Source organism: Streptomyces sp. a15 (assembly GCF_059026085.1).
Genome location: NZ_JBWLKM010000012.1, coordinates 1 through 197,800, shown reverse-complemented (window position 1 = coordinate 197,800; position 197,800 = coordinate 1). Strand labels below are relative to the sequence as shown.

181 protein-coding genes, 1 tRNA gene, 5 pseudogenes and 1 riboswitch are annotated in these 197,800 nt (G+C 70.6%); of the genes and pseudogenes, 89 read left to right on the top strand and 98 right to left on the bottom strand.

The genetic code is table 11. The features are described 5' to 3' along the window. Positions 1-893: 893 nt before the first annotated feature. Entirely contained in the window at positions 894-2,219 is a 1,326-nt protein-coding gene (locus AC5P09_RS16100; RefSeq protein WP_493874555.1) for an MFS transporter, read from the bottom strand. Positions 2,220-2,290: 71 nt separating this feature from the next. Between AC5P09_RS16100 and AC5P09_RS16095 the strand changes: the two genes are divergently transcribed. Further along, positions 2,291-3,352, top strand: coding sequence for a GlxA family transcriptional regulator (locus AC5P09_RS16095; RefSeq protein WP_493874554.1), 1,062 nt, complete (start codon positions 2,291-2,293; stop codon positions 3,350-3,352). A gap of 1,278 nt (positions 3,353-4,630) precedes the next feature. On the opposite strand, the gene AC5P09_RS16090 is transcribed toward AC5P09_RS16095, so the two are convergent. The 3 genes from AC5P09_RS16090 to AC5P09_RS16080 form a co-directional block, all read right to left on the bottom strand. Beyond that, positions 4,631-5,680, bottom strand: a complete 1,050-nt coding sequence (locus AC5P09_RS16090) for a Zn-dependent alcohol dehydrogenase (RefSeq protein ID WP_493874553.1) — start codon at positions 5,678-5,680, stop codon at positions 4,631-4,633. Further along, positions 5,680-6,846, bottom strand: a complete 1,167-nt coding sequence (locus tag AC5P09_RS16085; protein ID WP_493874552.1) for an acyl-CoA dehydrogenase family protein — start codon at positions 6,844-6,846, stop codon at positions 5,680-5,682. Before AC5P09_RS16085 ends, AC5P09_RS16090 begins: the two co-directional genes overlap by 1 nt. A gap of 110 nt (positions 6,847-6,956) precedes the next feature. Continuing rightward, positions 6,957-7,871 carry an SDR family NAD(P)-dependent oxidoreductase gene (locus tag AC5P09_RS16080; protein ID WP_493874551.1) on the bottom strand — a complete coding sequence of 305 codons (915 nt, stop codon included), beginning with the start codon at positions 7,869-7,871 and terminating at the stop codon, positions 6,957-6,959. Positions 7,872-7,954: 83 nt separating this feature from the next. On the opposite strand from AC5P09_RS16080, the gene AC5P09_RS16075 reads away from it, so the two are divergent. After that, a complete protein-coding gene (locus AC5P09_RS16075; RefSeq protein WP_493874550.1) occupies positions 7,955-8,881 on the top strand; it encodes a cyclase family protein in 927 nt (308 codons plus the stop codon). Positions 8,882-9,299: 418 nt separating this feature from the next. Here AC5P09_RS16075 and AC5P09_RS16070 read toward each other — a convergent pair whose 3' ends face one another. The 3 genes from AC5P09_RS16070 to AC5P09_RS16060 all read right to left on the bottom strand — a co-directional run bounded on the left by AC5P09_RS16070 (position 9,300) and on the right by AC5P09_RS16060 (position 12,298). Beyond that, a complete protein-coding gene (locus AC5P09_RS16070) occupies positions 9,300-9,761 on the bottom strand; it encodes an ATP-binding protein (protein ID WP_493874549.1) in 462 nt (153 codons plus the stop codon). A 517-nt stretch (positions 9,762-10,278) separates the two neighbouring features. Next, positions 10,279-11,142, bottom strand: coding sequence for an acyl-CoA dehydrogenase family protein (locus AC5P09_RS16065; protein WP_493874548.1), 864 nt, complete (start codon positions 11,140-11,142; stop codon positions 10,279-10,281). A 1-nt stretch (position 11,143) separates the two neighbouring features. After that, a complete protein-coding gene (locus AC5P09_RS16060; RefSeq protein ID WP_493874547.1) occupies positions 11,144-12,298 on the bottom strand; it encodes an acyl-CoA dehydrogenase in 1,155 nt (384 codons plus the stop codon). 142 nt (positions 12,299-12,440) lie between these two features. Between AC5P09_RS16060 and AC5P09_RS16055 the strand changes: the two genes are divergently transcribed. Next, positions 12,441-13,949 carry a class I adenylate-forming enzyme family protein gene (locus AC5P09_RS16055; protein WP_493874546.1) on the top strand — a complete coding sequence of 503 codons (1,509 nt, stop codon included), beginning with the start codon at positions 12,441-12,443 and terminating at the stop codon, positions 13,947-13,949. Positions 13,950-13,976: 27 nt separating this feature from the next. Here AC5P09_RS16055 and AC5P09_RS16050 read toward each other — a convergent pair whose 3' ends face one another. Together AC5P09_RS16050 and AC5P09_RS16045 are read right to left on the bottom strand one after the other, a co-directional pair. Continuing rightward, entirely contained in the window at positions 13,977-14,489 is a 513-nt protein-coding gene (locus tag AC5P09_RS16050) for an EF-hand domain-containing protein (RefSeq protein ID WP_493874545.1), read from the bottom strand. Positions 14,490-14,639: 150 nt separating this feature from the next. Then, the gene (locus tag AC5P09_RS16045) at positions 14,640-15,020 is read right to left on the bottom strand and encodes an STAS domain-containing protein (RefSeq protein WP_307675610.1); all 381 of its coding nucleotides are present in this window, start codon (positions 15,018-15,020) and stop codon (positions 14,640-14,642) included. Positions 15,021-15,383: 363 nt separating this feature from the next. Between AC5P09_RS16045 and AC5P09_RS16040 the strand changes: the two genes are divergently transcribed. Both AC5P09_RS16040 and AC5P09_RS16035 read left to right on the top strand, forming a co-directional pair. Beyond that, complete coding sequence (locus AC5P09_RS16040) at positions 15,384-15,965, top strand: sigma-70 family RNA polymerase sigma factor (protein ID WP_493874544.1); 582 nt, start codon at positions 15,384-15,386, stop codon at positions 15,963-15,965. Next, positions 15,962-17,374, top strand: coding sequence for a maleylpyruvate isomerase N-terminal domain-containing protein (locus tag AC5P09_RS16035; protein WP_493874543.1), 1,413 nt, complete (start codon positions 15,962-15,964; stop codon positions 17,372-17,374). The genes AC5P09_RS16040 and AC5P09_RS16035 overlap by 4 nt, the downstream gene beginning before the upstream one ends. 165 nt (positions 17,375-17,539) lie before the next feature. Here AC5P09_RS16035 and purU read toward each other — a convergent pair whose 3' ends face one another. Together purU and AC5P09_RS16025 are read right to left on the bottom strand one after the other, a co-directional pair. Then, positions 17,540-18,421 (bottom strand): formyltetrahydrofolate deformylase, encoded by an 882-nt coding sequence (gene purU / locus AC5P09_RS16030; protein WP_493874542.1) that lies wholly within the window; start codon positions 18,419-18,421, stop codon positions 17,540-17,542. A gap of 47 nt (positions 18,422-18,468) precedes the next feature. Beyond that, a complete protein-coding gene (locus AC5P09_RS16025; RefSeq protein WP_266437817.1) occupies positions 18,469-18,969 on the bottom strand; it encodes an SCO4402 family protein in 501 nt (166 codons plus the stop codon). Between the two features lie 117 nt (positions 18,970-19,086). Between AC5P09_RS16025 and AC5P09_RS16020 the strand changes: the two genes are divergently transcribed. Next, the gene (locus AC5P09_RS16020) at positions 19,087-20,394 is read left to right on the top strand and encodes an ABC transporter substrate-binding protein (RefSeq protein ID WP_493874541.1); all 1,308 of its coding nucleotides are present in this window, start codon (positions 19,087-19,089) and stop codon (positions 20,392-20,394) included. Positions 20,395-20,407: 13 nt separating this feature from the next. On the opposite strand, the gene AC5P09_RS16015 is transcribed toward AC5P09_RS16020, so the two are convergent. Then, complete coding sequence (locus tag AC5P09_RS16015) at positions 20,408-22,408, bottom strand: hypothetical protein (RefSeq protein WP_493874540.1); 2,001 nt, start codon at positions 22,406-22,408, stop codon at positions 20,408-20,410. A gap of 224 nt (positions 22,409-22,632) precedes the next feature. After that, positions 22,633-24,018: an NsdA family TPR-like regulatory protein gene (locus tag AC5P09_RS16010; RefSeq protein ID WP_493874539.1), complete on the bottom strand. Its 1,386-nt coding sequence runs from the start codon at positions 24,016-24,018 to the stop codon at positions 22,633-22,635. Positions 24,019-24,302: 284 nt separating this feature from the next. On the opposite strand from AC5P09_RS16010, the gene AC5P09_RS16005 reads away from it, so the two are divergent. The 3 genes from AC5P09_RS16005 to AC5P09_RS15995 all read left to right on the top strand — a co-directional run bounded on the left by AC5P09_RS16005 (position 24,303) and on the right by AC5P09_RS15995 (position 27,463). Further along, the gene (locus tag AC5P09_RS16005) at positions 24,303-24,965 is read left to right on the top strand and encodes a bifunctional DNA primase/polymerase (RefSeq protein ID WP_493874538.1); all 663 of its coding nucleotides are present in this window, start codon (positions 24,303-24,305) and stop codon (positions 24,963-24,965) included. A gap of 108 nt (positions 24,966-25,073) precedes the next feature. Next, positions 25,074-25,868, top strand: a complete 795-nt coding sequence (locus AC5P09_RS16000; protein ID WP_493874537.1) for an ABC transporter ATP-binding protein — start codon at positions 25,074-25,076, stop codon at positions 25,866-25,868. Continuing rightward, on the top strand, positions 25,865-27,463 hold the full coding sequence (locus tag AC5P09_RS15995) for a transporter (protein WP_493874536.1): 1,599 nt from the start codon (positions 25,865-25,867) through the stop codon (positions 27,461-27,463). The genes AC5P09_RS16000 and AC5P09_RS15995 overlap by 4 nt, the downstream gene beginning before the upstream one ends. Positions 27,464-27,690: 227 nt before the next feature. Here the strand turns inward: AC5P09_RS15995 and AC5P09_RS15990 are convergent, their stop codons facing one another. Continuing rightward, a complete protein-coding gene (locus AC5P09_RS15990; RefSeq protein ID WP_493874535.1) occupies positions 27,691-28,656 on the bottom strand; it encodes an alpha/beta fold hydrolase in 966 nt (321 codons plus the stop codon). Between the two features lie 692 nt (positions 28,657-29,348). Continuing rightward, positions 29,349-30,041: an iron-dependent transcriptional repressor DtxR gene (locus tag AC5P09_RS15985; protein WP_266437798.1), complete on the bottom strand. Its 693-nt coding sequence runs from the start codon at positions 30,039-30,041 to the stop codon at positions 29,349-29,351. Positions 30,042-30,280: 239 nt separating this feature from the next. Here AC5P09_RS15985 and AC5P09_RS15980 point away from each other — a divergent pair, with 239 nt between their 5' ends. Next, complete coding sequence (locus AC5P09_RS15980) at positions 30,281-31,036, top strand: SIS domain-containing protein (RefSeq protein ID WP_493874534.1); 756 nt, start codon at positions 30,281-30,283, stop codon at positions 31,034-31,036. 70 nt (positions 31,037-31,106) lie between these two features. On the opposite strand, the gene AC5P09_RS15975 is transcribed toward AC5P09_RS15980, so the two are convergent. Both AC5P09_RS15975 and AC5P09_RS15970 read right to left on the bottom strand, forming a co-directional pair. Continuing rightward, positions 31,107-32,516, bottom strand: a complete 1,410-nt coding sequence (locus AC5P09_RS15975) for a PAS domain-containing protein (protein WP_493874533.1) — start codon at positions 32,514-32,516, stop codon at positions 31,107-31,109. Between the two features lie 151 nt (positions 32,517-32,667). Beyond that, positions 32,668-33,120, bottom strand: coding sequence for a GNAT family N-acetyltransferase (locus AC5P09_RS15970; protein ID WP_493874532.1), 453 nt, complete (start codon positions 33,118-33,120; stop codon positions 32,668-32,670). 97 nt (positions 33,121-33,217) lie between these two features. Between AC5P09_RS15970 and AC5P09_RS15965 the strand changes: the two genes are divergently transcribed. Beyond that, positions 33,218-33,988: a hypothetical protein gene (locus tag AC5P09_RS15965; RefSeq protein ID WP_493874531.1), complete on the top strand. Its 771-nt coding sequence runs from the start codon at positions 33,218-33,220 to the stop codon at positions 33,986-33,988. Between the two features lie 685 nt (positions 33,989-34,673). Further along, on the top strand, positions 34,674-36,026 hold the full coding sequence (gene iscB, locus AC5P09_RS15960) for an RNA-guided endonuclease IscB (protein ID WP_493874562.1): 1,353 nt from the start codon (positions 34,674-34,676) through the stop codon (positions 36,024-36,026). A 267-nt stretch (positions 36,027-36,293) separates the two neighbouring features. On the opposite strand, the gene AC5P09_RS15955 is transcribed toward iscB, so the two are convergent. Further along, on the bottom strand, positions 36,294-37,394 hold the full coding sequence (locus AC5P09_RS15955; RefSeq protein ID WP_266437786.1) for a citrate synthase 2: 1,101 nt from the start codon (positions 37,392-37,394) through the stop codon (positions 36,294-36,296). A gap of 338 nt (positions 37,395-37,732) precedes the next feature. On the opposite strand from AC5P09_RS15955, the gene pdxH reads away from it, so the two are divergent. After that, positions 37,733-38,362: a pyridoxamine 5'-phosphate oxidase gene (pdxH, locus tag AC5P09_RS15950; protein ID WP_493874561.1), complete on the top strand. Its 630-nt coding sequence runs from the start codon at positions 37,733-37,735 to the stop codon at positions 38,360-38,362. A gap of 83 nt (positions 38,363-38,445) precedes the next feature. Here the strand turns inward: pdxH and AC5P09_RS15945 are convergent, their stop codons facing one another. From AC5P09_RS15945 to AC5P09_RS15880, 14 genes and pseudogenes are all read right to left on the bottom strand, one after another. Further along, positions 38,446-39,066, bottom strand: a complete 621-nt coding sequence (locus AC5P09_RS15945) for a TetR/AcrR family transcriptional regulator (protein ID WP_493874530.1) — start codon at positions 39,064-39,066, stop codon at positions 38,446-38,448. Next, positions 39,054-39,797 (bottom strand): enoyl-CoA hydratase family protein, encoded by a 744-nt coding sequence (locus AC5P09_RS15940; protein WP_493874529.1) that lies wholly within the window; start codon positions 39,795-39,797, stop codon positions 39,054-39,056. The genes AC5P09_RS15945 and AC5P09_RS15940 overlap by 13 nt, the downstream gene beginning before the upstream one ends. After that, on the bottom strand, positions 39,794-41,362 hold the full coding sequence (locus AC5P09_RS15935; protein WP_493874528.1) for a 4-coumarate--CoA ligase family protein: 1,569 nt from the start codon (positions 41,360-41,362) through the stop codon (positions 39,794-39,796). Before AC5P09_RS15935 ends, AC5P09_RS15940 begins: the two co-directional genes overlap by 4 nt. Positions 41,363-41,399: 37 nt before the next feature. Then, a complete protein-coding gene (locus AC5P09_RS15930; RefSeq protein WP_493874527.1) occupies positions 41,400-42,569 on the bottom strand; it encodes an acyl-CoA dehydrogenase family protein in 1,170 nt (389 codons plus the stop codon). Between the two features lie 80 nt (positions 42,570-42,649). Further along, on the bottom strand, positions 42,650-44,491 hold the full coding sequence (locus tag AC5P09_RS15925; protein ID WP_493874526.1) for an acetyl/propionyl/methylcrotonyl-CoA carboxylase subunit alpha: 1,842 nt from the start codon (positions 44,489-44,491) through the stop codon (positions 42,650-42,652). Positions 44,492-44,502: 11 nt separating this feature from the next. Further along, positions 44,503-46,110 carry an acyl-CoA carboxylase subunit beta gene (locus AC5P09_RS15920; protein ID WP_493874525.1) on the bottom strand — a complete coding sequence of 536 codons (1,608 nt, stop codon included), beginning with the start codon at positions 46,108-46,110 and terminating at the stop codon, positions 44,503-44,505. Then, on the bottom strand, positions 46,107-47,777 hold the full coding sequence (locus AC5P09_RS15915) for an acyclic terpene utilization AtuA family protein (RefSeq protein ID WP_493874524.1): 1,671 nt from the start codon (positions 47,775-47,777) through the stop codon (positions 46,107-46,109). Before AC5P09_RS15915 ends, AC5P09_RS15920 begins: the two co-directional genes overlap by 4 nt. After that, positions 47,774-48,568 carry a TIGR03084 family metal-binding protein gene (locus tag AC5P09_RS15910; RefSeq protein ID WP_493874523.1) on the bottom strand — a complete coding sequence of 265 codons (795 nt, stop codon included), beginning with the start codon at positions 48,566-48,568 and terminating at the stop codon, positions 47,774-47,776. Before AC5P09_RS15910 ends, AC5P09_RS15915 begins: the two co-directional genes overlap by 4 nt. 383 nt (positions 48,569-48,951) lie before the next feature. After that, positions 48,952-49,893: an EamA family transporter gene (locus tag AC5P09_RS15905; RefSeq protein ID WP_493874522.1), complete on the bottom strand. Its 942-nt coding sequence runs from the start codon at positions 49,891-49,893 to the stop codon at positions 48,952-48,954. A 125-nt stretch (positions 49,894-50,018) separates the two neighbouring features. Continuing rightward, complete coding sequence (locus tag AC5P09_RS15900; protein WP_493874521.1) at positions 50,019-51,143, bottom strand: lipid II:glycine glycyltransferase FemX; 1,125 nt, start codon at positions 51,141-51,143, stop codon at positions 50,019-50,021. A gap of 43 nt (positions 51,144-51,186) precedes the next feature. Next, positions 51,187-53,166, bottom strand: a complete 1,980-nt coding sequence (locus AC5P09_RS15895; RefSeq protein WP_493874520.1) for a zinc ribbon domain-containing protein — start codon at positions 53,164-53,166, stop codon at positions 51,187-51,189. Positions 53,167-53,342: 176 nt separating this feature from the next. After that, positions 53,343-54,140, bottom strand: coding sequence for a metallophosphoesterase family protein (locus tag AC5P09_RS15890; RefSeq protein ID WP_493874519.1), 798 nt, complete (start codon positions 54,138-54,140; stop codon positions 53,343-53,345). Between the two features lie 147 nt (positions 54,141-54,287). Beyond that, entirely contained in the window at positions 54,288-54,962 is a 675-nt protein-coding gene (locus tag AC5P09_RS15885) for an HAD-IA family hydrolase (RefSeq protein ID WP_493874518.1), read from the bottom strand. A 27-nt stretch (positions 54,963-54,989) separates the two neighbouring features. Then, a pseudogene (locus AC5P09_RS15880) lies at positions 54,990-57,883 on the bottom strand (FAD-binding and (Fe-S)-binding domain-containing protein). Between the two features lie 104 nt (positions 57,884-57,987). On the opposite strand from AC5P09_RS15880, the gene serC reads away from it, so the two are divergent. Further along, on the top strand, positions 57,988-59,106 hold the full coding sequence (gene serC, locus AC5P09_RS15875; protein ID WP_493874517.1) for a phosphoserine transaminase: 1,119 nt from the start codon (positions 57,988-57,990) through the stop codon (positions 59,104-59,106). 70 nt (positions 59,107-59,176) lie between these two features. On the opposite strand, the gene AC5P09_RS15870 is transcribed toward serC, so the two are convergent. Further along, on the bottom strand, positions 59,177-59,674 hold the full coding sequence (locus AC5P09_RS15870) for an NUDIX domain-containing protein (protein ID WP_493874516.1): 498 nt from the start codon (positions 59,672-59,674) through the stop codon (positions 59,177-59,179). Between the two features lie 36 nt (positions 59,675-59,710). Next, positions 59,711-59,914 (bottom strand): annotated as a pseudogene (locus AC5P09_RS15865) (hypothetical protein); the annotation flags it as partial. A 343-nt stretch (positions 59,915-60,257) separates the two neighbouring features. Here AC5P09_RS15865 and AC5P09_RS15860 point away from each other — a divergent pair. The 3 genes from AC5P09_RS15860 (at position 60,258) to AC5P09_RS15850 (ending at position 63,887) form a co-directional block, all read left to right on the top strand. Further along, positions 60,258-60,626 (top strand): peptidase inhibitor family I36 protein, encoded by a 369-nt coding sequence (locus AC5P09_RS15860; protein ID WP_493874515.1) that lies wholly within the window; start codon positions 60,258-60,260, stop codon positions 60,624-60,626. Positions 60,627-60,693: 67 nt separating this feature from the next. Continuing rightward, the gene (locus AC5P09_RS15855; RefSeq protein WP_493874514.1) at positions 60,694-61,320 is read left to right on the top strand and encodes an ABC transporter ATP-binding protein; all 627 of its coding nucleotides are present in this window, start codon (positions 60,694-60,696) and stop codon (positions 61,318-61,320) included. A gap of 83 nt (positions 61,321-61,403) precedes the next feature. Then, on the top strand, positions 61,404-63,887 hold the full coding sequence (locus tag AC5P09_RS15850) for a hypothetical protein (protein ID WP_493874513.1): 2,484 nt from the start codon (positions 61,404-61,406) through the stop codon (positions 63,885-63,887). A 481-nt stretch (positions 63,888-64,368) separates the two neighbouring features. Here AC5P09_RS15850 and AC5P09_RS15845 read toward each other — a convergent pair whose 3' ends face one another. Then, complete coding sequence (locus AC5P09_RS15845) at positions 64,369-65,034, bottom strand: class I SAM-dependent DNA methyltransferase (protein WP_493874512.1); 666 nt, start codon at positions 65,032-65,034, stop codon at positions 64,369-64,371. Positions 65,035-65,054: 20 nt separating this feature from the next. After that, on the bottom strand, positions 65,055-65,555 hold the full coding sequence (locus tag AC5P09_RS15840; RefSeq protein WP_493874511.1) for a hypothetical protein: 501 nt from the start codon (positions 65,553-65,555) through the stop codon (positions 65,055-65,057). A gap of 671 nt (positions 65,556-66,226) precedes the next feature. On the opposite strand from AC5P09_RS15840, the gene AC5P09_RS15835 reads away from it, so the two are divergent. Together AC5P09_RS15835 and AC5P09_RS15830 are read left to right on the top strand one after the other, a co-directional pair. Next, positions 66,227-66,961: a DUF6879 family protein gene (locus AC5P09_RS15835; protein ID WP_493874560.1), complete on the top strand. Its 735-nt coding sequence runs from the start codon at positions 66,227-66,229 to the stop codon at positions 66,959-66,961. 15 nt (positions 66,962-66,976) lie between these two features. Beyond that, a complete protein-coding gene (locus AC5P09_RS15830) occupies positions 66,977-67,834 on the top strand; it encodes a helix-turn-helix domain-containing protein (RefSeq protein WP_493874510.1) in 858 nt (285 codons plus the stop codon). A 16-nt stretch (positions 67,835-67,850) separates the two neighbouring features. Here the strand turns inward: AC5P09_RS15830 and AC5P09_RS15825 are convergent, their stop codons facing one another. From AC5P09_RS15825 to AC5P09_RS15810, 4 genes are all read right to left on the bottom strand, one after another. After that, entirely contained in the window at positions 67,851-68,123 is a 273-nt protein-coding gene (locus AC5P09_RS15825; protein ID WP_493874509.1) for a GntR family transcriptional regulator, read from the bottom strand. A gap of 938 nt (positions 68,124-69,061) precedes the next feature. Then, positions 69,062-70,582: a cellulase family glycosylhydrolase gene (locus AC5P09_RS15820; protein WP_493874508.1), complete on the bottom strand. Its 1,521-nt coding sequence runs from the start codon at positions 70,580-70,582 to the stop codon at positions 69,062-69,064. A gap of 109 nt (positions 70,583-70,691) precedes the next feature. Then, positions 70,692-71,513 carry an ABC transporter permease gene (locus tag AC5P09_RS15815; protein ID WP_493874507.1) on the bottom strand — a complete coding sequence of 274 codons (822 nt, stop codon included), beginning with the start codon at positions 71,511-71,513 and terminating at the stop codon, positions 70,692-70,694. Beyond that, on the bottom strand, positions 71,510-72,508 hold the full coding sequence (locus AC5P09_RS15810) for an ATP-binding cassette domain-containing protein (RefSeq protein WP_493874506.1): 999 nt from the start codon (positions 72,506-72,508) through the stop codon (positions 71,510-71,512). Before AC5P09_RS15810 ends, AC5P09_RS15815 begins: the two co-directional genes overlap by 4 nt. Positions 72,509-72,596: 88 nt before the next feature. Between AC5P09_RS15810 and AC5P09_RS15805 the strand changes: the two genes are divergently transcribed. After that, positions 72,597-73,442, top strand: a complete 846-nt coding sequence (locus tag AC5P09_RS15805) for a TetR/AcrR family transcriptional regulator (RefSeq protein ID WP_493874505.1) — start codon at positions 72,597-72,599, stop codon at positions 73,440-73,442. Here the strand turns inward: AC5P09_RS15805 and AC5P09_RS15800 are convergent. Continuing rightward, entirely contained in the window at positions 73,422-74,402 is a 981-nt protein-coding gene (locus AC5P09_RS15800; RefSeq protein WP_493874504.1) for a WD40 repeat domain-containing protein, read from the bottom strand. The genes AC5P09_RS15805 and AC5P09_RS15800 overlap by 21 nt on opposite strands. Before the next feature lie 89 nt (positions 74,403-74,491). On the opposite strand from AC5P09_RS15800, the gene AC5P09_RS15795 reads away from it, so the two are divergent. Continuing rightward, positions 74,492-75,166, top strand: a complete 675-nt coding sequence (locus tag AC5P09_RS15795; RefSeq protein WP_493874503.1) for an SGNH/GDSL hydrolase family protein — start codon at positions 74,492-74,494, stop codon at positions 75,164-75,166. A gap of 24 nt (positions 75,167-75,190) precedes the next feature. Here the strand turns inward: AC5P09_RS15795 and AC5P09_RS15790 are convergent, their stop codons facing one another. Beyond that, positions 75,191-76,114 carry a nuclear transport factor 2 family protein gene (locus AC5P09_RS15790; RefSeq protein WP_493874502.1) on the bottom strand — a complete coding sequence of 308 codons (924 nt, stop codon included), beginning with the start codon at positions 76,112-76,114 and terminating at the stop codon, positions 75,191-75,193. A gap of 120 nt (positions 76,115-76,234) precedes the next feature. Here AC5P09_RS15790 and AC5P09_RS15785 point away from each other — a divergent pair, with 120 nt between their 5' ends. Continuing rightward, positions 76,235-77,230, top strand: a complete 996-nt coding sequence (locus AC5P09_RS15785; protein ID WP_493874501.1) for an aldo/keto reductase — start codon at positions 76,235-76,237, stop codon at positions 77,228-77,230. A gap of 139 nt (positions 77,231-77,369) precedes the next feature. Here the strand turns inward: AC5P09_RS15785 and thpR are convergent, their stop codons facing one another. Beyond that, on the bottom strand, positions 77,370-77,942 hold the full coding sequence (gene thpR, locus AC5P09_RS15780; protein ID WP_493874500.1) for an RNA 2',3'-cyclic phosphodiesterase: 573 nt from the start codon (positions 77,940-77,942) through the stop codon (positions 77,370-77,372). Between the two features lie 111 nt (positions 77,943-78,053). On the opposite strand from thpR, the gene AC5P09_RS15775 reads away from it, so the two are divergent. After that, positions 78,054-78,641 (top strand): Uma2 family endonuclease, encoded by a 588-nt coding sequence (locus tag AC5P09_RS15775; RefSeq protein ID WP_493874499.1) that lies wholly within the window; start codon positions 78,054-78,056, stop codon positions 78,639-78,641. A 12-nt stretch (positions 78,642-78,653) separates the two neighbouring features. Here AC5P09_RS15775 and AC5P09_RS15770 read toward each other — a convergent pair whose 3' ends face one another. After that, positions 78,654-80,003 (bottom strand): MFS transporter, encoded by a 1,350-nt coding sequence (locus AC5P09_RS15770; RefSeq protein ID WP_493874498.1) that lies wholly within the window; start codon positions 80,001-80,003, stop codon positions 78,654-78,656. Positions 80,004-80,028: 25 nt separating this feature from the next. Further along, positions 80,029-80,466, bottom strand: coding sequence for a MarR family winged helix-turn-helix transcriptional regulator (locus AC5P09_RS15765; protein ID WP_493874497.1), 438 nt, complete (start codon positions 80,464-80,466; stop codon positions 80,029-80,031). Positions 80,467-80,611: 145 nt separating this feature from the next. Here AC5P09_RS15765 and AC5P09_RS15760 point away from each other — a divergent pair, with 145 nt between their 5' ends. Next, positions 80,612-80,800: a ribbon-helix-helix protein, CopG family gene (locus AC5P09_RS15760; RefSeq protein ID WP_266448357.1), complete on the top strand. Its 189-nt coding sequence runs from the start codon at positions 80,612-80,614 to the stop codon at positions 80,798-80,800. A 61-nt stretch (positions 80,801-80,861) separates the two neighbouring features. Here the strand turns inward: AC5P09_RS15760 and AC5P09_RS15755 are convergent, their stop codons facing one another. Continuing rightward, positions 80,862-82,313, bottom strand: coding sequence for an NCS2 family permease (locus AC5P09_RS15755; RefSeq protein WP_493874496.1), 1,452 nt, complete (start codon positions 82,311-82,313; stop codon positions 80,862-80,864). Positions 82,314-82,436: 123 nt separating this feature from the next. Between AC5P09_RS15755 and AC5P09_RS15750 the strand changes: the two genes are divergently transcribed. Both AC5P09_RS15750 and AC5P09_RS15745 read left to right on the top strand, forming a co-directional pair. Next, positions 82,437-82,703, top strand: a complete 267-nt coding sequence (locus AC5P09_RS15750; protein ID WP_493874495.1) for a DUF2530 domain-containing protein — start codon at positions 82,437-82,439, stop codon at positions 82,701-82,703. Positions 82,704-83,526: 823 nt separating this feature from the next. Then, positions 83,527-85,926 carry an HAD-IC family P-type ATPase gene (locus AC5P09_RS15745; RefSeq protein WP_493874494.1) on the top strand — a complete coding sequence of 800 codons (2,400 nt, stop codon included), beginning with the start codon at positions 83,527-83,529 and terminating at the stop codon, positions 85,924-85,926. A gap of 11 nt (positions 85,927-85,937) precedes the next feature. On the opposite strand, the gene AC5P09_RS15740 is transcribed toward AC5P09_RS15745, so the two are convergent. The 3 genes from AC5P09_RS15740 to AC5P09_RS15730 form a co-directional block, all read right to left on the bottom strand. Further along, positions 85,938-86,834: a hypothetical protein gene (locus tag AC5P09_RS15740; protein ID WP_493874493.1), complete on the bottom strand. Its 897-nt coding sequence runs from the start codon at positions 86,832-86,834 to the stop codon at positions 85,938-85,940. A gap of 196 nt (positions 86,835-87,030) precedes the next feature. Next, the gene (locus AC5P09_RS15735; RefSeq protein ID WP_493874492.1) at positions 87,031-87,903 is read right to left on the bottom strand and encodes a calcium-binding protein; all 873 of its coding nucleotides are present in this window, start codon (positions 87,901-87,903) and stop codon (positions 87,031-87,033) included. A gap of 279 nt (positions 87,904-88,182) precedes the next feature. Next, a complete protein-coding gene (locus tag AC5P09_RS15730) occupies positions 88,183-91,305 on the bottom strand; it encodes a sacsin N-terminal ATP-binding-like domain-containing protein (RefSeq protein ID WP_493874491.1) in 3,123 nt (1,040 codons plus the stop codon). Positions 91,306-91,838: 533 nt separating this feature from the next. On the opposite strand from AC5P09_RS15730, the gene AC5P09_RS15725 reads away from it, so the two are divergent. Next, positions 91,839-92,024 (top strand): hypothetical protein, encoded by a 186-nt coding sequence (locus AC5P09_RS15725; protein ID WP_493874490.1) that lies wholly within the window; start codon positions 91,839-91,841, stop codon positions 92,022-92,024. Positions 92,025-92,208: 184 nt separating this feature from the next. On the opposite strand, the gene AC5P09_RS15720 is transcribed toward AC5P09_RS15725, so the two are convergent. Continuing rightward, entirely contained in the window at positions 92,209-93,246 is a 1,038-nt protein-coding gene (locus AC5P09_RS15720) for a LacI family DNA-binding transcriptional regulator (RefSeq protein WP_493874489.1), read from the bottom strand. A gap of 719 nt (positions 93,247-93,965) precedes the next feature. On the opposite strand from AC5P09_RS15720, the gene AC5P09_RS15715 reads away from it, so the two are divergent. Further along, the gene (locus AC5P09_RS15715) at positions 93,966-94,862 is read left to right on the top strand and encodes an aminoglycoside phosphotransferase family protein (RefSeq protein ID WP_493874488.1); all 897 of its coding nucleotides are present in this window, start codon (positions 93,966-93,968) and stop codon (positions 94,860-94,862) included. Between the two features lie 157 nt (positions 94,863-95,019). Here the strand turns inward: AC5P09_RS15715 and AC5P09_RS15710 are convergent, their stop codons facing one another. Further along, a complete protein-coding gene (locus AC5P09_RS15710) occupies positions 95,020-95,229 on the bottom strand; it encodes a DUF397 domain-containing protein (RefSeq protein ID WP_493874487.1) in 210 nt (69 codons plus the stop codon). Next, complete coding sequence (locus AC5P09_RS15705) at positions 95,226-96,104, bottom strand: helix-turn-helix domain-containing protein (RefSeq protein WP_493874486.1); 879 nt, start codon at positions 96,102-96,104, stop codon at positions 95,226-95,228. The genes AC5P09_RS15710 and AC5P09_RS15705 overlap by 4 nt, the downstream gene beginning before the upstream one ends. 154 nt (positions 96,105-96,258) lie before the next feature. On the opposite strand from AC5P09_RS15705, the gene AC5P09_RS15700 reads away from it, so the two are divergent. The 5 genes from AC5P09_RS15700 to AC5P09_RS15680 all read left to right on the top strand — a co-directional run bounded on the left by AC5P09_RS15700 (position 96,259) and on the right by AC5P09_RS15680 (position 99,031). After that, positions 96,259-96,741, top strand: a complete 483-nt coding sequence (locus AC5P09_RS15700; protein WP_493874485.1) for an ATP-binding protein — start codon at positions 96,259-96,261, stop codon at positions 96,739-96,741. 396 nt (positions 96,742-97,137) lie between these two features. After that, a complete protein-coding gene (locus tag AC5P09_RS15695; RefSeq protein WP_493874484.1) occupies positions 97,138-98,013 on the top strand; it encodes a helix-turn-helix domain-containing protein in 876 nt (291 codons plus the stop codon). Between the two features lie 91 nt (positions 98,014-98,104). Further along, on the top strand, positions 98,105-98,452 hold the full coding sequence (locus tag AC5P09_RS15690) for a hypothetical protein (RefSeq protein WP_493874559.1): 348 nt from the start codon (positions 98,105-98,107) through the stop codon (positions 98,450-98,452). Further along, complete coding sequence (locus AC5P09_RS15685; RefSeq protein WP_493874483.1) at positions 98,449-98,706, top strand: hypothetical protein; 258 nt, start codon at positions 98,449-98,451, stop codon at positions 98,704-98,706. The genes AC5P09_RS15690 and AC5P09_RS15685 overlap by 4 nt, the downstream gene beginning before the upstream one ends. Before the next feature lie 70 nt (positions 98,707-98,776). Then, on the top strand, positions 98,777-99,031 hold the full coding sequence (locus tag AC5P09_RS15680) for a hypothetical protein (protein WP_493874482.1): 255 nt from the start codon (positions 98,777-98,779) through the stop codon (positions 99,029-99,031). Positions 99,032-99,090: 59 nt separating this feature from the next. On the opposite strand, the gene AC5P09_RS15675 is transcribed toward AC5P09_RS15680, so the two are convergent. Next, positions 99,091-100,017 carry a DUF3027 domain-containing protein gene (locus AC5P09_RS15675; protein ID WP_266437685.1) on the bottom strand — a complete coding sequence of 309 codons (927 nt, stop codon included), beginning with the start codon at positions 100,015-100,017 and terminating at the stop codon, positions 99,091-99,093. A 291-nt stretch (positions 100,018-100,308) separates the two neighbouring features. Between AC5P09_RS15675 and AC5P09_RS15670 the strand changes: the two genes are divergently transcribed. The 4 genes from AC5P09_RS15670 to AC5P09_RS15655 all read left to right on the top strand — a co-directional run bounded on the left by AC5P09_RS15670 (position 100,309) and on the right by AC5P09_RS15655 (position 103,979). After that, positions 100,309-101,775, top strand: coding sequence for an MFS transporter (locus AC5P09_RS15670; protein WP_493874481.1), 1,467 nt, complete (start codon positions 100,309-100,311; stop codon positions 101,773-101,775). 96 nt (positions 101,776-101,871) lie between these two features. Beyond that, positions 101,872-102,372 (top strand): hypothetical protein, encoded by a 501-nt coding sequence (locus AC5P09_RS15665; protein ID WP_266437680.1) that lies wholly within the window; start codon positions 101,872-101,874, stop codon positions 102,370-102,372. Positions 102,373-102,385: 13 nt separating this feature from the next. Then, complete coding sequence (locus AC5P09_RS15660; protein WP_493874480.1) at positions 102,386-103,135, top strand: futalosine hydrolase; 750 nt, start codon at positions 102,386-102,388, stop codon at positions 103,133-103,135. Beyond that, the gene (locus AC5P09_RS15655; protein ID WP_493874479.1) at positions 103,119-103,979 is read left to right on the top strand and encodes a 1,4-dihydroxy-6-naphtoate synthase; all 861 of its coding nucleotides are present in this window, start codon (positions 103,119-103,121) and stop codon (positions 103,977-103,979) included. Before AC5P09_RS15660 ends, AC5P09_RS15655 begins: the two co-directional genes overlap by 17 nt. Positions 103,980-103,995: 16 nt before the next feature. On the opposite strand, the gene AC5P09_RS15650 is transcribed toward AC5P09_RS15655, so the two are convergent. Continuing rightward, positions 103,996-104,379, bottom strand: coding sequence for a cold-shock protein (locus tag AC5P09_RS15650; RefSeq protein ID WP_493874478.1), 384 nt, complete (start codon positions 104,377-104,379; stop codon positions 103,996-103,998). 164 nt (positions 104,380-104,543) lie between these two features. Between AC5P09_RS15650 and AC5P09_RS15645 the strand changes: the two genes are divergently transcribed. Then, the gene (locus AC5P09_RS15645) at positions 104,544-104,792 is read left to right on the top strand and encodes a hypothetical protein (RefSeq protein WP_307675670.1); all 249 of its coding nucleotides are present in this window, start codon (positions 104,544-104,546) and stop codon (positions 104,790-104,792) included. Here the strand turns inward: AC5P09_RS15645 and AC5P09_RS15640 are convergent. Further along, complete coding sequence (locus AC5P09_RS15640) at positions 104,771-105,403, bottom strand: HAD family hydrolase (RefSeq protein WP_493874477.1); 633 nt, start codon at positions 105,401-105,403, stop codon at positions 104,771-104,773. The genes AC5P09_RS15645 and AC5P09_RS15640 overlap by 22 nt on opposite strands. A gap of 53 nt (positions 105,404-105,456) precedes the next feature. Continuing rightward, entirely contained in the window at positions 105,457-106,575 is a 1,119-nt protein-coding gene (locus tag AC5P09_RS15635) for a hypothetical protein (protein ID WP_493874476.1), read from the bottom strand. 1,178 nt (positions 106,576-107,753) lie between these two features. Here AC5P09_RS15635 and AC5P09_RS15630 point away from each other — a divergent pair. The 3 genes from AC5P09_RS15630 to AC5P09_RS15620 all read left to right on the top strand — a co-directional run bounded on the left by AC5P09_RS15630 (position 107,754) and on the right by AC5P09_RS15620 (position 110,985). Further along, on the top strand, positions 107,754-110,294 hold the full coding sequence (locus AC5P09_RS15630; protein WP_493874475.1) for a helicase-associated domain-containing protein: 2,541 nt from the start codon (positions 107,754-107,756) through the stop codon (positions 110,292-110,294). Between the two features lie 201 nt (positions 110,295-110,495). Further along, the gene (locus AC5P09_RS15625) at positions 110,496-110,624 is read left to right on the top strand and encodes a hypothetical protein (RefSeq protein ID WP_266437664.1); all 129 of its coding nucleotides are present in this window, start codon (positions 110,496-110,498) and stop codon (positions 110,622-110,624) included. A gap of 136 nt (positions 110,625-110,760) precedes the next feature. Further along, positions 110,761-110,985 carry a hypothetical protein gene (locus AC5P09_RS15620; protein WP_493874474.1) on the top strand — a complete coding sequence of 75 codons (225 nt, stop codon included), beginning with the start codon at positions 110,761-110,763 and terminating at the stop codon, positions 110,983-110,985. On the opposite strand, the gene istB is transcribed toward AC5P09_RS15620, so the two are convergent. Next, on the bottom strand, positions 110,963-112,273 hold the full coding sequence (istB, locus tag AC5P09_RS15615) for an IS21-like element helper ATPase IstB (RefSeq protein ID WP_493874473.1): 1,311 nt from the start codon (positions 112,271-112,273) through the stop codon (positions 110,963-110,965). The genes AC5P09_RS15620 and istB overlap by 23 nt on opposite strands. Before the next feature lie 133 nt (positions 112,274-112,406). On the opposite strand from istB, the gene AC5P09_RS15610 reads away from it, so the two are divergent. Further along, complete coding sequence (locus AC5P09_RS15610) at positions 112,407-114,050, top strand: DNA repair helicase XPB (protein ID WP_266437656.1); 1,644 nt, start codon at positions 112,407-112,409, stop codon at positions 114,048-114,050. 19 nt (positions 114,051-114,069) lie between these two features. Here the strand turns inward: AC5P09_RS15610 and AC5P09_RS15605 are convergent, their stop codons facing one another. Beyond that, positions 114,070-114,255 (bottom strand): hypothetical protein, encoded by a 186-nt coding sequence (locus tag AC5P09_RS15605; RefSeq protein WP_493874472.1) that lies wholly within the window; start codon positions 114,253-114,255, stop codon positions 114,070-114,072. A gap of 529 nt (positions 114,256-114,784) precedes the next feature. Between AC5P09_RS15605 and AC5P09_RS15600 the strand changes: the two genes are divergently transcribed. Beyond that, on the top strand, positions 114,785-116,914 hold the full coding sequence (locus AC5P09_RS15600; RefSeq protein WP_493874471.1) for a HelD family protein: 2,130 nt from the start codon (positions 114,785-114,787) through the stop codon (positions 116,912-116,914). A gap of 152 nt (positions 116,915-117,066) precedes the next feature. Here AC5P09_RS15600 and AC5P09_RS15595 read toward each other — a convergent pair whose 3' ends face one another. After that, positions 117,067-117,774: a copper homeostasis protein CutC gene (locus AC5P09_RS15595; protein ID WP_493874470.1), complete on the bottom strand. Its 708-nt coding sequence runs from the start codon at positions 117,772-117,774 to the stop codon at positions 117,067-117,069. Between the two features lie 118 nt (positions 117,775-117,892). Next, positions 117,893-118,558 (bottom strand): maleylpyruvate isomerase family mycothiol-dependent enzyme, encoded by a 666-nt coding sequence (locus AC5P09_RS15590; protein WP_493874469.1) that lies wholly within the window; start codon positions 118,556-118,558, stop codon positions 117,893-117,895. Between the two features lie 46 nt (positions 118,559-118,604). On the opposite strand from AC5P09_RS15590, the gene AC5P09_RS15585 reads away from it, so the two are divergent. After that, on the top strand, positions 118,605-119,252 hold the full coding sequence (locus AC5P09_RS15585; protein ID WP_493874468.1) for an HD domain-containing protein: 648 nt from the start codon (positions 118,605-118,607) through the stop codon (positions 119,250-119,252). 50 nt (positions 119,253-119,302) lie between these two features. After that, a pseudogene (locus AC5P09_RS15580) lies at positions 119,303-119,791 on the top strand (GNAT family N-acetyltransferase); the annotation flags it as partial. Here AC5P09_RS15580 and AC5P09_RS15575 read toward each other — a convergent pair. Both AC5P09_RS15575 and AC5P09_RS15570 read right to left on the bottom strand, forming a co-directional pair. Next, entirely contained in the window at positions 119,773-120,051 is a 279-nt protein-coding gene (locus tag AC5P09_RS15575) for a DUF4031 domain-containing protein (RefSeq protein ID WP_493874467.1), read from the bottom strand. The pseudogene AC5P09_RS15580 and the gene AC5P09_RS15575 sit on opposite strands and share 19 nt — an antisense overlap. Continuing rightward, entirely contained in the window at positions 120,048-120,431 is a 384-nt protein-coding gene (locus AC5P09_RS15570; RefSeq protein ID WP_493874466.1) for a DUF8819 family protein, read from the bottom strand. Before AC5P09_RS15570 ends, AC5P09_RS15575 begins: the two co-directional genes overlap by 4 nt. A gap of 55 nt (positions 120,432-120,486) precedes the next feature. Between AC5P09_RS15570 and AC5P09_RS15565 the strand changes: the two genes are divergently transcribed. The 3 genes from AC5P09_RS15565 (at position 120,487) to AC5P09_RS15555 (ending at position 123,286) form a co-directional block, all read left to right on the top strand. Continuing rightward, complete coding sequence (locus AC5P09_RS15565) at positions 120,487-121,374, top strand: MurR/RpiR family transcriptional regulator (RefSeq protein WP_493874465.1); 888 nt, start codon at positions 120,487-120,489, stop codon at positions 121,372-121,374. A gap of 83 nt (positions 121,375-121,457) precedes the next feature. Then, the gene (gene murQ / locus AC5P09_RS15560; RefSeq protein ID WP_493874464.1) at positions 121,458-122,390 is read left to right on the top strand and encodes an N-acetylmuramic acid 6-phosphate etherase; all 933 of its coding nucleotides are present in this window, start codon (positions 121,458-121,460) and stop codon (positions 122,388-122,390) included. A 53-nt stretch (positions 122,391-122,443) separates the two neighbouring features. Continuing rightward, positions 122,444-123,286, top strand: a complete 843-nt coding sequence (locus AC5P09_RS15555; RefSeq protein ID WP_493874463.1) for an aldo/keto reductase — start codon at positions 122,444-122,446, stop codon at positions 123,284-123,286. On the opposite strand, the gene AC5P09_RS15550 is transcribed toward AC5P09_RS15555, so the two are convergent. Further along, a complete protein-coding gene (locus AC5P09_RS15550) occupies positions 123,258-123,650 on the bottom strand; it encodes a hypothetical protein (protein ID WP_493874558.1) in 393 nt (130 codons plus the stop codon). The genes AC5P09_RS15555 and AC5P09_RS15550 overlap by 29 nt on opposite strands. A gap of 121 nt (positions 123,651-123,771) precedes the next feature. On the opposite strand from AC5P09_RS15550, the gene AC5P09_RS15545 reads away from it, so the two are divergent. From AC5P09_RS15545 to AC5P09_RS15520, 6 genes are all read left to right on the top strand, one after another. Continuing rightward, complete coding sequence (locus AC5P09_RS15545) at positions 123,772-124,611, top strand: helix-turn-helix domain-containing protein (RefSeq protein ID WP_493874462.1); 840 nt, start codon at positions 123,772-123,774, stop codon at positions 124,609-124,611. Beyond that, entirely contained in the window at positions 124,595-124,810 is a 216-nt protein-coding gene (locus tag AC5P09_RS15540) for a DUF397 domain-containing protein (RefSeq protein WP_493874461.1), read from the top strand. The genes AC5P09_RS15545 and AC5P09_RS15540 overlap by 17 nt, the downstream gene beginning before the upstream one ends. Positions 124,811-124,835: 25 nt before the next feature. After that, positions 124,836-125,369: a DinB family protein gene (locus AC5P09_RS15535; RefSeq protein WP_493874460.1), complete on the top strand. Its 534-nt coding sequence runs from the start codon at positions 124,836-124,838 to the stop codon at positions 125,367-125,369. 278 nt (positions 125,370-125,647) lie between these two features. After that, positions 125,648-126,469, top strand: coding sequence for a hypothetical protein (locus AC5P09_RS15530; RefSeq protein WP_493874557.1), 822 nt, complete (start codon positions 125,648-125,650; stop codon positions 126,467-126,469). A gap of 59 nt (positions 126,470-126,528) precedes the next feature. Continuing rightward, on the top strand, positions 126,529-127,209 hold the full coding sequence (locus AC5P09_RS15525; RefSeq protein ID WP_493874459.1) for a Uma2 family endonuclease: 681 nt from the start codon (positions 126,529-126,531) through the stop codon (positions 127,207-127,209). Then, a complete protein-coding gene (locus tag AC5P09_RS15520; protein WP_493874458.1) occupies positions 127,209-127,778 on the top strand; it encodes a hypothetical protein in 570 nt (189 codons plus the stop codon). The genes AC5P09_RS15525 and AC5P09_RS15520 overlap by 1 nt, the downstream gene beginning before the upstream one ends. A 7-nt stretch (positions 127,779-127,785) precedes the next feature. Here the strand turns inward: AC5P09_RS15520 and AC5P09_RS15515 are convergent. Beyond that, positions 127,786-128,134, bottom strand: a pseudogene (locus AC5P09_RS15515) (carboxylesterase/lipase family protein); the annotation flags it as partial. Between the two features lie 23 nt (positions 128,135-128,157). Continuing rightward, entirely contained in the window at positions 128,158-129,438 is a 1,281-nt protein-coding gene (locus AC5P09_RS15510; protein WP_493874457.1) for an RNA-guided endonuclease InsQ/TnpB family protein, read from the bottom strand. A 24-nt stretch (positions 129,439-129,462) separates the two neighbouring features. Here AC5P09_RS15510 and tnpA (AC5P09_RS15505) point away from each other — a divergent pair, with 24 nt between their 5' ends. Continuing rightward, complete coding sequence (gene tnpA / locus AC5P09_RS15505; protein ID WP_493874456.1) at positions 129,463-129,891, top strand: IS200/IS605 family transposase; 429 nt, start codon at positions 129,463-129,465, stop codon at positions 129,889-129,891. A gap of 93 nt (positions 129,892-129,984) precedes the next feature. On the opposite strand, the gene AC5P09_RS15500 is transcribed toward tnpA (AC5P09_RS15505), so the two are convergent. The 6 genes from AC5P09_RS15500 to thrC form a co-directional block, all read right to left on the bottom strand. Beyond that, complete coding sequence (locus AC5P09_RS15500) at positions 129,985-130,233, bottom strand: metallophosphoesterase family protein (protein WP_493874455.1); 249 nt, start codon at positions 130,231-130,233, stop codon at positions 129,985-129,987. Positions 130,234-130,261: 28 nt separating this feature from the next. Continuing rightward, positions 130,262-131,392, bottom strand: a complete 1,131-nt coding sequence (locus AC5P09_RS15495; protein WP_493874454.1) for an NADH:flavin oxidoreductase — start codon at positions 131,390-131,392, stop codon at positions 130,262-130,264. A 195-nt stretch (positions 131,393-131,587) separates the two neighbouring features. Then, positions 131,588-133,213, bottom strand: a complete 1,626-nt coding sequence (gene groL / locus AC5P09_RS15490; RefSeq protein ID WP_266437596.1) for a chaperonin GroEL — start codon at positions 133,211-133,213, stop codon at positions 131,588-131,590. Between the two features lie 320 nt (positions 133,214-133,533). Beyond that, complete coding sequence (locus AC5P09_RS15485; RefSeq protein ID WP_007493268.1) at positions 133,534-133,740, bottom strand: cold-shock protein; 207 nt, start codon at positions 133,738-133,740, stop codon at positions 133,534-133,536. A 431-nt stretch (positions 133,741-134,171) separates the two neighbouring features. Continuing rightward, positions 134,172-134,447, bottom strand: coding sequence for a MoaD/ThiS family protein (locus AC5P09_RS15480; RefSeq protein ID WP_307675692.1), 276 nt, complete (start codon positions 134,445-134,447; stop codon positions 134,172-134,174). Positions 134,448-134,531: 84 nt separating this feature from the next. Further along, positions 134,532-135,842, bottom strand: coding sequence for a threonine synthase (gene thrC / locus AC5P09_RS15475; protein ID WP_493874453.1), 1,311 nt, complete (start codon positions 135,840-135,842; stop codon positions 134,532-134,534). A gap of 18 nt (positions 135,843-135,860) precedes the next feature. After that, positions 135,861-136,019: riboswitch (SAM riboswitch) on the bottom strand. 187 nt (positions 136,020-136,206) lie between these two features. Between thrC and AC5P09_RS15470 the strand changes: the two genes are divergently transcribed. Then, complete coding sequence (locus AC5P09_RS15470) at positions 136,207-137,151, top strand: glucosyl-3-phosphoglycerate synthase (RefSeq protein ID WP_493874452.1); 945 nt, start codon at positions 136,207-136,209, stop codon at positions 137,149-137,151. Positions 137,152-137,263: 112 nt separating this feature from the next. Further along, the gene (locus AC5P09_RS15465) at positions 137,264-138,682 is read left to right on the top strand and encodes an alpha,alpha-trehalose-phosphate synthase (UDP-forming) (protein WP_493874451.1); all 1,419 of its coding nucleotides are present in this window, start codon (positions 137,264-137,266) and stop codon (positions 138,680-138,682) included. A gap of 19 nt (positions 138,683-138,701) precedes the next feature. Here the strand turns inward: AC5P09_RS15465 and otsB are convergent, their stop codons facing one another. The 3 genes from otsB to AC5P09_RS15450 form a co-directional block, all read right to left on the bottom strand. Continuing rightward, positions 138,702-139,577: a trehalose-phosphatase gene (gene otsB / locus AC5P09_RS15460; protein WP_493874450.1), complete on the bottom strand. Its 876-nt coding sequence runs from the start codon at positions 139,575-139,577 to the stop codon at positions 138,702-138,704. 142 nt (positions 139,578-139,719) lie between these two features. Beyond that, positions 139,720-139,956, bottom strand: coding sequence for a DUF3263 domain-containing protein (locus AC5P09_RS15455; RefSeq protein WP_266437581.1), 237 nt, complete (start codon positions 139,954-139,956; stop codon positions 139,720-139,722). Positions 139,957-139,994: 38 nt separating this feature from the next. After that, a complete protein-coding gene (locus AC5P09_RS15450; RefSeq protein WP_493874449.1) occupies positions 139,995-141,266 on the bottom strand; it encodes an ABC transporter substrate-binding protein in 1,272 nt (423 codons plus the stop codon). 116 nt (positions 141,267-141,382) lie between these two features. Between AC5P09_RS15450 and AC5P09_RS15445 the strand changes: the two genes are divergently transcribed. From AC5P09_RS15445 to AC5P09_RS15435, 3 genes are all read left to right on the top strand, one after another. Further along, positions 141,383-142,327: an ROK family protein gene (locus AC5P09_RS15445; protein WP_493874448.1), complete on the top strand. Its 945-nt coding sequence runs from the start codon at positions 141,383-141,385 to the stop codon at positions 142,325-142,327. 104 nt (positions 142,328-142,431) lie between these two features. Then, the gene (gene nagA / locus AC5P09_RS15440) at positions 142,432-143,538 is read left to right on the top strand and encodes an N-acetylglucosamine-6-phosphate deacetylase (RefSeq protein WP_493874447.1); all 1,107 of its coding nucleotides are present in this window, start codon (positions 142,432-142,434) and stop codon (positions 143,536-143,538) included. Between the two features lie 134 nt (positions 143,539-143,672). Continuing rightward, a complete protein-coding gene (locus tag AC5P09_RS15435; protein WP_493874446.1) occupies positions 143,673-144,602 on the top strand; it encodes a 1-phosphofructokinase family hexose kinase in 930 nt (309 codons plus the stop codon). A 3-nt stretch (positions 144,603-144,605) separates the two neighbouring features. On the opposite strand, the gene AC5P09_RS15430 is transcribed toward AC5P09_RS15435, so the two are convergent. Further along, entirely contained in the window at positions 144,606-145,544 is a 939-nt protein-coding gene (locus AC5P09_RS15430; protein ID WP_493874445.1) for a CBM35 domain-containing protein, read from the bottom strand. Positions 145,545-145,658: 114 nt separating this feature from the next. Continuing rightward, a complete protein-coding gene (cdgB, locus tag AC5P09_RS15425) occupies positions 145,659-147,317 on the bottom strand; it encodes a diguanylate cyclase CdgB (protein WP_493874444.1) in 1,659 nt (552 codons plus the stop codon). Between the two features lie 349 nt (positions 147,318-147,666). Between cdgB and AC5P09_RS15420 the strand changes: the two genes are divergently transcribed. Beyond that, positions 147,667-148,251, top strand: a complete 585-nt coding sequence (locus AC5P09_RS15420; protein ID WP_266437564.1) for a flavin reductase family protein — start codon at positions 147,667-147,669, stop codon at positions 148,249-148,251. Positions 148,252-148,679: 428 nt separating this feature from the next. After that, on the top strand, positions 148,680-149,153 hold the full coding sequence (locus tag AC5P09_RS15415) for a GNAT family N-acetyltransferase (RefSeq protein ID WP_493874443.1): 474 nt from the start codon (positions 148,680-148,682) through the stop codon (positions 149,151-149,153). 41 nt (positions 149,154-149,194) lie between these two features. Here the strand turns inward: AC5P09_RS15415 and arfB are convergent, their stop codons facing one another. Beyond that, positions 149,195-149,632, bottom strand: coding sequence for an alternative ribosome rescue aminoacyl-tRNA hydrolase ArfB (gene arfB / locus AC5P09_RS15410; protein WP_493874442.1), 438 nt, complete (start codon positions 149,630-149,632; stop codon positions 149,195-149,197). 148 nt (positions 149,633-149,780) lie between these two features. Here arfB and AC5P09_RS15405 point away from each other — a divergent pair, with 148 nt between their 5' ends. Next, positions 149,781-150,356 (top strand): TerD family protein, encoded by a 576-nt coding sequence (locus AC5P09_RS15405; protein WP_493874441.1) that lies wholly within the window; start codon positions 149,781-149,783, stop codon positions 150,354-150,356. A gap of 162 nt (positions 150,357-150,518) precedes the next feature. After that, positions 150,519-151,490 carry a bifunctional GNAT family N-acetyltransferase/NUDIX hydrolase gene (locus AC5P09_RS15400; protein WP_493874440.1) on the top strand — a complete coding sequence of 324 codons (972 nt, stop codon included), beginning with the start codon at positions 150,519-150,521 and terminating at the stop codon, positions 151,488-151,490. A gap of 49 nt (positions 151,491-151,539) precedes the next feature. On the opposite strand, the gene AC5P09_RS15395 is transcribed toward AC5P09_RS15400, so the two are convergent. After that, positions 151,540-152,337 carry a hypothetical protein gene (locus AC5P09_RS15395; protein ID WP_493874439.1) on the bottom strand — a complete coding sequence of 266 codons (798 nt, stop codon included), beginning with the start codon at positions 152,335-152,337 and terminating at the stop codon, positions 151,540-151,542. 153 nt (positions 152,338-152,490) lie between these two features. Next, entirely contained in the window at positions 152,491-153,900 is a 1,410-nt protein-coding gene (locus tag AC5P09_RS15390; RefSeq protein WP_493874438.1) for a M1 family metallopeptidase, read from the bottom strand. Positions 153,901-153,941: 41 nt separating this feature from the next. On the opposite strand from AC5P09_RS15390, the gene AC5P09_RS15385 reads away from it, so the two are divergent. Then, the gene (locus AC5P09_RS15385; protein WP_493874437.1) at positions 153,942-154,442 is read left to right on the top strand and encodes a hypothetical protein; all 501 of its coding nucleotides are present in this window, start codon (positions 153,942-153,944) and stop codon (positions 154,440-154,442) included. Positions 154,443-154,534: 92 nt separating this feature from the next. On the opposite strand, the gene AC5P09_RS15380 is transcribed toward AC5P09_RS15385, so the two are convergent. Next, positions 154,535-155,233, bottom strand: coding sequence for a pentapeptide repeat-containing protein (locus AC5P09_RS15380; protein WP_493874436.1), 699 nt, complete (start codon positions 155,231-155,233; stop codon positions 154,535-154,537). Between the two features lie 184 nt (positions 155,234-155,417). Between AC5P09_RS15380 and AC5P09_RS15375 the strand changes: the two genes are divergently transcribed. The 5 genes from AC5P09_RS15375 to AC5P09_RS15355 all read left to right on the top strand — a co-directional run bounded on the left by AC5P09_RS15375 (position 155,418) and on the right by AC5P09_RS15355 (position 160,628). Further along, entirely contained in the window at positions 155,418-156,578 is a 1,161-nt protein-coding gene (locus tag AC5P09_RS15375) for an NAD(P)-binding protein (RefSeq protein ID WP_493874435.1), read from the top strand. Positions 156,579-156,687: 109 nt separating this feature from the next. After that, positions 156,688-157,668, top strand: coding sequence for a zinc-binding dehydrogenase (locus AC5P09_RS15370; RefSeq protein WP_493874434.1), 981 nt, complete (start codon positions 156,688-156,690; stop codon positions 157,666-157,668). A 44-nt stretch (positions 157,669-157,712) separates the two neighbouring features. Continuing rightward, positions 157,713-159,206, top strand: coding sequence for an MFS transporter (locus AC5P09_RS15365; RefSeq protein WP_493874433.1), 1,494 nt, complete (start codon positions 157,713-157,715; stop codon positions 159,204-159,206). A gap of 9 nt (positions 159,207-159,215) precedes the next feature. Further along, positions 159,216-160,139, top strand: coding sequence for an aminoglycoside phosphotransferase family protein (locus tag AC5P09_RS15360; RefSeq protein ID WP_493874432.1), 924 nt, complete (start codon positions 159,216-159,218; stop codon positions 160,137-160,139). A gap of 9 nt (positions 160,140-160,148) precedes the next feature. Next, positions 160,149-160,628 (top strand): GNAT family N-acetyltransferase, encoded by a 480-nt coding sequence (locus AC5P09_RS15355; RefSeq protein ID WP_493874431.1) that lies wholly within the window; start codon positions 160,149-160,151, stop codon positions 160,626-160,628. A 47-nt stretch (positions 160,629-160,675) separates the two neighbouring features. On the opposite strand, the gene AC5P09_RS15350 is transcribed toward AC5P09_RS15355, so the two are convergent. Next, positions 160,676-160,749 (bottom strand) — tRNA-Thr (locus tag AC5P09_RS15350). A 243-nt stretch (positions 160,750-160,992) separates the two neighbouring features. Between AC5P09_RS15350 and AC5P09_RS15345 the strand changes: the two genes are divergently transcribed. The 3 genes from AC5P09_RS15345 to AC5P09_RS15335 all read left to right on the top strand — a co-directional run bounded on the left by AC5P09_RS15345 (position 160,993) and on the right by AC5P09_RS15335 (position 163,625). Continuing rightward, positions 160,993-162,129, top strand: a complete 1,137-nt coding sequence (locus AC5P09_RS15345) for an ABC transporter ATP-binding protein (RefSeq protein WP_493874430.1) — start codon at positions 160,993-160,995, stop codon at positions 162,127-162,129. A gap of 217 nt (positions 162,130-162,346) precedes the next feature. Beyond that, a complete protein-coding gene (locus tag AC5P09_RS15340; protein ID WP_493874429.1) occupies positions 162,347-162,799 on the top strand; it encodes a hypothetical protein in 453 nt (150 codons plus the stop codon). A gap of 94 nt (positions 162,800-162,893) precedes the next feature. Further along, entirely contained in the window at positions 162,894-163,625 is a 732-nt protein-coding gene (locus AC5P09_RS15335; protein ID WP_493874428.1) for a nucleotidyltransferase family protein, read from the top strand. Between the two features lie 129 nt (positions 163,626-163,754). On the opposite strand, the gene AC5P09_RS15330 is transcribed toward AC5P09_RS15335, so the two are convergent. The 6 genes from AC5P09_RS15330 to AC5P09_RS15305 all read right to left on the bottom strand — a co-directional run bounded on the left by AC5P09_RS15330 (position 163,755) and on the right by AC5P09_RS15305 (position 170,069). After that, on the bottom strand, positions 163,755-165,431 hold the full coding sequence (locus AC5P09_RS15330; protein WP_493874427.1) for a DoxX family protein: 1,677 nt from the start codon (positions 165,429-165,431) through the stop codon (positions 163,755-163,757). 118 nt (positions 165,432-165,549) lie between these two features. Continuing rightward, a complete protein-coding gene (gene rlmB, locus AC5P09_RS15325) occupies positions 165,550-166,491 on the bottom strand; it encodes a 23S rRNA (guanosine(2251)-2'-O)-methyltransferase RlmB (protein WP_493874426.1) in 942 nt (313 codons plus the stop codon). Between the two features lie 109 nt (positions 166,492-166,600). Next, positions 166,601-168,001, bottom strand: a complete 1,401-nt coding sequence (cysS, locus tag AC5P09_RS15320) for a cysteine--tRNA ligase (protein WP_493874425.1) — start codon at positions 167,999-168,001, stop codon at positions 166,601-166,603. Between the two features lie 93 nt (positions 168,002-168,094). After that, on the bottom strand, positions 168,095-168,589 hold the full coding sequence (gene ispF / locus AC5P09_RS15315; RefSeq protein ID WP_493874424.1) for a 2-C-methyl-D-erythritol 2,4-cyclodiphosphate synthase: 495 nt from the start codon (positions 168,587-168,589) through the stop codon (positions 168,095-168,097). Next, positions 168,579-169,331, bottom strand: a complete 753-nt coding sequence (ispD, locus tag AC5P09_RS15310; protein WP_493874423.1) for a 2-C-methyl-D-erythritol 4-phosphate cytidylyltransferase — start codon at positions 169,329-169,331, stop codon at positions 168,579-168,581. Before ispD ends, ispF begins: the two co-directional genes overlap by 11 nt. 255 nt (positions 169,332-169,586) lie before the next feature. Next, entirely contained in the window at positions 169,587-170,069 is a 483-nt protein-coding gene (locus AC5P09_RS15305; RefSeq protein WP_003953493.1) for a CarD family transcriptional regulator, read from the bottom strand. Positions 170,070-170,659: 590 nt separating this feature from the next. Between AC5P09_RS15305 and AC5P09_RS15300 the strand changes: the two genes are divergently transcribed. Beyond that, positions 170,660-171,331 (top strand): copper chaperone PCu(A)C domain-containing protein, encoded by a 672-nt coding sequence (locus tag AC5P09_RS15300; RefSeq protein ID WP_493874422.1) that lies wholly within the window; start codon positions 170,660-170,662, stop codon positions 171,329-171,331. A 110-nt stretch (positions 171,332-171,441) separates the two neighbouring features. On the opposite strand, the gene phoP is transcribed toward AC5P09_RS15300, so the two are convergent. Together phoP and phoR are read right to left on the bottom strand one after the other, a co-directional pair. Then, the gene (phoP, locus tag AC5P09_RS15295; RefSeq protein WP_383866577.1) at positions 171,442-172,122 is read right to left on the bottom strand and encodes a two-component system response regulator PhoP; all 681 of its coding nucleotides are present in this window, start codon (positions 172,120-172,122) and stop codon (positions 171,442-171,444) included. Further along, positions 172,119-173,384, bottom strand: a complete 1,266-nt coding sequence (gene phoR, locus AC5P09_RS15290; protein ID WP_493874421.1) for a two-component system sensor histidine kinase PhoR — start codon at positions 173,382-173,384, stop codon at positions 172,119-172,121. Before phoR ends, phoP begins: the two co-directional genes overlap by 4 nt. Before the next feature lie 238 nt (positions 173,385-173,622). Between phoR and phoU the strand changes: the two genes are divergently transcribed. Both phoU and AC5P09_RS15280 read left to right on the top strand, forming a co-directional pair. Further along, positions 173,623-174,312, top strand: coding sequence for a phosphate signaling complex protein PhoU (phoU, locus tag AC5P09_RS15285; RefSeq protein WP_493874420.1), 690 nt, complete (start codon positions 173,623-173,625; stop codon positions 174,310-174,312). A gap of 610 nt (positions 174,313-174,922) precedes the next feature. Further along, complete coding sequence (locus AC5P09_RS15280; RefSeq protein WP_266437489.1) at positions 174,923-175,171, top strand: SCO4226 family nickel-binding protein; 249 nt, start codon at positions 174,923-174,925, stop codon at positions 175,169-175,171. 216 nt (positions 175,172-175,387) lie between these two features. Here the strand turns inward: AC5P09_RS15280 and AC5P09_RS15275 are convergent, their stop codons facing one another. Next, positions 175,388-176,149, bottom strand: a complete 762-nt coding sequence (locus tag AC5P09_RS15275) for a phosphoglyceromutase (RefSeq protein ID WP_493874419.1) — start codon at positions 176,147-176,149, stop codon at positions 175,388-175,390. A gap of 161 nt (positions 176,150-176,310) precedes the next feature. Here AC5P09_RS15275 and AC5P09_RS15270 point away from each other — a divergent pair, with 161 nt between their 5' ends. Together AC5P09_RS15270 and fxsT are read left to right on the top strand one after the other, a co-directional pair. Continuing rightward, a complete protein-coding gene (locus AC5P09_RS15270) occupies positions 176,311-177,579 on the top strand; it encodes an MDR family MFS transporter (RefSeq protein WP_493874418.1) in 1,269 nt (422 codons plus the stop codon). A gap of 89 nt (positions 177,580-177,668) precedes the next feature. Then, positions 177,669-180,188, top strand: coding sequence for an FxSxx-COOH system tetratricopeptide repeat protein (fxsT, locus tag AC5P09_RS15265; protein ID WP_493874417.1), 2,520 nt, complete (start codon positions 177,669-177,671; stop codon positions 180,186-180,188). A gap of 2 nt (positions 180,189-180,190) precedes the next feature. Here fxsT and AC5P09_RS15260 read toward each other — a convergent pair whose 3' ends face one another. After that, complete coding sequence (locus AC5P09_RS15260; protein WP_411151402.1) at positions 180,191-180,616, bottom strand: DUF2000 family protein; 426 nt, start codon at positions 180,614-180,616, stop codon at positions 180,191-180,193. A 49-nt stretch (positions 180,617-180,665) separates the two neighbouring features. On the opposite strand from AC5P09_RS15260, the gene AC5P09_RS15255 reads away from it, so the two are divergent. Beyond that, the gene (locus tag AC5P09_RS15255; RefSeq protein ID WP_493874416.1) at positions 180,666-181,514 is read left to right on the top strand and encodes a helix-turn-helix transcriptional regulator; all 849 of its coding nucleotides are present in this window, start codon (positions 180,666-180,668) and stop codon (positions 181,512-181,514) included. Between the two features lie 30 nt (positions 181,515-181,544). Here AC5P09_RS15255 and AC5P09_RS15250 read toward each other — a convergent pair whose 3' ends face one another. Both AC5P09_RS15250 and mshA read right to left on the bottom strand, forming a co-directional pair. After that, positions 181,545-182,045 carry a type III secretion system chaperone family protein gene (locus tag AC5P09_RS15250; RefSeq protein ID WP_493874415.1) on the bottom strand — a complete coding sequence of 167 codons (501 nt, stop codon included), beginning with the start codon at positions 182,043-182,045 and terminating at the stop codon, positions 181,545-181,547. Next, complete coding sequence (gene mshA / locus AC5P09_RS15245) at positions 182,038-183,375, bottom strand: D-inositol-3-phosphate glycosyltransferase (protein ID WP_493874414.1); 1,338 nt, start codon at positions 183,373-183,375, stop codon at positions 182,038-182,040. Before mshA ends, AC5P09_RS15250 begins: the two co-directional genes overlap by 8 nt. A gap of 289 nt (positions 183,376-183,664) precedes the next feature. On the opposite strand from mshA, the gene AC5P09_RS15240 reads away from it, so the two are divergent. The 3 genes from AC5P09_RS15240 to AC5P09_RS15230 all read left to right on the top strand — a co-directional run bounded on the left by AC5P09_RS15240 (position 183,665) and on the right by AC5P09_RS15230 (position 187,451). Continuing rightward, the gene (locus AC5P09_RS15240) at positions 183,665-184,453 is read left to right on the top strand and encodes a class I SAM-dependent methyltransferase (RefSeq protein WP_493874413.1); all 789 of its coding nucleotides are present in this window, start codon (positions 183,665-183,667) and stop codon (positions 184,451-184,453) included. Between the two features lie 206 nt (positions 184,454-184,659). Further along, a complete protein-coding gene (locus tag AC5P09_RS15235) occupies positions 184,660-185,733 on the top strand; it encodes a C40 family peptidase (RefSeq protein ID WP_493874412.1) in 1,074 nt (357 codons plus the stop codon). 281 nt (positions 185,734-186,014) lie between these two features. Beyond that, a complete protein-coding gene (locus AC5P09_RS15230) occupies positions 186,015-187,451 on the top strand; it encodes a PP2C family protein-serine/threonine phosphatase (protein WP_493874411.1) in 1,437 nt (478 codons plus the stop codon). A 32-nt stretch (positions 187,452-187,483) separates the two neighbouring features. Here AC5P09_RS15230 and AC5P09_RS15225 read toward each other — a convergent pair whose 3' ends face one another. The 3 genes from AC5P09_RS15225 to AC5P09_RS15215 all read right to left on the bottom strand — a co-directional run bounded on the left by AC5P09_RS15225 (position 187,484) and on the right by AC5P09_RS15215 (position 189,257). Next, positions 187,484-187,819, bottom strand: coding sequence for a DUF2516 family protein (locus AC5P09_RS15225; RefSeq protein ID WP_266448352.1), 336 nt, complete (start codon positions 187,817-187,819; stop codon positions 187,484-187,486). A gap of 141 nt (positions 187,820-187,960) precedes the next feature. Continuing rightward, positions 187,961-188,620, bottom strand: coding sequence for a hypothetical protein (locus AC5P09_RS15220; protein ID WP_493874410.1), 660 nt, complete (start codon positions 188,618-188,620; stop codon positions 187,961-187,963). A gap of 76 nt (positions 188,621-188,696) precedes the next feature. Beyond that, on the bottom strand, positions 188,697-189,257 hold the full coding sequence (locus AC5P09_RS15215) for a helix-turn-helix domain-containing protein (RefSeq protein WP_493874409.1): 561 nt from the start codon (positions 189,255-189,257) through the stop codon (positions 188,697-188,699). Positions 189,258-189,511: 254 nt separating this feature from the next. Here AC5P09_RS15215 and AC5P09_RS15210 point away from each other — a divergent pair, with 254 nt between their 5' ends. The 5 genes from AC5P09_RS15210 to AC5P09_RS15190 are packed head-to-tail and all read left to right on the top strand — an operon-like array spanning position 189,512 to position 194,325. Then, a complete protein-coding gene (locus tag AC5P09_RS15210) occupies positions 189,512-190,294 on the top strand; it encodes a TnsA-like heteromeric transposase endonuclease subunit (RefSeq protein ID WP_493874408.1) in 783 nt (260 codons plus the stop codon). Further along, positions 190,260-191,339, top strand: coding sequence for a hypothetical protein (locus AC5P09_RS15205; RefSeq protein WP_493874407.1), 1,080 nt, complete (start codon positions 190,260-190,262; stop codon positions 191,337-191,339). Before AC5P09_RS15210 ends, AC5P09_RS15205 begins: the two co-directional genes overlap by 35 nt. Continuing rightward, positions 191,294-192,343 (top strand): Mu transposase C-terminal domain-containing protein, encoded by a 1,050-nt coding sequence (locus AC5P09_RS15200; protein ID WP_493874406.1) that lies wholly within the window; start codon positions 191,294-191,296, stop codon positions 192,341-192,343. Before AC5P09_RS15205 ends, AC5P09_RS15200 begins: the two co-directional genes overlap by 46 nt. Further along, entirely contained in the window at positions 192,334-193,389 is a 1,056-nt protein-coding gene (locus AC5P09_RS15195; protein WP_493874405.1) for a TniB family NTP-binding protein, read from the top strand. The genes AC5P09_RS15200 and AC5P09_RS15195 overlap by 10 nt, the downstream gene beginning before the upstream one ends. A gap of 3 nt (positions 193,390-193,392) precedes the next feature. Beyond that, positions 193,393-194,325: a hypothetical protein gene (locus AC5P09_RS15190; protein WP_493874404.1), complete on the top strand. Its 933-nt coding sequence runs from the start codon at positions 193,393-193,395 to the stop codon at positions 194,323-194,325. Between the two features lie 17 nt (positions 194,326-194,342). Here the strand turns inward: AC5P09_RS15190 and AC5P09_RS15185 are convergent, their stop codons facing one another. Beyond that, a complete protein-coding gene (locus AC5P09_RS15185; protein ID WP_493874403.1) occupies positions 194,343-195,008 on the bottom strand; it encodes a maleylpyruvate isomerase family mycothiol-dependent enzyme in 666 nt (221 codons plus the stop codon). 232 nt (positions 195,009-195,240) lie between these two features. After that, on the bottom strand, positions 195,241-196,251 hold the full coding sequence (locus AC5P09_RS15180; RefSeq protein WP_493874556.1) for a helix-turn-helix domain-containing protein: 1,011 nt from the start codon (positions 196,249-196,251) through the stop codon (positions 195,241-195,243). Positions 196,252-196,319: 68 nt separating this feature from the next. Here AC5P09_RS15180 and AC5P09_RS15175 point away from each other — a divergent pair, with 68 nt between their 5' ends. Both AC5P09_RS15175 and tnpA (AC5P09_RS15170) read left to right on the top strand, forming a co-directional pair. Continuing rightward, positions 196,320-197,543 carry an MFS transporter gene (locus AC5P09_RS15175; protein ID WP_493874402.1) on the top strand — a complete coding sequence of 408 codons (1,224 nt, stop codon included), beginning with the start codon at positions 196,320-196,322 and terminating at the stop codon, positions 197,541-197,543. A 39-nt stretch (positions 197,544-197,582) separates the two neighbouring features. Beyond that, positions 197,583-197,800 (top strand): annotated as a pseudogene (gene tnpA / locus AC5P09_RS15170) (IS200/IS605 family transposase); the annotation flags it as partial.

The window sequence follows — 197,800 nt, the reverse complement described above, 5'->3', positions numbered from 1 at the left end:
CGGGTGACCCAAGAACCTCCCTCCAAGTTCCTCCCGACTGCGTCGGGGATACAACAAAGCGCCTCACGGCGCACACCGTGCATGCAGTTCTCCCGCACACGGCTTTCCGACATCGTTCACCAGCTGGCATGCGCCGTCGCCCTGGGTGACCCAGTTCCGGCCCAGCAGTCCGTGTTTCCGGCTAGCGCGGATCGCCAGCCGCTCGTGGACACAGCCGTCGACCGCGTTCTACTTCCGCCCGGAGTTCCCGTTGCGGAAGTACGCACCCCAGCCTCGCAGCGCGGGGGTTGAGGTCGGCGACCACGGCGACCACCGGCCGTTCGGTCTTGGAGCGTCCGGTGGCCGCGCGGACTTTGTCCCGCAGCACCCGCATCGCTCTGACCGAGGGCCAGCGCTGCAAGGAGAACTTGCCCCGCCGTCAGATCCCTCCCGGGACGCTGTTCGCCGGGCATTGCAGGAAGCCAGGGCGACTTCGACGAGCTCTTCGCTTCCGGGAACTGGGCCCTCCCCTCCAGCGCGGTCAAGAGCATGCGGGTCGCTAGCCCTGATGGTCGCCACCGGCGAAGGCCGCTGACTACCGACGACGGGACACTGCGGCCGTACCACCTCGCCACCCTCCTGCCGTTGGCGGCCACGGCAGCCGCCACTCAGCCGTCGTCCGGCGGAGGGAGCTCGATGTAGGTCTGCTGGGCCTCAGTCAGTTCGATTCCGGCGGGCTTCTTGAGGGGGTGGCGCACAGGCGGCCGGACTGCGACAGCCGGCTGTGGTGCGGTTCGAGGCGGACGGAACCATGCCCACGCTGCCGCTCCTCGAACGACTCACCGTCGCCCTCGGCATGCGCCGACAAGTCGGCTTCGAGCCGCTCGACCACGCCCGTTGAACAGGCCTCCACCTCAAGTCGGCGTCGCCACCGTGACCACCGGCCGCCGGATCACCAGCGCCATCAGCGCCGCCGCCGCGCACAGCGCCCCCGACGCGTACCAGACCATGTCGTACTCGCCGAAGACGTCCCGTACGACGCCCCCGAGGAAGGCCACGAGCGCGGCGCCGACCTGGTGGGAGGCGAGGACCCAGCCGAAGACGATCGCGCTGTCGTCGCCGAAGTGCTCCCGGCACAGGGCCACGGTGGGCGGGACGGTGGCGACCCAGTCGAGGCCGTAGAAGACGATGAAGAAGAGCATCGGCGGGTGGACCGACGGGGCCAGCAGCATCGGGAGGAAGAGCAGCGAGATGCCCCTGAGCGCGTAGTACACCGCGAGCAGCCGGCGCGGTTCGAAGCGGTCGGTGAACCAGCCGGAGGCGATCGTGCCGACGACGTCGAACACGCCGATGACCGCGAGCAGCGAGGCCGCCGCCGTGACGGGCATGTGGTGGTCGTGGGCGGCGGGCACGAAGTGGGTCTGGATCAGGCCGTTGGTGGAGGCGCCGCAGATCGCGAAGGTGCCGGCCAGCAGCCAGAAGGGGCCGGTGCGGGCGGCCTTCCACAGCACGGTGACCGCACGCCGGGCGGCTCCGGGGACCGGCTCCGGCTTCGGCACGAACTCCTTGGCGCCGTACGGCTTCAGGCCCACGTCGGCCGGGTGGTCGCGCAGCAGCAGCCATACGAAGGGGACGACCGCGAGGGCCGCCAGCGACACCGTGACGGCCGCCGGGCGCCAGCTGTGCGTCTCGACCATCCAGGACAGCACCGGCAGGAAGATCAGCTGGCCGGAGGCCGAGGCGGCGGTGAGGATGCCGGTGACCAGGCCGCGGCGTTCGGTGAACCAGCGGTTGGTGACCGTCGCCGCGAAGGCCAGCGCCATCGAGCCGGAGCCCAGGCCGACCAGCAGACCCCAGCACAGCAGCAGCTGCCAGGCCGCCGTCATCCACACCGTCAGGCCGGACCCGATCGAGATCACCGTCAGGGCCACGGCGACGACCCGGCGGATGCCGAAGCGGTCCATCAGCGCCGCCGCGAAGGGCGCGGTGAGCCCGTACAGCGCGAGGTTGACGGAGACCGCCGCGCCGACGGTGCCGCGCGACCAGCCGAAGTCCTCGTTCAGCGGGTCGAAGAGCAGGCCGGGCAGGGAACGGAAGGCGGCGGCGCCGATGATCGTCACGAAGGTCACGGCCGCGACGAACCAGGCTCTGTGCAGTGACATCATGCGGCTCCGCCGCGGGCGAGTCGGCTTCTTTCCGGCGCGGGCTGCCTCTACGGCGGCTTCGGTTGTCTGGGGCACGACATAGAGCTTCCTTTCCGGCCATCCTCCGATCGAGTGGCCCGAAGGACATCATTCGCTAGGATCGGGCCATGGAAACGACTCAGGGCTTCCGTCCCCACCGCGTCGTCGTCCTCGCCCTCGACGGCCTGCTCCCCTTCGAAGTGGGCATCCCGCACCGCATCTTCGGCCGCCCCAGGGACGCCGAGCGCCGGCACCTGTACGAGGTCGTCACCTGCTCGGTCCGCCCGCCCGGCCCCGTCGAGACCGACGCCGACTTCGCCATCGAGGTCGCCCACGGCCCGGAGATCCTGGCCACCGCCGACACCGTGATCATCCCGGCGTCGTACGAGCTCGGTCCGGTCTTCGAGCAGGGCGTGCTGACCGACGAACTGGCCGCCGCACTCGCCCACATCCGCCCCGGCACCCGCCTCGCCTCCATCTGCACCGGCGTCTACGTCCTGGCCGCCGCCGGCCTCCTCGACGGCCGGCCCGCCACCACGCACTGGGCCGAGGCCGAGCACCTCCAGCACCTCTTCCCGCGCATCAAGGTCGACGCGGACGTCCTGTTCATCGACGACGGCGACATCCTGACCTCGGCGGGCGTCGCGGCCGGAATCGACCTGTGCCTGCACATGGTGCGCCGCGACCACGGCACGGCGGTCGCCAACGAGGTGGCCCGCCGCACCGTCGTACCGCCGCACCGCGACGGCGGGCAGGCGCAGTACATCCACCGCCCCGTGGCCGACCCGCAGCTGGCGACCACGACCGCCGCCCGCGCCTGGGCGCTGGGCCGCCTCCACGAGCCGATCCAGCTGCGGGACATGGCCGAGCAGGAGGCCATGTCCGTACGCACCTTCACGCGCCGCTTCCGCGAGGAGGTCGGCATCAGCCCCGGCCAGTGGCTCACCCAGCAGCGGGTGGAACGGGCCCGGCACCTCCTGGAGTCCACCGACCTCTCCATCGACCAGGTCGCCCGGGACGCGGGCTTCGGCACCGCCCAGTCGATGCGCCAGCACCTACAGACGGCCCTCGGCGTCACCCCTACCGCGTATCGCCGCACCTTCCGGGCCGGGAGCGGCGGGACCGGCGGAACCGGCGGGACCGGCATCGGCGAGCCCGAGGGCCACGGCGGTGTCGGCAGCCTTCGGTGAACGGCCGGCGCGGCGCACCTCGCCCCACCAGCCGACCGCCGTCAGCACCACGGTGAGGCCCACGCCGGCCAGGATGGCCGTGGAGGGCGCCGCCACCTTGAGGAGGGCACCGGCGAGCGAGCCCGTCGCCGCGTAACCCGCGCCCGCGGCCGCGTACATCACCGAGTAGCCCGCCGCCAGGACGCTCGGCGGGAGCGCCTCGCGCAGGGACAGGTTGCGGGTGAGCATCGCGCAGGACTGGAGGGTGCCGCCCACGACCAGCGCGGCGGCGATCCCGGCCGGGTCCGGCGTCAGCGCCGCCAGGGCCATACAGGCCGACGTGCCGGCCATCAGCACCAGGCTGCGGGTGCGCAACCGCCCGGGCCAGGACCGCAGACCGTGGACGAAGGCACCCAGGCCCCCGCCCACCGCCATCCCGGTCAGCAGCGGACCGGTCCAGCCGACGCCGACGCCGCGCTGTTCGAGCAGGGCCGGCAGCACGAGTTCGGCCAGACCGAGCAGGGCCAGACTGGCCGCGCCCATGACGTACACGGGCCAGGCGCCGACCAGGAGCCGGAGCTGCGACGCGCCCGTCCGGTCCGCGCCGCCCGTGTCGTCCGCGCCCCACCCGGCCGGCAGGAGCCACAGGCCCGCGACCGACGACGCCATCAGGGCGGCGCCGAGGAGCAGCGGGACGGGCGGTGCGACACCGAGGGCGAGGCCGGCGACCGCGGCCGGGGAGACGGCCCAGATCCCGGCCGTCAGTATCGACTCGACGGACAGCGCCTGCGCCGTCGCACGCTCCGGGACGAGCACGGTGAGCAGCGTGCGCAGGCCACCGGTGGCAGCGGCCGGGGCGGCACCGGCGAGAAGAGCGAGCCCGGCGAGGACCGTCGGATGCGCGTCGGGGACCACCCCGAGCCCCGCGAAGGCGACGGCGCCGACCGCGAGTCCGACGGCCAGGTGGGCGCGGGCTCGGTCGGGGCGCAGCCGCATCCCGAGGACGGGAGCGCCGGCGATCTCGCCGATGACGTAGGCCGCCGCGAGGATCGCGCCCAGCGAGTAGCCGCCGGGGCGTTCGCGCACCAGGAAGACCAGGGCCAGCGGCGCCATGGCCACGGGCATACGGGCGCCGACGGTGGTGCAGGACCAGATCAGGACCTGTTGGGAGGCGACGTCGCGGTAGCTCATGGGACGACGCTAGATGCCCGGACTGACAACACCCCAGGAGAATTCCAGCGCCTGTGGAAAACCCCTGACATGCCCCCGACGCGTGCCCAGGACAGGCTCAGGGCAGGCTCAGAAAGTCAGGACCCCCCGAGCCACCCGCCCCGCCTCCGCGTCCGCCGCCGCCTTCTCGAAATCCTCGACCGGGTACGTCTCCGTCACCAACTCGTCGAGCAGCAGCCGTCCTTCCCGGTACAGCTCGGCGTACAGCGCGATGTCCCGCTGCGGCCGCGAGGACCCGTAGCGGCAGCCCAGGATCGACTTGTCCAGGTACATGGACGAGACGAGGAAGGACGCCTCGGCGGTCGCCGGAGGCACGCCGAGCAGCACCGCCTGGCCATGACGGTCCAACAGATCGATCGCCTGCCGGATCAGTTCCACGCGACCCACGCACTCGAAGGCGTGGTCCGCCCCCGTCGGCAGAACGTCCCGCACCCCCTCCGTCGAGGTCAGGAAGTGGGTGGCCCCGAACCTCCGCGCCACGTTCTCCTTCGCCGGGTTCGCGTCCACCGCGACGATCCGCAGGGCGCCCGCGATCCGCGCGCCCTGGAGGACGTTCAGCCCGATCCCACCCGTGCCGATCACCAGCACACTGTCCCCGCGGTCCACCTTGGCCCGGTTGAGCACGGCGCCCACCCCGGTCAGCACCCCGCACCCGATGAGCGCCGCGGACGGCGACGGGATGTCCTTCGGGATGCGCACCGCCTGCACGGCCTTCACCACGGTCCGCTCCGCGAAGGCGGAGTTGGACGCGAACTGGAACACGGGCCGCCCGCCCCGCGTGAACGGCTGCCCCGGCCGCCCGATCGCCCGTCGGCACATCGTCGGCCGCCCCCGGTCGCACTCGGCGCAAGCACCGCAGTTGGCGAGCGTCGACAGCGCCACGTGGTCCCCAGGCACCACGTGTGTGACACCGGCCCCGACGGCCTCCACCACCCCCGCCCCCTCATGGCCGAGCACCACAGGAACGGGAAAAGGTATGGTCCCGTCCACCACGGACAGATCGCTGTGACACAACCCCGCCGCCGAGATCGCCACCAGCACCTCACCGGGCCCCGGATCCCGTACGTCGAGATCGTCCACGACCTCGATCCGCGTCCCGTCGAACAGCACGCCTCGCATCACGCGGCCCCCTGTCGGCCCTTGGGTTCTCTCGGAAGACCGAGCACCCGCTCGGCGATGATCGTGCGCTGGATCTGGTCGGAGCCGCCGTAGATCGTGTCGGCCCGCGAGAACAGGAACAGGTGCTGGAACGCGTCGAGTTCGTACGACGCCGAAGCCGACCACTCCGCCGGCCCGACCGCCCCGCCGGCGCCCCGTACCAGCATCGCCAGCTCCCCGAGCCGCTGATGCCAGCCGCCCCACAGCAGCTTGGCCACACTGGGCGCCCCGGCATGGCCCGCACCCGAACTCCCCAGCGTGCGCAGAGCGTTCCAGCGCATCACCCGCAACTCGGCCCACAGCCGCACCAGCTGCTCCCGTACGACGGCATCACGCACCGCACCGGACTCGACGGCCGCCCGCACAACCCGCCCCAACTCCTTCGCGAACCCGATCTGTTGAGCAAGCGTCGAGACGCCCCGCTCGAACCCGAGCAGACTCATCGCAACGCCCCAGCCCCCGCCCTCACCCCCGACAACGTGCTCCACGCGCGCGCGTGCCCCGTCGAAGAAGACCTCGTTGAAGTCGCTCGTCCCCGTCAGCTGCCGGATGGGCCGCACCTCGATCCGCCCGGGCTGCTCCATGGGCACGAGCAGGAAGGTGAGCCCGTGATGACGCCTGGACCCCGGTTCCGTGCGGGCGAGCACGAAGCACCAGTCCGCCTCGTGGGCGAGAGACGTCCAGATCTTCTGCCCGGTGATCCGGTACGTCCCGTCCGAGCACCGCTCGGCCTTCGTACGCACCCCGGCCAGATCCGACCCCGCCCCGGGCTCGCTGTACCCCTGACACCAGAGTTCCTCCCCGGCGGCGATCGGCGGCAGAAAGCGGGACCGTTGCTCCTCGGTGCCATGAGCGAGAAGGGTCGGGGCGAGCAGGTTCTCCCCGATGTGCCCGGAGCGCGGAGGCGCACCCGAGCGGGCGTACTCCTCGGCCCAGACGACCTGCTGGGTAAGCCCGGCGGTCCGGTTGCCGTACCCGCCCGCGGCCCACCCGAGCCCGATCCAGCCGGCTTTGCCGAGGGTCCGTTCCCAAGTACGACGATCGAGGGACCCATCGACATGCGCCGCAAGCCACTCCCTGGCCTCCCCTCGGAACGCCTCGTCCTCAGCGGTAAACCCGAAGTCCATTGGGGCTCTCCTCTCAACGCGGGACGCGTCCGGCTACCCAGGGGCGCGGGGAACTGCGCGACCAGCCACAACAAACCCGCACCCGCCCCACAACCCGCACCCCCGAGCTACTAGGGGGTGTTTCGCCTGTCACGCCGCGCAGCGGCGAGCTCCATCCCCGCCACCCGCGCAAGCATCGGCATCGGATCCACCCCCACCGACCCCGGCAAAAACTCCGCGATCGCCTCCGGCGTCCACCCGCCGGAGGCATACGCGGCCCGCAACTCCCTCGGCTGCGCCCACACAGCGATCTTCGGCCCGGCGATCGTGTACACCTGCCCCGTGATCCCCTGCTCCCGGGCCTTCTCCGACAGCAGGTAGACAACCAGCGCGGCGACATCCTCCGGCTCACCGATCTCCGCCAGTTCCATGGGCACGTTCGCCGACATCCGCGTACGAGCCACGGGCGCCACCGCATTGGCGGTCACCCCGTACTTGCTCAAGCCGAGCGCAGCGCTCCGCACCAGGGAGATGATCCCGCCCTTCGCGGCGCTGTAGTTGGCCTGCGACACCGAGCCCTGGTGGTTGCCGCTGGTGAAGCCGATCAAGGTCCCCGCCCGCTGCTGCCGCATCACCGCGGAGGCCGCCCGGAACACCGTGAAGGTGCCCTTGAGATGAGTGGCGATGACCGGGTCCCACTCCTCCTCGGACATGTTGAACAGCATCCGTTCGCGCAGGATCCCGGCGACGCACACGACCCCGTCGAGCCGCCCGTACGAGGCCAGCGCCACGTCGACGACCCGCTGCCCGCCCGCCATCGTCGAGATGTCGTCGGCCACGGCGACCGCCTCGCCGCCCGCCGCCGCGATCTCCTTGACCACGGACTCGGCGATCTCGCTCGTCGGCGAGCCGCCGTCCACCGAGACGCCGTAGTCGTTGACGACGACCCGCGCTCCCTCGGCCGCCGCGCCCAGCGCGACCGCCCGGCCGATGCCCCGCCCGGCGCCCGTCACGGCGATCACCCTGCCTGCCAAGAAGTTCCCCACGCCGGCCCCTTCCCGCGGTTTCTGACGGACCGTTAGATTTTATGACCCGTGAGACAGTCGGAGACAAGCCCCAGGGAGGACGGATGTCGCTGCCGGCCGAGTTCCACGACATCGCCAAGCGCGTGAACAACTGGGGCCGTTGGGGGGCCGACGACGAGGTCGGCACCCTCAACCTGATCACTGACGAGGTCGTCCGTGAGGCCGCGACCTGCGTACGGAGCGGTCGCCGGGTACCTCTGGCCCTCCCCCTCCAACAGGACGGCGTGCAGACCGGGCTGATGCCGGGCCGGGTCAATCCCCTGCACGCCATGGTGCAGATCAACCAGGAGATCTTCGGGCCGGGCACGGTGGCGTGCAGCGACGACGCCGTGACCATGGGCCTGCAGGCCGCCACCCACTGGGACGCGCTCACCCACGTCTCGCACTCGGGCCGGCTCTACAACGGCCGCCCGGCCGACACCATCACCCCGCACGGCGGGTCGGAGTTCAGCGGCATCGACAAGGCGCGGCACATCGTCTCGCGCGGGGTGCTGCTCGACGTGGCCCGCGCCCGCCACAAGGACCGGCTCGACGGTGGGTACGCCGTCACTCCCGAGGACCTGGAGGCCGCCGAGGAACTCGCGGGCACGCGCGTGCGTGCCGGTGACGTCGTGCTCGTCCGGACCGGGCAGATGCAGGTGTATCTGGCGGGCGACAAGCACGCGTACAGCCATCCGTCGCCCGGCCTGTCGATCCGTACCCCGGAGTGGTTCCACGCGCGCGACGTCGCCGCGGTCGCGAACGACACCCTCACCTTCGAGGTCTTCCCGCCCGAGATCGAGGATCTGTGGCTGCCCGTGCATGCGCTCGATCTGGTGGAAATGGGGATGATTCAGGGGCAGAACTGGAATCTCGAAGAGTTGTCCACAGCCTGTGGACAAGAAAGTCGCTACGCGTTCTTGCTGTCAGCGATGCCCGAACCCTTCGTGGGCGCGACGGGAACCCCGGTGGCTCCCGTCGCGATCCTCTGATCCGCCAAGTCCCCAGGCCGCCAAGCCCACATGCCTCCAATGACCGTCGGACGGCGACGCACCACTGCCCGCCCCGAGCACGGCACCGCGCCGCCATCCGACTCCGGCGCACCCGCCCCGATTCCTCCTGGCCGTGAAAGAACCGACGCCGAATCACGACCCGCACTCGGCGAGGGTTCCCGTCACCGAACCCCTCGTCGTCCCCTCACGGCGAATCGCTGACCACAAGCGTGTTCAAACGGTCACGCGGCGTCAACATCTGTTCGGGGATTTATCACTTACACCCCATTTGCCGTGGGCGCGCACAGAAGCACGTCCGGCGCACGGATTCACCGCCCGGGAAGGGACGACAGCGCTTTCCGCGACCGTGCACCGGACCACCGGCATTTCCACGGGACCCGAGTCCACCGTGCGCCGGTCACACCGCCTCGAACGCCAGCCCCTCGTACGCCGAAGCGCCGTTCCCGTAGGTCGTCGCGCCGTCCTCGGACCCTGAACACCGGTCCAGTTCGCACCAGATGCGCTTGCCGACGCCTTCGGGGCTCCAGCCCCAGCGGTCGGCGAGTCCGTCGACGAGGGCGAGGCCCCGGCCGCCCGTCTGGTCACCGTCCACGCAGCGCGGCACCGGGGCGCGGTCGCTGCGGTCGGCCACCTCGAGGCGTACGGTGGCCGACTCCGCCTCGACGGGCGGCAGGGACAGTCGCAGCACGGCCGGACAGCCGGTGTGGACCACGGCGTTGGTGACGAGTTCGGAGACGAGCAGGATCAGGGTCTCCGCGAGCGACTCGTCGTCCCCTATGCCTGACCCGGCGAGGCGCGAGCGGGCCCACCTTCGGGCTCGCCCCACCTCGGCGGGGTCGGGCCGGATCTCCAGCTGCACTTGAAGCACCTGCACCGCTCACACCATCCGAACCGGCGGACACATAGCCTCGCGCCTCACGAGGGCCACGATCGTAGCCATTTTTTGCGTGGCCACAACAATGGCCAAAGCCGGGGTCACGGAACGTGAATCCCTTATGAGACAGCATGGTTGACGTACAGTCACCCCAACAAGCGCTTCGGGCATATTCCAGCGCGAAGGAGTACCCGTACGGGATACTGTGCGACGCTCGTCGGGGGAAGTCGAACAAGCAGAGGCCGACGGCCTTTCTGCCCCGCGAACAGCGGCGCGCACCGCCGGATCCGGAGCCGCCTCCAAGGCAACTCCGGCATGGCTCGTGCTCGGAACCATTCGCATCTCACACAAGGTACCGGAGCGGCACTCCGACTCCGGGACGTGACGAGTCACACCTAGGACACAACCCGATATCAACGCTCCGTGATTCCGGTATGCCACAATCCGCGACATCCGTCCGGGCGGCCCCGGCGACACCCCAGCACACTCGCCTTTCCGCCCTTCAGCCCGCCAGATCGGCCGCGAGGATTTCCTCACTCTCCGTGTTCATGCCGCCACGCTGGGACCGCACCCAGGCCCGTTTCAGATGCAGGTGAACCTCGCTCTCCCAGGTGAACCCCATCCCTCCGTGTACCTGGAGGCAGTCCCGGGTGCCGCGCCCGGCGGCCTCGTCGGCGAGCAGCCGGGCCGCCGCGATGTCCACCGGATCGGCGGTGACGGCCGCCGCGTACACCGCGGCCCGGGCCGTCTCCGCCCGTACCAGCATCTCGGCGCACAGATGCTTGACCGCCTGGAAGGCCCCGATCGGCTGCCCGAACTGCTCACGGGTCCGGGCGTGTTGCACGGCCAGCTCGCACGCGCGCGTGGCGGTGCCCAGCTGCTCCGCGGCGGTGAGGAGGACGGCGACCGAGTCCGGCGAGCCCGCAGCGGCCACCCGGTGCAGCGGCGTCAGCGGATCCACCGACCGCAGCGGTACGGCACCGGCAGCCTCCCCTCGTACGACGTCCGCCTCCGCCAGCCACTCCACCAGCCCGCCGTCGACGGCGGCCACGACCGTCTCCCCGGTCGCCGCCCCCGGCACGGCCCCCGCCGCGAGGTGCGTGGCCACCAGCGGCCCGGGCAGCAGCACCCGCCCTGCCTCCTCGAAGGCCAACACCGCCTCGGGAAGCCCGAGTCCGACGCCGCCGTCGGCCTCCGGCAGGCGCAGCGCGAAGAACCCGGCCGCGCCGAGCTCCCGCCACAGCGCGCGGTCCAGTCCCGGCGCCGATACGGCCGCCCGCAGCGCCTCGCGGTCGAAGCGGCGTGCCAGCAGTTGTCGTACGCCGTCCCGCAAGGCCCGCTGGTCCTCGGTCAGCCGGAAGCGCATGTCATCGTCCCTTCGGCAGCCCGAGGATCCGCTCGGCCACGATGTTCCGCTGGATCTGCGAGGTCCCGGCCGCGATGGTGTAGGACAGCGAGGACAGCCGGTCGAGGGTCCACTCCCGGTCCAGGTCGAGACAGTCGGGGCCGAGGACGTCGGCGGCGGCGTCGTAGAGCTCCTGGCGGGCGTGCGAGTACCGCAGCTTGAAGACCGAGCCGCCCACGCCCGGTACGCCGCCGCTCGCCTCCGCCTCGCTCACGTTCCACTGCGTCAGCCGCCACAGGGCGCGGAACTCGGCGTTGAGCCGGCCGAGCCGCCGCCGGAGCACCGGATCGTCCCAGCGCCCGTTCTCGCGTGCCGTCCGGGTGAGTTCGCCCAGCGCGCGGCGACAGGCGACCACCTCGCCCACGAAGGCCGTGCCGCGTTCGAAGGACAGGGTCACCATGGTCACGCGCCAGCCGTCGTTCTCGTCGCCGACCCGGTTGGCGACCGGCACCCGCACCTCGTCGAGGAACACCTCGGCGAACTCCGCGGACCCCGCGAGCGTCCTGAGCGGCCGTACGGTGATCCCCGGGGCGTCCATCGGCAGGGCGAGCCAGGTGATGCCCCGGTGCTTGGGTGCGTCCGGGTCGGTCCGGACCAACAGTTCGCACCAGTCGGCGACTTCGGCGTGCGAGGTCCAGATCTTGGAGCCGGTCACCACGTAGGCGTCGCCGTCCCGGTACGCGCGCGTGCGCAGCGCCGCGAGGTCGCTTCCGGCGTCCGGTTCGCTGAAGCCCTGGCACCAGACCTCCTCGCCGCGCAGCACGGGCGGCAGCCAGCGGGCCCGCTGCTCGGGCGTCCCCTCGGCGGCGATGGTCGGTCCGGCGTGCAGCAGTCCGACGAAGTTGGCGCCCACATAGGGTGCGCCGGCCTTCTCGGTCTCCTCCAGGAAGATCAGCTGCCGGGTCGGGGTGGCGCCCTGGCCGCCCGCGTCGACGGGCCAGTGCAGACCGGCGTACCCGGCGTCGTGGAGCATGCGCTGCCAGCCGAGGTCGTAGGCGCGGCGCCCGGGCCAGTCGTCGGGCGACGGCTTCGACGGCAGCGTGGGCAGCACCTTCGCCAGCCACTCCCTCAACCGCGCCCGGAACTCCTCCTCTTCGGGCGAGTACGCGAGATCCACCAGCAGCCCCCTAAGCGCGTATCTGACGCTCCATCAGATATGACTCCCGGGAAGGCTAGCCCCGCACCCCTGGACCGACAAGGCACCTGGCCCTACGCTCTGCCCACAATCTGACTGTCCGTCAGCTACACAGGGGGCCGTTGTGAACGACACCGCCCGCGCGCTCAGCGCCGCCCGCACCCTCTGGGACCTGGTCACCCGCCGCGCCGACCTCACCCCCGACCGCCCGGTCCTCCTCCAGGAGGGGCGCACGCTGAGCTTCGGAGAGCTGCGCAACCGGGCCGAGCGGGTCGCAGCGGGCCTGTACGACCTCGGCGTACGCCCCGGCACGGTCGTCGCCTGGCAGCTGCCCACCCGCATCGAGACGGCCCTGCTGTCCTTCGCGCTGGCCCGCCTGGGCGCCGTACAGACACCGGTCATCCCGTTCTACCGGGACCGCGAGGTCGCCTTCGCGCTGCGCGAGTCGAAGGCGGAGTACTTCGCGGTGCCGGGCGAGTGGCGCGGCTTCGACCACACGGAGATGGCACGGCGGCTCGGCGCCAAGGGGATCATCGAGGCGTACGACCGCCTGCCCGACGGCGACCCGTCCGTACTGCCCGCGCCGCCCGCCGAGGGCACCTCGGTCCGCTGGATCTACTGGACCTCGGGCACGACCTCGTCCCCCAAGGGCGTCCTGCACACGGACCGTTCCCTGATCGCGGGCGGCTCCTGCCTCGGCCACGCGCTGCGGCCCACCGTGTCCGACGTCGGCTCGATCGCCTTTCCGTACGCCCATATCGGCGGCCCGGACTACCTGGTGATGCAGCTGCTGTACGGCTTCCCGGCGGTGATGTTCGAGCAGTTCGCGCTGCCGGACGCGCTGGAGGGCTGTCGCAGGCACGGGGTGACGATCGCGGGCGGGTCGACGGCGTTCTACTCGATGTTCCTCGCCGAGCAGCGCAAACAGCCGGGCGTCCCGGTCGTTCCGTCCCTGCGGCTGCTCGCGGGCGGCGGGGCGCCCAGGCCGCCGGAGCTGTACCACGCGGTCGTACGGGAGATGGGCGTGCAGCTGACCCACGGGTACGGCATGACCGAGGTGCCGATGATCACGATGGGGGCGCCGGACGACACGGCCAAGATGCTGGCGACGACGGAGGGGCGGCCGCCCGAGGGGATGGAGATACGGATCGTGGACGGGGAGGTGCGGTTGCGGGGGGAGGCCGTGTGCCGGGGCTACCTGGACCCGGCGCAGACCGCCGAGGCCTTCGACGAGGAGGGGTTCCTGCGCACCGGGGACCTCGGGCGGCTGACCGACACCGGCCATCTGGTTCTCACCGGCCGGCTCAAGGACGTCATCATCCGCAAGGGCGAGAACATCTCGGCCAAGGAGATCGAGGACCTGCTGCACCGGCATCCGGGCGTCGGGGACGTGGCCGTCATCGGGCTGCCGGACGCGGAGCGCGGGGAGCTGGTGTGCGCGGTGGTGGAACAGCCCTCCGGCGCCGAGGAGTTGACCCTGGCGGCGGTGACCTCGTACCTGCGTGCGGAAGGACTGTCGACGCACAAGCTGCCGGAGCGGCTGGAGGTCGTGGACGCCCTTCCGCGGGGCGAGACGCTGCGGAAGGTGCTCAAGTACAAGCTGCGGGAGCGCTATGCGGGCACGGCGGGGTGAGGGCCGCTCAGAGGCGTGCGGCCGCGGTCACTCGGGGACGGTGAAGTACCGCGCGAAGGCCGTCACGATCTCGGTCTCGCCGATCCTGCCGTCGCCGTCCGTGTCGAGCGCGGTCGCGGCGGCCCGGGCGACGTCCTGGGGGACGCCCAGGATGCCGAGCACGCGCGCGGTGTCCTCGACGGTGGCCGCGCCGTCCCCGTCCGGGTCGGCGACGGCGAGCGCCGCGTGCAGGAAGGGCCGGGCGATCTCGGCGAAGCCCTCGGGGTTGTCGCGCAGGCGCTTGACCGCACCGCCCACGAACTCCTCCCGGGTGATGCGCTGGTCGCCGTCCCGGTCCGCTATGCCGGCCATGCCCTGCCAGAACGCCTCGGCACCGAGATACAGGGCCTGCCCCTTGTCGGACCGGGCCGCCGTGCCGAACTCCGTGAGCAGCGCCTTGGCCGCCACGTTGAAGTCCTCGCGGTCGATGTAGCCGTTGCCGTCCTGGTCAAAGGTGGCGAACCGGGCGGCGATCCTGCGCTCGTACTCGCTGCTGACCATGTCGTGTCGTGCCGCCTTACGTGAGGTCGGGGGTGCTCTGGCACGGAGCGTACGACGCGGCAGGCCCTCCGGGCGCGGGAAAGCGACGCTTGTGCCAAGACCGGGGGAATTTCGGGACAACGGTGTTTCAGAGCGACAGCCTGCCGGGATTCACGCCGAGAGCGGGTCGGCCTCTTCGGCCACGGCCGACTCGAGGTCCGGATGGACGTCGAAGAGGCGGCGGACGCCCAGTGCACCGAGGACCCGGTTGACGTGCGAGCCGTCCTCCGCGCCGTGGGCCGGGAGGATCAGGCGGAGCCGGCCCTGGCAGGAGCGCATGAGGCGGCGGGAGGCTATGAGGACGCCGACGCCGCTGGAGTCGCAGAAGAAGACCTCGGAGAGGTCGAGGACGATGCTGTGGCCGCCCTCGGCGATCACGTCGTGCACCCGCTGACGCAGCACCGGCGACGTCACCAGGTCCAGCTCGCCCGACACCCTGAGCACGGCCCACTCGCCCTGCCCACCACCGGTCACATTGAACGCCACCACCATGCCCTTCGCTCGCCGGAAAGCAAACGGAAGCTGTTCTTACGCTTCCTTGCAGCGCGGCTGCCCAGCGGCCGTTCCCTGAAACGCGGGCCCGAAAACGGAAACAATTCAAAATAGGCTTGTTTCCGCCGCATTCGATCCTGTTCGATCAGGTCTGATCGCGCGGTGTGTGGGTAGGCGCCGCATTCGAGGACCGTACGCGTCGAGATCCATTACCACCTCGCGGCCCCCCGGGGGGCGCGCAATGGAACAAAGGGGCGTGCACGGTCCGAGGTGCCGACTACATTCAAGGAGACGGTGGGCGCAGGCTTGACAGCGACACATGCCGGGACACATGCCGGGACACGGGCAGGCTGAGGGGGCCGCATGGCGAAGAAGGACGCACCGCCCCGCTGGGACCGCAAGATGCAGCAGCGGCTCGCACGCGGTGAGGCGGCCGCCCTCGGCGAGTTCTACGACCGTTTCGCCTCCCTCGTGCACGGCCTCGCCCACCGCGTCCTCGGCGACGAACGCGCCGCCGACGGCATCACCCGCGAGGTCTTCGCCCACGTCTGGGAAAACCCCGACGCCTACGACCCCAAGCAGGGCCCCCTGCGCACCTGGGTCGCCACCCTGACCCACCGCCTCGCCGTGCAGCGGCTGCGCGCCACCGAGACCGCCGCGCTGACCCAGGAGGGCCACGGCACCACCGAGGACCTGGAGCGCAAGGTCCGCCACGCCTCGGTCGCCGCCCGCGCCGACTACATCGTGCAGTCCATGCCCGCACCCCTGCGCGCCGCCCTGGAACTCGCCTACTTCCAGCGCCGCGACTACCGCCAGACCGCCGCCGACCTCGACGTCACCGAGGACGAGGCCCGCCGCCGGCTCCGCCTCGGCCTGCAACTCCTCTCCACCGCCCACGACGCCGGAGCACCCGGGTCGCCACCCGGATACGGGGGTGCGGCATGAGCGGAGCGGGCCGGTTCGAGGCGCACGACGAGCAGGACGAGCCTGACGGGGCCGAGGGAGAGACCGGGCAGGAAGGCGAGGAGGGCCAGGAGGAGTACGACGGCTCCCGCAAGCCCGACGACGACATGGACGCCGACAACAGCCACGACCGGGGCGGGTACGGCGGCTCCGGCGACGGTCCCGGCAACGGCCCCAACCCCGGCCGGTCACCCCGCATACCCATGCCCCGCTCCTCCGTCGAGGACGGCGACCGCCCGCTGCCCGCACTGGAGGAGCCGCCCCCGCCCGCCCCGCCGCTCGTCCTGGAGCACCACGTCCTGAAGGCGCTCCTCGGGGCGTGGGCGCTCGCCGCCTGCTCCCCGGAGGAGACGCTGGCCGTCGAGGACCACCTCGGCGACTGCGGCAGCTGCGCGGACGAGGCCCTGCGCCTGCGCGAGGCGGTCGGCCTGCTGCAACGCCCGGAGAGCCTCGACCTGGACCCCGGCCTGCGCACCCGCGTCCTGGAGAGCTGCCTCGACCGGCGCCCGCCGCGCATCCCGGTGCCCGGCTGGGCGACGCCGTACGACGCCGAGACGGCCCGCCTGGACGCCCTGCTCCAGGACATAGGCGACGCCGAGTGGCACGCGCCCGTGCGGCTGCGCTGGTTCGAGGCCGACGAGGCGACGAGCCGCCGTACCACCGTCGCCGGGGTCATCGCCCACCTGCTCACCGTCGACGGGCTCGTCGCGATCGCCCTCGGTCTCGACGACCCGCTGGGCGAGGTCACCGCCGAAGCACCGACACCGACCGCGCGGACCGAGGCGTACTGGCGGGCTTCGCACTTCCCGCCGACCCGGTCGGTGCGCGTGCCCTGGCGGGAGCAGAGCCACGACCTGGTGCGCACGGTGTCCTTCACCGGCGGCGGCGCCGGCCGGCTGGCCGTCCCGTACGGCGTCTTCGAGCTGCCGCTGCACGACGCGATGCTGGACCGCGCCTTCGAGTGCTGGGTGCACGCGGAGGACATCGCCGACGCGGTGGACTACCCGTACGGCCCGCCCTCCCCGCGCCACGTCAACCGCATGATCGACCTCGCGGCCCGCATGCTGCCCACCGCACTGGCGGTACGCCGCCGGACCGGGCTCGCTTCCCCGGCCCACGGCCGACACCTCGTACCGGCCGGCGAGCCCGGCCGCACCCTGCGCCTCGAGATCGAGGGCCACGGCGGCGGCGAGTGGCTGATCCCCCTGGACTCCCCCGCCGCGATCGGCTCCGCCGAACACGAGATCGCCCATGTCGCCCTGGACGGCGTGGAGTTCTGCCGCCTGGCAGCGGGCCATGTGTCTCCGACGGAGGCGGCGGCGGGGCAGCTGGGTGATCGGGAGGCGATCAGGGACGTACTGTTCGCGGCGGCGAGCTTGAGCCGGATGTAGGGGCGGGTTGCTGTTTCGCGGGCGGCTGCGGGTTGGATGTGGCTGGTCGCGCAGTTCCTCGCGCCCCTGAAGTACGTGCAGTGGACGTCCCTATAGGGGCGCGGGGAACTGCGCGACCAGCCCACGACTACCCGCAGCCGCCCGACAACAGAACCCCCCGAGCTCCTAGGCGAACACGACCGTCCGCCGCCCGTTCAGCAGAATCCGCCGCTCCGCATGCCACTTAACGGCCCGCGCCAGCGCCTGGCACTCCACATCCCGCCCGATCGCGACGAGCTGGTCCGGCGTCACGTCGTGTCCGACCCGCTCGACCTCCTGCTCGATGATCGGCCCCTCGTCCAGATCCGCCGTCACATAGTGCGCGGTCGCACCGATCAGCTTCACCCCGCGCGCATGCGCCTGGTGGTACGGCTTCGCGCCCTTGAAGCTCGGCAGGAAGGAGTGGTGGATGTTGATGATCCGGCCGTTGAGCTGCTTGCACAGGTCGTCGGAGAGCACCTGCATGTAGCGGGCGAGGACGACCAGCTCGACGTTCTCCTCGCGCACGAGCTCGAGCAGCCGGGCCTCGGCCTCCGCCTTCGTGTCCTTCGTCACCGGGATGTGGTGGAAGGGGATGTCGTACGACCCCACGAGTTCGGCGAAGTCCGTGTGGTTGGACACCACGGCGGCGATCTCCACCGGCAGCGCGCCGATCCGGGTGCGGAAGAGCAGGTCGTTCAGGCAGTGCCCGAACTTGCTGACCATCAGCACGATGCGCATCTTGTCGTCGGCCCCGTTGATCTGCCAGTCCATGTGGAAGGCGTCACCGATCGCCGCGAAGCTGGCCCGCAGTTTGTCCACGGTCACCGGCGCCTCCGCCGAGAAGTGGACCCGCATGAAGAACAGTCCGGTGTCGTGGTCGCCGAACTGCTGACTGTCCTCGATGTTGCAGCCGGTCATGAAGAGGTAGCTCGACACGGCGTGCACGATGCCCTGCTTGTCGGGGCACGAGAGGGTGAGGACGTACTGGTCGGAGGGGGCGACGGCTCGGCTGGACTGCGCGTTCATGCAGCACAGGGTCCCATATCCGGCGCCGGGGCCGTCCCGCCGTCTCGCTACGCAGACCGCGTCAGGATCCGCAGCACCTCGAGCGTGCTCGGCGGCGTGTCCGGGTCCTCCCCGTCGGCCACCGCCATCCGTACGTGCGCGTCCCGCGCCGCCCGCACCGCGTCCGGCCAGGCCTCGTGCTCGACGTAGACGGAGACCGGGGCGTCCGGCCCGACCTGGTGCATGATCCGCAGCACGCGCAGGACGGCGGTGTCGACGAGGGCCGCCTCCTGGGAGTCCCGGAAGATCGTGCCGACGTACTTCTCGGCGGACCAGTTGTCCAGCCAGGTGTCCTCGACCAGGCGGTACACGGCGTCGGTGACGTCCCCGTACCCGTCGACGCCGGCCAGCCAGACGTTCTGCTGGAAGACCGGATCGGAGAGCATGTGCAGCGCGGAGCGCACATTGCTGCGCCAGCGCCACCACGGCATGTCGTTCTGTGGCATGCCGCCCATGGTGGACGAGCGACGGCCGTGACGGGAAGAGTTCTCCGAACCTTGCACGGTCATCGATCGTACGTTCTCCCCCTCGGGAGCCTCACCCCACCCCGCTGTTCACCCGCGCGTCACCGTCGCATAACCAAGGGTCACTCCCAGGTTAGCGGTGTGACGGAAGCGTGTGTGCCCATGAGCGGCAGGCGACCCATCCGCAGCACCTTCCTCCCCATGTTCACCCGGCCGGGCAGAGCCACCGCCCTCGCCTCGGGGGCGCTGGTGGCATGCGCGTCGCTGATGGCCGGTTGCGGGATCGTCCCCGGTGCCACGGGGGGCTCCGGGGACGATCCGATCAAGGTGATGACCTGGGCACCGCAGAACACCGACGCCACCAACAAACCCGGCATGCCCGCCTTCGCGCAGGCCTACGCCCGCTGGATCAACGCCAAGGGCGGCATCAACGGCCGCGAGCTCACCGTACTGACCTGCAACGACCGCAACGACAGCGTGGCCGCGGCGAAGTGCGCCCGGCGCGCGGTCAAGGAGGGCGTCGTCGCGGTCGTCGGCTCCTACAGCCAGCACAGCGACTCCTTCTTCCCGCCCCTGGAGGGCGAGGGCATCCCCTACATAGGCGGCTACGGCGTCACCACCGACGAGTTCACCAGCCCCCTGTCCTACCCCGTGAACGGCGGCGCCCCCACCCTCCTGGCCGGCCTCGGCAAGGCCCTCGCCCCGAGCTGCGGACCCGTGGCCCTCATCCGGCCCGACACCATCGCCGGCGACGAACTGCCGGTGCTGCTCGACTCCGGCCTGACGGCGGGCGGACACGCGGTCGCCGAGGACCTGCGGGCGGCGGAGGACGCCACCGAGTACTCGGAGAAGTCGGAAGAGGCGCTGGAGAGCATCACCACCGACCCCGAGAAGAGCGGGTGCGTGGTCCCCTCGATCGGCGACCGCACCGGCACCTTCATGGACTCCTTCCGCCGCGCCCGCGAGGACTACCCGGAGGTACGCACCGGCACGGTCCTCGGCAGCGTCGACCAGACGGTGATCGACGCCTCCGGCGGACAGTCCGGGCCGTACGAGGGGTCGTACATCACCGGCTGGTACCCCGTGGAGACCGATCCCCGCTGGGACACCATGAAGAAGGTCATCAGCGAGAAGGCCTTCGGCGACAACCGGATCGACCCCGCGGACGCCGGTGTGCAGACGACCTGGATCGCCTACACGGTGTTCAAGGCGGCCGTCGAGTCCCTGGGCGACGGAGAGATCAGCGCCGACGCCGTGCGCCGGGCCCTGGACGACGGGCTCGAGGTCGACACCGGCGGCCTGACACCGACACTCCGCTGGGAGTTCCAGGCCGAACTCGCCTCCGTCGGCTTCCCGCGCCTGGTCAACACCGACGTGACCCTGCAGGTCGTACGGAACGGGCGGCTGGTGTCGGCGAAGAAGGGCTTCACCGACGTGACGAACACGTTGAAGAACGCCGACCTGAACTGACCGCGGGTCCGGTTCACAGCTGGGTCGGCCGGCGCTCCGTCAGGCCGTACGTCTTCGCGATCGCGTTCCACAGCCGGGCGGCCCTGGTCTTCTCGGTGCTGGCCGTGCCGCTCGCCCGGTTGCCGGCCTGGGTCTGGCCGGTCACGACCGCCTGGCCCTTCTTGCAGCCCTTCTTGCCGGCCGCCTGGTCGGCCCAGGCCGCGTAGTGGTTGTCGGCCGCCGCGGACGCCTTCCACGCCTTGGTGAGGGCGTCGGTCAACTGAGCGTTGGCGGGCAGCTTGTCGACCGCGAGGCCGGAGAGCCGGGTGACCAGATCGGTGCGCTGCTGGGCCGCGGCCCGCAGGTCCTTGGCGGCCTGGCCGAGACTCTTGCAGGTCTTCACACTGGCCACCGCGCTGATCACCGCGGTGCGGCTGTCACCGCTGTCCGCCAGCAACTTGTCCAGCGCGACTGCCTGTTCCTTGGCCGGGTCCGCCGACGGCGAGGCCGACGCGTCGGTCGCGGGGGCCGTCGCGGAGACGGTCTGGTTCTTGTCGGTCTGGTCGTCGCTCCCGCCACCGGCGAGCAGCGCGCCCGCGCCGATACCGAGGACGGCGATGCCGATCCCGACGGCGGCGATCAGCGGCACCCTGGAGCCGGAACGGCCGCCTCGCCGGCCGCCGTCACCTCCGTCGTCGTACGCAGCGGCCTGGGGCGGACCGGCGTAGGGCGGCTGCGCGGACTGCCCGTACGGCGGCCGGGTGCCGGGCGCGGCGCCGGGCTGCTCGAAACGCGGAAGCTGCTGGGTCGCCCCGGCCGGGGCCGCGCCGCCGGGCCCGCTGCGGAAGAGGTTGTCGAACTCGGCGGGCGGCTGCCGGTCCCCGCCCGTCTGTCCGGGCACGGGCGCTATGTACTGCGTGGCCTCGGCGTCGGGGCCGGACGCGGGCGGCATCGGACCGGCGGACGGCATCGGACCGGCTGCGTGCTGAGGTCCCGCTCCGGCGCGGTGGCTGCCGCCGCCCTGCGCGGCGCGGCCCAGGAACTGCGTCGACTCGCCGGACGACTCGGCAGGTACCTCGGGCGGCAACGCCCCGGGGCCCACCGGCGGGATGTACTGCGTCGCCCCCTCGTCGGCGGCGGCCGGGACGGGCGGGAGGTACTGGGTGGCGCCTTCGTCGGCAGGCGGCAGGGGGGCGGCATGACCGCCGCCACCGTGCAGGACGGGCGGGAGGGGGGCGTTGGGCATGCCGTGCCCGGGCGCCGGAAGGGCGGGGTTCGGGGCGCCCTGCCCTGCGGGCGGCAGGGGCGCGGAGGCACCGGGAGAGCCGTACGGGTCGGCGGGCGGCGCAGAGGCACCCTGTGCGGGCGGGAGAGGCGCGCCGGCCGCGGGAGAGCCGTAAGAGTCGGCGGGCGGCAGGGACGCCCCGGCGGCAGGAGAGCCGTACGCGTAGGCGCCGACGGGGGGCTGAGCCGTCCCCGAGGCCGGAGAACCGTAGGCGCCGGCGGACGACTGAGACGTCCCCCCGGCCGGAGAACCGTAGGCGTCGGCGCCCGCCGTGCCGTACTGGCCCGGCGGCGGCGTGGGAGAGCCGTACGCGTCGGCGCCGTACGCCTGGGTGCCCTGCGGCGGCAGGTTGCCGCCCTGTACGCCCCAGGACTGTTCGGGGGCGCCCCACGACTGGTCGGGCGTGCTCCAGCCCTGGCCCGGCGGCGGGGCCGGGGCCTGGTGCTGCTCGGGGCCCCACGGCGTACCCCAGGCCTGACCGCCGGCCGGGCCGGAGGCCTCGCCGGGTGTCTGGCCGGACGGCGAGCCGGGCGTCGGCGCGTGGTGTCCGGCGCCGGTCTGCGGACCGCCGTAGCCGCTCTGTCCGCCCTGTCCGCCGCCGTAGCCGCTCTGCCCGCCGCCGTGTTCGCTGTTTCCGCCGTACCCGCCCGTCATTCCCGGCAGCAGGGGTTCCCCGCCGTCGGAGGGCAGCACGATGCCTTCGCGCGCCTCGCGCGGCGAGGGCTCCTCGCCCTGTCCACTCTGCGTCACCGGGACTCCTACGAATGGGGGAACTTCGGAATCGTCGGCTCACGCTACCGGGTCCCCCGAGCCGGGTGCCACGCAGCTCATGACGGGACCTGCGTCCCTGTGACCGCGGTAACAGATCACCATGCGCACGGTGACAGAACCGGTCCCCCATCCGCTATATACGGCCCCTCTCCGCCTCCGGCGCCTTCGTTTCCCTGCCGTTCACGCCCTCGTACCCCGCGCTTTCAGGCCGCCGCCTGGAGGTCGAGGCGCGCCCCGAACTCCCTTACCACCGCCTCGTCCCGGTACGGCTCCAGCCGCTGCTGGAAGTCGTCGAGGTACTCGGCGCCCCGGTTGGAGCGGAGGGTCTCCAGCAACTCCACTGCTTTCATGCCGGTGTTGCAGGCCTGCTCGATCTCCCGCTGCTGCACCTGCGCGGAGGCCAGCAGCACATAGCCGATGGCCCTGCGGCGGGCCCGCGACTCGGGGTGCCCGTCCAGCGACTCCTGGGCGCACCGCGCCGCCGCCTCGGCCTGTCCCAGGTCCCGGTGGCAGTGCGCCAACTCGTCGGCGAGGTAGGCCTCGTCGAAGTGGGCGATCCACGCCGGGTCGTCCCCGGCGGCCGGGTCGGCCTGCTCCAGCGCGCTCACCGCCCGCCCGGACGCCGCCTGGGCCGCCCGCGCGTCGCCCATCAGCGCGTGCCCGCGCGCCTCCGCCGCGTAGAACATCGACTCCGCGCGCGGAGTCACGCGCCCACGCGCCCCCTCCTGCGCCGCCCGCGCCAACTGCGCGATCTCACGCGGGTTTCCGAGCTGCGCGGCGAGGTGGCTCATGGAGGCGGCGAGCACGTACCCGCCGTAGCCGCGGTCGCCGGCCGCCTGGGCGAGCCGCAGGGCCTGGATGTAGTAGCGCTGGGCGAGGCCGGGCTGGCCGGTGTCGACGGCCATGTAGCCCGCGAGTTCGGTCAGCCGGGCCACCGCGGCGAACAGGTCGCGGCCGACCGCCTCGCGGTAGGAGCCTGCCAGCAGCCCGGACACGACACTGTTGAGGTAGTGCACGACGACCGGGCGTACGTGCCCGCTGCCGTACTGGTGGTCCAGGTCGCACAGCGCCTGGGTCATCGCGCGCACGGCCGCCACGTCGGACTGCCCCACCCGCGGCCCCGCCGAACGCGCCACCTGCGAGTCGGGCGAGGAGATCAGCCAGTCGCGGCTCGGTTCGACCAGCGCGGACGCGGCGACGGAGGAGCCGGACAGGAAGTCCCGGCGGCCCACGTCACTGCGCCACAGCTCACACACCTGCTCGATGGCTCCCAGTACCGTCGGCGAGAACTGGAGGCCCACGCCCGAGGCGAGGTTCTTGCCGTTGGCCATGCCGATCTCGTCGATCGTGACCGTACGGCCGAGTTTGCGGCCCAGCGCCTCCGCGATGATCGCCGGGGCGCGGCCGCGTGGCTGCTGTCCGCGCAGCCAGCGCGCCACGGACGTCTTGTCGTACCGCAGGTCGAGACCGTGCTCGGCGCCGCACATGTTGACCCGGCGGGCGAGCCCCGCGTTGGAGCAGCCCGCTTCCTGGATGAGCGCCTGCAGCCGTTCGTTCGGCTGCCGCGCGACGAGAGGCCTTGCGGCCATGGCGTACCCCCTGTGGCTGCGGTGCCTGCCCACGCACCGAGTTGACGTGTCTTCCACCGAAAAGATCCGGCCGTGAAGATCAATGCCCCGCCGACACAGCGAAAATGCGAGGCATGCGAGGATTGCCGGGGTAAAGGCGGGTGCCGCCCCCACACCTGGCTACCCAGCTCACGCCCTGCTTCCTCCTGCGCGCCCCCACACATGCATCCATGCGCCCCAGATGCGGAACGGATGCTCCTCCCCCGCGCGCGCGACGCCCGTAACTCCAGGTGGGCACGGGAGTTGTGTTCAGCGTGGAAGAGACGATCGCGGGCACCGAAGCCGTTCAGATTCCGAAGCAGCGCGGGGAATCGCTGCTGGACACAGCCGTACGCTACGCCGAGGAGCGCCACTGGGACGTCTTCCCCGGCACCTGGCTGGAAGCCGTCGACGGGGTGCAGCGCTGCTCGTGCGGCGACGCCGCGTGCGCCGTGCCCGGAGCGCACCCGGCGCGGGCGGACTGGGAGACGCAGGCGACCGGCAGTGCGACCGTTGCGCGCCGGATGTGGCAGAAGCAGCCGACGGCTTCGATTCTGTTGCCGACGGGGCGGACGTTCGACGCGATCGACGTGCCCGAGACCGCGGGGTTTCTCGCGCTGGCGCGCATGGAGCGGATGGAACTGACGCTGGGCCCGGTGACCCTCACTCCTGACCGGCGGATGCAGTTCTTCGTGCTGCCCGGTGCCTCCGTGAAGGTGCCCGAGCTTGTACGGAAGCTCGGTTGGTCACCGTCCTCGCTCGATCTGACGGCGCTCGGTGAAGGTGCGTACGTGGCGGGGCCGCCCAGCCGGTTCGGGACGCGGGGGGCCGTGCAGTGGGCCTGCCGGCCCACCCCCGCCAACCGGTGGCTTCCCGATGCGGAGGAGTTGATCTCGCCGCTCGCCTATGCGTGTGGGCGGGATCGGTAGTTTCGCGGCCACAGGTCGTTCGTGGTTGCTCGCGCCCACGCGGCGGAGCCGCATATCAGGCACAGTCCCGCGCCCCTTGGCGGCGTTGCTCCACCGTAGGGTGCATCCATGACGTCGGGAGCAGTGACGGGTGCAGCGGCCGTACGTGTGCGAGGGCTCTGGAAGCGGTTCGGGCAGCAGGTCGCCGTGGCCGGGATCGATCTGGATCTGCCCGCCGGGAAGTTCATCGGGCTCGTCGGGCCCAACGGTGCCGGGAAGACCACCACGCTCTCCATGATCACCGGGTTGCTGCGGCCCGACCAGGGGTCCGTCGAGGTCGTCGGGCATGACGTCTGGCGGGACCCGGTGGAGGTGAAGGCGCGGATCGGGGTGCTGCCGGAGGGGCTACGCCTGTTCGAGCGGCTGTCGGGGCGCGAACTGCTCGCCTACTCGGGGCGGTTGCGCGGGCTGCCCGGTGCCGAGGTCGACAAGCGGGTCACCCAGCTCCTCGACGTCCTCGACCTGGCCGGCGCGCAGCACAAGCTCGTCGTCGACTACTCGACCGGCATGCGCAAGAAGATCGGGCTCGCGGCCGCACTGCTCCACAACCCCGAAGTGCTCTTCCTTGACGAGCCGTTCGAGGGCGTCGACCCGGTGTCCGCGCAGACCATCCGAGGCGTGCTGGAGCGCTACACCGCCTCCGGCGCGACCGTCGTCTTCTCCTCCCACGTCATGGAGCTCGTCGAGTCGCTGTGCGACTGGGTCGCGGTGCTGGCCGCGGGCCGCATCCGCGCCCAGGGCACGCTCGCCGAGGTCCGCGGCGACGCACCCACCCTGCAACAGGCGTTCCTGGAACTCGTCGGCGCAAACGCCCGCGACACCGGCTCCCACCTCGACTGGCTGGGCGGCGGGGCGACCCGATGAGCGGCACCGCGGTATCCATCACTCCTGTCGTCGTACGGCTGAAGCTGTCCCTGCTGCGCAACGGACTGCGGCAGTCCAGTGGCCGGCGGGCCGCCTACGTAGCCTCGGTCGTCGCCGTGCTCCTCGTCTCCGTGGTGCAGCTGCTCGGCCTGATCGCACTGCGCGGGCACGAACATGCCGCGTCCGTGGTGGTGCTGCTGGTCGCGGTGCTGGCGGCGGGCTGGGCGGTGATGCCGCTGTTCTTCCCCGGCGGCGACGAGACCCTCGACCCCACCCGCCTGGTGATGCTGCCGCTGCGGCCCCGCCCACTGGTCCGGGCGCTGCTCGCGGCCTCCCTGGTCGGCATCGGGCCGCTGTTCACGCTGTGCATGCTCGCCGGGGCCGTCGTGTCGGTCGCGCACGGGGGTGCGGCGTACGTCGTCGGCGTCGTCGGTGTCGTCCTCGCGCTCCTTGTCTGCGTGGCGCTCGCGCGGGCCGTCGCCGCCGCCAACCTCCGGCTGCTGACCAGCCGCAAGGGCCGGGATCTGGCGGTGCTGAGCGGGCTGGTCATCGCGATCGGGGCGCAGGTCGTCAACTTCGGCGCGCAGCGGCTGGGTTCGAGCGGCCTTGGCCAGCTGGACGGTCCGGCGGACGTGCTGAAGTGGGTGCCGCCCGCGTCGGCGATCGGGGCGGCGGACTCCGCGAGCGAGGGGTCGTACGGCATCGCCGTCCTCCAACTCGCCCTGACCGCCGCCGCCTTGGTGGCACTGATCGCCTGGTGGTCGCGGCATCTGACCCGGCTGATGACCGCGCCGGACGGCTCCACGCTCCAGGCCGCCGACTCCGGCTCCCGCGAGCGGACCTCCACCGGCCTGTCCCGGCTGCTCCCCGCCGGCCGCACCGGCACGGCCATGGAACGCAGCCTGCGCTATGTGTGGCGCGACCCCAAGACCAAGGCCGCCTGGGTGACGTCCCTGGCCATCGGCCTGATCGTGCCGGTGTTCAACGCGTTGCAGGGCAGCGGCTCGATCTACTTCGCCTGCTTCGCCGCCGGGATGCTCGGCGTGCAGATGTACAACCAGTTCGGGCAGGACACCTCCGCGTTCTGGATGGTCGCGATGACCATCTCCTCGACCCGGGACGCCTACGTCGAGCTGCGCGCCCGCGCGCTGGCCCTGCTGGTGATCACCCTGCCGTACGCCACCCTCGTGACCGTCCTGACGACGGCGCTGCTCGGCGACTGGCCGAAGCTGCCCGAGGTGCTCGGGCTGTCCTTCGCGCTGCTCGGGGCGATGCTGGCGACCGGGGCATGGACGTCCGCGCGCTTCCCGTACTCCATCCCGCAGGAGGGCTACAAGAACGTGGCCCCCGGGCAGTCCGGGCTCGCCTTCATGGCCATCCTCGGCGGCATGGTCTCGTCGGCCCTGCTGTGCGCCCCCGTCATCGCCGGCACGATCTGGCTGAACGTCAGCGAGGGCGGCGACGAGTGGAGCTGGCTGCTGCTGCCGGTGGGGGCGGTCTACGGGACGGCGATCACGGTGGCGGGGCTGCGGATGGCCGCCCCGCGCACGGCTCGGCAGCTGCCCGAGATCCTCACGGCGGTCAGCAAGGGGTGAGCTTGGCGGGGCGGAGGCGGGGCTTGGGCGGGGCCCTCGGTCGGGCCCTTGGGCGGTGCCCGAGAGACTGGCGTCGGCCGCACCCCCAGGGGCGCGGGGAACTGCGCGACCAGCCCCCGAGCACCCGCACTCGGCACACGGCACAAACCCCCACCCACGCAGCCGCCGGCCCGCCGGGCCTTGGGGCCTGGTCTGGGGCGAGGCCCTGGGGCCGGTTTCAGCCGATCTCAGCCGGTGACGTCCGCGAGGACCGTGTCCAGGAACGGCTCCACCGCGCCCCGCCAGGCGTCCGGCTGGTCGTAGTGCACGAGGTGGCCGGCGTCGGCGACCTCCGCGTACTGGCCGCGGGGCAGCACGCGGACCATCTCCTGGGCCTCGGCGCGGCCCAGCTCCCCGTCGAGACCGCGGACGACCAGGGCGGGACACTGCACCTGCGCGAGCTCCTCCCAGTGGGCGTCGTACACCCAGGTCTCGCGGGACTCGAGCATCTGCTCCGGCTCGAAGACGGGGCGCCAGCCGTCGGGGGACTCCTGCATGACCTCGGCGTAGAACTCGCCGCGGGCCGGGTTCGGGCGCTCCACCCAGGGATCGTCCTCGCCGAACCACTTACGGACGTCGGCGAGCGTGGCGAAGGGCATGGGCCAGGCCTTGAACCAGTCCTCCCACTCGCGCTGCGAGGCGGCGCCGAGCGCGGAGGCCCGCATGTCGCAGATGATCACCCCGCGGACCAGGTCGGGGCGCTTGGCGGCGAGCTGCCAGGCGGTCAGGGCTCCCATCGCGTGGCCGATCAGGACGGCCGGCCCCAGCCCGAGCTGTTCCAGAGCCGCCTCGGCGTCTTCGACGTACGCCTCACGCCTGTAGGACGCCCGTGGGGGCTTGTCGCTCTGGCCGTGGCCGCGCTGGTCGAGGGCGACGGCTCGGTGCCGCTCGGAGAGCCAGCGGGCGGTGGACGCCCAGTGCGAGGCACGGCCCATCAGGCCGTGCAATAACAGCACGCCGGGAGCCCGCTCGGCCTCCCCGGGCCCGGACTGCGGGGGCACGGCCTGCTTCGGTACGGCCTGCTTCTGTACGGCCTGCTTCTGTACGGCCTGTTCCGGTACGTCTTTCGCCGGGTCGGTCTTGGGAGGGTCGCCGAACTCCCAGGCGGCAAGCCGTACGCCGCCCGCCCCGGTCACGTCGATGCGTCGCGCCATTTGGTCCTGGCACCCCCCTAGCTCCGCTCGGACCGCTCACTCCCGCTCTAGGCGGCGGGTCCTGTGAACCGCGTCCTGCCTGACGTGTCTTTCGTACCTGCCCCACACCCCTGAAGCGCAGGTTCCACGTGATGCGTCACTGCAGACTATCGAATACCTATTCGAAAACGCCGCATTCGCCGACAACACCCCTCGTTCGAGTGACCACACTCAAGGAATGATCGGCGCCGCCGAGGGGAGATCTTCAGCGGGAGGCGGACCGCTCGGGGAAAACGGTCCGAAGGGGATGACCCTGAGAGCTCGGGGCTCCGGGTCAGCACAGGGGAGGACAGGCCCCGGCGCCGCAAGGCGCCGGGGCCATCCACACGACTGCGGCACATCTTCCCGCCCCCTCCCCGGCCGGACACGGCATCGCTGCCGGACCGCGGCCAAGAACCCTCAGGTCATATGCCTCACGCGACAGCCTCGCACGGGAAGCGTCCGAGCGCTGCGATTCGGCACAGTGAATCTTGGATTCGACGAGATCGCCGGGAGGCCTCCGAGAAACCTCCGACAGACTCGCGGAAGACCACAACTGCCCCACCGGTCTCGGCAGTTGAGACAGTGGCCGTCGGAGTCGGTCGTACCCCCGAACCGCTCGGCGACCACTCAGTGACCGCCCAGCCACTGCCCATCGACCGCCCAGCAACTACTCAGCGCTTGGCGACGAACACGTGCGACGCCACGTCCGCCTCCAGCTCCGCCGCCTCGCCGCCACTGCCCACGAGCACGCCGCCCGCCGACTCCGTCACGCTCACCACCGAGCCGGGCTGCACGCCCGCCCGGCGCAGCGTGTACATCAACTGCGCGTCCGTCTGGATCGGCTCGCCGATCCGGCGCACCACGACCGTCTTGCCCTCGATGCCCGGGTCGAGATCGGCGAGCGACACCATGCCCTCGTCCAGGAACGGGTCGGCGCCGTCCTTCTCGCCCAGCTCCTCCAGGCCCGGGATCGGGTTGCCGTACGGCGACTCGGTGGGGTGGCGCAGCAGCTCGAGCACCCGCCGCTCGACGGCCTCGCTCATCACGTGCTCCCAGCGACACGCCTCCGCGTGCACCTGCTCCCACTCCAGACCGATCACGTCGACGAGCAGGCACTCCGCGAGCCGGTGCTTGCGCATCACACGCGTGGCGAGCCGGCGACCCTCGTCCGTGAACTCCAGGTGGCGGTCGCTGGCGACGGACACCAGGCCGTCGCGCTCCATCCGCGCCACCGTCTGGCTGACCGTCGGCCCGCTCTGGTCGAGCCGCTCGGCGATCCGGGCGCGCATGGGGACCACACCTTCCTCCTCCAGCTCGAGGATGGTGCGGAGATACATCTCCGTGGTGTCGATCAGTCCGGACATACGTGCCCCTTGATGAGATCTGCCGGAAGCACGACAGCTTCCCGGCTTGTGCGCTGGCCCTGGCATCAATTCTGCCGGATACCACTGACAAGCGTGCCGCGCCGTTGAAACCAAGCGGTTACAGGGCGGTTCGCACGGTTCGCAGCGGCCGTATTGACATCCCACTGGTCCAGACCGCACCGTGATCCGCGGCACAGACGCCGACGCTACACAGACTCCGACGCTCCGAAGGGGCCCGCATGAGCGACAGCAAGCCGGCCGGTCAGTTCTTCGACGCCGCGATCGGCCTGCTCCGGCGGGTCCAGGACGAGGAGGCCGGCAACATCGAGGCGGCCGGCCTGCTCCTCGCCGACACCGTCGCCTCCGGCGGTCGGCTCTTCGCCTTCGGCGCCGGTCACTCCTCCCTCGCCGCGCAGGACGTCGTCTACCGCGCCGGCGGCCTCGCCCTGATGAACCTGCTGGCCGTCCCCGGTGTCGTCGGCGTCGACGTCATGCCCGCCACGCTCGGCTCCGCCCTGGAGCGCGTCGACGGCCTCGCGAGCGCCGTCCTCGACTGCTCCCCGGCCCGCGCCGGCGACGCCCTCGTGATCATCTCCCTCTCCGGCCGCAACGCCCTCCCCGTGGAGATGGCCCTGCACGCCCGCGACCTGGGCCTGAAGGTCATCGGCGTGACATCGGTGGCCTACGCCACCGAGACGACGTCCCGGCACCACTCCGGCACCTACCTCAAGGACCACTGCGACATCGTCCTCGACTCGAAGATCGCCACCGGCGACGCGGAACTCACCCTCGACACCATCCCCGCCCCCTTCGCCCCCGCCTCCACGGTCGTCACGTCGGCCATCCTCCAGGCCGTCATGGCCACCGCGGCGGCCGGCCTGGCCGACCGGGGCATCGAGCCGCCGCTCCTGCGGTCGGGGAACGTGGACGGCGGCCATGAATGGAACGGGCAGGTGTTCGAGAAGTACGGGGAGCGGATCTTCTACCGGCACTAGGACCGACAGTGCCTTGAAGACCTGGGGGACCCAATGGGCGGCACGCGTGGCACGCGTGAACGCGGCGGCGCTACTCCCGCCCCAACACCTCCGCCAAATCCAACGCGGACCCGATCCGAACCGCCACATCCTCCGCGTACACCGCGTCCTGCCGCTCGAACTGACTCCGCCCGGCCCCCCGCAAAAACGTCACGACCCCGAACGTCCGCCCCCGGCTCCGCAGCACCGCACACAACGCGTGCACCGCATCCGAGGGCCACTGCCGAGCCTCAGCCCACTCCTGGGCCTCCTCCGCCCGCACGGCGGCCCCCACACTCGCCCGCACCGACCCGATCCGCTCCACGCACTGCAACGCCGGATGCCCCTCCGCGTACCGCACCGGCAGCCCCGCCCGCCCGGTCAGCAGACTCGGCCCCGGCGCCCCGGAGGGCGTCGCCGCGACCCGCACCAGCCGTACCGAGTCCGTCGCCACCCCGTCCGCCACCGCACCACCCGCGACCCGGTCGATCAGCGCATGGTCCGCGAACCCGGCGAGCGCGAAGTCCAGGTGGACGGCGGCCGCCTCCCGGGGATTCTCACACTCCGCGGCGGCCCGAGCCGCCCGGTGCAACTGGTTCGTACGGAACCGCAGCAGCGACGCCTCCTGCTCACCCTGCTTGGCCTCCGTCACGTCCTGGAACAGCCAGCCCACACCCAACGGCACGGGCTCCTCCGCGAGCGGCGACGCCAGCCGCACGAACCCACAGCGCCAGCAGCGCCGCTGCTCACCGTCCGGCGTACGCACGCTCACCCAGATCTCGGCGGGCGCCGGCGGCGCACCCTCCGCCAGCACATGCGTGAGCGCACTCTCCAGCTCCTCGACACCCTGGGCGAGCAGATCCCCGAGAGGCCGCCCCAGTACCGACGTACGCCCGACACCCAGCGCCCGCGCCGCATGCGCGTTGACGACGGCCGGCCGCAGATCCGCGTCGACGAGCACGACACCCCAGCTCGCGTCCTCGAACAACGCCTCGCTCAGCGCGATGGACCGCTCCAGATCGATCTGCGCGTGCACCTCACTGAAGGCGCAGTACAACCCCGCGGGCTTCCCGTCCGGCCCGCGCACGGCCGCCGACTGCGTCCGTACGAGCACCCGCCCGCCGTCCTTCGTCAGCAACGCGAACTCGTGCACCTGCCGCCCGGGAGCGTGCATCGCGGACAGCAGCCGCCCCTCCACCTCCTCGGCATCGGCGGCGCGCACGGCCCAACCGGCGAATCCGTGCCGGCCCACTGCCTCGTCCGCAGTCCAGCCGAGAATTCGCTCGGCCTCGCGATTCCAGTGGGTCACCACTCCGTCCGCGTCGAACGCGCACAACGCCGCGTCCATCCCGTCGAGCAGCGCGGCCAGCAGATCCGAGCCGTCCGAACCCTCCGGACCGTCCCGCTCGGGCTCGTCCGGCCCGATCTCGTCGGTGGTCCCACTACGCCGGGAAGCACTCACCTGGACCCCCTGCAGGCTGCCGCGTCCGCACGTACGGCACGTCGGTTCGCTCACTAGCAATCATCTAACTGGAACGTGACGCAGCACACACCGAGTTCCCACAAGATTGAAGGAATCGTTGTGCGCCGGAAATCCGAGGAGTACGCCGGTCCTACACCTCAGCCGGCGCAAGCCTCAGATCCACCCACACCTCGGTCTCCCCCTCCAGCACATACCGCTCCACCTCGACAAACCCACGCCCCAGGGCAAACCGCAGCCCGTCCTCATTGACGGCCAGCACACACGTCTCGATCACCCGAGCCCCCAGCCCACGCGCACACTCGAGCCCCTTCTCATACAACGCGGACCCAAACCCCCGCCCCCGAAACTCGGGCAGCACGCGCGCGATGACGGTCGCCACGCCTTCCTCGCCCTCGGGCGGCCGCACGGTCGAACACCCGACGAGCACGCCCCCGAGATACGCGTTCTCCAGCCGGTAACGCCCGCTCCGCTCCCGCACCTCATCGAGCGCCATCGCAGCGGGCGGCACGATCACGTTGTGCACATGCCGCCACTGCTCGAGCATGACGTCTCCGTCGACCGGCTGTATTCGCAGGTCAGTCACGATTCCCTCCCCTTCCGTCAAAGGAAGCATGCCTCAGAACTCGTAACACGATCTTGGTGGCGAGATTGGTGAGGTATGCCGGTCGGATACGGCTGGCATGATCGCGGGCATGACACCGGACTGGTCGCGTCTGAATCACGCCTATGGATCCGCATCCGATCTCCCACGGCTCTTTGACGAGATCGGTGACCCGGAGCTGGCTGACGAGGCGTGGGAGGAGCTGTGGGCTTCCCTCTACCACCAGGGATCGGTGTACACGGCCAGCTTTGCCGCCCTGCCCGTTCTGACCGACATCGCTACCGGTCGCAAGCCGGGCGGTCGCCGAGAAGCCCTTGGCCTGGCCGGCCGCATCGTCGTCGAGGAGCAGCAGCTTCACGAGCCCGGTTACGTCCAGGCGCGCTACCCGGCCGTGATCAACGAGCTGCACCAGCTGACGGAGAACCACGTGACGGCAAGGCCCTTCGAGGGCGATGAAGACGACTTTCTGTCCTGGCTGGAGCACCTTCTGGCTTTCGAGGGAGTGCCGATATGGAGGCGCAACCTGAGCCGCGATGAGTACCCCGTGGTATGCCCCTCCTGCGCACTGAGCTTGGAGATCGATCTCTCCTGCAAGCCCCCAGGCACTCGGCGTCGGGACCCGAACGCGTGCTTTCGGCTCGTCGGCCGCGAGGGACCCATACTCACCGGGGTCCGCCCGGCGGCCCCCGCGGACCTGCCGCCGCTGGCGTCTCGGCTGCACGGTCTGGCCGTCAGGGCCGGGCAGCCAGCGGCCGCAGACCATCTGACCCATCTGTTCGGCCGCGCGACGTGTCCGGACTGTGCGTCAGGGTTCTCGGTACCGGACCAGATCGTGGCCTTCCAGGCATAGCAGTTCGCCCAGCGGACGACCAGGCGGAGCTTGCTCAGGCCCTTGATGTCGGGGCTGTCGCACCCCTTGTCGCCAAAGACACCGGCCTTGCGCCAGCGGCCCACGGCGGAAACCCCAATCAACTCACCGCAACAAGATCGTGTTGCGAGCTCTTAGCAGCAAGATCGACCGAACTTTCGAGGAATTGGATTCTTTCGCACGAATGAGCGCTATCCGGAGATTCGATCACTCGCGCGTCGCTTGATCACTAGCGTTGTGTGCACTTCGGAAAGGAGGTCACTCGCTCCGCCAGCCACACGCTGGAGCCTCTCTCCGCCAGAGAGCGAGGCCGAGTGACCAGCTCAAGTCATCACGATCCGCAAGATCAGGGAGGTGCCCCGATGACTACGTTCCCCGCAGGCGAGCAGACCCACCAGGCTGTGCTTCCTCAGCAGCCTGCTCTGGAATCCGTGGGAGCTGACACCCCTGGGAGCAGGGACGAAACGGCTCACGGACACCCCGCCACCGCGCGGGGCACCGGCAGGGAACATGGGCGAGGGAGACCAACGGGCGCAGCACCAGAACTCGTCGGCGTCACACCAAGAACGCTGCCACGGCAGCGGAGGCGGCAGAGAACGGGAGCGGTGACGCTTCCACCAACAATCCGTCGTACACGGGCGGTGTCGGCGCGAGTAGGGTCTTCGTTCTGTCCAAGGACGGAAAGCCCCTCATGCCCTGCCATCCCGCCCGCGCCCGCGAACTCCTGAGCAAGGGGCGGGCCGTAGTCGCCCGGCAGGTACCTTTCACCATCCGGCTGAAGGACCGCTCACACGCCGACTCAGAAGTCGACGGCGTGCAGTTGCGTATCGATCCAGGGTCCAAAGGCACTGGCCTCGCCCTCACCGACGAGAAGAAGGAAGTCGACGCCCAAGGCTCCGTCGTCACCATCAGACGCGGACTGATCGCAGTCGAGCTCCAGCATCGCGGCGACCAGATCCACCTGTGCATGCAGCAGCGCGCCGGTTACCGGCACAGGAGGCGATCTGCCAACTGCCGCTACCGAGCACCCCGCTCGAAAAATCGGACCCGCCCTGCAGGATGGCTGGCGCCCTCCCTGCGCCACCGCGTCGAAACCACCTTCTCCCAGGCGGCTCGCCTGTGCCGCTACGCGCCCGTCACCGAGATCCACGTGGAACGCGTCGCCTTCGACACCCACGCCATGAGCGCGGGCAGACCCCTCACCGAGGCCGAGTACCAGCAAGGCACGCTCGCCGGAACCGAAACCCGCGCCTACCTCCAGGCCAAGTGGAACAACGCCTGCGCCTACTGCGACGCCACTGGCGTCCCCCTGAACATCGACCACCTCAAACCCCGCAGCCGAGGGGGCTCGGACCGCATCTCCAACCTCGTCCTGGCCTGCGTACCCTGCAACCAGACCAAGGGCAGCACAGCCGTCGAGGTCTTCCTCGCCCGTCGACCCGAGCGCCTCGCGAAGATCCTTCGGCAGGTCAAAGCGCCGCTCCATGACGCCGCCGCCATGAACGCAACCCGGTGGCAGCTCACGGAGGCACTGGGCGACCTGGGCAGGCCTGTACACGCCTGGTCGGGCGGACGTACCAAGTGGAACCGAAGTGCCATGGGGCTGGAGAAGACGCACACCTTGGACGCGTTGTCCGTGGGACGTCTGGATCACGAGAGTGGCGACGCCATCGTGCGGCTGCCAGGACGGGTGATCGTCGTGAAGGCCACCGGACGCGGCTCGTACGCCCGGACCACTCCGGACCGGTTCGGGTTCCCCCGCCTGCGGCGGGCTCGTACCAAGCAGCACTTCGGGTACGTCACCGGGGATCTCGTACGGGCCACCGTGCCGACCGGCAAGTGGGCAGGCACCTGGACCGGACGCATCTCCGTTCGCGCCAGAGGACAGCACAGTCTCAGCACACCAGCAGGCCGGATCAACGTCTCCCACTCGAATCTGCGGCTCCTGCAGCGAGGCGACGGATACGGGTACGGCAGTCGCCCGGAACGAGCACAGTCAACATCCCGGAAAATGGGTTGATCCGTGCCCGACCGCTTCCTAATGTATGGCTCACGCCGAAAGGAGGTGATCGGGTAAATGTATGAAACCCGGACGCGCGAGGTGGCTGCGGGCTAGCGGCCCGTCACCACACCGAGTGCGGTGCCGGACCAGCGTGTGCGAGATACACGCAGCCGGCCCAATCCAAATGCAGTCACCCGACCCGCGAGCTCGCCGGTACGTCCGGCCGGCTTCTCCGCTCAGGCGGAGAGACCCGAGCTCGCGGGTCGTCTGCGTTCTCGGAGCTGCTCAGCGCACGATGTCGCCGTAGCCCTCGATTTCGCGCGGGTCGCGGGTGCCGGGGCCGATGTAGCGGGCCGAGGGGCGGACCAGGCGGCCGGTGCGCTTCTGTTCCAGGATGTGGGCCGACCAACCCGCCGTGCGGGCGCAGGTGAACATCGAGGTGAACATGTGGGCGGGGACCTCGGCGAAGTCGAGGACGATGGCGGCCCAGAACTCGACGTTCGTGGCGAGGACTCGGTCGGGGCGGCGGGCGTGGAGTTCTGCCAGGGCCGCTTTTTCCAGGGCTTCGGCGATCTCGAAGCGGGGGGCGCCGAGTTCCCGGGCGGTGCGGCGCAGGACGCGGGCGCGAGGGTCTTCGGCGCGGTAGACCCGGTGGCCGAAGCCCATCAGGCGTTCGCCCTTGTCGAGGGCCCGCTTGACATATGCCTCGGCGTCGCCGGTGCGTTCGATCTCCTCGATCATGCCGAGGACGCGGGAGGGGGCGCCGCCGTGCAGCGGGCCGGACATGGCTCCTACGGCGCCGGACAACGCGGCTGCGACGTCGGCGCCTGTCGAGGCGATGACGCGGGCCGTGAAGGTGGAGGCGTTCATGCCGTGTTCGGCCGCCGACGTCCAGTACGCGTCGACCGCGGCCACGTGCTTGGGGTCGGGCTCGCCGCGCCAGCGGATCATGAAGCGTTCGACGACGGACTGCGCCTTGTCGATCTCCCGTTGCGGGACCATGGCCCGGCCCTGGCCGCGCGCGGACTGGGCGACGTAGGAGAGGGCCATGACGGCGGCTCGGGCGAGGTCTTCGCGGGCGCGTTCCTCGTCGATGTCGAGGAGGGGTTTGAGGCCCCAGACCGGTGCGAGCATGGCGAGTGCGGACTGGACGTCGACGCGGATGTCGCCGGAGTGCACGGGGATCGGGAACGGCTCGGCGGGCGGCAGGCCGGGGTTGAAGGCGCCGTCGACGAGCAGTCCCCAGACGTTGCCGAACGAGACGTGCCCGACCAGGTCCTCGATGTCGACGCCCCGGTATCGGAGTGCGCCGCCTTCCTTGTCGGGTTCGGCGATCTCCGTCTCGAACGCGACGACTCCTTCGAGTCCGGGTACGAAGTCGGACATCAGGCGGCTCCTCGTGATGTGTGCGACGGATGAGTTGTACTGCGGCTGGTGTGGGGTGCGGCTACCACGTGTCCGGCGGTGGGTGTGCGTCCGTCCCATGGCTCCGCGGTTCGTCTCCGAGAACTCGCGGTCCTGGGCGGTATCTCTGTGATGCCCCGTGCGGTCGGCGGTCATCCAACCGGAACGGCATCAGCACGATATCCCCGAGTGCCACCCTTGGGGAGGGCTTGCGGCACTCAGTGCCACGCAGTGATGAAGACCACCGTGCCGAACGTGGCCCGCTCATACGGCAGGATGACGGCGTGACCGACCGAGACGCCGCCCTCGATCCCGCCTCCATGCGTAAGCAGTACCGCGCCGGGGGGCTCGCCGAGGCCGACCTGGCCGCGACGCCCGTCGAGCAGTTCGCGCGCTGGTTCAAGGAGGCCGCGATCGAGGGGCATCTTTTCGAGCCGAACGCCATGATCGTTTCCACGGCGGATGCCGAGGGCCGGCCCAGTTCCCGCACGGTGCTGCTGAAGCACTTCGACGAGCAGGGGTTCGTCTTCTACACCAACTACGACTCTCGCAAGGCCGTCGAGCTGGCGGAGAACCCGTACGTCTCGCTGCTGTTCCCGTGGCATGCGATGGCCCGCCAGGTCATCGTCACGGGCGTGGCGCGGCGTACCGGGCGGGACGAGACCGCCGCGTACTTCCGCAGCCGCCCGCACGGCTCCCAGCTCGGTGCGTGGGCGAGCGCGCAGTCCTCGGTGATCGCGGACCGCACGGACCTGGACGCGACGTACGCGGAGCTGGCCGCGCGGTATCCGGAGGGCGAGCAGGTGCCGGTGCCGCCGAACTGGGGCGGTTTCCGGGTGGCTCCGCGGGCGGTGGAGTTCTGGCAGGGCCGCGAGAACCGGTTGCACGACCGGCTGCGGTACGTGGCGGAGGCGGACGGGAGCTGGCGGGTGGAGCGGCTGAGTCCCTGATGCCGGAGGCCGGGAGCCAGGGGCCGGGAGTCGGGAGTCGGGAGTCGGGAGATCCAAACGTAACCGGCACCACTGACAACGCCTCAGTCCAGCGCCGCGTCCAGCAGGCCCGCCCACTGCGTCACGACCCGCTCTCGGCGCCCGGTGTCGTCCGTCAGCAGGTTCGCCAGTCCCAGTCCCCGGGCCATGTCGAGCAGGCCCTGGACCGTCTCGCGTACGCCCGGCCGGGATTCGTCGGCGCCCAGCAGGTCAACCGCGATCCGGTGGGTCTCGCGGCCGACGTGGGCTTCCAGTTCCGTCACCCGTGGCCGTAGTTGGTCCTCGTTCGAGGCGGCGACCCACAGGTGGAGTGCGGCGCGGAACAGGGGGCCGGTGTAGAGGTCGACGAGGGCTGATACGACGGCCCGGCGGTCGTCCGCGGCCGTGCCCTCGGGGAACAGTGCGCGCAGGGCCGTGGAGCGTTCCTCGGCGACGTACTCGACGGCGGCGGTGAAGAGGTCCTCGCGGGTCGGGAAGTGGTGTTGGGCGGCGCCGCGGGAGACGCCGGCGCGTTCGGCGACGACGGCGACCGTGGAGCCTGCCCAGCCGTGTTCGGCGAGGCAGGCCACGGCGGCTGCCAGGAGGCGCTGTCGGGTGGCCCGGCTGCGGTCCTGCTTGGGGACACGGTTGCCGGGGGCACGGTCGACCGTGTTCACAGCACCCATCCGGGATCCCGTCGTTCGAGGAAGGCTGTCATGCCCTCGCGGGCGTCGGCCGCGGCGAACAGCCGGGCGGAGAGCCTGGCGAGTTCGCCCGCGTCCAGGTCGAAGGCCTCCAGCACCTTAGCCGTGAGCAGCCGTTTCGTCTCGGCGAGGGCGCGTGGGGCGGCTCTGCGCAGTCCGTCGAGGACGGGGGCGAGGACCTCGTCGACGTCGGTGTGGTCGCCGACGGCCGAGAGGAGGCCGATGCGGGCGGCCTCGGCCTCGTCGAAGGTCTCGCCGGTGAGGTAGTAGCGGGCGAGGGCGCGGGGGTCGACGCGGTGCAGGAGGGGGAGGGAGATCAGTGCCGGGGCGACTCCGATGCGGACTTCGGTGAAGGCGAAGGTGGCGGTGTCGGAGGCGGCGGCGATGTCGCAGGCGCCGAGCAGGCCGAGGCCGCCGGCCCGTACGTGGCCGGTGACGCGGGCCACGACGGGTTTGCGGAGTTTGACGATCTGCCTCAGCAGGGCGACGAGGGCCTTGGGCTGCGGTGGTTCGCGCAGGTCGGCGCCCGCGCTGAAGGTGGTGCCGGTGTGGGTGAGGACGACGGCGCGTACGTCGTCGTCCTTGCCGGCTCGTTTCAGGGCGTCCGCGAGTTCGTGCACGAGAGAGGCGGACAGGGCGTTGCGGTTGTGGGGCGAGTCGAGGGTGAGGGTGGTGATGCCGCGTTCGTGCGTGGGGTGGACCAGGGTGGTCACGTCCGCTCCCTGAGTTGTCGGCGCAGGATCTTGCCGGAGGCGGCGCGCGGGACGCCGTCGATGAAGGTGACGTGGCGGACGCGCTTGTAGGGGGCGACGTGTTCGGCGACGTACATCATGACCTCTCCTTCGGAGAGGTCGGTCGCGGTCGGCTGGCGGACCACGTAGGCGTGCGGGACCTCGTTGCCGTCGTCGTTGTAGACGCCGATGACGGCGGCGTCGGCGATGCCGGGGTGGGTGAGGAGGAGGGCCTCGAGTTCGGCGGGGGCGACCTGGAAGCCCTTGTATTTGATGAGTTCCTTGACGCGGTCGACGACGAACAGCCAGCCGCCGGCGTCGACGTGGCCGACGTCCCCGGTGTGCAGCCAGCCGTCGGGGTCGATCATCTGGGCGGTGGCGTCGGGGCGGCCGAGGTAGCCCTTCATGACCTGGGGGCCGCGGATGAGGATCTCGCCGGACTCGTCGATGCCGAGGTCCTTGTCGGGGTCGTCGAGGGAGACGATCCGCATCTCGGTGCCGGCGATGAGCTTGCCGACGGTCCCTGGGGGCGCCTCGCTCATGGCGTCCAGGGGGACGACGTGGGTGCCCGGGGAGAGTTCGGTCATGCCGTAGGCCTGCCCGACGGGCGGCAGGCCGAGCCGCTGCGAGCAGGCGGCGGCGAGCTTGGCGTCCAGGGGGGCGGCGGCGCTGATGATGTACCGCAGGGACGACAGGTCGTACTGGGCGACCGCGGGGTGCTTGGCGAGGGCGAGGACGATCGGCGGGGCGACGTACAGGCCGGTGATGCGGTGGTTCTGGATGGCCGCGAGGAAGGTCTCGAGGTCGAAGCGGGGCAGGACGACGACGGTGGCGCCTGTGCGCAGGGGCCTGTTCATGAGGGCGGTGAGGCCGTAGATGTGGAAGAAGGGCAGGACGGCGAGGATGCGGTCGCCGGGGCCGGTGCCCATGGCGGGTTCGAGCTGGGCGAGGTTGGTGGCGATCTGGCGGTGCGTGAGCATCACGCCCTTGGGCATGCCGGTCGTGCCCGACGAGTACGGGAGGGCCGCCACGTCCTCGGCGGGGTCGATGTCGATCTGCGGTTCGGGGGCCGTCGACGCCAGCATGTCGAGGAGCGAGCGGTGTCCTGGGGCGCTGTCGCAGACGAAGATCTCGCGGACGCCGCCGGCGAGTTCGGCGGCCCTGCGGGCGGTTTCCAGGAGGGGTGACACGGTGACGATCCAGCGGGCCGCGGAGTCGGTGAGCTGCTTGGCGAACTCCTCCGGTGTGGCGAGCGGGTGCACGGTCGTGACGGACGCCCCTGCGCGCGTGGCGGCGTAGAACGCGGTCGGGAAGGCGATCGTGTTGGGGCTGTGCAGGGCGAGGACGTCGCCCTTGCGGACGCCCGTCTCGGCGAGGGCGGCGGCGATCCGCCGGTGGAAGTGGTCGAGCTGGTGGTAGGTGAGTGTGGTGCCGTCGGTGCCGTCCATCAGGGCGGGCGCGTCACCGAACTTGGCGGCCCGGCCGAGCACCGCTTCGTGGATGGGGAGTTCTACGGGCGGGACGTCTGCGTACTCGCTGCGGAACATGGTTCCTCCTCGCGCGACACGTGCCGGTCGCTGCCGGTCAGTACGACTTGGGCAGGCCCAGGGTCTGGTGGGAGACGTAGTTGAGAATCATCTCCCGGCTCACCGGAGCAATACGAGCCACGCGGGCGGCCGTTATCAACGAACCGAGCCCGAATTCGCGGGTGAGGCCGTTTCCGCCGAGCGTGTGGACCGCCTGGTCGACAGCCTTCACGCAGGCCTCTCCTGCCGCGTACTTGGCCATGTTGGCGGCTTCGCCTGCGCCTGCGTCGTCTCCCGCGTCGTACAGGTGGGCTGCCTTCTGCATCATCAGGCGGGCCAGTTCGAGGTCGATGTGGGCCTGGGCGAGGGGGTGGGCGACGGCCTGGTGGGCGCCGATGGGGGTGTTCCAGACGGTGCGGTCGCGGGCGTAGGTGATCGCTTGCGCGAGCGCGTAGCGGCCCATGCCGATCGCGAAGGCGGCGGTCATGATGCGTTCGGGGTTGAGGCCGGCGAAGAGTTGCAGGAGGCCGGCGTCCTCGTCGCCCACGAGGGCGTCCGCGGGGAGGCGTACGTCGTCGAGGGTGAGCTCGAACTGCTTCTCCGCGGCGGTGATTTCCATGTCGATGCGGTGGCGGGTGAAGCCGGGTGTGTCGCGGGGGACGATGAAGAGGCAGGGCTTGAGGCGGCCGGTGCGGCCCTCTTTGTCGGACACGGTTTCCGTGCGGCCGACTATGAGGGTGGCGTCGGCGATGTCGACGCCTGAGATGAAGACTTTGCGGCCGGTGAGGAGCCAGTCTCCGGTGTCCGGGTCGCGGCGGGCGGTGGTGGTGATGCGGTGGCTGTTGGAGCCGGCGTCGGGTTCTGTGATGCCGAAGGCCATGGTGCGGGTGCCGTCGGCGAGGGCGGGGAGCCAGTGGTGTTTCTGGGCGTCCGTTCCGAAGCGGGCGATCACGGTGCCGCAGATCGCCGGGGAGACGACCATCATGAGCAGGGGGCAGCCGGCTGCGCCGAGTTCTTCGAGGACGATGGAGAGTTCGGCGATGCCGCCGCCTCCACCGCCGTATGCCTCCGGCAGGTTGACGCCGAGGTAGCCCAGCTTGGCTGCCTCCAGCCAGAGTTCCTGGGGGTGGCGGTTTTCGGCGATGACGGTGGTGATGTAGTCGCGGCCGTAGCGTTTGCCGAGGGCGGCCACCGCGGATCGTAGGGCCTGATGCTCTTCGGGTTCCATCGGAGTCCTTTCGGGTGCGGGTCGTCTGTGGCTGGTCGCGCCCACGCGGCGGAGCCGCATATCGATGCAGCCCCGCGCCCCTAGGTATCTCGGACTACCGCCAGCAATAGGCCCACCGTTACCTGCTGACCGGGAACGGCCTGCAAGGCAGCCAGCGTCCCTGTCCGTGGCGCCACGACCTTGTGTTCCATCTTCATCGCCTCCAGCCACAACAGCGGCTCTCCGGCCTGCACGGTCGCTCCTACGACCGCCCCCTCGGCGACCCTGACGACCGTGCCCGGCATGGGGGCCAGGAGGGAGCCCGGCGCGTGCTGGGTCGTCGGGTCGGGGAAGCGGGGCAGGGCGGTGAGTCGGGTGGCGTTGACGTGCAGCTCGTCGCCGTACCGCGCCACCTCGAACCTGCGCTGTACGCCGTCCACTTCGAGTACGACGAGACGCGCGTCGGCGTGGACGACCCGTACCCCGTCCGCCTCCAGGCCCGCCCGGGTGTGCCGGTAATGGACCTCGTGCTCTTCTCCCGCCATCGCGTAGCGCTGGGTCTGGGGCTGGGAGGGGACGTTGCGCCAGCCTCCGAAGCGGGAGCGGCCGTGGGCGTCGGCGAGGGCGGCGGCCAGGGGGGCGTGGGGGTCGGGGGTGGGTTTCGTGAGGTCCGCGAGGTGGCGGTCGTAGAAGCCGGTGTCCATGCGGGCGGTGGTGAACTCCGGGTGCCGTAGCGACCGTACGAGGAGGTCCCGGTTGGTGGTCGGGCCGTGGAGCGTCGCTCGTTCCAGGGCGGACGCCAGCTTGCGCAGGGCCTCCGGGCGCGTGGGGGCGTGGGCGACGATCTTGGCGAGCATGGGGTCGTAGTGGACGCCGATGGGGTCGCCGTCCTCGTAGCCGGTGTCCAGGCGGACGCCTTCCGGGACAGTGAGGCGGTGCAGGGTGCCGGTCTGGGGGGTCCAGTCGGTGGCCGGGTCCTCGGCGTAGAGGCGGGCTTCTACGGCGTGGCCACGCGCGCGTGGAGGGTCCTCCTCAAGCGGCTCGCCCTCTGCGACGCGGATCTGCTGGGCGACCAGGTCGATGCCGAAGACGGCTTCTGTGACGGGGTGTTCGACCTGGAGGCGGGTGTTCATCTCCAGGAAGTGGGCCTTGCCGTCGGCGACCAGGAACTCGACGGTGCCGGCGCCCACGTAGTCGACGGCGCGGGCGGCGCGTACCGCCAGCGCGTGCAGTTCCCGGGTGAGCTCCTCGGAGAGTCCCGGTGCCGGGGCCTCCTCGATCACCTTCTGGTGGCGGCGCTGGAGGGAGCAGTCGCGGGTGCCCAGCGGCCACACCGTGCCGTGGGTGTCGGCGAGGATCTGTACCTCGACGTGCCGGCCACCCTCCAGGTACGGCTCGACGAACACCTCTCCGTCACCGAAGGCGCTCGCGGCCTCGGCGCGCGCGCTCCGAAGTGCGGAGTCCAGGTCCTCCGGACGGCGCACGATCCGCATCCCGCGCCCCCCGCCGCCCGCCGCCGCCTTCACCAGCACGGGCAGGTCGGCCTCGGTGACCTCGCGCAGGGGCGCGAGGCCCATCAGTTCCTTGGCGCGTGTCTTGGACGCCATGGCCTCGATCGCCTCCGGCGGCGGGCCGATCCAGACCAGGCCCGCGTCGAGGACGGCACGGGCGAAGTCGGCGTTCTCGGAGAGGAAGCCGTAGCCGGGGTGCACGGCGTCCGCGCCGGCGGCGACGGCGGCCTGCACGACGAGGTCGCCGCGCAGATACGTGTCGGCGGGCGAGGCGCCCGGCAGTCGTACCGTCGCGTCGGCCACGCGCGCGTGGAGCGCGTGCTGGTCGGCGTCCGAGTGCACGGCGACCGTGCGGATGCCCAGCTCGCGGCAGGTGCGGAAGACACGGCAGGCGATCTCGCCTCGGTTGGCGACCAGCAGAGAAGCAATCACGGAGGGGTTCCTCACATCCGGAAGACGCCGAAGCCGCCCCGCGCGCCCTGGTAGGGGGCCGTGTGGAGGGCGGACAGGCACAGGCCGAGGACGGTGCGGGTGTCGCGCGGGTCGATGACGCCGTCGTCGTACAGCCGCCCGGACAGGAACATCGGGAGCGACTCGGACTCGATCTGCTGCTCCACCATGGCGCGCAGGGCGGCGTCCGCGTCCGCAGCCTTTTCGTCGTATGGCTGTCCCTTCGCCGCCGCCGACTGCCGGGCGACGATGGAGAGGACGCCCGCGAGCTGCTGGGGGCCCATGACGGCGGACTTGGCGCTGGGCCAGGCGAAGAGGAAGCGGGGGTCGTAGGCGCGGCCGCACATGCCGTAGTGGCCGGCGCCGTAGGACGCGCCCATGAGGACGGACAGGTGGGGGACCTTCGAGTTGCTGACCGCGTTGATCATCATCGCGCCGTGCTTGATGATGCCGCCCTGCTCGTACTCCTTGCCGACCATGTAGCCGGTGGTGTTGTGCAGGAAGAGCAGCGGGATGTCGCGCTGGTTGGCGAGCTGGATGAACTGGGCGGCCTTCTGGGACTCCTCGCTGAAGAGCACCCCTTGAGCGTTCGCCAGCACCCCTATGGGATAGCCGTGCAGGGTCGCCCAGCCGGTCGTCAGGCTCGTCCCGTACAGCGGCTTGAACTCGTCGAAGTCGGAGGCGTCGACGATGCGGGCGACGACCTCGCGGGGGTCGAAGGGCGTCTTCAGGTCGCCGGGGACGATCCCCAGGAGCTCGTCCTCGTCATACTTGGGAGGTATGGCCGGGCCCGGATCGCCGTACGCCTTGCGGTGGTTGAGGCGGGCCACCACGCGCCGCGCCTGCCGGAGCGCGTCCCGCTCGTCGACGGCGAAGTGGTCGGCGAGGCCCGACACGCGCGCGTGCATCTCCGCGCCGCCCAGTGACTCGTCGTCGCTCTCCTCGCCGGTGGCCATCTTCACGAGCGGCGGCCCGCCGAGGAACACCTTCGCGCGTTCCTTGACCATGATCACGTGGTCGGACATGCCGGGGATGTACGCCCCTCCGGCCGTGGAGTTGCCGAAGACGACGGCGATGGTCGGGATGCCCGCCGCCGACAGCCTCGTCAGATCCCGGAAGATCGCGCCCCCGGGGATGAAGATCTCCTTCTGGGACGGCAGGTCGGCGCCGCCGGACTCGACCAGGCTGATGCAGGGCAGCCGGTTGGCGAGGGCGATGTCGTTCGCGCGCAGCGCCTTCTTCAGGCTCCACGGGTTGCTGGCGCCGCCGCGCACGGTCGGGTCGTTGGCGGTGATCAGGCACTCCACGCCCTCGACGACGCCGATACCGGTGACGAGCGAGGCGCCGACCGCGTAGTCGCTGCCCCAGGCGGCCAGCGGGGACAGTTCCAGGAAGGGCGTGTCGGGGTCGAGGAGCAGCTCGATGCGCTCCCGGGCGAGGAGCTTGCCGCGCCCCCGATGCCGTTCCACGTACTTCGGGCCGCCGCCCTCGATGGCCTTCGCGTGCTCGGAGTCCAGGTCGGCGAGCTTGGCGAGCATGGCGTCGCGGTTGGCGCGGTAGTCGGGGCCGTTGGTGTCCAATGTCGACGAAAGGACGGTCACAGCAGGGCCTCCGGGATGTCCAGGTGGCGGGAGCGCAGCCATTCGCCGAGGGCCTTGGCCTGCGGGTCGAAACGGTGCTGGGCGGCGACGCCCTGGCCGAGGATGCCCTCGACGACGAAGTTGAGGGCGCGGAGGTCGGGGAGGGTGTGGCGGGTGACGGTCAGCTCACGGCTTTCCGGTAGCAGCTGCTGAAATCTGCCGGTCGTCAGCTCGTGCGCCAGCCACCGCCAGGCCTCCTCCGTCCGCGCCCAGACTCCGACGTTGGCGTTCCCGCCCTTGTCGCCGCTGCGGGCGCCGGCGACCAGGCCGAGAGGGGCGCGGCGGGTCGGTCCCGGAGGGAGGGGCTCGGGCAGGACCGGCTCCGGCACGTCGTCGAGTACGGCGGTCTCGTGGGCCGCCGCCACAGGGACCCGCCGCCCGTCGTGGAGAACGGCCACATGGTCCACGGCGCCATGGGGGACGTACACACCCTCGAAGACCCCATAGGGCGAACCCTTTCCAGGTGGGGCCAGCACATGGAAGCCGGGGTAGCTCGCGAGCGCCAGCTCGACGGCGGCCCCGCTGAGCGCCCGTCCGACGACCTCCTGGTCCGGGTCCCGGACGACGAGCCGCAGCAGGGCGCTCGCGGTCTCTTCGGTGGGGGCGTCGGGGCGGTCGGTACGGACCAGGTCCCAGCGCACTTCGGTGACCTTGCCGAGGGCCGCCGCCATCTGCTCCCGCACCAGCGCGGCCTTGGCCTCGATGTCGAGGCCGGTCAGCACGAAGGTGACCTCGTTGCGGAAGCCGCCGAGCCGGTTGAGGCCGACCTTGAGGGTGGGGGGCGGGGGTTCGCCGCGCACTCCGTCGATGCGGACGCGGTCGGGGCCGTCCTGGGTGAGCCTGACCGTGTCGAGGCGGGCGGTGGCGTCGGGGCCGGCGTACCGGGCGCCGGACGTCTCGTAGAGGAGCTGCGCGGTGACCGTGCCGATGTCGACGAGGCCGCCGGTGCCGGGATGCTTGGTGATGACGGCCGTGCCGTCCTCGTGGAGCTCGGCGAGCGGGAAGCCGGGGTGGCGGACATCGCCGTCCTGGAAGTACGCGTAGTTGCCGCCGGTCGCCTGTGTCCCGCACTCCAGGACGTGCCCGGCGACGACGGCCCCCGCGAGCCGGTCGTAGTCGTCCGGCCGCCAGCCGAAGTGGGCGGCGGCGGGGCCGGTGACGAGGGCCGCGTCGGTGACGCGGCCGGTGATCACGACATCGGCGCCCTCCCTGAGACAGGCCGCGATGCCGAAGCCGCCGAGGTAGGCGTGGGCGGCGAGGCTGCCGGGATGCCGGGCGGTCAGGTCGTCGCCCTCGACGTGGGCGACGCGCACGGGGAGGGTGAGACGTTCCGCCAACTCCCGTACGGCGTCGGCGAGTGCGGCGGGATTGAGCCCGCCGGCGTTGGCCACGATCCGCACACCCCGTTCATGCGCGAGCCCCAGGCACTCCTCAAGCTGCCGCAGGAAGGTGCGGGCGTACCCGGCGCCCGGGTCCTTGAGCCGGTCGCGGCCCAGGATGAGCATGGTCAGCTCGGCGAGGTAGTCGCCGGTGAGGACGTCGAGTTCGCCGCCGGTGAGCATCTCGCGCATGGCGTCGAAGCGGTCGCCGTAGAAGCCGGAGGCGTTGCCGATACGCAGAGCCCTCACCCGGCGTCCCCTTTGGGTGGGCGCCCTGTTCCCGGGGGCCCCGCGAAGGCCTGGGCGATGTCGAGCCAGCGGTCGGCCTCGGGGCCGTCGGCCCGCACCGCGAGGTCGGCGCGGTGGGCGCGCTGGGTGACCAGGAGGCAGAAGTCGAGTGCGGGGCCGGTCACGCGCTGGGGAGCGTCTTCGGGGCCGTACGTCCACAAGTCGCCGGAAGGTGCGGCGAGTTCGATGCGGAAGTCCTCGGCGGGCGGGGTCAGTCCCCGTACCCCGAAGGCGAAGTCACGGGCGCGCACACCGATGCGTGCCACATGCTTCAGCCGGTCGGTGGGTGGCCGCACCACACCGAGCGTGTCCGCCACGTCCTGGCCGTGCGCCCAGGTCTCCATGAGCCGGCCGGTTGCCATGGACGCGGCCGACATGGGCGGGCCGTACCAGGGGAAGTGGGCGCCGGGCGGGGATGCGCGCAATGCCGTGTCGAGAGCGGTACGTCCTTCCCGCCACCGCGCCAGCAGTTCGTCGGGCGGGAGTGTGGCCCCCTCCTCGGCGCCCTGGTCGACGAACGAGTCGGGGGCGGTGAGCGCCTTCTCCACCAGGGCGCGGAAGCCGTCCTCGTCCGTGACGGCGAGCAGGGCCGAGCGGTCGGTCCAGGCGAGGTGCGCGATCTGGTGGGCGACGGTCCAGCGGGGGGCGGGGGTGGCGAGGGCCCATTGCTCCGGGCTCAACTCGGCGACGAGCCGGTCGAGTTCCTCGCTCTCCGCACGCAGGTCTTCGAACACGGGCGTCGGGTCGGCCATGGGGGGAGCATGGCAGCGGGCCGAGAAACAATCAAGCGTGCTTGCATTTGTTTTTCAGGACGAGGGGCTTCGAAGCGTGCGCTCAAGGTCTGTGCTCCGTGAGCCGGCGGCGGGCACCGACCTCGCTCGGGTACTCGCGGACGGTGAACGCGGCGACGGCCCAGCCCAGGGCGCGGCGCAGCCATTGACTCGCTCCTCGGGCTGAAGCCCGAGGATTCTGGCCTTCTCGATCGTTGCTGTGCCGCTACGCAGCACGGGCTTGGGTCGGGAATCCGTGGCTTCCTGTTTCTTCGCGCTGTGCCGGGCGGAGCATGGGGAACCCATACGACCGTTTGGCCACGGGCTGATGCGCGCTTGACCGCCCGATGACCGGACCGCTGCTCTCAGGCCTGCGGCAGCGACGCCTTGCCCCGCCGTCCCACCTGCGTCCGCACCGCCCCCATGCTCGCCACGATGACCAGGGCGATGGCGGCGGACTCGGTGGTGGTCAGGGTCTGGTCGAGGATGAGGAAGCCGGCCGTGGCGGCGAGGGCCGGTTCGAGGCTCATCATGATGGCGAAGGTGGAGGCGGGGAGGCGGCGCAGGGCGAGGAGTTCGAGGGTGTAGGGCAGGACGGAGGAGAGGACGGCCACCGCCGAGCCGAGGGCGATCGTCGTCGGGTCGAGGAGCTTCGTGCCCGATTCGGCGATACCGAGGGGGAGGAACGTCAGGGCCGCCACGGCCATGGCCAGCGCGAGCCCGTCCGCCTGCGGGAAGCGGCGGCCCGTACGCGCGCTGAAGACGATGTACGACGCCCACATGGCGCCCGCGCCCAGGGCGAAGGCGACGCCTATGGGGTCGAGGTCGCTGAAGCCTCCGCCGCCGAGGAGGAAGACGCCGGCGAGGGCCAGGCCCGCCCAGACGAAGTTGAGCGCGCGGCGGGAGGCGAGGACCGAGAGGGCGAGGGGGCCGAGGACCTCGAGGGTGACCGCCGGGCCCAGGGGGATGCGGTCGACGGCCTGGTAGAAGAGGCCGTTCATCGCGGCCATGGTGAGGCCGAAGACGACGACCGTGCCCCAGTCCGCGCGCGAGTGACCGCGCAGCCGGGGTCGGCAGATCAGCAGCAGCACGACTGCCGCCGCCAGCAGACGCAGCGTGACCACGCCGAGCGCGCCGGCCCTCGGCATCAGCGTCACGGCGAGGGCACCGCCGAACTGCACCGAGACACCCCCGGCGAGCACCAGCCCCACCGGCCCGAGCGAACCCCAGCGGCCGGGAGCGCCGGCCGGCTCGGGTGCATGACCGGTGGAGGAGGCGGTGGACGTCGTTGCGCTGCGGGTGCTCACTGGGCCTTCCGGGGCGGTTCGAGGGTTCGTACATCTCATTGTACGGCGCAGTCCAGAGTAATGGACTACGTCAGGTGTGTGAACCCTTTATACGACTGTCTGTCCCGGGCGCTCACCCACCGGGCCTAGCGGCGGCGGGCCATGTACAGATCCAGCGCCTTGTGCAGCAGCCGGTTGAGCGGGAAGTCCCACTCCCCCAGGTACTCGACGGCCTCACCGCCCGCGCCGGCCTTGAAGCGCAGCAGCCCCAGGAGGTGGTTGGACTCCTCCAGCGTGTCCGTGATGCCCCGGAAGTCGTAGACGGCGGCGCCGAGTTCGTGGGCGTCGGTCATCATGCGCCACTGCATGGCGTTGTTGGGCTGGACCTCACGCTTGCGGCTGGTGGAGGCGCCGTAGGAGTACCAGACGTGGTCGCCGACGGTGAGCATGGTGGCCGCGGCGAGGACGTCGCCGTCGTGGTGGGCGAGATAGAGCCGCATGCGGTCGGGGTGCTCGGTGGTGAGCGCGGTCCACATGCGCTGGAAGTAGGACAGCGGGCGCGGAAGGAAGCGGTCGCGCTCGGCGGTCTCGGCGTACAGCTCGTAGAAGGCGGGCAGGTCGTCGTAGCCGCCGCGTTCGATCTTCACGCCGGCCTTCTCGGCTTTCTTGATGTTGCGCCGCCACTGCTGGTTGAGGCCGCGCTGGATGTCCTCCAGCGAGCGTCCGGCGAACGGCACCTGGAAGACGTACCGCGGCTGTCCGGCCGCGAAGCCGTCCTCGCCGCCGGGTTCGGTCTGCCGCCAGCCCGCGCGGCGCAGCCGGTCGGCCACCTCGGCGGCGCCCGGTTCGTGCGAGGTCGCCTCGGCGTCCCGCAGACGCCGGGCCGCCGGGTCGGCGATCGCCGCCTTCACCGCGTCGGCGCTCCACCGGCGGACGACGACGGGCGGGCCCATCTTCACCGAGAAGGCGCCCTGTCGCTTGAGGTGGGCGAGCATCGGGTCCAGCCACCGGTCGAGGTCGTCCGCGTGCCAGTCGATCAGCGGCCCCTCGGGCAGATACGCGAGGTACCGCTTCAGCCTCGGCAACGCCCGGAACAGCACGAGCCCCGCCCCGACCAGCCGCCCCTCCTCGTCGAACCACCCCAGGCTCTCCGCCCGCCAGTCCGGCTTCACCTCACCCCAGGAGGGGACCTGCATGTGGCTGGCGGAGGGGCGGGCCGCGACGAACGCGAGATGTTCGTCGCGGGAGAGGGTCTGGATGCGGAGGGTCATGCGCGCGCTCCTTGACGGTGGCTGAGCGTGACAGCGTCTCTGATCAGCTAAGCGATCCTATGCAAGACATGGTGTCTGGCATGGGATCTGCCCACCGTGGAGGGGTGGCGTGGGCGTGCAGGTGGAAGCCTGCGCCCAGTGCTGCTCCTCGTGGCCGGTGTCGGCGGGTGGTGGGTGTGCTGATCGTCGTCACGCCCTGGTGCCGGCGGGCTGCGCGAGGCAGCCGTCTGCGGCCCGTTTGAGCGTGTCCCTCCGGACGCTTTCCCGCCGGACCCGTGGGTCTGGTGGGGGAGGGTGCCCTGCGTCGCCTGGGCGCGGGGCGTGTGGATCGAGGCCGGGTGGGGCCGGTCTTGGACCGGTCCTTCCGGCGGGTCAGGGTGGTGGCCGGTTCGACCATGGCTTGGGCTTCGAGCTTGTCCACCACGCTGCGGATGACCATGGCGCCGCTGGCGCGGTCGGTCACGGTCTTGCTCTGGTGGGTGAGGCCGCGGGCGGCGATGCGCTGCCAGGCACCGGTGTCGCGGTCGCCCTGCCAGCCGCAGTCCGGGTTGGGGCACAGGGCCCATTTCCAGCCCGGTGTGGTGGGCCGGTCGGGGACTTTGCGGTGGCGCAGCGGGACGAGGCAGCGGGGGCAGTGGCGGGAGGTGCCCCGGGCCGGGACGATGACCACGGCGATGCCCGCCTCGGCGGCCAGGTGCCGCATCCGCTCAACGATCTGCCCGCGTACCTGCTGGGAGATGCGGGTGTTCAGGGTGCGGCCCATGCCGCGGGCCTCCATGGAGCGGAGGTCTTCGACGTAGATCACCGTCGCCGAGGCGGTGATGGCCTGGTCGACCGTCCAGCGGGCGGCGGACCAGGCGAGCGCGTCGTTGAGGTTCGAGGGCCGGGCCGAGATGTGCTGGATCTCGGCGGCCAGGACGGCGTGTTTGCCGGTCAGCACATGGCTGTTGGTGTCCCCGATGAGGCGTTGGTAGTGGTCGGTCCTGGCGTGCAGGTGCTCGCTCTCGCGGCGCAGGCGGTGCCCTTTGGCCAGGACACCGGCCGCCCGGAACATGCCCCCGGCCCCCACAGCCGTGATACGCCCGTCGTCGTGCAGGCGGACCGTGCCCGCGCTGAGCAGCGTGTTCAGCCCCCAGTCCACGCCGAGCGCGACCGTGTGCCCCGTGCGGGCGGACTTCGGCACCGCGTGGGTGTAGGCGAGATCGGCCCGCACCCCGCCGTGGTGGACGCGGAGTGTGGGCAGGTGCAGCACCGCACCGGGCGGGACGGTCGGCGGCAGTGCGAGGGGGCACGCCACCCACGTCCAGTCCTTGTACGACTGCGGGTCCGATCGGGTGGGCAGCTGCAGCCGCAGCAGCGCCCGGCCCGGATCATCCCCGCGTGTGATCGTGGCCTGCTGCCCGTCGCACGCGGACAGCAGCAGTATCCGCGCACTGCGGGGTGCGGCCTCCAGCTCGAACACATCGGCCGGCAACCGGCCGTGCTTGTGCCGGTAGGCGGTGATCTGACGGGTGCGGGAGGTGATGACGCCGGAGGGCAGATCCCGGCCGCGGGGGACGGCCTCGCGGACAGCGTCCCACTCGTTGGGCGTGCGCTTCGTGGGGTCGGCGGGCCACGTCCCGATGACCCCGGCGGTCAGATCGGCCCGCCACTTCACCGACCGCAGCGTGCGCCCGGCCTGTTCCTGGGCCATGCGCACGATCCGGTCGTTGACACGGACGCCCTCGGCCGGGGTGACACTCCAGCCCAGACGCCGCAGCGCCATCCACGCGTTCGACGGCAACGCCCGGCCCCCGGCATCCACGCCCGAGGCCAGCAGATCCACGTCGGCGGCATTCCAGTGCCCGGCCAGCAGATCGGCGGCCATCCCGGACACCAGAGCGGCAGCCCAGCCCACCCGCCGCGCCAGCACCGCCGCGGTAAGGACTTGCCCAGTCTTCTCCTCCACCCCGCAACGCAACAGGCCAGGGGCACAGGCGGTACGGGACGCCTCGCCCTCGCCGAGCGGCAGCTTCCGGCTCACCGGCCCCCCTTCCCCGCTCGTGGTGCTGTCATCCGATCAACGACACCCCCACGAAAAGGTCACGCATTCGATCCCCGCACCCCCATACGACACCGCCATCCGCACCGGACACACGGCACGACGCCAACGAACGACACATCACTACGGATTCTGAAAGAAACACGTGAGCCTATGAGTCAGCCGCGGCCGTCCCGGGGACCGAAGAGCCTCAGTGCCTCCGTGTCCGTGGCGCGGGCGTTGAGGAAGTAGTCGGCCCACTCGGCGATGTCCGGGTAGGCGCAGTCCGCCACGAGGCGACTGACCGCTGCGGGGACGTCGTACGGCGTGACCCGCAGGTCGGCTCCCGGCCCGAGCAGGCCCCAGTGGGCGCCCGTGCGGCCGTACGGCATGCCGACGCTTCCGGGGTTCACCACCAGGCGGCCCTGGGCGAGGCGGACGTACGGCATGTGGGTGTGGCCGCAGACCACCGTACGGACGTCCTCGTCGAGGTCCGCGAAGACCTCTGTCCAGCGCTCGGGGCGGGAGTCGACGAGGACGACCTCTTCGTCGTCGCGGGGTGTGGCGTGGCAGAACAGGACCTTGCCGAGACCGTCGATCGGGAGGGTGAGCGTGGCGGGGAGGCCGGCCAGGAACTCGACCTGCTCGTCGGTGAGTTGTTCCGCCGCGAAGGGGGCGATCGGGTCGGGGATCGTGTCCCGCTCGCCCCGGCGGTACTCGACCAGTTCCCGGTCCGCGTTGCCCGAGATCCACAGCACCCGGTCGCCCTGTGCGCGCAACAGCTCGACGACCTCACCCGGCTGCGGGCCCGCCGTGATGTCCCCGGTGAGCACGATGCGCTCGGCGTCCGCCACGTCGGGCTCGGCGAGCACGGCTTCCAGGGCGGGGAGCACCCCGTGGATGTCGGAGAGGACAGCGACGCGGCTCAGGGCGTTTCCGGGGCTTCCAGGGCTTCCGGGAGCGGAGGGGATCGACATGCGCCCGACTCTGACCGCCCTCGGATCCGCACGCGACCCCTTTCGCCGGGCGCGTAGCCGCGCTGCCGCACGCCCCCGGTCACCCCATCGCATCCGTCACCCCACCGCATCCGTCACCTCACCGCATCCGTCACCTCACCGCATCCGTCACCTCACCGCAGCCGCCCCCTCCGCACCGGCGAACGCGAGGATGTCGGGGACCGCTTCGCGAAGGCTCCCGAAGTGGCGGTGCACGCCGGTCACGGCGGCCGGGGCGTTGACGCCCCACCCCGTCATGCCGGCCCGCAGACCCGCCTCGACTCCGGACGGGGCGTCCTCGACGACCAGGCAGTCCTCGGGGCGGGCACCGAGCCGCTCGGCGGCCAGCAGGTAAGGCACGGGTGACGGTTTGCCCTCCGTCACCGCGGCGGCGTCCACCACGACGGGCGGCACCGGCAGACCCGTCCGGGTGAACCGCCCGCGCACCCGGTGCTCGTAGTTCGAGGTCACCAGCGCCCAGGCACCCGGCGGCAGGGCGCCCAGCAGCTGCGCCGCGCCGTCGAAGGCCGCGTAGACGCCCGACCGGACGTCCTCGTCCTCCAGCTCGTGCAGCGCGGTCAGGCACTCCCCCGGATCCCGGTCCGGGACCACCGCCGCGAAGGTCTCCATCGGCCGCGTCCGCAGGGCCACCCGGTAGACCTCGTCAGGGTCCAGGGCGTACCGCGCCGCCCAGGTTCCCCACATCCGGCGCTGATTGGCCACGGCGTCGATCAACGTGCCGTCGACATCGAAGAGGACGTACTTCCTGGGGCCGGGCCGCACAGATTCAGACTCACTGGTCACGGCGTGATCATGCCAGGAAGCCGCGGACTACTCGTTCCCGTTCCCATCGAGCCCCTCCAGACCCTCCAGACCCTCCAGACCCTCCGCCAACACCTCCGCCACATGCCGCCCCCGCACCCCCGCCACCTGCTCCAACTGCGTCCGGCACGAGAACCCGTCGGCCAGGACCACCGTGCCGTCCGCGGCCCCTCGCACCGCCGGCAGCAGCTGCTCCTCCGCGCACGCGGCCGACACCTCGTAGTGGCCCTTCTCGAAGCCGAAGTTGCCCGCGAGGCCGCAGCAGCCGCCCGCGAGTTCACCGGTCAGGCCCGCCGCCAGGCGCAGGCGGCGGTCGGCGGCGTCGCCCAGGACCGCGTGCTGGTGGCAGTGCGTCTGACCGGCCGCGGGACGGTCCAGGCGGGGTGGGGTCCAGTCGGGGGCGAGGCGTTCCAGGGCCTCCGCGAAGGTCAGGATCCGGGAGGCCAGGCGGGCGGCGCGGGGGTCGTCGTGCAGGAGTTCCGGCAGGTCGGTGCGGAGGGCCGCCGCGCAACTGGGTTCCAGGACGACGACCGGGGCGCCCGACTCCAGCACCGGCGCCATCAGGTCCAGCGTGCGGCGCATGACCGTACGGGCTCGGTCGAGCTGGCCCGTCGAGACGTAGCTCAGGCCGCAGCAGACGCGGCTCCGCCGCACGCTCAGCAGGGAGATCGCGGCCTTCGACGTGCCGTCCCCCACGGGTCGCACGCGCATCCGCAGCGTCGGCGGCTGCGCCACCCGCAGGCCCGCCGCCTCCAGCACGCGCACGGCCGCGCGTCCCACGGACGGCGAGAGATGCTCGGTGAAGGTGTCCGGCCAGAGGATCACCAGAGCCCCGGAGCCGCCCACCGGCTCTCGCCTCCCCCACCACCGGCTGAACGTCTCCGTGGCCACCCGCGGGATCGCCCGCTCCGCCGCGATCCCGCCCACCCGTTTCGCCGCCCACGCGAACGGCCGTACGGCGGCGAGCGCGTTGACCACCGCCCCCGCCCGCATACGGGACACCCAGCGCAGCCACACCGGCAGCCACCCCATGCTGTAGTGGGCGGCGGGGCGTCGCCGCCCCTCGTAGTGGTGGTGGAGGAACTCCGCCTTGTACGTGGCCATGTCGACCCCGACCGGGCAGTCGGAGCGGCAGCCCTTGCAGGACAGGCACAGGTCGAGGGCGTCCCGGACCTCCTTGGACCGCCAGCCGTCCGTCACCAGCTCGCCCGCGAGCCTCTCGTGCAGCAGCCGGGCACGCCCGCGCGTGGAGTGCTCCTCCTCGCCGGTCGCCCGGAAGGACGGGCACATGACGGACGCCCCGGACACGGACGTCGTACGGCATTTCGCGACCCCGACACACCTGCGCACCGCCGCCGAGAAGTCGCCGCCGTCCGTCGGATAGCCGAAGGCCACGTCCACCGGCTGCCGCGGGAGCACCGAGAAGCGGAGGTTCGTGTCGAGGGGCGCCGGGCGTACCAGCATCCCCGGGTTGAGCAGGTCGTCCGGATCCCAGACCGCCTTCGCCCGCTCGAACAGCCCCACCAGCTCCGCGCCGTACATACGAGGCAGCAGCTCCGCCCTCGCCTGTCCGTCCCCGTGCTCTCCGGACAGCGAACCGCCGTGGGACACGACCAGCTCGGCCAGTTCCTCCGAGAAGCTCCGGAAGCGGGCGACACCCGCCTGAGTCAGCAGGTCGAAGTCGATGCGGACGTGGATGCAGCCGTCCCCGAAGTGGCCGTACGGCGTGCCGCGCAGCCCGTGCGCTCTCAGCAGCCCCCGGAAGTCCCGCAGATACGCGCCCAGCCGGGCCGGCGGCACCGCGCAGTCCTCCCACCCCGGCCACGCCTCGCTCCCGTCCGTCATCCGGGTCGCCGTACCGCTCGCGTCCTCCCGGATGCGCCACAACGCCCGCTGTCCGGCCGGGTCCGTCACCACGAGCGCGTCGACGACGTCCGCCGCCCGCACGATCGCGTCCGCACGCGCGCGTGCCTCGGTCTCCGTCGCGCCGCCGGTCTCCACGAACAGCCAGGCACCGCCCCGGGGGAGTTCGGCCGCGGAGGCGACGAGATCCACAGCCATGCCCTCGACCGTCAGGGGCCTGTGCGGGAGCAGGCCCGCCGCCGCCTCGGCCGCCGCGCTCTCGTCGGCGTACGCCAGTACGGCCAGCGCACGCGCGCGTGGCGCCCGAACCAGCCCACGACCGCCTCCGTCAGCACGCTCAGCGTGCCCTCCGAACCGCAGAGGGAACGGGCGACGTCGGTGCCGTGCTCGGGCAGCAGGGCGTCCAGGGCGTAGCCGGAGATACGGCGGGGCAGCTCGGGGAAGCCGGTGCGCAGACGCGACAGCTCGCCTTCCACCAGCTCGCGCAGGCCCTCGGGCGCGCCCGCCCACCCCTGCCCGGCCCGCAGCCGCTCCCCGCGCGCGGTGACCACCGACAGCTCCCGCACGCTGTCCGCGGTCGTCCCCCACGCCACCGAGTGCGAGCCGCACGAGTTGTTGCCGATCATGCCGCCGATCGTGCAGCGGCTGTGGGTGGAGGGATCCGGGCCGAAGCGCAGGCCGTGCGGGGCGGCGGCGTCCTGGAGGCGGTCGAGGACCAGCCCCGGCTGTACGACGGCGGTCCGGGCCTCGGGGTCGATCTCCAGGACACGGTTCATGTGCCGGGTGAAGTCCAGTACGACGCCCGTGCCCGTCGCCTGCCCGGCGATCGACGTCCCTCCGCCCCGCGCCACCACCGGCACGCCGTGCTCCCGGCACACCCCGAGCACCGCCGCCACGTCGTCGGCGTCCCGGGGAGCCACGACACCCAGCGGGACCCGCCGGTAGTTGGACGCGTCCATGGTGGTCAGCGCCCGGGAGGTGACGTCGAAACCGACCTCGCCCCGGACGGCCTTGCGCAGGTCGGCCTCAAGATCCGTCATGCCTCCAGCAAACCAGTCCGTCCGACCAGTCCGTCAACACCGACGCGTCTCAGCCGACGGACTACGTTTCGACCAGGTTTCCCCCAACGGCTACCCTCCCTTCCGTGGCTGAGATCCAGATTCCCGCTGACATCAAGCCCGCCGACGGACGTTTCGGCGCGGGCCCCTCCAAGGTGCGGACGGAGGCGCTGGACGCACTCGCCTCCACCGGTACGTCCCTCATGGGCACCTCTCACCGTCAGGCCCCGGTCAAGAACCTGGTCGGCAAGGTCCGCGAGGGCATCTCCGAGCTGTTCCGGCTCCCCGAGGGATACGAGGTGGTCCTCGGCAACGGCGGCTCCACCGCCTTCTGGGACGTCGCGACCCACGGCCTGATCGACAACAAGTCCCAGCACCTCAGCTTCGGCGAGTTCTCCTCCAAGTTCGCCAAGGCGTCCAAGCTCGCCCCCTGGCTGGCCGAGCCCACCGTCATCTCCTCCGACCCCGGCACCCACCCGGAGCCGCAGGCCGAGGCGGGCGTCGACGTGTACGCCTTCACCCACAACGAGACGTCCACCGGTGTCGCCGCGCCCATCAAGCGCGTGGCCGGTGCCGACGATGGCGCGCTGGTCCTCGTGGACGCGACGAGCGGCGCCGGCGGCCTCCCGGTCGACATCGCCGAGACCGACGTCTACTACTTCGCCCCGCAGAAGTCCTTCGCCTCCGACGGCGGCCTGTGGATCGGCGTCTTCTCCCCGGCCGCGCTCGAGCGCGCCGAGCGGATCCACGCCTCCGGCCGCCACGTCCCGGAGTTCTTCTCGCTCCCGACGGCGATCGACAACTCCCGCAAGAACCAGACGTACAACACCCCGGCGCTGGCGACCCTCTTCCTCCTCAACGACCAGCTGGAGTGGATCAACGGCCAGGGCGGCCTCGCCTGGTCCACGGGCCGTACGAAGGACTCCTCGACCCGCCTCTACGGCTGGGCGGACGAGTCCAAGTACGCGACCCCGTTCGTCGCCGACCCGGCCAAGCGTTCCCAGGTCATCGGCACGATCGACTTCGCCGACGAGATCGACGCCGCGGCCGTCGCCAAGGTGCTGCGCGCCAACGGCATCGTCGACACCGAGCCCTACCGCAAGCTCGGCCGCAACCAGCTCCGCGTCGCCATGTTCCCGGCGATCGACCCGGCGGACGTCGAGGCGCTCACGAAGTGCGTCGACTACGTGATCGAGAAGCTCTGATCACTTCGGTACGACGATGAGGGGCGCCCGGTGCTTACCGGGCGCCCCTCATCGTCGTAGTGCTCTTTGCCTACTCCCACCCATCCACCGACACTTGGGCCCCACCGGTCAGGTAGCCGTTCAGGGCACTGGCGGTGGCGTCCACGAACTCCTCGGGAACAGCACCGGCGTCGACCCAGCGGACTTGGGCGTGCTTGCGCGGTTCGCGGTTCTCCGGTTCGCCGGTCCATTCGTGCGCGGCGAAGACGACGGTGAGGAAACCGTTGGGTGCTTCGACGCCCCAGGCGCCGTGGATGATGTCGACCTTCAGAGCCTCCGGCTTCACGGTCAGGCCGGTCTCCTCGTACAGCTCGCGTACGGCGGTTTCGGTGATGGGCTCGCCTGGTTCGCTCTTGCCGACGGGGAGGTCCCACATACCCTGGCCGAACTTGGCGTTCTCGCTGCGCTGGAGGAGGACGACGCGGTTGGTGGCCTTGTCGTGGACGATGACGGCGGCGACCAACAGGGTCATGGATTCAAGGGCGGGCTTGAGGGCTTTGGGCTGATCGCCGGTTGTCCGCTGAGCCACGGTTGCGTCCCTTCGTCGGCCGGTTGGTGGGCCCCAGGTGTAGGAGGCCATGACGTTGGTGGCGCCGTCCGGGTAGTCGTGCTGCCCGTGGTTGGCTTCCGATGGCGGTGTGAGGTCGGTGGTGGTTGTAGTGGACATTCCAGCGGCCTTGGAGGTGGGTGCGTTGGGCTTCCGATAGCTCTCGGCCCGGTAGCAGGCGCCATTGTCTGTCACGATCCGTTCGATGCGTGTGATCCCGTGAGTGGTTCATCGACGGCTTTGAGTGCGGCGGGTTCGCTGCGAGCAGGGTCTGGTCGAGTGGTTGCCGTCGGGCACGCGCCGCCCACGCGCATAAAGATCAGTGGTCGCTCGAAAAGAACACGGATGGCACCGCACCGACGCAGAGCCAACCTCGACCCCCAACCCTCACCTCAAGGCCCCGAGCATGTGCCTGGCTTGTCATCAAGTCGTGTTGTAGAAGCGGCCATTGGGTGGCGTGATGTCGCTGCGACCCTTGGCCCGTGAATATGCCCACGGAGATGATCTGACGCCTCCGAGCGACACGCCTCGGAGACGCTTGAGCCCATTCAGTCAAGGAGACATTTTGAGAGCCAAGAAGGTCATAGCTTCGACAGCGCTCCTGTTCGCTGCTTTGGCGATGACGCCCAGCACGGCTAACGCCGCCCTGAGCGAGTGCAACTCGAACAACATGTGTTTGTGGGGAAACAACGACTTCGCGTGGCTGATCGGCGAACGCGCGCACGGCAGCGCCACATTCACGAACCTGACCGGCGACAAGAACGACGAGATGGACTCGTGGGCCAACCGCTCCGCGACCTACGATGGCTGCATGGCCGGCAACGCCAACGGCGGCGGGGACAAGCAGGGCATGGCCAGGGCGAGCAACGACAACAACGTCTCTCCCCTGAACAGCGACGAGGTCACGTCCTTCCGGACTTCGGGCGGTTGTTGAGTTGTCTGAGGCCGTGGATGCCGCGCTGATCCGGACCAAGGGGGTTCGCAAGGCCTACCGTTCCGAGGTGGAGACTGTGTGGGCCGCGCGAGATGTGGACTTCGTAGCAAGACCGGGCGAGTTCGTGTGCATCTACGGCGCCAGTGGTTCGGGCAAGTCGACCCTGCTCAATCTGCTGGCAGGTCTGGATCTCGCCGACACCGGCGAGATCCAGGTCGGCGGCGTCGAGGTGGGCACCGCCGGTGAGAAACAGCGGGCTGAGCTCAGGCTCCGCACTGTGGGCGTCGTGTTCCAGGACCACAACCTGATCCAGGAGTTCACAGCGGCCGAGAACGTCTCCCTGCCCCTGGAAGCACTCGGCCTGCCAGCCGCACAAGCCCGCTCGGAGGCCCTGCGGCAGCTGGCGCGGGTCGGTCTTCCCGGCCTTGAGGACCGGTTTCCCTCGCAGCTCTCGGGCGGACAGCGTCAGCGCGTCGGGGTGGCGCGCGCTCTGACGGGCCAGCGCGCGGTGCTCCTGGCGGACGAGCCGACCGGCGCCCTGGACTCCGCGGCCACCCAGGAACTGTTCGCCCTGATCCGCGCGCTGTGCGACGAGGGCGTACTGGCCGTGATCTGCTCGCACGATCCCCGCTGCCGGGACTACGCCGACACCGTCTACGAGGTCGTGGACGGCCGACTGGAGAGTCGTTCGTGAAGCCTCGATCCGGGGCGGTCCCCGCCGGGCAGCAACTGCGGCTAGTCTTCCGGCTGGCACGGCGGCTGGCACGCTCGCGCGCGTTGATCCGTTCCACCCTGACGGTGTTCGTCGCCGCGGTCTTCGTCGTGGCGATGTTCATCGTGCTCAAGACGCTGTCCTTGTCCGGTGCACAGGTCGCCGACCGGGACATGGGCCGGTTTGATGCGTCGGTCGGCTACGGCAGCGTCCAGCTCCCTCCCGGGGACGACGCGTTCGTCCCCGAGCTGCGAGAGCGCCTGCAGCAGGCGGGTATCACGGACGCGCTGGTCATGCTCAGCGCCTTCGATGTCCAGCTCGACACCACGCCGGCACGCAATGTGACGATGTTCGAGGCCGACTGGGGCTCCGGCCCCTACCCGCGTCGCTACGACCTTCAGTCCGGGCGTTGGCCGAGCGGTCCGGGCGAGGTGGTCGTGACCGAGGCACAAGACGTGCGGAGCGCACCGGGCAAAGAGCTGACCGTGCTGGGAGACGTTCGCCTCAAGGTGGTCGGCACGGCCGACGACCGTAATGCCAGCACCTCGAACCTGCTGGCGGCCCCGGGCACGTGGGCCGCGTTGGACGAGAACCTCGTCCAGGGGTTCCCCATCCTGGCTACTCAGCCCGTCCTCCTGTGGTCGGGGACCGAACCCAAGAGCGGAATCACGGCGTTCAGCGCCGCAATCCGCAGCTGGGAGAAAGAGCAGAACAAGAAGCCTGAAAGTGACATCGCCGTCGCCGACACGCTCTCTCTGCGGGAAGAAGGCAGCGGGGAGGGGTTCTGGATCGAGAAGACCCCGGCCGGCTACACGGTCCCGGCGCTCCTGGTGCCGCTGGGCGCCGTACTGCTGGTGTTCGGGCTGAACGACCGGCGCTTTCGGCGCACTACGGGCTCCCTGGCCTCCCTGGGGATATCCCGCCGTACCGCAGCGGCCGGCCTCACCCTCGCCACGCTGGCCTGGTCCCTTATCGCGGCGACGGCAGGAGCCGCGGCCGGTCTGGGCGTAGGCGCGGGTGCCCGCCTCCTCGTCTCCCACCTGAGGGAGCGCCCGGCCGGTCCCATCGACGGACTCGCCGATCCCGCCCTCCGCCTGCTCACCGTGATCGTGCTTACCTCCCTGGTCGCCGGGCTGGCACTGGCGCGCGACGACCGCCGCAACGCCGCGGCGCCGGCCAACCGGGGCAAGACCGGCCGCTCCAGCGGCGAAACAGCCACCACCAAAACGTCGCGTCGCATTCGGGACACCCGCCAGGTACTGGCAGTCCTCGCCTGGTGCGCCACAGCCGTCTACGCAGTCCGTGTCGACTCCCCGGCCATGGCCATGACCCTGACCGGCATAGTGACCGTCGCTGTGCTGCTGGTCATCCCCGAGGCGTTCGCACTGACGCTGACGTTCATCCCCGAGAAGGGTCCCCGCTCCCGGCTCGCCCGCCGACAGCTGGCCGCCGACTCACGCCGTGCTTCCGCCTCCCTCGCCGTACTCACGGTCCTCTTCGGAGCTTCCCTGGGATTCCTCGCCCTGCTGGACACACTGCTGCGCACGGCTGATACGCAGAGGCACCCCGACGTGCTGTCCGGCCAGATCCTGCTGGCCGACAGCATCAGTGACCGCTTCGCCCCCACGAAGTCCGTACTGCGGGCCGCAGAGGCAACCAAGCTCCTGGATGGCCACCCCCGCTTCGAGGTCACTCCCGCCTTCACCATGGACAGCAACGACGTCACCCGTTCAGCCACCCGGCCGGGCAGCGACACCATTTTCCTCACCGTGAAATCCCCTGCCGACGCCGAGCATCTGCTCGGACATCCCCTCGGCCGCGATCAGCTGGCCACCCTGACCGATGGAGGCTTGCTCATCTGGTCCGATGCCCCAGGCGCTCCGGAAGGCACCTCCGCACGTACCAGCCTCGTCGTGCACCAGGACGACAAGATCCTTGGCCGCACCCCCGAACTCCCGATGGCCGCGGTGGACGCGGCACCGACCCAGTGGCGAGCCGGCAGCGACGGCATCATGCTCCGCTCCACCGCGAGCGATCTTCGGCTGCCGATGCCCCCGCAGGGGCCGATCATGGTCACCGGCCTTGCGGATACCCAGGCCGAAGCCGTTCAGCAGGCCCTCATCACCGCCGGGCACGACGGACGTGCAGCACGGATCCATGTGCCCCCCGCGCCAGCCGTTGCACCGGCGGCGCTGCTCGCCACCGCGGTCGCACTGGTACTCCTCGTCCTCGCCACAGTCCTGACGGCCATCCGCGGCCAGATCCGCACACTGCGCGGCTACACGGCCGGCCTCACCGCTCTCGGGCTACCCCCTGCCTGGACGCGGCGCATCCTTCTCTACCAGCAGGCAGCCCTCATCGCAGTCAGCACCCTGCTCGGTCTGATCATCGCTCTCCTGCCTACGGTGATCATCGCCACCCGGATCTCCGGTTTCGTCCTGAGCATTCCCTGGGCGCAGCTGGGCACTTTGCTCGCAGCGATCTACCTCGCTGCCCTGCTGGCCGCTACTCGTTCCCTCCTGCGCCTCCGCACCCAGGGAGAAGGGTGATCGTTTGGCGTGTTGGCGGCCCTCGCCCGGGGTCGTCTGCTGTCAGTGAGGGATGGGGCCGGCGCGGTGAGGGTGGGCGGCGTGGAGGTACTTCATGGCTGTGGTGGTGGAGATCCCGAAGACGCGGATGAGGTGGACGGGGTCTTCGGTATCGCGGGCCTCGTCCGAAGTCCGGTCCGCGCGTACAGCGCGCGAGGTGACCCCGCCGGGGGGCGAAGCAGGCGCTGAGGTAGAAGGCGCTGACGGGTTCGGTCACGGCGCCGAAATGTTCCTGGCGATCGCCCCGGCGGACGCCGAGGCGCTCACCAAGTGTGTCGATTAAGTGATCGAGAAGCTCTGATCACTTCAGGGGGCAGCAGCTTCCCGCGCGCGGTGTGCCGTGCCCGCGCCTTCTCGCCGCCGCCCAGGCGGGCCGCGGCGAGCTTGCCGCGCAGTTCTTACGACGATGAGGGGCGCCCGACAAGCACCGGGCGCCCCTTGATCATGCAGCTGAAGGCACTTCCGCACGGACGATGAGTGTGCCGATGTGACCGGATTCCGGAGCATCGAGTACGCATGCTCCGGCCGAGGCGAAGCCGGCGCGGGTGAGCAGACGCTCCCAGACGGCGGGACGATAGCTGTACCGGTAGGTGAACACGGCCCTGCCCGCGAAGCCTCCCTTGTACATGCCCTGCGGACCGTACGCGCCGGGGATGGCAGGCGGCTGGGAGAACACGAACACGCCGCCCGGGTTGAGCCGCGCCCGCACGAGCGGGAAGAGACGGCCCGGGTCGGCGAACCAGGCGGCGCCGAAGATCGAGTACACGGCGTCGTATGTGTCGTCGCCGTCGGCCAGCCACTCCAGAACCTCGCCGCAGGAGAAGACCGCGCCGGTGCCGGCCCACCGCTCGCTGCTCTTCTTCACCATGACCGGGGAGAGGTCGACGCCGTGCGCGGTGATGCCACGCTGGGCAAGGTGGACGAGGGCACGGCCCGTGCCGCAGCCGATCTCCAGCACGGAACGCGGGGTGCCGAGCAGTTCCGGGCCGGGGCCGTGACCGGCGTACTGCGTCCAGCAGAACCGCGGCTCGGCGTCGTCCTTGAAGGCGGACTCGGCGTAGGTGTCCCACAGTTCGGTCTCGGCTGGGATGTCGTGCGGTACGGGCACAGGGTGTTCCTCTTCACGGTTCAGTGACTGTCGGGGACCTTGTTGTCGCACGGGGAGCAGTCCGTGCCGTCGATGGCCCACAGCTCCTCGTCGACAGCGAAGCCGATGGACTTCAGGAAGTCGGCGGTGCGCAGGCAGAGTCCGTCGCGGCGGCGCTCGATGAAGGGGGCGTGGTGTTTGTATCGGCCCCCGTTGTACGTGTCGCACAGCGCCCACCACACGGGAGTATCGAGGATGAGCTGGTGGACACCGATGTCGACGAGCTTGCCGACACCGAGGTGCACTTCGGGGTGCTCCATGCAGCCGATGGTGTACATGACGGCGTTACCGAGGATGCGCTCTGCCATGTCGCGGATCATGGTGTGGTCGCGCAGCAGCAGAGCGACCTCGCGGTCCCACAGGCCCATGCCGCTGTCGAGGACGTTGACGGTCAGGTGCCTGACGTGCGGCTGGACGGCGTTGAGCAGCTCTTTCGGATCCCTTGTGCTGGTGCTGGAAGGGCTGTCGAGCAGGACGGTCATGGACGTTCCCCTTTCTGGGAAGAGTGGGGCGCCTGAGGCGGGGGCTGGAAACTCGGCTGTACTGGCGGGAGCAGACGGCTGGCGGTTGTAGACGTGATGCGGGCAGCCGCAGCGGCGGACGAGCCAGATGCCGCTGGCGTGGGGCAGTGGGATGTCCTCGGTCTGACGGCACTCGCGGTGCAGGTCCGTGTAGCCGGACTGGGCGGCAAGCGCGCACTCGGCCGACAGAGGCAGGGTCTCGGTAGCGGGCGCAGTCATCCGAGTCGCCGTGCCCTGTTCAGCTCGGTCACCCGTGCGCGCAGCACTTCGGTGTCCGTGGCTTGTCGGATTCCGCTGGGGTCCGCATCCCACTCGCGTCCACCGCCCGGTGGCCGGAGCTGAACGTAGGGGCCCTCGTTCCCCATCACGTAGCCGATCCTGTTCGTCTTCGTGTCGACAACCAGGGCGCCATGAAACTCCACTGCCGCACGTGGGGCGACATCCCGCGGTTCCGTCGTGGCCATGAACGGGACGCTAGAGAGAGGGAGTTGTTTCCTGCTCAGGAATTTCTCATAGTTTCTTGACTCTGCTGCCAAGTTGCGCGAAGTTTCTGACGAAGGTCAACGGAAGGGTGCGTCCAGGCCGTTGACCTCGGGGAGGCTGGTCACACCAGACCCCCAAGCGGAGGGAAGATCATGCGACGACTGCGGTTCAACGGCACTGGCTCAGGTGGCGGCGGATGCCCCGGCGTACACGAGGACCTCGAGTCGGGCGAAGTCATCGTGCACGGCCCGCCGCTCACGGACTCCGGGGACCTTGCCCAGTTGCAGCACTTCGACGAGGGCGAGGTGGCCGTGGTCGTACCACGTAACACGTTGGTCGACTTCGGGCCACGCGACGAGACACCACGGTTGATCAACGCCAAGGACGAGTTCGCCCACCTCTTCGGGACCTTTGAGCACACCGCCTGGCGCCTGGAGACCCGGCGCCGGTACGCGAGTGACGAAGTCGGAGACGACTGGGCTCAGTTCGTGGCGAATCAGCCGGTCCAGTGGGACTACGAGGACGCCTGGTGCCGTAACGTGCGCGCCCAGACGGCACTGGGCAAACGGTTCGAGCGAGTGCGCCTGGTCGACTCCCCGGCCACGACCGGACAGCTGTTCCTGCTCGACAACGCCGTACGGAACTGCGCTGTCGGCGAGGACATTCGCAACCTCACGCGCGCCGAGGCCGAACGGCTGCACCTGCCCGCCGAGGACTTCTGGCTCTTCGACTCCCGGTTGGTCGCCCGGCTCAACTTCGACGATGCCGACAACCTGGTCAGCATCGAACTCATCACTGAGCCGGCGAGGGTCAACCGCTATTGCCAAGTGCGGGACGCAGCCTGGCACTATGCGACTCCGTACGATCAGTTCAAAGCCACGTAAGTGACGTGATGTCCGGTGAGTACCGACTATCAGCAGGCTCGTGAAGCCTTGGGTATCCAGCTCCGTGAGCTCAGGTTCACATGCCCTGACGGTCGGCTCACCGGCGCGCAGCTTGCGGAGCGCCTTGGCCCGGGATGGACCAAGTCCAAGGTCAGCAAGCTGGAGAACGGCAGGCAGACTGCCGAGGCCGAAGAACTCAGGGCGTGGGCCGAGGCTACGGGCCACCCCCAGGCGTACGACGGCCTGCTGGCCCAGCTCCGAGGGTTCGAGTCCCACATCCGGTCGTGGCGACGGCAATTGGCCTCCGGGCACAAGCCGGTTCAGGACGCCATCACCGCTGAACACGAGCGCACGCGCGTACTGACCATCTGGGAGAGCAACCTCATCCCCGGCATGCTCCAGACGGCCGACTACGCCCGGCACGTCTTCACTCGGCACGCCAACCTCATACAGTCGCCACGGGATACTGAGGACGCGGTACGCGCCCGAATCCGTCGCCAGGAGGGCCTGTACGAACCCGGCAGGAAGTACAGGATCATGATGTGGGAAGCCGCCCTCTACGTTCGGGTGTGCCCTCCCCCGGTGCTGGCCGCTCAGCTCGACAGGGTCACGAGCGTGATGGGCCTGGACACCGTGGAGCTCTGTGTCGTGCCGTTCACTGCCTCTCTCAAGATCTATCCGGGCAACGGCTTCTGGATCTATGACGAACGACGTGTGGTCGTCGAGGACTGGCATGCGGAGCTGTGGCTGGACGATTCCGACAGCGTCGCGACGTACCTACGGGCGTGGGACACGTTGAGAGAATCCGCGGTATACGGGGCCGACGCCCACGACGTGATCAGCGCGGCGCGGAATGCGCTGAACCCGCACTAGGCGCCGGCCGACCCGTCTACACCCCGCCCTGGTCACCCTCGACGGCGGGGAGTTGCTCAACCACGAACGACCCGCGCGCCCTCACGGTGATGATCAGTCCGCGTTCCCTCAGGATGTCCAGCGCGCGGCGCACGGTGTTGGAGCCGACGCCGTACTCCTGAGACAGGATCAGCTCACCGGGCAAGCGTGATCCGGCAGCGAACTCTGCGGTACGAATCTTGTTCTCAATGATCTTCGCGAGCTGGTCGTAGTGGTAGGACGCGGCGGCGGGATTGATCTTCTCTTCCACACAGCCGAACGTAAACGTCCGACAACTGACGTGCATCACCGAAAGTGGTCAACTACTGCCGTCTACTGCCGACCACTTTCGAAAGCGGTTATGGTGCCGATGTACGAACAAAGACCCCCGCGACGGGCGCAACCGTCCGGGGGCGTGGCCCTCAACCCTCAGGAGGTTGAAGACATGGGTAGTCGTATCACGGCTGCATTCATTTGGGCTTTGGTGCCCCTGCTATGCCGGGTTCTTCCAAGCACGGGGAGACATCGGAAGCCGTCGGCGGCAAACCGAAGCGCTGTGAGCTGCGGAAACGTAAAGCAACATGTCCGCCTGGTCGCCACCCCCAACCCGGAGTTCACCGCCTCACGGGTGCGGCCCTACTGGACAGCGAGGGAACGTGCGCTGAGGTGGAAGCGGCGGCGGATCCTGGTCATGGCCGCTCACTTCCGCCTCGACCTCGACACCCGAGACATTCACGCCGTGGCCGGGAGTGGGGTCCGGTGATCCACACGACCAAAACCGCCGGGGGACACCTTGATACGGAGCCCCTGTCGGCTGAGTGCGCGTTGGCACAGCGTCCCGAGTACCGGGGACTGCACGCCGACTGCCGCCAGACCGAAGACGTCCCCCTGCCCCACTCCAGGGGCCTACTGCTTGTGTGCCGCTGCCAATGCCCCTGCCACGCTGCGGGAGGTACCCGATGACCAACGTCCCCGATCCGGTCTGGACGCCGGAACCCCCGTACGTGTCCGGTCGCTGCACGATCGGCACCCATGACCGCTGCCGGGACGCCGAACCCCGCGAGTCGGGTGTTCCCGGGGTGCGCCTTCTGGTGTGCACCTGCCCTTGCCACCGCCCGTCCTGGCAGGCCCAGGTACCGACAGTCGAGAAGCCCTGATCGCTCCCATACGTCCCTGAGGGCGCCCGGCGGAAACCGGGCGCCCCTCGATTCATGCAGCCGTACAGCTCACCCCCGGCACACCCCCACCCCCAGGCGCACCCCCGAACCCGAAGCTCGCCGAACCCCCCGCCGCGACCGCCCCGTTGTGATCGGCGTTCGCGGCGGTCACGGTCGCGCCGCTCTGGGTGTACGAGGCGTTCCACATGCTGGTGACCTTCTGTGAACCGGGCCAGGTCCAGGTCACCTTCCAGGACTTGAGCGCGGTCGTGCCCGGGTTGGTCACCTTCACCTCGGCGTTGAAGCCGCCGCCCCAGTCGCTGCTGACGGAATAGGTCGCGGTGCAGGCGGCCGTGCCTCCTCCGGGGCCGGGGTCACCGGGATTGCCCGAGCCGCCGCCGCTCGGGAACCCCGGCGCCTTGATGCTCGCCAGATACCCGTCCTTCACCGTGTCCACGGTCGACCAGTCGTCCTTCAGGATTCCGCCGGTGTCGCCGGAGTTGGGGTTCCAGGACCAGAAGGTCCAGTGGAAGGAGTCGGAGCCGTACGTCGACGTGGGCCCCAGGTAGTTCACCAGCGCCGCGAGCCACTTCTGGTCCACCGTCGACTGGAGCGTCGTACCGAACTCGCCGACCCACACGGGTGCGATGTTCTGCTTGAAGATGTAGCCCCAGTACTTGTCCCAGATCCCCGGCATGTTGTCGGGGAACGACGGGTCGCTGAACCAGCTCTGCTGGGCCACGCTGGTGGCGTAGTCGTGCGCCGAGTACACGACCCGGTTCGGCACGTCCAACTGCACCGGGTGGTCCGCGACGCCCATCAGGTTGCCGCCCCACCAGCCGGAGACGCCGTTGTACGTCTGGACGCCCTCGACGAAGATCAGGAGCTCGGGGTTGACGGACAGTACGGCGTTTCCGGCCCGCTGGGCGGCGAGGCGCCAGTCACGGGCCGTGTCGCCGCAGCCCCAGCAGGCGGGGTCGTGCGGTTCGTTGTGCAGGTCGATGCCCACCACCGTGGGGTTACCGACGTAACGGGTCGCCAGCGCCTTCAGGTTCGCGATCCACGTCGACTCCGGTACCGCCGACGTGTACCAGAGCGCCGACTGGCCGGCGGCGTCCGGGCGATGCCGGTCGAGGACGATCTTCAGGCCGCCCTGACCGGCGTACGCGACGATCTTGTCCAGGATCTGAAGGGAGTTGAGCCCCTGCAGGTCGGCGTTCTTGCCGGCGGAGAAGTCGATGCTGTTGGGGACGGTGGAGCTCTTGAGGATGTCGTCGCTGAACGGGACGCGGAGGGTGTTGTAGCCCAGCGACTTCATCTGGTCGATCATGCTCTTGTAGTCGCGGGCCCAGAGGCCGTGGGGGACGTGGTTGGCGGTCTCGAAGCCGAACCAGTTGATCCCGGCGATACGGACCGGCTGCCCGGCCGCGTCCAGGATCTGGCGGCCACTGGTGTGCCAGTAGCCCGCCCCCGGTTCGGCCGCCTCGGCCGCGTCGGCGGTCTGGACGCCGGCCAGGGGTAACAGGAGCGCCGCGGCAACAGCGCACAGCGCTCTTCGCAAGCTGCGGAACATGTCGCAACTTCCTCTCGGGAGGCGCGGGCCCGGAACCAGTGGGAGCGCTCCCACGTCCCCGCACCTCCCATGGAAGTCAGGTCACACCGACACGTCAAGGCATCCGACGTCACCGGCTCAGCTTCTGGAACCTCCGTACCGCCAGCGGCAGGAAGATCGCCGTCAGCACCACCGGCCACACCCCGGCCATCAGCAGCGCGTGCTGCTCGACCCAGGAGTCCCCGGACCCGACCGGCGTTCCGAACAGCTCGCGGGTGGCCGCGGCCGTGGAGGAGATCGGGTTCCAGGCGGCCACATGGCCCAGCCAGTCGGGCATCAGCTGGGGGGCGACGAAGATGCTGGAGATCATCGTGAGCGGGAAGGCGACCGCGAACAGTCCGCCCGCCGCCTCCGGGTTGGGGACCAGGAGACCCAGCCACACCCCGATCCAGATCAACGCGAACCTGAGCCACAGCAGCAGTCCGAACGCGGCGAGGAAGCCCCAGCCGCCGTCCGGCCGCCAGCCCATGGCGAACGCGGTGAGCATCATGATCCCCAACTCCGCGCAGGCGACGAGGAGATCGGTCACGCCACGCCCGGCCACCACTGCCGAGGAGGCCATCGGCATGGAGCGGAAGCGGTCGATGACGCCCTTGGTGGAGTCGTAGACGACGACGGTGGCGGTGTTGATGAAGCCGAACGCCATCGTCATCACGAACATCCCGGGCATCAGGAAGTCCTGGTAGTCCCCGCCGCCGGGCACCTGCATGGCGCTGCCGAAGACATAGCCGTAGAGGAGGACGGACAGGATCGGGAAGCCCAACTGCCAGGCGATGTTGACGGGTTGGCGCTGGTAGTGGGTCAGTCCGCGGCGGACGATGTTCCAGCAGTCGGCGAGGGCCCAGTACACACGGCCGCGGGTGTCCTGGCCGGTCAGGTCGAGGGCACTCATGCGGCGACCTCCTTCGCGGTGGTCTCGGTGGTCTCGGTGGTCTCGGTCGTCTCGGTCCGGTGTCCGGTCAGGCGCAGGAACACGTCGTCGAGGCTCGGCCTGCGCAGCCCGATGTCCTCGACCCGCACGCCCTCGTCCTGCAGGGTCCGTGCCACCTCCGTCAGCGCGGACACCCGGTCGGTCACCGGGGCGTGCACCCGCAACCCGTCCTCGTCCGCCTCGGGTTCGCCGTCGCAGACCCGCGCGACGACCTTGACCACCCTCGGGATCTCGGACCGCTCGGCGACCACGACCTCGATACGGTCGCCGCCGATGCGGTTCTTCAGCCCGTCCGGGGTGTCGTCGGCGATGGCCCGCCCGTGGTCGATGACGGTGATGCGGGAGGCCAGCTTGTCGGCCTCCTCCAGATACTGCGTGGTCAGCAGCACGGTGGTACCGCTCGCCACCAACGCCCGCACGGAGTCCCAGACCTCACCGCGGCTACGGGGGTCCAGTCCCGTCGTCGGCTCGTCGAGGAACAGGACGGCCGGGGCGAGGATCATCGAGGCGGCGAGGTCGAGGCGGCGCCGCATGCCGCCGCTGTAGCCGTCGACGCCCTTGTCGCCGGCGTCGGTGAGATCGAACTGCTCCAGCAGCTCCACGGCCCGCGCCTTGGCCCGCCTGCCGCCGAGGTGGAACAGGCGGCCGAACATCTCCAGGTTCTGGCGTCCGGTGAGCACCTCGTCCACGGCCGCGTACTGCCCGGTGAGGCCGATGCGGGCGCGCACCTCGCGCGGCTGCCGGACCACGTCGAGGCCGGCCACCGTCGCGTGTCCGCCGTCCAGCCGGACGAGCGTGGACAGGATGCGTACGGCCGTGGTCTTGCCGGCGCCGTTCGGTCCGAGCAGGCCGTGCACGGTGCCCTCGCGGACCGCCAGGTCGAAGCCGTCGAGGGCGCGCTTCTCGCCGTAGCGCTTCTCCAGGGCCTCGGCCTGCACCGCGTATGTGTCGCTCATGGGTCCCCCTTCTCGGCAACTGAGTACACCGTACCCGATTGCGAGTACACCGTACCCAGTTTTTCTCCGAGGACTTAAGCTGAACTCCATGACGAGCGGCAAGGGCGGTACGGAGACCAGCGGCAGCGGCGACATCGTCCGCACCATGGAACTGCTGTGGGACACCGGCCGACGCCCCAGTCGGGGCCCCAAACCGGCCCTGACCCTGGACCGGATCGTGGAAGCCGCCGTCCAGGTCGCGGACGCCGACGGCCTGGACGCGGTGTCCATGCGCCGGATCGCCACCGAGCTCGGCACCGGCGCCATGTCCCTGTACCGGTACGTCCCCGGCAAGGGCGAACTGCTCGACCTGATGCTGGACCGCGTCCAGCGCCCCTCCGAGAACCCCGCCGACCTCGGCGACGGCAGCTGGCGCTCCGCCCTGGAGGCGATGGGCCGCGCCACCCTCGCCCTCTACCGCCGCCACCCCTGGCTGCTCCAGGTCAACCAGTCACGCCCGATCCTCGGCCCGAGCGCTCTGGACGGCATGGAGAAGATCCTGGCCCGGATCAAGCCGATGGGGCTGACCGACCCCGAGCTGGTCTCGGCGGTCATCATGATCGACGGGTATGTCGTCGGCGCCGCGCGCACCCAGCTCTACCAGCGGGAGGCGGAACGCCGGACGGGCCTGACGGACACGGAGTTCTGGCAGGCCCAGGCGCCGACGCTGGAGAAGATCATGACGTCCGGCCGCTATCCCCTGCTCGCCACCCTCGACGAGGACACCTGGGGCCCCGACTTCGACCACTTCGAGTTCGGGCTGCAGCGGATCCTGGACGGGCTGGAGGTGTTCGTCAACGAGCGGCGAGCGAACGAGCAGGAAGGGAACGAGCAGGAAGGGAACGAGCAGGCCGCGAACCGGCGGGCAGCGGGTTCACGACCGGCGCCGGAATAGCCGCCGGAAGCCGATCACGGCCGCGAACGCGACGGCCACGGCGATCGCGCCGACCTTGACATTGCCGCTGCCGGCGTCGCTTCCGCTGCCGTCGCCGTCCGCCGAACTTCCCCCGGCGGAGGGTGACTTGGACCCGGTGCTCCCAGGTGCGTCCTCCGGCTCCACGGGACTGTCGGTCCCTTCGGCGCCGAACATGAGCGTCGTTCCGTCGTCGGTGTAGGTGACGGACTCGCCCTGCCCCAGGAACGGGACGCCGACCCGCTCCAGCCGCTTGATCTTCCCGCCGTTCCAGTCGTAGGCGATCGCCCCGAAGTAACTGCGTACGACGAGCTGTTCACCGTCGGGCGACAGGGCGGCGTCCGTGGCCTCCAGGTCGGCGACGGGGGCGACGGGCTTGAAGACGTTGGTTCCGGAGGCGGAGAGCTCGGCCGGGCCCTCGTACAGGTGCCCGCCCTTCTCGTTCTTGTCGACGATGTAGGCCCGCCCGGTCTTCGGGTGCACGACCAGGGACTCGGCGTCCCGCGCCCCGTCCGAGTACTTCACGACGTACTGCGTGGCCCGGATCGTCTGGTCCCGCAACTCCTTGGGCTCGGGCAGCCGGTAGATCCACACATAGGGCCAGGTGCCGCCGAGGTTGTCGCCGATGTCGCCGACGTAGATCTCGTTGCCGGGGCCGATGGAGATGGCCTCGACGTCCCGCGGGGTGCCCACACCGGTCAGGGTGACGGTCGCGACGGTCTTCCCCGTCCCGCTGTCGACGGCGTACAGGTAGGCCCCGTCGTCGCTGTCGTTGTGCGTCCAGTAGATACCGGGGTGTTGGCGGGAGGCCGCGAGTCCGCTGGACTCGGTGATACGGGGGTCCGTGATGGTGAACCCCTTGTCGCCGTCGGCGGCGGAGGCGGGCACGGCAAAGGCACCCACGAGGAGGACCCCGGCGAGGAGGGCGAACGGTCGGCGCATGCCCCAAGCCTGCCATCCCGCGCCGCGGTCCACGGGCGGGTGGCGGTCCTCACACTCCGGCCGGCCCGCTGATCGTCCATCATGAGCGGATGCTCAGGTTCATGCCCGTCGGCGATTCCCAGACCATCGGCAGTGCCGGCGAACACACCTGGCGCTACCGGCTGTGGCAGCACCTGCGCGCGACGTACGGCGGCCCGTTCGCCCTCGTCGGCCCGCGCGAGACGCTGTACGACAAGTCGACCGACGCCCCGACGTCCCACGACTACGCCGACCCCCACTTCCCGCGCTCGCACCTCGCGGGCTGGGGCGAGGGCTGGCTGCACATGGCCCCGCTGATCGGCGGGGCGGTACGGGAGCACCGGGCGGACGTCCTCCTGGTCGCGCTCGGCCTGATCGACCTGGGCTTCTACACCGACCCGGGACAGACGGCCGAGAACGCCCGCCGCTTCGTCGCCGAGGCCCGCACCGCCAACCCGCGCGTCCGCATGGTCGTCCTCCCGGTCGTCCCGAACGCACTCGCCGAGTCGGACACCGCCTTCGCCGAGCGGGTCGCCCTCTTCAACGACCTGCTGGCGAAGGCGGTCGCCGACCTGGACGAACCCCGCTCACCCCTGCTGCTGGCGTCGCCGCCCAAGTCGTACGACATCCACACGGACACCTACGACGGCACGCATCCCAACGCGAGCGGCGAGCACAGGATCGCGGCGGCCTTCGCGGACGCGATGCACCAGGCGTGGGGCCTCGCGGAGCCGTACGACGGCTGAGGCACGGCACAGGGGCGGCCGGCTCTAGAACATCGTGTTGTCGTTCGCCGACGTGGCCGGCACGTCCTGGAGCACGTCCCAGTGCTCGACGATCTTCCCGTTCCGCACCCGGAAGAGGTCCACGACCGCCTGGCCGCGCTCGCCCGGCGCGTTCACGTAGTGGCTGTGGACCGCGACCAGGTCGCCCTCGGCGACGATCCGCTTCGGCGAGACGGACAGCTGCGGGAACGCCTGGAAGTACCCGCCGAGCCCGGCCTTCGCACCCGCCACGCCGTCCGCGATGTTCGGGTTGTGCTGGTGGTACTCAAGGCCCCAGTACGTGTCGAGCGCCGACACGTCCTTCTTCACGATGAGCTGGTCGAAGGCTTTGGTCACCAGCTTCTTGTTGTACGCGGTCAGCCACCGCGGCGCCGGCGCCTCCGTCCGCGGCCGACTGACCGTCGAGAACATGTCGTTGCCGTTGGCCGTGGTCTCCGGCACGTTCTGCGCGGTGTCCCAGTGCTCGGCGATCTTCCCGTCCTGGAAGCGGAAGATGTCGAAGACGGCCGAGCCCCGACTCCCCGGCGTCAGCACGACGTTGGAGTGCACGAGGACCAGGTCGCCCTCGGAGATGACCCGCTTGATGTCGTACGCGGCGTCCGGGAACTGCTGGTGCAGCCCCACTCCCAGGTTCTTCAACGTCTCGGCGCCGTCGGGCGCGAGCGGGTTGTGCTGGATGTAGTCCGGCCGTACGAACCGGTCGACGACCCCGGTGTCGCCCTGCTCGAACACGCCCTTGAGGACACGTACGGCGACGGCCTTCTGGTAGTCGAGCCGCGCTCCCTCGCCGTAGCGCACCGAGTGGTGGGCGGACGGGGCGGCGACGGCGGGTACGACGGCGGTTCCCAGCAGGGCACCGGCGGCGAGCGCGGCGACGAGGATGCGGCGCGCGGGCGTGGTGGGGGTCACGAGGCTCCATCGGCAGATCTTGAATGTTCAAGTTGATGCTTCCCAAAGGAAAGCACTAACTTCCAGTTAGCGTCAAGGCTGCTTGCATAGAGCGCACTCCAGGCCGTTGGCTAGGCAGTCATGAAGTACACGCAGCTCGGACGCACGGGACTCAAGGTCAGCCGACTGGTGCTCGGCACCATGAACTTCGGTCCGCAGACCGATGAGGCGGACAGTCACGCGATCATGGACGCGGCGCTGGACGCGGGCATCAACTTCTTCGACACGGCGAACGTGTACGGCTGGGGTGACAACAAGGGCCGTACCGAGGAGATCATCGGGAACTGGTTCGCCAAGGGCGACGACCGGCGCGAGAAGGTCGTCCTCGCCACCAAGATGTACGGGAACATGGCGGGCGACGGCGTCGCCGCCTGGCCCAACCACGACAAGCTCTCCGCCCTCAACATCCGGCGGTCGGTGGACGCCAGCCTCAAGCGGCTGCAGACCGACTACATCGACGTCTACCAGTTCCACCACATCGACCGCGCCACTCCCTTCGAGGAGATCTGGCAGGCCATCGACGTGCTCGTACAGCAGGGGAAGATCCTTTACGTCGGCTCCTCCAACTTCCCCGGATACAAGATCGCCCAGGCCAACGAGATCGCCGCCCGGCGCTCCGGCACCATCGGCCTCGTCAGCGAGCAGTGCCTGTACAACCTCGCCGAGCGCCGCGCGGAGATGGAGGTCATCCCGGCCGCGCAGGACTACGGCGTCGGCGTCATCCCCTGGTCTCCGCTCCACGGCGGCCTGCTCGGCGGCGTGATCAAGAAAGAGGTCAAGGGCGGCCGGCGGGCCTCCGGGCGCGCGGCGGACACCCTCGCGAACCCGGCCGTACGCGCGCAGATCCAGTCGTACGAGGATCTGCTCGACAAGCACGGGATCGAGCCCGGCGAGGCCGCACTGGCCTGGCTGCTCACCCGGCCCGGCGTGACCGGCCCGATCGTCGGCCCGCGCACCGCGGAGCAGCTCAAGTCCGCCCTGCGCGCGGTCGAGCTGGAGCTCGGCGAGGACCTGCTGACCGGGCTGGACGAGATCTTCCCGGGGCCGGGGCCGTCGCCGGAGGCCTTCGCCTGGTAGTAGTCGGCAGCAGTGCCCGGCGAGGGGCGGCGGTCGGTCCTACCTTCCGACCGCCGCCGCCACCGCCACGACGAAGAACATCAGCACGAGCGCACCGGCCATGATCCGGTTCCGGGTTTTCGGGTCCACGCCTTCGAGCCTAACCGGCCGCGCCGAGCGGCCAGCGGGCGACCGTCTCGTAACGCGGCTGCTCGCCCGGGACGCCCGACTTCGGCAGGTTGCTGCGGACCAGCGTCAGCTCGTCCACCGTCCAGGTGCGGCCGGCGAACCCCTTCAAAGCCTCCAGATACGGCCGTACGTCGACGTCCTCCCGACTGCGGGCCACCGTCAGGTGGGCCTTGTAGCGGCGGTGCTCCCCCATCGGCACGCCCGCCTTGCGCGCCGCCGACTCCGCGCGGTCGGCCAGCAGGCGGAGGGTCGTGAGGTCGCCCTCCGCGCCCGCCCACAGCGCGCGGCCGTGGCCGAACTGGCCGCCGCCGCGCACCGCCAGCGGGAAGCGGGCCGTGCGGTGGGCGGCCCGCTTCAGGCGGGCCGACAGTTCCGGTACGAGGTCGTCGTCGACCTCACCGTAGAACGCGAGGGTGTAGTGCCAGCCGGGGCGGCCGGTCCAGCGCAGGCCGTCCGCGCCGGGGAGTTTCTTCAACTCCATGACCCGTGCGGCGAGTTCACTGACCACGTCCTCGGGCGGCAGCACGGCGGCGAAGAGTCTCATGGGGTCAGTGTGCCTGCCGGCCCAGGAGTCCGGGCGTGTCCTGGTCACCGTGCGTATCGTTGTACTGCGCGGCTGCACTCGTCCACAGGGCAGCCGGGGAGGAGCGCCACGATGACCGTCGTAGACGACAGGATCGCCATGGCCGACGCCAATACCAAGCGCTTGGACGAGTGGTTCGAGCGGCTTGAGCGGATGCCCGTCCCCGAAGGATTCAGGGTCGAGATCGTCGGGGGCAATGTTCACATGACGCCGCAGCGCGACACCCACTGGGAGATCATTCGCCGGATCGTACGGGCTGTCGAGGACAGGTTCGGGATGGACGTCAAGGTCTTTTCGGACGTACGCATCGACTTCCCCGGCCACGAGAACGGCTTCTGCCCGGACGTGGCCATGCTCAGCGCCTCGGCTGTGAAGGACGACCAGGGTCGCTGGCACCATGAGGACGTCGAGTTCGTCGCCGAGGTCATCTCCCGGGGCACGGCCGCCAACGACTACGGTCCCAAGAAGACCGCGTACGCGCTGGCTGAAGTCCCCGTGTACCTCATCGTCGATCCCTATCAGGGCAAGTGCCGTCTCTACGTCCACCCCAAGGACGCGGACTACGCGATCGAGACGAAGGTCTCCTTCGGAGACGACGTGGACCTCACCGACACCGTCGTCGGCCTCACCCTCAAAACCCACGAGTTCCCCCGAGACTGACGCCCCGAACGGCTACGCCGCCGCAGCCAGCTCCTCCCGCTCCCGCGGTACGAACCGCACCTGCGGATGCCCGCCGTTCCAGCCCACCGACAGCCGCAGGCCGCCGACGCGGGCCAGGACCAGGCCGATCGTCAGGGCCGCGGCGGCCGAGACCACGCCGCCCGCGGCCAGGCCCGCCCGGACGCCGTACGCGTCGGTGATCCAGCCGGCGATCGGCGCGCCGATCGGGGCACCGCCCATGAACACCATCATGTAGAGGGCCATCACCCGGCCCCGCATGGCCGGATCGGTGCTCATCTGGACGCTGCTGTTGGCGGTGACGTTGACCGTCATGCCGAACATGCCGATCGGGGCCATGAGCAGGGCGAACAGCCACAGGGAGGGAGCGATCGAGGCCACGATCTCCATCACGCCGAAGGCCACCGCCCCCGCGACCAGCACGCGCATCCGGGCCGTGCCGCGCCGGGCCGCGAGCAGGGCGCCCGCGAGGGAGCCGACCGCCATCAGCGTGTTGAAGAGGCTGTAGGAACCCGCGCCCGCGTGGAAGACGTCGTCGGCGAAGGCCGAGAGGTAGACGGGGAAGTTGAAGCCGAAGGTGCTGACGAACCCGACCAGGACGATGGTCCAGATCAGGTCCGGGCGCCCGGCGACGTACTGCAGGCCCTCCCGCAGCTGGCCCTTGGCGCGCGGGGCGCGCTCGACGACGTGCAGCTCACGCGCTCGCATCATCAGCAGGCCCGCGAGGGGCGCGATGAAGGACAGGCCGTTGAAGAGGAACGCCCAGCCGGTGCCGACACCGGTGATCATCAGGCCGGCGACGGCGGGCCCGACGAGGCGGGCCGACTGGAAGTTCGCGGAGTTGAGGCTGACCGCGTTCTGCAGCTGGTCCGGGCCGACCATCTCGGAGACGAAGGACTGGCGGGCCGGGTTGTCGACGACGGTCGCGAGACCGACGGCGAAGGCGGCGAGGTAGACGTGCCAGACCTGGACGTGGCCGGAAAGGGTGAGGACCGCGAGCGCGATGCCGGTGAGGGCCATCGAGGACTGCGTGAAGAGCAGCGTGGGCCGCCTGGGCAGGCGGTCGACGAGGACGCCGCCGTAGAGGCCGAAGAGCAGCATCGGCAGGAACTGCAGGGCCGTCGTTATGCCGACGGCGGTGGCGGAGCCGGTGATGCTCAGGACCAGCCAGTCCTGGGCGATGCGCTGCATCCAGGTGCCGATGTTGGACACGACCTGGCCGGCGAAGAACAGCCGGTAGTTCCTGACCTTCAGCGAGCTGAACATGGACGAGCGCTTGGGGGTGGGCGGGGAGTCGTGGGTGGTCGGTGCGGGGGCGGAGTCTGCTCCGGGTCCCGAACTCAAAAGGTCGCCTCCTTGTGAACGCTGCTTACAGGTGTGCCAGCTTCTCCAGTACGGGGGCGGCGGCGCGGATCTTCGCCCACTCGTCCTCGCTCAGGCCGTCGACCAGGGTGGCCAGGAAGGCGTTGCGCTTGCGGCGGCTCTCCTCGAGCATCGCCTCGGCCTGCTCGGTCTTCGTGACGACCTTCTGGCGCCGGTCCTCGGGGTGCGGCTCGAGACGGACCAGGCCCTTGGCCTCCAGCAGCGCCACGATGCGGGTCATCGACGGCGGCTGGACGTGCTCCTTGCGGGCGAGTTCACCCGGGGTGGCCTTGCCGCACAGGGACAGGGTGCCGAGCACCGACATCTCGGTCGGGCTCAGCGACTCGTCGACCCGTTGGTGCTTGAGCCGACGGGACAGCCGCATGACGGCGGAGCGCAGGGAGTTCACGGCGGCAGCGTCGTCGCCATGGGTAAGGTCCGACATGTCTTTAGGGTAACTCATTACTCTCGCTAAACAAGCTGGCGCGCGCACAGATTCCCGTGAGACCCACCACTGAAACCCGATCCGCACCCGTACGAGTGAATCGGCAGCGGAAAGTGAACGCGCGCCGCCCGGCCCGGCGACCCTCGTGTTCATGGGGACCAGCGTGCTCAGCCTGCGGATAGACGGGGAGCTGCTCGAGCGGCTCCGGGACCATGCGGCCAAGAGGGGAATGAGCGTCCAGGACTACGTGGTCAGGACGCTCGTTCGCGACGACTTCGACGAGCGGTTCCAGTCCGCCGTCGAGGAGACGGAAAAGTTCTACGGGGTGCCGTGAGCGGGCTTACGGGAGCGGGCTTACGGGAGCGGGCTTGCGGGAGCGGCTTACGGGAGCGGGCTTACGTCAGGCCCAGCGCCGGCATCAGGTAGTAGAAGCCGAACACCGCCGCCACGACGTACATCGCGGCCGGGATCTCCTTGGCGCGGCCCGCTGCCAGACGCAGCACCACGAAGGTGATGAAGCCCATGCCGATGCCGTTGGTGATCGAGTAGGTGAACGGCATCATCACCATGGTGATGAAGGCCGGGACGGCGATGGTGTGGTCGGCCCAGTCGATCTCCTTGACTGAGCCGGCCAGGATCAGGAATCCGACCGCGAGCAGGGCCGGGGTGGCCGCCTGGGAGGGCACCATCGTGGCAATCGGCGTGAGGAAGAGCGCCACGGTGAAGAGACCGCCGGTGACGACGTTCGCGAAGCCGGTCCGTGCCCCCTCGCCGACGCCGGCCGTGGACTCCACGAAGGCGGTGGTGGCGGAGGAGGAGCTGGCGCCGCCGGCGGCGACGGCGAGACCGTCGACGAACAGGACCTTGTTGATGCCGGGCATCTGACCCTGGGCGTCGGTCAGCTTGGCCTCGTCGCTGACGCCCATGATCGTGCCCATCGCGTCGAAGAAGCACGACAGCAGCACGGTGAAGACGAAGAGGACGCCGGTCAGTACGCCGACCTTCGCGAAGCCGCCGAAGAGGCTGACCTCGCCGATCAGGCCGAAGTCGGGGGTGGCGACGGGGTTGCCGGGCCACGTGGGCGTGGTCAGACCCCAGGAGGGAATGTCCGCGACGGCGTTGATGATCACCGCGAGGACGGTCATCGTGACGATCGAGATGAGGATCGCGCCGGAGACCTTGCGGACGATGAGGGCCAGGGTCAGCAGCGTGCCGAGGACGAAGACGAGCACCGGCCAGCCGTTGAGGTGACCGTCGCCGCCGAGCTGGAGGGGGACGGTGGTCTGGGCGACGTCCGGGATGCGGGAGACGAAGCCGGAGTCGACGAGGCCGATCAGCATGATGAACAGGCCGATGCCGATGGAGATGGCCTTGCGGAGGCCGTAGGGCACGGCGTTCATCACGCGCTCGCGCAGGCCGGTGGCCACGAGGAGCATCACGATGAAGCCGGCGAGGACGACCATGCCCATCGCGTCCGGCCAGGACATCCGGGGGGCGAGCTGGAGGGCGACGACCGAGTTCACACCGAGGCCGGCGGCGAGAGCGATCGGGACGTTGCCGATGACGCCCATGAGGAGGGTGGTGAACGCCGCCGTCAGCGCCGTCGCCGTGACCAGCTGTCCGTTGTCGAGCTGGTGCCCGTACAGGTCCTTCGCGCTGCCGAGGATGATCGGGTTCAGCACGATGATGTAGGCCATCGCGAAGAAGGTGGCGAAACCGCCCCGGATCTCCCGGGACAGCGTGCTGCCCCGCTCGGAGATCCGGAAGTGGCGGTCGAGGGCGCCGTGGGCGGGCGTACCGCCCGGCGGCTGGGGCGCGGGGGCCTGGGCGGGGGCCGAGGTGGGCATGCGTGGGCCTTTGGTGTTTCGTACGAAGAAAAGTGGCCGGACAAAAACAGTTTCAGTATGAACATATGGCCCGATCGACGCCATCTCCGCGCGTAGACCTGATCGCCTCGTAAGCTGTCCCCCATGGAGAAGTGGACCCCGAAGCACGAGGCGCCGGAGCCCCTGGAGGGCCCCATCGTCCCCACCATCATCGGCGGCACGATCCTCTGGTTCGCCCTCTTCCTGGTACAGCTCCCCTTCTACGGCTGGTTCGACGACCACGGCCACACCTGGTGGGTCTGGACATGCCTGGCCGGGGCGGGCCTGGGCCTGATCGGCATCTGGTACGTCCGTAAGCGGGACGCGGCGATCAACAGGGCGACGGGGGCTGAGGCACCGTCCGCAGAGTAGACACCCGGCGCGAGCGCGGACGCGCGCTGGGGGCTCCGCCCCCAGACCCCCGGCCTATGCCCACCCACCACCCGTCTCGGTTGGTCGAGAGGCGAAGGTCGAGGGCGATTTCGCGCCGGCTGATACGGCTGACGGCAGGTCGAGGGTCACTTCTCGTCCGGCTGAGACGGCAGGCAGAGGCCCCCCGCGCCCGACCGTCCCGGGTGGTCGAGTGTCACCACCCGCCCACCCGGGACGGCAGGCAGAGCATTGCTGCCCGCCCATCCGAGTCAGGTGGTCCAGAGTCACCACCCGCCCGACCGAGTCGGCAGGTCGAGGAGCACCTCCCGCCCATCCGGGTCAGCAGGCAAAGGGGCACTTCCCGCCCACCCGAGTCAGCTGGTCGAGAGTCACCACCCACCCGACCGAGTCGGCAAGCAGACAATCACCTCCCACCCACCCGAGCCAGCTGGCCGAAAGTCACCACCCACCCGACCGAGTCGGCAAGCAGACAATCACCTCCCACCCACCCGAGCCAGGTGGTCGAGGGTCACTTCTCGTCCGACCGAGTCGGGTGGTGGGTGGGCAAAGGTCCCGGGGGTTCAGGGGGCGGAGCCCCCTGGTGCGGGGGCGAAGGGGGGCGCCCCTGGAGGATGGGACGGGTAGGGGCGGCGGGGGCGAGACACATCTGGCAGCAGCCCCCGAGGACGCCCCGCACCATGCCGTTGAGCGGCCGGCACCCCTAGTACCACGGCATCACTCAACCCCTCCCCCCTCCTCCCCAGGTCGGATCTTTCACCCACTCCGCGGGTGAAGCCGTAAATCCGCACGTACCGTCGAATGCATGACGCACATCGACGCGGGCGCCGCCGAACTCGATCCTGCGCGGGCGACGACGGTCCCGGACATCGCGGTGACCGGTCTCACCGCCGCCGAGGTCGCGGAGCGGGTCGCGCGGGGCCAGGTCAACGACGTGCCGGTGCGCAGCAGCCGGTCCACCGTCGAGATCGTCCGTGCGAACGTCTTCACCCGGTTCAACGCGATCATCGGCGTGCTCTGGGTGATCATGCTGTTCGTCGCGCCGATCCAGGACAGCCTGTTCGGGTTCGTGATCCTCGCCAACACGGGCATCGGCATCATCCAGGAGTGGCGGGCGAAGAAGACCCTGGACTCGCTGGCCGTGATCGGGGAGGCCCGGCCGACCGTACGCCGGGACGGGACCGCCTCCGAGGTGGCCACCAGCGACATCGTGCTGGACGACCTGATAGAGATCGGCCCCGGCGACAAGGCCGTGGTCGACGGGGTGTGCGTCGAGGCCGACGGGCTGGAGATCGACGAGTCGCTGCTCACGGGGGAAGCCGACCCGGTCGTGAAACGGCCGGGGGACCAGGTCATGTCCGGGAGCTTCGTGGTGGCCGGCGGCGGCGCCTTCAAGGCGACCAAGGTCGGTCGCGAGGCCTACGCCGCCCAGCTCGCCGAAGAGGCCTCCCGGTTCACCCTCGTCCACTCCGAGCTGCGTTCCGGCATCTCCACGATCCTCAAGTACGTGACGTGGATGATGGTCCCGACCGCGATCGGCCTGATCATCAGCCAGCTGTTCGTCAAGGACAACGACCTCAAGGACTCCATCGCGCGGACCGTCGGCGGCATCGTCCCGATGGTCCCGGAGGGGCTCGTCCTGCTCACCTCCGTCGCCTTCGCCATCGGCGTCATCCGGCTCGGCCGGAAACAGTGCCTGGTGCAGGAACTCCCCGCCATCGAGGGCCTCGCCCGCGTCGACACGGTCTGCCTCGACAAGACGGGCACCCTCACCGAGGGCGGCATGGACGTCACCGAGCTGCGTGCACTCGACGGCAGCGACTCGTCGTACGTGGAGAAGGTCCTCGGCGCCCTCGGCGAGTCCGACCCGCGCCCCAACGCCTCCCTCCAGGCGATCATCGACGCCTACCCGGACGTCGAGGACTGGCGCTGCACCGAGTCCCTGCCGTTCTCCTCCGCCCGCAAGTACAGCGGCGCCTCCTTCAGCGAGGGGAACGGGGAGTCCAGTACGTGGCTGCTAGGCGCCCCGGACGTGCTCCTCGCGGACGACGACCCCGCCCTCGCCGAGACCGAGCGGCTCAACGAGCGGGGGCTGCGGGTGCTGCTCCTGGCCCGGGCCGCCCGTGACCTGGACGATCCCGAACCCGCGCGAGGAGCCGAGCCCGCCGCCCTCGTCGTACTGGAGCAGCGGCTGCGGCCCGACGCGGCCGACACCCTGCGCTACTTCGCCGAACAGGACGTCCGCGCCAAGGTCATCTCCGGGGACAACGCGGTGTCGGTGGGGGCGGTGGCGAGCAAGCTCGGGCTGAGCGGAACCACGATCGACGCCCGCCGGCTCCCCACCGACCGGGACGGGATGGCCACGGCCCTCGACGACGGCACGGTGTTCGGGCGGGTCACCCCGCAGCAGAAGCGGGACATGGTGGGCGCCCTGCAGTCGCACGGGCACACGGTCGCGATGACCGGCGACGGCGTGAACGACGTCCTGGCCCTGAAGGACGCCGACATCGGCGTGGCGATGGGCTCGGGGTCGGAGGCGACCCGGGCGGTCGCGCAGATCGTGCTGCTCAACAACAGCTTCGCGACGCTGCCCTCGGTGGTCGCGGAGGGCCGACGGGTCATCGGCAACATCACGAGGGTCGCGACGCTCTTCCTCGTCAAGACGGTCTACTCCGTCCTGCTGGCGATCCTGGTGGTGTGCTGGCAGGTCGAGTACCCCTTCCTGCCCCGCCACCTGACCCTGCTGTCCACCCTCACCATCGGCGTGCCGGCCTTCTTCCTCGCCCTCGCGCCCAACAAGGAACGGGCGAGGCCGAACTTCGTACGGCGAGTGATGCGGTACTCGATCCCGGGCGGGGTGGTGGCCGCGACGTCGACCTTCGCGACGTATCTGATCGCCCGGCACCACTACACGGGCAGTGGCGCGCTGGACGCGGAGACCAGTGCCGCGACGCTGACGCTGTTCCTGGTCTCGATGTGGGTGCTGGCGATCATCGCCCGCCCCTACACCTGGTGGCGCCTCGCGCTGGTGGCGACGATGGGTGCCGGGTTCGTACTGGTGCTGGTGGTGCCGTGGCTGCAGGAGTTCTTCGCGCTGAAGCTGGTCGGGGTGACGATGCCGTGGATCGCGGTCGGCATCGCGGCGGTGGCGGCGGTCGCCCTGGAACTGCTGTGGAGGGTGGTCGACCGCCGCGTCCCGGCGTAGAGCCGAGGGAGTTAGCGCACGTCGACGTAGTCACCGACGGCGCTGACCGCCGGAGTCGTCGTGGTGCCCGCGAAGCTGAAGCGCCAGTAACCGTCGTAGGCGGCGGTGGCGGTGGCCTTCAGGTTGCCGTACGAGTCCGAGTACACCGTCTTGACCGTGGTGTACGTGCTCGTGCCGGCCTTGCGGAACTGGAGCTTGACGGGCTGGTTGGTGTAGCCGTGGTAGTGGCCGTCCTCCCAGTTGGCGCGGGACAGCTTGCCCGTGGAGGTGATGGTCTTCCCCTTGTAGACGGGCTCGGGACCGGCGTTCACCGTCAGTTTGGAGTAGCGCTGGACCTTGGTGGTGCCGAGGCTGCCCTGGTCGGTCTCGCCCTGGACGCTTCCGTCCTGGTCGCTGTAGGTGAGGGCCAGTGCGCCGGCCGTCCAGGTGCCGGCGTCGGCGTTGATCAGGTAGTCCTCGGCCGGGTAGATGTTGATGTCGCCCTTGCAGCTGGCGGTGGTCGACGAGGTCGCGGTGCAGGTCGCCGGGTAGTCGCCCCCCAGCACGTTGCTCGGGGAGTCGTACGAGCCCTTGTAGATGACGGGGCCGGTGGCGAAGTCGTCGGAGGTGATGTCGACGTCCGTGCCGTGGGTCATCGTGTAGGTGACCGTGGTGGTGACCTCGTTGGTGGTGCCGACCTTGATCGCACTGGCGATCTTGAGGTTCGAGAAGGTGACGTCCGGGTCCGCCGCGTCGGCGGCGGCGCTGAACGCGGTCCTTCCGGAGCCGGCGGCGTGCGCCGCGGCGAAGGCCTTCGTGGCGTCCGTACGGTAGGACGACGAGGCGTCGGCGGCCTGCGCGGCCGGCACGACGAGAGCGGAGAGAGCCAGGGCGCCGGTGACGGCGGCCACGGTGGCACGAATGCGCATGTGCGTTCCCCAGGGGGAGAAGTGATCTAGGAGCCTGTTGACTCACGTGATCAGATTCGCGACCGGTGGGGTGGGTTGTACGGACGGATCACGATTTTGTCGGTACATAGGCAATGTTTGGGGCCCGTATGGGGAAACGGAACGCCGACCCCCGGAAACCCGGGAGTCGGCGGCAGTGCCTGTGCTGTCGGCGCGCTTACTGCACGTCGACGTAGTCACCGGCGGCGGTGGCCGTACCGGTGGTCCCGGTGCCCGCGAAGGTGAAGCGGTAGTAACCGTCGACGTTGGCCGTCGTCGTGGTCTTCAGGGCGCCCGTCGTGCTCGTCGTGATGCCCTTCACGTTCGTGTAGGTGGTCGCGCTCTTCTTACGGAACTGCAGCACCACCTTCTGGGTGGAGTAGCCCGCGTACACGCCGGTCTCCCAGTTGGCGCGGCTCAGCTTGCCGGTGACCGTGATGGTCTTGCCCTTCTTCACCGGCTCCGGCGCGGCGTTGACGGTCACCTTCGCGGCGCGCTTGACCTTGTGGGTCTTCTGGAAGTCGTTCCAGTAGATGCTGCCGTCGCCCGCGAGGACACCGGCGGTCACGTGCCAGGTGCCGGCCAGCGCGTTCTTGTACAGGTCGCCGTAGATGCCCGGCGTGGCCGTGATGGTCAGCTTGCAGGTGGACGTGGTGGCACTGGCCGCGGTGCAGGTGGCGACGTCCTCGTTCGGCAGCAGCAGGCCGTCGATGTCGCTCTCGACGTCGGTGCCGTGCCAGAGGTCGATGTACGCGTCCTCGACACCGGTGGCGTGACTCGCGGTCAGCGACACCGTGAAGGTCTTGACGGCCGTGGTGCCCAGGACGAGGTCCTTGCCGGAGTTGACCGTCACGTTGGACACGACGGGCAGGGCCTCGGCGGTGGCCGACGCGCCGAACGTGGACTTGGTCGAGGACGCGCCGAAACGCTCGGCGACGCTCGGCTTGTCGACGCTCGCGGTGCCTTGAGCGTCGGCCTGGGCGGCCGGCGCGACGAAGGCGGACAGGGCCAGGGCGCCGGTGACGGCGGCCACGGTGGCTCGAATGCGCATGTGTTCCCCACGTGGAGAAAGGGGCCCCGGCAGTGGTCGTTCCCTACGGCTCGTCGTCGCACGGGGCCCAAGTGATGGTGGAGCCTGTTGGCTCATGTGGTGGGATCCGCGACGCATGTGAATGGTTGTACGAGGTAATGGAGATTTCCTGACGGGTTGTCGAGAGAAGGCCTCTCGGGGGGGCGCGACCCGCTGAAACAGGAGGACGCCGAGCGCTTCGCGCAGCTGACCGGAACAGGGGCCGTCCGGCAGGACGACCCCTGCTGTCATGTCACCGCATCAGTCGAACCAGCGATCCCGCGCCAACTCCCCCGTCCGCGACGGGTCCTCCATCAACGCCGCCACCTCGAACCGCCGGGGCCACTGCCCCGCCGCCCAGGCGAGGCCCGCGGCGACGCCCTCCAGGGTCGCGGCGTGCAGGGTGCCGTCGTTCGTCAGGCGCCAGTCGATCTCCACGCCGTCGACGAAGAGTTCCTCGTGTTCGACGTACGTCGAAGGGGTCCGTGCCCCCAGCAGCAGCCGCACCGACTCCGGTACGTCGTGTTCGGTGCCCTCGGAGTCGACTCCTCCGGTGACGGACTCGCTCAGCCGCCGCACCTGGAACAGCTCGGCCAGCTCGGCGGCCCGGGCGGGCCGTACGGGCAGCAGCGGGACGCCCTCGGTGAAGGGCAGCAGGTCGGGCGAGTCGACGACCACCGCCTCGGCCGCGTCCACCACCTCGACCCGCCCGTCGACGACGGCCCGCAGCTCGTCCGGCAGGGTCACCTGCTCGGGGTCCAGATCGGCCAACGCGCTGTACAGGGCGTGCAGTTGGGCGCCGGTGACGTCCCGGTCGGGGTCGGCGAGCCGGTCCAGCAGCTCCGCGGCGCCGCCCGGCTCGTCGAGCAGCGCGGCCACGGACGTCCGTACGCCCAGCGCCCGCAGCACCTGCTCGTCGTCGAACCCGGTCGCGTCGGCCTCGTCGTACAGCCCCCGCAGGAGCGGGTCGCCGCCGGCGGCCAGCAGGCCGGCGGGGCGGCGGCCGTCGAGCACCGGGTGCCCGCGCAACCACCATGCGGTGTAAGGCCGTACGGCCTCATGCGTGCCGTCGGGCAGCAGCATGCGCACCTGCTGGGTGATCGCGTCACGCAGCGGAGGTTTCGCCAACAGGGCAAGAGCCTGCGGCCACTTGTCGTCGTCCACCAGGTCCAGGTCGCGAACGGCGACCAGCTCGGTGGCGACGGGCGGTACGGGGGTGTCCGGGAAGCGGTCGAGGATGTCCTCGCACCACACGTCGACCGCGTCGAGCAGGCCGACGTCGTCCGGCTCGGCGAAGTCGCCGTCGCGGGGCTCCAGTTCGTCCGGGTCGAGGACGACGTCGGTGGCGCGGACCAGCGCGAAGTTGGCGAGGACACCACACGCGGCCAGCGGCTGCTCGCCCCACCTGTCGGCCAGCTCGGGGTCGACGGAGGCCAGCTCGTCCTCGCGCATGACCTGGTGGAAGGGGCTGCCGGGGAGGACGAGTTCGCCCGCCGGGGTCAGTTCCCCGTCCTCGTCGGGGAGGGCGAGAGCGCCGAGCCAGGGCTCGTCGCCGGGTTCCAGGCCCGCGTCACGCACCAGCGCGAGAACGGTGTCGGCCAGCTCCTCGGCGTCGGGCGCGTCCTGCTCCCAGTCCAGCGCGCCCTCGTCGTCGAGGGAGGCGGCCACTGCGGCCCGTACCTGCGGGGTCGTCAGAACGGCCCGGGCGGTGGCCGGGAGGGCGCCGAGCTTCTCCAGCAGGGGGTGGGCGGCGTCCGGGTGGGCGACCTTGAGGCCGAGCCGGGCGAGGACCTCGGGGTCGATCCGGGCGGCGTCGGCGGTGGGCAGCAGCACCTGCCGGGGCCCGATGGTGGTCCGCCCGTCGGCGAGCGGCACGGGCAGCCCGGACAACCGGTCCGGATCGACCCCGGCGAGGCTGTCGTACAGCCGCCGCCACCACTCCGGCTCCTTCTCCAGCCCGGCCAGCCGGTCGACGGCGTCGGTCAGCGGAACCCGCGCGACCCCCAACGTCCGCAGCTCGACGCGCCGTTCGAGCCCGGCGGGCAGGAGGGTGGGCAGCACCTCGGCGAGCACCTGGACGGTCTCCGAACCGGCGCCTTCGACGATCTCGGCGTCGCGGGGACGGAGGGACTCGGGCAGGTCTTCGTCCTCGTTCTTGGACGGTTCCACGGCCGGCGGCAGGAAGGAGGTCCGCGGCAGCCGCTCCAGGATCGCCTGCCGCAGCGCCCCGTCCAGCTCGCCCTTGCCCAGCGGGCCGGGCACGAGGTCGATGATGCCGGCGGTCACCGGACGCCAGTCGGCGAGGAGTCCGGCGTACGCGTCGGCCGCGCGCTGCACGAGGAAGTCGGTCAGCGGGCCGGGGGCCGCGTGCCGGCGGGTGGTGTCCAGCGGGAGGGAGGCGATGAGCAGGGCGGGGACGCCGAGGGGCTCGTCGCTGGGGGTGGGTGCGTGCACGAAGGGAGTGGTGCGGGGCCGGGCAGGCGTGCCGTCTTCGTCGACCGGCACGGCCCAGGTGACGGACCAGTGCGGCCGCAGCCGTTCCTCGACGGGCCGGTCCGCGAGCAGGTCGGGCGTGAGCGGCCCGTGCGCGACGGCCGTACGCCACCGGGTCGTACCGTCCCGTGAGTCCTCTACGACGGTGAAGTCGCCGTCGGTCCGGCGCCGCAGCGTCCGCGGCTCGTCCCCGTCGACCTCGATGACGACCTCCTCCAGCCCCGGCAGGGCGAGGAGCAGGGCGTCGTCCACGGCGGCCAGCAGCCGTCCGGCGAGGTCGGCGGCGGCCGGGTCGCGCAGCGGCAGGATGACGGCCGTGTCGTACGGGTCGGGCGCGGTGCCCTCGGCGGCGAACGGAAGCCGCAGCAGCGGCACATGCCCGTCACGCCGACGGATCTCGTCCCCCAGCCCCGGACTGTGCCGGGCGATGTCACCGGCCAGCTCCCGGGCCTCGACGAGGGACCACCGGACACCGCCGTGCCGCCCGACGACCGCGGGCTCGTCGGTGACGGACAGAACGGCGGCGAACCCGACACCGAAACGGCCGATGGAGGGCGTGTCCCGTTTCGCGGAGGCCCGAAGCGTGGCGAGCGACTCGACACCGGCCGCGTCGAGGGGCGCGCCGGTGTTGGCGGCGACAAGGACCCCACCACGAAGAGTGAGCCGCAACCGCCCGGGCACTCCCGCCCTCGCCGCCGCATCGGCGGCATTCTGAGCGAGCTCCACGACGAGCCGGTCCCGATACCCGCCGAGAACCAGATCCTCCTCGGCGTTTGCGTCCTCGCGGAAGCGAGCGGGACTGGTGGCCCAGGCGTCGAGCACACCTCGCCTGAGACGGGCGGTCCCGAAGGGGTCGGCGCCCTCGGCCGCGGGCCGCACGAACTTACTCACGTTGACTCTCCTCATCGGCGTGACGATGAAGGTACCGCTCGGAGGACGGTGCCGCGCATCCTGCCCGGCCGCACCGGCGCCGCCGACGGACCGGGCAGGTCCAAGGACCACGGACTGGCCGCCGCCCGCCGGGCAGATCCAGGGTCGGCCCGAGAGCATCCGGCTGATCGTCCGGCGGGTCAAGCCGTCGGGCCGGCAGACCAAGAAGCTGACCGACTTCGAGCGCAAGACCGGCTGGCGCTACAGCATCACCGCGCTACAGCATCACCGCGACGAACATCGGCCGGACGTGGGGCATCGCCGGCTCCCACCAGCCTCAATTCCTCGACGTCCTCCACCGTGATCACGCTGAAGTGGAGGACGGGTGCGGTTGCCCCACGAACAAGGCGATGGGCCTGCACAACCTCCCGTCCAAGTCCTGGGACGTGAACTGCGGCTGGGTGACCTGCGGCTGGATGCTCACCGCGAACTGGCCGCCGACCTCGACGCCTGGGTAAGGCTCCTGGCGCTGCGCGACCACGCCGATCTGGTCGATGCGCGACCACACCGACCTGGTCGATCCCGAGCCCGGCACCATGCGCTTTCGCCTCTACCATCTGCGAGCCCGCCTCACGAAACACGCCCGCCGCCGCTGGCTCCGTATCGAGGCCACCTGGCCCTGGGCCAACGCGTCCACCACCTGCTGGCAGCGACTCTCTGAACTTCCCGCCGTCACCTGACGGTCCGGCCCGTCCCGACGAAGACCAGAACGGAGGAGACTCGCACCACCCCGGGCCCGTGGAACCCGGCCGCGCAGCCACAGCGTCACGCGACGGCCCACCCCCGACGGCAGGGGACATTACGGGCGAACCACCGAGCCACTCAGCGGCCGAACCCCGCTGACGGATCGAGGTCAAAGGTGGGTCACGTCGTGCCGCGGACTTTCAAGCTCGGTGTCAGGACGATAGGGGGTGGCAGTTCGCCTGCGAGGAGTTGGTCGACTTGCTGGATGGCCAGTTCGCCCAGCCGTCGCTTGTCGAGGTGGAGGGTGGTCAGTGGCGGGTCGACGAGATCGACGACGCTCAGCCCGTCGTAACCGACCAGTGCGCAGTCGTCCGGTACTTGGACGCCGAGCCGGCGGGCGGCCCGGAGCGCGCCGATCGCAACCAGGTCGTTGAAGGCGACCACGGCGGTGAGGTCTGGGCGCGCGGCGTACAGCGCCTCGAACGCGGCGGCGCCCCCGGCCGGGGACTGCTCACCCATGACAACCCAGCCCTCGTCGACGGGCAGCGCATGTTCGCCGACGACTTCGAGGAAGGTGCGGCGCCGGACCATCGGGGCGCTCACGCACTCGCAGTCGATCATGCCGATCCGGCGGTGACCCCGGTCGATGAGGTGCTGCATCCCGGCCCGGATTCCGGCCGCGGTGTCGATGTGGACCAACGCGTGGTTCGACGAGTCCAGCCCGCGATCGACTACAACCAGCGGCACGGTGCCCACGTACGGCTCGAGCTGCGCATCGGGATGGCTGATGTAGCCGACAAGAGCGTCAACCTGCTGGCCGAGTGAGCGGACCATGGCCAGCTCCCGGGACCGATCGTTCTCGGTGCTGGCCACGAGCACCTGCCAGTTGCGTTTGTCCGCGGCCGCGATCACTCCTGCCACGAACTCCGGGAAGAAGGGGTTGACCACGTCGGGAACGATGAGCCCGACGGATACGACGTCCGGGCGGACCAGCCCTCGGCCGAACCGGCTGGGCCGGTACCGCAACTGCCTTGCGACATCGAGCACGCGTTGCTGAGTCCCCGGGTCGATCTCCCCCTTGCCGTTGATCGCCCGGGAGACGGTCTGATGGGACACGCCTGCCGCCTGAGCAACGTCGCGGAGCGTGACGCGCTTGACGGTTCTCGCACCCCGCGCCCGCTGGTCTTCCGTTTCCCGCTGTCCGGCCACGCCGCCCACTCACTTCTGTTCCTGTGCCGCCCTGTGTCCAAGTCAATCAGGTTCACCGGCCTGCCGCGCCATCACCAGCATCCCGGCACTGCCACGCGAGCAAGGCAGCGCCAGAACGCCACCGGCGGATCGTGAGCCGTCCGCCGGCGGGCGTTGACGGAATCTGCTCCCTTGAGCAAAACTCCCGTTACCGGTAACGTTAGCGCTCACGTTAACGGTAACGGACATACGAAGGAGAGCACAGTGGCTTCATTGAGGGGCCCTTTACCGCACGAGCCTCACCCGATGTTCCGTGGCGTGTTCCGCGGCTGGCACGCAAAGGCCGGCGTCTTTTCGGCGCTGCCAGACGCACCTGTGGAGCCGGATGATCCGCAGCCTTGGTGGCGCCGACTGAGAGTTCGGCGGCAGAAGCCGAGCAGCGGTGGATCTTCGCTCAGTCGGTCCACGGCGCGTCCCCGGGGCTGCCCTGCTCCCAGTGGGGATGGTCCGGAGCTGACAAGAAGTGTTCCGTGGTTCGAGGTTGAGATCCTCCGGCGAGGGGCGGATCGAGGGTGAGTCCGCGGCAGCGAGGCGACGACCGTGCCGATCGCCAGAACACGGTTGAGACACCTGGGCGGCCGAAAATCTCAGTTGATCTGGACCCTGGCGTATGAATACTGGCTGTCGTCTCAGTTGATCTGGTCTGCTTCCGGCCTTTCGAATTGGACCAGTGGAAGGGCCTGCCAGAGATGACCATGCACGATGACCAAGTGGACGTGACCACCGAAATCGTGGCGACCTTGATCCAGGAACAGTTCCCTCAGTGGAGCGGCAAGGCGATCCAACTCCTGTCGTCGACCGGGACGGTCAACGCCATCTTCCGCATCGGGAACGACCTCTCTGCGCGTTTCCCACTGCGTCTGGCCGATGCCGCCGAGGCGCTGGCGGTTCTGGAACAGGAAGCCCAGGCGAGCGCGGAGCTGGCACAGGTGTCTCGGTTCCCCGCCCCGGAACCCGTCGCCTTGGGAAAGCCTGGAGCGGGTTACCCCATGCCGTGGTCGGTCCAGACATGGCTGCCGGGAACGGTCGCCTCGGATGCCGACCCGAGTAGGTCGGACGCTTTTGCCGAGGACCTTGCGGCCTTCATCTCCGCCCTGCGGAACGCCGAGACGCGGGGGCGGCTTTTCAACGGCGACAATCGTGGCGGCGATCTCGCTCACCACGACGATTGGATGGCGAAGTGCTTCGAGGAGAGCAAGGGGATGCTCGACGTGCCCCGGCTGCGCCAGGTGTGGAGCCACCTTCGGGAGTTGCCACGCACGGGTGCCGACGTGATGAGCCATGGTGACTTGATCCCCGGCAATGTACTGGTCGCGGGAGACCGGCTCAGCGGCGTACTCGACACCGGCGGCTTCGGCCCGGCCGACCCCGCGCTGGATCTGGTCAGTGCCTGGCACCTGTTGCAGCCAGGCCCGCGGGAAGTCCTCCGGCGGACACTGGTCTGTGACGATCTGGAGTGGGAGCGCGGCAAGGCATGGGCGTTCGAACAGGCGATGGGTGTTGTCTGGTACTACGTCGAGAGCAATCCGACGATGAGCAGAATGGGGCGCCGGACACTCGACCGCATTCTGGATTCGATGGAGTGATGTCGCCCGGATCGTAGGCCGTGATAGAGACGATCGCTTGCCGCCCCCACCGACAATTGCTGGGGTACGACGGTGTTACGCCAACTACCGCACGAGCCAGTTCAATCGCACCTCGCCCACGACGGCGGCACCCCTGTCGGGGCAAGGCGCGCAGGTGTCAGCCCTCGGCCGCGTACGTCACGAAGTCGGCCCACGCGGCCGGAGTGACGGTGAGCCGGGGGCCCTCGACGTTCTTGGAGTCGCGGACGTGGATGGTGCCGGGGGTGGGGGCGATCTCGACGCAGGAGTCGCCCTCGCTGCCACTGCTGTAGCTGCTCTTGAACCACGCCAGCTCGGAGGCGTCCCCGACCGAGGTCTTGCGGATCATGTTTCCCCCAGCAGTTGCTCGATGAAGGCGGTGGACTCACGCGGCGTGAGAGCCTGCGCCCGGATGATGCCGTACCGCAGTTCAAGGATACGGAGCTGCCTGGGATCGGAGACCGGCCGGCCGTGGGCCACCACGGGTGAACGCCCCATCGCTGATCCGTCCTGGAACTTCAGTACCTCAATCCCACCGTCTACCCCGGCGTGCTCCTCGCGATCCATCGGCATCACCTGAAGCTCGACGTTCCGCAACTGTCCTGCCACCAGCAGATGTTCGAGCTGGCATCGCAACACCGTCCGCCCGCCGAGCGGGCGGCGGAGCGTCCACTCCTCCAGGACGAAGCTGAGCTCAGGCACGGGGTCCTGCTCGAAGACGGCCTTACGGGCCACCCGAGCGGCGATGAACCGCTCCACCTCGTCCTCGGTGTACGCGGGGCGCCGCATGAGCAGTAGCCCCCGCGCGTACTCCGGCGTCTGCAACAGCCCATGGATGTTCAGCGGGTCGTAGAGCTGAAGCTCGACCGCCTTCGCCTCCATCTGCGCCAGATCCCGCACCTTCTTCGGGTACCGGACCTTCTTCACGTCCTCCTTCATGGCGGCGAGGAGTCCGCCGGCCCGCAGTACCTCGTCCGCCATGTCCAGATACTCGGGTCGGGGGATCCGCTTCCCGGCCTCGATCTTGTACACCATGTCCTCGCCGTATCCGACCGCGTCCCCGAAGTCGGCGGCCCGCATCCCCACCGCCTCCCGGCGCAGCCGCAGCTGCCGTCCCACCGTGGCTACGACCGCCAGGCCCCAGTCGTCGTCCGGATCAACCTCCCAACCCGGCTCGTCCGCCTCGCTCTTGAGCCGCGCCGCGTTGCCGTCCACCTGCGTCATCCCGCACCCCTCCGTCGTACGACCGTGCCGCGACGCCTCTACCCGTACGGCCCGTCCCGACAGCCCGGACACCACCGGACAACGCCCGGACAGTCACCGTACGCAACGGAGTCGTCACTGTTCACGGTAGCCACGGGCGGCCACTCTGAGTGACGTGATCCAAGAAACCGCCGCCCCCGTCCGCAACTTCAGCGTCCAGCTGTCCCCCACGCCCCGAGGAGCCCGCCTCGCCCGCCTGCTCGCCACCGAGCAACTCCGCGCCTGGGAAATCCCCTTGGACCCGGCACGCCACCTCGTCGCCGAACTCGCCGCCAACGCCGCCACCCACAGCCGCGTCCCCGGCCGGGACTTCCGGCTCACCCTCTACGTCGTCGCCGACACCCTGCGCATCGAGGTCACCGACACCTGCGGCGACCGACTCCCGCAGCCCCAAATCCCCACCCCGGACGCCGAGTCCGGCCGGGGTCTCCTCCTCGTCGAGGCGCTCGCCGACCGGTGGGGCACCGCCCAGGGCCCGCACCCGCGCAAGACGGTCTGGGCGGAACTGCGCCTCCCACCGGAGCACAGAAACGCGTGCGAGATGGGAGCGATTGGAGGATTTGGGCCACGATCGGGATGGAAAAGCCCAGGTGGCTAGGGCTGGGCGTGGCCCAAATCCTCCAATTGCGGGAGGGAAGTCGCGGGAGGGAAGTCGCGGGGGTCAGCCATCGCACCCGCCGCAGTCCCCCGGCCTACCCCGCCCTCCCCGAGAACCTGTCACCGGAGCACAGAAACGCGTGCTCCGGCGGCAGGGGCGCCTTCCCCAAAGAACCACGACGGTGAAAGCACCCCACCAAGCCCCACCCCACCCTCCCGAAGCCGCGTCGCACGCCGCCTCACCCGGGCGAGTGAACATCACCAACTCAGCTGGATTCCCGGCCCGTTGCCTGCCTTACGCTCGGCGCAACACAACCCCAGACATGCGACGGCCCCCGCCGGGACGGCAATCCCAGTGCGAGGGCCTGACCACCAAGGAAGACAGGACCTCTTCCCGATGGATACGCACGACATTAGCGTGCCCCCGCACGCCCAGTCCCGCCCCGCGGGCAAAAACCACCCCCGCCGGCACGCCCACCCCGGCGGCGGCCTGGACCACGACCACACCCGCCACACCACCCGCTTCACGGTGATCGGCAACCACCTCGTCCAGCACCCGGAACTGTCGCTCCTCGCGATCGGGCTGGCCTGCTACATCCAGTCGCTGCCCAAGGGCGCCCGCGTCGACATCAAGACCCTCGCCGCCCGCTTCCCCGAGGGCGCGACCCGTATCGCCGCAGCCCTGCGCGAACTCGAAGCCCACGGCTACCTGCGCCGCACCCGCGAACGCATCCCCGGCGGCCGCATCATCACCCGCACGATCTCCTGCAACCAGCCCGGACGCCACCGCGAGGCCGCCGACCACGAGCCCGTCGTACGCCCCTCACACCCAACCCCGAAGAAACCGGCACCCCGCAAGCCCCTCCCCGCCGTCCCTCGCCCCGCGCACCCCGCCCCCGCCCTCCTCCAGACCGCCACCGACCTCCTCACCGACCTCCGCCTCCACGACCCCCGCCTCCTCCTCTCCACCTGCGACACCGCCCACCTCGCCCCCGGCGTCGCCGCCTGGCTGGAGCGCGACGTCAGCCCCACCGCCGTACGCCACGCACTCACCGCAGACCTGCCACCCGAAGGCCCACGCCGACCCGCCGCCCTCCTCGCCCACCGCCTCACCGCCCAACTGCCACCCCCGCCCCCGTTCCGCGCCCCCACCCCACCACCGGCGAGCGCCCGGCACCCGCTCCAGAACTGCGACGGCTGCGACCACGCCTTCCGCGCCCCCGAACCCGGCCGCTGCCGCGCCTGCCGATCCGACCTGATGGAGGCCGCCTAGCATGGCGATCCTCTCCCTCCCCGCTGCCGACGAGTCCCCTTCGCTGCCGATTCCGCCGGATACCCTGGGCGGGGCACTCCTGGAGGACACCATGAGCACACTGGCCGACCACGGACACGAGCTGATTCCCCGCCCCGAGCAGACGCCCGACGCACTGCGCGCCGCCCTGGCCGTCGTTGCCCCGGGCCGGTTGGTGGAGATGCAGGCCACCAAGGACGAGGCTTTCGCGCAGGCCGTCGAGTGGCAGTCCCTGAGCCCTGTGCAGAGCTGGGTCCTGATCTGGGCCAGGGACATCGAGATCGCTCGCCGCCCCGACCTTTCCTCTCGCTTTGCCCGCGCGCAGAGCGAGCTGGAACACGAGGATTCCGCCTCCGCGGAGGAAGCCTTGCGAGAGCTGAGCGCCGTCCTGGACGAAGCCACGAAGGCAGTTCGCGGTTGAGCTGGAAATGGGAGTACGCCTTCGGCGCGGAGGCAGCCGCCCGCACTGCTCCCGCTGACTTCCTGGCCAGGGTGGAGACCAAGGCGGACGAGCTGGTCAGAGCTGCCGAAGCCGTCCACCTCCACGGCCGGGCCCACCAGGGCATCGACCCGACGGGCGGCAACATCATCGTTCCTGGCGGCATGTTCACGTATCAAGTCGTCGTACGCAGCGAACGTGTCTACATCGTTCAGATCGTCTACCTAGGATTCTGAACCGCTGGCCAAGCGCTCCGCACAAAGCCTCGGCGTAAATCGCCGGGCCGGAGAACTCTGGAGGAACCTGGTGGCCGTGGACCTCTCCTTCTACAAGTCGTACATCTCCGAGGAAATCCGTGACGAAGGCCGCGCCCAGGCGAAGGTCGAAGACATCCTGCATCTGCTGGATCGCCGTGGCGTCGAGATCTCGAACGCAGACCGTGAGCGCGTCACGTCGTGCGACGACCTCGATGTCCTCGACCTCTGGTTCGACCGCGCGATCACCGCCACCTCGGCGGAAGAGGTCCTCGCAGAGGGGGAGCACCGACCCACTGGTGAGTAGCGAGTCTGGTCACGGACGCGACTTGGTGCCCCGTCCCGAGCAGAACCCCAGCACGGACCTTACGAGTGCCCCAACTCCGCCGCATCCTCGTCGGAGACATCCGGTACGGACCCCGAATCCCGAGCCGGCCGCAGCGGGAAGGGATCGACCGTCGTCTCGTCGATCACCGGTGGAGCCGGCCGGGGCGGAGCGGGCATGACCGCTGCCTCGGAGTGGCCTCCGCAGCCGTAGGACAGGGATACGAGGCGTCCGTCGGCCGGGGCGAACTCGTTGGCGCAGATGCCGAAGGCCTGGCCCAGGGAGCCGCCGATCGGTACCAGGAAGCCGCAGCTGACGCAGGACGCGGGTGCGGCCTGGGCCATCGGGGTCTTGGCGCCGTACGACTCCTCCCAGCGGTCGGCGGCGATGTGCAGCCCGTAGCGGGACAGGACGCGGGCCCGGCGCATGCCGAGTTCCTCGGCGACGGCGGCGATGGAACCGCGGGCGGGGACGACGGGGAGGGTCGCGGGGCCGCCGGAGGTGACCTCCGCGTCCTCGGCCTCGACCAGCTCGGCCATCTCCTCGGAGACGGGCGAGCTCGGCAGCGGCTCGTCCTCGCCGGTGTAGCCGGGCTCCAGGCGGAGGTCCTCGGCGTCGGTGGGGAGGAGATCACCCGGGCCCATGTCGCCGGGCCGCAGCCGCTCGCTCCACGGCACCCACTCGGGGGCGAGGAGGGCGTCCGGGCCCGGCAGGAGGACCACCTCGTCCAGGGTGACGAACTTGGCGCGGGAGGCGCGGGCGACCGTGACGGCCCAGCGCCAGCCCCGGTAGCCGAGTTCCTTGCACTCGAAGAAGTGGGTGACGACACGGTCGCCCTCGGACACCAGCCCCGAGTGCTCGCCGACCACGCCGGGCGCGGCGGCCTCCTCGGCGGCGGTGCGGGCGAGGTCGACGGCCTCGGCGCACAGGCGGTCGGGGGTGCGGCTTCGCGTGGTCGCTGCGCTCACAGGTATCGCTTCTCTCCTACGCCGTCTCTCTGGTGCGTCTGCCTGTCGGTGGCGGGGCGGACGGAGCGGACCCGGGGACCGCGTCGACGTCCGCGCCCACTCACACTCGGGCGCACCTGTACCACCCATTCTGCGGGATGGCTGAGATATGCACGCTACCTGTTCGCGTGCGCCTGGCCTACACCGACGGGTCTGTTCCCCAGCAGATCCGCTGCAGATCCGCTGCGGAAGTGCACGGCCATACGCGCGGTAACCGCACTACACACAGCTTTCTCGGGGCACTATGACGGGGTGGCAGCCGCGAAGACTCCCGAAGGTGCCACCGGGATCGGTGGGTCCGAAGAGATGTCCAAAGGGATCAACAAAGGCTTCAAGGGGAGCAAGGGGAGCGGGCGAAACAGCGGGTCGGGCCGGGCGGGCGGGCCTCTCCGCGCGATCGGCCGTGCCCTGCATCTGCCGGTGACGGGTGCCGCACGCGGCATCCGCAAGGCGACCCACGCGCACGGGGCCGGCGAGTCCGGGCTCGGCAAGCTGATCGAGCTGCACGGTGTGAACGGCGCCGGGGATGTGATGATCACGGTCGCGCTGGCCTCGACCGTGTTCTTCTCCGTCCCCACGGACGAGGCCCGAGGGCGCGTCGCCCTCTATCTCGCGATCACCATGGCGCCGTTCACCGTCCTCGCCCCGGTGATCGGCCCGCTCCTGGACCGCCTCCCGCACGGCCGCCGCGCGGCGATGGCGGGCGCGATGCTGGCCCGGGCGCTGCTCGCGCTGATCCTGTCCGGGGCGGTCGCCAGCGGCAGCCTGGAGCTGTATCCGGCGGCGCTGGGCGTCCTGGTCGCGTCGAAGGCGTACGGGGTCGTCAGAAGCGCTGTGGTGCCCCGGCTGCTGCCACCCCGCTTCTCCCTGGTGAAGGCCAACTCGCGGGTCACTCTCGGCGGGCTGCTCGCGACGGGGGTCGCCGCGCCCATCGGGGCGGGGTTGCAGGCGATCGGGTCGAGCTGGCCGCTCTACGGCGCCTTCGTGATCTTCATGGCGGGTGCGTTCCTGTCCTTCACCCTGCCGCCGAAGGTCGACTCGGCCAAGGGCGAGGACGTCGCGCTGCTGGCCGCGGACGAGGCCCATCTGCACGGGCCGCACCTCAAGCCGGTCAAGCGGCCCGGGCTGCGCACGGTCGGCATCGCCGTCACGCACGCCCTCGGTGCCAACGCCGCGCTGCGCTGCCTGTCCGGCTTCCTGATCTTCTTCCTCGCCTTCCTGCTGCGGGAGCATCCGCTGACCGGGGAGAGCGCGGCCGTGTCGCTGGGCATAGTGATCGGCGCGGCGGGCACCGGCAACGCGCTCGGTACGGCGGTCGGGGCGTGGCTGCGGTCGAAGGCGCCGGAACTCATCATCGTGACGGTGGTGGCGTGCGTGGTCACCGCGGCGATCACGGCCGCGATCTTCTTCGGCGCGTTCCTGGTGGCGTGTCTGGCGGCGGTCGCCGGGTTCTCGCAGGCCCTCGCCAAGCTGTCCCTGGACGCGCTGATCCAGCGGGACGTGCCCGAGCAGGTGCGGACGTCGGCCTTCGCGCGCTCCGAGACGATCCTTCAGGTGTCCTGGGTGTTCGGCGGCGCGGTCGGCATCGTGATGCCCCTCAACGGCACGCTGGGCCTGTTCGTGGGCGCCTCCATCGTCGCCGTCGGCTGGCTGACCACCGTCAAGGGCCTGCTGAGCTCGGCCCGGCACGGAGGCCCCGCGCGGTCGCGGGTGACCTAGCGAGTGGCCCAGCCGGTGACCTGGACGCCTACGCGGCCCACGGCTCGCCGCACCCCGCGTGGGTAGACCGGAGGACCTGCCCGATAGCCTTCGGCCATGACCATGCTGCAATCCGTAGTGCGACGCCGCCGCGCCGTCGCCGCCGCCGGTGCCGTTTCCGCCGGACTGCTCGTCCTGTCGGCCTGCGACAAGCCGACGCCGCGCGCCACCGTGACGGTCGGCCAGAGCTCGGTGAGCACCGAGGCCGAGTGCTACGACGACGGCAAGGACCTCGGCCGCGAAGAGGCCGCCAAGTGCGCCCGGGAGAAGGCCTCGGAAACCATCGACGTGCCGCAGAGCGAGACGCTGCGCATCGGTGTCGACCCCGAGGTCGCCGAGACGGGCTGGGCCCTGTGGATCAACGGCGAGCAGGTCACCAACGTCTACAAGAAGACGTACTACTCCTTCCAGGGCGTCGATCTCTTCGCCGACCAGCAGGGTCAGGCCGCGCCGAAGGAGCTGAACATCAGCATCGTCGAGCAGGACAAGACCGACACCACGGCCAGCAAGGTGTACAAGGGCGTCTGGAACTTCAAGCTGAAGAACGCGGACGACTGATCCGCCCGAGCCCATGCGCATCCTCGTAGCCACCGCGGTCCCGGTCGAACGGGACGCGGTGGCGCGCGCGTTCACAGGCACGCCCACGGAAGTCGCCACGGAAGTACCGCTCCCGGGCGTGACCCTGCACAGGCTCACCGGCACGGCCCTGCACAGCCCCCCCGGCGGGTACGACCTCCTCGCCGCCGGCGTCGGCCCCGCCCTCGCCGCCGCCTCCACCGCCGCCGCCCTCACCGCGGCCGCGCTCGAAGGCGCCCCCTACGACCTCGTCGTCTCCGCCGGGATCGCCGGCGGTTTCCAGCCGGAGGCGCCCCTCGGCTCGCTCGTCGTCGCCGACGAGATCACCGCGGCCGACCTGGGCGCCGAGACGGCCGACGGCTTCCTGCCGGTGACCGAGCTGGGCTTCGGGACCGTCACCCACCGTCCGCCACAATCACTCGTACGAGCTGCCGTGTCGGCGACCGGAGCACGCCCCGGCACGGTCCTCACCGTGTCCACGGTGACCGGAACGGCCGCCCGGGCCGCCGCCCTGCGCGCCCGCCACCCCCGGGCCCTCGCCGAGGCCATGGAGGGCTTCGGCGTCGCCGAGGCGGCCGCCGCGCACGGCGTGCCGGTGCTCGAGCTGCGGGCCGTCTCCAACCCGGTCGGCCCGCGCGACCGCGCCGCCTGGCGCATCGGCGACGCGCTGAGCGCCCTGACGACGGCCTTCGGGAAGCTCACACCCGCCCTGGAGAGTTGGACCCCACATGACCGCACCGAATGAGCCCGTGCAGCCTCTGCAGATCGCCTACTCCCCCTGCCCCAACGACACCTTCACCTTCGACGCCCTCGCCCACGGCCGCGTCCCCGGCGCGCCCGCGCTCGACGTGACGTTCGCGGACATCGACATCACCAACGGCATGGCCGAGCGCGGCGAGTTCGACGTGCTGAAGGTGTCGTACGCCGTGCTGCCGTACGTCCTCGACGAGTACGCGCTGCTGCCCTGCGGCGGCGCGCTGGGCCGGGGGTGCGGGCCGCTCGTCCTCACTCGTGGGCCGGGAGACCTCACCGGCCGTACGGTCGCCGTACCCAGCGAGAGGTCGACGGCGTATCTGCTCTTCCGCCTGTGGGCCGCGGACACGCTGCCCGGCGGGGTCGGCGAGATCGTGGTCATGCCGTTCCACGAGATCATGCCCGCCGTGCGGGACGGGAAGGTCGACGCCGGACTCGTCATCCACGAGGCGCGTTTCACGTACCAGAACTACGGGCTGCACAAGCTCGCGGACATGGGCGAGCACTGGGAGAACACGACCGGGCTGCCGATCCCGCTGGGCGCGATCATCGCCAAGCGGTCGCTGGGCGCACCGACGTTGACGCGGCTCGCCGACTCGATCCGTACGTCCGTCCGCGCGGCCTGGGACGATCCCGAGGCGTCCCGCCCGTACGTCATGGAGCACGCCCAGGAAATGGATCCGGCCGTCGCCGACCAGCACATCGGGCTGTATGTCAACGAATTCACCGCCGACCTCGGCGAGGACGGCCACGCCGCGATCCGTGGGCTGCTCACGCGTGCGGCGGCCGAGGGGCTGGTACCGCCCCTCGGCCCGAACGCGCTGGATTTTCCGTAAAGCGCGGTTCTCGCGGTTATACGTCGAGCTGGTCGGCGACCGCGCGGAGCAGGCCGGCGATCTTCTTGCCGGAGGTCTTCTCGGGGTAACGGCCCCTTTCGAGCATCGGCGTGATGTTTTCCAGGAGGGTCGTCAGATCCTGGACGATGGAGGCCAGTTCGTCCGGCTTCTTGCGGGTCGCGGCCGCCACCGAGGGGGTCGGGTCGAGGATGATGACCGAAAGTGCCTGGTCGCCGCGCTGGCCGGCGACGACACCGAACTCAACTCGCTGCCCCGGCTTGAGCGTCTCGACTCCGGCGGGGAGGACCGAGGAATGGACGAAGACGTCACCGCCGTCGTCGCGGGAGAGAAAGCCGAAGCCCTTCTCGCTGTTGAACCACTTGACCTTGCCGGTAGGCACGTCTGTCCTCGTCCTCGTACTCGTCGGAAAACTGCTTCTGAAAACGGCTCTTGATAGCACTGGGGCGGGTCGTCGGGACCCGCCGGTACCAAGGCTAATGGTCTTCACGCCGGTGACAAGACGTCGCCCGGTTGTTCCTCGCCGCAGGGAACTACCCTGGTCCGGTGCGTGACAAAACCCAAACGAATTCCCGCGAGCCCGGTGACCGACTGATCCGCGCCGGTGCGCTCGTCTTCTTCATCGGTGCCGTGGCCACTTTGGTCACGGTGGCCCCGATGCTGCTCGGTACGACGCCCTTTCCGACGTACATGTTCGGATTGAGCATGCTCATGGGCGTCGGCTTCCTGCTGGCCGGTGCAGGGGTGTTCCAGTCGATCGCGGCGGGGCGCCGTCAGGCGCGGGCCGGGCGGTAGGCCGAGAGCCACTCCGGGAACTCGGTGAGGTCGCCCAGGACCACGTCCGCGCCGGCCGCGCTCAGCTCGTCCGCGTCGCACGGGCCGGTGGCCACCGCGACCGAGAGCGCGCCGGCCTTCCGCGCGCCGCGGACGTCCCCGACGTGGTCGCCGACGTAGACGCCCGCGCCGTGCTCGCGCAGCGCGTCCGCCTTCTGCTCCGCCCACAGGTCGCCGATGACGGCGTCCGGTTCGATGCCCAGGTGCTCCAGGTGCAGCTTGGCGTTGGGCTCGTGCTTGGCGGTGACGACGATCGCCCGCCCGCCGGCCGCCCGCACCGCCGCGATCGCCTCCCGGGCGCCGGGCATCGCGGGCGTCGGCACGATGGCGATGGCCGGGTACATCGAGCGGTAGAGGTCGGCCATGGGCTCGATCTGCTCCGCCGGGAACCAGTGGATCAGCTCCTGCGCGAGCGGCGGCCCGAGCCGCGTGACCGCCAGATCGGCGTCGATGTACGTCCCCGTCTGCTCCGAGAGCGCCAGGTAGCAGGCGCGGATGCCGGGCCGGGAGTCGATGAGGGTCATGTCGAGGTCGAAGCCGACGGTCGGGGCGGGGAAGCGTGTAGAGGCCATATGGGCCATTGTGCCCAGGCCCTGTGGCGGGCAGGCGTACAGGCACCTGTGAGCTACCTCCGCCGCTGTGACCGCCACACCAGGAACAGCGCCGACGCCACGGCCGCGCCCCGCACCACCCACGGCCAGGTCTGGCCGATCGCGTCGCTCATGTGGCCCTCGGCGACAGGGTCGCCCCAGCGGCCCTCCGTACGGCCCCACAGCCACACGGCACCGGCCGTGAGCGACAGGCCGGGCAGGATCACGACCGCCCACTTCGTCTCGGCGTCGCTCAGTCGCCGGGAGGCATAGGCGATGGCCCAGCCCAGCACGAGGGCGATCCAGTTGCCGAGGACGGCACCGGCGACGAGGAGTCCGGCGGCGAGGAGGAGGAAGGGGTTGGTCCAGCCGCCCAGGGCACCCGTGCCACCGGTACTGCTGCCCTTGCCGAGGAGCCGGAAGCGGCGGCGGGGGGCGGGGGCCACGGCCACGGCCTCCGGGGCCGGTGCGGGCGCGGGCGCGGGCTTGGCGAGCCGGACCAGCTTCCCGAGCGTCCCCGTCTTCCCGGCCGTCCCCGCGTTCTCGACCGTGGGCGCGGGCTGTTGTCCGGCCGTCTCCTTCTCCACCGCCGGATCCGGCTTCGGCGGCGGAGGCTTCAGCAGTTCCGGGATCTCCACGCCGCCGACGAAGCCGGGAACGCTGTCGCCCACGCCGAACGCGCTGCTGTCCACCCGCCACCAGTCCGGCTGCGCCGCGCTGTCCCCGAGCTCGTGCGTGCTCGCGAGGTGCGGCGGGGAGGGCACGTCGGACGGGCCGGGGTCGGGGGACGCCTGGGCCGGGCGCGGACGCGGACGCGGTACGACCCGCCGCAGCCCCTTCGGCCGGCCGGCGCCGTTCTCCTCCGGTTCCCGGTCCCGCTGTACGGGCACGGAGGCGGGCGGCGCCTGCGGGGTGCCGGCGCGTCCGGTGCCGCCCGCGGCCCGGACGACCTCGTCGGGGCTGCCCAGGCGCTCGATGATGCGGCGGACGGCGGCGGGGCTGTCGACGGTGACCTTGGCGCGGCGCCGGTCGATCTCGTTCCGCAGCTCCGACACCAGGCGCATGCGGTCGCCCGACGGCAGCTGCCGCTGCTGCGCCACGTCGCCGACGCGGCTCAGATACTCGTAGACGACCTGGTCGCTCTCGATACCCACGAAGTCCCCTCCGGGGTTGGCGCGTTGGATACCCCGTCGGACGACGGTATCGCGGACCGCCGCATCTGCCGTAGCCGCGGGGAACGTGCCGCCGGGGCGGGTCGCGCGGGCCGGCGCTGCGGGGAGCCGCCGGGGCAGGTCGCTCAGGCCGACGCTGCGCGATGCCCGCCGGGGCGGGTTGCGCGGGCCGACGCCGCGCGATGCCACCGGAACGGGCCGCACAACCCAACACTGCCGGGAGCCGCCAGGACGGGCCGCACAGTCTGGCCTGCAGCAGCCGCCAGAACCGGGTCGCAAAGGCCGACGCCGCGCGATGCCACCAGGACGGGCCGCACAACCCAACACTGCCGGAAGCCACCAAGACGGGCCGCACAGTCTGGCCTGCAGCAGCCGCCAGAACCGGGTCGCAAAGGCCGACGCCGCGCGATGCCACCGGAACGGGCCGCACAACCCAACACTGCCGGGAGCCGCCAGGACGGGCCGCGCAGTCTGGCCTGCAGCAGCCGCCAGAACCGGGTCGCAAAGGCCGACGCCGCGCGATGCCACCAGGACGGGCCGCACAACCCAACACTGCCGGAAGCCACCAAGACGGGCCGCACAGTCTGGCCTGCAGCAGCCGCCAGAACCGGGTCGCAAAGGCCGACGCCGCGCGATGCCACCAGAACGGGCCGCACAACCCAACACTGCCGGAAGCCACCAAGACGGGCCGCACAGTCTGGCCTGCAGCAGCCGCCAGGACCGGGTCGCAAAGGCCGACACTGCGCGGTGCCGCCGAGACCGGTCGCGCAACCCGACACTGCCGGGAGCCGCCAGGACGGGCCGCGCAGCCCGACACTGCCGGGAGCCACCAAGACGGGCCGCGCAGTCTGGCCTGCGGCAGCCGCCGGGACCGGGTCGCAAAGGCCGACACTGCGCGGTGCCGCCGGGACCGGTCGCGCAACCCGACACTGCGGAGTGCCACTGGGACCTGCCGCTCAGTCCGACGCTGCGGGAGCCGCCAGGGCGGATCGCCCGGGCTGCCCGCGGCTGCGGCAGATGCGGTGGTTGGGAGCTGTGGGGAGGGAGACGCGGCGGCACCCCGCAACCGCGAGCGGGTGACGCCTCGCCCGGCCCGTGCTGGGCACGGCAGGGACCCACGCCGACCCCCGCCGTCGTACCCACCCGCTAACGTGGGTCGGATGAGCCACCAGGCCACACCGCCGCGCTCCCTCGCCGAGGCGCTCCGGGCCAGGGACGACGCCTCCCTGGCCGCACTCCTGCGTGCCCGCCCCGACCTCATCACCCCCGTCCCGACGGACCTCACCCAGCTCGCGACCCGCGCCGGCACCCGTGCCTCCGTCGTCCGCGCCCTGGAGCGGCTCGACCGGTTCGCGCTGCAGACGGCGGAGGCGCTGGCGGTGGCGGCGGATCCGGCGTCGTACGAGGAGCTGTTGGGGTTGATGGCGGGCGACGAGGCCGACCCGGTGGTCGCGGCCGCGTTGCCGCGGGCGCTCGGCACGTTGCGCACGCAGGCCCTGGTGTGGGGCGGCGACGACCGGCTGCGGCTCGTGCGTACGGCCCGGGAGCTGCTGGCGCCCTCGCCGCAGCATCCGTCGCCGACGGGGCTGGGCCCGACGGTGCAGGAGGCGACGGCGGGCATGTCGCCGGGCCGTATCCAGGAGATCGTGACGGCGGCGGGGCTCGCCTCGACCCACGACGCGGTGTCGGCGGTGACCTCGCTCACCAAGCTCTTCACGAACCGGAAACGGATGGGGGCGCTGCTCGCCGGTGCCCCGGAGGAGTCGCGGGAGGTGCTGGCCCGGCTGGTGTGGGGGCCGCCGTTCGGCCAGGTCACCGCCGATCCCGCGGCCCATCTGCGCTGGCTCCTCGACCGGGGGCTGCTGCTGCCGACGGCGCCGGGGACGGTCGTACTGCCCCGGGAGGTGGCCCTGCATCTGCGCGGTGGCCGGGCGCACCGGGCCACCGAGCCGCTGCCGCCCGCGGTGGAGGCCGCGGCCACGCACCGTCCACAGGTTGTGGACGGAACGGCGGCCGGGCAGGCGTACACCGCGCTGGCGACCGTCGAGGAGCTGCTGAAGGACTGGCACGAGGGCGGGCCCGCGGTGCTGCGGGCGGGCGGGCTCAGTGTCCGTGATCTGAAGCGGACCGCCGTCGCCCTCGACGTCTCCGAGCCGATCGCCGCCTTCTGGGTCGAACTCGCCTACGCGGCAGGCCTGTTGGCCCCCGACGGCGAGGCCGATGAGCGGTACGCGGCCACCCCGGCCCACGACGAGTGGCTGGAGCAGCCCGCGGCCCAGCGGTGGGCGCGGCTCGCGGAGGCGTGGCTGACGGCGACGCGGACGTCCGGGCTGGTGGGCGGGCGGGACATGAAGGAACGTACGTTGTCGGCGCTGGGCCCGGGGCTGGACCGCTCGGCCGCGCCCGAGGTACGGCACCGGGTGCTGACCCTGCTGGCCGGGCTGCCGGAGGGCGCCTCGCCGTCCGCCGAGTCGGTGCTGGCCCGGCTGAGCTGGGAGCGGCCGCTGCGGGGTGCGCAGCGCGAGGACGACCTGCGGGCCCGGCTCGCGCGCTGGACGGTGTCGGAGGCGGAGCTGCTGGGGGTGACGGGCCGGGGCGCGCTGTCGGCGCAGGGGCGAGCGCTGCTGGGCGGCACGCCCGCGCCGAAGGCGGCGGAGGCGGCGGCGGAGGAACCGGTGGGCCCGGGCGACAAGCTCCCTGTCCACCACCACCCCGCGCCGGCCGTCGAACCCCTCTCGCCCCCCGAACAGGCCACCGCCTCCGCCGCGGCCGCCCGCATCCTCGCGCCCCTCCTCCCCGAGCCCCTGGACCACGTCCTGCTCCAGGCCGACCTGACGGCGGTGGCGCCGGGGCCGTTGCGGCGGCCGCTGGCGGAGACGCTGGGCGTGCTCGCGGACGTGGAGTCGAAGGGCGGGGCCACGGTCTACCGCTTCACGCCGGGCTCTGTGCGCCGCGCCCTGGACTCCGGCCGGTCCGCCTCCGACCTGCACGCGTTCCTGGCCGAGCACTCCCGTACGCCGGTTCCGCAGCCGCTCACCTACCTGATCGACGACGTGGCGCGCAGGCACGGCCATCTGCGGGTCGGTGCGGCCTCGGCCTACGTCCGCTGCGACGACGACGCGATGCTCAACGAGATCATGGCCGACAAGCGGGCGGCGGGCCTGCGCCTGCGCCGCCTGGCGCCCACGGTGCTGGCCGGCCAGGCCGACCCGGCCGCGCTGCTCGAGGGCCTGCGCGCGATGGGCTTCGCCCCGGCCGCCGAGTCCGCCGAGGGCGACGTCCTGATCGCCCGCGCCCACGCCCACCGCACCCCACCGCGCACCCCTCCCCAACCGGTCCCGGACGGCCCCCCGGTACCGGACGCGACGCTCCTGTCGGCCGCGATCCGCGCCATCCGCGCCGGCGACCTGGCGTCCACGACCCCCCGCAAGCCGACGGCCGCCACCCCCGCCACCGGCGGCGACCTCCCCCGCACCAGCCCCGCCGAGACCCTCGCCACCATGCAGGCCGCCGTCCTCACCGGCGAGACCCTGTGGATCGGCTACGTCACCGCCGAGGGCGCCGCCACCCAGCGCGTCATCGCCCCGATCCGCGTCGAGGGCGGCTTCGTGACGGCGTACGACCACACGGCGGACGAGGTACGGACGTATCCGCTGCACCGGGTGACGGGGGTGGCGGAGCTGGCGGAGGACCAGCTCTGAGGGCGACTCACTGCCGTCTCACCCCTGCGGGTGTACGCCCGTGATCATGCACGCCACGCCGGACGCTTCCCACTCATGAGGGAGCTTTCCCGGCCTCCCGCATTCCGGCGCGAGCCGCCGGGCAGCCACCGGATGTCCTGATCAAAGCCCGGGCCGCCCCGCAGGCAGCCCGGGCGAGTGCCACAGAAAAGGGAGTCCCCCATGCGTGCTGCCCGTCGTGTCGCCGCCGTTCTCACCGCCACCGCCCTGATGATCGGCGCCTTCGCCACCCAGGCCGCCGCCATCGGCATCGATGTCGCCGGACTGGTCATCGAGACCCCGCAGATCTGACGCGCCTCCGCTCGCCCACCGGGCCGGCCCGGCGTTCCCCGGGCCGGCCCGCCCATCCCTGTCCCCGTCCCCACCCCCGTCCCCATCCCGATCCCGATCCCGATCCCGTCCGTATGTGAAAGGCCGGCCAGTCCCCATGCGTTCCAAGTTTCCTGCCGCCACCCGCGCCACCGCCGTCGCCGTCTCCGTCACCGCGGTGTTCTCCGCCGCCGCGCTGCTCGGCGCGCTCGCTCCCGAGGCCACGGCCGCGTCCGCGCTGCCGCTGCCGCTCCCGGTCGCGGCCCCGGAGTCCCTGATCGGCGAGGGGCTGACCGTCGAGGGACCGCTGATCCAGAACGTCAGTCTGCCCACGCTGAAGTAGCCCGCCGCATCCGGTAGCTGTCCCCTTCGATCCGCACGATGTCGGCGTGGTGGGCCAGGCGGTCCACCATCGCCGGCGCGGACGGGCCGAAGATCTCGTTCCAGCGGCCGAGCGGGCGGTCACCGGTCACGATCAGCGAGGCCCGCTCGTAGCGGTGCGCGACCAGCCGGAAGAAGAGAGCGGAGGTCTCCACGTCGAAGGGCGTGTAGCCGACCTCGTCGACGACCAGCACCGGGTAGGCGTCGAGCTCGGCCAGTTCCCCGGCGAGCCGGCCGGCGGCCTGTGCGTCGGCCAGCCGGGCCGCCCACTCGACCGCGGTCGCGAACAGGACCCGGTGGCCGCCCTGGCAGGCCCGCACGCCGAGGCCGATGGCCAGATGCGTCTTGCCGGTGCCGGGCGGGCCGACGAACACGACGTTCCGCCGGGCGGCGACGAAGTCCAGCTTGCCGAGCCGGGCCACGCTGTCCCGGTCGAAGGTCCGGGGGTGTTCCTCGTCGTAGTCCTCCAGCAGCTTCCGGGCCGGGAACCCGGCGGCCCGGATGCGCTCCTCGACACCGGGACCGGCACCGGCACCGGCACCGGCGGCGCGGGGGCCCACCGCCTGGGCGGGGATCAGGGTGTGGTGGCTCGGGGGGTCATGCGGTGTGGTCGCCGTCGGGGGTTCGGGTTCCGGTCCGGGGCTCCCCTTGTGAGCCTGTGCCTGCGCCTGCGCGTGGGCGTGGGCGTGGGCGGCATCGGTCCGGACCAGCATCGGCCCCGACATGTACGCGAGGATCGCCGCCGACAGGATGAAGGCCATGTGGATCGTCGTGCCCCACAGCAGGGAGTGCCGCGAGGTGTGCTGGACGTCCACGAACATCTGGAGCAGGTGGACGGACGAGATGCCCACGATGGCGGTGGCCAGCTTCACCTTCAGCACGTTGGGGTTGACGTGCGAGAACCACTCCGGCTGGTCGCGGTGGCCCTGGAGGTCGATCCGCGAGACGAAGGTCTCGTAACCGCCGACGATCACCATGATCAGCAGGTTGGCGATCATGACGACGTCGACCAGCTTGAGCACCGAGAGCATGACGTAGGTCTCGGTGGCCTGCCCGGTCACGCACCGGAGAACTAAGGTCCACAGCTCGTTGAAGAACTTGTAGACGTACACGCCCTGGACGACGACGAGACCGAAGTAGAGCGGTGCCTGGAGCCAGCGGGTCGCGAACAGGGCGTACCCGAGCGTGGCCGTGGGCTGGGACGGGGTGGGGGGTGAGGGCCGCATGGTCAGCCATTCTTCGGAGGCCACGGCCGTCCGGCTCAATCCGTGCACTCGCCGGAGTGAATAGACATCCTGTAGGACAGGAACGCGGCAGGTCACAAGGATCAGGCACACTGGACGTTTGGCCGTGACCTCTGGCCTTACGGAAAGGGTGCCGCGCGTGAATGGTCCACTCATCGTCCAGTCGGACAAGACTCTGCTGCTCGAAGTCGACCACGAGCGGGCGGACGAGTGCCGTCGGGTCATCGCGCCGTTCGCGGAGCTGGAGCGGGCGCCGGAGCACATCCACACCTACCGGGTGACGCCGCTCGGGCTGTGGAACGCGCGGGCCGCCGGGCACGACGCCGAGCAGGTCGTGGACGCGCTGGTCGAGTTCAGCAGATACCCGGTGCCGCACGCGCTGCTCGTGGACATCGCGGAGACGATGGACCGGTACGGCCGCCTGACCCTGTCCAAGCACCCGGCACACGGACTGGTCCTCACCTCCACCGACCGGCCGGTGCTCGAGGAGGTCCTGCGCTCGAAGCGGGTCGCCCCGCTGGTCGGCAACCGCATCGACCCCGACACCGTCGCCGTGCACCCCTCCGAGCGCGGGCAGATCAAGCAGACGCTGCTGAAGCTGGGCTGGCCGGCCGAGGATCTCGCCGGGTACGTCGACGGCGAGGCGCATCCGATCGAGCTGCACGAGGACGGGTGGGCGCTGCGCCCGTACCAGAAGCAGGCCGTGGAGAACTTCTGGCACGGCGGGTCCGGAGTCGTCGTACTCCCCTGTGGTGCCGGAAAGACACTGGTCGGGGCCGGGTCCATGGCCCAGGCGAAGTCGACCACGCTGATCCTCGTCACGAACACCGTCTCCGCCCGGCAGTGGAAGCACGAGCTGGTGAAGCGGACCTCGCTGACCGAGGAGGAGATCGGCGAGTACAGCGGGACGAAGAAGGAGATCCGGCCCGTCACCATCGCCACGTACCAGGTGCTGACGACCAAGCGGAAGGGCGTCTACCAGCACCTGGAGCTGTTCGACTCCCGGGACTGGGGGCTGATCCTCTACGACGAGGTGCATCTGCTGCCGGCGCCGGTCTTCAAGTTCACTGCGGATCTGCAGGCCCGGCGGCGGCTGGGGCTGACGGCGACGCTCGTGCGGGAGGACGGGCGGGAGTCCGACGTCTTCTCGCTCATCGGGCCGAAGCGGTTCGACGCACCGTGGAAGGAGATCGAGGCGCAGGGGTACATCGCGCCCGCCGACTGTGTGGAGGTGCGGGTGAACCTCACCGACGCCGAGCGGCTCGCGTACGCCACCGCCGAGACCGAGGAGAAGTACCGCTTCTGCGCGACGACCGCGACGAAGCGGAAGGTGACGGAGGCGATCGTGCGCCGGTTCGCCGGGCAGCAGATCCTCGTCATCGGGCAGTACATCGACCAGCTCGACGAGCTGGGAGAACACCTCGACGCGCCCGTGATCAAGGGCGAGACGTCCAACGCGCAGCGCGAGAAGCTCTTCGAGGCCTTCCGGCAGGGCGAGATCAGTGTGCTCGTGGTGTCGAAGGTGGCGAACTTCTCCATCGACCTGCCCGAGGCGACGGTCGCCATCCAGGTGTCGGGGACCTTCGGGTCACGGCAGGAGGAGGCACAGCGGCTGGGTCGGGTGCTGCGGCCGAAGGCGGACGGTCACCAGGCCCACTTCTACTCCGTGGTCGCCCGGGACACCATCGACCAGGACTTCGCCGCGCACCGGCAGCGGTTCCTGGCGGAACAGGGCTACGCCTACCGGATCGTGGACGCCGACGAGCTGCTCGCGGACAGCTGAGCGCCCAGGAGGCGGGCGGTCACTTGCGGCGGACGCCCGCCTCTTCCGCGTACTCCCCGAGGATGACGACGTCGAAGGCGGCGCCCGCGAACACCTTCACGGCACGCAGGGCATCGCCGAGGACGTGACGGTGGCTGCCGAGGACGGAGGTGGCGCCGGCCGGGCGGGGCGGGCGCGGGACTGGGGTGATGGTTGCTGCGCTCATGTCTCCATGGTGGCTTTCCGGTCATAAGGACGGCATCGGTCTGCGGGGCGAACCTGGATGGTCGGCGCGTAGTACTTCGGGGCGAGCGGCCACCCTCAGGGGGAGGGGGCGTCCCCTAGGGGTCGGGGAGACACTCGCTTAGGGGGCCGCCAAAGCCACTCGCTCAGAGGCCGCCAAAGCCATCCGCTCAGAGGGCGGCCAAAGCCACTCGCTCAGGGGGCCGCCAAAGCCATCCACTCAGAGGGCGGCCAAAGCCACTCGCCCAGGGGGCGGCCAAAGCCATCCACTCAGAGGGCCGCCAAAGCCATCCACTCAGAGGGCGGCCAAAGCCAATCGCTCAGGGCGCGGCCAAAGCCACTCGCCCAGGGGTGCGGAAAACCATTCGCTCCCGGACGCACCGCTCACCTACAATCTCCGCTCTTGCCCGCCTCCCCACGGAGTGCCGCCGGCCGGACGGAAACCGGTCGGCATCCCGAAGCTGCGAAGCGACTCAGCCACCTCTCCAGCAGGTCCTTCCGGAGGCACCGCCTTGTCCAGCCCGTCCACGACCCCGTCCAGCCCGTCCACGACCCCGCCCACGCCCGTCGACGACCCCCTCGCCCGCGAACGCTCCCACCTCGCCGACTCCCGCGCCGCCCTGCGCGCGATGCGCGAGGACGCCGAGTCCCTCGACATCAGCGACGTCACCGCGAACTGGGTCAACGCCCAGATCCTGGAACGCCAGATCGGCGAGCGCATCAAGGCACTCGCCGACCTCAGCCACACCCCGCTGTTCTTCGGCCGGCTCGACTACCTGCACGCCCCCGGCGCCGAGACGGCCGAGGGCGCGGAGGGCGAGCGCCCGCGGCCGGAGGCCGCTTATCAGACGCTGCACATCGGGCGCCGGCACGTGCACGACCACGACGGCGACCCGATGGTCATCGACTGGCGCGCACCGGTGTCCCAGCCCTTCTACCGGGCCTCCAAGAAGAACCCGATGGACATCGCGCTGCGCCGCCGCTTCGGCTACACCGGCGGCGACCTCACGGCGTACGAGGACGAGCACCTGTCAGACCCCGCGGAGGCGTCCGCCACCAGCAAGCTGCTCCAGCAGGAGATCGAGCGCCCGCGGGTGGGCCCGATGCGCGACATCGTGGCGACCATCCAGCCCGAGCAGGACGAGATCGTGCGCGCCGGGCTGGGCGGGACGGTGTGCGTGCAGGGAGGGCCGGGGACCGGAAAGACGGCCGTCGGCCTGCACCGGGTCGCATACCTCCTCTACGCCCACCGGGACCGGCTCGCCCGCACCGGCACCCTCGTCATCGGGCCGAACAGGTCCTTCCTGCACTACATCGAGCAAGTGCTCCCCGCGCTGGGCGAGTTGGCGGTCCAGCAGGCCACCGTCGACGACCTGGTCTCCGGGCACGCGGAGGTGCGGGGTACGGACGACGCGGCGGCCGCGGTCATCAAGGGCGACGCGAGGATGGCGGAGGTACTGCGCAGGGCCGTCTACTCGCACGTGACCATGCCGACCGAGCCGGTCGTCGTCGTGCGCGGCTCACGCCGCTGGCGGGTCCCGGCGTACGAACTCGAGGACATCGTCCGTGAGTTGCTCGACCGGAACATCCGCTACGGCGCCGCCCGCGAGGCTCTCCCGCAGCGCATCGCACACGCGGTGCTCGTGCAGATGGAACGCTCCGGCGAGGCGCCGGACGACCGGGTGCAGGACGCGGTGGCCCGCAACGCGGCCGTGAAGGCGGCCGTCAAGCAGGTCTGGCCGCCCGTCGACCCGGCGAAACTCGTCCTGCGGCTGCTCACGGACGCGGACTTCCTCGCCGGACACGCGGAGGGAATCCTGACCGAGGACGAGCAGAAGACGATCCTGTGGGCGCTGCCTGGATCTGGCAAAAGGGCGGTCCGGTCGGTGAAGTCGGCCAAGTGGGCTCCGGCGGACGCGGTGTTGATCGACGAGGCGAACGACCTGGTCCAGCGCACGCACTCGCTCGGCCATGTCGTCCTGGACGAGGCGCAGGATCTGTCCCCCATGCAGTACCGGGCCGTCGGCCGCCGCTGCACCACCGGCTCGGCCACCGTCCTCGGCGACCTCGCGCAGGGCACCACCCCCTGGGCGACCCGGAGTTGGGACGAGGCTCTCGCGCACCTCGGCAAGCCGGACGGCGTGATCGAGGAGCTGACGGCCGGTTTCCGCGTACCGACCGACGTCATCACCTACGCCTCCCGCCTCCTCCCGCACATCGCCCCGGGCCTGACCCCGGTCGCGTCGGTCCGCGAGAACCCGGGCTTCTTCGACGTCCGCCCGGTCTCCGACACCACCCAAGTGGTCGCGGCCTGCGAGGAGTTGCTGCGCAACGAGGGCTCCACCGGCCTGATCGCCGCCGACGCCCGCGTCCCGGCGCTGGCGGAGGCACTCACGGCGGCCGGCATCGGCTACCTGGCCCCCGGCGAGGAGACGACACGGGAGACCCGCCTCACCCTCGTCCCCGCCTCCCTCGCCAAGGGCCTGGAGTACGACTACGTCGTCCTCGACGAACCCCAGGCCGTGGTCGACGGCGAACCCGACGAGCGCACGGGCCTGCGGCGCCTGTACGTGGCCCTGACCCGAGCGGTGTCGGGCCTGATCGTGACGCACGCGGCACCGCTGCCGCGCGAACTGGGCTGAGAGGGCTGGGGGAGGGTTCTCGCCCCCGCCGCCCCTACCCGTCCCGTCCCGTCCTCTGGGGCTCCGCCCCAGACCCCGCTCCTCAAACGCCGGAGGGGCTGCTTTCAGCCCGTCCGGCGTTGTCTGGGGGCGGCACCCTCGGCGCGCTCCACTCAGCCCGCGTCCAGCGCTCCCCGCCACTCCGCGACCGCCGCCACCGACACCGGCCGCTCCCAGCCGTCCGGACGGGCGGCCCCGCCGATGTGGAAGGCGTCGATGCCAGCGGCCCGGAGTGTCGGTACGTGGTCCAGGCGCAGTCCGCCGCCGACCAGGATCCGCTGCTCGTAGCCCGGCTCCCCGCTCCGCCTGCGCCCGGCCTCGGCCAGCAGGGTGGGGAGTCCGTCGTCCACGCCCGTCGGGGAGCCGGCGGTGAGGATGGTGTCGAGGCCGGGCAGACCGTCCAGCTGCTTGCGCAGGGCCTCCCGGTCGGCGCAGTGGTCGATGGCGCGGTGGAAGGTCCACCGGCAGCCGTCCAGCTCGCCGGCCAGGCGCTCCACGGCGGCGAGGTCCACTCCGCCGTCCGCGTCGAGGAACCCGAGCACGAACTCCTCGGCGCCCGCGGCCCGCAGTTCCCCGGCGACCCGCACCAGCCGGTCGACGTCCTCGGCGGCTCCCGCCGCGAACCCGTCCGCGGGGCGCAGCATCACGCGCAGCGAGATGTCGACGGCGGCGCGGATCCCGGCGACCGTGCCGGCCGACGGGGTCAGCCCGTCGGCCGCGATGTCGGTGACCAGCTCAAGCCGGTCCGCGCCTCCGGCCTGGGCGGCGACCGCGTCCTCGACGCCGAGGGCGATCACCTCCAGGACTGCACGCTTGCTCATGGGACCCCATTCGTCGGCGGCTACAGGTCTAGTCCAAGGTCTAGTCCAATCCAGCCTACGCCTGTACGGGGCACCGTTCATCTGTACCCGTTAGCCGCACCCGCTCACCCGCACCCGTTCACCCGTAGATGTTCAGCTCCTCTTCCTTCGCCCCCGCCAGCTCGTACGACGCCCCCGCCGCCGACCGCCCCGCATACAGCCGTACGAGGGTGGCGGCGTCGCCGATGTACCGCGCCGGGGGCCGCTCCCCGGGGACCCCGCCCAGCCGCAGCGGCTCGTCGAGGTCGTCGAGGTCGGCCTGGAGCGGCACGTGGTCGCGCTCCCGGGTGATCCGGACGAGCAGCGCCAGCGCGTCCGGCAGCCCCGGTCCCGCGTACGCCCCCGGCTCCCCGAGTGCTTCGCGCACGTCACCCGCGTGCACCCACTCGCCCAGCGCGATCGCGTCCAACACCCCGCCCGCCCCGGCGATCACGGGTCCCGCCTCCGTCATCCCCCGCTCCAGCTCGTCCACGACCTGCTGGTTCGGCCATTCGGCCCGCTCGGCGATGTCCCGGTCGTTCGACTCGGGCGAGAAGACGTCCTTCTCGTACCTGCTCTCCACCACCCGCATCAGCGCGGCCGAGCAGTGCGCGAGCACGTCCCGCACGGTCCAGCCCGGACACGCGGCGGCCGGCCGGGCGAAGTCCTCGTCGGGCCTGGCCCGCAGCAGCGGGACGAGGGCGTCCCGTTCGGTGCGCAGCAGCCGGCCGGGCAGTTCAGGGTCACGTTCCTCGGCAGAAGTCATGGGCACCACGCTAGGGGCCCGCCCGCACCGAGGGGAGAATAGGCACATGGCCGATCCCGACGCCCTGCGCACCCGTTTCGTCCGTGCCCTGGAAGGAGCCCGGGGCCACGACACCACCAGCCCCGACCCGGCCCGGTACGCCGACGACCTGCTGGCCCGCTGGCAGGAGCCGCAGCGCCGCTACCACACGCTGACCCACCTCACCGCGGTCCTCGACCACGTCGACGTACTGGAGAAGCACGCCGCCGACCCGGACGTCGTACGCCTCGCCGCCTGGTTCCACGACGCGGTCTACCTGCCCGACCGCTCCGAGAACGAGGAACGCTCGGCCCGCCTCGCCGAACGCGCCCTCCCCGAGGCGGGGCTCGCGGCGGACAAGACCGCCGAGGTCGCCCGTCTGGTCCGCCTCACCACCACCCACGACCCGGCCGACGACGACCCCGACGGCCAGGTCCTCTGCGACGCGGACCTGGCGATCCTCGCCGCGCCGCCGTCGGCGTACGCCGCGTACACGGCCGCGGTCCGCGAGGAGTACGGCTTCATCCCGACGGACGCCTTCCGCGAGGGCCGCGCCGCGATCCTGCACCAACTCCTCGCCCTGCCCCGGCTGTTCAGGACGCCGTACGGGGAGGCGGAGTGGGAGGCGACGGCCCGCTACAATCTCGCCGCCGAGCTGGAGCTGCTGACCTCGTGAGCAAAGGAACGCATGTGACCGAGGCGTCCGACCACCCCACCCCGATACGCATCCCCACCCCCCGCCTCACCCTGCACGGCGTCACGCCCGCGGCCGCCGCCGATCTGCGTGCGGGTGGGGACGGAGGCTTCGACTGGCTGGAGGGCGGGCCCTTCGAGGGGACGCTGGAGGCCGCGGGGATGATGCTGAAGGCCTGCGAAGTAGGGATGTACCGCCCGGAGTTCGGCCTGTTCGTCCTCGTGCGCCGGGAGGACGGCCGCGCGATCGGCGGCATGGGCTTCCACGGCGCGCCCGACGAGGAGGACACGGCGGAGGTCGGCTACGACCTGGTGGCGAACGCCCGCGGCAACGGTTACGCCACGGAGGCGCTGCGCGCGCTGTCGGGGTGGGCGCTGGCCCGGGACGACGTACGGGCCCTGTTCGCGACCGTCGAGCGGGGCAACGCCCCCTCGCAGGCGGTCATCGCGCGCGCCGGTTTCACACAGGTGAGCGAGGACCTCTACGACGAAGGCCTGCTGGCTTACGAACTGCGCGGCTGACCCCGCCCCTTCGGCCTCCGCAGGCCCGCCCCGTGCAGCAGCCGCACCACCTCACGGCTGCTGACCTCCACCGCTCCCGCGGCCACCACGTCCGCGTACCGGTGCGAGGGAATGTCGTAGTGGTCACGCTCGAAGGCCCGCCGGGGCACGCCCAGCTCATCGGCGAACGCGTGCAGTTCGGCGAACGAGACATCGCTGACGAGGTGGGACCACATCCGCCCGTGGCCCGGCCAGGTGGGCGGGTCGATGTACACCGTCACGAGGGCGGCGTCCCGCCGGTCGCCGAACCGAGCGCCCCCACGGCGGCGACCTTCACACCCGCCTTGTGACACACCCAGTGCGGGTCCGGACCGAGCTCCGGCTCGACCTCCAGCGCGTGCGGGTCGCCGGTGCCGCACACCGGGCACAGCGGCCAGCGGCCGTACCGCTCGAGCAGCGAGTCCTGGACGTCCTGGGCGACCAGCCCAGCCACGAAGTCCACGCCGTCCGGCCACTGCTCGACCCACCAGCGCCGCTGCACGACGGAGTCCTCGACCATCGACACCACGTCCGCGGCGGCCACCTCGCCCGCGGCGAGGTCGGCGAGCACGAGGGCGCGTGCCGCGTGCAACGCCTGCTCCAGGGGGCTGATGGGGTCCATGCACCCATTGTGCGCACTCTTGACCACAACACCGAGCCGAAAATATCTTTCACGTGTGACCCAGGACGTGAAGGAAATTTTCGGCAACAGCCTCGCCGCCAAGGTGCGCACCCTCGCCCCCTCGATGACCCGCTCCATGCAGCGCGTCGCCGAGGCCGTCGCGAAGGACCCCGCCGGCTGCGCCGCCCTCACGGTCACCGGCCTCGCCGAACTCACCGGCACCAGCGAGGCGACCGTCGTACGCACCGCCCGCATCCTGGGCTACCCCGGCTACCGCGACCTGCGCCTCGCCCTCGCCGGCCTCGCCGCCCAGCAGGCCTCCGGCCGGGCCCCCGCGATCACGACGGACATAGCGGTGGACGACCCGATCGCCGACGTCGTGACGAAACTCGCGTACGACGAGCAGCAGACCCTCGCCGACACGGCGGCCGGCCTCGACACCGTGCAGCTCGCGGCGGCGGTGTCCGCGCTGTCCGGGGCGCGGCGGACGGACGTGTACGGCGTCGGGGCGAGCGGGCTGGTCGCCCAGGACCTCACCCAGAAGCTGCTGCGGATAGGGCTGATGGCCCACGCCCACAGCGATCCACACCTCGCCGTCACGAACGCGGTGCAGCTCCGGGCGGGGGACGTGGCGATAGCGATCACGCACTCGGGCTCGACCGGCGACGTCATCGAGCCGCTGCGGGTCGCCTTCGAGCACGGGGCGACGACGGTGGCGATCACCGGCCGGCCCGACGGGCCCGTCACGCAGTACGCCGACCATGTGCTGACGACGTCCACCGCGCGGGAGAGTGAGCTGCGGCCGGCGGCCATGTCCTCCCGTACCAGCCAGCTGCTGGTGGTGGACTGTCTGTTCGTCGGGGTCGCGCAGCAGACGTACGAGACGGCGGGGCCGGCACTCGCGGCTTCCTACGAGGCGCTGGCGCACCGGCACCGACGATAGACCCGATCACACCGCACGCCATGCACACCATGCACCGTGAGCATCCTGCACATCCTGCACATCGGAAAGAGCCGACTCTCACCATGACCTCGACCTCCGATCCCGGTGATCTCCAGGCCCAGTTGGAATCCCTCACCACCGAGGCCTTCCGACCCGAACTCGCCGACATCGACCGGCTGCCCACCCTCGACATCGCCCGCCTCATGAACGTCGAGGACGCCTCCGTGCCGGACGCGGTCACCCGGCGGCTTCCGCAGATCGCCGCCGCGATCGACGCCGTCGCCGAGCGGATGAGCCGCGGCGGCCGGCTGATCTACGCCGGTGCCGGGACCGCCGGACGGCTCGGTGTGCTGGACGCGTCCGAGTGTCCGCCGACCTTCAACACGGACCCGTCCCAGGTCGTGGGCCTCATCGCGGGCGGCCGGGAGGCCATGGTCACCTCGGTCGAGGGTGCCGAGGACTCGGCGGAACTGGCCCGCGCCGACCTCGACGCCCTCGCGCTGACCCCGGCCGACACGGTGGTCGGCGTCTCCGCCTCCGGCCGTACCCCGTACGCCATCGGCGCGGTCGAACACGCCCGTGAGCAGGGCGCGTTGACCATCGGCCTGGCCTGCAACGCGGACAGCGCGCTCGCGGCGGCCGCCGAGCACGGCATCGAGATCGTCGTCGGCCCCGAACTCCTCACCGGCTCCACCCGCCTCAAGGCGGGCACCGCCCAGAAGCTCGTCCTCAACATGCTGTCGACGATCACGATGATCCGCCTCGGCAAGACCTACGGAAACCTCATGGTCGACGTACGCGCCTCGAACGAGAAGCTGCGCGCCCGCTCCCGCCGCATCGTCGCGCTCGCCACCGGCGCGGCGGACGAGGAGATCGAGCGGGCCCTCGCCGCCACCGACGGCGAGGTGAAGCACGCCATCCTGACGATCCTGGCCGACGTCGACGGCCCGACGGCGGCCCGCCTCCTGGAGGAGTCGGACGGGCATCTGCGGGCGGCGTTGGCGGCTTCCGGCTGATGCGCCAACTGGCCTTGTTAACGTGGGCGTTCGCTCAGGGGGAGGAAAACCACATGAAGCCCACGACCACGTTCCGTATCGGCGGAGACCTGGAGGTACGCCGGCTCGGATTAGGCGCGATGCGACTGCCGACCGAGCCGGCGGACGCCCGCGTCGCGTCCGTCGCGCTGCTCCGGCGGGCGGTCGAACTCGGCGTCACCCTCATCGACACGGCGCACCTGTACGGCTGGGGAGCCAACGAGGAGCTCGTCGCCGAGGCCCTGCACCCCTACCCCGCCGACCTCCTCGTCACGACGAAGGTCGGCGTCATACGAACCGCGTCGGGCGACTGGTCCTACGACGCCCGCCCGGCCTCCCTCCGCACCCAGGTGGACGAAGCCCTGCGCCGCCTGCGCACCGACCGCATCGAACTCCTCCAACTCCACCGCATCGACCCGGACACCCCGCTCGCCGACCAGCTGGGCGCGCTGGGCGACCTCCGCTCAGAGGGCAAGATCGGCCGGATCGGCCTGTCCGAGGTGACGGTCGCGGAGCTGGCCGAGGCCCGCACGATCGTCGACATCGCGAGCGTCCAGAACCGCTACAACGTGCTCGACCGCGAGTACGAGTCGGTACTCAAGGCGTGCGAGGCGGCGGACATCGCCTTCCTGCCGTGGCGGCCCGTGGCGCCGGGCGCGGCGGACACGGAACCCGAGATCACGGCGGTCGCATCCGAGCTGGAGGCGACCCCGACCCAGGTCGCCCTGGCCTGGCTGCTCGCGCACTCACCGGTGATGATGCCGATTCCGGGGACGGCGAGCATCGGTCACCTGGAGGAGAACGTGGCGGCGGCGGACATCCGGCTGACCCGGGACCAGTACGACCGCCTCAACAGGGCAGCCGCCCCTCCTTGTTGACCCTGCGCACCCGCGCCCGCAGCACCTCCTCCTGCGGCGCGGGCCCCGTCGACTCCGGCGGACAGTCCCACTCCCGTCCGCCGACGACGGGCCGGAGCTGCACCCTGCCACCGACGTGGCCCATGACTTCCCCGATCCGCCCATCCCGCACATCGACGACATGCGTGCCGATCGCGGGCCGCTCCCCGCGCAGGACGGAGGCCAGCCGCTCGGCGGTACGGACGTTGCAGCGCCCGAGTTCAACCAGGGCGAACGGCTCGTCGCTCGCGCCGGTCACGGGGTCGACGCGCAGGGACGGCAGGATGATGCCGACGCCGGCGAAGGCCTCTTTCAGGGACGTCACCATTTCTTCGGTCGACCGCACGGTCATCTCGCTACCTCCACGCTGAGTTTCCGTTTCGCCACACAGCGTGGCCGCCACGCTTCTAACCTGGCCATACCGGATGCTCCAACAACCTCTGCTGTGGGACAGGGAGTCACCAGACATGCCAGGACCGAAGGACCTCGACCCGTCATCCTCACCCCGCGCACTACTGGGCTCCGAACTCCGCCACGCGAGAGAGAAGGCCGGCCTGAGTCAGGAGGACCTCGGCCTACGCCTCTTCAGCAGCGGCTCGTTCATCGGGCAGTTGGAGGCGGGTACGCGGCGGATGCAACCCGAGTACGCGCGGATGCTGGACGAGGTGCTGGGGACGGAGGACTTCTTCGCCAGGAACTGCGGGGCGTCGGCCAAGTCGAAGTATCCGGAGCACTTTGCCGAGGCAGCGGAGGCGGAGGAGGGGGCTACGGCGATCAGGGAGTACGCGTCGATGCTGATCCCCGGCCTGCTCCAGACTCCCGCCTACGCACGGGCCGTGTGCCGCGCATACCAGCCGACAGCACCGGAGGAGGCCATCGAGGAACTGGTCGTGGCCCGGATGGAGCGGGCCCGCATCCTCGACGATCCAACAAGGCCGTTGTTGTGGGCGGTGATTGACGAAGCCGCCTTGCGTCGAGTGACGGGGGAGCGCGCCGTGATGGCGGGGGTAATGCACCACATCGCCGGGCTGATGCGCCGGAACCGGGCCATCGTCCAGGTGCTGCCGTTCGACGCGGGGGCGCACCCGGCGATGCAGGGATGCGTCAAGCTGATGGACTGCGACGACGCGCCTGCACTGGTCTACCTCGAAGGTGTCGGCACCGGACGACTGGAGGACGACCCCGCCACCGTGTCGCGCTACCGGCACTACTACGAACTCCTCACGGCCTCGGCCCTCTCACCGGGGAAGTCCCTGGCCTTGATCGAGGCGATGGCGCAGGATTACGCCCATGAGGAGCATCCCTGAGTACGACCTGGACGCAACGACCTGGCACAAGTCCAGCTACAGCGGTGGCAGCGGTGACAACTGCCTGGAAGTGGCCCATGACCACCTGCCCGCCCTCATCCCGGTCCGCGACTCCAAGAACCCCCACGGCCCGAAGCTCGCGTTCCGGGCTGAGACATGGTCGACATTCGTCGAGGCGGTCGTAGAGGTCAGGATCTGACCTCTATCGCTCCTAGCGTGCCCCCATGACCGACACCACACACGCCATTACCACCGACGAGCGCACCGACCTGCTGGAAGCGCTGGCCCACAGCCGGCGCTTCCTGCGCTTCACGACCCGCGACCTCACCGACGAGCAGGCCGGGCGACGGACCACCGCCAGCGAGTTGTGCCTGGGCGGCCTGATCAAACACGTCACGTCGGTGGAGCGGAACTGGGCGGACTTCATCCTCAACGGCCCGTCCGCCATGCCCGACTTCACCGCCATGACCGAGGCCGACTTCGCCCGGCGGGCCGACGAGTTCCGGATGCTGCCCGGCGAGACACTGGCCGGCGTCCTGGCCGACTACGACGAAACGGCCCGCCGGACCGACGCGTTGGTCGCGACCCTGCCCGACCTGAACGCCACCCATCCGCTGCCCAAGGCTCCATGGAACGAGCCCGGGGCGCGATGGTCGGCCCGCAGGGTGCTGCTGCACATCGCCGCAGAGACCGCCCAGCACGCGGGCCACGCCGATATCATCCGCGAGTCCCTGGACGGCGCGAAGAGCATGGGCTGACCGGTCCCGAAGCTCAAGTCCCCAGCTCCGAGCCCTCTTTTCAAGGAATGGATGGAGGACCTCAACCCACCCTCCCACCCGGCGTGTTGACTTGACGCGTTCGGCTTGCCACGCAGGGTGACGATCGTCTAGCGTTCTCGGGCAACGAGACAGAACAGCCCCCGTCAGGTGCTAGCAACACCTGCGGGGGCTTAACCACAGAGATCGGAACAAGCGATCCCGTGACTGACGCCAAGCTTAGTCCTGCCTTCCTGCCCGCGCACGCCCTCTCCCACCCGATGGCCAGTCCGGGTTACGGAAAACGCTCCGCCCCCGACCAACGCCCCCGCACCGCGCACGACTTCGCCCACCTCCCACCCCGCGAAGCCGCCATCGCCGCGTTCATCGACCGTCTCTCCGACGGCGCCGACATCTCCGTAAAGACGCTGGCCAAGGTGCTGCCGTACGGACAGTGCGCCCTGCGCACCGCCCTCAACCGCCTTCAGGAGGCAGGGCACTTGCGGCGGGGGCGCGAACATCTGACCATCGAGTCCTCCGGCTCCCGATGGATCACTCGATCGTGGTGGTCCCGTACCGCGCGCGACGACGACTGGTGGGCGGCCTTCGCACGAGGTGACGTGCCGGAGGAATCCCGGCCGTCCCCGCCGACCCGCTCCCGCGCCTACATCCTCCTCGCCGCCCTCGGTCGCGAGACCCCCGCGCTCTCCCTCTCCGCCGCCGACTGCGCGGCCCTCGCTCCCCTGGTGACCGAGTGGTACGCCCGCGGCGCCACCGACACAGTCGTACGCCACGCCCTGACCTCCGGCCTCCCCGTCCCGGTCCACAGCCCGGCCGCCTTCCTCCACAAGCGCCTGACCACCAAGCTCCCGCCGGAGCCTGAGCCAGAGCCCGCACCCCGCCCACCCCTCCGCATCCTGGAGTGCGCGAAGTGCCGCGCCCCGGGCCGCGCCGAGGCCCTGCCGGGCGGCATCTGCGGCACATGCCGGGGCGAGCGCGCCCCGGATCACCTCAACGCGCCCCTGCCCGCCCCCGCCATCCACGCTCACGCGGCAGGCATCCGTGCCGCAATGTCCCAACGACGCGAAAGGACACTCGTGTGACTGCTCCTACGGTCCGACATGACCATTCCAGGGCACGATGTGAGGAAGGAGGCAACGCCATGACCCCTGACACCGCTGAGCGCCCGCAGATGTCCGTCGAGGACTTCGAAGAACTCGTCCGCCGGGCTCCAAGGGAGCTGCGGAACCGCTTGGAGTTCCTCGGCGGGAGGCTGTGCGTCCGGCACGGCCCGCTCGATGTCGACGAATTCGAGGAGCTTGCCGCGGTGGCCCCCGAAACCGTGCGGCTGGAGTACATCAACGGAAAGGTAGTAGTCAAGGCCATGCCGGACGGCAACCACACTTCGATCTTCATGTGGCTGCTGCGCCAGTGCATGCAGCATCGCCCCGACCTGGACCTCGCGCCCGAGCGTGGTGTCAAGGCGGAGGCGTACCGCAAGGGCCGCGCCCGGACGGACGGCTTCCTGGCACCGGTGGACCACTTCAAGGGCGACGGCGAGTGGTCCGAAACCGACGGCGCCCTCATGGCCGTCGAGATCACCTCACACGACAAGGACACCGACCAGCGCGACCGCATCGACAAGCCCATCGGCTACGCGGAAGCCGACATCCCCGTCTACCTCCTCATCGACCGCGACAACAACACCCTCACGGTCTTCAGCGAGCCCAAGGACGGCCGGTACCAGCTGTCCTCGTCCTACCCCTGGGGAGCTACCGTGGCGATCCCTCACCCCGTAGGGATCACCCTGCACACCGAAAAACTCAAGGACTACGCGGACTGATGAACCACGCCCAGCTCACCGCCCTGGGCCGCGCCCTCCGTCTCCTCGGGGAGCACGGCGAGGCCCTCACCGGGGACACCCCGGACGGCCGGCTCCATGAGGTCAAGGCCGATCTCAAGCGTGCCCTGGATCTGCTGCAGGACAGCGTCACCGGCGCCGTGCCCTCCACGCGCTGCCCCGAGCACCCGAACGGGCCCGTCGACGAGAACGCCCACGATCTCTGCCTGCTCTGCGAGACCCGGCGCCGCGTGGCCCGCCGCTCCGAGTACAACGGGCCCTCCGCGCAACCGCACCCGAGCGACCCCACGCCCTCCCGGTACGGCGTGCGCGAGGACCGGCCGCAGCCCCAGCAGCGGTGGCTGCCGGAGCTGTGGAACGGACAGGCGTGGCAGTTGTGCGGGACACCGCGCCGGGACCGGCACGAGGCCGAGCTCTATCTGGCCGCCCAGCGGCGCGGACCCCGGGCCGCCATGGCCTACCGGCTCGTGCACGAGTTCACCGACTACGAGGTGCTGCGGGTGTGGGGCACGCCGGTGCGCGTCGACATCGAGCCGCTCGGGAACCTGTAGGGCACGCTCACGCCAGCAGCGGCATCGGCGCGAACTCGTACCCCTCCCACAGCCTCCTCGACGCCTCCTCCGGATACGCCCTGACCTGCGGATCGGCGTCCATGACCTGCACCAGCCGCCGCTGCGTGTCGTACGCCGGCCAGCCCGGGTCGCCCGTCCTCGCGAACGCCGTCCAGGACTCCCGGAAGCGGGACGACAGCGCCCGCCCCTCCGGCGGGACCTCTCCGCCGGGGAACAGCATGATGCCGAGGTCGGCGGCGAACGTACCGAAGAGCAGCGGGATGTCCAGCGCGTGGCAGGCACCCAGCGCGCCTCCGCCCGGGCGCCGTCCAGGTCAGTTCTTGAAGTGCTCTCCTTCGTGAGCGAAGGAGATTCCCTCCTACCTTGCGGTGGTGGGCTTGGCGCGTTTCCGCGTCTGACGACTGCACCTTCCGGCAGCCGGGGCGAGCGCGTGGCCCGCCCGGTATGCGGCGAGAACGTTGCGGGCAGCGTTGGTATCAGCGTTGCCGGACCAGCCGCACGCGGGGTTCCTGCACACGAACACGGCCTGGGACTCCCGGCTGCCTGCGGTGGTATACCGGCAGGCGTGGCAGCGCTGGGAGGTGCCGGGGGCGAGAACCTTGTGGAGGGTTCCGCCGTGCCTGGTGGTCTTGTAGGCCAGCATGGTGGTGGTGCGGCCCCAGGCCTCGGCGTGGATGACCCGGTTGAGACCGGACTTCTGCGCGACCTGAGTGCCGGGGTGGTCCACGGTGCCCTTGGCGGACTTGACCATGTTCGTGATCGTGAGTTGTTCCACCACGACGGTGCCGTAGGTGCGGGCGATGGTCGTGGTGGTCTGGTGCTGCCAGTCGAGGTGTCGGCGCTTGGCTTTCGCGCGCAACCCCGCGATCCGGTCGTACGTGTGGTGCAGCCGGCGGCTGGTGCGCTCACCGGGGTCACGGAAGGACTTCTGGTGCGCGGCCCGCCGCTCCAGCTCCAGGAGCCGGTCCTGTTCCTTCTTCGTGAGCCAGGGCCCGTGGTGGAAGTCGTTGCCGTCCGAGAGCGCCAGCGGGACGGCGATGCCGGCGTCGATGCCGACCTCCGGCCCGGTGTGCGGGGCCGGGGCGGGTTCCAGGGTGGTGATGCGGAAGGCGATGTGCCAGCCGAGGGCGTCCTTGACCAGCCTTGCTCCGGTGATCCGGTTGCCCTTGTCGGCGCGTCTGCCGACGGGCAGGTCCTTGGTCCAGCGGAACTTCACGCGGCCCAGCTTGGGGATGTTGACCATGCCCCAGCGGCGGTGGACCCGGGTCACGTGGAGGTCGCGGCCCTGGGGAACGTCCAGGGTGAGCGGGGTGCGGAAGCGGGCCTTGAACTCGGGCGCGGAGGCGCGGCCCTCCCAGCAGTTCTTCCAGGCCTGGAAGTAGGTTTTCAGCACTGCCTGAGCGGCCTGGGCGGGCAGTCCGCCCATCCAGTCGATCTCCCGGCGGGCCTGGCGGATCGCCGTGTCGGCGGCGTCCAGGGTGCGCTTGTCCCGCGGCAGCATCTGCCACCAGTCGTGCAGGACGTTCCACAGGGCGCGGGCAGTGTGGGCCTGCCCGTCCAGGACTGCTGCCTGGGCAGGGGACAGGGCGAGCCGGGCGCGATGCCCGAACTGCCTCTTCACCAGCCCTGGTTGGTCCATGGCATCGGACACTAGCATTGGTCCATGTCACCCCGATGGACACCAAATCAAATGGTCAGGACCGGTCGCCATGCGGCCTATGACCTTCATGTTCATTTGGTTTTTGTCACTAAGTACCGGCGCGGGGCGTTCACCGACCCGATCCTGACGCGGTGCGAGGAGGTCATGCGGGACGTCTGCACCGACTTCGAAGCCGAGCTCGTGGAGTTCAACGGCGAGCAGGACCATGTACACCTCCTGGTCCGCTACCCGCCCAAGGTCGCCCTGTCCCGCCTCGTCAACTCCCTCAAAGGCGTCTCCTCCCGCCATCTGCGCCGGGAGCACGCCCAGCACCTCCGGCACTATCTGTGGGGCGGCCACCTGTGGTCCGGGTCCTATCTCGCCGCCTCCTGCGCAGGCGCCCCCCTGACCGTCGTCAGCCAGTACATCGAGCAACAGCAACGCCCCGCGTGAAGCAGCGTCCGGCCTCGCCGGAACGAAGCCGCGACACTCCGCGTCGCCACCACGAGATGGCCTTCACCTCCCCCGCAAATGGGGGAGCACTGGTCAAGAACACTGGTAGAACACCGGCGCACCGAGACTCCGCGCGAACTCCCCCACCAGCTCCTTCAGGGCCGTATACGCCTCCACCGCCCCGTCGTCGGCGAGGTCCCCGGTGACGACGATCGCGTCGACGCCCCGCTGGTGCCGGAGTTCGGTGAGCATCAGGCGCAGGGACTCGGTGGCGTTGACGCCGTGCTTGTTGGGGGCGTCGGTGCGTTCCAGATGGGTGTCCGAGAGATGCAGTATCCGCATCTCCCGGACACTAGACGGGAGTTGCAGTTCAGGACAGCGTCTTCAGCGCCGCCGCGTCGTACGGCTTCAGCTCGTCGAAGCGGTCGGCGAGGATCTTCGCCGCCCACTGAGGGTCCTGGAGCAGCGCGCGGCCCACGGCGATCAGGTCGACCTCCTCGGCCTCCAGGCGGTCGAGCAGGTCGTCGATGCCCTTGACCGGGGCGCCCTCGCCCTGGAAGGACTTGATGACGTCGCCGTCGAGGCCGACCGAGCCGACGGTGATGACGGGCTTGCCGGTGAGCTTCTTCGTCCAGCCGGCCAGGTTGAGGTCGGAGCCGTCGAACTCGGGGAGCCAGTAGCGGCGGGTGGAGGCGTGGAAGGCGTCGACCCCGGCCGCGGCGAGCGGGGCGAGGATGGATTCCAGCTCCTCCGGGGTCTCGGCGAGGCGTGCGCTGTACGCCTCCTGCTTCCACTGCGAGTAGCGGAAGATGACCGGGAAGTCGGGCGAGACGGTCTCGCGGACCGCGGCCACGATCTCCTCCGCGAACTTCGCCCGGGCCACCGGGTCACCGCCGTAGGCGTCCGTACGGCGGTTGGTGCCCGCCCACAGGAACTGGTCGACGAGGTAGCCGTGGGCGCCGTGGATCTCCACGCCGTCGAAGCCGATGCGCTCGGCGGCCGCGGCGGCCTCGGCGAACGCGCCGATGACGTCGTCCAGGTCCCGCTGGGTCATCGCCTTGCCGGTGGGCTCGTCCGCGCCGATACGCAGGCCGGAGGGGCCGACGGCGGGGGCGTCGGCGTAGGGCGGCTGGCCCTGCTCGCGCACCATGCCGATGTGCCACAGCTGCGGCACGATGGTGCCGCCCGCCGCGTGCACGTCGGCCGCGACCTTCGCCCAGCCCGCGAGCTGCTCCTCACCATGGAAGCGCGGGATGCTGTCGCTCTGCCCCGCCGACTCGTGGCCGACGTAGGTGCCCTCGGTGACGATCAGGCCGACGCCCGCGGCGGCGCGGCGCGCGTAGTACGACGCCACGTCCGCGCCCGGGATACCGCCCGGGGAGAACGCGCGGGTCATGGGCGCCATCGCGATGCGGTTCGGGACGGTGAGGCCGTTGAGGGCAACGGGCCGGGACAGGACTTTCGCCGCGCGGGAGGTGAACTCGGAGGCGGTGACGGTCACGTGGAGGGCTCCTCTGGAGGTACCAGGCAGTATGTGCGTACGCATAGACAGTACGCACCTGCCAACCGCCCCGTCCGCCACGGCATTCCGCCCGCGCAGTGATCCCGGACACGCCCGAGGGCGGCACCCCCTGCCTTACGACAGGAAGTGCCGCCCTCGAAACGAACGGACCTGATCCGAGCCCTACGAAGAGGCTCAGAAGTCCATGTCACCGCCCGGCATGCCGCCGCCGGCCGGGGCAGCGCCCGCCTTCTCCGGCTTGTCGGCGATGACGGCCTCGGTGGTGAGGAACAGCGCGGCGATGGAGGCTGCGTTCTGCAGAGCGGAGCGCGTCACCTTCGCCGGGTCGATGATGCCCTCGGCGATCATGTCGACGTACTCACCGGTCGCGGCGTTCAGGCCGTGGCCGACGGGCAGGTTGCGCACCTTCTCGACGATGACGCCACCCTCGAGACCACCGTTGACGGCGATCTGCTTGAGCGGGGCCTCCAGGGCGAGCTTCACGGCGTTGGCGCCGGTCGCCTCGTCACCCTCGAGGTCCAGCTTCTCGAAGACCGAGGAGGCCTGGAGCAGGGCCACGCCACCACCGGCGACGATGCCCTCCTCGACGGCCGCCTTCGCGTTGCGAACGGCGTCCTCGATGCGGTGCTTGCGCTCCTTGAGCTCGACCTCGGTCGCGGCACCGGCCTTGATGACGGCCACGCCGCCCGCGAGCTTCGCCAGGCGCTCCTGGAGCTTCTCGCGGTCGTAGTCGGAGTCGCTGTTCTCGATCTCGGCGCGGATCTGGTTGACCCGGCCCTGAACCTGCTCGGAGGAGCCGGCACCGTCGACGATGGTGGTCTCGTCCTTGGTGATGACGACCTTGCGGGCACGGCCCAGAAGGTCGATGGAGGTGTTCTCCAGCTTGAGGCCGACCTCCTCGGAGATGACCTCGCCGCCGGTGAGGATGGCGATGTCGTTCAGCATCGCCTTGCGGCGGTCACCGAAGCCCGGAGCCTTGACGGCGACGGACTTGAAGGTGCCACGGATCTTGTTGACGACCAGGGTCGACAGGGCCTCGCCCTCCACGTCCTCGGCGATGATCAGCAGCGGCTTGCCCGACTGCATGACCTTCTCGAGGAGCGGGAGCAGGTCCTTGACGGAACCGATCTTGGAGTTGGCGATCAGGATGTACGGGTCGTCGAGCGACGCCTCCATACGCTCCATGTCGGTCGCGAAGTACGCCGAGATGTAGCCCTTGTCGAAGCGCATACCCTCGGTGAGCTCAAGCTCAAGACCGAAGGTCTGGGACTCCTCGACGGTGATGACGCCTTCCTTGCCGACCTTGTCCATCGCCTCGGCGATGAGCTCGCCGATCTGGGTGTCGGCGGCGGAGATGGAGGCCGTGGAGGCGATCTGCTCCTTGGTCTCGACATCCTTGGCCTGCTCGAGCAGGGCACCGGAGACGGCCTCGACGGCCTTCTCGATACCGCGCTTGAGAGCCATGGGGTTGGCGCCGGCGGCTACGTTGCGCAGACCCTCGCGCACGAGCGCCTGGGCGAGCACGGTCGCCGTGGTCGTTCCGTCGCCGGCGACGTCGTCCGTCTTCTTGGCGACTTCCTTGACCAGCTCGGCGCCGATCTTCTCGTACGGGTCCTCGAGCTCGATCTCCTTGGCGATGGAAACACCATCGTTGGTGATCGTGGGCGCGCCCCACTTCTTCTCGAGGACGACGTTGCGGCCCTTGGGGCCAAGGGTGACCTTGACGGCGTCGGCGAGCTGGTTCATCCCGCGCTCGAGACCGCGCCGTGCCTCCTCGTCGAACGCGATGATCTTGGCCATGTGAAGTGGTCCTCCCGGACAGGGGGTGGATTTCTCCGGACCGCGCTGGCGCCCGCGACGGACGGCCTGCCTGCCTCGTGGTTCCTTGCCCCACATGGCCTGCGGGCCTCACCGACCCGGTCCTCGTTGTCACTCTCACCTTCAGAGTGCTAACGCCAATGATTAGCACTCGCCCCTGTCGAGTGCAAGCGCCTCTCAGAGGTCGGCACCGCCGCGGGGACCCGGCGCCGGACATGCCGGAGGGCTCGTAACCCATGACTCCCCATGGGATACGAGCCCTCCGAAGAACAGAAGAACGTCGCTGTCAGTCGGCGCGTGCTTCAGCCGGTCGCCAGTCGGACCATGTCCGCCTGCGGCCCTTTCTGGCCCTGCGAGATCTCGAAATCAACCCGCTGACCTTCCTCCAGGGTGCGGTAGCCGTCCATCTGAATCGCGCTGTAGTGGACGAAAACATCCGCACCACCGTCGACCGCGATGAAGCCGTACCCCTTCTCCGCGTTGAACCACTTGACGGTGCCCTGAGCCATGCCTAACTCCCCTATTACTGGCCCTTGCACAGATCCACACTTCGCGGATCCGGGTCAGACCTCACCCCCCACATGGTTGGGGGCGTGCGCCGGAACGCGTCGACCGCGGCCGAATGTATCTGTCCAACTGCCGTCTGCAACAGGTCAATCGGACGAGAATTCTGGACGCGCACGGTCCGGAATGTGGTGAGAATTCACCCGAATTCGGGGCAAGTCGGGCCCCACAAAAAGCACAAAAGCCGCGAAAGAAGCACACACTTTGGCTACTTCTTGTCGGGTGCAAGGTTGAATTCAAGGGCTTACGACCCGCAGGTCGGCATCGCGTTCCCCAACTGTACCGCGCTCAACCATATTGAATTGCCCCCTCCGCTTCTCTCACGGAGGGGGCAATTCGTTGAACTCTCAGTAACCGGCGTTACCGACGGTAATGATCAGCCTCCGGCAACGGCCGGAATGATGGAGACGCCGGCACCGTCCGGGGTCGCGGTCTCCAGTCCCTGCTCGAAGCGGACGTCGTCGTCGTTCACGTACACGTTGACGAACCGACGCAGCTTGCCCTGGTCGTCGAGCACACGGGCGGCGATACCCGTGTGGTTCTTCTCCAGGTCACTGATGACCTCGGCGAGGGTGCCCCCCTCGGCGACGACCTCGGCCTTGCCGCCGGTGTAGGTGCGCAGGATGGTGGGGATGCGGACGGTAACGCTCACGATGTGACCTCCGGTCAGGTAAGCGCCCTGAAGGGGCGCGGGGAACTGCGCGACCAGCCCCCACCGGCCCGCAGACGAATGGAACTAAGCGAGACCAGCCTCACGGAACGACTCAAGGTTCGGACGAATGGTCGCAGTAAGCCCCGTCCCCGCCACCGCATCCAACGTCTTCAGCCCGTCGCCGGTGTTCAGCACGACCGTGGTCTTGGCCGGGTCCAGCAGCCCGTTCTCGATCAGCTTCTTCGCGACGCCGACCGTCACACCACCGGCGGTCTCCGCGAAGATGCCCTCGGTCCGCGCAAGGAGCTTGATCGCATCGACGACCTGCTCGTCGTTGACGTCCTCCACCGCACCGCCCGTACGCCGCGCGATGTCGAGCACGTACGGCCCGTCCGCCGGGTTGCCGATGGCCAGCGACTTGGCGATGGTGTTCGGCTTCTGCGGCCGTACGACGTCGTGTCCGGCCTTGTAGGCGACGGACACCGGCGAGCAGCCCTCGGCCTGCGCGCCGAAGATCTTGTACGGCTTGTCCTCGACGAGCCCGAGCTTGATCAGCTCCTGCAGGCCCTTGTCGATCTTCGTGAGCTGCGAGCCGGAGGCGATCGGGACGACCAGCTGGTCCGGCAGCTGCCAGCCGAGCTGCTCGCAGATCTCGTACGCCAGGGTCTTGGAGCCCTCGGCGTAGTACGGCCGCAGGTTGACGTTGACGAAGCCCCAGCCCTCGCCGGCCGGGTCGCCGATCAGCTCGGAGCAGAAGCGGTTCACGTCGTCGTAGTTGCCCTCGATGCCGACGAGCTCGCCGCCGTAGATCGCGGCCATGACGACCTTGCCCTGCTCCAGGTCGTGCGGGATGAACACGCAGGAGCGGAAGCCGGCGCGGGCCGCCGCGGCGCCCACCGCACCGGCCAGGTTGCCCGTGGAGGAGCAGGAGAGGGTGGTGAAGTCGAAGGCGCGGGCGGCCTCGATGGCCTGGGCGACGACGCGGTCCTTGAAGGAGTGCGTCGGGTTGCCGGAGTCGTCCTTGACGAAGAGCTTGCCGGCGTCGACACCCAGCTCGCGGGCGAGGTTGTCGGCCTTGACGAGCTTGGTCCAGCCGGGGTTGATGTTGGGCTTGTCCGCCACGTCGGCCGGGACGGGCAGCAGCGGCGCGTAGCGCCAGATGTTCGCGGGTCCCGCCTCGATCTGCTTGCGGAGCTCCTCCGTGTCGTATGCGGAGAAGTCGTACGCGATCTCGAGCGGGCCGAAACACTCCTCGCACGCGAAGACCGGGCCGAGGGGCACGCGGTGGCCGCATTCGCGGCAGCTGAGCGCTGCGGCGGGGCCGAGGTCGACGGGGGAGTCCGCGGGGACGTTCGCGGTGGTGTCCGTGGTGCTTGCAACAGTCTGCGCAGCCATGTGAGGCGAGGCCCTTTCTCCTCATCTTCCTCACGACGCATCTCGCCGTGAGACGGATTTGGCACCTTCCCTAGCCGGGGAGCCTCGCTAAAACGATCGTCACTGATCGCTACGAGACCGGCTGGAGGGTTGCCGGGGCTTCATCGGGCCGTATCCCTCTGCCCCTCTGGATGAGCGGTATGTAGTTGTTGATCGTTGAAACGGAACGCCGACCCCGACATGCGATGGTCATCAGCGTTGTTCAAGACTGTAACCGAAGGCCAGGACAGTTGAGATAGCCGTCCGAACCGCGAGATGGATCACATGTTCCACCAAGAGGCATGGATCACACGCTCGCCGAGAGAACGCAGAGGAGCCGCGCACCGTGCTGAATGAGGTCGAGCGTTGGCTGAGCACTCGCTCCTGGTCGAAGACCGATCGCCCGCTCCACAAGATCCTGGCAGCGAAACGCGCCACGCGACAGTCGGTCAGTGTCGTGCTGCCCGCGCTCAACGAGGAGGAGACGGTCGGTGACATCGTCGCCGTGATCCGTCACGACCTCATGCAACAGGTCCCGCTCGTCGACGAGATCGTCGTCGTCGACTCGGGATCGACCGACCGCACGTCCGAGGTGGCAGCCGCCGCGGGGGCCCGGGTCGTCCACCGCGACGACATACTCCCCCGCATACCGGTCGCCCCCGGCAAGGGCGAGGTGCTCTGGCGCTCGCTCCTGGCCACCAACGGCGACATCATCTGCTTCATCGACGCCGACCTGAAGGAGTTCTCCTCCGACTTCGTCTCCGGGATCGTGGGGCCGCTGCTCACCGAACCCGGGGTCCAGCTGGTCAAGGGGATGTACGACCGTCCCCTCGGCGGCGCTGCCGGTCAGGGCGGCCGGGTCACCGAACTGATGGCCCGCCCGCTGCTGAACATGCACTGGCCGCAGCTGGCCGGTTTCGTACAGCCGCTCGGCGGTGAGTACGCGGCCCGCCGCTCGCTCCTCGAACAGCTCCCCTTCCCGGTGGGCTACGGCGTGGAGCTGGGCATGCTGGTCGACGCCCTGCACCTGGTGGGCCTCGACGCGCTCGCCCAGGTCGACGTCGGGGTGCGCAAGCACCGCCACCAGGACGGCCAGGCACTGGGCCGCATGTCCGCCGCGATCTACCGCACGGCCCAGCTCCGGCTGGCCCGCGGGCACCTGATCCGTCCCTCCCTCACCCAGTTCGAACGGGGCGAGGACGGCTTCGAGCCGCGCACCTACTCCGTGGACACGGAGGAGCGGCCGCCGATGGTGGAGATCGCGGAGTACGCGCATCGAAAGGTCGCCTGACCGGGTGTGTTCCGGCATCCGAGGGCCGTACGAAGGCCGTACAGGGGCCGTATACGGCCCTCGGAGCCGCCCGAACGTTTGATTGTTTCCGGGCCGGGCTAGGTTGTGGCGTATGGCTTCAACGCAGGCTGCTCGGAGTGCTGAGGTACTCGTCGCGTCCAACCGCGGCCCGGTTTCGTACGAGGTGCGCCCAGACGGTACGGGCGGCTCGCTCCACGCCAAACGGGGTGGCGGCGGGCTGGTCTCGGGACTGTCCGCCATCGGGTCCGACGCGGGCACGCTGTGGGTGTGCTCGGCGCTCGGCGACGGCGACCGCGAGGCGGTACGGCGCGGCGTCGGCGAGCCGGGCGTCCGCATGCTCGACATCCCTGCCGACGTGCACGCCGACGCGTACAACGGCATCGCCAACTCCGTGCTGTGGTTCGTCCACCACATGCTGTACCAGACCCCGCTGGAGCCGGTCTTCGACGCGGAGTTCCGGCGGCAGTGGGCGTCGTACGAGACGTACAACCGCGCGTTCGCCCAGGCGCTGGCCGAGGACGCGACCGAGGGCGCGGCGGTCGTCGTGCAGGACTACCACCTCGCCCTGGTCCCGGGCATGCTCCGCGAGCTGCGCCCCGACCTGCGGATCGGCCACTTCTCCCACACGCCGTGGGCGCCGCCGGAGTACTTCCGGATGCTGCCGGACGACATCGCCGGCCAGCTCCTGCGCGGCATGCTCGGCGCGGACCGGCTGGGCTTCCTCACCCACCGCTGGGCGGACGCCTTCACCGCGTGCTGCAAGGAGTTCGTCGGGGGACTTGGGGACACGCAGATCGGCGTGCACGGGCTGGGCGCGGACGCGGACTTCCTGCGGAAGCGGGCGCACGAGGCGGACGTCGAGGAGCGGATCGGGTCGCTGCGGGCGGAGATCGGCGAGGCGCCGGACGGGACCGCGCGGAAGGCGATCGTCCGGGTCGACCGCACCGAGCTGTCCAAGAACATCGTGCGGGGCCTGCTCGCCTTCCGGCAGCTGCTCGACGACCACCCCGAGTGGCGCGAGCGGGTGGTGCACGTGGCGTTCGCCTACCCGTCCCGCCAGGACCTCGCCGTGTACCGGGAGTACATGGCGGAGGTGCAGCGGCTGGCAGACGAGATCAACGCGGCGTACGGCACGCCGGGCTGGACCCCGGTCCTGCTCCACCTGAAGGACGACTTCGCCCGCTCCCTTGCCGCGTACCGCCTCGCCGACGTGGCCCTCGTCAACCCCATCCGGGACGGCATGAACCTCGTCGCGAAGGAGGTCCCGGTGGTCTCCGACGAGGGGTGCGTGCTGGTGCTGTCGCGGGAGGCGGGGGCGTTCGAGGAGCTGGGCGAGGACGCGATCGCCGTCAACCCGTACGACGTGGTCGGGACGGCGGGCGCGCTGCACGCGGCGCTCATCATGCCGGCGGGCGAACGGGCCGAGCGGACGAAGCGGCTCACCGCGGCGGCGACGGCCCTGCCGCCGGCGCAGTGGTTCCTGGAGCAGCTGGGTGCGCTGAAGGCCTGATCCCGGAGGGAGTCAGGAGTCAGTCCCGACCGAGCCGCGTCGCGAGGGCCCGCAGCAGGCCTACGACCCCCTCCGGGCCGTCGACGACCACGTCCGCCCGCTCTCGCAGCTCGGCGACCTCGTCGCTGCCGCTGCAGACCAGCAGGCCCGGGGTGCCGTCGGAGCGGAGTTTGTCGACGGCGGCGAAGGCGGGGAGGTCGCCGAGGTCGTCGCCGGCGTAGAGGACGGACGTGGCGTCGATCTCACGGACGTACTCCAGGAGGGCGACGCCCTTGTCCATCCCCGGCGGACGGAGTTCGAGGACGAGCCGGCCGGGCTCGACAATCAGGCCGTGACGGGTGGCCAGCTCGGTGAGGGGATCGCGCAGGGCCTCGAACGCGGCCTGCGGATCGGCGGCCCGCCGGGTGTGTACGGCGACCGCGCGCCCCTTCTCCTCGACCCACGCCCCCTGCCCGACACCGGCCCCGCCGAGCACGCCCGGCAACTCGGCGAGGGCGGCGGCGACACCGGGGTGCGGGGCGGGGGCGCTGACGGTTCCCGTACGGGCATCCCAGCGCTCGGCGCCGTAATGCCCGAGGACGACGAGGTGCTCCAGCCCCGGAACCCCGGCGAAGCCCCCGTTCCGAACGGCCACCGCGGCCGGGCGGCCGGTGACCACGGCGACGGCGGCGACCTTCGGAGCGAGCGCGGCCAGCGCGGGTACGGCGTCCGGGTGCGCCCGGGCCTGGTCTGGATCCGCCACGATCGGGGCGAGGGTGCCGTCGAAGTCGACGGCGACGACCGCGCGCCCGGGCCTGGCGAGAAGGGCGTCGAGCCCGTCCCGCCCCGCCGGGGTCGCAGGCGTCGGCAGAGGGTCAGTGAGGTTCGGGTCTGTGGAGTCCGTGTGGCTGCCCATGAGTCGACCTTAACGGCGTATCCCTACCGCCTGGGGGCTCCGCCCCCAGCCCCCCGGACCTATGCCCACCCACCACCCGTCTCGGTGTCTTGAATGGTCACCTCTCGACCCACCGAGTCGAAGGCCGAAAGGGGCGGCGCTCCTACCGCTCCGCCCGCCGTGCGTCCCGTACCCGCCGCAACCGGTTCACCGTCACCGGGTCGAACGCCAACGCCCGCGCGTCGTCCAGCAACGCGTTCAGCAGCTGGTAGTAGCGCACCGGCGCCAGCCCCAGCTCCTCCCGTATCGCCCGCTCCTTCAGCCCGGGCCCGCTGAACCCACGCCGCTCCAGCGCGAGAATCTCCCGCTCCCTGCGATCCAGGTCCCGCTCCTCGTCCATACCCGCACGCTAGCCGCCAGCACTGACACCGGCACCCGTCACTCGGTGGTCTGCGCCGCCGCAGCCGTCGCCTGGAGCCGGCTCAGCACCGTCGCCGGGCTCCCGTTCGACGCCACGGCGGCCCCGATCCGCTGCTTCACGGCCGCGCTGACCCGCGCCCAGGACGTCTCCCCCACCGGATACGTCTCGGACAGCGGTAGCTCGTCGAGGAACGGCTTGAGGTCGGCGTCCTGCTTCGCCGCGCTCATGACCGCGGAGGCGGAGTTGGTGACCGGGAGCAGGTCGTACTCCCGGGAGAAGGCAAGGACGTTCTTCTCGCTGTAGACGAAGTCGAGGAAGTCGCCGATCTGTTCGGCGTGCCCGTTCTCCTTGAAGGCGGTCATCCAGTCGGCGACCCCCATGGAGAGCTTGCTCTCGCCGTCCTTGCCGGGCATCGGCACCATGCCGAACTTCACGCCCTTCTTGGCGGCCATCTTCATCAGCGAGGGGTGCCCGTTGAGCATGCCGACGTCCCCGTTCGCGAACGCGGCGAACGCGTCGGCCCGGTCGAGCTTCCCGGGCGCGACCGGCCCGGTCAGTCCCTTGGCGACGAGGTCGTTCTTCAGCCAGGTGAAGGTGCCGGTGTTCTCCGAGGAGTCGATGCTGTACGTGCCGAGCGTGTCGGTGTAACCGCCCCCGCCGCTGAGCAGCCACTGCATGGTCTCGGCCTGCGCCTCCTCCGGCCCGAGCGGCAGCGCGTACGGGTACTTCACGCCCTGGGCCTTCAGCGCCTCGGCGTCCGTGGCCAGCTCGTCCCAGGTGGTCGGCGGGGTGATGCCGGCCTCGGTGAAGAGGGTCTTGTTGTAGAAGAGCAGCCGGGTGGAGGCGGCGAACGGCATGCCGTACTGGACGCCGTTCACCTCGCCCGCGTCAGAGAGCTGGTGGATCCAGTCGGCCTGGACGGGTATGGAGACCAGGTCCTCGGCCTTGTAGAGCTCGTCCGCGTCCGCGTAGTCGGCGTACGCGCCGATCTGCGCCATGTCGGGCGCCTTGCCGGCGTCGACCAGTTCCTTGACCTTGCGGTCGACATCGCTCCAGGAGTACACGCTCACGTCGACCTGTACCCCGTCGTGCTCCGACTCGTACTCCTTGACCAGCGCGTCCCAGTACTTCTTCGAGCTGTTGGCCGTGCTGTCGCCGTAGTCGGCGGCGACCAGCTTCAGCGTCACCTCGCCCGAGTCCCCGGTGAGCCCGCAGCCCCCGAGGACCGCCGTCAGACCCAGTGCGGACACCGCCGCGATCGTTCCCGCCCTACCCCGCTGCACTGCCATCGCTCCAACATCGTCGATCATCGAAACTCTCGAAAGGTCATACATATTGCTCCCACAAGGTCTACACCACGTGAGTGGACTAGACCTCTTGAGGGTTCACGGGCCAGACTGTCCCCGTGAAACACGTCATCGCCCTCGATGTGGGCGGCACCGGGATGAAGGCCGCCCTCGTCGGGGCGAGCGGCGAGCTACTGCACCAGGCCCGCCGCGCCACCGGGCGCGAGCGCGGGCCGGACGCGGTCGTCGAAGGCATCCTCGGCTTCGCCGCCGAGCTGCGCGCGTACGGCATCGAGCGCCTCGGCGAGCCCGCGGCCGCCGCCGGCGTCGCCGTCCCCGGCATCGTCGACGAGGACCGCGGCATCGCCGCCTACTCGGCCAACCTGGGCTGGCGTGACGTACCCCTGCGCGAGCTGCTCGGCGAGCGACTCGGCGGTGTCCCGGTCGCCCTCGGCCACGACGTGCGCACCGGCGGCCTCGCGGAGGGCCGGATCGGCGCGGGCAAGGGCGCCGACCGTTTCCTGTTCGTGCCGCTGGGCACCGGCATCGCGGGCGCCATCGGTATCGGCGGCCGGGTGGAGGCGGGTGCCCACGGCTTCGCGGGCGAGATCGGTCACATCGTCGTACGGCCCGGGGGGACCGCCTGTCCGTGCGGGCAGCGCGGCTGTCTGGAGCGGTACGCGTCCGCGGCGGCGGTGAGCGAGGCGTGGGCGGCGGCCTGCGGGGACCCCGGCGCGGACGCGGCCGACTGCGCGAAGGCCGTCGCGTCCGGCGACCCGGAGGCCGTACGGGTATGGCAGGACGCCGTCGACGCCCTCGCCGACGGCCTGGTCACCGCCCTCACCCTGCTGGACCCGCGCACGCTCATCATCGGTGGCGGGCTCGCCGAGTCGGGGGAAACCTTGTTCACACCCCTGCGGGACGCCGTGCAGCGCCGGGTCACCTTCCAGAAACTGCCGTCGATCGTCCCGGCGGCCCTCGGGGACACCGCCGGATGCCTCGGTGCGGGCCTGCTGGCCTGGGATCTGCTCGACAACACGGACCGTACGGAGGTAACCGCCTGATGGCCAACGTCCCAGGGGCGCGGGGAACCGCGCGACCAGCCCCCCACCACCCGCAGACCGCGACCGGCGAAGGACCCACGATTCTCACCGGTGCCAAGGTGGTCATGCCCACAGGGACCGTCCAAGGCGGCCGGATCGTCGTCGAGGGCACCCGTTTCGCCGGTGCCGCCCCGGAGAACGCCCACCTCATCGACGTATCCGGCCACTGGCTTGTCCCCGGTTTCATCGACATCCACAACCACGGCGGCGGCGGAGCCTCCTTCACCTCCGGAACGGTCGACGAGGTCCTCAAGGGCATCCACACCCACCGTCTGCACGGCACCACGACCCTCGTCGCCTCCACGGTCACCGGTGACATGGACTTCCTGGCCCAGCGGGCCGGGCTGCTGTCCGAGCTGGCCGAGCAGGGCGAGATCGCCGGGATCCACTTCGAGGGGCCGTTCATCTCGCCGTGCCGCAAGGGCGCGCACTCCGAGGAGCTGCTGCGCGACCCAGACCCGGCGGAGGTCCGCAAGCTGATCGACGCGGCGCGGGGGAAGGCGAAGATGGTCACCCTCGCCACCGAGCTGCCCGGCGGCATCGACTCCGTACGCCTGCTGGCCGAACACGGCGTGATCGCGGCGATCGGGCACACGGACGCGACGTACGAGCAGACGGTGGAGGCCATCGAGGCCGGTGCCACGGTCGCCACCCACCTCTTCAACGCGATGCCGGCGCTCGGTCACCGCGCCCCCGGCCCGATCGCCGCCCTCCTGGAGGACGAGCGGATCACGGTCGAGCTGATCAACGACGGCACGCATCTCCACCCGGCCTCCCTCCAGCTGGCGTTCCACCACGCGGGCGCGGACCGGGTGGCGTTCATCACGGACGCGATGGACGCGGCCGGCTTCGGCGACGGGCGGTACATGCTCGGCCCGCTGGAGGTGGAGGTGGCCGACGGCGTGGCCCGCCTGGTGGAGGGCGGCTCGATCGCGGGCTCCACCCTCACCCTGGACCGCGCGTTCAAGCGGGCGGTGACGCTCGACGGGCTGTCGGTCGAGGACGCGGTCGCCGCGCTCTCCGCCAACCCGGCCCGCCTGCTCGGCATGGACGACACGGTCGGTTCCCTGGAGCCCGGCAAGGACGCCGACCTGGTGCTCCTGGACGCCGACTTCGACCTCAAGGGCGTGATGCGCCGCGGCGAATGGGTGGTCGATCCCCAACTGGGGTGATCTGTCCGTCTGTTGAGGACGCGGTTGTCCTGTCAAACTGGGAGGACCGTCGTCCGTTTGGCATGATCGCCCTCCGGACAGTCAGCCGGACGGCAAGCGCGTCCTGCGTTTCTCCTCGGGGGAGGACGAACCAGGTGATCCTCACGGTCACGCTGAACACCGCTCTCGACATCACCTATCGCGTACGGTCCCTGCGTCCGCACACCTCCCACCGCGTCACGGACGTGACCGAACGCCCGGGCGGCAAGGGCGTGAACGTGGCCCGGGTCCTCGCCGCCCTCGGCCACGAGGTGACGGTCACGGGCTTCGCGGGCGGCGCAACGGGACGGGCCGTACAGGACCGACTCACCACTGCGGACGGCGTGCTGGACGCGCTGGTCCCGGTCACCGGCGCCACCCGCCGCACGATCGCCGTCGTGGACGAACACACCGGCGACACGACCCAGCTCAACGAGCCCGGCCCGACGGTCACCCCGGCCGAGTGGTCCGCCTTCCAGGAGGCGTACGAGGATCTCGTCCCGTCGGCGTCCGCGGTGGCCCTGTGCGGCAGCCTGCCGCCGGGGGTGCCGGTGGGGGCGTACGCGGGACTCGTGCGGACCGCGAAGGCGGCCGGCGTCCCCGTCCTCCTCGACACGAGCGGGGAGGCACTGCGGCGCGGGGTGGCCGCCCGCCCCGACATCGTGAAGCCGAACGCCGACGAACTGGCCGAACTCACGGGCTCCCACGATCCGTTGCGCGCCACCCAGGACGCCCGCCGCCGCGGCGCCCGCTCCGTCGTCGCCTCCCTGGGCCCCGAGGGCCTGCTCGCCCTCACCCCAGAGGGCCGCTGGCGAGCCACCCCACCCACCCGAGTCCACGGCAACCCGACCGGCGCCGGCGACTCCACGGTCGCGGGCCTGCTCTCGGGCCTGGTGGAAGACCTCCCGTGGCCGTCCCGACTGGCCCGCGCGGTCGCCCTCGCGGCGGCGACGGTGGTGGCGCCGGTGGCGGGGGAGTTCGACCGGGGGGCTTACGAGGAGCTGGTGGGGCGGGTGACGGTGACGGGGGAGGTCAGCGCGGCCTGAGGACTACGACTTGACCCAGCCGTTGACCAGCCACATCTGGTCGAGAAGGGCGTCGCACTGGTTGCCCTGCTCGCAGGAGACCTTGATGGTGTTGGTGCCCTTGTTGAGCTGGACGTAGTTGTAGGTCTGCGTCCAGCCCTTCTCGTAGTCGCCCTCGGGGGCGTTCGCCCAGTTCTTCAGGTCGACCGGCGTGGTGGAAGGCGTCCCGTTGACCGTGAGGGTGGCGTTCTGGTCCTTGCCGGGGACGCTGTAGCCGACGTACACGGTGTACTTGCCTGACTTGGGGATGCCGTTGACGGTCCAGGTGACTGAGGAGCCGACCTGATTGAAGCCGGTGACGTAGAAACCGCCGTCGGCCTTGGCGCCCTTGACGTCGGAGGCGGTCGTGGCGGTGCCGCCGAGGGCCAGCGCCTTCGCGTCGATCGTCGGCAGGTCCTCCTCGCTCGCCGCGCTGTTGCTGTTCGACGGGCTCGGCTCGCTGCTCTGCGAAGTCGTCGGCGAAGTCGACGCCTCGTTCCCGCCCGCACTGTTGTCCCCGTCGCCGCCCATCATCGCCACCCCGATGCCGATGACGACCGCCGCGACGACCGCGATCGCGCCGATCAGCAGTCCCTTGGTGTTGGGGCCGCGGCGGCCGCCGCCGTCGTTGTAGGACGGCTGCGGCTGCTGGGTGGTGGGGGCGCTGCCCGGGAAGGTCTCGGGGGCCGCGTAGTGCGCGTTCGGCTGCTGCGGGACCTGGCCGTAGGGCGCGGTCGCGGCGGCCGGGGCCTGCTGGCCGTACTGCCGCTGACCGACCGCTCGCACCCGGTTGACGGAGCCCGGATAGCCGTAGCCGCCGGCACCGGAGGGCGGCTGGGCGCCGTTGGCCTGGCCGTCGGCGTACAGATAGCCGAACGGGTCATCGTCCTCGGGCGTGCTCGCGCCGTTGTTGCCGGCCGTCATCCCTTGGTCTCCTAGCAGGTGCGGGTGCGATGGGTGTGGTGAGAAGGGCGAGCCTACCCGCTCCTGATGGCCCAAACGGGTGACTCAGATCGCATCAGCTCGCTGACCTGGGGCTCAGCCCGCGCGTCTGTGTTGTTTGGGACGCGATCGTTTCTCTACGTACATCCGCTCGTCAGCCGACTTCAGCACCTCGTCCGCGGTCATCCCGCAGGACGCCCAGCCGATGCCGAAACTGGCGCCGACCCGCATGGCCCGGCCGTCGACCCGGATGGGCTGGATGATCTCGTTGCGCAGGCGTACGGCGAGGTCCTGGGCGTCGGCCCGGCCGAGGCCGTCGGCCAGCACCACGAACTCGTCGCCGCCGAGCCGGGCCACCGTGTCGCCGTCGCGGACGGCGCCGGACAGCCGTCGGGCGACCTCGATGAGAACCGCGTCACCCGCGTTGTGCCCGAACCGGTCGTTGATCGACTTGAAGCCGTCGAGGTCGCAGAAGAGGACCGCGAGCCCCTTGGCGCCGTCGTCACGTTCACCCTCAGGGGCGACGGTGTGCACGTGGTGGTCGTAGCCGTCGTACACCTCGACACCGGTCGACGGGAAGTCGAAGCCGTGGCCGTTGGCGTCGAAGGCGGGGTGGCCGTAGGCCGAGTCCACCGGCTCGAGGGCGCCCGCGTGCCCGGCGCGCCGGCACAGGCGGGAGGAGAGCCGGGAGCGCAGCTCGGCGGAGTTCGGCAGGCCGGTCAGCGCGTCGTGCGAGGCGCGGTGGGCGAGCTGCAGCTCGCGGCGCTTGCGGTCCTCGATGTCCTCGACGTGCGTGAGCAGAAACCGGGGGCCGTCGGCGGCGTCGGCGACGACGGAGTTGCGCAGGTGGACCCAGACGTACGTGCCGTCGCGGCGCCCGAGCCGGAGTTCCGCGCGGCCGCCCTCGGCGGAGGTGCGGAGCAGGGTGCCTATGTCCTCGGGGTGGACGAGGTCGGAGAAGGAGTAGCGGCGCATCGCGGAGGCGGGGCGGCCCAGCAGGCGGCACAAAGCGTCGTTGGTCCGCAGGATCCGGCCGTGCTGGTCGCCGCCCATCTCGGCGATGGCCATGCCGGAGGGGGCGTACTCGAAGGCCTGCCGGAAGCTTTCCTCGCTGGCCCGCAGGGCCTGCTGCTCCCTTTCGAGCCTGACCAGGGCGCGCTGCATATTGGCACGTAGACGCGCGTTGCTGATCGCGATGGCGGCCTGGAAGGCGTACATCTGGAGCGCTTCGCGGCCCCAGGCGCCCGGACGGCGGCCGTTGCGCGGCCGGTCCACGGAGAGCACGCCGATCAGTTCGCCGCACGAGCCGCCGCCCGAGGGGGCGGGGGTGTACATGGGGGCGAAGAGCCGGTCGGAGGGGTGCCACTCGTCCTCGAAGCGGGGTGCGGGTCCGTCGGTGTACCACTGCGGTACGTCGTCGTCGTCGAGAACCCAGCCCTCGGTGTGCGGGATGAAGACCAGGTCGCCCCAGTTCTCGCCCATGCTCAGCCGGCGCTCCCAGGACTCGCGGGAGCCGACGCGGCCGGTGATCAGCGCCTCGGCGGCCGCGTTGCCGGAGAAGGCGGCTACGACGAGATCGCCGTCGGGCCGTACGAGGTTCACGCACGCCAGCTCGTAACCGAGGGCCTGGACCACGCCGTCGGACACGGTCTGCAGGGTGTCCGCGAGGCTGCGGGCCGTGTTCATGTCGGCCATGACCTGATGCAGCTGACGCAGGGACGCAAGGCGGACGTAGGGCTCCGACTCGGTCTCCATGCTCGCCCTCCCCCCGAGACCTCGCAGCGAATCAAGGGTTCTCATCGGCGTATCGTCCTGGCAGCTTCCCCGCCACTGAATCACAGCGCGCTGCTCACTCGGTACACAGGGTCAACAATTAGTCCCTCTTGTGACTCAAGTCACAGCGAAAGATGAACAATTGAGGGGAGTTTCTGCGTTTTCTCTGCGCGTTTACTGAACGCAAACTTTGTACGCATGTGGGAGCCGGACACCGGAGCCGGACACCGAAGCCAGACCCTACACAGGGAAACTCGTCCCCAAGTCCTAGGACCGTTCTCGGCCCGAGGCCCGATGCGGCGCGTACGAACATGAGATTAGCGTTTCCGGCGTGCCGAACACTCTCCCTGCCCCGCCCGCCACCCTCGCCGCTCCCGCCTCCGGGCATGCTGTGGGGGTGAGCAACGACGAGTTCCGCGCCGCCATGTCCCGGCTGGCCGCCGGCGTGGTCCTGGTGACCGCGCAGGAGGCGTCACTCGACCCCGACGATCCGCAGGCGCCGGGGGGCGAGGACGTCGGCATGACGGCGACGGCGTTCATGTCGGTCTCCCTCGACCCGCCCCTGGTGCTGGTCAGCCTGCGCGAGGGCTCCCGCATGGACGACCTGCTCGACGAGCAGCCCCTGTGGGCGGTGTCGGTCCTCTCCGAAAGCCAGCGGCACATCGCCGGCCGCTTCGCCATGAAGGGCCGCATCAGCGACCGCCTCCTCTTCGAGGACATCCCGTACGTCCGCGGCGAGGTGTCCGGCGCTCCCCTGGTGGGCGGCGCCCTGGCCACCCTGGAGTGCCGCACGGAACAGCGCGTACCGGCCGGCGACCACGTCCTGGTGATCGGCCGCGTCCTGACGGCGACGCTACCGAGCGCGGACGGCGGCCCGCTGACGTATTTCCGGGGGCGGTACCGGCAGTTGGGCTGAGCGGGATTCGGGGGCCGGCTGGTCCGGCTGTTGGAGCGAGCGGGAATCCGGGGCCGGCTGGTCCGGCTGTTGGGGTGAGCGGGAATCCAGGGCCGGCTGGTCCGGCTGTTGGGGTGAGCGGGAATCCGGGCCGGGTCCGGCAGCTGGGGTGAGCCGGATTCCGGGGCCGACCGGTCCGCCAGTTGGCGTGAGCCGGATTCCAGGGCCGACCGGTCCGCCAGTTGGCGTGAGCCGGATTCCAGGGCCGACCAGTCCGCCAGTTGGCGTGAGCCGGAATCCGAGGCCGACCAGTCCGGCAGTTGGCGTGAGCCGGAATCCGAGGCCGACCAGTCCGGCAGTTGGCGTGAGCCGGAATCCGGGGCCGACCAGTCCGGCAGTTGGGCGGAATTCCGTGGCGGGCCGGTGATTCGCCGACCTAGGGTGCGCGCATGACCACGACCTCCGCGCCCCGCCTGGAAGAGATCACACCCCGCACCTTCGAGGCCGCGACCGGCATCAAGGTCCGCCCGGAACAGGAATTCGCGGTCTCCCCGGTGATGCAGTCACTCGCCGAGGCGTACGTCCATCCCGCCGGAGTCGCCTGGCCCCGCCTGATCGTCGACGGCGACCGTCCCGTCGGCTTCCTCATGGCCTTCTTCGACATCGACTGGAAGGAAGACGGCACCCTCTTCCGCTCCGGCCTGTGGCGGCTGAACATCGCGGCGGAGGAACAGGGCAAGGGCTACGGCCGGTTCGCCGTCCAGTCCGTGGCGGCCGAGATCCGCCGCCGCGGCGGCAAGGAGCTGTACGTCACCTGGCACGCCGGGCCGAACGGCCCCGAGAACTTCTATCTGGGGCTCGGTTTCCGGCCGAACGGGGAGACGAGCGAGGGGGAGATCGTCGGGGTGCTGGAGCTGTCGTAGCGACTCCGCAGGGGGTCACGGCCGAGGGTCATGGCCGGAGGTCATCCCCAGTCGCGGCCGGTTCTCCCCCGCTTGGTGTCCGAGCGCTGCTTCTTCTCCCGCAGACGGCGTTCGTTGATGCCCCGGGGGATCCGGGTGGGGCGGCGCGGCTTGGGCGGCGGGGCCGTCGCCTCGGCGAGGAGAGAGGCCAGACGTACGGCGGCGGTCTCGCGGTTGCGCCACTGGGAGCGGTGCTCTGAGGCGCGCACGGTGACGACGCCGTCGACGAGCCGCCCGGCCAGCTTGGTCAGCGCCCGCTGCTTCCACACCTCGGGCAGCGCCTCGGTGCGGGCGAGGTCGAAGCGGAGCTCCACCTGCGAGTCGCTGGTGTTGACGTGCTGTCCGCCGGGCCCGGAGGACCGCGAGAAACGCCACATGAGCTCGGCCTCGGGGAGCGAGACGGAGCCTCGGATGACGTGAGGACCGGACATGGCGTACATGTTCCCCCGTCTGTCCCGTCCACGTCACCCGAATAACTCGGGTAAAGAAAGTAAAGAGAGCAGGAACCTCGCGTACCCCTCTCCGCGTTGGTACGGGTAGCTGTAGCTTCATGCTGCCGTACGTCTAACGAGGGAAGGACTCCCAACAATGGCTGTAAGCCTGTCCAAGGGTGGCAACGTCTCGCTCACCAAGGAGGCTCCGGGCCTGACGGCCGTCACCGTGGGCCTCGGCTGGGACGTCCGCACCACCACCGGCACGGACTTCGACCTCGACGCCTCCGCTATCGCGGTCAACCCCGAGGGCAAGGTCTACTCCGACGCCCACTTCATCTTCTTCAACAACAAGCAGACGCCGGACAGCACGATCGTCCACACCGGTGACAACCGCACAGGTGAGGGCGCGGGCGACGACGAGGCGATCAAGGTCAACCTCGCGGGCCTCCCGGCCGACATCGAGAAGATCGTCTTCCCGGTCTCGATCTACGACGCCGAGAACCGTTCGCAGAACTTCGGCCAGGTCCGCAACGCCTACATCCGCATCCTGAACGAGGCCGGTGGCGCCGAGATCGCCCGCTACGACCTGTCGGAGGACGCGGCCACGGAGACGGCCATGGTCTTCGGCGAGCTGTACCGCAACGGCGCCGAGTGGAAGTTCCGCGCCGTCGGCCAGGGCTACGCCTCGGGCCTGGTGGGCATCGCCCAGGACTTCGGCGTGAACGTCTGACCCGACGTCCCACCGCAGTCACACCGGAGCCCCCGACCGATTGACGGCCGGGGGTTCCGGCGTGTGGGCGGGGGTCCGGCGTACCACCGGGGCTCCCGCATGACGACCCCCGCCTCCGGCGTTCCCGCCACCCCACCCCCGGTCGGCCGATAGGTTGCCCGCGTGATTCTCACGCCCCTCCCCCTCGGCCCCGACCACGACCTCCCGGGCCCGCTGCTCATCGAACTCACCGCGCTCTACGCCGCCAACCGTGCCTTCCATGCCCTCAGCGGCGACTTTCCGGACCCGGACGACATCCGTCCGGAGCAGGTGGCGGCCGCGCTGGCCGAGGAGGCGGTGAATCCGGGGACCGAGGTGTTGCTGGCCCACAGTGAGGGGCGGCTGGTCGGGATCGCGATCACGCTCGACCGGCACCCCGACCCGGCCGACCCGGACCCGTGGATCGGCCTGCTGATGGTGGCGGCGGACGTCCAACGCCGGGGACACGGGCGCCGGTTGGCCGCACTCCTCGAGGACCGTTTCCGATCCACGGGCCGCACCGCCGTACGCCTGGCCGTCCTCGACGCCAACCCCCAGGGCCTCGCCTTCTGGACGGCCCTCGGCTACGAGGTGATCGACCACCGCGCGGACCGCGAACTCGGCCGCCCGTGCGCGGTCCTGCGCAAGCCGCTGCGCGTCCCGCGCCCCGCGGCCCGGATCGCCGTACTGGACCCCGACGGCTCGGTCTTCCTCTTCCGCTACGACAGCGACGAGTTCGGCTTCCACTGGGCCCTCCCCGGCGGCGGCCTGGAGCCGGGCGAGAGCCTCCGCGAGGGCGCCCTGCGCGAACTCGCCGAGGAGACCGGCTGGACGGACCTCGAACCGGGCCCCTTGCTGTGCACCTGGGAGCACGACTTCACCCGCGCGGGCATCCCCGTCCGACAACACGACCACATCTACGTCACCCACGGCCCCCACCGCCCCCCGACCGGCCTCGACCTGACCACCCTGCGGGCCGAGGAGGGCATCCTCGCCTGGCGCTGGTGGACCCGGCAGGAACTCGCCGAGGCCCCGGAGCCGGTGTGGCCGCCGGAACTGGCGCGGCTGCTGGACGAGTTGGGTCAGCCGGGAACACGCGCCTCGACGGGCCGGTGAGCGGCCCAGCCGCGGCTCAGGCGTGGCTCAGGCGTGACTCAGCCCTGCTTCAGGCGTCGAGCCGTACGGCGGCCGGTGACGTGCTCGGCTCATCGCGGTCCCAGCGCAGGGCGAGGATCGTGGCCGGGACCGCCGTCAGCGCCCAGATGACCACCGTCATCACCACGCCCGTCCAGGCGTCCCAGACACTGCCGGCGAAGAACGCCACTACGAGCGGTGCCGCCACCACGGCCGCGCACTTGAACGGGCCGAACGGGACCCGGGGTGCGAAGGGGCGGCCGGCGGCGGCGCGGCGGGCCCGCCGGGCGGTGCCGAACGCGGCGATGAAGGCCAGGACCGCCAGCCAGACACCGGCCAGCGAGAGCCCGACGAACATGGTGGGGTTCTCGTCGGGCAGCCCGGGGAGCGTCTCGCTGACCCCGTCGTGACCGACGGAGACCTGGTGGTACCGCCAGGTGGTGACCTCCACCTCGTCCCCCGGCTTGACGAGCTCCGACAACTCGCTGTGCCTGTCGACGTCGATCGGCTGATCGGCGGGGGCCTGAACGGGGGGCCGCAGCCGCACGCGGAAGACCGTCACCTTGCCGTTCTTGACTTCCTCGGCGGAGAGAACCGTCCCGCGGATCGTGCGCAGGCAGTCCGCCGTGCCGCCCCCTGCCCCTTCCCCGCTGTCGCACGGCTGTGCGTCCAGGAACGCCTTCTCGTCGGCGACCAGCCCGGGAACCGCGATGCTCGCGGCCGCGGAGCCGCCCAGCAACACCAGTCCGAGCAGCGCCCACGCCACCACGCGCAGCCACGCCTTCCCGGACCGATCCATCCCCGCCCGCTCCCCCGTGCGCACAGCCATCCCCCTTGCCCCCTTCGCTCCGGGAGTATTGAGCCACACGCCTCCGATCACCCGGCAGGCCGGAATACGGCAGTGTCATGCCCGCGTCTGATTGCCGGGATCCGGCAATTCCGGGCAGGATACGGCAGTCCGCCGCCCGGCCGGCGGTCGGCTTCAGACGTGCGCCGGCCTGCCGTCCCCGTACAGCCAGTCCGCCCAGATCCCGTCGAAGTCCTTGCCGGGCGCCAGCTTCTCCACGTACGCCGTGAAGTCGGCCGTGTCCGCGTTCCCGTGGCGGTGCGCGGCGGCCCAGCCGCGGAGGAGGGCGCGGAAGGCGTCGTCGCCGACCGCCTGCCGAACCTTGTGCAGCACCATCGCGCCGCGCTGGTAGACGGGGCTGTCGGAGAGGTGCGCGGCGCTCGTCGGTTTCGCGGGCGGGAAGGACCAGAGGTCCGCGTAGGTCCGGTCGCCGTGCTCGTACAGCGCGTCGAAGGTCTCCTGGGCGCTGTCGCCGCCGTGCTCCTCCTGCCACAGCCACTCCGCGTACGTCGCGAAGCCCTCGTTGAGCCACATGTCCCGCCAGGTCTTCGGCGTCACCGAGTTGCCGTACCACTGGTGGGCGAGTTCGTGGACGAGGAGCCCGGTGTCGGGCACGCCGGGGAAGACGGGCCGGTTCTGGGTCTCCAGGGCGTAGCCCGCGTCGCCGGCGCGATCGACGATCGCGCCGGTGGAGGAGAAGGGATACGGCCCGAAGGTGTCCGCGGCCCACTCGATGATCCCGGGGATCCCGGACAGCACCTTCCGGCTCGCCCCGGCCAGGCTCGGGTCGACCGCGACGTACACGGGCAGGCCGTCGGCGGTGGTGGAGCGGCGGATGTCGTAGTCACCGACGGCGACCGTGACGACGTGACTCGCCATGGGTTCGGCGGTGCGCCAGGTGAACGCCGTACGCCCCCCGGCGCTCCGCTCGCTCACCAACTCGCCGTTGGACACCGCCCGCAGCCCCTCCGGCACGCTCACCGTGACCTCGTACGACGCCTTGTCGGAGGGGTGATGGTTGCCCGGGAACCACGCCATCGACCCCGTCGGCTCCCCGAGAGCGAGCGCCCCGTCCGCGGTGCGCAGCCAGCCCTCCTCGGAGCCGTCCGGGTCGGTGATCGTCTCCGGGGTGCCGGAGTAGCGGACGGTCACGCGGAAGGTCGCGCCCTCGTCGAGACCGTCACGCGGGCGTACGGTCAGCTCCTGCCCGGCGCGGTTCCAGCGGGCGCCCTGCCCGTCCACCGTGACCCCGTCGACGTCGAGCCCCTCGAGGTCGAGGTCGAAGGCGGAGAGGTCCTGGGTGGCGCGGGCGCTGATCGTCGCCGTGCCGGTGAGGTGGTCGGGGTCGGGGTCGTGGGCGAGGTCCAGGTCGTAGTGCGTGACGTCGTATCCGCCGTTGCCCGCCTCGGGGAAGTACGGATCGCCCACGCCGGAGGCGCCGGGGCTGCCGTGCACCGCCTCGCCGCCGCCACCGCCGCACGCGGTCAGGGCGAGGGCGAGGAGAAGGGACGTGCAGGTCGGGACCACCCGTGCGGATCGGGACACGCCGGTGATCCTATGAGGACACGCGTGACACCATCACGTACGTGCTCGACATCGGCTACGCCCTCTCCAACCGCTTCCCGGATCCCCCGCAGACCGACTACCGCCGCGCGGACGTCCGTGCCCTGCGCCACGACCTGTTCTGCGGGGACGTCTACCTCGCCGACACCAAGGCGGACCGGGAGCTGTCCACAGCCTGGGGATGGGTTCCGGTGCTCGACTTCGCGTGGGCCCTGTGCGACATCGTCGAGCACATCGACCGCGACCCGGCGGGCTCCCGAGCCGCCCGCCCCCAGCGCGCGGAACTCGACTTCACCGAGTCCACCGACCGCATGCTCTTCGAGCGCCGCTTCGGCTGGGTGGACATCGAGGCCGACTGGATGCCACCCGAGGAGCCCCCGCTGAGCTTCTCGCACACCGAGCTCCGCAAGGAGGCCCGGGACTTCCTGCACGACCTGATCGCCGACCTCGTCGACCTGCACGACGACCTGGGCGAGAACCCGGCGATCTGGACACTGCAGGCGCGGTTTCCCAGGGTGGAGTGAGCCCCCGGGCCCCGAGACACCAGGGCCCCGAGACCCCAGGGCCCGGAGACCCCAGGGCCCGGAGACCTCAGGGCGAGCCCCCGGGCGCCCCCTCACCCCTCCACCCGAATCCCCATCTCCGCCGCCAGCACCGCCGCCAGATCCAACAGCTGCGCCGGGCTGATCACCGCCCCCGCCAGCCGGTCCACCCCGCGCGCGATCTCCAGCGAAGCGGCCCCACGCAGGTCGACGTCCTTCAGGGTGGCCGCGCTCAGATCGACCCCCTTCAACTCGCAGTCCACGAACTCGACCCGCTCCAGCCGGGCACCCCCGAAATCCGGCTCGACCAGGACGCAGCCCTGGAAGACGACGTCCTTGAGGCGGGCCGTACGCAGGTTCAGGTAGTCGATCTTGCCGCCGCGGATCAGGACGCGCTCCAGGACGGCCCCGTGCAACTGCGCCCCGCCGAGCCGGGCGTCCACCAGCTCGACGTCACGCAGGGTCGACTCCGCCAGGTCGGTGCCCACACCCCGGATGCCGGTGAGGACCGAGTCCAGGAAGCGCGCGTGGTGCAGCCGGGTCTCGTCCAGCGCGCACCCCGTCAGCACGCAGTCCATGAAGCGGGCGCCCCGCCCGTCCTGCCCGGCGAAGTCCGTCTGCGCGAACTCCAGCCCGTCGTAGTCCCCGTCCGGCTCCAACCCCCCGCCCCCGTACGGCTCCAGCGGCGGCAGCCGCACCTCCGGCCGCCGCGCCGCCTTCACCCGGGCCGCCCCGCCGGCCCCACCGGTCCCGCCCACCGCTCTCCTCGCCATGCCCCCATGCTGCACCCCGCCACTGACAATCGCCCTGACCTGCGAGGACTCCCCCGATGTCACATTCCGGGTCCCTCCATCAGTCGTACTCACTGAACGGAACAGCACCGGAACAGCCGGAACAACACCGGGACAGCACCCGGGACAGCACCGAACAGCGCCCCGACCGAGGGAGACCCGAACCATGCACCGCATCACCGTCATCGGCGGCGGCTTCGCCGGACTCACCGCCGCCGTCACCGCCGCCGAGGCGGGCGCCAAAGTCACCATGTACGAAGCCCACCACACCCTCGGCGGGCGGGCCCGGACCGCCGAGGGACCGTACAAGACGAACGAAGGGCCGCACGCCCTCTACAACGGCGGCCCGCACTGGGTCTGGCTCCGGCAGCGCGACCTCATCGGCCCGCTCGCCCCCATCCCGCCCCTGGAGGCCGCCCGGCTGCGGCTGCGCCACAAGGGCGTCCTGCGCCGCACCCCGCCCTTCGCGATGCTCAAGCTGCTGCGCCCGGGCGCCCGGCAGGCGCCCGTCGACGTCGACTTCATGACCTGGGCGACCGAGCAGGCCGGCGAGGAGGGCGCCCGCGCCGCCGCGCACTACTCCGCCGTGGCCCTGTTCCACCACGACCCCGGCTCCCTGTCCGCCGCGTTCGTGCAGGAACGCCTGCGCCGCGCCACCAAGCTCCCGCCCGAGGCCCACTACCCGCGCGGCGGCTGGGCCAGTGTCATCGACCGGATGGCCGCCCGGGCCTGGAATCTGGGCGTCCGGATGGAGACGCTGTCCCGGGTCGACACCCTGCCCACCGACACCCCGGTGGTGGTCGCCACCTCACTCGACGCCGCCCGCCGCCTCCTCGGCGACGACTCGCTGACCTGGACCAGCGGCCGTACCGCCCTCATCGACCTCGCCGTACGCACCCGGCGCGGCGACGCCTTCGCCGTCTCCGACCTCGACTCCCCCGGCTGGCTCGAACGGTTCACCGCCCAGGACCGCTCCCTCGCCCCCGCCGGCGAGCAGCTCATCCAGGGCCAGATCCCGATCGCCCCGCACGAGACGAAGGCCGACGGCATCGCCCGCGCCGAGCAGCTCCTCGACCTCGCCTTCGAGGGCTGGCGCGGGCGCGTCACCTGGCGGCGCGAGGCCGTCGCGAACGGCCGTACCGGCGCCGTCGACCTGCCCGGGACCAGCTGGCGCGACCGGCCCGCCGTCGACCGCGGCGACGGCGTCTACCTCGCCGGCGACCAGGTCGCCGCCCCCGGCGTCCTGTCCGAGGTCTCTTTCAACAGCGCCCTGACCGCGGTCTCGCTCGCCCTCGGCCGGAACGCCCTTGACCTCAAGCAAGCTTGAGGTTGAACAGTGGACCCCTGACGACAGCACCACCGCACGACAGAGCCAAACCACGCCAGAGCCACAGCACGCCAGAGCCACAGCGCCACCAACCGATGGGGGACCCCACATGCACGCCATCCGCCTGCACGCCTTCGGCCCGGCCGACAACCTCACCTACGAGCAGACCGACGACCCCCGGCCGGGCCCCGGCCAGGTCCGCATCGCCGTGGCGGCGGCCGGTGTCCACCTCCTCGACACCGCCCTGCGCGAGGGCATGCAGGGCCCCCTCCCCGAGCTGCCCGCCCTGCCCACCATCCCCGGCCGCGAGGTCGCCGGCGTCATCGAGTCCCTCGGCGAGGGCGTCGCCGCGCTGTGGCGCGACAAGCAGGTGGTCGCCCACCTCGGATTCGCCCCCGGCGGCTACGCCGAGCTCGCCGTCACCGACGTCGAACGCGTCCACGAGATCCCCGCGAACCTGGACTACGCCCAGGCCGTCGCGATGATCGGCACGGGCCGTACGACGATGGGGATCCTGCAGTTCGCCGAGCTCGGCCCCGACTCGGTCGCCGTGATCCCGGCCGCCGCCGGCGGCATCGGCACCCTCCTCGTCCAGTACGCCAAGCACGCCGGCGCCACCGTCATCGGCCTCGCCGGCGGCCCCGAGAAGGCCGCCCTCGTCCAGGCGAACGGCGCCGACCTCGCCGTCGACTACAAGGACCCGTCCTGGCCGGACAAGATCCGCGCCTACCTCGGCGGACGTACCGCCACCGTCGTCTTCGACGGCGTCGGCGGCGACATCGCCCGCGAGACCGTCGCCCTCCTCGGCCCCGGCGGCAAGCACATCGTCTTCGGCTGGTCCGGAGAAGGCATCCACGACGGCAGCCCCTACCTCGTCGACGGCGTCTCAGAGCAGGTCCTCGGCCCCGTGATGATGCAGAAGACCGGCGGCCCCAACCCCGTACGCACCCTCGAACTGCGCGCCCTCACCCAGGCAGCCGAAGGCCGCCTCGCCCCCGCCGTACAACGCTTCCCGCTCGCCGAGGCCGCCGCCGCACACCGGGCCCTGGAGACCCGCCGGACCACCGGAAAGGTAGTCCTTGAACCATGACCTCCGCAGATGCGACCGGCCGAGATCCATGGTCTTCTGGCCGGATGAGCGCCACCTCGACAGGTGATCAGGCGGACGCCGGCCCACGCCGCTGGTGGGGCCTGGTGGTCATCGCCCTCGCACAGCTGATGGTCGTCCTCGACGCGACCATCGTGAACATCGCGCTCCCTTCCGCACAGCGCGACCTCGGCATCACCGACGGCAACCGCCAATGGGTCATCACCGCCTACACGCTCGCCTTCGGCGGCCTCCTCCTGCTCGGCGGCCGCATCGCCGACCTGGTCGGCCGCAAACGCACCTTCGTCATCGGCCTCGTGGGCTTCGCCGCCGCCTCCGCACTCGGCGGCGCCGCCACCGGCTCCGGCATGCTCTTCGGCGCCCGCGCCCTCCAGGGCGCCTTCGCCGCCGTACTGGCCCCCTCCGCGCTCTCCCTGCTGACGACGACCTTCACCGACCCCAAGGAACGCGGAAAGGCCTTCGGCATCTACGGCACCCTCGCCGGCAGCGGCGCCGCGATCGGCTTCATCGTCGGCGGCCTGCTCACCGAGTACCTGAACTGGCGCTGGTGCCTCTACGTCAACATCCCCGTCGCCGTCGTCGCCGTCGTCGGCGCCCTCGTCCTCCTCCACGACCGCCCCCGGCACCCAGGCTCCCGCCTGGACGTCCCCGGCGTCCTGCTCGGCTGCGGCGGCCTCGTCGCCATCGTCTACGGCTTCAGCGAGGCGGAACCCCGGGGCTGGACCGACGCCCTCGTCCTCACGTTCCTCGCCGCCGGAGTCGTACTCCTCACGACGTTCGTGTGGTGGCAGACCCGCGCCCGCACGCCCCTGCTGCCCCTCCACATCGTCAAGGACCGCAACCGCGCCGGCTGCTTCCTCACCATGGGCCTCGCCGTCATCGGCATGTTCGGCCTGTTCCTCTTCATGACCTACTACCTCCAGGTCGTCCTCGCCTACACCCCCGTGCAGACCGGCCTCGCCTTCCTCCCCCTCACCGCCTCGATCATCATCGGCTCCACCCAGATCTCGGCCCGCCTCATCAACCGCGTACCGCCCCGAGCGCTCATGGCCCCCGGCATGCTCCTCGCCTCGGCCGGCATGGTGGTCCTCACCCGGATGACGGTGGACAGCGCCTACGCCACCGAGATCCTGCCCGCCCTGATCCTCATGGGCCTCGGTATGGGCCTCACCTTCACGCCGGTCTTCTCCACCGCCACCGCGGGCGTCGCCCCCCAGGACTCCGGCGTCACCTCGGCCACCCTCAACACCGCACAACAGGTGGGCGGCTCCATCGGCACGGCCCTGCTCAACACCATCGCCACCACCAGCAGCACCGCCTACCTCACCGCCCACCTCACCGCCCCCGGCGGCCGCGCCCAGACCGCCAAGGAGGCCGTCGTCCACGGCTACACCGTCGCCATCTGGTGGGCCGCCGCCATCATGCTGCTGGCCGGCCTGATCGCGGCCCTGATGGTCACGGCCAAACCCTCCAAGCACGGCGCCCCGGCACACACGCCGGTACCGGAATCGGTGGCCTGAACAATTCGCATGAGGCGCATCACGCAGGCCGGTAGGGTCCGCAGCGTGATCGATATCCCGGACGAACTGGCCGCGTCACAGGAGGAGTTCAACGGCGAGGCGGGCCGCGCGTTCATCGCCGGGCTGCCGGACCTGACGGCCGAGTTCCTGGAACGCTGGGAACTGACGGTCGACGGACGGCCGATGCACGGGGTCGCCGCCCTGGTCGTGCCGGTCGTCCGCGCGGACGACACCCGGGCCGTACTGAAACTCCAGCTCCTCGACGAGGAGAGCGAGGGCGAACCGGTCGCCCTGCGCGTCTGGGACGGCGACCGGGCCGTACGGCTCCTCGACCACGACGAGACGACCGGCACCATGCTCCTCGAACGCCTCGACCCCACCCGCATGCTGTCCCACCTGGACGACACCCGCGAGGCCGTCCTGGTCATCGCCCGCCTCCTGGCCCACCTCACCTCCGTACCGGCCCCGCCGGGCATGCGCCGCCTCGGCGACATCGCCCAGGCCATGCTCGACCAGGCCCCCCGAGCCCTGAACCACATCCCGGACCCGGAAACCCGCCGCCTGGTCACCGACTGCGCGGCCGCCGTACGCGAAGTGGCCGACGACCCCGGCGACCGCCTCCTCCACTGGGACCTCCACGACGAGAACGTCCTCGCCGCAGACCGCGCCCCCTGGCTCGCCATCGACCCCAAACCCCTCGCCGGCGACCCCGGCTTCGAACTCTGGCCCGCCCTCGCCAACCGCTTCGACGCCGACGAGATCCGCTGGCGCTTCGACGCCATGACCGACGTACTCACCCTCGACCGGGCACGCGCGCGTGCCTGGACCCTCGGCCGACTCCTCCAGAACACCCTCTGGGACGTCGAGGACGGCCGCCCACCGGACCCCCAGCAACTGGAAATCGCCAGGCGCCTGAGAAACCACCCGGGCTAGCCTCCCCCCATGATCCGCGCCGCGACCCCCGCCGACATCCCCGCCATCCACACCTTCGTCCGCGAGCTCGCCGAGTACGAAAAGGCACCGCACGAGGCCAAGGCGACCCCGGAACAACTCCACGAGGCCCTCTTCGGCGAACGCCCGGCCGCCTACGCCCACATCGCCTGCGACGACACGACGGCCGAGCCGGTCGGCTTCGCCCTGTGGTTCCTGAACTTCTCCACCTGGCGCGGCGTCCACGGCATCTACCTGGAAGACCTCTACGTCCGCCCCACCGCCCGAGGCGGCGGCCACGGCAAGGCCCTGCTCACCGAGCTGGCGCGGATCTGCGTGGAACGCGGCTACGAGCGCCTGGAGTGGTCCGTCCTGAACTGGAACGCACCGTCGATCGCGTTCTACGAGGCACTGGGCGCCCGACCCCAGGACGAGTGGACGGTGTACCGGCTGACGGACGGGGCGCTGCGGACGCTGGGGTCGCCAGCATGAAGAAGCCCAGGACAGACATGGTCTGACCTGGGCTTTTCTTAGTCGGGAGCCCCCTGTCGGATTCGAACCGACGACCTACGCATTACAAGTGCGTTGCTCTGGCCAACTGAGCTAAGGAGGCCTGCACGCGGGTCACGCGTTTACGTGCCCGTGCAGTGTACCCAGGCCACAGGGTGCCCCTCTCGAAAATTTCGGCGAAGTTCACACTCCCCCAGGTACTGACAGAACACGTGAACGCCAGGTACCGTCCTGACCCAGTTCACCTGCGTGGACTACACCACCCCGGCACCGCCCGGGGCGGCTCACCACCTTCCTACAACGGATCGTCCGGCACGTTCCTGCCGGTAGAAGGGGGCCCTTCACCATGGCCACTGTCTCGTTCGACAAGGCGACCCGGATCTACCCGGGTTCCACCAAGCCCGCCGTCGACGCTCTCGAGATCGACATCGAGGACGGGGAGTTCCTCGTCCTGGTCGGTCCGTCGGGTTGCGGCAAGTCCACCTCGCTCCGGATGCTCGCGGGGCTCGAGGACGTGAACGGCGGTTCCATCCGCATCGGCGAGCGTGACGTCACGCACCTGCCGCCGAAGGACCGGGACATCGCCATGGTGTTCCAGAACTACGCGCTGTACCCGCACATGTCGGTCGCCGACAACATGGGCTTCGCGCTCAAGATCGCCGGCGTCAACAAGGCGGAGATCCGGCAGAAGGTCGAAGAGGCCGCGAAGATCCTCGACCTCACCGAGTACCTGGACCGCAAGCCGAAGGCGCTCTCCGGTGGTCAGCGTCAGCGTGTGGCCATGGGTCGCGCGATCGTGCGTGAGCCGCAGGTGTTCCTCATGGACGAGCCGCTGTCCAACCTGGACGCCAAGCTCCGTGTGTCCACGCGTACGCAGATCGCGTCGCTGCAGCGCCGTCTCGGCATCACCACCGTCTACGTCACCCACGACCAGGTCGAGGCCATGACGATGGGCGACCGGGTCGCCGTACTGAAGGACGGTCTGCTCCAGCAGGTCGACTCCCCCAGGAACATGTACGACCGGCCCGCGAACCTCTTCGTCGCCGGCTTCATCGGCTCCCCGGCGATGAACCTCGTCGAGGTCCCGATCACCGACGGCGGTGTGAAGTTCGGCAACAGTGTCGTCCCGGTCAGCCGTGACGCCCTGTCGGCCGCCGCCGACAAGGGTGACACCACGGTCACCGTCGGTGTGCGTCCCGAGCACTTCGACATCGTCGAGCACAACGGCGCCGCCGCCGCGTCCCTCTCGAAGGACACCGAGGACGCTCCGGCCGGTCTCGCGGTCTCCGTGAACGTCGTCGAGGAGCTCGGCGCCGACGGCTACGTCTACGGCAGCGCCAAGGTCGACGACGACCTCAAGGACCTGGTCGTCCGCGTCAGCGGCCGCGCGGTCCCGGACAAGGGCGCCACGCTGCACGTCGTGCCGCGGCCGGGCGAGATCCACGTGTTCTCGAGCTCCACGGGCGAGCGCCTCACCGACTGAGGCGAAAAGAGCGACCAACCCGGGCGAATTCACCCGCGTTGACGAAGAGGGCCCCGCAGCCTGCTGCGGGGCCCTCTTCGTTGTCGACAAATACCCCGGCAGACCGGTCATTTCGAGCAGCGTGCGTCAACCCGCTACCCAAAAAAAGGCACCACTTCATCCCCCGAACCGGTGACTAAATGTCGCCAAATCATCACCCCGCGCTACCCTCACACGCGTGAAGCACTCCACTAACCAACAGACGCGACGCGGCCGGGGCCCCGCCCGCCGGATCGGCCGCACCCTCGCCCTCGTCCTGCCCGTCGTCCTGGTGCTCTCCGGGACCCTCGCGGTCACCCGAGTCAACTGGTCGGGGAATCCCGCGAACGCGGTGCTCACCGCGTCGGACGCCACACTGTCGGACGCCAAGGCGCCCGCCGCCCGTACTCCGCAGGACGTGCTGCGCGACCAGCTCCTGACCGAACTCCAGGAGCGGAACCCGGGCGTCGCGCTCACGCACCTCCAGGAGGCGGTCAACGGCCGTCCGTCGCTGGCGAAGCACTGCGCGTCCATCGCGCGTGCCCTGGGCCGTGCCGCGGTCCGTGTGTACGGGCCCACGCGGGCGCAGTCCTACGCCCGCCCGGCCTGCGACACGTCCTTCGCCACGGGCGTGGCGGCGGCGCACAGCTGAGCAGGGTCCAACGGGGGGGGGGAGGGTGGTAACGGCAGATTAACGAACAGTTGCGGGCCCTGGCCGCGGGCGGGACGCAACATACAGTTCGGTCATGAGCGATCCGAACGCCGCGTCCCGCCCTGTTCAAGCCGTCATTCTGGCCGGCGGTCAGGGCTCCCGGCTGCGTCCCCACACGGACGACCGGCCCAAGCCGATGGTCGAGATCCCCGGTACGGGGACTCCGATCATCGGCCATCAGCTTGTCTGGCTGGCGGAGGAGGGCGTGACGGACGTGGTGGTCAGTTGCGGCCATCTCGCCGACGTCCTGCAGAAGTGGCTGGAGAGCGCCGATCTTCCGGTGAACGTCAAGACGGTCGTCGAGACGGAGCCGCTGGGGCGTGGTGGCGGTCTGAAGTACGCCGCCGCGCACCTTCCGCACCCGGACCGGGCCTGGTACGCCACCAACGGCGACATCTGGACCCGTTTCTCGCTGCGTGACATGGCGGACTTCCACACCGAGCGCGACGCGGTGGCGACCATCGCACTGGCCCGCCCGCGTATTCCGTGGGGGGCGGTGCAGACGGACGGCTTCGGGCACGTCACGGACTTCATCGAGTCCCCGCCGACGACGTACGAGATCAATGCGGGCCTGTATGTCTTCTCGCCGGAGTTCGCCGGGCTGCTGCCCGAGCGCGGCGATCATGAGCGTACGACGTTCCCCCACCTTGCGCGTGAGCGGCGGTTGGCCGGCTTCCCGATTCCGCAGGGTTCGTATTGGCGTGCCATCGACACGGCCAAGGATCTGACGGAGGCCGCGAAGGAGTTGGCGGCGCTGGGGCGTTAGAGGCGTCTGTCGGGGGACGCTCCCCCCATACGACGAAGGGGCCCGCACTGCTGAAGTGCGGGCCCCTTCGTCGTATGGGCCGTGATGTTCAGCCGGCAGGCGTGCCCAGGATTCCGCCCACCGGCTCCGTTACCCCAACAGGCCGCCCACCAGGCCCGGCTGGGAGGACGAGCCTCCGCCGCTGGAGCCGCCTGACGAGCCACCGCTGGCGCTGCCGCCGGAGGTGGGGCCTGAGGTGGTGCTGGGGGCCTGTTGGGCCGGGGAGGACTGCTGGGGCGGGGCCTGGCCGTCGGTGCCCTGGGTCTGGCTGGGCGAGCCGCCGGTGGCGGTGCCGGTGTCGCGGGTGGCGCCCGGGGTGGCGGTGGTGCCGGCGGTGGGACTGGCCGTGGCGCCCTGGGTGGGGGTGCTGGAGGCCGAGGGAGTCTTCTTCTTCGGCCGCTTGGCGGGGTCCTGCGGGAGCGGGGAGCCGGGCAGTTCGTTGCGGGGGGCCTCGCCGGGGCCGGGGACGACGACGCGGTCGGCGTCGCGAACCGCTCCGCCGAGCAGTGAGCCGGTGAGCAGGGTGAGGCCGGTGACGATGGCGGTGATGAGGGCGCCGCGGCGCAGGACGTAGCGGCGCAGCTCCCAGAGGTCGGCGCGGGGGCCGAGGCGGCGCCAGGCGCTGCCGGCGAGGCGGCCGTCGATGGAGTAGACGGGGGCGCCGGCGATGATCAGCGGTGACCAGGCGGCGAGGTAGATGATGTCGGGGGTGTCGTAGGCGGGGACGCTCTTCCAGCTGACGGTGACGAGGAGCGCGGCGGACAGGCCGGCGCCGACGATCGCGCCGACGCGCTGCCAGCAACCCAGGACCGTGATGACGCCCACGATGACCTGGAGGAAGGCGATGACGAGGCCTGCGCCGACGGGGTGCTGGAGGGCGAACTGCCTGAGCGGCTCGGCGACTTCCCAGGGGTGCAGGGTGTTGAGCCACTTGACCATGGAGCCGCGTTCGCCGCCGTCGAAGTAGACGGGGTCGCAGAGCTTGCCCATGCCGGCGTAGATGGAGATGAAGCCGAGGAAGATGCGGAGGGGGAGCAGGACGACGCCGAGGTGAATGCGGCGGCCCGGGTAGTAGGCGTGCCGGGCGGGGTCGTCGCCGTGGCGCTTGGCGGAGCGGGTGTGGTCGGTGCCGCTGCCGCTGCCGCTGTCGTCGTAGTCGTCGAACTGCTCGCCGGTGTAGGCGGGTTCGTCGTCGACGCTGCCCACGGTGCGCATGTTCGGCAGGAGTCGGGTGCCGTCGCCGTCGTGGGTGCGTTGGGCGCCGACGATCGGGGTTTCGACGGTCTGGGTGAGGTCGTCGTAGCCGTCGTCGGCGTAACGGCCGTCGCTGTAGCCGCCGTTGACGTCCACGCGGGGGATGACCTGGGTGGCTCCGGCGTCGGCGGAGGGGGCCGGTTCGTCGCCGTGGCGGACGCTGCCGCCCCGTACGGCCTGGAGGAGGCGGTGGGCGCCGGTGTCGTCGGGGTCGGACTTGCCGCTCCAGACGACGGGCCGGCGGCGGGCGCCCGCGTTCGCGCCGGGTCTGCCGGCCGCGGCGCCGACGACGGGCATCCGGGCGGTGTCCTCGGCGGCGCTCAAGTGCCGTGCGATCCGCGAGGATTGGGTGCGCCGCGTCGACGCGCCCAACTGCACGCGAAAGCTCACATGATTGACGATGATCTGCGCCGGATCGCTCGGCACCTTCACCATGCTCAGCGCGGGAGCGTCGTCGAAGCCCGACGGGCCGTCCCCCGTGGGTGTGCGGGGTGTTCTGGTGTCCACACTCATCTAACCGAGTGACGTGTGCTTAGGACACTGCTTTGACTGGGCGGATCTGTCCGGACCCCGTCAAGGTTGTCCTCGACGCCAGGAACACCCCATGTGGGTGACTCGGTCGAACAATCGCTCAGGCGCGGCGGCGTGCCGTCTCGTAGAGCACGATGCCCGCCGCGACACCGGCGTTGAGCGACTCGGCGCCGCCCGGCATCGGGATCCGCACCCGGTGGTCGCAGGTCTCGCCGACCAGTCGGGACAGTCCCTTGCCCTCGCTGCCGACGACGATGACGACAGGCCCCGACAGGGCTTCCAGGTCACCGAGTTCCGACTCGCCTTCGGCGGCGAGGCCGACGACGGTGATGCCGGCCTTCTTGTACGCCTCCAGGGCGCGAGTCAGGTTGGTGGCGCGGGCGACGGGCGTACGGGCGGCCGTACCGGCGGACGACTTCCAGGCGCCGGCGGTCATGCCGGCCGCGCGCCGCTCGGGGACGACGACGCCGTGGCCGCCGAAGGCGGAGACGGACCGGACGACGGCGCCGAGGTTGCGCGGGTCGGTGACGCCGTCGAGGGCGACGATGAGGGGGTCCTCGCCGTTGTCGTAGGCGGCGGCCGCGAGGTCCTCGGGGTGCGCGTACTCGTAGGGCGGGACCTGGAGGACGAGGCCCTGGTGGTTCAGGCCGTTGGTCATGCGGTCGAGCTCGGGGCGGGGGGCCTCCATCAGGTGGATGCCGCCGCGCTCCGCGGCGAGCTGGAGTGCCTCGCGGACCCGCTCGTCGTTGTCGATGAACTGCTGGACGTAGAGGGTCGTCGCGGGCACGCCGTCGCGCAGTGCCTCGAAGACGGGGTTGCGGCCGACGACCATCTCCGAGGTGCCCTTGCCGCCGCGGCCGCGGGCCGTGGGACGGCGTACCGCCTGCTTCGCCTTGGCGCCCGCGACACGGTTCTTCTTGTGTCCCTTGCGCATCTCGGCGGGCGGGGTCGGGCCCTTGCCTTCGAGGCCCCTGCGTCGCTGGCCGCCACTGCCGACCTGCGCGCCCTTCTTGCCGGACATGCGGCGGTTGTTGGCTGCCATGACCTACCTGTCTGTTCTCTGCGACGCCGAAGCGTGCGGGTGCGTGCGTGTGTACGTATATGCAGTGTGCCGCCCGGATGGCCGGGCGGCACAATCGATCAAGAAAGGGTCAGCGGGGGCCGAGGTCCCAGCGCGGCCCCTCGGGGCAGTCCTCGATGACGAGTCCGGACTGGTTGAGCTGGTCGCGGATGGCGTCCGCGGTGGTCCAGTCCTTGCGGGCGCGGGCGGCCTCGCGCTGGTCGAGGACCAGTCGTACGAGGCTGTCGACGACCCCGTGGAGGTCCTCGCCGCGGTCGTCGTCGCCGGCCCAGTGCGGGTCGAGCGGGTCGAGGCCGAGGACGCCGAGCATGGCGCGGACCTCGGCGAGGCGGGCCACGGCGGCTTCCTTGTCGTCGGCGGCCAGCGCGGAGTTGCCCTGCCGGACGGTGGTGTGCACGACGGCGAGGGCCTGCGGGACGCCCAGGTCGTCGTCCATCGCCTCGGCGAAGGCGGGCGGGACCTCGGCGGAGGGCTCGACGACTCCCCCGGCCTTCTCCATGACGCGCTGTACGAAGCCCTCGATCCGCGCGAACGCGGACTCGGCCTCGCGCAGGGCCTCCTCGCTGTACTCGATCATCGAGCGGTAGTGCGGGGTGCCGAGGTAGTAGCGCAGGACGATCGGGCGCCAGCGCTGGACCATCTCGGAGACCAGCACCGAGTTGCCGAGCGACTTGGACATCTTCTCGCCGCTCATGGTGACCCAGGCGTTGTGCAGCCAGTACCGGGCGAACTCGTCGCCGTAGGCCTTGGCCTGGGCGATCTCGTTCTCGTGGTGCGGGAAGATCAGGTCCAGGCCGCCGCCGTGGATGTCGAAGGCGGAGCCGAGGTACTTGTGGGCCATCGCCGAGCACTCCAGGTGCCAGCCGGGGCGGCCGCGGCCCCACGGGGTCTCCCAGCTGGGCTCGCCGGGCTTGGCCGCCTTCCACATGGCGAAGTCGCGGGGGTCCCGCTTGCCGGTCTCGCCCTCGCCGGAGGGCTGGAGCAGGTTGTCGAGCTCCTGGTTGGACAGGCGCAGGTAGTCCGGGAAGGACTTCACGTCGAAGTAGACGTTGCCGTCGGCCTCGTAGGCGTGGCCCCGCTCGATGAGCCCGCGCATCATCTCGACCATCTCGGTGACATGGCCGGTGGCGCGCGGTTCGTAGGTCGGGGGCAGGCAGCCGAGCGCGGTGTAGCCGTCGTCGAAGGCGCGCTCGTTCTCGTAGCCGATCGACCACCAGGGGCGGCCCTGGTCGGCCGACTTGGCGATGATCTTGTCGTCGATGTCGGTGACGTTGCGGATGAACGTGACCTCATAGCCGCGGTACGCGAACCAGCGGCGCATGATGTCGAAGTTCAGGCCCGAGCGGATGTGCCCGATGTGCGGTGCGGCCTGCACGGTGGCGCCACACAGGTAGATCGAGACACAACCCGGCTGGAGCGGGGCGAAGTCACGGATCTGCCGGGCGCTGGTGTCGTACAGGCGAATGGTCACGCGTCCAGGGTAGTAGGCGCACGGCAGTGCCTCGCGCCCGTTCCCCCCAAGGCCACACATTCGTGACGTCGGACGGCCTCGTCGGCCGGTTCGTCAGCCGGTTCGCACCACCAAGGCCGTCGCCACCGCCATCAGCCCCTCCCCCCGGCCGGGGAAGCCGAGGCCGTCGGTGGTCGCGCCGGACACCGACACCGGGGCGCCGGCCGCCTCCGACAGGAGCTTCTGGGCCTCGTCGCGGCGCTTGCCGATCTTCGGGCGGGGGCCGACGACCTGTACGGCGATGTTGCCGATGGTGAAGCCGGCCTGGCGGACGATCCGGGCGGCCTCGGTCAGCAGCGTCACCCCGGAGGCGCCGGACCACTCGGGCCGCCCGGTGCCGAAGTGCTGCCCGAGGTCCCCCAGCCCGGCCGCCGAGAAGAGCGCGTTGCAGGCGGCGTGGGCGACGACGTCGGCGTCGGAGTGGCCGGCGAGGCCCGGGCCCTCGTCCTCCCACTTGAGGCCGGCGCACCACAGTTCGCGGCCCTCTTCGAAGGCGTGGATGTCGGTGCCGATGCCGACCTGGGGGAGCAGGGGTGCCTCAGAAGCCATCGTTGAGCCTCCTGCGGGCCAGGACCGCCTCCGCAAGGACGAGGTCCAGCGGGCGGGTGACCTTGAAGGCCTCCTCGTGGCCGGGGACGGTCACGACCGTCTCGCCGAGCTGCTCGACCATGCTCGCGTCGTCGGTGACGTTCTCGGTGACCGTCTCGTGGGCGCGGACCAGGGTGGCGCGGTCGAAGCCCTGCGGGGTCTGCACAGCACGCAGGCGGGCCCGCTGCGGGGTGGCCACGACCGGCTCCGGGTCGCCCGGGGTCGTGGCCGGCTCCACCTCCTTGACGGTGTCCGCGAGGGGCAGCGCCGGGACGACGGCCACGGCTCCTTCTCGTACGGCCTCGATGACGGCGTCCACCGTGTCGACCGGGACGAGGGGGCGGGCGGCGTCGTGCACCAGCACGATGTCGTACTCCGGCGGCAGGGCGTCCAGACCGAGCTTCACGGACTCCTGGCGGCTCTCCCCGCCGGGCACGACGAGGAAGTCGGTGCGCTCGGGCAGCGCGTGCGCGTCGAGCAGGGACTTGACCTCGGCGGCGCCGTCGGGCGGGGCGACGACGACCACGAGGGAGACGGCTCGGGACGCGGCCAGTGCGCGGAGCGCGTGAATCAGCATGGGAGTGCCGTTCAGCGCGCGGAGCGCCTTGGGGGCGCCCGGACCGAGGCGTACGCCCCGTCCGGCGGCCGGGATCACCGCAGCCGTGCGCGCAGGCGTGGGCGAAGGAGGCGAAACGTCAGACATCGGTTCCTGTCAGGTTTGTGTGCTCGGCCTACGTGGGTATGGCCTCAGCGTGCCTGGTACGACAGCTTGACCGGAACCCTTCCGTGACCCTGGTCGAGCCCGTTACCCGGACCCGGCACACCAAGTATCGGGGCTTCCCCGAGATGAACACGCGTACGGCGCCAGAATGCGAACATGCCGCAGCGCCCGGCGACGAGAAATACGTCATCGGGCACCGCGGCATTTCAAATGTGCTGAGGCTGGCTTGCGCCGGCGTCAGGACGCGAGGACCTCGTCGAGCAGAGCCTCGGCCTTGTCCTCGTTCGTGTTCTCCGCGAGCGCGAGCTCGCTCACCAGGATCTGGCGGGCCTTGGCGAGCATGCGCTTCTCACCGGCGGAGAGTCCACGCTCGCGCTCACGACGCCACAGGTCACGCACGACTTCCGCGACCTTGATGACATCGCCGGAGGCGAGCTTCTCCAGGTTTGCCTTGTAGCGACGCGACCAGTTCGTGGGCTCCTCGGCGTACGGTGCGCGCAGCACCTCGAAGACCCGGTCCAGTCCGTCCTGACCGACCACATCACGCACGCCGACGAACTCCGCATTGTCCGCTGGCACACGTACCGTCAGATCACCCTGGGCGACCTTCAGCACCAAGTAGGTCTTGTCCACGCCTTTGATCTGGCGAGTTTCGATGGCCTCGATCAGCGCGGCCCCGTGATGGGGATAGACCACGGTGTCGCCAACCTTGAACGTCATGTGACAGGTACCCCTTCCGTGGCTATCCAGAGTAACACGGAAACGGCGGGTTCTGAATGGCGTTTTCGCAGGTCAGGGCATATCTCGGGGCTTGACAACAGCGACAGGAACGTGCTGCGCGGGTCGAGCGGAAGAATGTATTCGCAGGTCGGAGCGGCTGTCCGGGGGAGGTGAAACCCGTACGTTACACACGTCCGGAGACCCCTCCAGACGGCCGAACATCCCGGTATGTCCGCTTCCAAGCGTGCGACTTCCGCTACTCCGTTCGGTGCGTGGAGGCGGGTGCGAGACGAATCCGGAATTGATCACAGGGGCGCCCGACCAGCCGGATGGTGATCAATTCAGGGGTTCAAGGATTCCTTCACGGAAAATCCCCTGGGCACGGTCCGCGGTACTTATGTGAATGGCGGACGAGCGCCAGGCCAATGTGACTCAAGGGTCACTTGTGGCCGCTGCGACTACGAAGAGGATGCCGCGAGGGGAGGGTCGGGTGCGGCGGCACGGGAACGGCTCGGTAACCTGAGGCCGCTGACAGACACTTAGCGCGGCTTTACCGGCCGCCTCGCTCGAGTCAAGGAGTTACCGCCGCCGTGAGCAGCAGCCTTCGACGCGGTGCCCTCGCCGCCGCCGCCATCGCGTTCTCGATCGCCTCGCTCGCCGCGTGCAGCGCCGGCAACAACGCTCAGACCCTCGGGGTCAAGCCGGACAACGCGGCCACGACCGTCGGTGACATCAAGCTCCAGAACGTCGTGATCATCACCCAGCCGGACGCCGAGTCCGAGGGCCCGGCCGTCGTCTCCGCCACCCTCTTCAACGCCGGCGGCACCGCCCAGACGCTGGACTCGGTGACCGTCGCCGGTGCCGGTGCCGCCGAGCTCGCGCCCGCCAAGGGCAAGGGCAAGGTGACCGTCCCGGCCGGCGGCTCCATCATCCTCGGCGGCAAGGGCAACGCCTCCGCCGTACTGAACGAGGTCGGCGAGTCCGTCCAGGACGGCAACGCGCAGAAGGTCACCTTCACCTTCAGCAAGACCGGTGACGTGAACCTGCGCGCCTTCGTCGTCCCGTCCAAGAGCTACTTCTCCACGTGGGGCCCGACCGAGATCCCGGCGACGCCGGGCGGCACGGCGAGCCCCACCGCGACGACCAGCGAGGAGCCGGGCGCCGGTACCACGGGCTCCCCCACCGAGACCGCGACGGGCACCCCGGCCGGCGACACGGAGTCCTCGCCCGAGTCGACGGACACCGCGGCCGCCGGCCACTGAGCAGCCGTACGAGATCGCCGTACGAGATCGCCGTACGAGATCGCCGTACGACGGAAAGGGCGGGACCTCACCAGAGGTCCCGCCCTTCCGCATCAGCTGTGCGGGTCGGTTTACGGCTCAAACTTGTAGCCGAGCCCCCGGACCGTCACCAGGTAGCGCGGCGCGCCCGGGTCGGGCTCGATCTTGGCGCGCAGGCGCTTGACGTGGACGTCGAGGGTCTTGGTGTCGCCGACGTAGTCGGCGCCCCAGACCCGGTCGATGAGCTGCATACGGGTCAGGACGCGGCCCGCGTTGCGCAGGAGCATCTCCAGGAGGTCGAACTCCTTGAGGGGCAGGTCGACCTTGGAGCCGGAGACCGTCACGACGTGGCGGTCCACGTCCATACGGACCGGGCCCGCCTCCAGGGCGGCCGGGGTGACCTCCTCCGGCTCGCCTCGGCGGCGCAGGACCGCGCGGATACGGGCGACCAGCTCTCTGGAGGAGAACGGCTTGGTCACGTAGTCGTCGGCTCCTATTTCCAGGCCGACGACCTTGTCGATCTCGCTGTCCTTGGCGGTCACCATGATGACGGGGACGTTGGAACGGTTGCGCAGCTGGCGGCACACCTCGGTGCCCGGCAGGCCGGGCAGCATCAGGTCCAGGAGGACGAGGTCGGCGCCGTTGCGCTCGAACTCGTCGAGTCCGTCGGGCCCGGTGGTCGCGACGGCGACCTCGAAGCCTTCCTTGCGGAGCATGTACGACAGGGCGTCGGAGAAGGACTCCTCGTCCTCGACGACGAGCACTCGGGTCACGGAAGGACCTCCGGGGAGGGGAGCGGATCGTAAGAAGATGGCTGGGGGTCGGAGTCGCCGGGCCCGTCATCGAGACCGTCGAGATCCGGGTGCTGGTGCGCGCGGTCGCGGGCCGAGCCCGCCTCCGGCAGTCGGAGGGTGAAGGTGGAACCCTGTCCCTCGGAGCTCCATACGGTGACCTCCCCGCCGTGCGAGGCGGCCACGTGCTTGACGATGGCGAGGCCGAGGCCCGTGCCGCCGGTGGCACGGGAGCGGGCCGGGTCGACGCGGTAGAAGCGCTCGAAGATGCGCTCCTTGTCCTTGTCGGAGATCCCGATCCCCTGGTCGGTGACGGCGACCTCGATCATGTCACCGCCCGGCGCGGTCACCCGGCGGGCGGCTATGCCGACACGGGTGCGGGCGGGCGAGTAGTTGACGGCGTTCTCGACGAGGTTGCCGAGGGCGGCGGCGAGCTGGCCGCGGTTGCCGTAGACGTGCAGGTCGGCCGTCCCGCCGGCGGCCATGGTGATCTGCTTGGTGCCGGCCTGGTGCCGGCAGCGGTCGACGGCCTCGGCGACGAGTTCGTCGACGCGGACCGGTTCGGCGTCCTCGAGCGGATCGTCGTTCTGTACGCGGGAGAGGTCGATGAGTTCCTGGACCAGGTTGGTCAGTCGGGTCGCCTCGATCTGCATGCGGCCGGCGAAGCGTTCCACCGCCTCCGGGTCGTCCGAGGCGTCCATGACGGCCTCGGACAGGAGGGAGAGGGCGCCGACCGGGGTCTTCAGCTCATGGCTGACGTTCGCGACGAAGTCGCGCCGCACCGCCTCTATGCGCCGGGCCTCGGTGAGGTCCTCCACGAGGAGCAGCACCAGGCGGGAGCCGAGGGGTGCGACGCGTGCGGAGACCGCGAGGGCCTCGCCGCGGCCGGTGCCGCGTCTGGGGAGGTCCAGCTCCACCTGGCGTATCTCCCCGTCGCGTCGGGTGTCACGGGCCATCCGGAGCATCGGATCCACGGAGAGCTTGCCGCCGCGGACCAGCCCGAGGGCGTACGCGGCGGAGCTGGCCTTGACCACGGCGTCCGCCTCGTCCAGTACGACGGCCGAGGACCGGAGCACGGACAGGACAGTGTCCACACCCGGCGGAAGCACCGGGTCCGTGTGCAGCGAGGTGCGAGTGGGGCGTTTCTGTTCCCGCTCGCTCCAGCGGAACGCCAGCATGGCGATGACGCCGGTGAGTACACCGGCGATCGCTGCTGCTGCGGCGACCGCCGCGTTCACGTCCATGCACCCAGGTTAGGCATGTCAAGGGCTCCGGCCACAGCCGTCCGAGTGCGAGCTCGAACACTCGTCGCCCAGAGTTCACCTTGGAGCCAGTGATGGTTCATTTGGGGTGACGGAAACCGACGCGTACAGGGCGGAACGTGGGAGCGTGGGGTACGAAGCACCGGTTCTGCACGCGACAGGCGCGCCGGGCCCAGGCCCCCGGTGACCCCCGAAGATCACGTACGAGAGGGAATCCCTGATGCGGGACGCGTACCACGAGGAACTTGATTCGATCGGCGACGGTCTGGTGGAGATGGCCCGGCTGGTCGGGTCGGCGATCGGGCGCGCCACGACGGCGATCCTCGACTCCGACCTGAAGCTGGCCGAGAGCGTCATCGAGGGCGACCAGAAGGTCGACGACCTCCAGCACGAGCTGGAGGCCCGGGCGATAGCACTGCTGGCCCGCCAGCAGCCGGTGGCGACGGACCTGCGGATCGTCGTCACGTCGCTCAGGATGTCGGCCGACCTGGAGCGCTCGGGCGACCTGGCCCAGCACGTGGCGAAGCTCGCCCGGCTGCGCTTCCCGAACCGGGCCATCCCGCACGACCTGCACGCGACCATCCTGGAGATGGGCCAGCTCGCGCAGCGGCTGATGGCGAAGGCCGCCGAGGTGATCGTCACCAAGGACGTCGACCTCGCCCTCCAGCTGGAGCAGGACGACGACGCGATGGACCTCCTCCACCGCACCCTCTTCCAGCACCTGATGGACGACCGCTGGAAGCACGGCATCGAGACGGCCGTGGACGTCACCCTGCTCGGCCGCTACTACGAGCGGTACGCCGACCACGCGGTCGCGGTCGCCAAGCGCGTGGTGTACCTGGTGACGGGTGAGCATGCGGACGATCTTCAGCAGGAGATCCAGCCGGTGACGGGGGTGGAAGGGGCCTGAGCCCTCCGGGGGTGCGAGGGCTGACCCTGCGGGGGTGCGGGGGCTGACCCTGCGGGTGTGCAGGGGCTGACCCTGCGGGTGTGCAGGGGCTGCCGCGCCGGGGGTCCGGTCTGACCCTCCGGGGGCCGGTCTGCCCCTCCGGGGGTGTCCGGTCTGACCCTGTGGGCGTGCGGGCGCCTGTTCGGGGCGCTTGGGAGCCTCTGTGCGCCGTTGATGCGCCCGGCCGAACGGGCGTCCAATGGGCACAGTTACCAGCCTTGAGGAGGGACCATGGCCGACTCCCCCAACACGCCCGGTACACCACCCGACCCCACACAGGAACGCCCGACCGAACAGCCCGCCGAGATCAGGAACCTGACCTTGATAGCCGCGTGCGGCTGCGGGTCGGGGTGCGGGTGCGGGTGCCAGTCGGGGAATCCGTGCCAGTGCGGGTGACCGGTTGACGGCGTAGGGCGCGGAGAGTTCCGTACGACGGTGAAGGGCTTCGGCATGGATGCCGGGGCCCTTTCTCCTTGAGTCGCCCGGGCTGCCGTACAGGCGCACCCTGATAGGAGAGCAGGCGAACCACTCGCGCACTCGGGAACCCGGAAGAACAAGGAGGTGCGAGGCCATGACGCAGTTCATGGACGTCCACCACGGCTTCGAGGGCATCACGCCGGAGCAGCTGAGGGAGGCACACGACGCCGACCTCGCCATCGAGAAGGACGAGGGCGTGCACTTCGAGCGGGCCTGGGCGGACCCGGAGTCCGGCACCATCTACTGCCTCTCCGAGGCACCCTCGGCGGACGCGGTCCAGCGCGTCCACGAGCGGGCGGGGCACAGGGCGGACGAGGTCCATCAGGTACCGCTGTCGATCTGACGTTCCGTCATCGTCCTCATCCGCCCTGGTCTGCGGCGGTCGTCGGGCCGGGGCGGTAAATCCTGGACGTGGTGAGCCGGCTCGCGGAGGGCGTTACGGAGCCGGCAGCCCGTGAGGGCTTGGGAGCGGCGGCCGAGGAACGCAGGGAACTGAGCAGGGAACCGAAAAGCCCCCTGCCGGCGGGGAAACCGCGGGCAAGGGGCTTGTCGCGTGGGCCTACTTCTTCTTGCCCTGGTTCTTGACCGCCTCGATCGCCGCCGCGGCCGCGTCGGGGTCGAGGTACGTGCCGCCGGACTTCAGCGGCTTGAAGTCCGCGTCGAGTTCGTACGACAGCGGGATGCCCGTCGGGATGTTCAGGCCCGCGATGTCGGCGTCGGAGATGCCGTCGAGGTGCTTGACGAGGGCACGGAGGCTGTTGCCGTGGGCGGCGACCAGGACCGTGCGGCCGGTCAGGAGGTCGGGGACGATGCCGTCGAACCAGTAGGGGAGCATGCGGACGACGACGTCCTTGAGGCATTCCGTCTGGGGGCGCAGCTCCGGCGGGAGGGTCGCGTAGCGCGGGTCGTCGAACTGCGAGTACTCGGCGTCGCGGTCCAGCGGCGGCGGAGGCGTGTCGTAGGAGCGGCGCCACAGCATGAACTGCTCCTCGCCGAACTCGGCGAGGGTCTGGGCCTTGTCCTTGCCCTGGAGGGCGCCGTAGTGGCGCTCGTTCAGGCGCCAGGAGCGGTGGACGGGGATCCAGAGGCGGTCCGCGGACTCCAGGGCGAGCTGGGCGGTGCGGATCGCGCGCTTCTGGAGTGACGTGTGGACCACGTCGGGCAGCAGGCCGGCGTCCTTGAGCAGCTCACCGCCGCGGACTGCCTCCTTCTCGCCCTTCTCGTTGAGGTTGACGTCCACCCAGCCGGTGAACAGGTTCTTCGCGTTCCATTCGCTCTCGCCGTGGCGGAGGAGGATCAGCTTGTACGGTGCGTCGGCCATGCGTATGAGCGTAATCCAAGGGCTCGCCGCCTCGTGCGTCCGCTCGGCAGACGGACGGTTGACGGGATCTGTTAATTGAGTGGCCTGCGACGACAGCGGGATCGTAATGTGTGCTTGCCGCCTGAGCCGCTTACATCCGTTGCATCCGTGGGGGATCCGCCATGTCCGTCGCCGCCCTGAGACGTGCCACCCGCGAGACCGTCTCCGGCCTCCCCCGCGAGTTCTGGTGGCTGTGGACCAGCACGCTCGTCAACAGGCTCGGTGCGTTCGTGGCCACGTTCATGGCCCTCTATCTCACGCTCGACCGTGGGTACTCCGCCTCCTACGCCGGGCTCGTCGCTTCCCTGCACGGCCTGGGCGGGGTCGTCTCCTCGCTCGTCGGCGGGGTGATGGCGGACCGGATCGGGCGGCGGCCCACCCTGCTCGTCGCCCAGGCGTCGACCGCGGTCTCCGTCGCGCTGCTCGGGTTCGTGCACCACCCGGTCGCCATCGCCGGTGTCGCCTTCCTCGTCGGGATGGCCTCCAACGCCTCGCGGCCGGCCGTGCAGGCGATGATGGCGGACATCGTGCGGCCCGAGGACCGGGTGCGGGCCTTCTCGCTCAACTACTGGGCCATCAACCTCGGGTTCGCCATCTCCTCCATGGCGGCCGGGTTCATCGCGGAGGTCAGTTATCAGGCGGGCTTCCTCATCGAGGCGGGGATGACGGCCGTCTGCGCGGTCGTGGTGTTCCTGAAGCTTCCGGAGTCGCGGCCCACCGTGCAGAAGACCGAGGCCGAGGCCGGGTCGACCGTCGACGTCGGCCTCGGCACCGTGCTGCGCGACGGGCGCTTCATGAGCGTCGTCGGGCTGTCCTTCCTCGTCGCACTGATCTTCCAGCAGGGGGCGGTCGGCCTCCCGGTGGCCATGGGCGAGGCCGGTTTCACGCCCGCCGAATACGGGATGGCGATCGCCGTCAACGGCGTGCTGATCGTCGTGCTGCAGATCCCCGTCACCCGGTTCATCGAACACCGGGACGCCAAGCGGCTGCTGGTCGTCTCGTCGCTGCTCGCCGGATACGGCTTCGGCCTCACCGCCTTCGCCGGGTCGCTCGGCGTCTTCGCCCTCACGGTGTGCGTGTGGACGCTGGGCGAGATGATCAACGCGCCGACGCAGACGGGGCTGGTCGTCCGTTTGTCTCCGGTCAACGGCCGTGGGCGCTACCAGGGCATGTACACCCTGTCCTGGGCCGTCGCCGCCCTCATCGCCCCCCTGATGTCCGGCGTCGTCATCGACCGCTTCGGCGCGGAGTGGCTGTGGGGGCTGTGCGCGGTCGTCGGGACGGTCGCCGCGGTGGGGTTCGGGACGCTGATGCGGCGGCTGCCGGCGGAGGGGGCGGCGGTTGCCGACGTCACCCCCGTCGGTACGGAACCGGAGGTCCGTACCGCCTGACGCCGACTCCGTGCCGAGCCCGCACTCCCCGGGGTATACAAGAAGGCGCGGTACGGGGGCCGTTGGGGCCGCTGGGGTGGGAGACAGGCATGACCGACACATCCGAGCTGATCTTCGTCAGCCATGCCGGACACGACGGCCAGTGGGCGGAATGGGTGGCCTGGCACCTCCAGCAGGCCGGGTACGGGGTCGAACTCGACCTCTGGCACTGGCGTTCCGGCGAGGACTTCGTGAAGAAGATGACCGAAGCGCTGGAGCGGGCGTCCGCGGTCGTCGCCCTGTTCTCCCCCCAGTACTTCGCCCCGGGCCGGTACACCGAGGAGGAGTGGACCGCCGCCGTGGCCGGCCGGGACCGCTTCGTCCCGCTGGTCGTCGAGCCCTTGGAGCCGGGCCAGTTGCCCGCGATCCTCCGGCCACGGATCCGCCAGGAGTTGCACGACCTGGACGAAGCGGCGGCCCTCAAGGCGCTGCTCGAAGCGCTGCGGGGACGGGACATCCCGACCACCTCGCCGGCCTTTCCCGGCAAGGCGTCCCGTCCGGCCAAGCACACCCGCTCATCGGCTCCGCAGGGTCTCCGGCCTCGTTTCCCGTCCGCCACCAACGATCCCGCCGTGTGGGACGTACGCCAGCGGCGCAACCCGCACTTCACCGGCCGCGACGAGGTCCTCGAGAAGGTGCGCGGAGGTCTGCTCGGCGAACGCCGGGCCGCCGTACGGGTCCTCCACGGGCCGGGCGGGGTCGGGAAGACCCAGGTGGCGCTGGAGTACGCGCACCGCTTCGCCGGGCAGTACGACCTGGTGTGGTGGGTCGACGCCGAGCAGGTCGAGCAGGTCCCGGCCCGGTACGCGGAACTCGCGGCCCGTCTCGACGTGGCCAAGCCGGACGCCGGTGCGGAGATCAACGCCCGATACGCCCTCGAGTACCTGCGCGCCCACGACCGGTGGCTCATCGTCCTCGACAACGCCGAGGATCCGCGGCAGCTGCGCACCTGGCTGCCGGAGGGCGCCGGCCATGTGCTCATCACGGCGCGCGACCCGGCATGGAACAAGATCGCGCGAGGTCTCGCCCTCGGAGTTTTCAGCCGTACGGAGTCACTCGCCTACCTGGGTGGCCAACTGCCCACGCTGACCGACCACACGGCCGACGCGCTGGCCGACGCCCTCGGCGACCTGCCGCTCGCGCTGGCGCACGCCGCGGGTGCGCTCGGCGAGGGGACACCGCCCGACCACTACCTCCAGCTGCTCAGGACCAACACCGCCGAGCTCCTCAACGACGGGGAGGTCTACGACTATCCGGTCTCGGTGGCGGCCACGGTCACGATCGCCGCCGCCCGTCTGGACGCGGGCCGTCCGGAGGCGGCGGCTCTGCTGCGCCTGGCGGCGTTCCTCGGGCCCGAGCCCATTCCGACGTCGTGGCTCGTCAAGGCACGCGGGACGCTGACCAGCATCCCCGGAGACCCGCACGACATCCGCTGGCCGAGGAACGCGCTGCAGCCGCTCGCCCAGTACGGGCTGGCGGTCGTCGGGCCGGACGCGTTTCAGGTGCATCGGCTCACGCAGGCCGTTGTGCGCCACGCCATCGCCGACCAGGCCGCGGGGCCAGTCCAGGACGTGGCCGCGTTGCTGGCCGCCGTCGATCCCGGCGACCCCGAACTGCCCGGGGCCTGGCCGGAGTGGGCATCGCTCACCCAGCATCTGACGGCGACGCTGGATGCGGTGATTGGCAGAGCCGAGCTGCGGCCGACGTTGCTGAAAGCCGCCCGCTACCTCGTGCGCAACGCCCAGCCCGAGGCGGCGCAGGGCTTCGCCGAGATCATGCACGAGAAGTGGAAGGTCTCTCTGGGCGAGGACGATCCCGACACTCTGCGCGCCGCGCACCTGGTAGCCGTGGCCCTGCATGAGATGGAGGCGTTCGAAGAGTTCCTGCCCCTCGTCGAGGATCTCCTGGAGAGACACCGCAGAGTGCTCGGAGAAGACCATCCCGACACGCTGAGTACGACCCACGATCTGGGCATCGCTCTGAACTCACTGGGCCGACACACTGAGGGGTACGCGATCCTCCAGGACGTCACGGCACGTCGCCAGTCGACACTCGGCGAAGACCACGTCGAGGCCCTTTTCTCCGTCGCCAGTACTGGGTTCAGCCTGTTGCAACTCGATCGTCTCGACGAGGCCCACCAGGTACTGACGGACGTCCTGACCCGACACCGGCGTGCATTGCACGAGGACCATCCCGCTGCCCTCGACGCTTCAAGCTACTTGGGCATCGTGCTGTCTCATCTCGGCAGACACGTGGAGGCCCTGCACGTACAGACGGAAGTCCTGACGCAGCGTCGGAAATTGCTGGGCGACAGACACAAGGACACGCTCAACAGCGCCGCAAACCTCAGCAGAACACTCATCGACACCGGCCAGTACGCCAAGGCCGAGCAACTCCTGCGATCCACAAGAACTCGTGTCCGGGAATCTCTCGGAACCGACTACCGCCTGTACCGAGCCGTCACCCTCGATCTGGCCGAGGCCCTGGCGCGACAGGGCAAGACCCACGACGCCCAACGCCTGCGCGCCTCCCTCAAGCAGAAAAGGTCCCCGAAAAAGATCAGACGATGACCTCACGGATGCATCCGCGCCCCCTTCACCACCTTGTCCACCGCATTGCGCGGCCCGTACACCGCAAGTCCCACCAGATCCAGATCGCCGGTGGACACCGCCCGCACCGCCGCCCGGTTGTCCCGGTCGTTCCCCGTCGAGAAGAGGTCGGACGTGAACAGCGACCTGGGCAGCGCGCGGGACAGCACGCGCGCGTGGGCCGTGGTCAGGGTCTCCTTCGACGCCTCGAAGACCATGACGGGCTGGCGGAACATCGGCAGGTAGGGCACGCCGTCGGCGTCCTCGTACGGGTCGCCGATCACCTCGGGGACCTGGGTGCCCAGGCCGCTGACCAGGAACGCGGTGACGTTCAGTCGCTGCCAGGGCTCCAGGTCGTCCCGCAGGAGGACGGCGATCTTGGTGTCGAAACGGATGGGTTCAGTGCTCATGCGACGAGACTGCCGACCGCCGTACGACACCGTCTTGTACGTTCTTTGCATGACCGCCCAGCGGAACGTCTCCGCCTGGCGCCCGCAGGTGCCGGGCGTCGTGGAGGTCTTCCACGCCCATTTCACGGAGTACGCCTATCCGATGCACGTGCACGAGGCGTGGACGCTGCTCATCGTGGACGACGGGGCCGTACGGTACGACCTCGACCGGCACGAGCACGGCACCCCGCACGACACGGTGTCGCTGCTGCCGCCGCACGTGCCGCACAACGGCTCCCCCGTCACCCCGGACGGCTTCCGCAAGCGCGTGATCTATCTGGACGGCTCGCACCTCCCCGACGACCTCATCGGTGCCGCCGTCGACGGGCCCGATCTGCGGGATCCCGTACTGCGGCTGCGGGTCGGGCAGTTGCACGCCGCGCTCGCCCGGCCCGGGGACGAGCTGGAGGCCGAGAGCAGGCTCACGCTCGTGGGTGAGCGGCTGCGGGCGCATCTGCGGCCGAGTGCCGGCATCCCGGTCCCGCGCCGGGACCCCGTCCTCGCCCGGCGGCTGCGCGAACTCCTCGACGAACGGGTCGCCCAGGGGCTGTCGCTGGACGAGGCCTCGGGGCTGGTCCAGGCCCATCCCGCCCATCTCGTACGGACGTTCAGTGCCGCATACGGCATCGCGCCGCACCAGTATCTGAACGCCCGGCGCGTCGACCGGGCCCGCCGCCTGCTGCTCGCGGGGCGGGGGCCGGCCGACGTCGCCGCCGTCACCGGGTTCCATGACCAGGCCCATCTCACCCGCCACTTCAAGAAGTTGGTGGGGGTGACGCCGGGGCGCTACCGCGACAGCAAGGCGTGGGAAGGACGTACTGCGTGGGAAGGACGTACTGCGCGGGAAGGCCGTACGTGACCATCGAACAGGTGCGCCCAGGTGCCGGCGTCAGTCCGCGGACGGCCGCGTCAGGTGCGCGAACGCGTCGAGGTTGCGGGTCGGCTCGCCCCGGGAGACCCGCCACTCGTACTCCTTGCGGATGGCGCTCGCGAAACCGAGCTCGAGGAGGGTGTTGAAGCTGCCGTCGGCCGCTTCCAGGACCTGGCCGAGGATGCGGTCGATCTCGTCGGCGGTGACGGAGGGCAGGGGGAGCTTGCCGGTGACGTAGACGTCGCCGAGGGAGTCGACGGCGTAACTCACGCCGTAGAGCTTGAGGTTGCGTTCGAGGAGCCAGCGGTGGACGCCGGACTCGTTCTCGTCGGGGTGCCGGATGACGAAGGCGTTCAGCGAGAGGGAGTGCCGGCCCACCAGGAGGGAGACCGTGGTCGACAGCTTGCGGGTGCCGGGGAGCTGCACGACGTAGTTGCCGGGTGCGGGGCTCTCCCATTCGAGTTCGGCGTCCCGGAGGACGCCCTCGATGACCTGTGCCGCCTTCTCTGCGTCAGCCATGGTGGGAGCGTACGCGACGCCGGTAGGACTGGACCGCTGCCGTGTAGACGTCGGCCGTGGCGGCGGCCGCGGTGTCCCAGCCGAACGAGCGGGCGTGCCGGGCGGCGGCCTCGCCCATCCGGGGGGTCAGGTACGGATCGTCGGCGAAATCGGCCAGCACGCGCGCGTAGGCGGCGGGATTGTGCCCTTGTACGAGGATCCCCGTCCGTCCGTCGTCGACGGCCACCGGCAGCCCGCCGACCGCGGCCGCGAGCACCGGCGTGCCGGCCGCCTGGGCCTCTATGGCGACCAGCCCGAAGGACTCGCTGTAGGACGGCATCACGAGCACGGACGCGGCCCGGAACCAGTCGGCGAGCTGCTCCTGGCCGACGGGCGGGTGGAATCGTACGACGTCGGCGATGCCCAGGCGCGCGGCCAGCTTCTGCAGGCCCTCCGGCTTGGCGAGGCCGCTGCCGCTGAGGCCGCCGACGACGGGGACGAGGAGGCGGGAGCGCAGCTCGGGGCGCTCGTCCAGCAGCACGGCCACCGCGCGCAGCAGCACGTCCGGGGCCTTGAGGGGCTGGATGCGGCCTGCGAAGAGGGGGATCAGGGCGTCCTGGGGGAGGTCCAGGCGGGCGCGGGCGGCGGCGCGGCCGTCGGCGGGGCGGAAGCGGTCGAGGTTGACGCCCGGGTGGACCACGGCGACGTTGGCGGGGTCGGCCGCGTAGTGCCGTACGAGTTCCTCGCGCTCCTCGGCCGTGTTGGCGATGAGGCGGTCGGCGGCGGCGACGATCTGGGTCTCGCCGATGACGCGGGCGGCGGGTTCGGGGGTGTCGCCGTCGGCCAGGTTGGCGTTCTTGACCTTGGCCATGGTGTGCATGGCGTGCACGAGGGGGGCGCCCCAGCGCTGGGCGGCGAGCCAGCCGACATGGCCGGAGAGCCAGTAGTGGGAGTGCACGAGGTCGTAGTAGCCGGGGCGGTGGCCGGCCCAGGCCTGCATCACGCCGTGCGTGAAGGCGCACAGCTGGGCGGGGAGCTCCTCCTTGGCGAGGCCCTCGTAGGGCCCGGCGTCGACGTGTCGGACCAGGACGCCCGGCGCGAGCTCCACGGTCGGCGGGAGGGCGGCGGTCGTGGACCGCGTGAAGATCTCCACCTCGATGTTGATCGCGGCGAGGCGCTGCGCGAGCTCCACGATGTATACGTTCATGCCGCCCGCGTCGCCGGTGCCAGGCTGGTGCAGCGGTGAGGTGTGCACGGAGAGCATGGCGACCCGGCGTGGCTTGCGGTGCAGCCTGAGCCGGGGGGGTGCGGCCGACGAGAGCCGCCCGAGCCTGGTCACGTACTGGCTCACGTGGCGTTCCTCCTCGCTGCGGGCATGCCGGACGGAGGGTGTGGGGCGCCCTCCAAGGTGGTGCAACGCCGGAGGACGTCACTCCATTTCCGCCGGGCCGAGATTTGCCGAATCATTACCGGGAGTCGCTCAACCGTTCGAGGGCGGGATGCGTGGTGCACCACCTGGGGTGCTTGATGTCATCGGCATGTCATCGGCTCCCGGGTGCCCGCTTACCCTCGTACGCATGACTCCCCGCGCCGCCGCCCTCCCCCACTCTCGGCTTCGCTCGAGCGGGGGGACCCCCATCGTGGGCACGGTGACGCGCGGGACGACCAATCCCAACCGGCTGCGGCGCATGGACCGCTGGATCGCGGCGACGCACGGCGCCGACCTGCGCCGGGCGGCGGACGCCCCCGTCGCCGTCGACCTCGGCTACGGCGCCGCCCCCTGGACGGCCGTGGAACTGCTGCACCGCCTGCGTACCGTCGCTCCACGCGCGCGCGTGGTCGGCGTCGAGATCGACCCGGCGCGGGTCGCGGCGGCTACGCCGTACGAGTGCGACGGGCTGGCCTTCCGGCACGGCGGCTTCGAGATACCGGTTGCCGGGCGGCTCCACCTCGTCCGTGCCGCGAACGTCCTGCGGCAGTACGACGAGGCCGAGGTGGCCGCCGTATGGGAGCGGCTGTGTTCCCGTCTCGCCCCCGTGACGGGCGACTCCCGTGGCGGACTGCTCGTCGAGGGGACCTGTGACGAGATCGGGCGCCGGCACGTGTGGGTCGCGCTCGGCCCCCAGGGGCCGCGCACGGTCACCTTCGCGACCCGGCTGGGCTCTCTGGAGCGGCCCTCGGACCTCGCCGAGCGGCTGCCGAAGGCACTCATCCATCGCAATGTGCCGGGCGAGCCGGTGCACGCCTTCCTGCGCGACTTCGACCGCGCGTGGGCGGCGGCCGCGCCCTACGCGTCGTACGGCGCCCGCCAGCGGTGGATCCGGGCGGTGCGGGACCTCAGCGCCGACTGGCCGGTGACGGACGGGCCGGGGCGGTGGCGGCAGGGGGAAGTGACGGTGGCGTGGGGAGCGTTGGCGCCGCGGCCTTAGAACTCCACGCGCCCTGGCCTGCGGGGAACGATCTCCGTGAGTCGTTCGTCACACAGGCGGGGAGATCGTCTTGGAGGGGCGGGAAAGGGGGGAAGGACTGACTCTGTCGTCGTGTACGGCGGCCTCTGTCGTTTTGCGCGGGTACGTGGCACGATCCCCCAGGCGTCCGTAAGTTACTGACGGTCAATCAGTTTGGGGGCACTGGTATGGGGACGGGCAAGCGTGGCCTGATGGCGTCGGCCGTGACCGTGGTCTGCGCGGTCACGGTACTGGCGGCACCGGGTACGGCATTCGCGAACCCGACACCGACACCGAGTGGGAGCGCGTCCTCGACCGTCCTGTCCAACAAGGACCTTGAGGCCGTACGCGCACAGCTCGACAAGCTCTACCGCGAGGCGGCCGCCGCCACGGACGCGTACAACGCGGCTGAGGAGAAGGCGAAGACGCAGTCCGCGCAGATCGTCGAGCTGGCCAAGAAGATCGTCCAGGGCCAGGAGAGGCTGGACGAGCTGAAGGAGCGCGCCGGCGCCGCGGCCCGGGCCCAGTACCGCGGCGGCGGACTGCCGGACGAGGCCCACCTGATGCTCAGCGACAACCCGCAGGAGTTCCTCGACGGCGCGGGCCGGGTCCTCCAGGGCCAGCGCGCCACCAAGGGCCTGATCGCGGAAATGACCCAGACCCAGCAGGACTTGGAGCAGTACGCCAAGGACGCCTCCACCCAGTGGGAGAAGCTGGAGACGGGCCGCACGGCCAAGGCCGCCGCCAAGAAGAAGATCGAGAAGCGGATCGCGGCGGCCGAGGAGCTCGAGTCCCGGCTGGAGGAGGACGAGAAGAAGCGCCTCGCCGAACTGGAGAAGCAGGCCGCGCTCAAGGCGCAGACCGCCTGGCTCGACTCCGGCGTCCTCGACAAGACCGGCGGCAGCGCGACCGCACAGGGCAAGAAGGCGGTGGAGTACGCGACCGCCCAGATCGGCAAACCGTACGAATGGGGTGCCGAGGGCCCGAAGACGTACGACTGCTCCGGCCTGACCTCACAGGCCTGGGCGAGCGCCGGCAGCGCCATTCCGCGCACCTCGCAGCAGCAGTGGCAGCAGCTCACGCGGGTCGACGTCGGGGACATGCAGCCCGGCGACCTGATCATCTACTTCGACGACGCCAGTCATGTCGCGATGTACGTGGGCGACGGCGCGATCATCCACGCCCCTCGGCCGGGGCGGACGGTGACGCTCGCGGGGGCGGGGTCGATGCCGATACTCGGGGTGGTGCGGCCGAATGCGTGAGGGTGTGCGTGGGCCGTCCCAGCGGCCGGTGACGTACGCCACGTGACCTGGCCCACGCTCAACAGCCCGCCAAACGCACTCCGGACGTGACGTTCGTCATCCCCGGCCCGGGACCGGCCTGTCCAACTGCGGTACGGATCGCGGCATATGACAGCGGCGAGCGTCGACGCGGCGTGCCTCACACCATTCCGTTGCGGTGCCGACAACCGCTATGGTCCCCGTCGGTAGGTCGAGGTCCCTCGCCCTGCCGTGCCCTCGGGGGGAGGGAAGGAACCAAGACGATGCCCGCACCCATACCGCGGCAGAGAGCGATCCCGGCCGTGGAGAGTGGTCAGGCGCAGGCCGCGTCCCCAGGCGACGGCCCCTCCAAGGAAGAGGCCCCGCGCCAAACGGACCCGACCGGGAACACGACGGTCGGGAACCCGACGGTCGGGAACCCGACGGTCGGCAACCCGACGGCCGGCGACACCGGCCGCGCCGCCGCCACCCGGACGAACAGCGTGACCGGCGCCGCGACCGACTCGCTCGGCACCACGGGCGCCGCCGGCCCCACCCTCACCCTCCTGGTGATCGAGGACGACCCCGGCGGCTCCACCGTCGTGCCCGAGCTGCTGGACGCCGCAGGCAAGCCCATCCGCGTCCGCGCGGCCCGCAACCTCACCGAGGCCGAGCGGCTGCTCACCGACGACGTCCACTGCATCCTGCTCGACCTCGCGCTGACCGCGCCCGGCCGCTCCGAGGACGACGACGAGCTCGCCGTACTCAAGCACGTGCTGGAGCTCGCTCCCCGGCACGCCGTCCTGGCCCTCACCGCGTCCGGAGACGCCGAGCGCGGCGCCGAGGCGGTGCGCGTGGGCGCCCAGGACTATCTCTTCCGGGACGAGCTGGACAGCCGGCTGCTGAGCCGGGCGATCCGGTACGCGGTGGAGAGGAAACGCTCCGACACGGCCGAGCGTCGGCTCGCCGAGGGCCGGATGCGCGCGCAGGAGAACCGCCGCCTGGAACGCGGGCTGCTGCCCACGCCCCTCCTCGACGGCTCCTCGCTCCGCTTCGCCGCCCGCTACCGCCCCGGCCGCTCGCGCGCGCTGCTCGGCGGTGACTTCTACGACACCGTCCGCACTCCGGACGGCACCGTCCACGCCATGATCGGCGACGTCTGCGGCCACGGCCCGGACGAGGCGGCGCTCGGCGTGGAGCTGCGCATCGCCTGGCGCGCGCTGACGCTGGCGGGCCTGTGCGGCGACGAGCTGCTCGGCACGCTCCAGCAGGTCCTGGAGCACGAGCGCGCCGACGAGGAGATCTTCGCGACCCTGTGCACGGTCGACATAGCGCCGGACGGCCGCCGCGCGGGCCTGTGCCTCGCCGGCCATCCGTCGCCGCTGGTCGCCCGCCCGGGCCGGCCGGCCCAGCTGCTGCCGTACGACAACAACGGCCCCGCGCTCGGTCTGCTGCCGGGCGCCCGCTGGCCGCGTATGCAGGTGGAGCTGGGGGCCGAGTGGAGTCTGATGCTCTACACCGACGGCCTGATCGAGGGCCGCGTCGGCGACAGCGGCGAGCGGCTCGGCCAGGACGGCATGGTGCGGATGGTCCGCCGCCAGCTGTCCGAGGGCCTGCGCGGCGAGCAGCTGCTGCGGGCGGCGGTCAACGAGGTGCGCGACCTCAACGGGGGCGAGCTGACGGACGACGTGGCGGTCGTACTCCTGGACCGGGTGGCCTGACCACCGGGCCTCGGTACGAGGGCTTCGGCCGGTCAGCGTCCGCCGTTGTACGGCCCGTAGGGTCCGTCGCTGCTGGAGCCGCCCCGTCGGCTGCGGCCCCCGCCCGGGAGGCTGCGGAGCGCGGGCCGTACGTCGACCATGTACACGATGGTCGCGATGAGGCCGATGATCGGCAGGAACGACAGGATCGGGAAGAGCAGGTTCACCACGAAGGCGATGCCCAGGATGATCAGCCAGAACGGCTTGGTCTTCTTGTCGGCCGCCCGGTAGCCGTCCTCACGGCGCGTGGCGGCGTCGATCAGCGCGAAGCCGCTGAACACGATCAGGGCCATGCTCAACAGCCACATGAAGTCCGAGAACCCCTGCATCAGCACTACGTCCACCACCAGACTCGGCTCGTCCCTACCCGGTCACCGTACCCGTTCCCACAAGCCCGCTACCCGGTGAACGGGCCGGGCACTCCGAGAGTGCCCGGCCCGTTCGGGTACGCGGTTACTTCGCCGACGCGGTTACTTCGCGGGCGGCGTGGTCTTCTTGGCGGTGGTCTTGCGGGCGGCCGGGGCCTTCTTGGCCGCGGGCTTCTTCGCCGGCGCGGGCTCGGCCTTGGCCTCGGCGGGCTTCGGCTCCTCCTTGACCTCGACCGGCTGCGACACCGGCTCGGCCTTCGGCTCGACGGCGACCGCGAGTTCCTCGATCTCCTCGGCGGCCTCGCCGCGCCAGACCTTCACGGTCTGCTCGCCGCGCTCGGCGACCTTCTCGTAGGTCTCGCGGGCCTTGACGGCGTACTCGGCGGCGACACCGACGCTGCGCAGGGCCAAGTCCTGGGCGGTCTCGCCGAACTTCTTCAGGTCCGCGTCGATCGTGGTGCCGAGCTTCTTCAGGTCACCGTCGAGGGTGCCGATGAACTCGCCGACCTTGGCCTGGATGCTCTCCTGAGCCTCCTTGGCCTTGGCACTCGCCTCCTTGGCGCGCGCCTGGGCCTTCTCCTGGACGGCCTTCGGGTCGGTGTTGCGAACGGCCTCGATCCGCGCCGGCGCCTCGGCGCGCAGCTGCTCCACCAGGCCCGGCACCTTCTTGGCCTGCTCGAGGGCCAGGTCGGCGGTGCCGGCGGCGAAGTAGAGCGGAGTCGGGTCGCTGAGGGTCTTGCGCAGGTCGTCGGTGATGGCCATGGTGATGGTCCTCCCGGATTCTCTTTCGGCTGAGGGTTTGTGGTTCGCAGTCAGGCGGCCGGTGCCCTGGTCCGGCTCAACTGGCCGTCTGCTGCGGGTCGGCGTCATTGCCGCCGGTCGTGCGGGTACGGCGGGCGGCGGACTTGCGCCCACCTGCCGTGCGGGTCTCTCGTACGGCGCTCTCGCCGTCCTGGGCGTCCACGGCACCGTCGCTGCGAGCATCGGTGCCGACGACGACGTCGTCCGTCGCGTCCCCGTCGCCGGCTATGTCGCCGGCTATGTCGATCCCGAACCCGTTCTCCTTGCGGAAGGACTCGTAGATCTGGAGCAGCACCTGCTTCTGCCGCTCGTTCAGCGTGGGATCGGCGAGGATGGCCGCACTGGTCTCCACCTCGTCCCGGTCCCGCTCGGCGTCGAGGATGCCGGCCCGCACGTACAGCGTCTCGGCGGAGATCCGCAGCGCCTTGGCGACCTGCTGCAACACCTCCGCGCTCGGCTTGCGCAGCCCGCGCTCGATCTGGCTCAGATACGGATTGGACACCCCGGCGGCATCGGCGAGCTGCCTGAGCGACAGCTGCGCGGTGCGCCGCTGTTCGCGCAGGTACTCACCAAGATTGCCGACGTTGAGCGATGCCATGCCCCCACCTTGCCCCACTCCCGCTAACTATTGCAAGCACCCGCTTGCAAAAGTGTGTCACGCCACGGTGAGGGGGCCGGTACCGGCTGTCCTGTCTCTGTGATGTCCGGGCAGTCTCGAAGATCTCCGGGCATCTGTGTTGACGTCTCAGTCATCTCCGGGCATTTGGTGGGGTATCTCGGTCTTCTCCGGGTACGCCGTTCTGGCTGTGCCTACGGTCGTTGTGGCTGGTCGGCGTCGTACCGGAGGCCCGGGTGCATGCGTATGAGGTGGCGGCGGAGGGCGTCGAGCTGGAGTGCGTCAGCGCGTCCGGGGTCCGTGAGCGGGGGCCTCTTGGTCGTTTGTGGTCGGTCCCGTTCGAGTCGGTACGGCCCGAGCGCCGGTTTCCGGCTTTCCGGGGGCAGAGCAACTGGTGCGGCTGGTACTGGTCAGCGACATGTGGCGGGCATGTGGGCTACGAGTCGTGGCTGGAGCGCGACCGTCTGATGCTGCTCGACTTCGACCCGCTGGTGACGGGCATGTCCTCACAGCCGTTTCGGCTGTCCTGGGCAGGGCCGAACGGGAAGCGGGTACGGCATACGCCGGACTTTTTCGTCCGCCGCAGTGACGGCACGGCCCTGGTGGTGGACGTGCGCCCGGATGAACGGATCGAGCCGGGGGACGCGGTGAAGTTCGCGGTGACTGCGGCGGCATGCCGGTCGGTGGGCTGGGACTTCGCACGGGTCGGGGCGCCGGATGCGGTGCTGATGGCGAACGTGCGGTGGCTGGCCGGCTACCGGCATCCGCGGGTGCACCGCCCTGAGGTCGCCGGTGGTCTGGTGGAGGTGTTCGCTGACGGCGCTGGTCTGCTGGAGGGGGCTCGGCGGGTGGGTGATCAGATCGCCGTGCTGCCGGTGCTGTTCCATCTGCTCTGGCGCCGGGTTCTGACCACGGACTTGGAGACCGGGCTGCTGGCGTCGGACACGCAGGTCCGCCTTGGCCTGGTCCGGGAGGGAGGCTGGGATGCCGTCACGTCCGCGACTGCTGCGAGCGGGTGACCTGGTCCGCTTCGACGGCCGCCTGCACACGGTCGCCGCGTTGGAGGGGACCGCAGTCCGGCTGGTCGACGAGGGGCAGTCGGCGAGCGTGGTGATGCTGGCCCATCTGTTGTCCTCGGGCGGCTTCGAGGTGGTCACACCGGCCTCGGTGCGAATGGTGGTCCCACCGGCCGGAGCGCTGGAAGGGCTCCCGGCCAAGGCGGTTGAGCGGGCCGAGTGGTGGCAGCGGCACCTGGTGGAGATGCTTACCGGGCGGCCACTGGAAGATCCGCACGGGTCAGCGAAACCGGAGTACGACCCGGCGGTGTGGTCCCTGCGGCAGCGGGAGCTGGCGAAGGCTGCGGAGTTGGCGGCGGCGGGGACGGCGGTGTCGTTGACCGTGCTGCAGGACATGCGGGCCCGGTTCGAGCGGGAGGGGGTGCTGGGCCTGGTTGACCCGCGGCTGCGGGCCGCCTCGGACGGCACGGGCCGCACCGACCGGCGGGTGGTCGAGGCCTTGCGGAAGGTCGTGGATGAGCAGACCGGCCGGTCGACGGTCTCCGCGCAGGTGCTGCGGCGTCGGATGGAGCGCCTCTTGGAGTCCGAGCACGGGCCCGGGGTGGTGCCGTTGCCGTCGCGGGCGACGTTCTACCGGCTGCTGAAGGCGGTCAGCTCCGGGCGGCACACGCTGGGTTCGGCCCGCACCCGCCGTTCGCTGGCCAAGCAGCCGGACGGCATGTTCGGCCAGCTGACCGCGGCCCGCCCAGGCGAGGTGATGGAGATCGACTCGACTCCGCTGGATGTGCTGGTCGTTCACGACGACGGCACGGTGGACAGCGTCGAGCTGACCGGCATCGTCGACATCGCGACCCGCACGCTGGCCGCGGCGGTGCTGCGGCCGTCGACGAAGGCGGTGGACGCCGCGCTGCTGCTGGCGCGGGCGATGACGCCGGAGCCGATGCGGCCGGGTGGGCGGACGCCCTGCGGATGTCCCGGTCGGTGCTGCCGCACGCCTCGCTCATGGCGCTGGACGAGCGGCTGGCCCAGGCGGCGGCCGTCCCCGTGATCACACCGGAGACGATCGTCTGCGACCGGGGCAAGGCATACATCTCCGACACGTTCCGCTCGGCCTGCCAGTCACTGGGGATCTCCTTCCAGCCTGCTCACCCCGACACCCCGACCGACAAGCCGCATGTCGAGCGGACCCTGGAATCGGTGGCGTCTATGTTCGTCCAGCACCTTCCCGGTCATAAAGGCCGCAGCACCGAGCACCGGGGCTCCGATCCAGCCGCGGAGGCGGTCTGGACGATCCACCGTCTCCAGGAACTGCTGCAGGAGTGGATCGTCCACTGGCAGAACCGGCCCCACGAGGGGCTCCGCGATCCGCTGATGCCTGGCAAGGCGCTGACCCCGAACGAGAAGTACGCCGCATTAATTGCGGCAGCCGGACACGTCCCGGTCGCGCTCAGTCCGCAGGAGTACATCGAACTGCTGCCCCGCTGCCGGCGGACGATCAACTCCTACGGCATCCGGCTGGGCCACCGCACCTACGACAGCGCGGAGTTGACCCTTTTCCGCCGCCAGCCGTCCGGCGCCGGACCGGACGGGCGGAGCTGGGAAGTCCACTTCGACCCCTACGACATCTCCCGTCTCTGGGTACGCAATCACCGCGAGGGCGGCTGGATCACCGCCACCTGGCGGCACCTCCGCACCCCTCCGACGCCCATGGGCGAATTGGCCTGGGACCACGCCCGTCGCATCCTGGCCCAGCGCGGCACCGATCCGGTGACCGAGGACGAGATCGCCCGGGCCGCCGTCACCCTGCTGGACCGGGCCGCCGACGGCCCGGAGGACAAACCCGTGAAACCGTCCCGCACATCGCGCCGCAGCCGCCGGGACCGCAAGGTCGCCGCCCGGACCCGGGCCACCGCCGAACCTTCCTGGCCCCGGCCCGATGAGCCGTCGGAACAGCTCTCTGTCGAACCGGTGGAGACGGACGAGGGCGAACTCGCCGAGGTGGTCCCGCTGGAGATCTTCGACGCACGCAAGGAGGCCGAACGGTGGTGGTGAACACGCCGAAACCACAAGAAGAGGACGCGCCGGAGCCCGGCGAGGACCGAACAGACCCGTCGACACGGCTGGAAGGCTGGCGCCGCTTCGTCGGGGAGGACCCGGCGGTCTTCGAGCTGCTGCCCGAGCAGCAGTGGCGGTCGTTGAGCCCGCCGATGCGGGGTTCCTACGACGAGGCCCGCATCGCCTACCACTCCGAGCTTCAGGTCGTGCGCACGTCCACGGTCAAGGAGATCGCCCACCAGGGACGGCTGTTGACTCTGCTCAACCAGCGCGAGCACGGCGCCCGTCGCGGAATGATCGTCTCCGGGGAGTGGACCACGGGGAAGACCACGGCGCTCAAGCAGCTCGGCCGCCTCCACGAACTACGCATCCGGCAGCGTTATCCGGGAAGCGACCGCATCCCGGTCGTCTACATCACCGCCCCGCCCAAAGGCTCCCCGCGCAAACTCGCCATGGAGTTCGCCCGGTTCCTCGGCCTGCCCGTGATCAACCCTCGGCACAACACCATCGACGTCACCAGCGCCGTCTGCCAAGTACTCATCGAGGCCCGCACCGACCTGGTCCTGGTCGACGAGATCCACCTGCTCAATCACGCTACCACCGCAGGGGAAGACCTCTCCGACCACCTGAAGTACTTCACCGAGCATCTGCCCGCAACTTTCATCTATGCCGGGATCAACGTCGAGCAGTCCGGGCTGTTCACCGGCATCCGCGGAAGACAGCTAGCCGGCCGCTGCCTCCTGGTCCGCACCGGCCCCTTCCCCCTCAACGCGGAGTGGCGGTCCCTCATCGCCTCCATGGAGGGCACCCTGCGCCTGCACCGGCACGAGACCGGCACCCTGGTGACGATGTCGAAATACCTGCACCAGCGCACGGGCGGCATGATCGGCAGCCTTTCCCACCTGATCCGTGCGGCAGCGATTTCCGCGATTCTCGACCAAACCGAGCGCATCAGCCGGGCCACGGTCAAGAACATCCGCATCGATCACAGCAGCGAGTCCTCCGCCCCCGGCCGCACCGCCTCCCTGCCCGTCACCGGGTGAGACGTGTTCCGCCCGGCGCTCATCCGTCCGCTTCCCATCACCCTGCCGCCGTTCCCAGGAGAGTGCGAATCGTCCTACTGGAACCGGCTGGCTCTGGCCAATCGTGTCCCGCTGACCCGTCTGCGGTCCCCCTCGCAGTGGCTGCAATCCCGTCTCACCAGCCTTGATGTCCTCTGCATCCTCAGCGGCCAGTCCCGCCAGGTCCTGGCGAAAGCCATCCCCGATCTCCGGGCCGACGACATCTCGCTCACTACGAAAGCCCACGCCCCGGCACCTGGCCACGTTCTCCGCTGGGCCTGCCGCCGCTGCGTCGCCGCGCGGACCGGCTCGAGGCTCCCTGCCCAGGTCTGGGCCTCCGTCCACGACAACGTCTGCATCCGCCACAGACTCTGGATCGGCAAGAACGTCATCGCGCCGGAACGACAGCTCGACGTGTCCGCAGGTCCCGACATCGTTCGCGCCCAGAATCGCTACTGGCGCCTCCGACGACGCCACGGCTCCGCCGTCACCGACATCTGCGAGGACGCCACCGCCCGTCTCTGGCGCGGCCTGGCCCAGCGCCACTACCGGCTTTCCCGCCGGGCCGAGCTCCTCAACCTGGCCCGCACCATGTCGACAACGGACCCGGACCGGGCAGCACCCTGGCTACTCGCCGCCGGCTATCCCGAACGCGTCGCGCTGATCGGCCTGTTCGCCTCTGCCCCATGGAGACAGCTGGCCACCAGCGACGACCTCCTCGCCTTCGCTGACGCCATGGCCGAATTCGACCGGCGCTTCCCCACCGAGACGCCACTTCGCGGCACCAGCCGCACATGGCTCGGCAAGACCATCGCCTCCTCAGCCACCCACATCGAAGCACTCCTAGCCGACCGGAAGACATCTGGACGGGCATCGCAGCCGCGGCGAACGAACCAGGAAATCGCCATCCGCCACTGACCTGAATGGCAGCGATGTCACACTGCCCCGCAGCGACTGCGAAGGAGTCCCGCACCGTCGCCTTCGAGTTCGTTGCAGTACGTCGCGCGTCCGGTCATGGCCATCACCAAGGCCAAGGTGGGGCCGGACACGACCGGCCCCGAACCGGTCGTGAAAGGGCCGTCATCCGCAACGAGTTTCAGCCCGTTGATGCGTCCCTTGGCAACGACCACGAGGTCCGAGCCCTGGTAGTACTCGGCCACCCGAGTGACAACCTCGATCGGGTAGTCGCGGCGGATGCCCAGCGGACGCCGGATGTCTTCTCCGTGCACGATCGTCTCGCCCAGCATGGCTATGCCAGGCAAGGGAGGTTTGGTAGTGCTCGGGATGATGCGCCGGAATCGCTCAAGGGTCTCGGCCGGAGTCGTGCCCAACTGCTCGGCCAGCCGCATGGCCACCTGCTTGTCGAAGTCGAACCGGCAACGGATCACCCCCGCCATCCAGCGCACGGCGTTGAGGCTCGCCCCCGCGGTGAGGTGCGCGACCACCTCACGCACCGTCAAACCAGTGCAGAGCGAGGGCGTTTCCCACTGCTCGTCAGTCATCTCTGCGAGATCGACCGCCAACGCGGATCGCTCAGCGCGGATCAAGGGCCAGGCCTCGGTTTTGCGGCCGCGGGCCGCTGTCACTGCCGGATCAGTCATACGGGAGAGTCTCCTGCCACGAGTCGTGATTCCAACGTCGCTCCCGGGCCGGTTTGGGCGTCTGACACGGGCATTCGTAAGGGAGACTGATCCTCCGAAGCAAAGTCATCGCCCGTGAGCGACTTTTCTCCGTGCGGCCCACCGCTGAGGCATATGACTCGCCCCAAGGCGCCCGGACTCAGATGAGACAGACGGGGAACAAACCGTCTCAATGATCTCCGAGCACCGCAGGTCATCGACTCGTGCTACCCGGACTTATCTGAGACAGGACACCGGCGGCCCCCGACGCCTCCACGAGCACCTCCCCGGCCGCCGTCCGCACGTACAGCACCGACCGCCCGGCCCGCCGCCGCTCCACCAGCCCCGCGTCCAGCAGTACCCGCAGATGCCGCCCCACCGACCCCAGCCCCTGCCCGGTGACGGCGACCAGCTGGGTCGTGCTCAGGGGAGTCCCGAGCAGCGCCAGCAGTCCGGCCCGCGCGGTCCCGATGAGCGCCCCGAGCCCGGCCGGGACGGGCCGCCGGTCGTGGTCCTCGGCGAGCACCCCGAGACACGGGTAGACCACGGCGTAGCGCTCCTGTCCCTCCCACGAGACCCAGCCGGCCCCCGTCGTCACCGGCATGAACAGCAGCTGGGCCCCGGCGGCGACCTCCCGCGGGGGATACGCGTGCGGGTTGACCTGGAACCGGCTCTCCCCGAGCCAACGCGTCCACGGCCGCAGCTCGTCCAGCAGGGCCGCCCAGCCGCCCTGGCTCACCCGCGCAGCTCGCGCGACCACGTCGGCCTCCAGGATGCGCCGCCGACGCTCCCAGTACGGCCGTACGGTCTCCTCCCAGACGTACGTCAGGAGCGCGGTCGCCCGCTCGGGCAGGTCGTCCCGCTCCAGGGCGGCGGGGAGCGGGCCCCGGAGGGACACGCGGAGGTTGGCCCGCGCCTCCCCCGCCCCGGCCGCCCGCACCCGGGCCACGGTCTCCTCGAAGCTCTCCCCGACGCACGAGGTGGGGCAGAAGAAATCGGCGATCCAGGAGGTGCCGATGGCCGCCCGCACGAGCAGGGCGGCCACCGGGTCGGCCGCGAGGCGCGCACGGTAGCCGGGCAGGTGCGCGCGCAGCCAGGCCTCCTCGCCCGGATGGGCACCGGTCCCCGCGTGCAGCAGCTTCAGGCTCGCGAAGGTCTCGGCGAACGGCGAGAGCACGAACCGGCTGCGGGCGAGGGTGTCGGTGTCGATCTGCCATAAGCCCATGCGGATGACCTTTCGCATCTCGGCGAAACAGTAAACACGGCCTCCGGGCTGCCCCGAGACTCCGACGCATGCGCAGCTACCGCTCCCTGTTCCGCACCCCGGAGTTCACCCCGTACCTGCTCTCCTTCGGCACGTTCGCCGCGGGCCAGACGATCGGCGGCCTGGCCCTCGCCACGCTGGTCTTCAGGGCCACCGGCTCCCCGTTCCTGTCGGCGGTGAGCATGGTCGGCCCCCAGCTGGCGCAGTTGCTGGGGGGCGCGTTCCTGCTCTCGGGCGCCGACCGCCTGCGCCCGCGCGCGATCCTCACCGGCCTCGCCCTCGCCTTCGCGGCCGGCACGGCGGTGCTGGCGCTGCCCGGCCTGCCGATCTGGGCGGTCTTCGCCGTCGTACTCCTGCAGGGCCTGGTCGCGTCGCTGGGCGGAGGAGTGCGCGGGGGACTGCTCAACGAGATCCTGTCCAAGGACGGCTATGTCCTGGGCCGTTCGGTGTCCAACATGCTCTGGGGCCTGACGCAGATGGCCGGTTTCGCGACGGGCGGCGCACTGCTGACGCTCCTGTCCCCACGGACCTGCCTGCTCCTCGCGGCGGCGCTGTACCTGCTGTCGGCCCTCGTCACCCGCCTCGGCCTCACGGCCCGCCCGCCGCGCTCCTCGGGCCGCCCGTCCGTCTCGGCGACCTGGCGCACCAACTCCCTCCTGTGGTCCTCACGCCCCCGCCGCCTGACGTACCTGGGCCTGTGGGTCCCCAACGGCCTGATCGTCGGCGGCGATTCGCTCTACGTCTCCTACGCCCCCGAAGCCGCCGGCATGCTGTACGCGTTCGGGGCGCTGGGCATGTTCGTGGGCGACATGGCGGTGGGCCGCCTGGTACCGCCCGCGGTGCGCCCCCGTCTCGCTACCCCGCTGCGCCTGCTGCTGGCGGTTCCCTACCTGTTCTTCGTCCTACGGCCGGGAGTGGCGCTGTCGGCCGTGGCCGTCACCGTTGCCTCCGTCGGCTTCGCCGCGAGCCTGGTCCTGCAGGAACGCCTGATGTCCCTCACCCCCGACGACCTCGCGGGCCAGGCCCTCGGCCTGCACGCCACCGGCATGGCCGCCCTGCAGGGCGTCGGCACCGCCCTCGCGGGCGCGCTGGCCCAACTGACCTCCCCGGCCACGGCGATGACGCTCATGGCGGCCGGATCGGTCACCGTGACCCTGACCCTCGCGGCGCTGGGCAGGCACGAGGAACGACAGCCGGCCGTCCCCGATGCGCGGCCGGGCGGCGTCCCGTCGGAACCCGCCGCCACGGACTAGACCGCATGGAGCACGGGCCGGCGCCTCCTCCTATCAGGCCTCTGCACCGACTTCGAGGCCGAGCTGAAACAGTTCAACGGCGAACAGGACCACGTGCACCTGCTCGTGCACTACCCGCCCAAAGTCCAGCTCTCCAAGCTGGTCAACTCCCTCAAGGGCGTCAGCTCCCGCAGGCTCCGGCAGGAGTACGACAGCCACGTCCGCCGGTACCTGTGGGGCGGACACTTCTGGTCCGGCTCCTACTTCGCCGGATCGTG

What these genes read in the sequence shown, in the direction of transcription:
- AC5P09_RS15725 (WP_493874490.1), top strand. Translation starts at nt 91,839, where the DNA reads ATGCGCGACCACACCGACCTGGTCGATCCCGAGCCCGGCACCATGCGC.
- AC5P09_RS16065 (WP_493874548.1), bottom strand. Translation starts at nt 11,142, where the DNA reads ATGCGCTTCCGGCTGACCGAGGACCAGCGGGCCTTGCGGGACGGCGTA.
- AC5P09_RS15935 (WP_493874528.1), bottom strand. Translation starts at nt 41,362, where the DNA reads ATGTTCCGCAGCGAGTACGCAGACGTCCCGCCCGTAGAACTCCCCATC.
- AC5P09_RS16095 (WP_493874554.1), top strand. Translation starts at nt 2,291, where the DNA reads ATGGAAACGACTCAGGGCTTCCGTCCCCACCGCGTCGTCGTCCTCGCC.
- AC5P09_RS15380 (WP_493874436.1), bottom strand. Translation starts at nt 155,233, where the DNA reads ATGGCGAGGAGAGCGGTGGGCGGGACCGGTGGGGCCGGCGGGGCGGCC.
- phoR (WP_493874421.1), bottom strand. Translation starts at nt 173,384, where the DNA reads ATGGACGTGAACGCGGCGGTCGCCGCAGCAGCAGCGATCGCCGGTGTA.
- AC5P09_RS15250 (WP_493874415.1), bottom strand. Translation starts at nt 182,045, where the DNA reads ATGGCTGACGCAGAGAAGGCGGCACAGGTCATCGAGGGCGTCCTCCGG.
- AC5P09_RS15260 (WP_411151402.1), bottom strand. Translation starts at nt 180,616, where the DNA reads ATGAGCACTGAACCCATCCGTTTCGACACCAAGATCGCCGTCCTCCTG.
- AC5P09_RS15465 (WP_493874451.1), top strand. Translation starts at nt 137,264, where the DNA reads ATGGCTTCAACGCAGGCTGCTCGGAGTGCTGAGGTACTCGTCGCGTCC.
- AC5P09_RS15930 (WP_493874527.1), bottom strand. Translation starts at nt 42,569, where the DNA reads ATGGAACCCGAAGAGCATCAGGCCCTACGATCCGCGGTGGCCGCCCTC.
- AC5P09_RS16025 (WP_266437817.1), bottom strand. Translation starts at nt 18,969, where the DNA reads ATGACCGTGCAAGGTTCGGAGAACTCTTCCCGTCACGGCCGTCGCTCG.
- AC5P09_RS15690 (WP_493874559.1), top strand. Translation starts at nt 98,105, where the DNA reads ATGAGCACACTGGCCGACCACGGACACGAGCTGATTCCCCGCCCCGAG.
- fxsT (WP_493874417.1), top strand. Translation starts at nt 177,669, where the DNA reads ATGACCGACACATCCGAGCTGATCTTCGTCAGCCATGCCGGACACGAC.
- AC5P09_RS15365 (WP_493874433.1), top strand. Translation starts at nt 157,713, where the DNA reads ATGAGCGCCACCTCGACAGGTGATCAGGCGGACGCCGGCCCACGCCGC.
- AC5P09_RS15330 (WP_493874427.1), bottom strand. Translation starts at nt 165,431, where the DNA reads ATGAGTGTGGACACCAGAACACCCCGCACACCCACGGGGGACGGCCCG.
- AC5P09_RS15750 (WP_493874495.1), top strand. Translation starts at nt 82,437, where the DNA reads ATGGAGAAGTGGACCCCGAAGCACGAGGCGCCGGAGCCCCTGGAGGGC.
- thrC (WP_493874453.1), bottom strand. Translation starts at nt 135,842, where the DNA reads ATGGCTGCGCAGACTGTTGCAAGCACCACGGACACCACCGCGAACGTC.
- AC5P09_RS15745 (WP_493874494.1), top strand. Translation starts at nt 83,527, where the DNA reads ATGACGCACATCGACGCGGGCGCCGCCGAACTCGATCCTGCGCGGGCG.
- AC5P09_RS15360 (WP_493874432.1), top strand. Translation starts at nt 159,216, where the DNA reads ATGAGGCGCATCACGCAGGCCGGTAGGGTCCGCAGCGTGATCGATATC.
- AC5P09_RS16085 (WP_493874552.1), bottom strand. Translation starts at nt 6,846, where the DNA reads ATGGACTTCGGGTTTACCGCTGAGGACGAGGCGTTCCGAGGGGAGGCC.
- AC5P09_RS15225 (WP_266448352.1), bottom strand. Translation starts at nt 187,819, where the DNA reads ATGCAGGGGTTCTCGGACTTCATGTGGCTGTTGAGCATGGCCCTGATC.
- tnpA (WP_493874456.1), top strand. Translation starts at nt 129,463, where the DNA reads ATGTCACCCCGATGGACACCAAATCAAATGGTCAGGACCGGTCGCCAT.
- AC5P09_RS15370 (WP_493874434.1), top strand. Translation starts at nt 156,688, where the DNA reads ATGCACGCCATCCGCCTGCACGCCTTCGGCCCGGCCGACAACCTCACC.
- ispD (WP_493874423.1), bottom strand. Translation starts at nt 169,331, where the DNA reads ATGTCTGACGTTTCGCCTCCTTCGCCCACGCCTGCGCGCACGGCTGCG.
- AC5P09_RS15585 (WP_493874468.1), top strand. Translation starts at nt 118,605, where the DNA reads ATGGCCGATCCCGACGCCCTGCGCACCCGTTTCGTCCGTGCCCTGGAA.
- groL (WP_266437596.1), bottom strand. Translation starts at nt 133,213, where the DNA reads ATGGCCAAGATCATCGCGTTCGACGAGGAGGCACGGCGCGGTCTCGAG.
- AC5P09_RS15175 (WP_493874402.1), top strand. Translation starts at nt 196,320, where the DNA reads ATGCGCAGCTACCGCTCCCTGTTCCGCACCCCGGAGTTCACCCCGTAC.
- AC5P09_RS15890 (WP_493874519.1), bottom strand. Translation starts at nt 54,140, where the DNA reads ATGTCGATCCCCTCCGCTCCCGGAAGCCCTGGAAGCCCCGGAAACGCC.
- otsB (WP_493874450.1), bottom strand. Translation starts at nt 139,577, where the DNA reads ATGGGCAGCCACACGGACTCCACAGACCCGAACCTCACTGACCCTCTG.
- AC5P09_RS15910 (WP_493874523.1), bottom strand. Translation starts at nt 48,568, where the DNA reads ATGGCCGACCCGACGCCCGTGTTCGAAGACCTGCGTGCGGAGAGCGAG.
- AC5P09_RS15455 (WP_266437581.1), bottom strand. Translation starts at nt 139,956, where the DNA reads ATGGACGAGGAGCGGGACCTGGATCGCAGGGAGCGGGAGATTCTCGCG.
- AC5P09_RS15620 (WP_493874474.1), top strand. Translation starts at nt 110,761, where the DNA reads ATGCGTTCCAAGTTTCCTGCCGCCACCCGCGCCACCGCCGTCGCCGTC.
- AC5P09_RS15630 (WP_493874475.1), top strand. Translation starts at nt 107,754, where the DNA reads ATGAGCCACCAGGCCACACCGCCGCGCTCCCTCGCCGAGGCGCTCCGG.
- AC5P09_RS15220 (WP_493874410.1), bottom strand. Translation starts at nt 188,620, where the DNA reads ATGGCCATCACCGACGACCTGCGCAAGACCCTCAGCGACCCGACTCCG.
- AC5P09_RS15945 (WP_493874530.1), bottom strand. Translation starts at nt 39,066, where the DNA reads ATGGGTGCTGTGAACACGGTCGACCGTGCCCCCGGCAACCGTGTCCCC.
- ispF (WP_493874424.1), bottom strand. Translation starts at nt 168,589, where the DNA reads ATGGCTTCTGAGGCACCCCTGCTCCCCCAGGTCGGCATCGGCACCGAC.
- AC5P09_RS15990 (WP_493874535.1), bottom strand. Translation starts at nt 28,656, where the DNA reads ATGGCGCGACGCATCGACGTGACCGGGGCGGGCGGCGTACGGCTTGCC.
- AC5P09_RS15180 (WP_493874556.1), bottom strand. Translation starts at nt 196,251, where the DNA reads ATGGGCTTATGGCAGATCGACACCGACACCCTCGCCCGCAGCCGGTTC.
- AC5P09_RS15655 (WP_493874479.1), top strand. Translation starts at nt 103,119, where the DNA reads ATGACCGCACCGAATGAGCCCGTGCAGCCTCTGCAGATCGCCTACTCC.
- AC5P09_RS15640 (WP_493874477.1), bottom strand. Translation starts at nt 105,403, where the DNA reads ATGGCCTCTACACGCTTCCCCGCCCCGACCGTCGGCTTCGACCTCGAC.
- AC5P09_RS16045 (WP_307675610.1), bottom strand. Translation starts at nt 15,020, where the DNA reads ATGGTGGTGGCGTTCAATGTGACCGGTGGTGGGCAGGGCGAGTGGGCC.
- AC5P09_RS15555 (WP_493874463.1), top strand. Translation starts at nt 122,444, where the DNA reads ATGAAGCCCACGACCACGTTCCGTATCGGCGGAGACCTGGAGGTACGC.
- AC5P09_RS16075 (WP_493874550.1), top strand. Translation starts at nt 7,955, where the DNA reads ATGTCGCTGCCGGCCGAGTTCCACGACATCGCCAAGCGCGTGAACAAC.
- AC5P09_RS15355 (WP_493874431.1), top strand. Translation starts at nt 160,149, where the DNA reads ATGATCCGCGCCGCGACCCCCGCCGACATCCCCGCCATCCACACCTTC.
- AC5P09_RS15785 (WP_493874501.1), top strand. Translation starts at nt 76,235, where the DNA reads ATGAAGTACACGCAGCTCGGACGCACGGGACTCAAGGTCAGCCGACTG.
- AC5P09_RS16035 (WP_493874543.1), top strand. Translation starts at nt 15,962, where the DNA reads ATGAGCGGAGCGGGCCGGTTCGAGGCGCACGACGAGCAGGACGAGCCT.
- AC5P09_RS15800 (WP_493874504.1), bottom strand. Translation starts at nt 74,402, where the DNA reads ATGCGCCGACCGTTCGCCCTCCTCGCCGGGGTCCTCCTCGTGGGTGCC.
- AC5P09_RS15305 (WP_003953493.1), bottom strand. Translation starts at nt 170,069, where the DNA reads ATGACGTTCAAGGTTGGCGACACCGTGGTCTATCCCCATCACGGGGCC.
- AC5P09_RS15995 (WP_493874536.1), top strand. Translation starts at nt 25,865, where the DNA reads ATGAGCGGCACCGCGGTATCCATCACTCCTGTCGTCGTACGGCTGAAG.
- AC5P09_RS15665 (WP_266437680.1), top strand. Translation starts at nt 101,872, where the DNA reads ATGACCATGCTGCAATCCGTAGTGCGACGCCGCCGCGCCGTCGCCGCC.
- arfB (WP_493874442.1), bottom strand. Translation starts at nt 149,632, where the DNA reads ATGTACGCCATGTCCGGTCCTCACGTCATCCGAGGCTCCGTCTCGCTC.
- AC5P09_RS15200 (WP_493874406.1), top strand. Translation starts at nt 191,294, where the DNA reads ATGGCGCTGGACGAGCGGCTGGCCCAGGCGGCGGCCGTCCCCGTGATC.
- AC5P09_RS15955 (WP_266437786.1), bottom strand. Translation starts at nt 37,394, where the DNA reads ATGTCCGACTTCGTACCCGGACTCGAAGGAGTCGTCGCGTTCGAGACG.
- AC5P09_RS15280 (WP_266437489.1), top strand. Translation starts at nt 174,923, where the DNA reads ATGACGCAGTTCATGGACGTCCACCACGGCTTCGAGGGCATCACGCCG.
- murQ (WP_493874464.1), top strand. Translation starts at nt 121,458, where the DNA reads ATGACCTCGACCTCCGATCCCGGTGATCTCCAGGCCCAGTTGGAATCC.
- AC5P09_RS15765 (WP_493874497.1), bottom strand. Translation starts at nt 80,466, where the DNA reads ATGTCGGACCTTACCCATGGCGACGACGCTGCCGCCGTGAACTCCCTG.
- AC5P09_RS15540 (WP_493874461.1), top strand. Translation starts at nt 124,595, where the DNA reads ATGAGGAGCATCCCTGAGTACGACCTGGACGCAACGACCTGGCACAAG.
- AC5P09_RS15395 (WP_493874439.1), bottom strand. Translation starts at nt 152,337, where the DNA reads ATGGCTGTGCGCACGGGGGAGCGGGCGGGGATGGATCGGTCCGGGAAG.
- AC5P09_RS15520 (WP_493874458.1), top strand. Translation starts at nt 127,209, where the DNA reads ATGAACCACGCCCAGCTCACCGCCCTGGGCCGCGCCCTCCGTCTCCTC.
- AC5P09_RS15805 (WP_493874505.1), top strand. Translation starts at nt 72,597, where the DNA reads ATGACGAGCGGCAAGGGCGGTACGGAGACCAGCGGCAGCGGCGACATC.
- AC5P09_RS15415 (WP_493874443.1), top strand. Translation starts at nt 148,680, where the DNA reads ATGACCACGACCTCCGCGCCCCGCCTGGAAGAGATCACACCCCGCACC.
- AC5P09_RS15775 (WP_493874499.1), top strand. Translation starts at nt 78,054, where the DNA reads ATGACCGTCGTAGACGACAGGATCGCCATGGCCGACGCCAATACCAAG.
- AC5P09_RS15500 (WP_493874455.1), bottom strand. Translation starts at nt 130,233, where the DNA reads ATGCGGATACTGCATCTCTCGGACACCCATCTGGAACGCACCGACGCC.
- thpR (WP_493874500.1), bottom strand. Translation starts at nt 77,942, where the DNA reads ATGAGACTCTTCGCCGCCGTGCTGCCGCCCGAGGACGTGGTCAGTGAA.
- AC5P09_RS15230 (WP_493874411.1), top strand. Translation starts at nt 186,015, where the DNA reads ATGCCCGCACCCATACCGCGGCAGAGAGCGATCCCGGCCGTGGAGAGT.
- AC5P09_RS15985 (WP_266437798.1), bottom strand. Translation starts at nt 30,041, where the DNA reads ATGTCCGGACTGATCGACACCACGGAGATGTATCTCCGCACCATCCTC.
- AC5P09_RS15485 (WP_007493268.1), bottom strand. Translation starts at nt 133,740, where the DNA reads ATGGCTCAGGGCACCGTCAAGTGGTTCAACGCGGAGAAGGGGTACGGC.
- AC5P09_RS15740 (WP_493874493.1), bottom strand. Translation starts at nt 86,834, where the DNA reads ATGCGCATTCGTGCCACCGTGGCCGCCGTCACCGGCGCCCTGGCTCTC.
- AC5P09_RS15660 (WP_493874480.1), top strand. Translation starts at nt 102,386, where the DNA reads ATGCGCATCCTCGTAGCCACCGCGGTCCCGGTCGAACGGGACGCGGTG.
- AC5P09_RS15255 (WP_493874416.1), top strand. Translation starts at nt 180,666, where the DNA reads ATGACCGCCCAGCGGAACGTCTCCGCCTGGCGCCCGCAGGTGCCGGGC.
- AC5P09_RS15590 (WP_493874469.1), bottom strand. Translation starts at nt 118,558, where the DNA reads ATGACTTCTGCCGAGGAACGTGACCCTGAACTGCCCGGCCGGCTGCTG.
- AC5P09_RS15545 (WP_493874462.1), top strand. Translation starts at nt 123,772, where the DNA reads ATGCCAGGACCGAAGGACCTCGACCCGTCATCCTCACCCCGCGCACTA.
- AC5P09_RS15275 (WP_493874419.1), bottom strand. Translation starts at nt 176,149, where the DNA reads ATGGCCGACGCACCGTACAAGCTGATCCTCCTCCGCCACGGCGAGAGC.
- AC5P09_RS15695 (WP_493874484.1), top strand. Translation starts at nt 97,138, where the DNA reads ATGGATACGCACGACATTAGCGTGCCCCCGCACGCCCAGTCCCGCCCC.
- AC5P09_RS16090 (WP_493874553.1), bottom strand. Translation starts at nt 5,680, where the DNA reads ATGCGAGGCGTGCTGTTCGACGGGACGCGGATCGAGGTCGTGGACGAT.
- AC5P09_RS16010 (WP_493874539.1), bottom strand. Translation starts at nt 24,018, where the DNA reads ATGGCCGCAAGGCCTCTCGTCGCGCGGCAGCCGAACGAACGGCTGCAG.
- AC5P09_RS15595 (WP_493874470.1), bottom strand. Translation starts at nt 117,774, where the DNA reads ATGAGCAAGCGTGCAGTCCTGGAGGTGATCGCCCTCGGCGTCGAGGAC.
- AC5P09_RS15795 (WP_493874503.1), top strand. Translation starts at nt 74,492, where the DNA reads ATGCTCAGGTTCATGCCCGTCGGCGATTCCCAGACCATCGGCAGTGCC.
- AC5P09_RS15815 (WP_493874507.1), bottom strand. Translation starts at nt 71,513, where the DNA reads ATGAGTGCCCTCGACCTGACCGGCCAGGACACCCGCGGCCGTGTGTAC.
- AC5P09_RS15405 (WP_493874441.1), top strand. Translation starts at nt 149,781, where the DNA reads ATGGCTGTAAGCCTGTCCAAGGGTGGCAACGTCTCGCTCACCAAGGAG.
- AC5P09_RS15205 (WP_493874407.1), top strand. Translation starts at nt 190,260, where the DNA reads ATGCCGTCACGTCCGCGACTGCTGCGAGCGGGTGACCTGGTCCGCTTC.
- AC5P09_RS16050 (WP_493874545.1), bottom strand. Translation starts at nt 14,489, where the DNA reads ATGGTCAGCAGCGAGTACGAGCGCAGGATCGCCGCCCGGTTCGCCACC.
- AC5P09_RS15570 (WP_493874466.1), bottom strand. Translation starts at nt 120,431, where the DNA reads ATGGACCCCATCAGCCCCCTGGAGCAGGCGTTGCACGCGGCACGCGCC.
- AC5P09_RS15710 (WP_493874487.1), bottom strand. Translation starts at nt 95,229, where the DNA reads ATGATCCGCAAGACCTCGGTCGGGGACGCCTCCGAGCTGGCGTGGTTC.
- AC5P09_RS15605 (WP_493874472.1), bottom strand. Translation starts at nt 114,255, where the DNA reads ATGAGCGCAGCAACCATCACCCCAGTCCCGCGCCCGCCCCGCCCGGCC.
- AC5P09_RS15525 (WP_493874459.1), top strand. Translation starts at nt 126,529, where the DNA reads ATGACCCCTGACACCGCTGAGCGCCCGCAGATGTCCGTCGAGGACTTC.
- AC5P09_RS15980 (WP_493874534.1), top strand. Translation starts at nt 30,281, where the DNA reads ATGAGCGACAGCAAGCCGGCCGGTCAGTTCTTCGACGCCGCGATCGGC.
- AC5P09_RS15345 (WP_493874430.1), top strand. Translation starts at nt 160,993, where the DNA reads ATGGCCACTGTCTCGTTCGACAAGGCGACCCGGATCTACCCGGGTTCC.
- AC5P09_RS15530 (WP_493874557.1), top strand. Translation starts at nt 125,648, where the DNA reads ATGGCCAGTCCGGGTTACGGAAAACGCTCCGCCCCCGACCAACGCCCC.
- AC5P09_RS16040 (WP_493874544.1), top strand. Translation starts at nt 15,384, where the DNA reads ATGGCGAAGAAGGACGCACCGCCCCGCTGGGACCGCAAGATGCAGCAG.
- AC5P09_RS16000 (WP_493874537.1), top strand. Translation starts at nt 25,074, where the DNA reads ATGACGTCGGGAGCAGTGACGGGTGCAGCGGCCGTACGTGTGCGAGGG.
- phoU (WP_493874420.1), top strand. Translation starts at nt 173,623, where the DNA reads ATGCGGGACGCGTACCACGAGGAACTTGATTCGATCGGCGACGGTCTG.
- AC5P09_RS15270 (WP_493874418.1), top strand. Translation starts at nt 176,311, where the DNA reads ATGTCCGTCGCCGCCCTGAGACGTGCCACCCGCGAGACCGTCTCCGGC.
- AC5P09_RS15535 (WP_493874460.1), top strand. Translation starts at nt 124,836, where the DNA reads ATGACCGACACCACACACGCCATTACCACCGACGAGCGCACCGACCTG.
- AC5P09_RS15820 (WP_493874508.1), bottom strand. Translation starts at nt 70,582, where the DNA reads ATGTTCCGCAGCTTGCGAAGAGCGCTGTGCGCTGTTGCCGCGGCGCTC.
- AC5P09_RS15235 (WP_493874412.1), top strand. Translation starts at nt 184,660, where the DNA reads ATGGGGACGGGCAAGCGTGGCCTGATGGCGTCGGCCGTGACCGTGGTC.
- AC5P09_RS15510 (WP_493874457.1), bottom strand. Translation starts at nt 129,438, where the DNA reads ATGGACCAACCAGGGCTGGTGAAGAGGCAGTTCGGGCATCGCGCCCGG.
- nagA (WP_493874447.1), top strand. Translation starts at nt 142,432, where the DNA reads ATGCCCACAGGGACCGTCCAAGGCGGCCGGATCGTCGTCGAGGGCACC.
- pdxH (WP_493874561.1), top strand. Translation starts at nt 37,733, where the DNA reads ATGCGTAAGCAGTACCGCGCCGGGGGGCTCGCCGAGGCCGACCTGGCC.
- rlmB (WP_493874426.1), bottom strand. Translation starts at nt 166,491, where the DNA reads ATGGCAGCCAACAACCGCCGCATGTCCGGCAAGAAGGGCGCGCAGGTC.
- AC5P09_RS15840 (WP_493874511.1), bottom strand. Translation starts at nt 65,555, where the DNA reads ATGACCGTCCTGCTCGACAGCCCTTCCAGCACCAGCACAAGGGATCCG.
- AC5P09_RS15965 (WP_493874531.1), top strand. Translation starts at nt 33,218, where the DNA reads ATGATCGCGGGCATGACACCGGACTGGTCGCGTCTGAATCACGCCTAT.
- AC5P09_RS16020 (WP_493874541.1), top strand. Translation starts at nt 19,087, where the DNA reads ATGAGCGGCAGGCGACCCATCCGCAGCACCTTCCTCCCCATGTTCACC.
- AC5P09_RS15900 (WP_493874521.1), bottom strand. Translation starts at nt 51,143, where the DNA reads ATGACCCTCCGCATCCAGACCCTCTCCCGCGACGAACATCTCGCGTTC.
- purU (WP_493874542.1), bottom strand. Translation starts at nt 18,421, where the DNA reads ATGAACGCGCAGTCCAGCCGAGCCGTCGCCCCCTCCGACCAGTACGTC.
- AC5P09_RS15705 (WP_493874486.1), bottom strand. Translation starts at nt 96,104, where the DNA reads ATGACGCAGGTGGACGGCAACGCGGCGCGGCTCAAGAGCGAGGCGGAC.
- AC5P09_RS15335 (WP_493874428.1), top strand. Translation starts at nt 162,894, where the DNA reads ATGAGCGATCCGAACGCCGCGTCCCGCCCTGTTCAAGCCGTCATTCTG.
- AC5P09_RS15715 (WP_493874488.1), top strand. Translation starts at nt 93,966, where the DNA reads ATGACCATGCACGATGACCAAGTGGACGTGACCACCGAAATCGTGGCG.
- AC5P09_RS15450 (WP_493874449.1), bottom strand. Translation starts at nt 141,266, where the DNA reads ATGGCAGTGCAGCGGGGTAGGGCGGGAACGATCGCGGCGGTGTCCGCA.
- AC5P09_RS15430 (WP_493874445.1), bottom strand. Translation starts at nt 145,544, where the DNA reads ATGACGGCCGGCAACAACGGCGCGAGCACGCCCGAGGACGATGACCCG.
- AC5P09_RS15755 (WP_493874496.1), bottom strand. Translation starts at nt 82,313, where the DNA reads ATGCCCACCTCGGCCCCCGCCCAGGCCCCCGCGCCCCAGCCGCCGGGC.
- AC5P09_RS15215 (WP_493874409.1), bottom strand. Translation starts at nt 189,257, where the DNA reads ATGGCATCGCTCAACGTCGGCAATCTTGGTGAGTACCTGCGCGAACAG.
- AC5P09_RS15185 (WP_493874403.1), bottom strand. Translation starts at nt 195,008, where the DNA reads ATGACTGATCCGGCAGTGACAGCGGCCCGCGGCCGCAAAACCGAGGCC.
- AC5P09_RS15810 (WP_493874506.1), bottom strand. Translation starts at nt 72,508, where the DNA reads ATGAGCGACACATACGCGGTGCAGGCCGAGGCCCTGGAGAAGCGCTAC.
- AC5P09_RS15625 (WP_266437664.1), top strand. Translation starts at nt 110,496, where the DNA reads ATGCGTGCTGCCCGTCGTGTCGCCGCCGTTCTCACCGCCACCGCCCTG.
- cdgB (WP_493874444.1), bottom strand. Translation starts at nt 147,317, where the DNA reads ATGGAGACCGAGTCGGAGCCCTACGTCCGCCTTGCGTCCCTGCGTCAG.
- AC5P09_RS15375 (WP_493874435.1), top strand. Translation starts at nt 155,418, where the DNA reads ATGCACCGCATCACCGTCATCGGCGGCGGCTTCGCCGGACTCACCGCC.
- AC5P09_RS15735 (WP_493874492.1), bottom strand. Translation starts at nt 87,903, where the DNA reads ATGCGCATTCGAGCCACCGTGGCCGCCGTCACCGGCGCCCTGGCCCTG.